Consider the following 230686-nt stretch of genomic DNA (forward strand, 5'->3'; position numbering starts at 1 on the left):
CCACCAGAAAGGACGACCGGCCCGGAACCGGCTGCACTGGTCGGACGTGCTCACGGTCGCACCGGTCGGCTCGAACCGGAAGGAGACCAGAGTGCTCAGGCGCGCACTCCTCGAATACGGTCGCGCACACGAGTGCGAGATGTGCGGCATCGGACCGGAATGGCTCGAATCTCCGCTGGCGCTCCACATCGATCACGTCGACGGCAGTCCGAACGACTCCCGACCACCAAACCTTCGCTTCCTGTGCCCCAACTGCCACAGCCAGACGCCGACCTGGGCGGGCAGGAACGCACGTCGTGTTCTCGGCGAGTCCCCCGAGCGGACTCCCGATCGAATCGGAGCAGAACCCGACGAGGCGGCGTGATGGCGCGGCCGGTCAAGTACAGCGAGGAGATGCTGCAGGAAGCAGTTCGGAACTGCGTCAACTTCGCCGAGGTCATGCGGTACTTCGGCCTCAAACCCAACGGCGGGCACCACACGCATCTGAGCCGCCGGATCCGCGCCCTCGGCATCGACACGTCCCACTTCACCGGACGGCCCAGGACGACCGAGCGCAGACCGTACGTCCGTCACGAGTGGCAGGACCTCCTCATCGAGAAACCACGCGGATCCAGGCGCACGAAACCGAATCAGCTCCGACGGGCGCTCGTCGAGTACGGACGCCCCTACCGGTGCACCCGGTGCGGCACCGACCCCGAGTGGAATGGAAGGCCACTCACCTTGCACGTCGACCACATCGACGGGAACCCGAACGATTCCCGCCCGGAGAACCTCCGCTTCCTGTGCCCCAACTGCCACAGCCAGACGCCCACCTGGGCCGGACGGAACGTACAACTCCGTGTGGCCCCGGAGTGACGGCCATGCCGTATCCTGCTGAGGTCTGGCGCGAGTGGCGGAATTGGCAGACGCCCGGGTTTTAGGTACCCGTGTCTTCGGACGTGGGGGTTCGAGTCCCCCCTCGCGCACCACGTGACCTCACCCACGGTGCACCGACCGTCTTGGCAGGTCGGTGCACCGTTCGGGTACCGTCGAGGGCGTGTCCGAGCATCGCCCTCCCCGCCGGTTGGCCCTGATCATCCTGGTCCTGGTGGCCACGGCCGGATGCCTCGGCCTCGGTTATTGGCAGTGGACCGCCTTCGAAGCAGTGGGCGGCACCTACCAGAATCTCGGGTACGCACTCCAGTGGCCCGCCTTCGCCTTCTTCTGCGTCTACGCCTACCGCCGCTTCGTGCGCCTCGAGGCGGAGGAGCAGGAAGCCGAGAGCACCGGAGGGCGACGCCCGTCCGAACCGGACGAGCCCACCGAGATTCCCGAGGATCTTCTTCCCACCCGTCCGCGCACGCTCGCCGAGGCACGCGAGCAGGAGGCCGCGGATCCCGACGCACGGCAGATCAACGAGTACAACGAGTACCTCGCGCAACTCGCGCGCAGGTCCGATAGGAGCGCTCAGTGAGCACCACCCCCGAGCAGGCGTCCGGCCAGGCCACCACACCGCGCGTCGTCAGCGATGCCGACCGGAAGAAGATCCGTTCCGCCCTGCTGCGTTACCGCGTGCTCGCCTACGCGACCGGCATCTGGCTGTTGATCCTCACCGGTGAGATGGTCGCCAAGTACATCATCGGCGTCGAGAACGTGCCGGCCTGGATCGCGATCGTGCACGGCTGGGTGTACGCGATCTACCTGGTGCTCACCTTCGATCTGTCGATCAAGGTGCGCTGGCCGATCGCCCGCACGGTGTGGACGCTTCTCGCAGGAACGATTCCGTTCCTGTCGTTCTTCGTCGAACACAAGCGCACCCAGCAGGTGAAGGCCGACTTCGGGGTCTGAGCCACCACCCCTCGAACACGAATCGGGCGGATCCTTCTCGAAGGATCCGCCCGATCTCGTCTATGGCCGTGTGCGAGCTCAGCGTCGCGGCAGGCGCACCACCTGGACGAAGAATTCGTCGATCTGACGCACCGCGCGGATGAACTGATCGAGGTCGACCGGTTTCGTCACGTACGCGTTGGCATGAAGTCTGTAGCTGCGCAAAATGTCCTCCTCCGCGGCCGAGGTGGTGAGAACCACCACGGGAATGTCGGTGAGGTCGTTGTCGGACTTGACCTGCTCGAGGACCTGCCGCCCGTCGTACTTGGGCAGGTTCAGGTCGAGGAGGATCAGATCGGGCCGAGGAGCGTTCTCATATTCCCCGCGCCGGTAGAGGAAGTCGAGCGCTTCCTCGCCGTCGCGCACCACATGCAGGGTGTTGCCGATCTTGTTGTCCTCGAACGCTTCTCGCGTCATCAATTCGTCGCCGGGGTCGTCCTCCACGAGGAGGACGTCGATCGGCCGCCCGGAAACGCTCATGCAGATGCCCCTTTCAGAGCGACTTCGGTTGCAGACATGTCGTCGCCTGTCTTGGGAATCGTAAAGCAGAAACGACTGCCCTCCCGGTACTGCGGGTCGAGCCAGATCTCTCCACCGTGGTACTCGACGATTTTGCGGCAGATCGCCAGACCGATGCCGGTTCCGGTGTAGACGTCCCGGCCGTGCAGTCTCTGGAAGATCACGAAGACCTTGTCGGCGAACTCTTCGGCGATACCGATGCCGTTGTCCTGCACGGAGAATCGCCAGAGTTCGTCGTCTCCCTCGACGATCTCCTCGCAGGCGACGCGGATCTCTACGGGCCGGTCCTCGTGGCGGAACTTGATAGCGTTCCCGATCAGGTTCTGCCACAACATGATCATCAATGTGGGATCGCCCACGATCGTCGGCAGGGAGTCGGGTCGGACGATCTTCGCGCCGGATTCCTCGACGGCATGGGAGATGTTCGTCATGGCCGCGTCGAGCGTCACGTCGAGTTCGGTGCGGACGTGCGCGTCGCTGACGCGTCCGACCCGAGAGAAGGTCAGCAGATCGTTGATGAGCACCTGCATGCGTTTGGCGCCGTCCACCGCGAAGGCGATGTACTGGGTGCCGCGTTCGTCCAGCTTGTCGCCGTACCGCTTCTCGAGGAGTTGGCAGAAGGAGGCGACCTTGCGGAGCGGCTCCTGCAGGTCGTGGGAGGCCACGTAGGCGAACTGCTCCAGTTCCGAGTTCGAACGCCGGAGTTCCGTCGTCTGGTTCTCCAACTGTTCCTCGCGATCGTGCGCGACCTGCAGTTCGTGCACGATCCGCTCGCGCATCTCCTCGACGTCCCTGCCGAGGGCGTAGATGTCGGCGGGACCCTGAGGTTCGATCTCACGCTCGAAGTTCTCCCCTGCGATCACGGCGCGCGATGCCTGCCGCAGACGCTGGATCGGCCGCACCACGATCACCTGGAGCAGGACTGCGAGACCCACCCCGGTGAGGAGGAACACCACGACCATGCCGGCAAGGATCCGATCGCGGGTACTCCGAATGTCCTCCAGTGACGCGATACCCTCCGTCTTGGCCTGCAAGAGGTCGGTGTTCTGGACTTCGAACGCCTCTCGGAGCCGATCGAATGCGACACGACCTGCATCGACGGCGGCCGGATCGACGAATCGCGGCTCTCCGGGCGCCACAGCCGCGACAAGAGGCTCGGCATACACCCGCCGCCATTCGGCGGCGTGCGCCTCGATCGACTCGAGGTCGGCGAGCAACTTCTCGTCGTCGCCCACCAGTGCGCGCAGCTCGGCAGCGGCCGAAGCTTCCTCCTGCTTACCCTGCTCGTACGGGGAGAGGAAGTCGGGATCGGCAGCCAGGATGTATCCGCGGGCACCGGTTTCCTGGTTCAGAAGTGCGCCTTGAAGGCGGTAGGCCTCCGCTCGTGCGGGCTGGATGCGATCCCGCACGTAGTTGGAGGCCTCGGTCGTCTCTCGGAGGTAATGGCTGCCCACCACGGTGCCGACGATCACCAACAGCCCCATCACGCTCAGTACGAGCAGGAACCAGCCCTGAACCGTCATTCCCCGGGACGGAGGGCGACGCGTGTCCCCCGCCTCCGCCGTTGCGTCGCTCTCGGTCATGCGGCGGTGATCACTTCCTGTTCCATTGCACGTGGACGACTGCCACGTCGTCGGACAGTCCCCCTCTACTGTCCGCGAGCTTCTCGGCGCCGTCGATGAGGGCGTCGGTGAACTCCGCGGGCGAGAGATGGGCTCGTTCGCGCGCGAGCTCGAGGAGCCCTTCCTCGCCGAGTCGTTCCGGTCCCGGTCCGCGGTGGCCCTCGAACAGTCCGTCGGTGAACAGCACGATCGCGCCGTCCTCGGGCAGATCCATCGTGTGGACAGGCCAGGTCGCCGTTCCCGGCAGCAGGCCCAGGGCCGGGCCGCCGGGGGCTTCCACCCAGTCGACGGTTCCGGCGTGGCGCAGCAGGAGCCCGGGATGCCCGGCTCTCATGACCTCTACGGTGCGTCGATCGGCGCACATGGTGAGGTTGGTCATGGACGCGAAGAATCTGCTCTCGGTGCGTTCGGCGACCAGGAGTTCCTCGAGTTGCTGCAGCCGCCGAGGGCCGTCGACGCCGCTGAGCACGAGCGTGCGCCACGCGATACGGAGCCCGACCCCGAGGGCTGCTTCGTCGGGGCCGTGACCGGAGACGTCGCCGATGAGGACGTGCACGGTGCCGTCGTCGGTCTGCACGACGTCGTAGAAGTCGCCGCCGAGCAACGCGGAGGACCGGCCGGGACGGTAGCGGGTGACGACGTCGAAGTCCTGACCGTCGCGCAGGAGCGGGGACGGGAGCAGTCCGCGTTCGAGTCGGGCGTTCTCCTGCGCGTGCAACTGGCTCGCCTGGAGTTCCGCCGCCGCGATCTCGGTCTGCTTTCGCTGGATGGCGTAGCGGACGGCGCGGCCGAACAAATCGGGTTCGACGCGTCCCTTGACGAGATAATCCTGGGCTCCCACCGAGAGTGCGGCGAGACCGGTCTGCTCTTCGGCGAGGCCGGTGAGGACGACGATGGGTACCGAGTCGGTGATCTCCTGGATGCGCGCGACCGCTTCGAGGCCGCTCGCATCGGGCAGGTGGAGGTCGAGAAGTACGCAATCCGGGTGGGATGTGGTGAGTTCGTCGCGGGCCTGTGCGAGTGTCTGGACCCACACGACCGTCATCTCGGGTGCGCTGTCGACGACGAGCTCCTCGACGATGAGCGCGTCACCGGGATCGTCCTCGATGAGAAGCAACGACGGCGGTTCGGCCGACCCACCCTGCGCTCGGTGCATGTCCACTCGGCCGCCCCTCCCTCCCTGGTCGAAAGGGAACATTACAGACTCCACGACATCATGGTCACAGGGTGGTCACAGAGTGTCGCGGCCACGACGGACGGACCGATGTGTGCATCTGTCGGCACGATCTTGCATGATGACAAGGTGAACGATCCACTGACCGCGCATCCACATATGACTCTTTCGACAGGTCGCAACGGTTCCGTTGCGGTGCTGTCCGTCACCGGCGAAGTCGACATGACGAGCGCTCCGCTGCTCGAGAAGGAAGCCCTCGGGCTCCTCGACACCGACATCACCGGGCTGATCGTCGACCTCAGCGGTGTTGATTTCCTCGCTTCGATGGGTATCGCTCTGTTGGTCGAGTTGTCCAAGCGAGCCGCCGACGCCATCGGTTTCGCCGTTGTCGCACACGGAAGTGCCACGGCACGCCCGCTCGAGCTCCTCGGCCTCGGAGAGGTCCTGGCGATCCACCCGAAGCTCGACGACGCGCTCGTCGGCCTCAATGCCTCGCCGGAAGGCGTCTCCGAGTAGACCGCCGTACCCGACGAACCGAGGAGCCATGTCGTCTGCGCCCGAGGAGTCAGCTTTGCTCTTTCCCGACGAGATCCGTTCGTCGGGTGTGCACGCCGACCCGACCGAGATTGCAGGACTGCGGGTCGTCACGAGGCGGTGGCTGGCAAAGCTCCCCCTCGACGAGGACCAACGCCAGGACATACTGCTCGCGAGCTACGAAGCGCTTGCGAATGCCGTCGAGCACGCCTATGCGCCGGACGATGCGCACGGGACCCTCGATTACGAGGCGACCTTCCTGCCACACGAGGGTGAGGTGGTCGTGCGTGTCAGCGACCACGGCTCGTGGCACGATGCCGTCGACAGCGACGCCCGGCGTTCACGCGGTCACGGGCTGTCGCTGATCCGCAATCTGGCCAGCGACGTCCACGTCTCGGCCGGCCCCGAGGGCACGGTCATCGAGATGCGATGGGCACTCCACGACTCGGAGAAGGCGGAGGGCGGCGAACTCTCATCACACGACGCGGGTTGATCTGCGCGGTAGACGCGCGTCGTGAGTTCCCGTAAGCACACGGCCGTGGGAGGAACCCGAGGTTCCTCCCACGGCCGTTTTCGTCACAGCTGCAGGGTGCCGACCTCGGGTCTCGCGGTGCCGAACTTCAGTGCCAGTTCGCGGCGTGCCGCACGGTCGCCGAGATACTCGAGCAGTCGACATCCGGCAGCCGATCTCTTCAGGACCTGCGACTTGACTATGTTCGTCGCGATCACCGGAACCACCGCCCAGGGTGGGGTGACGGGCAGCCCCAGATCGTGGAGCCCCTGCTCACCGAGGAAGAAGCGCAGCATGCTGAGCAGCCGCCGGCGCTCGTAGGCACCCCGGAACCGTGAGAAACGCCCGTAGTCGAGAGTGCGTTGTCCGTCGACGAGAGCACGGGACAGATCGGCGCCTGCGGGCGTGACGTCGTCCTGTACGAGCACGACGTGATAGTTGAACCGGTGCTGCTCGCGTTCGGAGTCGAACAACCACTCCTCGTCGACGCCCATGAGCCAGCCGACGTACTTCCACAGGTGCATGACGGCGCGAGACTCGTCGCGGCTCACGACGTAGCCGAGTGCGCGGGCACCGAGAAGCAGAGTGCCGTTGAACAGGCCGAGAGTCGCGGCCTGATCGGTCTGGTTGATCGGCAGCCCCCAGCGCGCGATGTCCCACCGGCCGTTGTTCTCGAACCGCTCGTTGACGAGCGCGTGCATGGCGCGCACGTGCACCGTGAGTTTGAATCCGTCGCCGGTCCGGCGCATGCCGCCCGGTTCACCGACGGCGGTGCCCCATTTCTGGGTCTCGCCGAGGCGGCGCATGGCGGTGGAGCCGGTGAGGCCACCGGTTTCGACGAGGAGATCCGGCGGCCCGCCGAAGCGATAGCCACCGATGAGCGACAGTTGGAGCAGCACGTCGTTGCGAGTACGGCCCATGCGACGGAACGCACGCGCACCCTGCTCGAGCAGGTTCCAGTCCACCCAGTCGGGAACGGTGTCGACGACGGAGAAGAACTCGCGCAGCGCGGTGGGCGCGGCGGGCACCGAGTCGATGCCGTGCTCGAGCGCCCGGTGGAACTGCTTCATGGTGACGCGTTCCGGATCGTCACGGTCGCGGCGCATGCCGCGGACGAGCGCGGCCCCAACCTCGTCGCGGGCGAACATCCTGCGTCCGATGCGATCGAGCAGCTGCTGATCCACCCCGTGGACCCGGGCGAACGTCTTCAAGGGTTTCCCGATGCGCTCGTTGCGGGGCCGATTGCCCTCGTACCGCAGGGGGTACGGACGCGTGCTCTCGTCCCGCCGCAACTCGTGTGTCACCATGAGGCGATGTTCACACGAGCTGTTATTCGCGTTCAATTCGTATTTCTGGTGCGACGATGAGCCCGAGCGACCGGCGTCGACGGCGCGCGCCGCAACAGGAACGCTCCCGCGCGATGGTCGAGCGGATCATCGCTGCCGGGCGCACGGTTCTGCTGGAAAACGGGTACGAAGGGGCCTCGACGAACCGGATCGCACGAGTCGCGGGAATCAGCCCGGGCTCGCTGTACCAGTATTTCCCCGACAAGGACGCCATCGTCGCGGAGGTCGTCGATCGCTGGACGGATGCGATGCACACTCGCATTTCGCGCGTATTCGCGGATGCACTGGAAGGCCCACCCACGCCCGTATCGGTGCGCGACACCATGGGTGAGTTGCTCGATGCACTCGGCGAGAATCCGCGCCTGCTACGGGTGCTCATCGAGGAACTACCGCGATCCCCCGACAGCCGGCTCGCCACTTTCGAACGCCGGATCGACGACCTGCTCACCATGTGGCTCCGATTCCACCTCCGCGGACGCGGTACCCGCCCCGTGGAAGCGATCGCATGGATCCTCCGGCGCACGGTCGAGAACGTCGCCGTCTCCTACGTGCTCGACCGGCCCCCGGTGGATCGGGACACGGTGGCCGACGAACTCACCACCATGGTCACGGCGTATCTGCGGGACATGGCACTGCCCTGAAAGGGAGACATGTCACTGCCCTGACGGGGCGAATCAGGTGTTCCTCGCTATCGTGGCGGGAACCCAGTGACTTCGACAGGGGGTCCCGCCGGGTACTTCGGACTCGAAACGGCCGATGCGGGGCGGTGAGTGAGGAGGCGACGATGGCACGGTGGAACCCAGGGGTGGTACTGGACTGGCTGCGGGCGGGATATCCCGAAGGAATCCCGGCCAAGGATCATTTTGCGTTGCTGGCCGTACTCAAACGGCGACTCACCGACGAGGAACTCCTCGAGGCGATCGAGACGGCAGCGGCGACCGCGTCCGAGCACCCGGACCGGCAGGTCGATCACGACACCCTGCGGAAGATCGTGGCAGGAGTGATCCACGAGGGACCGGACCCGCAGGACGTCGAGCGGGTCCGCGAACAGCTGGTCGCTGCGGGCTGGCCCGTCGTGGGTGGTGAGCTCTCCCGCGGAGACGAGTCGGGTGAACCCGCAGAGCCGGACAGGCAGGTCACACCCGACCCGACCGCCCGCGAGGAGCGGGGAACGCAGGCCGGCGCGCGTTAACCCGCCGCGGCGAGCGCAGCGAGGGCGGGCACGAGCTGGGCGAGTGCCCGACCTCGATGCGACTGTGCGTCCTTCTCTTCCGCGGACAGTTCGGCGGCCGTGCGTTCCTCACCTTCCGGACGGAAGACCGGGTCGTATCCGAAACCGTTCTCGCCGCGCGGTTCGCGCACGATGCTGCCGCGCCATTCACCGCGCACGACGGCCGTGACGAATCCGTCGTCCGACGGCACGACGAGCGCGCAGGCCGACACGAAGGCGGCACCGCGCCGCTCGTCGGGCACATCCTGCAGCTGTCCGAGCAGCAGGGCGGTGTTGGCCTCGTCGTCTCCGTGACGTCCGCTCCAACGCGCGGACAGTACTCCGGGCATGCCGCGCAGGGCGTCGACTTCGAGACCGGAGTCGTCGGCCACACAGGCCATGCCCGTGGCCGCGGCGCCGTCGCGCGCCTTGGCCCCGGCGTTCGCCTCGAAGGTCTCCCCCGTCTCGGGGGCCTCCGGGTAGGGCGGGACGGTGTCGAGGCCTACGAGTTCGATGCCCTCGATCCCTGCGCGGTCGAGCACGCGCTGCAGTTCGCGCAGCTTCTTCGCATTGCGACTTGCGACCAGCACCCGCACGTCAGACTCCGAACTTCTTCTTGACGGTCTCGGACTCGAGTGGCTCGGGAAGGGCACCCGGGTACGGTTCGGCGAGCACCTCGCGCTGGATCCGGCACAGTTCCTCGATCCCGGCGAGCGACGAATCGAGCATCGCGTCGAGCGTGGAGCGTGGGAAGGTCGCACCTTCGCCCGTGCCCTGGACCTCGACGAGGGTGCCCGTCTCGGTGGCGACGACGTTCATGTCGACCTCGGCGCGCACGTCCTCCTCGTAGGGCAGATCGAGACGGACACGTCCGTCGACCACGCCGACGCTGACGGCGGCGATCTGGCACGAGATGGGCTGCGGGTCGGCGAGGCGGCCCGCGGCACGCAGGTAGGCGACCGCATCGACCAAGGCGACGTAGGCACCGGTGATTGCCGCGGTGCGAGTGCCTCCGTCGGCCTGCAACACGTCGCAGTCGATCGCGATGGTGTTCTCGCCGAGCGCGGCAAGATCGATGCACGCGCGCAGCGACCGGCCGACCAGGCGACTGATTTCCTGGGTGCGGCCGCCGAGCTTGCCCTTGACCGACTCACGTCCACTGCGGGTGTGGGTGGCGGCGGGGAGCATCGCGTATTCGGCGGTCAACCAACCGAGCCCGGATCCCCTACGCCACCGAGGGACGCCTTCCTCGACGCTGGCGGTGCACATCACGCGGGTCTGTCCGAATTCGACGAGCACCGAGCCCGCCGGATGGTTGGTGAATCCGCGGGTGATGCGAATGGTCCGGAGTTCGTCGTCCGCTCTGCCGTCTTCTCGTGTCGTCACTCGTCCGAGCCTAGGCGATCCCGGACCGGGCCTTTCAGATGCGGTACACGTCTCCGGCGGTGACAGCATGGACCGGCCCGGAGTATTCGGCCTTGGCTTCGGCGATGACATCCTCGCGGGAGGTCCACGGCGGGATGTGGGTGAGAAGGAGTTCGCCGACACCGGCGAGGGCCGCGACGCGACCGGCTTCGGTTCCGGACAGGTGTACGCCTTCGGGGCGCTCCCCCGGCGCGTGGGTCCACGATGCCTCGGCGAGCAGCACGTCGGCTCCGCGGGCGAGTTCGACCACCTCGTCGCACATTCCGGTGTCGCCGGTGTAGACGAGGGTGCGGCCGGAGTCGCTGGTGATGCGGAAACCGTATGCCTCCGGCGGGTGATGGACACGGCCTGGGCAGATGGTCAGGCTCCCGAACCGGATCTTCTCACCGTCGCCGAGCATCCGGACGTCCAGGGTGTCGCTGACGTCGTCGACCGCGCCGGGGATCTCTGCGGACGCCACACCGATGCGGTGGGCGGTGCCGGCGGGACCGTAGGTGAGGACCCGGCCCTGCGGCGGGGACGGCGAGTAGCGGCGCCACACGAGCAGACCGGGTAGGTCGAGGCAGTGGTCGGCGTGCAGATGCGACAGCAGGATCGACACTTCACCGGGGTCGGCGTGGCGTTGGAGCGCTCCGAGGACGCCGGGACCGAAGTCGATGACCAGGGGCGGGGTGTCCGGTGCCGTCAGCAGGTAGCCGGAGGCTGCGGAGTCCGGCCCGGCCACACTGCCCGAGCACCCCAGAACGGTCATGCGCATATACGCCATGCTGCCATGCCGAAGGTCCCTCGATGAAGCCAACGCACGTATTGCGGCGCAGACTCACAGTGGCCGTGAAGGTGTGACGCGCAGATCGTTCGGCCACGTCGCGTGACCGATCGGTGGAGGTCAGTGCGGGAGGGTCGAGGTCGTGGTGCGGCGCGCACGACGTGCGTCGGCGGACAACGCCCATGCCGCGAGGACGCCCCCGACCGCGCCGAAGAAGTGCCCTTCCCAGGAGATCCACGGTTCGCTCGGCAGCACCCCCCACAGCATGCCACCGTAGAGGAACAGCACCACCACACCGAGCAGGATCTGCCCCCCTCTGCGCGTGAACATGCCGCGCACGATCAGGTAGGTGAGCCAGCCGAAGATCAGGCTCGACGCACCGATGTGGGTCTCGCCCGTGCCTGCGATCAGCCACGTCCCCAGCCCGGCGACGACCCAGATGATCGCGGTCGCGGCCAGACCGCGGCCGATACCGGAGAGCAGCACCAGGAACCCGAGGACGAGGGCGGGCACGGTGTTGGCGGTCAGATGTGCCCAGTCGGCGTGCAGGATCGGGGCGAACAACACACCCCACAGCCCGTCGGCGGTGCGGGGCTCGACACCGGCGGCGTCGAGGTCGGCCGGGAGCACCGCGTCGGCGGCTTCGACGCCGTAGAGCATCGCGACGAATCCCCCGATCCACAGGCCGGCACGTTGCCAGATCGGCCGGATGCGGGTGTCGGCGCCGGTACCGCTGGGAATGGTCATGGAACCATTCTGCCGTCACATATCGGTCAGCGGCCCAAGACCGACGGCAGCACGTCGCGATAGGCAGGGATGTCGGCGACGGAGGTCGCGGAGAGGATCGCGTCGACGATCGCGCGTTCGACCACCACGGCCGCGGCCTCGCAGACCGCGGCAAGGATCGGCAGTTCGGCGGCGAAGGCCGGGATCGACGGCGCGTTGCGCAGTGCGCCGGACACGTCGGCGGTGCCGGTCGACAGGGCGAAGATCGTGTCGCCGTCCAGCGGGGAATGGGCGGGACGTATCGCGCGTCCGAGCCCGTCGTGTCCGGTGACCGCGACCCGGCGGCACGCCGCCTTCGACAGCGGCGCGTCGGTGGCGACCACACCGATCGTGGTGTTGAGAACGGTGCCCTTGTCGTCGAGCGCCCGGGCCGCGGCCAGATCCGAGGACGAGGGCGACGACAGTCCCAGCTCCTCGGCCCGGACGGCGTCGACACCCCACGGCAGGCCGGTGACACTGTCGAACACCGAACCGACAGGATTGGCGACCATCAGCGCCGCCACGGTGACACCCGCCGCAGGGCCGTCCGTGATACGCACGCTCGCCGATCCGAGTCCGCCTTTGAGCGCCCCGGCGCGGGCACCGGTTCCGGCGCCGACGCTCCCCCGGGCGAAGTGCGTGGAGCTGGCGGTGGCCGCGGCGATGCAGCCGGAATCGGCGATCGGGCGCACGGACCACTGTCCTACCGGCAGGTCGAAGATCACGGCGCCGGGGACGATGGGGACGACCGCTCCGGGCGCGCCCATCGGGATCCCCTTGCCGTTCTTCTCGAGATAGCGCATCACGCCGTCGGCGGCGGCCAGCCCGTACGCGCTGCCTCCGGTGAGGAGGACCGCGTCGACCCGTTGCACCGAGTGGCTCGGATCGAGCAGGTCGGTCTCCCGCGTGCCCGGTCCCCCGCCGCGCACGTCCACCGACGCGACGGCCGACGGGTCGGCGAGTACGACGGTGCATCCGGTGGCGGCGCCCGTGCCGGGGATCTCTGGTGTGCCGACGGTGACCTCGGCGTCGAGGCGTTGCCAGTGACCGACGCTGAGCCCCGCGACGTCGAGCAGGGAGTCGGTCGGTCCCGGCACGATCACGGCTGCAGTGCCTGGACGAGGGAGTCCTGCATCCACGTGAGCCAGTGGTAGACGTCGAGATGCGGGGCGCGCGGATCGTCGTCGTCGAGGACGTCGGGGGTGTCGGCGTCGATGCCGAGGGTGGTGCCGAGTGCGAGCCGCACGTCGTTGAGTCCGTACAGCCACGCTTCGGCCTGTTCGGGGTTGAGCACCACCTTGCCGCCGCCTTCGGGCACGGTGCGGAGGATGACCGCGCCGGCCGCGAGCTTGGCGTCGATGATGCTCGGCTCGTGCAGGCTCCGCATCGCACCGTTGAGGTCGGCAGCGTCGTCGCCCACGTTGGCGGTGGAGTCGGGATCCGGACGGTGGAAGTCGGGCAGGAGGCGGCGCAGCGCGGGGATCTCGGGTGGGACGGCGTTGCCGGTGCGCAGACCGGTCAGGGCAGCGAGGTCGTCCTGCGGGGCCTGCCCGGCGCGTTCCTCGAGCATGCCCAGCACGGAGGACACGAGCGAGCGCAGCACCGACGCTTCGTGGGCGTCCATCTCCGACCGGAGTTTGGGGCCGCTGAGCGAGTTCTTCCTGGTCCACTGCCGCACGTCGGTCGGGCCCTCCTGTGGGGATCATTCGTCGCGTTGCATCGTCGCCCACAGTCCGGCGGCGTGCAGACGCTGCACGTCGTGTTCCATCTTGTCACGCGAACCACTGGACACGACGGCCTTGCCCTCGTTGTGGACCTTGAGCATGAGCTCGGTGGCCTTGGCCTTGCTGTACCCGAACAGTTTCTGGAATATGAACGTCACGTAGTGCATGAGGTTGACGGGGTCGTCCCAGACCACGGTCACCCATGGTTTGTCGACCGCTTCGACTTCCTCGACGATTTCGGCTTCGGCCGGGACGGCCTGTCCTGCCATCAACTGGACGTGGAGCGGAGTGGTCGTGCTACACGGCGCCATGTTCCCAGGGTACGACTTCGGAGCAGCGCGAAAAACCCGCCTCGGTACCCGTGGCTCTACAGTGATCGAGTGCCCGAAGCCATTCTCCGTGCCGGTCGCTCCGGCACCGCACTGTTCACCGACAAGTACGAGTTGACGATGCTCGAGGCGGCCCTCGCGGACGGTTCGGGCGACCGCCCGTGCGTCTTCGAGGTCTTCGCCCGGCGCCTCCCCGCAGGTCGGCGGTACGGCATCGTGGCAGGTACCGCACGGCTGGTCGAGGCACTCGAATCGTTCCGGTTCGACGAGGCCGAACTCGGACTCGCGGCCGGATTTCTGGCGCCGAGCACCGTCGAGTGGCTGCGCGATTTCCGGTTCTCCGGCGACATCGACGGTTACCGCGAGGGTGATTTCTACTTCCCGGGTTCGCCGATCCTGTCGGTGAGCGGCACCTTCGCGGAGTGCGTGCTGCTCGAGACGCTGACCCTGTCGATCTTCAACCACGACAGTGCGATCGCTTCGGCGGCGGCGCGCATGGTGAGTGTCGCCGACGGCCGCACCCTCATCGAGATGGGTTCGCGACGCACCCACGAGGAAGCGGCGGTCGCCGCGGCGCGCGCGGCCTATCTCGCCGGTTTCGACTCGACGTCCAATCTGCAGGCCGCGCAACGGTACGGCATCCCGGCCGCAGGCACCGCCGCGCACGCATTCACCCTGCTGCACACCACGACGGAGGGCCGCGACGAGGCGTCCGCCTTCCGCAGCCAGGTCGAGAGCCTCGGTGTGGGCACGACCCTGCTGGTGGACACCTACGACATCACGGAGGGCGTGAACACCGCGATCGCGGTGGCCGGCCCCGACCTCGGCGGGGTGCGCATCGATTCGGGCGATCTCGGTGTGCTTGCGCGCCAGGTGCGCGAGCAGCTCGACGGACTCGGCGCGACCGGCACGAAGATCGTGATGTCCGGGGATCTCGACGAGTTCGGCATCGCGGGTCTGCGCGCCGAGCCGGTCGACGCGTACGGGGTGGGCACGTCGGTGGTCACCGGCTCGGGGGCCCCGACCGCCGGGATGGTCTTCAAGCTCGTGGAGGTCGACGGCATCCCGGTCGAGAAGCGCAGTGCGGCGAAGGAATCCCGTGGGGGCGCGAAGAAGGCCGTCCGGTATGCGCGGGGAACGGGCACGCTCGTCGAGGAGGTCGTGTACCCCGCCCGGGCCGAGCAGGTCCCGCCCGGTGGGGGTTCGCAGGTCCACTCGCTGATGATCCCGTTGATTCGCGGCGGCGAGCCGGTCGACGATCTGCCTACGCTGGAGGAGAGCCGGGAGTTCCTCCGCCAGGGCATGGTGAGTCTGCCCTGGGAGGGCCTGACGCTCTCGGCAGGGGATCCCGCGATCCCCACCCGTTTCGTCCGTGAGAGGTGAGTGCCGTGCGCGCACTACTGGTCGTCGACGTCCAGAACGACTTCTGCGAGGGCGGTTCGCTCGCCGTGGTGGGCGGATCGAAAGTGGCGTCCGACATCACTCGTCTGCTGCAGGTGCGCGGTGACGACTACGCGCACGTTGTCGCGACCCGCGACCACCACGTCGATCCGGGAGATCATTTCTCGCCGGAGCCCGATTTCGTGGACTCGTGGCCGCCGCACTGCCGGGCCGGCACGCCGGGCGCGGACTTCCATCCGGAGCTGACCACGGACCGGTTCGAGGCGGTCTTCTCGAAGGGCGCTTCCGACGCGGCCTATTCGGGATTCGAGGGAGTCGACGAGGATGGCACGGCGCTGGTGGCGTGGTTGCGCGACCGTGACGTGACCGATGTCGATATCGTCGGCATCGCCACCGACCACTGCGTGCGGGCCACCGCGCTCGACGCGATCGCGGAGAGTTTCGGGGTCCGGGTACTGCTGCCCTACACGGCGGGGGTGTCGGACACGACGATCCGCGACGCGCTCGAGCGGATGCGGCAGGCCGGTGTCGAGCTGCTCACCGAGGTCCCGGATATCACCGAAGTCACAGGTGGCGGGGTCGCGGCCCGGAGGTGACGGTGGGGACCGATAACCTGTGCCGGTGCCGGATCTCCCCGAAGTCCCAGAACTGCTGCGAACCGCTGTGCACGCGCTGGGTGGTAGGGAGCGGCGCAATCAGCTGACGATGGCCTCGGCCGTCGCGCACAGCATCGACACCGGCGAACACCTCGCCGTACAGGCCGGCACGGGTACCGGCAAGTCGCTGGCCTATCTCGTGCCGAGCATCCGGTACGCGGTGAAGACGGGCCGCACAGTGGTGGTCTCCACCGCGACCATCGCTTTGCAGCGGCAGCTCGTCGAGCGCGACCTGCCACGGCTCGCCGATGCCCTCGCCGGCTCCCTCGGCCGGCGCCCGCGTTTCGCGATTCTCAAAGGTCGCGGAAACTACCTGTGCCTGAACAAGATCCACACCGGGCTCGCCGAGGAGACGCCCGACGCCGAACTGTTCGACGCGTTCGCTCTCTCCCGGATCGGCCGCGAGGTGCGCCGGGTGACCGAGTGGTCGTCCACCACCGAGACCGGGGACCGCGACGATCTCTCCCCCGGCGTCTCCGATCAGGCCTGGCGTCAGCTCAGCGTCACCGCGCGCGAGTGCCTCGGCAAGTCGCGGTGCCCGGTGGGAGAAGACTGCTTCGCCGAGATCGCACGCGCCGAGGCCGCACAGGTCGACGTGGTCGTCACCAACCACGCGCTCCTCGCGATCGACGCGATCACCGGCATCTCGATCCTGCCCGAGCACGATGTCGTGGTCGTCGACGAGGCCCACGAACTCGTCGACCGGGTCACGAACGTCGCCACGGCCGAACTGTCGTCGGGCACGGTGTCGGCGGCCGCTCGGCGCTGCGTCAAGCTCGTCGAGGACGAGGAGATCGACCGGCTCGAGGGCGCCGCCGAGAACTGGGAGTCGTTCCTCGAAGAGCTGCCTGCGGGGCGCTGGGACGAACTACCAGAGGGCGCCGCGGCCGCGCTGGCATCGATCCGCGACGCGGCTTGGGCCGTGCACACGGCGATCGGACCGGCCAAACCCGGCACCGATCCCGAGGTCGCCGCCGCGCGCAGCCAGGCGCTGGCGGACATCGACGAGGTGCACGACTGCGCGGTTCGTGTGCTCACGACCTTCGAGCAGCGCGATCCTTCGCAACGACCCGACGTGGTGTGGCTGGCCGCCGACGAGTTCCGCGGCAACGCCCGCCGGACCGTGCGGGTCGCGCCGTTGTCGGTCGGCGGGCTCCTGCGCAGCCGATTGTTCGGCGAGTCCACCGTCGTCCTCACGTCCGCGACCCTCACGGTCGGCGGATCGTTCGACGGTCTGGCGGTCAACTGGGGTCTACCGTCGCAGTCGTCCGCGCGCAGCGACACCACCTCGGCATCGGGCGCCGAACCACCGTCCGACAAGGGCGATCTCGCGTGGAACGGCATCGACGTCGGCTCGCCCTTCGACCATGCGAAGGCCGGGATCCTCTACATCGCCAAGCATCTGACACCACCCGGCCGCGACGGTCTGCCGCCTTCGCATCTGGACGAGATCGCCGAACTCGTCACCGCAGCCGAGGGCCGGACACTCGGATTGTTCTCCTCGATGCGCGCCGCGAAGGCCGCCACGGAGGCGCTACGCGAGCGCCTCGACACGCCGATCCTGTGCCAGGGCGACGACGCCACCGGCGCGCTGGTCGAGAAGTTCGCGGCCGACGAGGCGACGAGCCTGTTCGGCACCCTGTCGCTGTGGCAGGGCGTCGACGTGCCGGGCCCGTCGCTGTCGCTGGTGATCATCGACCGGATCCCGTTCCCCCGCCCCGACGATCCGCTGCTGGTCGCCCGGCAGCGCGCCGTCGAGGCTCGGGGTGGCAACGGGTTCATGGCGGTCGCCGCAAATCATGCCGCGCTCTTGCTCGCGCAGGGAGTCGGGCGATTGCTGCGCAGCACCGACGACCGGGGTGTGGTGGCGGTACTCGACTCCCGTCTGGCGACCGCGCGGTACGGCGGCTATCTGCGCGCGTCGCTACCGCCGTTCTGGGAGACCGCCGATCCGGCGGTGGTCCGCCGGGCACTCACGCGTCTGCACAGCTGAGCACCCGGCGGGTCCCGACGTCTACGGGAGCGCGACCATGCCGAGTTCGGCGGGTGAGGCGAGCAGATCGTGCCTGGGCAGCACCCGCACCGTGTACCCGACGGCGCCGGCGAGCGGCAGCGGCACCGTCGCGGTGAACTCCTCCCCCAGCGGATCGGTGCCGATGTGCTCCATCGGCACGGTGACAGGGTCGCTGAGCGTGTCGTCGGAGCCCACACGCCCGACCACGGCCTGCACCTCCACGTCCTCCGGGGTCAGGTCACCGAGCTGCACGTGCGCGGTCAGTCCCAGCGGCAGACCGATCTGCGGCACGTCCGGAATCGGGGTCGAATCCACCTGCGCGACACGCACTCCCGGCCAGGCGGCATCGATGCGGTGCCGGTACTCGGCTACCGCCCGCGCGCCCGCGTAGTCGTCGACGGTCACCTCCGCGGCCGCGGCCGCGGCCGGAATGTAGTAGTCGACGGCGTAGTCGCGCACCATCCGCGAGGCGAGCACCTTCGGACCGAGATTCTCGAGTGTGTGGCGCACCATCTCGATCCAGCGGGCCGGCACGCCGTCGGGGTCGCGGTCGTAGAAACGCGGCAGCACGGAGCGTTCGAGCAGTTCGTACAGCGCGGCAGCCTCGAGGTCGTCGCGGCGGGTGTCGTCGACTCCGTCGGCTGTGGGGATGGCCCAGCCGTTCTCGCCGTCGAACATCTCGTCCCACCATCCGTCGCGGATGGACAGGTTGAGGCCGCCGTTGAGGGCCGATTTCATGCCCGACGTGCCACACGCCTCGAGCGGACGCAGCGGGTTGTTCAGCCACACGTCGCAGCCCCAGTACAGGTAGCGGGCCATCGACATGTCGTAGTTGGGGAGGAAGACGATGCGGTGCCGCACGTCGTACTCGTCGGCGAACCGCACGACCTGCTGGATGAGCGCCTTGCCACCGTCGTCGGCGGGGTGGCTCTTGCCGGCGACGACGAGCTGCACGGGACGTTCGTCGTCGAGCAGCAGGGCGCGCAACCGTTCGGGATCGCGCAGCATCAGCGTGAGGCGCTTGTAGGTCGGCACGCGCCGCGCGAACCCGACGGTGAGGACGTTCGGATCGAAGACCGACTCGATCCAGCCCAGTTCGGCCTCGGTGGCGCCGCGTTCGATCCACGACTCGCGCAACCGGCGACGCACCTCGGCGACGAGCTGGGCGCGCAGCGCGTTCCGGGTGGACCACAGTTCCTTGCGGTCGATGGTCTGGAGCAGTTCCCAGCCGCGGGCCTCCTCGACGCGGTCGGGTCCGGCGAGGCGGTTGGCGAGCGCGATCCATTCGCGCGCAGCCCAGGTGGGGGCGTGCACGCCGTTGGTGACCGAGCCGATCGGCACTTCGGCGGCGTCGAATCCGGGCCACAGTCCTTCGAACATGCCGCGACTGACTTCGCCGTGCAGTTTCGACACACCGTTGCAACGTTGACCGAGGCGCAGACCGAGATGGGCCATGTTGAACACGTTCGGGTTGCTCTCGCGCCCGAGGGCGAGGATGCGATCGACGGTGAGGCCGGGCAGCAGCGCCGATTCGTTCTCGCCGTTGGTGCCCGAGAAGTAGTGCCGCACCAGATCGATCGGGAAGCGGTCGATGCCCGCGGGCACGGGGGTGTGCGTCGTGAAGACGGTGCCGGCCCGCACTGCGGCGAGCGCCTCGTCGAAGTCGAGTCCGGAACCGGTGACGAGTTCGCGGATGCGTTCGGCGCCGAGGAAGCCCGCGTGCCCTTCGTTCATGTGGAAGACGTCGGGGTCGGGCAGGCCGTGGATGCGGGTGTAGGCACGCACCGCGCGAACACCGCCGACGCCGGCGAGGATCTCCTGCTTGATCCGGTGGTCCTGGTCGCCGCCGTAGAGACGGTCGGTGACCCCGCACAGCTCCTCGTCGTTGGAAGGGATGTCGGAGTCGAGCAGCAGCAGCGGCACGCGCCCCACCTGGGCGATCCAGATCCGCGCGTCGAGTGTGCGGCCACCGGGTACGGCGACCTGCACGAGCGCGGCGGTGCCGTCGGCTTCGGTGAGCAGGCGCAGCGGCAGGCCCTGCGGGTCGTAGGAGGGATAGTGCTCCATCTGCCAACCGTCGGCGCTGAGCGACTGCCGGAAGTAGCCGGAACGGTAGAGCAGGCCGACGCCGATGAGCGGCAAGCCGAGATCGGAGGCGGCCTTGAGGTGGTCGCCGGCGAGGATGCCCAGGCCGCCGGAGTAGTTCGGCAGCACCTCGGTGACACCGAACTCCATCGAGAAGTAGGCGATGCCGGCGGGCAATGTCGTCCCGCGTTCCTGCTGCTCCTGGAACCAACGAGGGCGCGCGAGGTAGTGCTCGAGGTCGGCCGCGGCGGCGTCGAGACGGGCGAGGAAGTCGCCGTCCTCGGCGAGCGCGTCGAGCCGGGCGGGCGGCACCTCGCCGAGCAACCGGACGGGGTCGTTGCTGCACCGGCGCCACAGATCCGGGTCGACCGATTCGAACAGGTCCTGGGTCTGCGGGTGCCACGACCATCTCAGGTTGGCGGTCAGGGCTCCCAGGGCAGCCAGCCGCTCGGGAAGATGGGCTCGTACGGTGAACCGGCGCAGTGCTTTCACGGGGTGCACACTACCGACCGGGGACGCTTCGCGACGGCCGGGCGGCGGATCTCACGTGCCGGTATCCGCGCCGGTCGCGCACAGGATCCCCCGCACACGGAAAGGCCCCGCGGCGTGCACACCGCGAGGCCTTCACTCCGGTGGCCGACCCCCCGTCGGCCGGTGGACTCAGAGTCCGCCGAGGAGCAGGTGCAGCAAGTCTCCGACGACCCCGATCAGACCGGCAACCAGACCCATGTGTTCTTCCCTTCGTCGTGCCTCGATGAGGCTGTTGTCGTCTTGCAGAACAAACAGTAGGGAGCGGGGTGTTGCCTCCCGGTCAATTGAAGTGAACGCTGAGTTACAGATATTTTCGGTGGTGCACAGGGGATCCTTCGCGGGTCCCGCCGCATGCACAGCCGTGCGACGCGACCTCCATTACGGTGGTGCGAGACATGGTCGTTGCCCCCATCGGCCCTGCTCGTCCACCCGGACCCGCACGGAACGGAGCTAGCGTGACAGGTCGGCTCGCCATCGACGACGTACAACCCTCCATCGACGGAGGGCGCTATCCGACGAAGGCCGTCGTCGGGGAGGTGGTGCCGGTCTCCGCTGTCGTGTGGCGCGAGGGCCACGACGCGATCGCCGCGACACTCGCCGTCCGAGGACCGGCCGACGACCCCGAATCCGCCGGCAAACTGGTGCGGATCCCGATGGTGCCGGGCACCGAACCCGACACCTTCCACGCCACCTTCTCCCCCACGAGCGTCGGCGCGTGGACCTACCGGGTCGAGGCGTGGAGCGACCCGGTGGCGACCTGGCGCCACGCGGTCACCGCGAAGACCGACGCCGGGCAGGATGCCACCGAACTCGCCAACGATCTCGAGGTCGGCGCCCGGATCTTCGAGAAGGCCGCGAAGGGCGCTCCCCGTGGCAGCCGTCCCGCCCTGCTCGCGGTCGCCCTGTCGCTGCGGTCCGACCGTCCGCTGCCCGAGCGCGTGGCCCCCGCCTTCTCCCCCGACGTCACCGAGATCCTCCGAGCTCATCCGCTCCGCGAACTCGTCACGCGCGGAAAGGCGTTCACGGCGTTCGCCGATCGTCGCCGCGCACTGTTCGGTTCGTGGTACGAGTTCTTCCCGCGGTCCACCGGAGGGTGGCACGAGGACGGAACCCCGCGGCACGGCAACTTCTCCACCGCCGCCGCCGATCTGCCGCGCATCGCGGCGATGGGTTTCGACGTCGTCTATCTGCCCCCGATCCATCCGATCGGCAAGGTCAACCGCAAGGGACCGAACAACACGCTCGTCGCCGGCCCGAACGACGTCGGGTCGCCGTGGGCGATCGGCTCCGACGAGGGCGGCCACGACGCGATCCACCCCGAACTCGGCACCGAACAGGACTTCCGCGATTTCGTCACCCGCGCGAAGGAACTCGATCTCGAGGTCGCCCTCGATCTCGCCCTGCAGTGCGCTCCCGACCACCCGTGGGCGCGGGATCATCCGGAGTGGTTCACCGTGCTGCCCGACGGCACGATCGCGTACGCGGAGAACCCACCGAAGAAGTACCAGGACATCTACCCCATCAACTTCGACGACGATCCCGAGGGCATCTACGCCGAGGTCCTGCGCGTGGTCCGGCACTGGATCCGGCTGGGCGTGGACATCTTCCGCGTCGACAACCCGCACACCAAGCCCCCGAGCTTCTGGGAGCAGCTCATCGCCGAGGTCAAGCGCACCGATCCGGACGTGCTGTTCCTGTCGGAGGCGTTCACCCGCCCGGCCCGTATGTACGGGCTCGCGCGGCGCGGATTCACTCAGTCCTACACGTATTTCACGTGGCGGGTCGCGAAGTGGGAGCTGACGGAGTTCGGTGTCGAGATCGCCGCGAAGGCCGACGAGGCGAGGCCCAATCTGTTCGTCAACACCCCCGACATCCTGCACGAGACGCTGCAACACGGCGGGCCGGGCATGTTCGCGTTGCGGGCCGCGCTCGCCGCCACCATGGCGCCGTCCTGGGGCGTCTACTCGGGTTACGAATTGTTCGAGCACCTCGCGGTGCGGCCGGGCAGCGAGGAGTATCTCGACTCGGAGAAGTACCAGTTGCGGCCGCGACGGTTCGACGAGGCGCGCCGGCGCGGCGAGTCGCTCGAACCGTGGCTGACCACCCTCAACCGCATCCGGCGGGCCCATCCGGCCCTGCAGCAACTGCGTAACATCGCCTTCCATCACGTCGACAACGACGCCCTGATCGCCTACTCGAAGTTCGATCCGTCCACCGGCGACTGCGTGCTCACAGTCATCAATCTCAACCCGTACGGAGCCGAGCAGGGCACAGTGTGGCTCGACATGCCGGCGATCGGACACGACTGGCACGACCACTTCCCCGTTTACGACGAGGTGAGTGGGGAACAGTACTCGTGGGGCCAGGCCAACTATGTGCGCCTCGAGCCGTGGCGGGCGGTGGCGCACATCCTGGCACTGCCCCCGATCGGCATCCCCACCCGCACAACGCTCGCCTACAGGAGGCAGTCGTGACCGTGCCGCCCCAGACGCCGGGCGCCGATGTGCCGCGCCGGCGCCACAGCCCGCGACCGGAGGACCTCGCGTTGCTCGCCGCCGGTGAGCACCATGATCCGCACGCGGTGCTCGGGGCCCACCCGCACCCGGAGGGGACGGTCATCCGGACGCTGCGGCCCGGGGCCGAGAAGGTCGCTGCCCGCATCAGCGGCCGCGACCATCCGCTCGAACCCGTGGGCGAGGACGTCTTCAGCGCCCTGATCCCGGTCTTCGATCTCGCCGACTACCGACTGGTGGTGACCTACCCGTTCGATCACGTCGAGGTCGTCGCGGACGGCTACCGCTTCATGCCGACGTTGGGCGAACTCGACCGGCACCTGCTGAGCGAGGGCCGGCACGAACGTCTGTGGGAGGTGCTCGGAGCACATCCGCAGACCTACGAGACCCCGGACGGCCCGGTGACGGGCACGTCGTTCGCGGTCTGGGCTCCGGGGGCACGCGGGGTCACCGTCGTCGGCGACTTCGACGGCTGGGGTGGGCGCACCGCCCCCATGCGGGTGCTCGGCTCGAGCGGTGTCTGGGAGGTCTTCCTGCCCGGCATCGAACCGGGTGCGCTCTACAAGTACCGGGTGCACGGCCGCGACGGGTCGGTCCGCGACAAGGCCGACCCGATGGCGTTCTCCGCGGAGGTACCACCGGCGACCGCGTCGAAGGTCACCGAGAGTCGCTACACCTGGAACGACGACGAGTGGATCGCGACCCGCGAGAAGTCACAGCCCTGGCAGGAACCGATGGCGGTGTACGAGGTGCACCTCGGTTCGTGGCGTCCCGGCCTGAACTACGCCGAACTCGCCGACCAGCTGGCCGAGTACATTCTCGAAACCGGTTTCACGCACGTCGAGTTGCTGCCGGTCGCCGAGCATCCCTTCGGCGGGTCGTGGGGTTACCAGGTCACCTCCTACTACGCCCCCACCTCCCGGTTCGGCAGCCCCGACGAGTTCCGCGCATTCGTCGATCGTCTCCACGCCGCCGGGATCGGCGTGATCATGGACTGGGTGCCCGCCCACTTCCCCAAGGACGAGTGGGCCCTCGCGCGGTTCGACGGCAGCCCCCAATACGAACATCCCGATCCGCGCCGCGGTGAGCAGCTGGACTGGGGTACCTACGTCTTCGACTACGGCCGGCCGGAGGTTCGCAACTTCCTCGTCGCCAACGCCCTGTACTGGATCGAAGAGTTCCACATCGACGGTCTGCGTGTCGATGCCGTCGCTTCGATGTTGTACCTCGACTACTCGCGTCCCGAGGGCGGATGGACACCGAACATCTACGGCGGACGCGAGAACCTCGAGGCCGTGGCCTTCCTGCAGGAACTCAACGCCACCGTCCACAAGCACTACCCGGGGATCGTCACCGTCGCGGAGGAATCGACGTCCTGGCCGGGCGTGACCCGCCCGACGAACGTGGGCGGCCTCGGCTTCAGCATGAAGTGGAACATGGGCTGGATGCACGACACCCTCGGGTATCTCGGCCGCGACCCGGTACACCGTACCTATCACCACCACGAGATCACGTTCTCGCTCGTGTACGCGTGGAGTGAGAACTTCGTGCTGCCCATCAGCCACGACGAGGTCGTCCACGGCAAGGGCACGCTGTGGACGCGCCTGCCGGGCGACGACGCGACGCGCGCCGCCGGCCTGCGGTCGATGCTCGCCTACATGTGGGCACATCCCGGCAAGCAGTTGCTGTTCATGGGCCAGGAGTTCGGACAGGTCGCCGAGTGGTCGGAGGAACGCGGGCTCGACTGGTGGCAGCTCGACGAGCCGCTCCACGCCGGCATCCACCGTCTGGTGTGCGACCTCAACGGTATCTACCGCTCGCATCCGGCGCTCTACACGCTCGACACCACACCCGGCGGGTATTCGTGGATCGACGCGAACGACGCGCACAACAACGTCCTGTCGTTCCTGCGCTACGGCAGCGACGGCTCGGTGATCGCGTGCCTGCACAACTTCTCGGGCACGACCTACGCCGACTATCGTGTCGGATTGCCCGAACCGGGCACGTGGGAGGAAGTCCTCAACACGGACGCCACCGACTATCAGGGCAACGGAGCGGGTAACTTCGGTGCCGTGGAAGCGGGCGAGCACTCGTGGCACGGACGCCCCGCATCGGCTCGGGTGACCTTGCCTGCGCACGGCGCGATCTGGTTGTCGCTGCGGAGGTGACGCTGCCCGACGACAGGAGCACAACGACATGCGACGGACGCACCGGTTCACGCGACTGGTGGTGCCCGCACTGACCGTCGTCCTGCTGGCGGGATGCGCCCAGCAGATCGAAGGAACAGCGGTGTCGATCTACGACAACCCCTTTACCGTGGCGGGTCTGCCCGTCACCTCCGGGGCGTCGGGTCCGCGCAGCGGGGTGCCCGATGCGGACGTGGAGATCGAGAACACCGACGGCGGTCCCGTCGACGTCCTCGCCGGCAACGCGATCGCCGACATCGAGGAGTACTGGCGTCAGGAGTTCGCGTCCGTCGCCCGCGGCACCTTCCGCCCGGTGGAGACGATCGTGTCGTGGGATCCCTCCGAACGGCGGGGTCCGCGGTTCTGCGGCAAACCCACCTACGACTTCGTCAATGCGGCGTACTGCAGCGGCGGCGACGAGATCGGCTGGGACCGCACCTTCCTCATGCCGCAGCTCATCGACAGCTTCGGTCCGATGGCGGCGGTGACGGTCCTCGCCCACGAGTACGGGCATGCCGTTCAGCACACGGCGGGTCTGGTCGCCGAGGACGATCCCGGCATCGTGTTCGAGCAGCAGGCCGATTGTTTCGCCGGTGCGTTCATGCGGCACGTCGCGGAGGGCCGCGCGACGCACTTCCAGCTCGATACCTCGGACGGTCTCAACAACGTGCTCGCGTCGATGGTGCTTTTCCGCGACGTCGACCCGAACGATCCCGACTCGATCCACGGCTCCGCTTTCGAACGCGTGACGGCCGTGCAGATCGGTTTCACCGACGGGGCTGCCTCGTGTGCGCGTATCGACGCCGCCGAGGTCGAGTCGCGGCGGGCCGACCTGCCGCAGTACTACGACAGCGCGGACGACGGCGAGCTGCCGGTCACCGGCGAATCGGTCGAGATGATCTTCGAGTCGTTCCATCAGGTCTTCGACCTCGGTGCGCTGCCGCAACTCGATCTGTCGGGTGCCGACCTCGACTGCGCGGACGCCCAGGCCACCTCACCGGTGTCGTACTGCCCCGCGACGAACACCGTCGGCGTCGACATGGAAGCACTCTCGGAACGCGGGACGGCCGCCCCGTCGGGAAGTGGGTTCGATTCCGGTGTCCGCGGCGACTACAACGCCTACGTGCTCGTCGCGTCGCGCTACGCCCTCGCGGTGCAGAAGGAGGCGGGTCAGTCGCTCACCGAACCACGCACGGCACTGCGGGCCGCCTGCCTGTCCGGGGTGATCAGCGCGGCGCTGAGCCCGGACAGCACCGTCGCGTCGCATGTCGACCCCAGCCAGGTGCTGGTGTGGCTGTCTCCCGGCGACCTCGACGAGGCGGTCTCGGGCCTGCTCACCGATGGTCTCGCGGCGAGCGACGTCAACGGCAACACCGTGCCGAGCGGATTCGCCCGCGTGGACGCCTTCCGGACCGGGGTTCTCGGCGGCGAAGCGGCCTGCAGCGGGCGCTACCGCTGAGACGACACCGGCCGCCCACCCTGGGGGTGAGCGGCCGGTACGACTTGTACGACGGGTCGGTGAGGGATCAGTACAGCGCCATCGCGAGCTTGCGCCGCGACGCCACCACGACCGGGTCGGCGGCGTCGAACAACTCGAACAGTTCGAGGAGCCGGGTGCGTGCCGCGGTGCGTTCGTCCCCGGCGCTGCGACGTACGAACTCGATGAGACGACCGAACGCCGCCTCCGGTTGCTGCGCGAACAGTTCGGCGTCGGCCGCCGCGAACTGGGCTTCCAGATCGGTCGGCGCGGCGTCGGCCCGCTCGACCGCATCCTCCGGCAGCATGCTCGCGCGGGCCAGGAAACGCACCTGGCGCAGAGCGGCCTGAGCCTCGGTGTTGCCCGGCTCGGAATTGAGAACGAGCTGGTAGGCAGCCTCGGCGCCTTCGAAGTCGCCGTTCTCGAGCGCCTGCTCGGCAGCCTCGAAACGCGGATCGACGGGTTGTTCCTCCGGTTCGGCGCCGGGCGGGCCCGACAGCTTGCCGACGACCGCGTTCTGGATGGCATCGAGCCACTGACGCAGCGCGGGTTCGGGCTGGACGCCCTGGAAGTCGGCGAGCGGCTGCCCGGCGGCGATCGCGACGACCGTGGGCACCGACTGGACACCGAACGCCTGGGCGATGCGCGGGCTCGCGTCGACGTCGACCTTCGCGAGGACCCACGCACCGCCGGCCTCGTTCGCGAGCTTCTCGAGGACGGGTGAGAGCTGTTTGCACGGCTCACACCAGGTGGCCCACAGGTCGACGATCACAGGCACCTGCATCGAACGCTGCAGCACCTCGGTCTCGAACGTCGCTTCGGTGACGTCCACGATCGGGGCAAGGGCACCGGGCGCGGCGCCGTCGCCACCGGCCGGAGGCGGAGGCGGCGCGGTGGCCCTCTCCTTGAGCGGTGAGAGATCCACCGCGCCGGACATCGCCGCGGCGACGGCGGTAGAACGTGCTGGACGGGAACCGGGTCGAGTCACGTACACCAGTTTGTCACGAGTGACCGGAATCGTGCTGTGCGGTCCGGGGGTGCGCCCGCGAGGTCAGGCGGTGGCCGTGGCTTCCTCGCGGGTCGCGGGAGCGGACAGCTCTCCGAGACGCCCGGTGCGCACGGCCCAGCGCTCGAAGACGATGGTGCCGAAGGGCGGAACGCTCGAGACGAGCGCGAGGAAGGTGGTCTTCAGGTCCCACTTCAGCTGCAGAGCGGTGATCAGGGCGATGGCGACGAACGGGATGAACCCGGCGACACCGTGCACCATGCCGGGAATGGCGATCGCCTCTTCGTATCCGAGCACCCACTTGAAGAACATCGCGATCAGCAGGGCGAGCCAGGTCACGGCCTCCCAGATCGCGACGAGGCGGAAACGCTTCGCGGGCGTGGACAGGTCGAAGATGTTCGTCATGGGGCCCATTGTGCAGGAGCTTCTACGACGACCCGTAGTGCCGTGAGAGACATCACGGCCCCGACGCGACGCGCCGGGGCCGTGTTCGTGCTCTCGGGATACGTCAGGCCTTGGGCACCCGGACGATGAGGGCGTCGCCCTGGCCACCGCCACCGCACAGGGCGGCAGCACCGATGCCGCCACCGCGGCGCTTCAGCTCGAGCGCGAGGTGCAGCACGATGCGCGCGCCCGACATGCCGAGCGGGTGACCGAGCGCGATCGCACCGCCGTTGACGTTCACCTTCGCCGGATCGATACCGAGCTCGCGGGCCGAGACGATGCCGACGGCGGCGAACGCCTCGTTGATCTCGATCAGGTCGAGATCGGTCGGGTCGACGCCCTCGCGCTCGCAGGCCTTGGCGATCGCGCGCGCCGGCTGTGACTGCAGTGTCGAGTCCGGTCCGGCGACGACGCCGTGGCGGCCGATCTCGGCGATCCAGCTCAGCCCGAGTTCGGTGGCCTTGGCCTTGCTCATCACGACGACCGCGGCGGCACCGTCGGAGATCTGCGAGGCCGAACCGGCGGTGACGGTGCCGTCCTTCGAGAAGGCCGGACGCAGCGAGCCGAGCGATTCGGCGGTGGTCTCGGGGCGGATGCCCTCGTCGGCGGCGAAGACGATCGGGTCGCCCTTGCGCTGCTTGATCGACACCGGCACGACCTCGTCGTCGAACAACCCGTTCTTCCAGGCGCGGGCGGCGTTCTGATGCGAGGCGGCGGCGAAGGCGTCCTGCTCCTCGCGGGAGACGAAGCGGTCGCCGGAATTGGCCGACTCGGTGAGGTTGCCCATCGCCTGGTCGGTGAAGATGTCGTGCAGGCCGTCGTAGGCCATGTGGTCGCGCAGGGTCACGTCGCCGTACTTGAAGCCGGCGCGGGACTTCTCGAGCATGTGCGGAGCCTGGCTCATCGACTCCTGGCCGCCGGCGACGACGACGTCGAACTCGCCCGCGCGGATCAGTTGATCGGCCATCGCGATCGCGTTGATACCGGACAGACACACCTTGTTGATCGTCAGCGCCGGGACGTCCATCGGGATACCGGCGGCGACCGCCGCCTGACGGGCCGGGATCTGACCGGCACCGGCGGTGAGCACCTGACCCATGATCACGTATTCGACCTGTTCAGGAGCCACACCGGCGCGCTCGAGCGCACCGGAGATCGCCACGCCACCGAGATCCGAACCGGAGAAATCCTTGAGCGAACCCTGCAGACGCCCCATGGGCGTACGGGCTCCGGCGACGATGACAGAACTGCTCACGGGACATTCCTCCGGAAGATCGGCATGCGATAGGAAAACACCACCCGGGTATTCACCTGAATCCCGGTAGGAGTGCTCTCAACGGTACCGCTACCGTCTAGAGCATGACCGAGACCTCTCCCACATCCTCTCCGGCGGCGTCCGTTCTCGCTTCCGGGCTCGTCACCGCCATCGACCACGTCGGAATCGCAGTTCCCGATCTCGATGCCGCTCTCACCTGGTACGCCGAGAACCTCGGCCTCGTGTCCACCCACGAGGAAGTCAACGAGGAGCAGGGCGTGCGCGAGGCGATGCTCGCTGTTCCGGGGACCCCCGACGGGGCCACCATGATCCAGCTGCTCGCCCCGCTGAACGAGAACTCCACGATCGCGAAGTTCATCGACCGCAACGGCCCGGGCCTGCAGCAGCTCGCCTACCGCGTCTCCGACATCGAGGCGGTCTCCACGGCGCTGCGCGAGCGCGGCGTCCGGTTGCTGTACGACGCACCCCGTCGCGGCACCGCCGATTCACGCATCAACTTCCTGCACCCGAAGGATGCGGGCGGCGTCCTCGTCGAGCTCGTCGAGCCCGCAGCGCACCCCGCTCACTGACGGTCGTTCCGGTGCGCTCCCGAACACGGATGGGGCGGGAGCGCATCCGGGTCGTACCCGCGTCCAACGGGTAGATTGTCTCCATGGTCTTCGATCGTGATCGCGCACCCAGTCACCTGCCGTTCTCCATCGTGCGGAAGGGCTTCGACCGCGACGAGGTGACCAACTACTTCGCACGGTTCGAAGCCGAGCTGCGCGTGACCGCCACCGACCGCGACGCCGCCGCCGCGCAGGCCCGTGATCTGGCCCGTCAGCTCGAGAACGCCCGCAACGAGATCGACGAACTCCGCAAGGACGTCGACCGACTGTCGGTGCCTCCCACCACCGCCGAGGGTATGAGCGACCGCATTTCGCGGATGCTGCGTCTCGCCTCCGACGAGGCGTCGGAGCTGCGTGCCCGCGCCGAGGCCGACGCCGCCGAGATGATTTCGCTCGCGGAGCAGGAGGGCATCCGCCTGCGGGGCGACTACGAGAAGAAGCTCGCCGAACTCGAGGACACCCGTGTCGCGTTCGCGGCCGAGCACGAGCGGACGATGATCGCGGCGCGCGCGGAGGGCGAACGGATCGTCGCCGCGGCCCGCGCGGAGGCCGAGCGACTCGCGGCCGAAGCCGAGGCGAAGCGCGAGCAGGTGCAGCAGGATTTCGAGATCACGATGGCCGAACGCCGCACCAAGCTGCTCGGCGCCCTCGACGAACTCGAACGGACGAGCAAGGCCGAAGCCGAGCGTCGTCTCGAGGAGGCCACCCAGGAAGCCGAACGGCGACTCACCCAGGCCACCGAACAGTCCGAGCGGAAGGTGTCCAACGCGCGCGACCTCACCGAGGAACTCCGGGTGCTGCGCGGACGCATCCTCGGCCAGCTCGACGCGGTTCGCGAACAGCTCGACGACGTCCCCACCCTGCTCGCAGCGATCACCCGCGAAGGCGAGCTGCTCGACCGGGACATCTCCCTCGACGAACCCCGCACGACCGTGCTCGGCGCCGCGCGCGACACGAAGGTCCCGGACAGCGATGGTTCGACGGAGCCGTCACCCGCCGAGTCCGACACGGGTGACGCGAAGGCGGGCGGGGCGAAGACGGGCGGGGCGAAGACGGGCGGGGCGAAGACCGACAAGACCACGCCGTTGCCGCAGACCGACAGGACCGTGCGTATCCCGAACGCCGACGCCCCGCGGTCCGGCGACGACCGGGCCGAACGACCGGGTTCGAACTCGGCCGGCCAGTCGAGCACCGGCGCCCAAGGCGCCCCGCGTACGCCGAACGCCTCGGCGCCACATCGTTCGCCCACCGTCGGCGCCGGCGTGCAGGGCCGCTCCCCCGCGGTGGCCAGCAAGGTGCGCAACTGACGGTCGTCGATCTCCTTATGGGGGATTGACCTTCGAGTCGGTCGAAGCTCCATGATGGGCTGGTGACCGACCCGGAGATGATGTCGATCGGTGTGTTCGCCGAACTTGTCGGATTGACCGCGAGTGCATTGCGGTTCTACGACGACGCAGGCCTGCTACGCCCCGAGCAGGTCGATCCGTCGACCGGCTACCGGTTCTACAGCCGTTCCCAGGTCGACCGCGCCTGTCGTCTGCGCCAATTGCGCGAGATCGGGATGCCGTTGCCCGTCATCGGCGAGTTCTTCGCCGCCGACGTGAATGAGGCGACGCGACTGGTCGACGAACACATCGCCGGGATGACCACAGAGGCAGACAGGCTCCGACGGGCCGCCGAGACTCTCGGGGCGTCTCTCCATGCCGAATCATGCCTCGTGGTCTGTACAGTGCCGGGGCCGGTCCTCGCGGGCGCGGTCGATCAAGTCTCGAGCTCCACCGGTCACGACCCGGACATCCCCGTGCTGAACGGCGTGCACATGGAAGCCGAATCCGGTTGCGTGCGGTTGACCGCCACCGACCGGTATCGGCTCGCCACGCGGACGCTGGTGCCCACCGACACGACAGCCCGGTCCTGGACCGGCACGCTCGCCGGCGACGACCTGCGTGTCGTAACGTCCCGAATCCGTCGCAGTCCGGCGGTCACCGTCGAAGCGGACGCGCGGTCGGTCACCTTCCGCACGTCCGGCGGCGACGTCCTCCGCTGCCGTCTGCTCACCGAGCCGTTCCCCGACCACCGTCTCCTCATGCAATCGCTCCCGCCGGTGACGCAACGCGTCACTCTCGGCAAACAGCAGGTCGTCAGGGCTCTCGAGCAGCGGGCCCCGGAGACGGTCGGCCTGCGGACCGCCCCCGACCGGCCGGCCCTGGTGTTCCCCGAGGGGTACGAGATGCCGCTCGACGGCACGGCCACCGGACCGGACCTGACGATCTGGTTCGACCTGATCACGCTGTATCCGGCATGGAGTCACGCGCTCGGCGACGACCTGATGCTCGATCTGCGCGGCACCGATCTGCCCGTCACGGTGCGGTCGGCCGACAACGGTGATCTCACCACACTCGTCATGCCCCGCAGCGCCCCCTGAACACGGCACGAACTTGCCGGCCCTGCGAGTGCGAACCGGCTGGGACTAGGACCAGCGCCGGGTAGGACGGCGGGTTCCGCGTCCCGCCCAGCATCCGCTGTGCCAGTGCCGCCGGTCCTCCGCACCGCCGAGCGCATCGGTCGGCCAGGCGACGACGTGGGGCGTTCCCGGCGCGATCTCGTGATCGCATCCCGGGCACCGGTACGGCTTCGTGGCGCGCGAGCCCGGCACGGTGCGCACGGTGAAGCGCTCGCCCTCGGCTCCCGCAGGTCCGTTCTCGGAGCGCACCGTCGCCCCGAGATAGGTCGGGGACTCGCCGGACGCCCCGCCGCTCTTGCGGCCGGTGCGGGATCTGTTGCGGCGCGGCACGATCAGAACAATCTGAACTCGGTGCTCTCGGTGCCCCGCATCGCCTCGTAGTCGAGCACGAGGCAGCGGATGCCACGGTCGGTGGCCAGTGTTCGTGCCTGCGGCTTGATCTGCTGCGCCGCGAACACGCCGCTGACCGGAGCGAGCAGCGGATCCCGGTTGAGCAGTTCGAGATAACGGGTGAGCTGCTCCACACCGTCGATCTCCCCGCGACGCTTCACCTCCACAGCGACGGTCGCGCCGTCGGCGTCGCGGCACAGCAGGTCCACGGGCCCGATCGCCGTGGGGTATTCGCGCCGGATGAGGGTGAAACCCGTCCCGAGGGTCTCGACGTGCTCGGCGAGCAGTTCCTGCAGGTGTGCCTCGACACCGTCCTTGATCAGACCGGGATCGACGCCGAGTTCGTGGCTCGAGTCGTGGTCGATCTCTTCGAGAGTGATCCGGAGCTGCTCGCCTGCCTTGTTCGTGACCACCCACAGGGCCTCGGCGTCCTCGGCCGATTCCTCTTCGAGCCAGCAGGGTGGGCTCATCCAGTTCAGGGGCTTGTAGGCACGGTCGTCGGCGTGGACACTCACCGAACCGTCGGATTTGACGAGGAGGAGACGTCGGGCCGTCGGCAGATGAGCCGTCAGGCGTCCGATGTAGTCCACACGGCAACGGGCAATCACAAGACGCACACAGCCACCCTAGAGGATCGACTCGACTAGTCTCGAACGACCATGCCCGCACGCAGTCACCGTACGGCCCCACTCGGATCGGCGATCCTGGGAGAGCCTGCCGAACCGATCCGACGGCAACGCATCAGGATCCAGAGCCTGTTGACGTTCTCCCTGATCGGCACGCATCTCGTCGGTGCTCTCATCGTGGCCGCACTCATCAACGTCGTGATCCCGGGCCCGTCCGTGCTGACCTCCGACTTCCTCGTGATCACCGCGATCCTCGCCCCGGTCTACGTGGTCTCGGCCGTCGTGGTCGGCTCGGTCCTCGGCACCCGGGCGACGCTTCGCCGGCTGCGCTGGGCGCTGGAGGACCGCCTTCCCACCCCGGAGGAGCAACGGATCGCGCTGCGGATGCCCTGGCGCACCACCCTCCAGCAGGGAGCGCTGTGGTTCATCGGGCTGATCATGTTCACCGTCGGCTTCGGGATCATCGATCCACAGACCATCCCGAAGGTAGCGCTGACCATCACCCTGGCCGGTGTCACGGTGTGCGGATTCGCGTACATGTTCACCGATTTCGCGCTACGCCCTATCGCTGCGCGCGCACTCGAGGCCGGAACGCCGCGTCGTCCGCGCCTGGCCGGCACCACCGGACGGGTGATGCTCGCGTGGACCCTGGGCAGCGCGGTACCCGTCGTGGGCCTGCTGTTCATCGCGGTGTTCAGCTTCATCCGTCCCGTCACGCCCACGCGACTGGCGATCACGATCCTCGCCATCGGCGGGCTCGGCCTGTTCACCGGTTCGCTGCTGATGTTCCTCACCATCCGGTCGACCATCGCGCCGATCGAATCGGTGCGGGCCGGGATGCAACGCATCGCGTCGGGCGACTTCGACACCGCCGTCGTCGTCTACGACGGAACCGAACTCGGGCAACTGCAGACGGGATTCAACCGGATGGCCGAGGGCCTGCGCGAACGCGAGAAACTGCGCGACGTGTTCGGCAGACATGTCGGACGGGAGGTCGCGGCTGCGGCGCTCGCCAATCCGGGTGTGCTCGGCGGTGAGGAACGGGATGTCGCGGTGCTGTTCGTCGACATCGTCGGGTCCACCGCACTGGCCGCCAGCCGCCCACCGACCGAGGTGGTGGCCTTGCTCAACCGGTTCTTCGCGGTCGTCGTCGAAGAGGTGCACGCCGCCGAAGGCTTCGTCAACAAATTCGAGGGCGATGCGGCGCTCGCGATCTTCGGCGCGCCGGTCGCCCTCGACAACGCCGCCGGAGCCGCTCTCCGTGCCGCGAGACGGATGGCGCGACGCCTCGCGGACGAAGTGCCCGAGTGCCGTGCGGGCATCGGGGTCACGGCGGGTCGCGCGGTCGCCGGGAACATCGGCGCGCAGGAACGCTTCGAGTACACGGTGATCGGCGATCCGGTCAACGAAGCCGCACGACTGTCGGATCTCGCGAAGACCGTTCCCGGCTGTGTCGCGGCGTCGGCGCGCACCGTGCAGCTCGCACCCGACGAGGAACGTCCCCGGTGGGAGGAGGGCGAGGAGATCACCCTGCGCGGCCGTTCGGAGCCGACCCGGCTGGCGACTCCACGCGCAGACCGACATCCCTGCGCCTGACTACCCGGACGTCACTCCCCCGCCAGCACCGCGTCGAGGAACTTGCGCGTGCGTTCTTCCCGCGGACTGGTGAAGATGCGATCGGGTGGTCCCTCCTCCACGATGCGACCACGATCGAACATCAGCACGCGATCGGAGACGTCGCGGGCGAAGTGCATCTCGTGCGTCACGATCAGCATCGTGATGTCGGTCGTCTCCGCAATCGTCCGCAGCACGTCCAGCACGTCGGCCACGAGTTCGGGATCGAGAGCCGAGGTGACCTCGTCGAGCAGCAGAATCTCCGGATCCATGGCGAGGGCACGAGCGATGGCGACCCGTTGCTGCTGGCCACCCGACAGTTGCGTCGGATGGGCGCTCTCCTTGTCGGACAGGCCGACCATCGCGAGCAGTTCCCGCGCACGGTCGCGCGCGTCGGCCTTGCTACGGCCGAGCACGTGGACCGGGGCCTCGGTGAGGTTCTCCATGACATTCATGTTGGGGAACAGGTTGAACTGTTGGAACACCATCCCGATACTGCGACGCATCGATCGGAGGTAGCGCTCGGAGGCCGGGACGAGACGTGACCCCTTGCGTTCGTGGCCGAGCGGCTCGCCCTTCACCCACACAACGCCGTCGTCGATCCTCTCGAGGGTCATGAGCAGGCGCAGGATGGTCGTCTTGCCGGACCCGCTCGGACCGATCAACGTCACCCGCTCTCCTGGGGAGACGGTGAAGTCCAGATGGTCGAGGACCACGTGATCGCCGAATCTCTTGACGACCGAATCGAATCGGATCATGGCACCGTCGGACGTGGCGGCCGGCAGCGAGTCGCCGTCCGCGCCGGCTTCCTTATTCGTCTCAATAGGCAAGGCGACGCTCCAATCGGCGGACGAGCAACGATGTCGGGTAACTGGCGATGAGGAAGATCAGACCGGCCAGTGTGAGCGGCTCGAGATACTGGAAGTTGCGCGCACCGAACTGCTGGGCGGCCGTCACCATCTCCACGACGGAGATGGTGAACAGGAACGGGGTGTCCTTGAACAGCGACACCGCGTAGTTGCCCAGTGCGGGCACGACCCGGCGCACGGCCTGCGGGAGAATCACCGCGCGCCAGGTGCGCAGCGGCGACAGCGACAGCGCACGGCAAGCCTCCCACTGCCCCTTCGGCACCGCGTCGATGCCCGCCCGGTACACCTCGGCCATGTAGGTCGCATAGTGGATCCCCAGTACCGCGATGCCGATCTGCAGCGCACTGAACTGAGGAAGCAGGTAGTACACGAACAGCAACTGCACCACGAGCGGTGTCAGCCGGATGAACTGGACGACGGCGGACAACGCAGTCGCGAGAACCTTCGGCAGCGCGCGTCGCGCGACGGCCACGAGCAACCCGAGCACCGCGGCCACCACGAAACCGAGGACCGTGGCGAGCAGGGTGATCCGGAATCCCTCGAGCAGCACCGGTAGCGCGTCGGCCGCCCGTTCCCAACTCCAGTCGACATTCATGATCGCGCTCCCACCGGCTGGTCGAAGACCGGGGCGAGCCCGAAGATCTCACGCAGTGTCGGACCGGTCCCCAGGCGGCTCTTGGCGCGCACCTCGAGCGCGTTCATCAGCAGGGTCAGCACATAGCCGAGCACGAAGTACAACACCAGACCCACACCGAACGCGAAGATGGTGTCGCCGCTTCCCCGACGGAGTTGCTCGATCTGGAATGTGAGGTCCTGCAGCAGGATATAGCTCGCCAACGCCGTTCCCTTGAGCAGCTGGATGAGCAGATTCGTCAGCGGCGGGATCATCTCGGCCCATGCCTGGGGGAAGATCACCCGTCGCATGCGTTGCCAGTAGCCGAAATTCAGTGCGGTCGCTGCCTCGAGTTGTGGTGTGGGCACCGACGCGATCGCACCGCGCACCACCTCCGCACCGTAGGCACCGTAGTTGAGCGACAGCGCGAGGATCCCGCATACGATCGATTCGAGCCGGAACCCGAACAACGGCAGGACGTAGAAAAGCCAGAACAGCTGCACGAGAAGTGAAGTGCCACGGAAGAACTCGATGAACACCCGCGCACTACCACGCAGGGCGATGTTCTTCGCGCCTGCCGCCAGTCCGAGCGCGACGGCCAGCAGGAACGCGAAGACCGCACTCCCGACGGTTAATTCGACGGTGACGAGAAGGCCGTCGAACAGTTGCGGGAGGGAGTTCCACAGCAGTTCGATCTTGGAAGCGAAATCCATGACGACGCAGCCGAGTTCAGGAAATGCCCTCGCAGAGCATCTCGGTCGTCAGTTCCGGATCGGGCATCTCCGCCTCCGTGAAACCGAACTCGCCGACGATCGACAGGTACTTCTGCGGGTCGGACGTGATCTTGGCCAGTTCCTCGTTGTAGGCATCGCGCAGTTCGGTGTCCTCCTTACGGAACACCGTTCCGCCGGCACCCACCTGGGGAACACCGTCGATCTCCGCGACGAACGACTCGGTGACGTCGACGGGCGCGCCCTCGTTGTTCTTCTTCATCCAGTTGAGCGAAATGCCGGTCAGCGCGAAGACGTCCGCACGTCCGTTGACGACAGCATCCATCCCGTCCTGGGGAGACGCCACCTGCATCGCGTCGATTCCGAGCGAGGAGGCATAGTCGGCTTCGATGGCGCCGGTCATGACCGCCATCCGGACCCCGCTCTCGGCGATCGACTGCATATCGTCGAGCTGTTCCGGATTGCCCTGCGGGACCATGAGTGCGGTGGTGTAGTTGAACTCCGGTTCGCTGAACAAAGCCTGTTCGCATCGCTGCGGCAGAATCGACATACCGGCGCTGACGACGTCGAAGCGTCCTGCTTGCAGACCGGGGATGAGCGCACCGAAGTCCGTCGCCACACCCTCGACGTTGTCGATTCCGAGGTTCTTGAAGATCTCGCGGTGGAGTGCGACGGTCGCACCGGTGAGCTCGCCGTCCTGCATGAAGCTGTAGGGTGCCTCGCCGGCGAAACCGACGGTGACGGTGCCTTCCTCCCGGAGCTGGTCGAGGGTCGATCCCTCGCTGTCGGTCTCGACACTCGTACATCCTGTGACGGCCGCGCCGACGAGTCCCAGTCCCGCGATCACCGCCGTGAACCTGCCGGCGGTACCCGTAGTCGATCGATTCGTCATCGCCTCGCCCCTCCTCGTCGTCGACGAGAACGCCCCCGACAGGCGCTCACACGCCGAACCCGCACGAACCGTGCGATCGTGCATGAGCGGACGTTACCGACATAAGTAGGCATAGCCTGGAACAGAGCGTGTTTGTTACGAGGTCGTGATCCCCGGGAAGCAAGCAGCAACGATCGGGCGAACCGTACCCGAAAGTGCTTCGGGACGTGGAATCTTGCTCGAGAAACGCGAAAGGGGACCCACTGCTGTGGGTCCCCTTTCGGAACGGGTGTTCGGCGGTGTCCTACTCTCCCACACCCTGTCGAGTGCAGTACCATCGGCGCAGACAGGCTTAGCTTCCGGGTTCGGAATGGGACCGGGCGTTTCCCTGTCGCTATGGCCGCCGTAACTCTATGAAACAGTAACCACGCACCGAACCGGGTTCACCCCGCGGGGTGTTTCCGGTTCTGATGTGTGTGTTGTTTCAGATACCGCACAGTGGACGCGTAACATCTTCGTGGTAAGTCCTCGGCCTATTAGTACCGGTCACCTCCACCCATTGCTGGGCTTCCAGTTCCGGCCTATCAACCCGGTGGTCTGCCGGGGGCCTTACCCCCTCGAGGGGGTGAGAAACCTCATCTTGGAACAGGCTTCCCGCTTAGATGCTTTCAGCGGTTATCCCTTCCGAACGTAGCCAACCAGCCATGCCCCTGGCGGGACAACTGGCACACCAGAGGTTCGTCCGTCCCGGTCCTCTCGTACTAGGGACAGCCTTCCTCAAGTTTCTAACGCGCGCGGCGGATAGAGACCGAACTGTCTCACGACGTTCTAAACCCAGCTCGCGTGCCGCTTTAATGGGCGAACAGCCCAACCCTTGGGACCTACTCCAGCCCCAGGATGCGACGAGCCGACATCGAGGTGCCAAACCATCCCGTCGATATGGACTCTTGGGGAAGATCAGCCTGTTATCCCCGGGGTACCTTTTATCCGTTGAGCGACACCGCTTCCACATGCCGGTGCCGGATCACTAGTCCCGACTTTCGTCCCTGCTCGACCTGTCAGTCTCACAGTCAAGCTCCCTTGTGCACTTGCACTCGACACCTGATTGCCAACCAGGCTGAGGGAACCTTTGGGCGCCTCCGTTACATTTTGGGAGGCAACCGCCCCAGTTAAACTACCCACCAGGCACTGTCCCTGAACCAGATCATGGTCCGAGGTTAGAGGTCCAATACGATCAGAGTGGTATTTCAACAACGACTCCACCCATACTGGCGTATGAGCTTCACAGTCTCCCACCTATCCTACACAAACCGAACCGAACACCAATACCAAGCTATAGTGAAGGTCCCGGGGTCTTTTCGTCCTGCCGCGCGTAACGAGCATCTTTACTCGTAATGCAATTTCGCCGAGTCTGTGGTCGAGACAGCAGAGAAGTCGTTACGCCATTCGTGCAGGTCGGAACTTACCCGACAAGGAATTTCGCTACCTTAGGATGGTTATAGTTACCACCGCCGTTTACTGGGGCTTAAATTCTCAGCTTCGCCACCGAAATGGCTGACCGGTCCTCTTAACCTTCCAGCACCGGGCAGGCGTCAGTCCGTATACATCGTCTTACGACTTCGCACGGACCTGTGTTTTTAGTAAACAGTCGCTTCTCTCTGGTCTCTGCGACCACCCCCAGCTCACGGAGCAAGTCCGGTCACCGAGCGTGGTCCCCCTTCTCCCGAAGTTACGGGGGCATTTTGCCGAGTTCCTTAACCACAGTTCTCTCGATCGCCTCGGTATTCTCTACCTGACCACCTGTGTCGGTTTGGGGTACGGGCCGTGTACCAACTCACTAGAGGCTTTTCTCGGCAGCATAGGATCACTGAATTCCCCTCAACGGGTACGCATCACCTCTCAGGCTGTGTGAATGGCGGATTTGCCTACCATTCGCCCTACCGGCTTACACCAGGTATTCCATCACCTGGCCCAGCTACCTTCCTGCGTCACCCCATCGCTTGACTACTACAATCGGGGTCCCGTGCAGCCATCCCCCGAGCCCCCGAAGGGACACAGGAGACTTTTGGACGGTTAGCACAACTGATTCGCCATTGGGCGCGGATACACGGGTACGGGAATATCAACCCGTTGTCCATCGACTACGCCTGTCGGCCTCGCCTTAGGTCCCGACTCACCCTGGGCGGATTAACCTGGCCCAGGAACCCTTGGTCATCCGGCGGACGAGTTTCTCACTCGTCTTTCGCTACTCATGCCTGCATTCTCACTCGCATGGCCTCCACACCTGGATCACTCCGGCGCTTCCACGGCCACACGACGCTCCCCTACCCATCCACACCACTGCACAAGTTTCCGCAGAAACAAGTGGGTGTTGTGTGAATGCCGCGGCTTCGGCGGTGTACTTGAGCCCCGCTACATTGTCGGCGCAGAACCACTTGACCAGTGAGCTATTACGCACTCTTTCAAGGGTGGCTGCTTCTAAGCCAACCTCCTGGTTGTCTCAGCGATCCCACATCCTTTTCCACTTAGTACACGCTTAGGGGCCTTAGCCGGCGATCTGGGCTGTTTCCCTCTCGACTACGAAGCTTATCCCCCGCAGTCTCACTGCCGCGCTCTCACTCACCGGCATTCGGAGTTTGGCTGATTTCGGTAAGCTTGTGGGCCCCCTAGACCATCCAGTAGCTCTACCTCCGGTGAGAAACACGCGACGCTGCACCTAAATGCATTTCGGGGAGAACCAGCTATCACGGAGTTTGATTGGCCTTTCACCCCTACCCACAACTCATCCCCTCAGTTTTCAACCTAAGTGGGTTCGGGCCTCCACGACGTCTTACCGTCGCTTCACCCTGGCCATGGGTAGATCACTCCGCTTCGGGTCTAGAACATGCCACTACAGGTCGCCCTATTCGGACTCGCTTTCGCTACGGCTACCCCACACGGGTTAACCTCGCGACATGCCGCTAACTCGCAGGCTCATTCTTCAAAAGGCACGCCATCACCCACCACGAACTGAATCGTGCATCGGCTCTGACGGATTGTAAGCGCACGGTTTCAGGTACTATTTCACTCCCCTCCCGGGGTACTTTTCATCTTTCCCTCACGGTACTTGTCCGCTATCGGTCACCAGGGAGTATTCAGGCTTATCGGGTGGTCCCGACAGATTCACACCGGATTTCACGGGCCCGGTGCTACTCGGGTATTCGTATCGACAGTCGCCGTGTTTTCGTCTACGGGATTCTCACCCTCTACGACGGGCCGTTCCAGACCACTTCGACTAACACGACGATTTCTCACTGTCGGCCGGCATGGCAGCGCCGACACAACGAACCCCACAACCCCGAATACACAACCCCTGCCAGGTATCACATGTACTCGGTTTAGCCTCATCCGCTTTCGCTCGCCACTACTCACGGAATCACATGTTGTTTTCTCTTCCTGTGGGTACTGAGATGTTTCACTTCCCCACGTTCCCTCCACACACCCTATATATTCAGATGCGGGTAACACGACATCACTCGTGCTGGGTTTCCCCATTCGGAAATCCTCGGATCACAGCTCGGTTGACAGCTCCCCGAGGCATATCGCAGCCTCCCACGTCCTTCATCGGCTCCTGGTGCCAAGACATCCACCGTACGCTCATAAACACTTACAACAAAGATGCTCGCGTCCACTGTGCAGTTCTCAAACAACACACAACACCGAATACTCACCCCGCCGTTACAACGGAACTTTCTTCGACATCGTCGCTGAAAAAACACATCGCGTGTTCCCTCAGGACCCAACAGTGCACCGATATAACCACCGCGGAGAAGAACATGGCCTTCCCACATTGCGATGATGCTTGTCAGCGTTCCACCCATGAGCTTCTGCCGTTCCACCTGTGGGAACGAAACAGTCTCTGCCCGTGAGGAATTCACCTGTGTGAACCCTCGCCGGGAGAAGTGCTCCTTAGAAAGGAGGTGATCCAGCCGCACCTTCCGGTACGGCTACCTTGTTACGACTTCGTCCCAATCGCCGATCCCACCTTCGACGGCTCCCTCCCACGAGGGGTTAGGCCACCGGCTTCGGGTGTTACCGACTTTCATGACGTGACGGGCGGTGTGTACAAGGCCCGGGAACGTATTCACCGCAGCGTTGCTGATCTGCGATTACTAGCGACTCCGACTTCACGGGGTCGAGTTGCAGACCCCGATCCGAACTGAGACCGGCTTTAAGGGATTCGCTCCACCTCACGGTATCGCAGCCCTCTGTACCGACCATTGTAGCATGTGTGAAGCCCTGGACATAAGGGGCATGATGACTTGACGTCGTCCCCACCTTCCTCCGAGTTGACCCCGGCAGTCTCCTGCGAGTCCCCACCATCACGTGCTGGCAACACAGGACAAGGGTTGCGCTCGTTGCGGGACTTAACCCAACATCTCACGACACGAGCTGACGACAGCCATGCACCACCTGTCTACCGGCCACAAGGGAAACCACATCTCTGCGGTCGTCCGGTACATGTCAAACCCAGGTAAGGTTCTTCGCGTTGCATCGAATTAATCCACATGCTCCGCCGCTTGTGCGGGCCCCCGTCAATTCCTTTGAGTTTTAGCCTTGCGGCCGTACTCCCCAGGCGGGGCGCTTAATGCGTTGGCTACGGCACGGATCCCGTGGAAGGAAACCCACACCTAGCGCCCACCGTTTACGGCGTGGACTACCAGGGTATCTAATCCTGTTCGCTACCCACGCTTTCGCTCCTCAGCGTCAGTTACTGCCCAGAGACCCGCCTTCGCCACCGGTGTTCCTCCTGATATCTGCGCATTTCACCGCTACACCAGGAATTCCAGTCTCCCCTGCAGTACTCGAGTCTGCCCGTATCGCCTGCAAGCCCGCAGTTGAGCTGCGGGTTTTCACAGACGACGCGACAAACCGCCTACGAGCTCTTTACGCCCAGTAATTCCGGACAACGCTCGCACCCTACGTATTACCGCGGCTGCTGGCACGTAGTTGGCCGGTGCTTCTTCTGCAGGTACCGTCACTTGCGCTTCGTCCCTGCTGAAAGAGGTTTACAACCCGAAGGCCGTCATCCCTCACGCGGCGTCGCTGCATCAGGCTTGCGCCCATTGTGCAATATTCCCCACTGCTGCCTCCCGTAGGAGTCTGGGCCGTGTCTCAGTCCCAGTGTGGCCGGTCGCCCTCTCAGGCCGGCTACCCGTCGTCGCCTTGGTAGGCCATTACCCCACCAACAAGCTGATAGGCCGCGGGCTCATCCTGCACCGAAAAACTTTCCACCCCTCACCATGCAGCAAGAGGTCATATCCGGTATTAGACCCAGTTTCCCAGGCTTATCCCGAAGTGCAGGGCAGATCACCCACGTGTTACTCACCCGTTCGCCACTAATCCACCCAGCAAGCTGGGCTTCATCGTTCGACTTGCATGTGTTAAGCACGCCGCCAGCGTTCGTCCTGAGCCAGGATCAAACTCTCCGTTGAAGACTCACAATCACCCCCGAAAGGGCAATCAGTCAAAGACCAAAGAGTCAAATCACTAGCAAAAAACTCAAACTAGCAAAACACTGAACCACCGCAGACGGAAGAATGCGATGTCCAGCAACAACCACCGAACAAAATTCGATGGCCGCACCAAAAATTATTTGGCACTGACATTCATCGGCACACTGTTGAGTTCTCAAAGAACACGCACACACCATCGATCCCGAACCTTGCGGCCCGTTCACTCCGGGGTGAGAAGTTCCATCCGGAAGTCTTTTCAACTTCCGGGGCGGCCACCGACCTTACCAGAAGAATCGGAGACTCGTAAACAAGTTCAGGCGCCTTCGTCCAACCTCGTTGTCCCGTTCCTTTCGGCCCGGGTCGGTGTCCGTGTCGCTCTGACCTGGATTAAGTTACGCGAGGATCAACTGCTCGCCAAATCGCCTGGTCAGAGTGGGTGAACCTCAAGGAATCCCCAGGTCGGCGGGTCCGCAATCTGCCTGCCGGAACGAAATCCCCTCTCGTGACGCCCGACACAGGCCTCCGACCAGGGATCGTCGCCTAGCGGGACAGGAGCCGGCCTTCCTCGACACCCACCCGCTCGATGGTTCCGCCGAGTTCCTGGAGGATCTCGACGAACCGCGGATAACCACGATCGATGTGGTAGACGTCGTGCACTTCCGTGACCCCGTCGGCGCAGAGGCCGGCAAGTACGAGTCCGGCGCCCGCACGGATGTCCGACGCCCACACCGGAGCACTCGACAATTGCTCCACTCCCCGCACGACAGCGTGGTGTCCGTCGGTGCGGGCATCCGCTCCGAGACGCACCATCTCCTCGACGAACCGGAACCTGGCTTCGAAGACGTTCTCGGTGATCATCGACGTCCCGTCGGCGACTGCCGCCAATCCGATCGCCATGGGCTGCAGGTCGGTGGGGAATCCGGGGTACGGCAACGTCGCGAAGTTGACGGCACGGGGCCGCTCCTTCTGCACGACGTGGAATCCGTCGGCCAGCGGCGTGACCTCGGCACCGGCGCTGCGCAACTTGTCCAGCACCAACCCCAGGTGCTTCGGGTTCACCCCGCGGACGCTGAGGTCGCCTCGCGTCATCACTGACGCGATCCCCCACGTCGCCGCGACGATCCGATCGCCGATGCAGCGGTGCTCGGTGGGCCGGAGCGAGGCGACGCCCGAGACTCGGAGCGTCGTACTGCCCGCACCGGTGATCCGTGCGCCCATCCGGACGAGCATGGTGCACAGGTCGACGATCTCGGGTTCGCGGGCAGCATTGTCGATCGTCGTGTCGCCCTTGGCGAGGACCGCGGCCATCAGGATGTTCTCCGTCGCTCCCACCGAGGGGAACGCCAGGCGGATGGTGGCGCCGTGCAGATCGTCCGCTTCGGCAACGACGCATCCGTGTTCGATCGTCGAATGCGCGCCGAGCAGGCGCAGACCCGCCTGGTGCATGTCGAGGGGCCGAGAGCCGATGGCATCACCGCCGGGCAGAGCCACGATTGCCTTACGGCATCGGGCGACCAGCGGACCGAGCACGCAGACCGATGCCCGGAACTGGCGCACGGCCGCGAAGTCGGCGCGATACTCCGGTTCGGCAGGTGTCGTGATGCGGACCGCGTCGCCTTCGAGTTCGACCTCGCATCCGAGGCCGCGCAGGACGTCTGCCATCAGTGGCACGTCGAGGATGTCGGGGCAGTTGGTGATCGTGGTCGTGCCCTCGGCGAGCAGAGCTGCGGCCATCAACTTGAGGACACTGTTCTTGGCACCCCCGACGACGACGTCGCCGGAAAGGCGGTTCCCACCTGTGACAAGAAAGCGTTCACTCACAACGACACAGCGTAACGGCGTGTCCGCCGGAAGAGCAGAGCCGGTACCGTGACGCCCATGGCAGTCCACCTCACACGGATCTATACGCGCACCGGAGACGACGGAACGACGGGGCTCAGCGACTTCTCCCGCGTCTCGAAGAACGACCCTCGCCTGGTCGCCTACGCCGATTGCGACGAGACCAACGCGGCGATCGGTGTGGTCCTCGCATTGGGCGCGCTTCCGGAACGGCTCGTCGCGGTCCTCCGGCAGATCCAGAACGATCTCTTCGATGCCGGCGCCGATCTGTCGACCCCCGTGGTCGAGAACCCGAAGTACCCGCCGCTGCGCATCACGCAGCAGTACGTCGATCGGCTCGAGAGCTGGTGTGACGAGTTCAACGAAGAGCTGGAACCGCTCGATTCGTTCATTCTTCCGGGTGGCACCCCGGGGGCTGCTCTGCTGCACACCGCCAGGACGGTCGCGCGACGCGCGGAACGGTCGGCGTGGGCAGCGGTGGATGCGGCTCCGGACGACACGAACGTCTTGCCGGCGAAGTACCTGAACAGGCTCTCGGATCTTCTCTTCATCCTGTGCCGGATCGCGAACCCGGACGGGGACGTCCTGTGGAAGCCCGGAGCGGGGGCGTGAGGAAGTCCCTCTAGAGGGGGCGGCGGCGCTGCGACCGGCCGTCAGGCCTGGATTCGAGCCAGGACATGAAGGCCATCAAGGCGCCGCTGTCGAGCGCGATCTCGTACGAGCTGTCGCAGTCGACCACATCGAGGATCACGATGTCCTCGGTCATGATGTCGAATTCGCTGTTCTCCGGCGACCGGCGCGACCGCACGTCGATGCCCTGACGGGTCAGGCGCACGTCGGGTCCGGGCCGAAGGCTCGAGAGCTTGTAGAACGCGAGTGTCTCGTCGCCGTACCGGACGATTCCGTGCCTCCAGCCGGAACCCTCGTTCTGAGGCATCACTCGCAGGATCGCGGCGGTACCCCCGCCGCGCAGGGTGAAGAGGCGGTACAACAAAGCCGCGACGGAGACCGCGAGCAGCACCACAAGGATATTGAGAATCAGAAATCCAGGTGACACTGCTCGTCGGCTCCGTCGCGGCTTCTCGTTGTTCGACGATCAGGCTCGTTCGACAGCCCGCAGGCGGCCTCGGGCCGCTGCGATCTCCGACTCGTCACGATTCTCATCGCTCAGAGCCGACTTGGCTGCCTCGACGTCGATGTCCTCCACGCGATCGGCGGCTTCGGCGAGCACCGTCACCGTCGTCGCGGTCACCGAGAGGAATCCGCCATGGACGGCCATGACGATCCGCTCACCGTCCGCGGTCCTGACGGACACGACGCCACCCTCGACGAGCTGGCCGAGCACGGGCTCGTGACCGGGCATGATGCCGATCTCGCCCTCGGTGGTCTGGGCGGTGACGAGAGTCGCCGATCCGGACCACACACGCTCCTCGACGGCAACGATGTCCACGCTCATCTCAGCCACGGTGGCCTACTTTCCGGCGATCTTCTTGGCTGCAGCCTCGACGTCGTCGAGTCCACCACAGCTGTTGAACGCCTGCTCGGGCAGGTGGTCGAACTCGCCCTTGCACACGCGGTCGAAGGCCTCGATGGTGTCGGCGAGCGGCACGACCGAACCCGGCTGACCCGTGAACTTCTCGGCGACGATGAAGTTCTGGCCGAGGAACTTCTGGAGACGACGGGCACGGGCAACCGTGACCTTGTCCTCTTCGGAGAGCTCGTCCATACCGAGGATGGCGATGATGTCCTGCAGTTCCTTGTACTTCTGCAGGATGCGCTTGACCTCGTTGGCCACCCGGAAGTGGTCGGCACCGACGATGCCCGGCTCGAGGATTCGCGAGGTCGACGTCAGCGGGTCCACAGCGGGGTAGATACCCATCTGCGAGATCGGACGCGAGAGCTCGGTGGTCGCATCGAGGTGAGCGAACGTCGTGGCCGGCGCGGGGTCGGTGTAGTCGTCGGCGGGCACGTAGATCGCCTGCAGCGAGGTGATCGAGCGGCCACGCGTCGAGGTGATGCGCTCCTGGAGCTCACCCATCTCGTCCGCGAGCGTGGGCTGGTAACCCACGGCCGACGGCATACGGCCGAGGAGGGTCGACACCTCCGAGCCTGCCTGCGTGAAGCGGAAGATGTTGTCGATGAACAGGAGCACGTCCTGTCCCTGGACGTCGCGGAAGTACTCCGCCATCGTCAGGGCCGACAGGGCGACGCGCATACGCGTTCCCGGCGGCTCGTCCATCTGACCGAAGACGAGGGCGGTGTCCTGGAGGACGCCCATCTCTTCCATCTCGAGGTGGAGGTCGGTGCCCTCACGGGTGCGCTCACCGACGCCGGCGAACACCGACGTGCCGGAGAACTCACGCGCGATACGGGTGATCATCTCCTGGATCAGAACGGTCTTGCCGACACCGGCGCCACCGAACAGACCGATCTTGCCGCCCTTGACGTACGGGGTCAGCAGGTCGATGACCTTGATGCCGGTCTCGAGGATCTCGGTCTTGCCCTCGAGCTGGTCGAAGGCCGGGGGCTTGCGGTGGATGCCCCACTGCTCGCCGTCGCGGCCGGTGCCCGGCGCGTCGAGGCAGTCGCCCAGCGCGTTGAACACGTGGCCCTTGACGACGTCGCCGACGGGAACCGAGATCGGCTTGCCCGTGTCGGACACCGGGGCACCGCGGACCAGGCCGTCGGTGGGCTGCATGGAGATCGTGCGGACCAGGTTGTCACCCAGGTGCTGCGCGACCTCGAGGGTCAGGGTCTTCGCCACGGACGGCAGAGTGACCTCTGCGTGCAGGGCGTTGAACAGCTCGGGCACGGCGCCACGCGGGAACTCCACGTCGACGACGGCGCCGATGACGCGGACGACGCGCCCGGCAAGGGCCGACGCCGCACCGGCGTTGTTGTCGGTTACTGCTGCGGTCATTGTGGTTCAGTCACTTCCTGCACTCGAGGCGAGCGCACCGGCACCGCCGACGATCTCGCTGATTTCCTGGGTGATCTGGGCCTGGCGGGCCTGGTTCGCCTGACGGCTGAGGGTGTTCACCAGTTCCGTGGCATTATCCGTCGCGGCCTTCATGGCGGTACGACGGGCCGCCGACTCGGAGGCCGCCGCGTCCAGCAGCGACGCGTAGATACGCGTGCTGATGTACTTCGGCAGGAGAGCCTCGAGCAGGACTCCGGCCTCGGGCTCGAAGTTGTACACCGCCTGCGGTCCCCCGGTGTCCGTGCCTCGGTGCCCGTCGGTGAGCATGTCCTCGCCGAGGTCGATCTCGTCCTCGGTGATGCTCACCTCGAGCGGAGCCATCCTGCGGACCTGGGGGGTCTGCGTCAGCATCGATACGAAGCGGGTGTAGACGATGTGCAGTTCGTCGACGCCCTCGACGGTGCCTTCGCCGTTCGGGGCGGGCACCTCGGCGCCCGATCCCGCCATGAACAGCTCGACCAGGTGGCGGCTCGCCTTCGCGGCGTCCGTGTAACGAGGATCCTGCGAGAAGCCCGTCCAGGCAGCGACCACTTCACGCTCACGGAACGTGTAGTAACCGAGACCCTTGCCGCCCATCACGTACAGCACAGGCTCCTTGCCCTCGCTGAGGAGCAGCTGACGCAGCTCCTCGGCTTCCTTGAGGACGTTGGAGTTGTAACCGCCGGCCATACCGCGGTCGCTGGTCACGACCAGCACTGCGGCACGCTTGGGGTTCTCACGCTCGTTGAGCAGGGGGTGATCCAACGAGGCCGACGCACTCGCCAGCTCGGAGAGCACCTTGGTGATCTCCTCGGCGTACGGCTTGGACGCTGCCACTCGGGCCTGGGCCTTCGTGATACGCGACGTCGCGATCAGTTCCTGCGCCTTGGTGATCTTCTTGGTCGAGTTGACCGACTTGATCCGCGAGCGCAGTTCGCGCAAGTTCGCCATTCGTCGATCACACTCCCTTCACTGGACGCTGGGTCATGGACTCCCCGCTCACTTGCGAACGGTGGTGCGCTTGACGGAGACCTGCTCCTGCTCGACCTCATCGGCACCGAGAGCATCGGCCTCGGCCTCGTTCACGACACGGCTGCCGTCGGAGGCGATGAAGCCCTCCTTGAACTTGGCGGTCGCGGCGTGGAGAGCCTCGATGGACTCGTCCGACAGGGCCTTGCCACCGGCGATCTGCTCGTAGACGCCTGCGGCGTTGCGGTGCAGATCCTCGAGGAGCTCGGCTTCGAAGCGACGCACGTCTCCGACCGGAACCGAGTCGAAGACACCTTCGCCGGCGAGGTAGATCGACACGATCTGGTCCTCGACCGCGATGGGTGCGTACTGGTCCTGCTTGAGCAGCTCGACGAGACGCTGACCGCGCTCGAGCTGAGCCTTCGACGCGGCGTCGAGGTCGGAGGCGAAAGCGGCGAAGCCTTCGAGCTCACGGAACTGCGCGAGCTCCAGACGCAGCGAGCCGGAGACCTTCTTCATGCCCTTGGTCTGGGCGGCGCCACCGACTCGGGAAACCGAGATACCCACGTTGATGGCGGGACGGACACCCTTGTTGAACAGGTCGGACTCGAGGAAGACCTGGCCGTCGGTGATGGAGATGACGTTGGTCGGGATGTACGCCGACACGTCGTTCGCCTTGGTCTCGATGATCGGCAGGGCCGTCAGCGAACCGCCACCGAGCTCGTCGGAGAGCTTGGCGGAGCGCTCCAGCAGACGCGAGTGCAGGTAGAAGACGTCGCCGGGGTACGCCTCGCGGCCCGGCGGACGACGCAGCAGCAGCGAGATGGCGCGGTACGCCTCGGCCTGCTTGGTCAGGTCGTCGAACACGATGAGGACGTGCTTGCCCTGGTACATCCAGTGCTGGCCGATGGCCGAACCGGTGTAGGGGGCGAGCCACTTGAAGCCGGCGGAGTCGGAGGCGGGAGCCGCGACGATGGTGGTGTACTCCATCGCGCCGTTCTCCTCGAGTGCCTGCTTGACACCCGCGATGGTCGAACCCTTCTGGCCGATCGCGACGTAGATGCAGCGGACCTGCTGCTTCGGGTCGCCGGTCTCCCAGTTCGCCTTCTGGTTCAGGATCGCGTCGATGCAGACCGCGGTCTTGCCGGTCTTGCGGTCGCCGATCACGAGCTGACGCTGGCCGCGGCCGATCGGGGTCATCGCGTCGATGGCCTTGATGCCGGTCTGCAGCGGCTCCTCGACCGGCTGGCGCTCCAGCACGGTCGCGGCCTGCAGCTCGAGGGCGCGGGTCTCGTCGGCCTGGATGTCGCCGAGGCCGTCGATCGGCTGACCGAGCGGGTTCACGACGCGGCCCAGGAAGTTGTCGCTCACCGGCACCGACAGAACGTCGCCGGTCCGCTTGACTTCCTGGCCTTCCTCGATCGTCTGGAAGTCGCCCAGGATAACGGCACCGATCTCGGTGGCCTCGAGGTTGAGGGCCACGCCGAGGACGCCACCGGGGAACTCCAGCAGCTCGTTGGCCATCGCCGACGGCAGACCGCTGATGTGCGCGATGCCGTCACTGGTGTCGACGACCACGCCGACCTCCTCGCGGGAGGCCTCCGGGGAGTAGCTCGCGGTGTAATTGTCAATCGCGCTACGGATCTCGTCGGAGGAGATCGTCAGCTCCGCCATGTTCTTCCTGCTCTCGGTATCTGGTCTTCGAAAAGATCTATGTGTGTGTTCGGTAGTGGACTACGTGAGGCTCTTGCGCACTGCAGCGAGTCGACCCGCGGCACTACCGTCGATGACCTCGTCGCCCACCCGGACGACCAATCCACTGAGAAGCTCGGGATCGACCTCGACGTGCACCGTCACAGGCTTCCCGTAGATGCGGGTCAGGGTCGCGGAGAGCCGCTCCTCCTGCCGCGCATCGAGCGGTGCCGCGCTGCGGACATGCGCAACGGCACGATCCCGCTGGGCTGCTGCGAGTGCCGACAATTCGTCGAACGTGCCGGCCGGAGACTCGCTCAGCCGACCGACCGCGTGCACCGCCAGCGCCTCGGTGACCGCGGTCACCTTCCCGTAGAGCAGGCGCGTCAGCAGATCGCGCTTGGCCGAAGCCGGCGTTCCGCGATCGGAGAGCGTCTGCTCGAGGTCGGGGTTGCCGGCCACGATGCGACCGAGGCGGAACAGTTCGTCCTCGACGGTGTCGAGCTGGTTCTGGTCCGCCGCAGCCTTCAGCAGCGCCTCCCGACCCAGCTGGACGAGAGAGTTCGTCAGATCGGACTGGGCCGACCAGTCCTGCCCCGCTGCGGCCTTGACGGTCGCGAGGGTCTGAGCCGAAATCTTGCCGCCGAAGACCTGCTCGGCCAGCCGCTCGCGAACGGCAGCCGGGGCCGAGGCGTCGGCCAGCGCGGTCCGAAGAGCCCGCTGGCTGTCGAGCGCCTCGACCACCGAGAACAATTCGGAACCGGCCTGAGCCGCAGCGGCAGTCGCGGCACCCGAGCCCAGGGCGGACTGCAACGCGGAACGCGTATGAGCGAGTGCCTCACGGCTTGCTGCGTACATGGTGCTCACTTTCCGGATGCAGAGTCAGCGCTGAGGGAGTCGAGTTCGTCGAGGAACCGATCGATCGAGCCGGCACGCTTCACGTCGTCCGCGAGCGTCTCACCGAGGATCTTCTCGGCGAGATCCACGGAGCTGCGTCCGAGATCGCTGCGCAGCTCGGCCACGATCTGCTGGCGCTGGGCCTGCAGCTGGTTGTGGCCGGCAGCGACGATGCGGTCGCTCTCCTCCTGGGCCTGCGCCTTCATGTCGGCGATGATCTGCTGACCCTGTGCACGGGCCTCTTCACGGATCTGCGCCGCCTCGGTGCGGGCCTCGGCGAGCTGGCTACGGTACTGCTCGAGCGCGGCCGCAGCCTCCGCCTGAGCTTCCTCTGCCTTCTTGATGCCGCCTTCGATCAGCTCCGAACGCTCGTCGAGCACCTTCTGGAACATCGGAAGCACGAACTTCCAGAAGACGAATCCGACGAGGATCAGGGCGACCAGCGACCAGACGATGTCGTATGTCGCGGGGAGGAGGGGATTGGGAGTCTCCCCTTCCTCTGCCGCGAGAATCAGGATGCTGTCAGCCATGGTGATCGTCGGATCAGAAGATGAAGCCGGCGACGATGCCGATCAGCGCCAGGGCCTCGGTGAATGCAATACCGAGGAACATCGTGGTGCGCAGCTGGCCGGCCATCTCGGGCTGACGAGCCATGCCCTCGATCGCCTTGCCGACGACGATGCCGATGCCGATGCCGGGGCCGATGGCGGCGAGGCCGTAGCCGATGGCGCCGGCACCCGAGATCGAGGTCTCCTGGGCGAGGACGTCTGCTGCCTGAAGCGCAACGCTCATTGGTGTTCCATTCCCTTTCTTGTGGCTCGGCCCCGGGAGTCGGCAACCGAGTCAGTCTTTGTGTAGATGTGGGTCGTGCCGCTCGTCGAGCTAATGCTCTTCGGCGTGCAGCGCCAGATCGATGTACACCGCGGTGAGCAGCGCGAAGATGTAGGCCTGCAGGACGATCACCAGGAGCTCGAAGAAGGTGAACGCGATTCCGCCGATGAGAGAACCGATGCCGAACACCTTCATGAAGCCGTCGGAATCGAAGAAGAAGAACTGCGTGGCACTGAAGAACAGCACGAGCATGATGTGACCGGCCAACATGTTGGCCATGAGACGAATGGTCAGCGTGAACGGCCGCAGAATGAACGTCGAGACGAACTCGATCGGGATCACCAGCACGTGGAGAGCGGGCGGCAGGTTCGGGATGACGATGCTGCTCTTGACGTAGCGGAAGAATCCGTACTTCTTGATGCCCACATAGTTGAAGACGATGTAGGCGAGTGCCGCGAGCACGATCGGCATACCGATCCGTGCGTTGGACGAGATGTTGAGGAACGGGATGACCGATGTGAGGTTCAGACCGACCACCAGGAAGAAGATGGTGACGATCACCGGGAGGAACCGGCGTCCCTGTTCCTTACCGAGGATGTCCTCGGCGATATGGATCCGGACGAAGTCGAGCATGATCTCGGCGACGTTCTGCACGCCCCGCGGCACGATCTTCGGACTCCGCAGCGCGAAGAAGAAGAACAGCGCGACGATCAGGGCGACGGCGACGCGGATGAGCATCAGCCGGTCCATCTCGAAGGGGGTGCCTTCGAACAGGACTGCCGGTGGGAAAAAATCAGCTAGTGACGGCGCGTGGAATTCTCCGGCTGCCAAGGTGGTGACGCTCAGCGCTCTCTCCCGTAGTCGGCCGCAGGCATGCCGTCTGCGGTTCGATCGGACATTGACGATCCAGAAGTCGACCAGGTCGGCTCGCGTATTCGCCAGTGGTCCGAACCGCGTGGGCGGTCCCGCTTCCTGCCGGTGTCGGCGACTCTCGTCGACTCGGCGGCCATTTGAACACGACCGCCTACGAAGTCACAACTGCGCACCTTGTCCAAACCTGATGCGGTCAGTGTCACTCTCGCAGAACTCACCCTACCAACTGCTCTACGACAGCGCGTAGGTGGGTTCCTACGTGGGGGGTTATGGACATCCGGCACTACTACCGATCGTCGTTGTTCGCCTCGGACGACGGCTGGGGATCGACGTACAGGGCGCGCTGCGAGAGCACGCCGTAGGTCTCTGCCCCCAGAACGATGACCAGCGCGAAAACGATCGTGAGCACCAGCGCGTTGCGGTTGTAGAAGTCGAGCGAGTCGAGCGAACCCATCACGACGATGGCGAGGATCAGCTTCAGCAGCCACGTGCCGAGAAGAACGGCACCGGCGGTCATCGCCGGCATCTTCGACGTCAGGAGCACACCGAGCGCGGTGAAGAGGATGAATCCTCCGCCGACGGCCGCGCCGATCAGCGCGCCCCACAGGCCGGGTGTCCCGGCGACGAGCACCGAGATCACCGAGGCCACGACGGCGAGCGCGAGAAGACCGAGGATGCCGTACCGCACCGCCGCGCGCATGGGTGCGATCGGGTCGGGCAGCGAGGGCAGACCGTGGTCGGGTTCGGGATGATCCGGGTTCGTCACGATATCCGAGCCTAACCGACCTCTCGGGAGCGCTCCGGGGGCGTCTCCCCCGACTCGTCGTGCCGCCGCATCGACGGCACAGCGGTCACCACGAGGGCGAACACGAGACCGCCCGCGAGGATCAGCACTACAGCCCTCCGATCGAGCAACGAGGAACCGACGGCCCCGAACGCGAGGATGCCGACCCACAAGTAGAGCAGCAGCACCACGCGACGGTGGGAATGCCCGATCTGCAGGAGGCGGTGATGGAGGTGCATCTTGTCCGGGCTGAACGGGCTGACGCCCGCTCGCGTGCGGCGCACGATCGCAAGGAGCAGGTCGAGGATCGGGATGAACATCACCGCGCCCATCAGGATGAGCGGTGAGAGCAGGCCCAGCAGGTCGCGCGAGCCGTACGCGCTCAGCGGGATGAGGCCCGAGGCGCTCGTGGAGATCGCGGCGAGCATGAGGCCGATGAGCATCGATCCCGAGTCACCCATGAAGATCTTGGCGGGCTGGAAGTTGTGCGGCAGGAAGCCGAGGCACGCGCCCGCGAGGGCCGCGGCCATGAGAGCCGGCGGATAAGCCGAGACGTCGCCACCCTGATCGAGCAGCAGGCCGACGGAGAACGCACAGATCGCCAGCGCGGCGATGAGACCCAGCCCGGCCGCGAGTCCGTCGAGCCCGTCGACGAAGTTCATCGCGTTGATCATCACGGCGGCGACGGCGACGGTGATGAGGCCGCCCTGCAGCTGGTCGAGCACGAGCGTCGACGCACTGAAGGGGTCGTAGATGACGATCCAGCTCACGCCCATGACCACGAGCACGCCCGCGGCGGTGACCTGCCCGACGAATTTGGTGAGCGCGTCGAGACCCCACCGGTCGTCGACGATCCCGACGACGACGATGATCGACGCTGCGACGAGCGCCGCCCCCATATCCGGGGTGTATTCGAAACCCCTTGTCAGAGCAGGCAACTGCTGAGCGAAGATGATCCCTGCGACGAGACCGATGTACATGCCGACCCCACCCATCCGTGGTGTCGGGGTCACGTGCACGTCGCGATCGCGGGGAACGGCGACCGCCCCGAACTTCAATGCGAGGATCCGCACCACACCGGTGGCGAGAAAGGTCACCACCGCGGAGGTGAGCAGAACGAGGAGAAGCTCCCGGATGGGAACGCCGGCGCCTCGCCCGGCCTGAGCGAGCAGTACGGCGGTGGTGTCGGCTGCAGTCACGTGCTCCGTTCCTCCGCCGCTACTCCCCGCCGGAACGAAGGCGCTCGGGATCGTCGCCGAGCACCTTCGCGAGCGCTTCGGCCGTCACAGCGCCTTCGCGCAGGATGCGCGGACGGTCACCCGTGAGATCGACGATCGTAGATGCGACGCCGTGTTCGGCGGGGCCACCGTCGAGATAGACGCTCGCCGACGCTCCGAGTTGCTCGCGCGCCTCGGTGACGTTCGTCGCGGCCGGCCGGCCGGAGACGTTGGCGCTGGACACCGCGAGCGGACCGACCTCGCGCAGCAGTTCCAGGATCACGGGGTGCAGTGGCATGCGGAGCATGACCGTACCGCGAGTGTCCCCGAGATCCCAGGCCAGGGACGGCGCCTGATGCACCACGAGGCTGAGCCCACCCGGCCAGAAGGCGCGGATCAACTCCCGCGCCTCGGGACGCACCGAGGCGACGAGGCCGTCGATGGTCGTCCAGGAGCCGACGAGGACCGGCACCGGCATGTCGCGGCCGCGGCCCTTCGCGCGCAGGAGCGACGTCACGGCGTCGGAGTCGAACGCATCCGCCGCGATGCCGTACACCGTGTCGGTGGGTACGACGACGAGTCGTCCGGCCTTGAGTGCACCGCGCGCCGCGTTGAGTCCGGCGGCGCGCGAAGCTTCGTTGTTGCAGTCGTACACGGTGCTCACGCGCTCATCCTTCCACTCCGGCCGCAATCGGCACCGGACGGGTCCTGCCCGTCAGCCGTCCGCAGCAGACCGTACCGACTTCATGCGGTCGGCCTCCACCGCGGTGGGAACCCGGTGGGCGGTGACGAACCGGGCCTTACCGGCGAGGTCGGGGTGCCGGACGACATCGCCGAACACGCGACGCTGTTCGAACAGTTCGGCGACGAGCAGGCTGTGCGTGTCGTCGTGCTCGACCGCGGCCGCTCCCCCGATCCGCAGCCATCGCGCGATGTTCGACACCATCGGCCGGATGACGGATAGACCGTCTGCCCCTCCGAAGAGCGCCGAATGCGGGTCGTGCTCGATCACCTCGGGTTCCAGTTCGGCGCCTTCGGGGATGTAGGGCGGGTTGGCGACCACCAGATCGACGGTGCCTTCGAGGTTGGTGAGAAGGGTGCGGTCGGTGACGTCGCCCTGGTACAGCCGGATGGGGGTGTCGCCTTCCTGCGCGCGGGTCTCGGCGTTGCGTCGCGCCCACCCGAGCGCCTTCGCTTCGAGTTCGACGGCATGGACCTCGGCGTCGGGACGGGCGTGCGCGATCGCCAGGGCGAGTGCGCCGGATCCGGTGCACAGGTCGAGCACGACCGGATTGCGGCTTCCGTGGCGCTCGAGGAAGGCCAGGGCCCATCCGAGGAGCAGTTCGGTCTCGGGCCGGGGCACGAACACACCCGGCCCCACCGCGAGGTCGATCTCCCCCATCGGCGAAGTGCCGGTGATGTACTGCAGCGGTATCCGCTTCGCCCGCTGTTCGACCATGGATCGGTAGGCGTCGATGGTCGCCGCGTCGACGAGCGGGACCAGTCCGAGTCGCCCACGCTCGATGGCGAGCAGGTGCGCGGCGAGAAGTTCGGCGTCGACCCGCGGACTCGGGACTCCTGCTTCGTCGAGGACCGATGCCGCTTCGATGATGGCCAGGCGCAGAGGTTGACGGCTCACGCCTACAGCGTGCCACGACTTCGACCCTGCACTACGCCGAGGTATCCCTCGCATTGCACGCACACTGCGCAGACCGGACATTCGACGTGTTTCCGGCGAGGTGATTGACGGCGCGAAGAGGCGGGCACCCGAACGGGGACCGATACCTTCCGGTCGGTTTCATCGACAGAAAGGGATTGCCCATGAAGACACGGACTGTGCGTGGAATCACCGTTCTCGCCGCTGCCGGCGCGACCGCCTTCGCTGCCCCCGCTCTCGCGAGCGCGGACCCCATCGACTTCCAGCCGATCCCCGTCGGATGCCCGGCGGGGATCGGCCTGGCCGACACGGAGACCGTCGTCGACGACGAGGATGCGTCGACCGGCCAGATCGAGTACGAAATCGAGCAGGAAGGTAGCGGCGGCGGCCAGATCGGTTGGGTGAATCTGGGCACGCTGCAGCTCGGTACCGACGCCCTCCCGGGACCGGTGAAGGACGACGAACCCGCCAAGGTGGTCGACACCGGCGCAGGCCTCGTGGTGAGCGCAGTCTGGGGGGCCCATCAGAATGCCGGTGGCCAGGGATGCTTCCTGCTTCCCGGTATCGATCTCACAGACGTACCCTCTGCGCCGGCTCCGAACGACGGAAGCGGCGAGGACGACAACGCCGGCCTCGGCGACGCCTGATCCCCTATCGACGAGCCCGGTTCGCGGCTATTCCGCCGCGAGCCGGGCTTCGCGGTCTGCAGCACCCAGGGCGTCGAGCAGCGCGTCGAGTTCGCCGTCGAGCACCGCGTCGAGGTTGTGGGACTTGAAGCCGATGCGGTGATCGGTGATCCGGTTCTCCGGGAAGTTGTAGGTGCGGATGCGCTCGGACCGGTCGACGGTCCGCACCTGGCTGGCGCGACCTGCCGATGCCTCCGCGTCGGCCGCCTCTTCGGCCGCCGCCTGCAGGCGCGCCGCGAGCACCTGCATCGCGCGGGCCTTGTTCTGCAGCTGGGAGCGTTCGTTCTGGCAGGTCACCACGATGCCGGTGGGAAGGTGCGTGATGCGCACGGCCGAGTCGGTGGTGTTGACACCCTGTCCGCCCTTGCCGGAGGACCGGTAGACGTCGATGCGCAGGTCGCTCTCGTCGATCTGCACCTGCTCGACCTCGTCGGGCTCGGGGTAGACGAAGACGCCGGCCGCGGAGGTGTGCACGCGTCCCTGCGACTCGGTGACGGGCACTCGTTGGACGCGGTGCACCCCGCCCTCGAACTTGAGGCGGGACCACACCCCGTCGCGCACGTCGGTCTTCGACTTGACCGACAGCGTGATGTCCTTGTAACCGCCGAGATCGGAGTAGGTGGCGCCGAGAACCTCGACGCGCCAACCGGCGCGTTCGGCATAGCGCGTGTACATGCGGGCGAGGTCGGAGGCGAACAGAGCGGACTCCTCGCCGCCCTCACCGGACTTGACCTCGAGGACGACGTCGTCGCTGTCGTGCGGGTCGCGGGGAGCGAGCAGGTCGGTCAGGGACCGGTCGAGCTCGGCGACCTGCGCTTCGAGGTCGTCGACCTCGGACGCGAACGACGAGTCGTCGGCGGCGAGTTCGCGCGCCGCTTCGAGATCGTCACGGGCCTGCTTCAGGGCGTTGTAGGTCGACATCACGGGGGCGAGTTCGGCGAACCGCTTGCCCACCCGGCGGGCCGCCGCGGGATCGTCGTGCAGCGACGGGTCGGACAGCTGCTGCTCCAGACCTGCGTATTCGGCCAGGATGTCGTCGATGGCCGACGGCTTGGTCTGCCCCGCCATGAGTGTGCTCCGCTCTGATTCGGTCCGTGCAACGAAAATGCCGACGCCCGGCCTGCACGAGGGCAGTACCGGGCGTCGGCGTGACAGCTAGCTGTCGGAGTCGGCCTTCTTCGATGCACGCTTGCCGTAGCGAGCCTCGAAGCGCGCGACACGACCACCGGTGTCGAGGATCTTCTGCTTGCCGGTGTAGAACGGGTGGCAGTTGGAGCAGACTTCGACGGTGATCCGTCCGGACTCCGACGTGCTGCGGGTCTCGAACGTGTTTCCGCAACCGCAGACGACGGTCGTCGTCACGTAGTTGGGGTGGATTCCTGCCTTCATGGTGTCCCTTTCGTGGCCGCCGGGTCGCCTTCGCGGGTCGAAGACGTGAACCGGAGCCGGACTGAGCCTGTCGATTATGCCAAACGTAGGGCCCCGGGAAGAAATTCCCCGGGGCGCCGACGTCAGTCGTCGAGAGCCCCCGGTGCGGTCTTCGCCACATTCATGAGGAACTCGATGTTCGTCTTGGACTTCTTGAGCCGGTCGATGAGCAAGTCGATCGCCTGGTGCGAATCGAGGCCCGAGAGCACACGGCGCAGCTTGTGCACCACGGCGAACTCGTCGGGGCTCATGAGCAGCTCGTCCTTACGCGTACCGGACGGGTTGACGTCGACCGCCGGGAACACGCGCCGCTCGGCGATCTTCCGGTCGAGCTTGAGCTCGGCGTTGCCGGTGCCCTTGAACTCCTCGAAGATCACGGTATCGCCCGTGGAGCCGGTCTCGACCATCGCGGTGGCGATGATCGTGAGCGACCCGCCGTTCTCGATGTTGCGGGCAGCACCGAGGAAACGCTTCGGCGGGTACAGCGCAGTCGAATCGACGCCACCGGAGAGGATGCGTCCGGATGCCGGCGACGAGTTGTTGTACGCGCGGCCGAGACGGGTGATGGAGTCGAGGAGCACCACGACGTCCTGGCCCATCTCCACGAGACGCTTCGCACGCTCGATGGCGAGCTCGGCGACCGAGGTGTGGTCTGACGGCGGCCGGTCGAAGGTCGAGGCGATGACCTCGCCCTTCACCGAACGCTGCATGTCGGTGACCTCTTCGGGACGCTCGTCGACGAGCACGACCATGAGGTAGCACTCGGGGTTGTTGACGGCGATCGCGTTCGCGATGTCCTGGAGGACCGTGGTCTTACCGGCCTTCGGCGGCGACACGATGAGCGCGCGCTGCCCCTTACCGATCGGCATGACCAGGTCGATCACGCGCGTGGTGAGGATGTTCGGCTGGGTCTCGAGCCGCAGTCGCTGGTTCGGGTACAGCGGCGTGAGCTTGTTGAACTCGGGGCGGCGCTTGGCCGAATCGACGTCGCGGCCGTTGACCGTGTCGAGGCGGACCAGCGGGTTGAACTTCTGGCGCTGGTTGCTCTGCTCGCCCTCGCGAGGAACCCGCACGGCGCCGGTGATGGCGTCGCCGCGGCGCAGGCCGTTCTTGCGCACCATGTTCATCGACACGTAGACGTCGTTCGGACCGGCGAGGTAGCCGGACGTGCGCACGAACGCGTAGTTGTCGAGCACGTCGAGAATGCCGGCGACCGGCTGCAGGACGTCGTCCTCGCGGATCTCGGGTTCGCGCGAGTCCGAACCGCCTTCGCTGCGGTCGCGTCCACGGCGACGCTCACGGAAGCGACGGCCCCGGCGGCCGCGGCCGCCTTCCTCGTCGTCTCCCCCGCGGTTGTCCTGGCTCTGACGCGGACCCTGGTTTCCGCCGTCGCGATCGCCACCGTCCTGGCCGCGATCACCCTGGTTACGGTCGCCCTGATTGCGCTCACCCTGGTTGCGGTCGCGCCGCGAGGAGCCGTCGCCGGAGGTGCGGTCCTGGGACTTCTCGCGCTGCGAGTCGCGGTCCTGACGGCCGTCCTCGGACGACTCGGTGCCCTCGGCCTGCTGGTTCTGGTCGGCGTTGTCGCCGCCACGACGTCCACGACGGCCGCGGCCGCGACGGTTTCCGTCGGATTCGTTGTCGCCGCTGGGGGTCTGGCCGCCCTGCTGCTTCTCCTGCGAGCCGTCCTCGGTCGACTTCGCATCGGCCTTCTGCTCGGTCGACTTCGCATCGGCCTTCTGCTCGGTCGACTTCGCATCGGCCTTCTGCTCGGTCGACTTCGCGTCGACCTTCTGCTCGGGCGCAGCGGTCTCGTCGGCGGCGGCACGGCCACGGCGACCGCGGGTGCCACGCGAGGGCGCTCCCTCGGGCTTGTCTGCCACCTCGGTCTTCTCGGCGCCGGTGTTCGACGCGGCTACCGGCCGCTCGGTGGCGGGTGCGGCGTCGCCGCCTCCCTGCCGCTCCTTGATCGCAGCGATGAGATCGCCCTTGCGCATCCCGGAGGTGCCCTTGATTCCGAGCTCGGCGGCAAGAGTCCGCAACTCGGCAAGCACCATGCCCGAAAGGCCTGCTCCGCGGCGACCGCGTGTGGTCGTCCGGCTACCGGCCTCGGGAATGTCGAGAGCAGGTGTAGCGATCAGGTCCGTATCTGTCACGGAGATCCTTCCTTCCCTCGCCCGCTTCATGCGCAGCAGAGGGTTCGTCCCGCAGATCAGTTCGTCCACTGAGCTGGGATTTGCCGTACGAGTTCAGGGAAAACGAACGGTCGGCACGTCCGCCACCACACCGAAATCCGGTGGGTGCGGTCTGTCCCCCTCCCGGATCCGGGAGCAGGTGAGGATCGATCCAGGCTCGACGCCCCGATGGAGCTGGAGTGATTGCCCTGGAGAATCCGGCGACTGATACGCACGACGTGCGGACACCCCACAGAATAGCGACGATCTGTACGTAGGGCAAGAATCGCCATGCCGGATGGGACGTGTGTGTTGCACCACCGTCCACCCCCGCATCCGGCACCGCGCGTCGGTCTCAGTCGACCTGGACTCCCTCGGCGATCTCGAGATCGAGCACCGTCAGATTGTCGGCCTCGGCCGCGGCCCGTAGTTCATCGGGCAGCGCAGAGGTCGTCAGCGCGAGCACCGTCGGCCCTGCACCGGAGACGACGGCGGGGATACCCGCTTCGCGCAGTGCGGCCACCCATTTGGTGGTGAGCGGAAGGGCGGGCGCCCGCTGTGCCTGGTGGAGCAGATCCTGCGTCGCCGGCATCAGCAGTTCGGGTCGCTCGGTGAGCGCGACGACCGCGAGGGCCGCCCGGCTGACGTTGAACGCCGCGTCCCGATGCGGCACGAGCTCGGGCAGCAGGCCCCGGGTGTGGGCCGTGGAGGAACGGACCGACGGGACGAAGGCGTACGCCTTGATGTCGGGGTGCACGCGCAGGTTCACCGCGCGGTAGGTCCGCTGTTCGGAGTCGACCTCCGCCTCGGTCCACGACACCACGGCTCCGCCGAGCACGCTGGCGGAGGCGTTGTCGGGATGTCCCTCGAACTCGGACGCCAGCTGCACGAGCTGCTCGGCGTCGAGCACCCGCTCCGGGGCGATCTTGCGGACGAGTCCGTTGGCCGCTGCCAGCCCTCCCACCGCCGCGGAGGCGGAGGATCCGAGCCCCCGGGAGTGCGGGATGACGTTGTGGCACACGACGTCCAATCCGTCGGCCCACACACCGGCGGCCTCGAGTCCGCGCTCGACGGCCCGGACGACGAGGTGCGAAGGTCCCCACGGAACCTCCTGCGCGCCTTCCCCCTCCACCTGTACATCGAGTCCGGAAGCCGTTGTCGTGACGGTGATCTCGTCGTACAGACCGAGGGCGAGGCCCAGGCAGTCGAAGCCGGGACCGAGATTCGCGCTCGAGGCGGGAACCCGTGCCGTCACCGAAAGCCCCACGGGCAACGTCTGCGTCATGTCCTGATTCCCAACGGAGGAAGGCGTGGCGGTCAACTCAGGCCAACTCGAGCGCGGAGGCGACCGCGACCGGGTCGACCGGGATGGGCTCGACCACAGGCACATCACGCAGAGCCGTGTCGGGGTCCTTGAGACCGTTGCCGGTCACGGTGCACACGACCTTCAGGCCGCGTTCGAGCCAGCCTTCCTTGCTCGCGGCGAGCAGACCGGCGATGGACGCGGCCGAAGCCGGCTCGACGAAGATCGACTCGGACTTCGCGAGCAGTCGGTACGCCTCGAGGATCTCCTCGTCGGTCGCTGCGCGGAACGCGCCGTTCGACTCCTCCTTGGCGGCCACCGCGCCGTTCCACGATGCGGGAGCGCCGATGCGGATGGCGGTCGCGATGGTCTCGGGATCCTTCACCGGATGGCCGAGGACGAGCGGCGCGGCACCAGCGGCCTGGACGCCGAGCATGCGCGGGCGGCGCGTGCTGAGGCCGTCGGCGGCGTACTCGCTGTAGCCCTTCCAGTAGGCGGTGATGTTGCCTGCATTGCCGACGGGCAGCACGTGCACGTCGGGGGCGTCGCCGAGCGCGTCGACGATCTCGAAGGCGGCGGTCTTCTGGCCCTCGATACGCACCGGGTTCACGGAGTTGACCAGACCGATGGTGGAGAACTCCGCGGTGGTCTTGCGTGCCAGCTCCAGACAGTCGTCGAAGTTACCCTCGACCTGCACGATCTTCGCGCCGTGCATGACGGCCTGGGCGAGCTTGCCCATCGCGATCTTGCCCTGCGGCACGAGCACAGCGCAGCCGATGCCGGCGCGCGCGGCGTAGGCGGCGGCCGAGGCCGAGGTGTTGCCGGTGGACGCGCACAGCACCGCCTGCTTGCCGGTCGCGAGGGCCTCGGTGACCGCCATGGTCATACCGCGGTCCTTGAACGAACCGGTGGGGTTGAGACCCTCGACCTTGACGTGGACCTCGCAGCCGGTGATCTCCGACAGGCGCGGAGCCGGGAGCAGCGGCGTGCCGCCCTCACGCAGCGTGACCGTCTTCCAGTCGTCACCGATCGGCAAGCGCGAACGGTACGCCTCGATCAGGCCCGGCCACGGCGTGTGCACGGGGGTGGTGTTCTTCTCGGCCGCGCTCATTCGGCGGATCCCTCCAGTCTCAGGACGCTGGTCACAGCAATCACGGATTCGAGTTTGTCGAGCGCTGCGACGGTATCCGCCAGCGCACGGTCGGTGGCCTGATGGGTGAGTACCACCAGGCGGGCGGCGTCGCCGGCGCCTTCCTGGCGGACCGCTGCGATGCTCACGTCCCGCGTGGCGAACTCGGCGGCGACCGCCGAGAGCACGCCGGCGCGATCGGCGACCTTCAGGTTGACGTAGTAACGCGTGAGGATGTCGCTCATGGGCGCGATCTCCAGTTGCGCATACTTCGACTCGCGCGGACCACGCCCACCCTGAACCCGGTTGCGGGCGGCCATCACGAGGTCGCCCATCACCGCGGAGGCGGTGGGGGCGCCACCTGCGCCCTGGCCGTAGAACATCAGGCGGCCCGAGGACTCCGCTTCGACGACGACGGCGTTGAACGCGCCGTTGACCGCAGCGAGCGGATGCTCGCGGGGCACGAGTGCCGGGTAGACGCGGGCGGACACGCGGTCCTTGCCGTCGGCGGACGGAACGCGTTCGCACAGCGCGAGCAGCTTGATCGTGCAGTTGAGCGCACGCGCCGACGTGAGATCGGCCGCGGTGATCGAGGAGATGCCCTCGCGGTAGACGTCGGCTGCCGTCACACGGGTGTGGAAGGCGATCGACGCGAGGATCGCAGCCTTGGAGGCCGCGTCGAAACCTTCGACGTCGGCAGTGGGGTCGGCCTCGGCGTATCCGAGCCGGCTCGCCTCGGCGAGCGTCTCGCCGTAGTCGGCGCCCGTCTCGTCCATCGCCGAGAGGATGTAGTTGGTGGTGCCGTTGACGATGCCGACGACCCGATTGACCCGGTCGCCTGCGAGCGACTGCGTGAGCGGGCGGATCACCGGGATCGCGCCGGCCACGGACGCCTCGAAGTACAGGTCCACGTTGCGGGCCTCGGCCGCCTCGGCGAGTTCACCGGTATAGGCGGCGAGCAACGCCTTGTTGGCCGTGACGACGGACTTACCGGCGTCGAGCGCCGTGCGCACCAGCTTGCGAGGAAGCTCGATGCCACCGATGAGTTCGACGACGATGTCGACGTCGTCGCGACGGATCAGCGCCTCGGCGTTCGTCGTGATCAGCTCCGCGGGAAGGCCACGGTCACGGGAGGCGTCGCGCACCGCGACACCCCGCAATTCCAGCGGGGCACCGATGCGCGCCTCGAGATCCGCGGCGTCGTCGCGGATGATCCGCGCGACCTCGGCACCGACGGTGCCGTGCCCGAGAACTGCCACACCCACCGGACGCCGGTCCGAAGCATCGGTCGCCGTTGCACTGGTCACTCCGAAACCTCCAAGTTGAGCAGATCTTCGACGGTCTCGCGGCGCAGCAGGACGCGCGAGACACCGTCCTTGACCGCCACGACGGCGGGGCGAGGCAGCAGGTTGTACCTGCTCGACATCGAGTAGCAGTATGCACCCGTCGCCGCGACCGCCAGTAAATCACCGGCTGCGACGTCGGCGGGCATCCAGGCGTCGCGGATGACGATGTCGCCGCTCTCGCAGTGCTTGCCGACGACCCGCGAGACCACCGGTTCGGCCTCGCTCACGCGGGAGACGAGGCGCGATTCGTATTCCGCCTGGTACAGCGACGTGCGGATGTTGTCGCTCATGCCGCCGTCGACGCTGATGTAGCGGCGGACGTGACCGGAACCGACCTCGACGTCCTTGAGCGTTCCCACCTCGTAGAGCGTCACGGTGCCCGGTCCGGCGATGGCCCGCCCGGGTTCGACCGCAAGGGTCGGAGCCGGGAGCCCGGCGAGTGCGGACTCGTTGCGGACGATGTCGCCCAGTTTGGCGGCGAGATCGGCGACCGGCGGCGGGTCGTCGCTCGGCACGTACGAGATGCCCAGGCCACCGCCGAGGTCGACGATGCTCATCTGCGCGGTCTTGTCGACACCGAACTCGGCGACGATGTCGCGCAGCAGGCCGATCACGCGGTGCGCGGCGAGTTCGAAGCCGTCGACGTCGAAGATCTGCGAGCCGATGTGGCTGTGCAGACCGACGAGACGGAGATTGTCGGTCGCGAAGACCCGGCGCACGGCTTGCATCGCGTTGCCACCGGCGAGCGAGAGCCCGAACTTCTGGTCCTCGTGCGCGGTGGAAATGAACTCGTGGGTGTGGGCCTCGACGCCCACGGTCACCCGGATGAGCACGTCCTGGACGACGCCGGCCTCGCCGGCGATCGCGTCGAGTCGGTCGATCTCGGCGAGCGAGTCGAGCACGATGTGCCCGACCCCGGCGGTCACGGCGGCCTGCAGTTCGCGGACGGACTTGTTGTTGCCGTGCATCGCGATCTTCTCGGCGGGGAAACCGGCGTGCAGGGCCACGGCGAGTTCACCGCCGGACGCGACGTCGAGCGAGAGCCCTTCCTGATGAACCCACCGTGCGATCTCGCTGCACAGGAACGCCTTCGACGCGTAGTGCACCTTCGCCGACGGGCCGAAGGCCTCGGCGATCTCCCGGCAGCGGGAGCGGAAGTCGTCCTCGTCGACGACGAACAGCGGGGTGCCGTACTTCTCGGCGAGCTCGGTCACCGGGATACCGGCGATGCGCATGACGCCGTCCTCGCCGCGCGCGGCATTGCGGGGCCACACGTGCGGGGCCAGCGCGTTGAGCGCCGCCGTGTCGGCCGGGCGCTCGGGCAGGTTCGGGGCGTGCGGGATCTGGGCGTGACGCGGTCCCGCGGGGTGCGCGTTCACATCCGCTCCGGAGCGCTGACGCCGAGCAGACCGAGGCCGTTGGCGAGGACCTGGCGCGCGGCCGCGCACAACGCGAGTCGCGCGGTGTGCAGCGGTCCGGCCTCCTCGTCGCCCTGCGGCAGGATCCGGCAGGCGTCGTAGAAGCGGTGGTAGGTGCCCGCGAGTTCCTCGAGATAGCGGGCGACGCGGTGCGGTTCGCGCAGTTCGGCCGCCTTCGCCAGCACCCGGGGGTACTCGCCGAGGGTGCGGATGAGGTCACCCTCGCGCTCGTGGGTGAGCAGCGAGAAGTCGGCGCCCTCGGCGGTCAGGCCGAGATCGGCGGCGTTGCGCGCGATCGACGACAGCCGCGCGTGGGCGTACTGGACGTAGTAGACCGGGTTCTCGTTCGTGGTGCTCGCCCACAGCTCGAGGTCGATGTCGATGCTCTGGTCCACCGAGGAACGCACGAGCGAGTAGCGGGCGGCGTCGACGCCGATCGCCTCGACGAGGTCGTCGAGGGTGATCACGGTGCCGGCCCGCTTGCTCATCCTCACGGCCTCGCCGCCGCGGACGAGGTTGACCATCTGGCCGATCATCACCTCGACGGTGTCGGGGTCGTCGCCGAACGCCGCCGCGGCGGCCTTCAGACGCGCGATGTAGCCGTGGTGGTCGGCACCGAGCATGTAGATGCACAGGTCGAAGCCGCGCGAGCGCTTGTCCTGGAAGTAGGCGATGTCGCCGGCGATGTAGGCGGCGTTGCCGTCGGACTTGATGACGACACGGTCCTTGTCGTCGCCGTAATCGGTGCTCTTGAGCCACCACGCGCCGTCGTCGAAGTACAGATTGCCCGACGCCTTCAGGGTCTCGACGGCCTTCTCGACGGCTCCGCTCTCGAAGAGGGAGTTCTCGTGGAAGTACACGTCGAAGTCGACGCCGAACTCGTGGAGGGTGCGCTTGATGTGCGCGAACATCGACTCCACGCCGATCGATCGGAACGTCTCGTGCCGCTCGTCCTCGGGGAGTTCGAGTGCGTCGGGACGCTGCTCGAGCACGGAGGAGGCGATATCGACGATGTACGCGCCGGCGTAGCCGTCCTCGGGGGCGGGCTGTCCGAGCGCGGAGGCGATGAGCGACCGGGTGAAGCGGTCGATCTGCGCGCCGTGGTCGTTGAAGTAGTACTCCCGGGTGACCTCACCGCCCTGGGCGGTGAGGATGCGTCCGAGGGCGTCGCCGACCGCGGCCCAGCGCGTGCCACCGAGGTGGATCGGACCGGTGGGGTTGGCGGAGACGAATTCGAGGTTGATCTTCGTGTTCGCGAGCTCGCGGCCGTTGCCGTAGGCGTCGCCCTCGGCGAGCACCGTGGCGACGATCGCGCCCTGGGCGTCGGCGGCGAGCCGGATGTTCAGGAAGCCGGGACCTGCGACCTCGGCCGAGTCGATGCCCTCGGCAGCGGTCAGGGCCTCGGCGAGCCAGGTGGCGAGTTCGCGAGGATTGACACCGACCTTCTTCGCGACCTGCATCGCGACGTTGGTCGCGTAGTCGCCGTGCTCCGGATTGCGCGGGCGCTCGACGGTGAGGGTCTCGGGAAGAACGGACGCGTCGAGACCACGGTCGGTGAGGACACCGGCGGCGGTTCCGCGGAGCAGCTGAGCAAGGTCGGAGGGAGTCACAGGTATCCATCCTATTGGCTGGTCGATCGCGGCGCCGACGCTCCCCCTACCGGCAGCTCCGACCGCCGCGCGCGAGCACGCCCGTAGAGTTGTGGGTGTTTGTGCGCCCGATGGGCGCGTGTCCGCCTGTCCACCCGTCGAAAGAGCACACAGCGATGCCCAGCGGTTCGGTTAGTGGCGGCTCCGGTAACAAGAAGACCGGAGCCAAGTCGTCGAAGGCCATCCAGGCCGCCAAGAAGAAGAGCGGCGGCGCTCGCGGGGTCCCCGCCCAGCGCCAGATCCCGTGGTTGACGATCGGCGGCGTGGCCCTGGTCGTCGTCCTGGTCGCCGTGATCGCTGTGAGCCTGATCCCGAAGTACCAGAACCAGCAGGAGATGTCGGCGTGGACGCCGTCGGAGTCCAACCAGGATCCGTCGGACGACATCGAGGGTGTCCTGAAGATCGAGTATCCCGCCGGTGTGCACGTCGCGCCGGGCCAGCGGGTCGCCTACGACCAGTCTCCGCCGTTCGGCGGTCCCCATGACTCCGTCTGGGCGACCTGCACCGGAACGGTCTACGAGCAGCCGGTCCGGACCGAGAACATGGTCCACTCCCTCGAGCACGGCGCCGTGTGGGTCGCGTACAACCCCGACCTGCTCGACGACGCCGCGGTCGATACTCTCCGGCAGAAGGTCGACGGCCGCACGTACACGCTGATGTCGCCCTACCCGGGTCTCGACAGTCCGATCTCTCTGCAGTCGTGGGGTCACCAGCTCAAGGTCGACAGCGTCGACGATCCGCGCGTCGACCAGTTCATCAGCGCGCTGCGGTTGAACCAGTACACCTACCCCGAGGTGGGTGCGAGCTGCTCGACGATCCCCGGTTCGTTCGATCCGGCGAACCCGCCGGCCTTCGACGCCTCCGAGCCCGGTCCCGACGCGGTGCCGATGAACGCGGAGACCGCCGGCGGCATGCAGCAGGCACCGGCCGGGAGCTGATCATGAGCGCGACCTCCTCGGACATCTCCTCCCCCGAGCACGGTGGGCACAACCGGCTGCTGCTGGTGCTGCTCACCGTCGCCGCGGTCGCCGTAGGGTTCCTCGCGGGTTTCCTGGCCCGGATCCCCTTCGAGGATTCCGCCCCGGCCGCGCCGCAGGCCGGCTCGGTGGACGTCGGATTCGCGCAGGACATGATCGTGCACCACGACCAGGGCGTCGAGATGGCCGCCGTGGCGGTCTCCAACTCGGAGGACGATCGGATCCGCAACATCGCGTACGACATCCTCACCACCCAGCAGAACCAGATCGGCCAGATGCAGGGCTGGTTGTCGCTGTGGGGGCAGCCGCTGCTTCCGACCGGCGAGTACATGACGTGGATGACCGAATCCGGTGGCCACGATCACGGCGGTCACGGCACGGCCATGAATGCGGAGGGTGCGAGCGACTCGCATCTGATGCCGGGCATGGCCACTTCCGAGGATCTCGCGAATCTCCGGTCCGCCCGCGGACCCGAACTGGACGTGCTCTTCCTCCAATTGATGCTGCGCCATCACGAGGGCGGCCTGCCGATGATGGAGTACGGCGAGCAGTATGCGAGCACCCCGGCGGTGCGCAATCTGGCGGGCACGATGGTCGCCACACAGCAGGGCGAATCGGATCTGATGAGGACCTTGCTCACGGAGCGCGGCGCCGAACCGCTGTCGCTCAACTGAGCCGCCCGACCGCGCGAAACCGGAATTCCGGTCGAAAACCGGCTCTGACCTGGCGATGTGGAGTTGCGCGTTCGATGCGCTAGGCTAACTCCCGCACCTCCGGTCATCCGGCGGTCCGGATGCCCTCGTAGCTCAGGGGATAGAGCGCTTGCCTCCGGAGCAAGAAGTCGCAGGTTCGAATCCTGCCGAGGGCACCACGAAGGCCCCGCTTCTCACGAAGCGGGGCCTTCGGCGTTTTCGGTCGACTCGGTTTGTCGGTGTCGGTCAGTTGCCGGTGAACGGCGTGGGGTCGAAGTAGTCCCGGCAGGCCGCGATCCTTCCGTCGACGATCTCGAACACGCCCGTGACGGGGAGTTCGATCGTCCGGCCGTTCATGGTGAACACATCGGTGCGTTCGTTGAGCACGACGTTGCCGGAGACCGCCTGGTGGTGGATGCGGTAGTCGATGGCCCCGAACGACGTCACGAAGCCCGCGATGTACTCCTCGATGGCTGCCCTACCGCGGATCGGTTCCATCGGGATGTTGTGGAAGACCGCGTCCTCGGCGAAGAACGCGGCGAGCTCGGCCGGATCGGGATCGGCCCAGCGCCGGCAGAACTCGGTGACGACCTCGTCGGGGCTCATCGGGTCTGCACGCGCGCGAAGCGAGCGGGTTCGGTGCCTGCCACTCGACGGACCCGTCCCCGTTCGATGAGTTGCCGCACGTGCGCCGACCCCTCGGCGAGCGCCATCCTCTTGCCGTGCAAGGGTGTCTCGCCCCACGGCCGGTACCAGCGCATGCGGGCGGTGGCCTCCCACAGCGTGAGTTCCTCGTCGCCGAATGCGTCGTAGAGATCGTCGAGGCGCTGGTCGTGGTGGTCGATCAGTTCACCGACGCGGTGTGGCAGGTCGTCGATCTGCTGCCGGTGTGCGGGAAGTGCGCGCCGCACGGGTAGGTCGGCGACCGCGCGCAGCGAGTCGAGGTACTCCCCCAGCGCGTCGCGTTGCGGCAGCGGGAAGTCGAACTCGCCGACGTGCGGGGTCGTGGTGGCGAGGACGTGGTCGCCGCTGAACAGCACGCCGTGTTCCTCGAGCAGGAAGCACGCGTGGCCTGCGGTGTGGCCGGGGGTCAGCACGGTGCGCAGAGACCGACCCGACAGCGGGATCGTCTCGCCGGCACCGAGTTTGCGGTCGGGCAGCGAGTCGGGACGGCCGACGGCCGGCACGACGGCGGCGAGCGCCTCCTCGATGGCGTCCTCGGGGGCGCCGGCGCGGCGCAGCAGTTCGGCTTCCTGGGGACGGCGATCGACGTCGGAGAGCATGACCTCGAGGTGCGCGAAGTCGGCCTCGTTCATGGCGACCCAGCAGCCGGAGGCCTCCCGGACGCGTCCGGTGAGACCGACGTGGTCGGGGTGGAAGTGGGTGACGACCACGCCCTCGACGTCGGTGACCGACAGGCCGGCCGTCGCCAGGCCGTCCTGCAGCGCCGCCCAGGACCTGTCGTCGTTCCAGCCGACGTCCACGAGGACGACGCCGCGTGGGGATTCCATCACGTAGACCTGGGTGTCGCCGACGGGCAGGTCTGCCACCGGGACGGGAACGACGTGGATGCCGTCCCCGATATCACGCGCTTCGGCCATGGTCATGCCTCTCGATCATGGTGACTTTCGTTCGAAAGCTACAGCAATGAGTTCAAGGGTTACCCGAGACGGGTTCGATGATCGCGACGATGGACCTGATCTCCCCGGCCGGGATGTCGAAGTGCTCCGTCACCGCCACCGAGGTCTCGGCCTTCGGGCCCGCGGCGATGTCCAGGACGAACCGCGCGACGACGCTGTGGTGCCATTCGTGGAACTGCAGGTCGCGGATACGCCGGATAGGCCGGTATTCCGGGCCGTGCTCGAGGCGGTCGCGGATCTCGATGCCACTGTCGCCGGTGCGCTCACCGTTCTCGACCCGCCAGGCGTCCTCGGCGAGCCGCACATGGGACGCGTCGTGGCTGACCAGGGACCGGATGTACGCGCGTGCCATCGCCACCCGGGGGCTGTCGGTCGGCCCGGTGGCGTGCACGGCCAACGCGGACATCACCTCCGGCGCCCAGTCGGCGCGGCAGATCACCAGGTCGGGCAGATACGGATGCGGCCGGTTGTACTCGAGTTCGCTGCCGTCGATCCGGGCGCAGTGCAGACCGGCGGCGTGCGCGACCGCGACGGGTGCCGCCGAATCCCATTCCCACTGGCCGCCGGCGTGGATGTAGGCGTCGGCCTCCCCGCGGACCACCGCCATCGCTTTGGCACCGGCCGAGCCCATCCGGATCAGGTCGGCGCCGAGGTCTCGGGCCAGGTCGAACACGAAGGCCGGCGGGCGGCTTCCGCTGATGACGATGCGGGGTCGACGGCGAGGGGGACGCGGCGCCGGAACCGGATCGGCGGTGCTGTGGACGACCCCGACGGCCGGTTGCGCGACTGCGGCTGCGGTGAGCCCCCGTCCGGCCTCCCACAGCGCGATGTGGACGGCCCAGTCGACGTGCTCGGGCATCCCGTATTCCTTGGACCCGTCGAGCGGGTCGATGATCCAGACGCGGTCGGCGCCGACCCGTGCCGGATCGTCCGCCGACTCCTCGGAGAGCACCGCGTCACCGGGCCGGGCGGCCGCCAGGCGCTCGAGGATGTAGGTGTTGGCGGCATGATCGCCGCGCCGGCCCAACTCGCGCCCGGTGAGCGAATCCGATTCGATGGCGCGGACCGTGAGCAACAGTTCACCTGCGCCGGAGGCCGTCTCGGCAGCGAGTCGGGCATCGTCGAGCGTGTCGTCCGTCATGCCGTCAAGAATTCCACGACGCGACCCGCCTGCACCGCAGGCGTGCCGTCGTGGGGGTGCAGGACCAGTTCGGGATGTCGCGGCGGCTCGTAGGGATCGTCGATTCCGGTGAAGCCGGTGATCTCGCCGGCCCGCGCCCGCGCGTACATGCCCTTGGGGTCGCGGGCTTCACAGTCGGCGAGCGGGGTGTCGACGAAGATCTCGACGAAGCGGATCCCGGCTTCTTCGTGTTGTCTGCGGATACGGTCGCGGTCCGCCCGGTACGGGCTGATGAGCGCGCAGATCGCGACGAGCCCGGCATCCGCCATCAGTTGGGCGACCGCGCCGACACGACGGACGTTCTCCGCGCGGTCCTCGGGACCGAACCCGAGGTCGGCGTTGAGTCCGTGCCGGAGGTTGTCGCCGTCGAGGCGGTAGGCCGGAATACCTTCGGCGACCAGTCGTCGTTCGAGTTCGACGGCGAGGGTGGACTTCCCGGAGGCTGACAGGCCGGTGAGCCACACCGTCGCTCCCGTCCTTCCCCGTTCGTCCCGCGAGACCGCCGCCGAGTGCCAGACCACCCGGGTGTCGGCCAGTGTCGGGCCGGTGATCATCCCGGCCGCGACGGTGTTGCCGGTGCGTTCGTCGACCAGTACGACACTGCCGGTGGTGCGATTGCGCCGGTAGGGATCGAACAGCAGCGGTTGTTGCGTGCGCAGTTGCACGCGGCCGATCTCGTTGAGACCGAGCGTCGTCGCGGTCTCGTCGCGGTGCAGTGTGTCGACGTCGAGCCGGTAGTCCAGGCGCGCGACCCGCGCCGTGGTGGATTGCGTGGTGTGCAGGAGGACGTAGCGGGCGTCCGGGTCGAGCGCGGAGCGTTCGTCGAACCAGCACACCATGGCGTCGATCTCGCGGCCGACGAGGGGACGGTTGTTGGGCCGGCACAGCATGTCGCCGCGTCCGACATCGAGGTCGTCGTCGAGTTCGACGCACACCGCCGCGTCGGCGAAGGCGTGCTCGAGCGCCGTTCCCCCCGGTCCCCACAGGGCGCGCACCCGGGTTCCGAAACCGGAAGGGAGAACGACCACTTCGTCTCCGGGCGCGAACCCACCCGCGGCGATCGTTCCCGCATAGCCACGGAAGTCGCGGTGTTCGCCCTCCCCCGGCCGGATCACATACTGCACGGGCAGTCTCGCGTCGATGAGGTTGACGTCCGAGGCGATGTGGACCTGTTCGAGATGGTGCAGCAGCGAAGTGCCCTCGTACCACGGCATGTTCGCGGTCCGTGAGACGACGTTGTCGCCGTGCAACGCGGAGACGGGAAGGAAAGTGAGGTCGGGGATGTCGAGCTTCGCCGCGAAATTGCGGAATTCGTCGCAGATCTCGTCGAACCGGTTCTGCGACCAGTCCACCAGGTCCATCTTGTTGATGCACAGCACCACGTGCCGCACCCCGAGCAGCGACGCGAGGAAGGCGTGCCGGCGGGTCTGCTCGACGATGCCGTTGCGGGCGTCGACGAGGACGAGCGCCAGATCCGCGGTGGACGCCCCGGTGACCATGTTGCGCGTGTACTGCTCGTGGCCGGGAGTGTCGGCGATGACGAATGTGCGGTGCGCCGTGGCGAAATAGCGGTAGGCGACGTCGATCGTGATGCCCTGTTCCCGCTCGGCACGCAGGCCGTCGGTGAGCAACGCGAGGTCGGCGCGGTCGGACCCGCGGTCGAGGCTCGTGCGGGTCACCGCTTCGAGCTGGTCCTCGAAGACCGCCTTCGAGTCGAACAACAACCGGCCGATGAGCGTGGACTTGCCGTCGTCGACACTGCCCGCAGTGGCGATGCGCAGCAGGTGGGACATCAGAAATATCCTTCCCTCTTGCGGTCTTCCATCCCGGCCTCGGAGATCCGGTCGTCTGCCCGGGTCGCACCGCGCTCGGTGACACGACTGGCTGCGACCTCGGCGACCACCTCGTCCGCGGTGGCGGCCGCGGATTCGACGCAGCCGGTGCACGTCGCGTCACCGACCGTGCGGAACCGCACGAGACTCTCGCGCGGCACCTCTCCGGGTTGCAGGGTGAGAAACGGATTGTGGGCGAGCAGCATCCCGTCACGTTCGACTACGGGTCGCCGGTGGGCGTAGTACAGGGACGGCAGGTCGACGCCCTCGTCGCGGATGTAGCGCCAGATGTCGAGTTCGGTCCAGTTGGACAGCGGGAAGACCCGCATGTGCTCGCCGCGGCGGTGCCGGCCGTTGTACAGCTGCCACAGTTCGGGGCGCTGCGCCTTCGGGTCCCACTGCCCGAACTCGTCGCGCAGGCTGAAGATACGTTCCTTCGCGCGGGCCTTCTCCTCGTCGCGGCGGGCGCCGCCGAACACCGCATCGAATCCGCCTTCTCGCAGGGCCCGGAGGAGAGTTCCGGTCTGCAGCCGGTTGCGGGTCGCGTGCGGTCCGTGGTCCTCCACGGCACGTCCGGCGTCGAGATCGTCCTGCACCGAGGCGACGATCAGGCGCAGTCCGTGCCGCTCGACGGTGCGGTCGCGGAAGTCGACGACCTCGTCGAAGTTGTGTCCGGTGTCGATGTGCAGCACGGGGAACGGCAGCGGCGCGGGCCAGAACGCCTTGGCGGCCACGTGCAACATCACCGCGGAGTCCTTGCCGCCGGAGAACAGCAGGACGGGTCGGGAGAAGGTCGCAGCGACCTCGCGGAAGATGTGCACGGACTGGGCCTCGAGCGCACCGAGCAGCGGCAGTTCGTAGATCGGTGGTCGTTGCGGCGGCACCGTGGTCACTCGTGCCCCTCTCACCCGGCGCGGTACACATGTGTACCGACGCGGTCGAAGATTACCCCGCAACAGTAGAACGAGTTTCAATTCCAGGTCAACGGGTGGCCGCCGCGACCGTCCGTCAGCGTGCCGGTCGGCGTCCACCGAGATCGGCGGTGATCGCATCCGCGACCGCCACGAGCGCCGCGCCGCACCGCTCGATCTCGGTGGCGTCCACTTTCCGTTCGAGGTGGAGTGTGAGCACGAGCGACTGGTGACCGTCGGGATCGTAGGCGGGGGCCGCCACGAGGTTGACCGCTCGCTTCTCCCCCGCCGCGAAGATGCCGGGCAACAACACGCGCTCGCCGGGACTGGCCACGAGTTCCGCCAGCATCTCCCGCATCTCGGGAGCCAGGTCGTGCGAGACCACACCCGCCATGAGCGCGTACAGGCGGCGACCTCCGGGCGTGAGGGATTCGGCGAGATAACCCGTGCGCCGACACGCGTCGACGATCCGCGACAGGTCGTCGCGGTCGACGGTCACCGGCAGGGTCGGTTCGCGCCGTAGCCACTGCTCGATGCGTTCGTCGGTGTCCCACAGCACGTACATCAGTCCCACGGGTGGCGCGAAGGGATACACCTCTCCCACCCGCGCCGCCGCGGCTGCACCGTGGGCGCCGACGACGTCGAGCACCGCGATCCGGTCGCCGACGACGGCCGAGGCGGAGCACATCGCGCCGAACTCCTCGGCAAGGCCGGCGAGGTGACGGTGCGCGACCGGCCCGGACGCGAATCCCCGCTGCGCGGCGCGTCCCGCGACGATGAGCGCCGGTCCGAGCCCGTAGGTCTTGTCTGCAGGGTCACGGATCAGATATCCGGCGTCGGTGAGCACCGTGAGGATGCCCAGACAGGTGGGCTTGCTCAGGTCGAGTTCGCGCGCCAGTTCCGACAATCCGAACCGGGCGCCGGGTCGCGCGACGAGGTGGTCGAGGACCTGCACGACACGCTCCGTCGGCGGCGACCGGCGGGCGGCCCCCGCTCCTGCGTCCGGGCCTCCGGGCGCCCCGACCTCACGACGACCCATTGACCCTCCCTGGAACACGTTCTACTCTCGGCGCAACGGAAGACTACCGCAGCGGTACATATTTGGACCAGAGGAGATCGCAGTGCTCACCGATCCGCTCACCGCGGCGATAGCCGAGGCCGAGAAACTCGTCGCCACCGCCCCGCACATCCGCACCGAACAGGACCTCGTCGAGGGATACGGGTATCTGGCCGGCGGGATCTCCGCGTGCGTCCACGCCACTTTCGCGTACAGCCGTTCCCATCCGGTCTTCGTGACCGGCACCGGTCCCTATACGAAAATGGGGCTCGACAATCCCGACACCCTGTACTGGGGTGCGTCGATCCGCGACGACGCCGAGTACGTCGTCACCGGGCGCCGCGGCACGACCTGCGATCTCAGCTTCCAGGTGCTGGCCGGCAATTACACCGACGCCGACGTGCCCGGCCACGTCACCGCCTTCGACGACCGCGCACTGACCGTCGCCGACGACGGCACCTTCGAGGTGCGCTTCGGTCCCGGGCCGCGCGACCCGGAACGGAACTACTTCCCGCTCGCACCCGGCTCGTCGCAACTGGTGGTCCGCGAGGTCTACAGCGACTGGACGCAGCGCCGCGGCACGCTGAGCATCCACCGCCTCGACACACTGGGCACCCCCGCGCCCGAGCCCACCCACGCGGACGCGGTCACCCGCTACGAGCGCGCCGGTCGTGCTCTGGTCTCGCGGGTGAAGACCTGGCTGCAGTTCCCCGAGTGGTTCTACTTGAAGCTCCCGGTGAACACCGTCACCGAACCGCGTCGCACCCCCGGTGGGCTCGACACCCAGTACTCGTCGGTGGGGCACTTCGAACTCGGCGACGACGATGCGATGGTCCTGACGGTCCCTGCGAGCGACGCTCCCTATCTGGGGTTCCAGATCGGCAGTCTCTGGTACATCTCCCTGGACTACATCCACCATCAGACCTCGCTGAACAACAGCCAGGCGCAGGTCGATCCCGACGGGATGGTCCGGATCGTCGTCGCGGCCCGCAATCCGGGGCTGACCAACTGGGTCGAGACCCTCGGCCGCAGCCGCGGGATCGTGCAGTTCCGCTGGCAGCGCCTCGCTCGGGAACTCACCGCCGCCGACGGTCCGACCGCCGAGGTGGTGCCCTTCGACCGGATCCCCGAGGTCCTGCCCTTCCACGATTCGAACCGCATCACTCCCGAGGCCTGGGCGCAGCGCATCGCGGAACGCCAGCGGGGCGTCGCCGATCGGATGCTCGCATGAGCGCAAGCGCGGAACTGCTCCGCGACCGGGTCGTGGTGATCTCGGGTGTCGGTCCGGGACTGGGGCGCACGCTCGCCCTGCGCTGCGCGGACCACGGCGCCGACGTGGTGCTCGCGGCCCGGACCCGGGAACGGCTCGAGAAGGTCGCGGCGGAGATCGAGGCCGCAGGCCGGCGGGTGCTGGCCGTACCCACCGACATCACCGACGACGAGTCCGCGGCCTCGCTCGTGGAGGCGGCTGTGTCGGAGTTCGGCCGCGTCGACGTGCTGGTCAACAACGCCTTCTCCGTACCGTCGATGAAGTCCTTGGCGCGCACCGACTTCCAGCAGATCCGCGACAGCATCGAGCTCACCGTGCTCGGCGCGCTACGGCTGACACAGCTGTTCACTGCCACCCTCGCCGAATCTGCCGGTGCGGTGGTCAATATCAATTCGATGGTGGTGCGGCACTCCCAGGAGCGTTACGGCAGTTACAAACTCGCGAAGTCGGCACTGCTGGCGATGTCGCAGTCCCTGGCGACCGAACTCGGACCGCAGGGTATACGTGTCAACTCCGTTGCGCCGGGCTACATCTGGGGCCCGATCCTGCAGGGCTATTTCGAACATCAGGCCGGCAAGTACGGCACCACCGTCGAGCAGATCTACGAGCACACCGCCGCGGCCTCCGATCTGAGGCGCCTCCCGACCACCGAGGAGATCGCGGACGCGGTGATCTTCCTGGCCTCGCCGATGGCGTCGGCGATCACCGGCCAGTGCCTCGACGTCAACTGCGGCGAATACCACCACTGAACGGGACAGCACATGAGCGAACGCACCACCGTCGGCACCGTCGAGGATCTGCACGCCTCCGCGACCCGCTTGACGGGCCTGGCCGATTTCGGCGACGACGACTACCGCGACGGGCTCGAAGTGCTGCTCGAGTCGTACGCGCGGGACGAGAAGCTCACGCCGCTGGGCAGCAAGATGTCGCGGGTGTTCCTGCGCGGCGCCCTGGTGGCGCGGTTGCTGTCCGAAGCGGCCTGGACCCGACATCCCGAGCACGCCGACGTCCCGGTCACCCGGCCGATCTTCGTCACCGGCCTGCCCCGCACCGGCACCACCGCGCTCCATCGCCTGCTCGTCGCGGACCCCGCCCACCAGGGGCTCGAGATGTGGCTGACGGAGATGCCTCAACCGCGACCTCCCCGCGAGACGTGGGCGGAGAACCCGGTCTTCGCCGGTATCGAGGCCGGATTCGCGCAACACCACGTCGAGCATCCCGAATTCATGGGCGTGCACTACATGTCGGCCGCCGAGGTGGAGGAATGCTGGCAGTTGCTGCGCCAGTCGTTCCGGTCGATCTCCTACGAGTGCCTCGCCCACCTGCCCACCTATTCGCGGTGGCTCGCCGGACAGGACTGGACCGCCGCGTATGCCCGGCATCGCAGGAACCTCCAGCTCATCGGGCTTCCCGATGCCGGCAAGCGGTGGGTGCTGAAGAATCCCAGTCACCTGTTCGCACTGGACGAACTGCTCGAGGTGTACCCGGACGCGCTCGTCGTCGTCACCCATCGCGATCCGCGTACCGTGATCCCGTCGGTGTGCAGCCTCGCGGCACAGGCCACCGACGGATGGTCCGAGGCGTTCGCCGGACAGACCATCGGCCGCAGTCAACTCGACCTGTGGGCACGCGGCTTCGACCACTTCACCGAGGCGCGTCGCCGGCACGATCCCGCCCGTTTCGCCGATGTGGACTACCGGGATTTCGTCGCCGATCCGCTCGGCACCGTCGGAAGCCTGTACGACCGGTTCGATCTGCCGTTCACCCCCGGGGCGGAACGGGCGATGGCCGACCTGCACGAGGAAAGCCGGAGCGGGGCAAGGAAACCCGAACACCGGTACACACTCGAAGAGTTCGGACTGACCGTCCGCGACGTCGACGAGCGTTTCCCCGACCACGCATACCGCTGAACCTGGCGGGAAACGCGGCCGGCAACCGGTGTGCCCTGCCTACCTGCACGTTCGTCCGTGGGATGATGGAGGCATGGCCGCACCACTCCCCCTCGACCCCATCGCCGAAGCCCACCGCCAGTGGACCGCCCACGGCTGGGGCGAAGTCGCCGACGGCATGGCCGCGGTCACCTCGGTGATGCGGGCACAGCAGATCATGATGGCGCGGGTCGAGGAGGTGCTCAAGCCGTTCGGCCTGACCTTCGCCCGCTACGAACTCCTCACCCTGCTGCATTTCACCAGGTCGGGGGCGTTGCCGATGGCGAAGGCCAGTGCGCGCCTGCAGGTGCACCCCACCAGCGTCACCAACGCCGTCGACCGGCTCGAGAAGGCCGGTCTGGTCCGGCGCACCCCACATCCGAGCGATCGACGTGCCACTCTTGTCGAACTCACCGACGAGGGACGGGCATTGGCGATCCAGGCGACCGAGAAGCTCAACACGGAGGTCTTCGCCCGGCCGGGCATTCCGGAGGAGCACATCGATACGCTGCTGCGCATCATCGCGACGATGCGCCACGATGCCGGCGACTTCGACACCGGCGGTGCACCTTCCAAGTGGTGAGGCACGAAACGGTCGAATCCTGAGAGCCGAAGAGGGCCGCCCCGATTCGGGGCGGCCCTCCGTCGTGTGGTGATGCCTGTCAGGCGTGCTTGAACTCCGGCGCACGCTTCTCCACGAAGGCCGCCATGCCTTCCTTCTGGTCGGCGGTGGCGAACGTCGAATGGAACACGCGGCGCTCGAACTTCACGCCCTCGGCCAGCGTCGTCTCGAAGGACCGGTTGACGGCCTCCTTCGCCATGATCGCGACCGGCAGCGACATCGACGCGATGGTCGTCGCCGTCTCGAGAGCCACGTCGAACAGCTCCGCGGCGGGAACGATGCGCGAGACGAGTCCGGCGCGTTCGGCCTCCTCGGCGTCCATGTTGCGGCCGGTCAGGCACATGTCCATGGCCTTGGCCTTGCCCACGGCGCGGGTGAGGCGCTGCGAGCCGCCGATGCCCGGGATGACGCCGAGCTTGATCTCGGGCTGACCGAACTTGGCGGTGTCGGACGCGATGATGAAGTCGCACAGCATCGCCAGTTCGCAACCGCCGCCGAGCGCGTAGCCCGACACCGCGGCGACGATCGGCTTACGGACGGACGAGAGCCGATCCCACTGCGAGAACAGGTCTTCCGCGTAGACCTCGGCGAAGGTCTTCGGAGCCATCTCCTTGATGTCGGCGCCGGCGGCGAACGCCTTCTCCGAGCCGGTGAGCAGGATCGCACCGATCTCGCTGTCCGCGTCGAGTTCCTCGACGGCGGCGACGACCTCACGCATCAACTGGCTGTTGAGGGCGTTGAGCGCCTTCGGCCGGTTGAGGGTGACGATGCCGACGCGGCCCTTGCGGTCGAGCAGGATGGTCTCGAAATCGGTCACTGGCTGTCCTTCGCGGTCGAGCGGTCTCGGATGTCGGTGATGATGGCGGAGAAGTCGAGTCCTCCACCACCCTCGGTGTTGAAACGATGGTAGAGCTCGGCTGCACGCAGTCCGAGTTCGGCCTCGACTCCGTTGGCCCGCACCGCGTTCGCGGCCAGTCCGAGATCCTTGTCCATGAGCGCGGCCGCGAAGCCCGGCGTGTAGTCGTTGTTCGCGGGGGTGGTCGGGACGGGGCCCGGCACCGGGCAGTTGCTCGTCAGCGCCCAGCACTGGCCGGACGCGTTGGACGCGACGTCGAACAGTGCCTGGTTGTCGAGGCCCAGCTTCTCACCGAGGACGAACGCCTCGCTGATGGCGATCATCGAGATGCCCAGGATCATGTTGTTGCAGATCTTCGCGGCCTGGCCGTTGCCCGACCCGCCGCAGTGGACGATCTTGCGTCCCATGGCCTCGAGCAGCGGCTTCGCGGTGGCGAAGTCGTCCTCGCTGCCGCCGACCATGAATGCGAGGGTGCCTGCGGCGGCACCGGCGACACCTCCGGAGACCGGGGCGTCGACGGCACGGTGACCGGCCTTCTGCGCCTTCTCCGCCGCTGCGCGGGCATCGGCGACGTCGATGGTCGAGCTGTCGACGAACAGTGTGTTCGCCTCGGCCGCGGGCAGGATCTCGTCGTACAGGTCGAGGACGAGCTTGCCGTTGGGCAGCATGGTGATCACGACCTGGGCGCCGCGCACCGCGTCGGTCGCGGCCTCGGCGACGGTGATGCCGTTCTTCGTGGCCTCTTCCTGCGCAGCGGGAACCGGGTCGTAACCGTTGACGGTGTACCCGGCGCGGACGAGGTTCGCGGCCATCGGCCCGCCCATGTGTCCGAGGCCGAGGAAGGCGACGGTGGGAAGTTCACTCATCGGTCGTTCTCCTTGGGAGCGGCGAGCCCGAGTTCGAGATCGCCGAGCGGCTGGAAGTAGGCCTCGACGTCGGCCTCGGTGACATCGGCGAGGGTCGCCGGCGACCACTGCGGGTTGCGGTCCTTGTCGACGACCTGTGCGCGGATGCCCTCGACGAGGTCGTGCGACTTCAGCGAGGCGGTCGAGACCCGGAACTCCTCGTTCAGCACCTCTTCGAGGCTGCCGAGCTGCCGGGCGTGACGCAGCGAGCGGAGGGTCACCTTCAGCGCGACAGGCGATTTCGCGAGCACCTGGTCGGCGGTCTCCCGTGCCTCCGGAACGTCGGAAGCCCGAAGGCGTTCGACGATCTCCTCGACGGTGTCGGCGGAGTACGCCGCGTCGATCCACTCGCGCTGCGCGAGCAGCGCCGATTCCGGTGCGGGCTGCGAGTATTCGGCGAGCGCGTCCTCGACCGAGCCGGATTCGAGTGCGGCGACGAACTTGTCGAGCGACTCGGACGGCAGGTAGTGGTCGGCGAAGCCCAGAGCGACGGCGTCGCCGGCCTTCATCCGTCCGGTGGTCAGCGCGATGTGCGTGCCGACCTCGCCGGGGGTGCGCGAGAGCAGGTAGGTGCCGCCGACGTCGGGAACGAATCCGATTCCGGTCTCGGGCATCGCGATGCTCGAGCGCTCGGTGACGATCCGGACGTTGCCGTGCGCGGAGATCCCGACGCCGCCGCCCATGACGATGCCGTCCATGATCGCGATGTACGGCTTCGAGTAGCGACCGATGGCGGCGTTGAGGATGTACTCGTCGCGCCAGAAGTCCTGCGATCCCGTGCCGCCGTCCTTGGCGTCGTGGTAGATCGAGACGATGTCGCCGCCGGCGCACAGGCCGCGCTCACCGGCACCGCGCACCAGCACGGCACGCACCGAATCGTCGTTCTCCCACGCGCTCAGGGCCTTCGACATCTCGAGGACCATGGCGTGGTTGAGCGCGTTGATGGCCTTGGGCCGGTTGAGCGTGATACGGCCGATGCCGTCCTTCACGTCGATGAGGATCTCGGGTTCCTGCCCGGTCATGCCGCTCCGTTCTGCGCTGCGGCCACCACGCTCCGCGCGACGACCACCCGCATGATCTCGTTGGTTCCTTCCAGGATCTGATGCACGCGCAGGTCGCGCACGATCTTCTCGATCCCGTACTCGGCAAGGTAACCGTATCCGCCGTGCAACTGCAGCGCCTCGTTCGCCACCTCGAAACCGGTGTCGGTCGCGAAGCGCTTGGCCATCGCGCACAGCTCCACGACGTCGTCGGCGCCACGGTCGAGCGCGTCGGCGGCACGCCACAGCATCGTGCGTGCGGCCTCGAGTTCGATCCGCATGTCGGCGAGGCGGAACTGCAGCGCCTGCGAGTCGAGCAGCCGCTCGCCGAAGGCCTTGCGCTCGGCGAGATAGGCGACCGCCCGGTCGAGGGCGGTCTGGCCGCCGCCCACCGAGCACGCGGCGATGTTGATGCGGCCACCGTTGAGGCCGTGCATGGCGATCCGGAAGCCGCCGCCCTCAGTGCCGAGGAGGTTCTCGGCGGGCACGCGGGCACCGTCGAGGATGACCTGGCGGGTGGGCTGCGCGTTCCAGCCCATCTTCTTCTCGTTGGCGCCGAAGGACAGCCCCGGGGTGTCCTTCGGGACGATGAACGCCGAGATGCCGCGCGCGCCGGTGTCGCCGGTGCGGGCCATGACCACGTAGACGTCGGACGTGCCGGCTCCGGAGATGAACTGCTTGACTCCGGTGAGCACGTACTCGTCGCCGTCACGAACGGCCTTGGTGCTCAGGGCCGCTGCGTCGGATCCGGCGCCCGGCTCGGTGAGGCAGTAGCTCGCGAGGTGCTCCATCGTGCAGAGCTTCGGGATCCACTGCTTGCGCTGGTCGTCGTTGCCGAACTTGTCGATCATCCACGTGACCATGTTGTGGATGGAGATGTAGGCGGCGATGGACGGGCAGCCCTTCGCGAGTTCCTCGAAGATGCGGACGGAGTCGAGGCGTCGCAGCCCCGATCCGCCCACGTCCTCGCGGACGTAGATCCCGCCCATGCCCAGTTCGGCGGCCTTGCGCAGCACGTCCACGGGGAAGTGCTTGCTCTGGTCCCATTCGACCGCGTTCGGGGCCAGATATTCGGTGGCGAAGTCCCGGGCAGTGTCGCGGATCGCCCGGTCGTCGTCGGTGAGAACGAACATCGATGGACCGCCTAGTTCATCGTCGGGATGACGAAGTGGTCGGTGTCGGCCACGTGCGCACCCTCGATGTCGCCTTCCTTGACACCGGACGGCCAGCGCTGCGTGACCGTCTTGGTCTTGGTGTAGAAGCGGAAGGCGTCGGGGCCGTGCTGGTTGAGATCGCCGAAGCCCGACGCCTTCCAGCCGCCGAAGGTGTAGTACGCGATCGGGACGGGGATCGGAACGTTGATGCCGACCATGCCGACCTCGACGCGGGCCGCGAAGTCGCGGGCGGTGTCGCCGTCGCGGGTGAAGATCGCGACGCCGTTGCCGTACTCGTGCTCGGTGGGCAAGCGCAGGGCGTCCTCGTAGTCGCGCGCACGCACCACGGTGAGTACGGGGCCGAAGATCTCCTCCTTGTAGATGGACATCTCGGGGGTGACCTTGTCGAACAGGGTCGCGCCGGAGAAGAACCCGTTCTCGTGTCCTTCGAGGACGAAGTCGCGTCCGTCGACGACCAGCTCGGCGCCTTCCTCGACGCCCTGGGCGATGTAGCCGTGCACGCGGTCGCGGGCGGCAGCGGTCACGAGCGGACCGAAGTCGGCCTTCTCGTCGAAGCTGGTGCCGATACGCAGTTCGGCGATGCGCTCGGTGAGCTTGGCGACGAGCCGATCCGCGGTCTCCTCGCCCACGGGGACGGCCACGGACAGCGCCATGCAGCGCTCACCGGCCGAGCCGTAGGCGGCGCCGACGAGGGCGTCCGCGACCTGGTCGAGGTCGGCGTCGGGCATGACGATCGCGTGGTTCTTCGCACCACCGAAGCACTGTGCGCGCTTGCCGTTCTTCGCGGCCGTCTCGTAGATGTACTGCGCGATGGGGGTCGAGCCGACGAAGCCGATCGCCTTGATGCGCGGGTCGTCGAGCAGGTAGTCGACAGCGCTCTTGTCGCCGTTGACGACGTTGAACACACCGGCGGGCAGTCCTGCCTCGAGGAACAGCTCGGCCAGACGCAGCGGCACGGAGGGATCACGCTCGGAAGGCTTGAGCACGAACGCGTTTCCGGCGGCGAGCGCCGGGCCGGCCTTCCACAGCGGGATCATGGCCGGGAAGTTGAACGGGGTGATCCCGGCGACGACGCCGAGGGGCTGACGCATCGAGTACACGTCGATTCCGCCGCCTGCGGACTCGGTGTACTCACCTTTGAGCAGGTGCGGGGCGCCGATGGCGACCTCGATCACCTCGAGGCCGCGCTGGATGTCGCCCTTCGCGTCGGGGACGGTCTTGCCGTGCTCGCTCGACAGCAGACGGGCGAGCTCGTCCATGTTCTCCTGCACGAGGTACACGAACTTCATGAGGACGCGCACGCGCTTCTGAGGATTCCAGGACGCCCACACCTTCTGCGCCTCGGCGGCGTTCGCGATGACGGCGTCGACCTCGGAGTCGGCCGCGAGCGGCACGCGGGCCTGGACCTCACCGGTGTTGGGGGCGAAGACGTCGGCGAAGCGGCCGGAGGTGCCGGCGACGTGCTGCCCGCCGACGAAGTGGGTCAATTCTCGAACGCTCATGTCCGATCCCGTCCTTTACTGGTGTGCGATGACGTGGGATGTGCGATTTTCGGCGCGAACGGGCGAAGGCCCGAAGTCTTCGCTCATCCTATAGTTGGAAGTCCACGTATGTCTACCGTCACACCACACCGGATCGGTCGGCGCCCCTCGCGGGCCTGTATCAGCCTTCGGCGATCTGCTGCGCCTTCGCGTAGGCGAGGTGCAGGAAATCCGCTCCGGTCAGAGCCGCGAACGACCCCGCCACCAGACGCGTGAGGCCCGGCGCGTAGACGAGACCGAACACCAGCGCGGTGACCGTCCACAGGTCGAGGCAGAACGGGCAGGCGAGCAGCTCTCCCACCGCGTGACGGATCCGCGACGACGTGCGTGGTTGTTCCATCACCTCGGCCGGTCCCCCCGGACCGTCGAATCGGGTGAACGGCGCGCGCACCGGGCTCGTCACGGCAGCCTTGCTGAGGATGCGGGAGAACTTGTGGCTCGCGAGGGCGGTGACGACGAGATCACCCGCACCCGGCCGCGGCAACGGTCGGCCACGTTTCGCCGCAACCGCCGACAGTGTTCCGACCAGCGTGAGATAGATCGACATCAGGATCGCGTAGCCGCCGAGCGGACGATCCTCGTCACCCCGATAGGTTTCGACTTCCTCCTTCACGGCGTGAACGGCGCGTTCCGCGTGCTCCTTGGCCGACGGCTTCTCGGATGTCCCCATGAATCCTCCACTCCAGCAGGTCGCGTGCCGGTGGACGAAGGCCACCCGCATCCTCACCCGGGCAGGCATACCCCCGCGTCCGCTGTCGCAACCGGGATCGGAGGGCAGGCGGCTACCGCATCCGCCGGTACAGATCCTCGAGATCGGTGATACCGCGGATGACCACGGCCTCGTCCGTTCCGCCGGCCCGCAGCGCGCGGCGCAGGAGCATCGGATCGAGGTCTTCGAGCGCGGGCCGGAACCGCTCCGCGGGGAGATCGGGCAGCTCGGTGTCGTCGCCGTAGAAGTCCTGCACCGCGGCCGCGTCGTCGCCGGGTTCGGCGTCGTCGACGCCGCCGATCAGCGTCGCGAGGTCGACCCCCCGCAGCGTCAGCACGGCGAGCGGTTGATCGTCGACGTGTTCCGCGAGCAGATAGGCGACGGCCGCGGCGTGCTTGCAGGGCCACCCGTCGTCGGGGCACGTGCACTCGAAGTCGAGCTCACCCGCGCGTCGCGGAAGCAGGGTCGATCCGAGCTCCTCGGGAAGGATGCCCGCGGCGAGCCGGGCGAGCATGCCCGGCGACGAGCGGACCAGCGTCACGAGTTCGCGCACCGCGTCCTCGTCGAGCGTGCGCACACGTACCGCCGAGGTGAACGGAGTGAGCTGACTGCCCTGCACGTCCCCCACGGCTGCACCCGGTTCGAGTCGCATGGAGATCACCTGACCGGCTCGCGCGTACGCGCGCCCCCGCGTCAGACGTCCCTTCTCGGCGAGCTCCTCCATGACGGAGATCAGTTCCTTCGACCACCAGCTCCGGCCGATCGCGCCACGCTTGGTACGTGCCTCGATGCCACCGTCGATCCGACGTGCCGTGCCGTAGCGGCGCACGTTGCCTCGCGCCATCTAGTCCCCCACCGCGTCGTCGCCGAGGGTGAGCAGGGACTGCAGCTGATCGGTGGAGAGCTCGGTGATCCAGTTCTCCCCCGCACCGACCGCGATCTCGGCCAGTTCCTGCTTGCCGGTGAGCATCTCGTCGATACGCTCCTCCACCGTTCCCACACACACGAGCTTGCGGACCTGGACGTCGCGGCGCTGCCCGATCCGGAATGCGCGGTCGGTCGCCTGGTTCTCCACCGCGGGATTCCACCACCGGTCGAGATGGACGACGTGGTTGGCGGCGGTGAGATTCAATCCGGTACCGCCCGCCTTGAGGGAGAGCACCATGATCGGCGGGCCGCCGTCACCCTGGAACGCCGCGACCATCGCGTCGCGCCGGCCCTTGGACACGCCTCCGTGCAGGAAGGGCACCGTCGTCGCGAACCGCTCCTCGAGATACGGGACGACGAGCTCACCGAACTCGCGGAACTGCGTGAACAGCAACACCTTCTCGCCGTCGGCCAGCACGGACTCGACGATGTCCTCGACCAGACCGAGCTTTCCCGAGCGATGCCGGCCGCGGCGCAGGACGGGCGAGCCGTCGCTCAGATAGTGCGCGGGATGGTTGCACACCTGCTTGAGCCTGGTCAGCGCCGCGAGCACCGCTCCCTTGCGGGCCATGCCCTCCTTGTCGCGGATCCGGCGCATCATGTCGTCGACCACCGCCCGGTACAGAGCGGCCTGTTCGGCCGTCAGGTTGGCCCGCACGGTCTGCTCGAACTTCTCGGGCAGATCGGAGATCACGTCGGGATCGGTCTTCACGCGGCGCATCACGAACGGTGCCGACAAGGCTCGCAGCCGCGCCGCGGCGACGGGGTCGTGGTCGCGTTCGATCGGCACCGCGAAGCGGGCCCGGAAGGACGCCGCGCTGCCGAGCAGGGACGGGTTCGCGAAGTCCAGGATCGCCCGCAACTCCTCGAGCCGGTTCTCCACGGGTGTGCCGGTGAGCGCGATCCGGTGCGCCGCGGGCACCGCGCGTGTCGCGCGGGACTGCGCGGTGGCGGTGTTCTTCACGTGCTGGGCTTCGTCGAGGACCACACGTTGCCACGACAACGCCGCGAGTTGCGCGACGTCGCGGGCGGCGATGGCATAGGTCGTCACCACGAGATCGTGGGCGGCGGCAGCTGCGGCGAGGGTGGGTCCGCTCAGTCGCTGCGCGCCGTGGTGGACGTGCACCCTCAGATCGGGAACGAATCGTTCGGCTTCGCGCTGCCAATTGCCCACCACCGACATCGGGCACACGAGCAGGGTCGGTGCGTCCCGCAGACCCGACTCGCGTTCGTGGGCGAGCAACGCGAGCACCTGGATGGTCTTGCCCAGGCCCATGTCGTCGGCGAGCACGGCGCCGAGGCCGAGCCGGCTCATGAACGCGAGCCAGTCGAGGCCGCGCTGCTGGTAGGGACGCAGTTCGGCGTTCAGACCCGCCGGAACGGGGACCGGCTCGGGACGGGCCTGCCCGTCGAGAAGCATTTCGACCCAGCCGGAGGCGGAGACCTCGGTGACCTCTGCGGGCGGCGCATCGTCGCCGGTGAACTGGGCGAACAGCGATCCGAGGGTCGCGTTCTCGGCGGAATGTGCCGTGACGTAGCGAGCCGCACGGGCCAGGGCCTCGGCGTCGGCCCGCACCCACTTGCCCCGCAACTTGACCAGGTCGCTGTTCGCCGCGACGAGCTCTTCCATCTCCGACGGCGTGAGCAGCATGTCCCCGACTGCCAGCTGCCACTCGTACGAGACGATCGCGCTCATCCCCACGACGCTGTCGTCGGCGCTCACGGGTGCGACGGGTGACTCGACCTGCAGGCGCAGGGACGGATCGACCCTCGTCCAGGCGCGCGGCAGCAGCACCGAGATCCCGGCGGCGTCGAGCGCCCGGGCACCGTGCTCGACGAGGTCCACGACGACCGGGGTGGGCAGCAGCAGGTCGAGGCTGTCGGGGTCGCGGGGTACGTCCTGCAGGCGCGGATAGGACTGGAGCGCGATACCGAGCTTGCGCACGCCGATCTGCAGCAGGTGCGGGTCGGTGTCCGCGACGGGCAGCGGCATCGGCGCCTGGCCCTCCGCGCGCAGGCACACCTCGAGACGCCAGATGGAATCGGCGCCGACACCGTCGTCGACGTCGTCCGGCTCGACGAGACGCAGCACCAGATCGGGTTCGTAACCGGCGAGGCTGGCACGCCATTCCTCGAGCGCGTCGGCCATGCGCTGGGTGCCACGGGGATGGGGAGTGCCCTCGGCCAGGGCGGCGACGAGCGGATGCAGTGACGTCGATGAGCCGTGGAGCGTGCGCACGACGGGGTCGGTCAGCTCGCGGCACAGATCGTCGAGCAGGTCGACCGGTCGTCCGAGCTGTCGCTGCGCAGGAGACATCGCGGCCGCCAGTTCGGCGGACCAGGCCCGCGTCTTCTCACCGCCGAGCAGACGCCACCGCGCCCACCACTGCTTCTCGACCCGCACCAGCTCCGGCGCGACGCGACCGGCCTGCACCCACCTCTCGATGCCGCGCGCGACGTGCGCGAGATACCGCAGGTCGCCGCCCACGCCCCCGGGGCGTCGGGGCATGTCCAGCAGGAGTTCGGCCGCATCCGGTGGTGCCACGGCGACGGCGGGCACCGTGGTCGGCTCGGTGTCCGTGGGGAAGATGATCGTGACGCGGTGGCGGAACGGGCGGTCGATCCATCGACGCAGCGCCGACGGCAGCGCGTCGGGATCGGGCTCTGCGGCGGGGTCCCACCACAGCATGAGGCCGGATCCCGGTGACCACAGCCCGTGCAACATGCCCACTATCGTGCCAGCCGTACCCGACCCCGATGGCAGGCTGGGTCCCATGGCACGCGCATACGGCTTCGTGGACTACGGCGGTCCGGAGACACAGCAGCTGCTCGACACGGCTGTGCCCACACCCGGTCCGGGACAGCTTCTCGTGGCGGTCCGGGCCGCCGGCGTGAATCCCGCCGACTGGAAGGTGCGGTCCGGACAGCGCAGGAACAGCGTCACGGTGCACTTCCCGGCTGTGCTCGGCCGAGAAGTCGCGGGTGTGGTGGAGGCCGTGGGTCCGAATACCGACTTCGCGGCAGGAGGCACGGATGCCGACTTCGCGGTAGGCGACGCCGTCTTCGGAGCCACCGCGGAGGGCCACGGCGGCTATGCCGAATACACGCTCGTCGATGCACGCGCTGCCGCGCACAAGCCCGGGTCCGTGTCGTTCGAGGTGGCGGCGACTCTTCCGGTCGCGGCCGGAACGGCCTTCGACATCGTCGAGCACCTCGACATCGTCGACGCGGACACCGTGCTCGTCCTCGGTGCCGGTGGCGGCGTGGGATCGGTGACCACGCAACTTGCGCACGCCGCGGGCGCCGCCGTGCTCGGTGTGGCGAGTGCGGGGAAGCGGGATCTCGTCGAATCGTGCGGCGGTCTGTGGGTCGAGTCCGGTACGGGCTTCGACGAGCGGGTCGCGGCCGTCGCGGAGCGGTGCGGGGCGGTGACCGCGGTCGTCGATCTCGTCGGTGGCGACGTGCTGGAACGGGCGGTCGCGCTGACCCGGACACCCGAACGGGTCGTGAGTGTCGCCGATCCTTCCCGCGCGCAGGCCCTGGGTGGTTCGGGGATCACCCGGCGACGGACCAGGGCGGTGTTCGAGCAGATCGCGAAACTCGTCGAGCGTGGGGTCCTCACGCCCCACATCGAGCGGGCCTTCCCTCTCGCCGAGGCCGGTCGCGCGCTGGAACTCGTCGAATCCGGGCATACGGGCGGGAAGGTCGTCGTCACCGTGCCCTGAATCACCCTGCGGCATCGCCCTGCGGCGAGCGCACTGTCGGCGCGGTATGTCAGGATCGCCGCGTGCGTGGGGGGAACGCGACGTGGTGGGTGGCGGCCGTGATGATCGCGGTGGTGATGTCCTGGCTGTGGGATCGCACCGGACCGGGGTCCGGGACGGTTCCGGGCAGCCCCGTCCGAGCCGAGGTGCACGCGCTGCTGACGCAGGTGACGGTGGTCGAGGAGCGACCGAAGGTGCCCGGTTATCAGCGGGGATGCGGCCCCGGCGAACGATGTGTCTTCGGGTCGGCCTGGTCCGACGACCATCCCGGTGTCGGCGGGCACGACGGGTGCGACACCCGCAACAACGTCCTTGCCCGCGACCTCCTCTCGCCCACCTTCCGTGCCGGCAGCGACGACTGTGTCGTGATGTCCGGGACCCTGAACGATCCGTACACCGGGGCGCGAGTGGAGTTCCGGCGTGCCGAGGCGAACGCCGTGCACATCGACCACATCTATCCCCTCGCCGCAGCGTGGGACCTCGGTGCTGCCCGATGGCCCGCCGACCGCCGACGTCAGTTCGCGAACGACATCACCTACAACCTCGTCGCCGTCGACGGTCAGGCGAACCTCGACAAGCGCGACGGCACTCCGGCGCAGTGGTTACCGCCGGCACCGGGCTACCGATGCTGGTTCGCGGGGCGGTATCTGACCGTGGCGGTGCGCTACGCGTTGCCGATCACGGTCGACGACCACCGCGCCCTGGTGGGCGCGGCGGAGTTGTGCCCGTGAGGTCTCAGGCCGGGAGGTTGCGCGGAATCCAGTCGGGATCGCGCTTCTCCATGAACGCCCGCATCCCCTCGCGAGGCTCGGGTGAGGTCTCGAGCGCACCGAACATCGTCTGGTAGTCGAACTGCCCGTAGCGCTCGTTGAGCATGCGCTTGACCTGGGCACGGGCGATCGGGGCGGTGCGCAGAACCTGCCGTGCGGCTTCGAGGGCCGCCTCGCGCAACTGCTCGTGCGGGACGACGCGGGAGATGACACCGAGACGCTGCGCTTCGTTGGCGTCGAACACCCGCGCCGACAACAGCAGGTCGCGGGCGGCGGCGAGACCGACGTGCGCGGGAAGCGCCGCTGCGAAGGTCGCGTCGGGGATGCCGCGGAGGAGTTCGGGGACACGGAAGGTCGCGCGATCGCTGGCCACCGCGATGTCGGACATCATCGCGACCAGCAGTCCGCCGGCCTGGCAGATGCCGTTGACCGCGGAGATCACCGGGGCACGGCTGTCGCGGATGGTCAGGAACGGGACGACGTCCACCCCCGACAACCCCTCGGGCAGGTCGTCGCCGGGTTCGGCGCGACCACCGAGATCACCTCCGGGCGCAAAGACGTCGTCGACACCGGTGATGACGAGGGCCGCGAGGTCGGGATCGGAATTGACCAGTCGCACTGCCCGTTTGAGGCCGTAGTACATCGCCGGGGTGAACGCGTTGCGCGCCGCGGGCCGGTCGATGATGCACCAGCCGATCGCGCCTTCCCGCTCGAATCTCAGTCCACCTGCACCCAGATCGTCTCCCATACCTCGGACGGTATCGCATTCTCCACCGAGAGAACAGCATGCTCGATTACGGACATCGAGGTTTTCCTCCGGGTCGGGACTACGGTGAGGAAATGCTCGAGCGCATCTCCAAGGACACCCGGCTGTGCATCTCGATGTCCGGCCGCCCCAGCAACATCGGCACCCGGTTCCACAATCGTCTCTACGAGGAACTCGATCTCGACTTCGTCTACAAGGCGTTCGCGCCGGTGAACATCGAGGACGCGGTGGCAGGGATTCGTGGACTGGGCATTCGTGGAGCCGGTGTATCCATGCCGTTCAAGGAGGCAGTGCTGCCCCTCGTCGACGTGCTGCACGATTCCGCGCGGGCCATCGAGTCCGTGAACACGATCGTCAACGACGACGGGGTCCTGCACGCCTACAACACCGACTACCAGGCGGTGAGCGATCTGCTCGTCGAGCACGGTGTCGATTCCACCCTGCCGGTCACGGTCGTGGGTAGTGGCGGAATGGCGAAAGCGGTGACAGCGGCACTGCGCCACAACGGATTCACCGCCGGAACGATCGTCGCCCGCAACGAGGACACCGGACGGCCCCTCGCGCGCAAGTACGGCTACGAGTGGCGCGCCGACACGCGCGACGTCGCGCCCGGTCTGATCGTCAACGCCACTCCGATCGGCATGACCGGCGGGGCCGAATCGGGCGACCTACCCCTTCCCCATGATTTCGTCGCAGCGGCGTCCACGGTCTTCGACGTCGTCGCAGTCCCGCCGGACACCCCACTCGTCCGGTTGGCCCGCGAGCACGGCATCCCGGTGATCACGGGCGACGAGGTCATCGCGTTGCAGGCCGCGCTGCAGTTCGAGCTCTACACGGGTGTGACCCCGACGCGCGAGCAGGTGCGCCGCGCGTCGGAGTACTCCCGCTCCTGATCGGCCGGAGTCTCGAGGACGGCCTTGCCGTCAGACGATTCCACCCTGCTCGAGGCCGTCGAGCACGACCGTGGCCGCGTCGACCGCGACGTTCATCTCGACGCGGGTGATGTCGTGCGTGGCGGGGTTCTGCAGGCCGAAGTTGTTGACCCACGCGGCCGTTCGTGCCGACTGGAACATGAACGTGGTGGTCTCGGTGTCGCCCACGAGATCGCCGACGAACCAGCCGGTGAAGAACGGGCCGAGGTCGACACCGTAGACCGCGTCGAACTCGTCGGCGATCACCGGTGCGGCCTCGACGAGTGCTTCGCCGAAGGTGTAGAAGTCGCGCGTGTGCTCGGGCGTCGATCCGATGGTCACGAGCGCTTCCGGGAAGTCCATCACCAGGTGCGCGACGATTGCTCCGAGCAGCACCCGACCGGGGCTGCGATCGCACTGCTCGGTGAGCGCGAGGGCGTCAGCCCAGTGCGGTTGCGGCGACCCACCGGTCACGTACTCGTGCAGATTCGCCAGGTAGAGGCGCACCACTTCGACGGCGAGTGCCGAGGCCCACTCCGGATCGTCGTAGATGCCGGAGTCGAGCGTGGGGCCGGTGAGTTCGAGGATCTCGTCGAAGGCGAGGACGAAGGTGCCGCGATAGTCGTCGCTGCGCGTGAGGAGGTTGCACAGCTCGGCGATGCGGGTGCGGGCCTCGTCGAAGGTCTCGATTCCCGCCGGATCGGTCAGCGCGGCGATCTCGGCCCGGGGAACGGTGGACACGCAGTGAGACGGTGCCGGATCGGCCGGCACCGGCGCGGCGGCCGATACGGTCGGTGCGGCGAGCAGGGTCGCCAGGACTGCAGCGCCTACCGTGATCGCCGTACGGCCTCGGACGAAATGTTTCATTTGCGTTAATTTACCGGCCGTTTCTCCGGAATACTCCGAATGTCCCATCCACGGCCGGAGGTCCCGGCTCCGGCGTGCAGTTCTCGTCGACGATCTCGCGAATTGTCGACGAGAACTGCGCATCGGTCGGCGGATCGTCGGTCAGCCGCCGGTGGCGACCTCACGGGCCGGATCGGACGACCACTGCGACCACGAGCCCGGATACAGCGCGGCGTCGATACCCGCGATCGCGAGTGCGGCGATCTCGTGAGCGGCGTTGATGCCCGACCCGCAATACACGGCGACGTCGGTGCGTTTCACCCCCAGCTTCGAGAATCGGTGCACGAGTTGATCCGCGGGCAGGAACGAGCCGTCCTGCCGAAGGTTCTCGCCGGTCGGCGCGCTGACCGCACCGGGGATGTGGCCCGCGCGACGGTCCACCGGTTCCTCGTCACCGCTGTAGCGCGCATAGGCCCGCGCATCGAGCAGAACGCCGTGAGTAGAGAAGGTCGCGGCCTCGTCCGGGCCGATCGTCGGCATGTGACCGGGACTCAACGTCACGTTTCCCGGCTTCCGCTCCCCGCCCGGGCCCGCGGCGAGCGGGTGGCCGCCGGCGATCCACGCCTGCAGCCCGCCGTCGAGCAACCGCACCTCGGAATGCCCGGCCCAGCGCAACAACCACCACGCGCGGGCAGCGGCGAGATCACCGGTGTCGTCGTACGCGACGACGGGCGTTCCGTCGTCGATCCCCCACCGGCGCGCGGCCGCCTGGAAGCGATCGATGTCGGGCAGCGGATGGCGGCCGAACTCGGGTGCGGGCGGGCCGGCGAGTTCCTCGTCCAGGTCGACGTAGACCGCGCCGCTGATGTGACCTTCGTGGAATCGGTCCCGTCCGTGTGTGTCGCCGAGCGCCCAGCGGACGTCGAGTATCACCGGGGATCGGCCCTGCTCGATCATCTCGGCGAGCTCGACGGTGGTGATGAGAACGGCGGTATCGGACATGACCCGATCCTGACACGAACCGCACACCGCGTTCCGGCTTTGCGGCGACACGCCGTGCATGCTGCGACGACCCGTCGAGCGAACACGCGCTGTACACGCCCGATTCGGGGGTTTTGCGTCTCGGTTCGGAATTGGCGTGAAGGTTGGTCTGATTTGCCGTGCCGAGAGCACTATCGTCGAGACGTGAGCAACCGCCAACCGACGAGCCCAGCCGCCTTGCCTGAGCCGGAGCAGTTCCCGGTGTTGTGGCCCATGCAGACGCGTTGGGCCGACAACGACCATTACGGCCACGTCAACAACGTCACGTACTACTCGTACTTCGACTCGGCGGTCAACGGGTGGCTCATCTCCACCACCGGTGTCGACATCCGCGAACTCGACGCGATCGGGGTCGTGGCCGAGACCTCCTGCCGATATCTCGCCGAACTGTCCTTCCCCGACCGCCTGCAGGTCGGCTTGGCGGTCGAACGTCTGGGCACACAATCGATCACGTACTCGCTCGCAATCTTCCGGGAGGCCGACGACGCACTGATCCCCGCCGCGACCGGCCGTTTCGTCCACGTCTACGTCGATCCGCAGACGCGCCGCCCCGTCCCCATCCCCGACCAGATCCGCAAGGCCGCCGCTCAACTGGCCACCCCGAACGCCGGCCGGTAGCGGTCTAGTTCGCCTCGTCTTCGTTGCGTCCGGCGGCCCGGGCCAGCAGCGGAGCCGTGCGCTGCGGGACGAGTTCCTGCATGACCAGCGACATGTCCGTGCGCTCGACGCCGCGGATCTTCAGGATCCGGCCGGCCAGCCGATACAGGTCGTCGGCGTCGCGGGCGACCACCTTGACCGACAGGTCGATCTGCCCGGTCAACCCGTAGACCTCGGTGACCTCGGGGATGCGGCCGAGTTCGTCGACGACCTCGTCGAGGCGGTGCTGGTCGACTCGGGTGGCCACGTAGGCGGCGAGCGGATAGCCCAGGCTCACGGGATCGACCCGCCGCTCGAACGATGCGAGCACGCCCTCGGCTTCCCACCGGGCCAGGCGCGCCTGGACGGTGTTGCGCGACAACCCGAGACGCTGCGCCAACTCCACTCCCGTGGCCCGGGGCGTGCGTGCGAGTTCGAGCAGTAGACGCGCATCGGTCGCATCCAGACTGGTCATTCTTCGCAGTCTGCCAGCATTGGGCGTCGTTGAACCGTGCTTTCTGCACGGTTGCGACCAGATCGATTGCGCATACGCGACGCATCCGGATGATGTGAGGTACGGCACACATCATCCGTTCGTGCCTCACGAGGGCACGCCGGATCCGCACCGACGAGGTGATCCGATGGTTGTACCGACCGCCTATCCGGTCCAGTTGATCCAGCCCGACGGGCGACGCGTCCTCGACACCGAGTACGGCCCACTCGTCGCCGACATCGGCCCCGACGAACTGCGCGGGCTCTATCGCGACATGGTCGTCGCACGACGCCTCGACGCGGAGGCGACGGCCCTCCAACGGCAGGGTGAGCTCGGCCTCTGGGCACCGCTCCAGGGCCAGGAAGCCGCCCAGGTCGGTTCCGCCCGGGCACTCGCGCCCGACGACTACGTCTTCACCAGCTACCGCGAGCACGCTGTCGCGTGGTGTCGCGGCGTCGATCCCGCCGACATGACACGCCTGTGGCGCGGGTGCGGGCTGTCGGGGTGGGATCCGCAGTCGGTGGCCACCACCAATCCGGCGATCGTCGTCGGCGCCCAGGGCCTGCACGCCACCGGTTACGCGATGGGCGCGAAACTCGACGGAGCCGAGATCGCCACCGTCGTGTACTTCGGCGACGGTGCCACGAGCCAGGGCGACCTCTCGGAGGCCCTCGTGTTCTCCGTCAGCTGGGGTGTCGGCGTGGTGTTCATCTGCCAGAACAACCATTGGGCGATCAGCGTGCCCACCCACGTACAGAGTCCTGTCCCCCTCGCCCGGCGCGCCGCCGGGTTCGGGATGCCGGCCGTGCAGGTCGACGGCAACGACGTCCTCGCAGTCCTCGCGGTGACCCGCCGCGCCGTCCGCCATGCCCGCGACGGAGCCGGACCGTTCTTCGTCGAAGCTCTCACCTACCGCATGGGCCCGCACACGACCTCCGACGACCCCACCCGTTACCGCACACCCGCCGACCTCGAGGAGTGGAAGGCACGCGACCCCATCGATCGGTTGCGCCGGCTACTCGAACGCGAACGGCACGTCGACGAGAACTTCTTCGACGAGGTCCGGACGGTCGCCGACGAGGCCGCCATGCAGCTGCGGCGCGGCGCGCTCGCAATGCCCGACCCCGAACCCGCTGCACTGTTCGACCACGTCTATACGACGGAGCATCCGCTCATCGAACAGGAACGTGCCGACTACGCCCGGTATCTGGCGAGTTTCGGCCCCGCGGACGAGGAGGCACGACGATGACCACCACGACGATGACACTCGGCGGTGCCCTCAACGCCGGACTCCGCCGCGCGCTCGAGCACGATCCCAAGGTCGTCATCATGGGCGAGGACGTCGGCACCCTCGGCGGCGTCTTCCGCATCACCGACACCCTGCAGAAGGATTTCGGTGAGGGACGCGTGATCGACACGCCCCTCGCCGAATCCGGGATCGTGGGAACGGCATTCGGGATGGCGCTGCGCGGCTACCGGCCGGTGTGCGAGATCCAGTTCGACGGCTTCGTCTACCCCGCCTTCGATCAGATCGTCTCGCAGGTCGCGAAGATCCACTACCGCACGGCCGGGACCGTGGTGGCGCCGCTGACCGTCCGCATCCCCTACGGCGGCGGCATCGGTGCGGTCGAACACCATTCGGAGTCACCGGAGGTGTACTTCACCCACACCGCTGGTCTGCGGGTCGCGAGCCCGAGCACTCCGTCCGATGCGTACTGGATGATCCAGCAGGCCGTCGCCCTCGACGACCCGGTGATCTTCCTCGAGCCCAAGCACCGTTACTGGGAACGCGGGGAGGTCGACACGAGCACCGCACCCGACATCGCCCTCACCTCCGCGCGGGTCGTCCGGTACGGCACCGACGCGACGATCGTGACCTTCGGTGCGTTGGTCGCCACCGCGCTCCGTGCGGCGGAGATCGCGGAGGCGGAAGGACATTCGCTCGAGGTCGTCGATCTGAGGTCGCTGTCCCCCATCGACTTCGACACGATCGAGGCCTCGGTACGACGGACCGGCCGGCTCGTCGTCGTGCAGGAGGCGCCGGTCTTCTGCGGTATCGGCGCGGAGATCGCCGCCCGCACGAGCGAGCGGTGCTTCTATCAACTCGAGGCGCCGGTGCTGCGGGTCGGCGGATTCGATATCCCCTATCCCCCGGCCAAACTCGAATCCCATCACCGTCCCGATCCGGATCGCATCCTCGACGCGGTCGACCGCGCACTCGCGGCGTGAGGTGCACCGATGACGAATCCCACGCGCGTAGTACAGGAATTCCGGCTCCCGGATCTGGGTGAGGGACTCACCGAAGCGGACTGGGTGCGGTGGGCTGTCGAGGTCGGCGACCGGGTCGAGCTCAACCAGACCGTCGGGGAGGTCGAGACCGCCAAGGCCACGGTGGAACTGCCCTCACCGTATGCAGGCATCGTCACCGAATTGCTGGTCGAACCGGGTCGGACGGTTCCGGTCGGGGCACCATTGCTGCGGGTCGCCACGGAGGACGGACCCACCGAGGTGTCCGGCGGCGGCAGCCCGTCCCGTCCGTCGGTGCTGGTGGGTTACGGACCCGGCGATGCCCCGCAGAGCAGGCGCGCGGCCCGCCGGGCATCGGCCGGCACCGCTGGTGCCGACGATGCCGACCCACCACCCGCACGACCCGATGCGAAGCCCGGCGCGCGCAAACTCGCCGCCCTCCTCGAGGTCGACCTCGACACGGTGACAGGCACCGGGCGAGGTGGGGTCATCACACGTGACGACGTACGGCGCACCGCCGGTAAAGGCGAGGAACTTACCGCCGGCAAAGGCGAGCAATCCGCGGAGGCGCCTCCGCACGCACCCGATCCCACCGTCGAGCGGACCACGCGTATACCCATCGGAGGAGTCCGTAAGCGAACCGCGGCGGCCGTCTCACGTAGCGCTTTCACCGCGCCGCACGCCACGGTCTTCCTCACCTGCGACGCGACCGCCACCGTCGATCTCGTATCCGGACTGCGCGCGTCGCCGGCCTTCGAGGGTATCCGCCCGACCGCACTGAGCATCGTCTCGCGCGCACTGCTGAGGGCGATCGCCGACGAACCGTCGCTCAACGCGCGCTGGGACGACGACGCGGGCGAGATCGTCCTCCACCACGACGTGCACCTCGGGATCGCCACTGCGACCTCCGACGGCCTGAAGGTCCCCGTCGTCCGTGAGGCCCAGCGACTGTCGTTACCGCGATTGGCACGCTCGATCGCCGAGGCCGCCGACCGTGCGCGGACGGGTCGGTCCACGCCGGCCGAACTGACCGGTTCGACGGTCTCGGTGACGAACGTGGGGGTGTTCGGGGTGGATGCGGGAACACCGATCCTCAATCCCGGCGAGTCGGCGATTCTCGCCGTGGGGGCGATCTCCGACCGTCCGTGGGTGGTCGACGGCACCCTCGCGATCCGGAAGGTCGTCACGCTGTCGCTGTCGTTCGATCATCGACTCGTCGACGGCGAGCAGGCAGGACGGGCACTCGCGACGATCGGTGCGTTCCTCGCCGACCCGGTGCCGTCCTTGCTCGCCGGCATGTGAGAGCTGTGTGCCCTCGCCGGCGTGCATCCACGTGGTGGGTACGCAGCGGAACAGCGATACCGGCGACCGATCATGTCGGCCTTCACGGGTTGTTCTCCGCGGGCGGGATCGCTCGTCGCTGCGCGCCTCACCCCACTCTGACGCCGACGGCGCCCGCGCGGTGATCCGCGTGGGCGCCGTGACGGGGAACGACAGGTCCCGAAGGGCCTACAGGGCCTTCAGTTCCTCGGTGACCTCCGAGACCATCTTCTTCGCGTCACCGAACAGCATCGACGTGTTGTCGGCGGTGAACAGCGGGTTGTCGATACCGGCGTAACCGGAGCTCATCGAGCGCTTGAGCACGATGACCGACTTCGACTGGTCGACATTGAGGATCGGCATGCCGTAGATCGGGCTCGACGAGTCCTGGCGGGCCGCCGGGTTGGTGACGTCGTTCGCGCCGATCACGATGGTGACATCGGTGCGGCTGAACTCGCCGTTGATGTCGTCCATCTCCTTCATCGCGTCGTACTCGACATCGGCTTCGGCGAGCAGGACGTTCATGTGTCCGGGCATACGACCGGCGACCGGGTGGATCGCGTACTTGACCTCGACGCCGCGGTCCTCGAGCAGCGCCGCCATCTCCTTGACGGCGTGCTGGGCCTGGGCAACAGCCAAACCGTAGCCGGGCACGACGATGACCTGGTTGGCGTACGCCATCTGGATGGCGGCATCCGAAGCCGAGGTGGCCTTGACCGTGCCACCCGAGGCCGAGGCCACGCCGCCGGCTGCTTCGCTGCCACCGAAGGCGCCGAAGACGATCGCGGGGATCGACCGGTTCATGGCCTTGGCCATGAGGTTGGTCAGGATCGTGCCGGAGGCACCGACGATCATGCCCGCGACGATCATGGCCTGGTTGTTCAGCGCCAGGCCCGCAGCCGCAGCGGACAGACCGGTCAGTGCGTTGAGCAGCGAGATGACGACGGGCATGTCGGCGCCGCCGATCGGGAAGACCACGAACAGACCCATCAGACCGGCCACGACGAGCAGCAGCAGGATCCACCACGAGGCGAGCGGCTCACCGTCGGCGCTGATGCCGATGTAGACGGCGATCGCAATCGACGCGAGCACCAGCACGATGTTGGCCAGCTGGAACAGCTTCGCCGCCGCGACCAGCTTCTTCTCGAGATTCTTGTTCAGCAGTTCCTGCAGCTTCGCGAAGGCGACGAGCGAACCCCAGAACGAGATCGAACCGATGATCGCGGCGAACAGCGAACCGACGATCATGACCACGGTGGGTTGGTCGTCGAGCGTGGTGAAGCTGGTGGACTCGAGGTATTCGGCCCACGCGATGAGCGCGACGGTGCCACCACCGACGCCGTTGAACAGCGCGACCAGCTGCGGCATGGCCGTCATCTTGGTCTTCAGTGCCGGCGGGACGCCGAGGATGACGCCGACGGCCAGACCGCCGATGATCAGACCCCAGTTCTCCGTGTCGCGGATGTCGATGAGCACGGCGACGACGGCCAGGGCCATACCGGCCGCGGCGATGTAGTTGCCGCGCACGGCGGTCTTCGGGCCGGTCAGACCCGACAGACCGTAGATGAACATCGCGAAGGCGATGATGTACAGGACCGAGACGAGGTAACTCATCAGGCGTCAGCCCCCTTCTTCTGTGCAGCCGGGGAGTCCTTGCGCTGCTTGAACATCCCGAGCATGCGGTCGGTGACGACGAAGCCACCGACGACGTTCAGGGTGCCGAAGACCAGAGCGACGAACAGGATGATCTTGATGCCCCAGTGGGCATCGCCGGGGAGGTGACCGAGCACGACGAGTGCGCCGAGCACGACGATGCCGTGGATGGCGTTGGTGCCCGACATCAGCGGCGTGTGCAGCGTGTTCGGCACCTTGGAGATGACGGCGAAACCGACGAATCCGGCCAGGACCAGAATCGCGATGTTCGCGAGTAGTTCGTTGTACATCTAGGAGTTCTCCTTCGAACGCGTCACGCAGGCAGCCGCGAGAATCTCGTCCGAGAAGTCCGGGGCCAGGGCACCGGACTCGTCGAGCAGCAGCTCGATCAGCGCGTACACGTTCTTCGAGTAGAGCTCGGAGGCATGCTCCGGCATCGTCGCGGGCAGGTTGAGCGGCGAGCAGATGGTGACGTCGTGCTTGACGACCGTCTGCCCCGGCTCGGTGAGTTCGCAGTTGCCACCGGTCTCGCCGGCGAGGTCGACGATCACCGAACCCGGCTTCATCCCCTCGACCGCGGCGGCGGTCACCAGGCGCGGCGCGGGGCGGCCCGGCACGAGCGCGGTGGTGATGACGACGTCGAAGCCCTTGATGGCGTCTTCGAGCGCTTGCTGCTGCTGGGCCCGCTCGGCTTCGGTGAGCTCGCGTGCATAGCCGCCCTCACCGGCGGCGTCGATGCCGAGGTCGAGCCACTGGGCACCGACCGACCGGACCTGGTCGGCGACCTCGGGACGCACGTCGTAACCGGTGGTGCGGCCTCCGAGACGCTTCGCTGTGGCCAGCGCCTGCAGACCCGCGACACCCACACCGAGCACCAGCACGGTCGCCGGCTTCACGGTGCCGGCGGCGGTGGTGAGCATCGGGAAGAAGCGCGTGGATTCGCTCGCGGCCACCAGCACGGCCTTGTAACCGGCGACGTTCGCCTGCGACGACAGGGCATCCATGACCTGCGCGCGGGAGATACGCGGGATGGCCTCGACGGCGTACGCCTCGACACCGGCGCCGGTCAGGGCGCCGATCTGATTGTGGGCGTTGCGCGGGGCGAGGAAGCCGATCAGCCGCTGACCGGAGGTCAGGCGGGCGATCTCGGCGTCGCTCGGCGGGGCGACCTTGACCACGATGTCGGCGGACCAGGCATCACCGACGCTCGCGCCGGCTTCCTTGTACGCCGCATCCGGAATCAGCGCGCCCTGGCCGGCACCTGATTCGACGATCACGTCGAGACCCTTGCCGATCAGGGTGGGCACGATCTTCGGTACGAGCGCGACCCGCCGTTCCCCGTCGTTCGTCTCACGAACCACGCCGACGGTCGGACGGCGGTGCGCTCCGCTCCCCGTGTTCGATCCTTCGGTACTCAATTCTTGACTCCTGCGTCGATGAAAGTGCGCGTCGTGCCGCGGTCGGCGGCGAAAGATGCGTTATCGAAGGCCATGTGACGGCCTGTCATGCACTGAAAGGCTTAAGCAGACCTACCGTGACCTCCTGTGAGCCCGCAACCTGGTCGGATCATCTGAATCGAGTCCGAACAGCAAGATGATGAAAGTTTGTGAGGCAGCTCACCTCACAAATGCTATTTTCCTCCGGTGAGCAAGACCGGGGAGGACTATCGGACTCGACCCCCGGAACAGCTCCGGGAACGACCTCCGGAGCGAAAGGGCACCGATTGCAAAAAGATTCGTTCGCCGTGTACCGAACGGGGCTGTGTACCGATTCAGAACCCTTCGGAATCGATTCAGACATCCGATGGCCGGACATCGGCCTTGCGCTCGCGCGACAGGCAGTGTAAGGAGCGCGTATGAACCACGGACCCGGGACGAACCCTGCGAACGGGACCACCGACGACCGCACCACCGACGACACGGGCGGCGACCCGGTCTGCTGGCTCCACCTCCTGTGCCCCGACTGTGGAGCGATGCTCACCTCCGACGAGCCGTGCCCGCGGTGCAGCGGAGAGCACCCCGATCCCGGTCCTGCCCCCACCTGAGCCTTAGCCTGAGCCGATGAACGTGCCGGACTCCGTCCTCGACCTCGCCCGTTCGGCCCGCCGCGTCGCCGTCCTGACCGGCGCCGGGATGTCCGCCGAGAGCGGTGTCCCCACCTTCCGCGATGCGCAGACCGGACTGTGGGAGAACTTCGACGCGACCGCCCTCGCCACACCGGAGGCCTGGGCGGACGATCCTGCGACGGTCTGGGCCTGGTACCAGTGGCGGGTCGCGCTCGTCCGGCGCGTGGAACCCAACGCCGGACACCGCGCCCTCGCCGACTGGGCACACTCCGCCCGCGTGCGGATCGTGACGCAGAATGTCGACGACCTCCACGAACGGGCCGGGAGCCGCGACGTCACCCATCTGCACGGGAGCCTGTTCGCCCCACGGTGCAGCCGGTGCGAGCGCGCCGTCGATCTTCCCGATCCCCCGGAGGACCCCGTCGCCCGCCTCGACCCGCCGGCGTGCCCTGTGTGTGGCGGTGACGGGCGGCCCGGCGTGGTGTGGTTCGGCGAGATGCTGCCGCAGGAACCGTGGGAGACCGCGACCGAGTCTCTGCGCGACGCCGATCTGCTCCTGGTCATCGGCACGTCGGGAGTCGTCTATCCCGCTGCCGGCCTGCCGTCGCTCGCGCGCAGCCACGGCGTGCCGGTGGTGGAGATCGATCCGCGCGAGACCGATCTCAGCGATCAGGCCGACCACACGTGGCGGACGACGGCAGCGGTGGGACTCCCGGCCCTCGTCGACGCACTGAAGATCTGAGAACGACCGACCTCGGGTACCGCGTTAAGGTGACCCGGTGAGTTCCTGTGTGTTCTGCGCCATAGCCGACGGCGGCGGTCCGGCAGCACGGGTGTACGAGGACGACGAGGTCGTGGCTTTCCTCGACATCCGGCCGATCGCGCGCGGGCACACTCTCGTGGTCCCGCGCGTGCATGCGGCGCGTCTCGAGGACCTCGATCCGGCGTCGGGTGCGGCCGTCTTCCGCGCCGGACAGCGGATCGCCCGGGCCATGGCCCGTTCCGAACTCGCCACCGACGGAACCAATCTCGTCCTGAACGACGGGCGAGCAGCTTTCCAGACCGTCTCTCACACGCATCTGCACGTGCTGCCCCGCTGGGACGGCGACCGTGTCCGGATGGGTATCGGTCTGGTCCGCCGTCGACCCCACGACCCCGAGGCCACCGCGGCACTCATCCGCGCCGGTCTCGACCGTCTCACAGCCGAGGAGCATCAGTGACATCGCAGCCCGACACCTCCCCCGACGCCTCCGCTGCCGAATTCCCGATCGACACGATCCGCCCCCTCCTGCTCGAGCAGTTCGCCACCATCGACGAACTGCTCTCGGGACTGACCGAGGACGAGTGGAACATCGCCACCTGCCTGCCGGGATGGACGGTCAAGGACATCACCGCACATCTCATCGGCACCGAGTCGATGCTCGCGGGCATCGAGGCTCCGCGGGTCGAACGCGACGTGCGCTCACTCCCCCACGTACGCAACGACATCGCGGCCTTCAACGAACTCTGGGTGGAGTCGCTGCGTCCCGTCCCCGGCGCGGACGTGCTCGGGCGCTATCGGGAGATCGTCGCCCGTCGCACGGACCAGCTCGGCGCGATGACCCAGGAGGACTTCGGAAAGCAGTCGAACACTCCCGTCGGGCCCGCGCCGTACGGTCGCTTCATGCGGATCCGCGTGTTCGACTGTTGGCTCCACGAACTCGACATCTGCGATGCGCTCGGCAAGGCGAGCGGTGAAGGTGGCCCGCGGGCCGAACTCGGGGCGGCAGAGATCTTCGGCGCGGTTCCGTTCATCGTGGGCAAGCGTGGCAAGGCCCCGGAGGGAGCGCGGATCACGATCGAGCTGTCCGGTCCCCTCGCGCGTACCGTCCACATCGAGGTGCACGGCCGGGCAGCCGAGGTTCCGGCCCTGTCGGAGCCGGCCACGACGACGATCGCGATGGACTCGGGACTGTTCGTACGTCTCGCCGGTGGACGCGTGCGGGCGCAGGACCGGATCGACGAGATCTCCCTCGGCGGCGACGTCGAGGTCGGACGCCGAATCGTCGACAACCTCGCGTTCACGATCTGACGTCGTGCGACTGTTCTTGTCCTCCTACCGCTTCGGTAGCGATCCCGCGCCGTTCGTCCGGCTGGTGGGCGAACCCGGGCGCATCGCGGTCATCGCGAACGCCGCCGACGCGTGGCCGTCCACGGCCCGGGCGGCTGCGGTCACGAGCGAGATGGGCCCCTTGCGCTCACTCGGTTTCACGCCGGAGGAAGTGGATCTGCGCGATCACCTCGACGACCCCGACTCGCTGGGGGAACGTCTCGCGGGTTTCCCCGCGGTGTGGGTACGCGGCGGCAACACCTTCGTGTTGCGCGCCCAGCTCGCGCGCAGTCGCGGCGACGACGTGCTCACCGATCTGGTGCGCGACAACCGGCTGGTGTACGGCGGGTACAGCGCCGGGGCCTGTGTCGCGACGCCGTCGCTGCGCGGCATCGAGTTCTCCGACGATCCCGGTGAGGTCGCCTCGGCCTGCGGAATCCCGGTGGTGTGGGACGGGCTCGGCTGGGTCGACCACGCGATCGTGCCGCACGCCGGAGACTCGGCCCTCGCCGACGAGGGAATCCGACAGTGCCTGGGCTACCTGCGCGAGCACGGAATCGAGCATGTGGCACTGACCGACGACGACGCGATCGTCGTCGACACTCCTCCCGGGCAGACCCCGAGTACGGTGACATCATGACGCAGAACATCGACGGCACCGAACTCCGGATCGAGCACGACGCCGAGAAGTCCCGGTTCGCGCTCTATCTCGGCGACGACCTCGCGGCCTACGCCGACTACACGCAGCACGGCGACCTGCGGGACTTCGACCACACCGTCACCGACCCGCAGTTCCGCGGCCGCGGGCTCGCCGGAATCGTGGTGAAGCACGCCCTCGACGAGACCGAGAAGCAGGGACTGAAGATCGGTACGTCCTGCTCGTACGTCGAGAAGTTCGTCTCCGAACATCCCGAATACCGCAACTGAGCTGGGGTCCTCCCGAGCTGGGGTCCTCAGGTGAAGGCCATCACCTCGGTACCCCAGATCCGGCGCATCTCGCCGTCGGGATCCGACTCGACCCCGTCCAGGGAGTCGATGAGCAGTGTCGAGCGTTCCTCCACCTCGTACTGCGGCCAATGCTTCGAGCCGTCCAGCGCCGCAGGCACGCCGTGATGAGCGAACGCCCACCAGCGTCGCTGCACACGTCCGGAGACCTCACCGGCAGCCCTGCGACCGCCGAGCCAGAAAGTCGGATCCCGACCGAGCGTGCCGAAATTTCCGAATACATACGGCAATTCGGTCGCATGACCGGCGCCGATCCGGGCGGCCTTGAGCATCGGAGTGGCGTGGTCGAAGCGGTACACCCAGGTCGGCGAGTGCGCGCTGTGACCTTCGGCAACCCAGAGCACCGGCATGCGGAAACCGGCATCACGCGAGAGCGCCATCGCCCCGGCAGGCTTGGGTAGATCGGGATACGCCGCGACGATCTCGGCGAGACGCTCGGGAGGCAGATCCGTCCGATCGTCGGCCAGGGCCGCGAACATCGCCTGCACGGCCGAATCGTTCACGGGCATCAACGGCGACTTCATGAAGCGGAAGATCGACGGCTCATCCTTGTTCGAGCCGATGATCAGCGGGATCCGGTGCGACAGCCCCTTCTGAAACGCCGCGACCGGATATTTCGGCACCAGATCACGGTCGACGACAGGAGTCATGGCGAGTGTGCCCGGCACCTTCGTCGGAGTCTCGGCGACGAGCATCTCCGAGGCCTCGACCAACCTGTCGGCCGGCATGGTGAGCAGTTCGGCGGCCCGGGACGGCGGTACGTCGAGGATCTCGAGGAAGCGCGCGGCGACCGTCGCGGCACGTTCGCGGCCGTACACCGACGTCGCGGGTGGCGACTGGGCGATCGCGCGGTGGAAGAGACCGTCGGCCCGCGGGACGGTCATGAGCGTGGTGATCGACCCGGCACCCGACGATTCTCCGAAGAGTGTCACGCAGTCCGGGTCGCCACCGAAGTCGGCGATGCAGTCGCGCACCCATTCGAGGGCGGCGATCTGGTCGCGGAGACCGACATTGGATTCGAAGCCGGCCTCAGGGGTGGAGAACGACGACAGATCGAGGAAGCCGAGCGCACCGAGCCGGTAGTTGATGGTCACTACCACCACATCGCCGCTCTCGCACAGCATTCGGCTGTCGTAGATCTTCTGCCCGGAGTATCCGATCACGTAGGCGCCACCGTGTATCCACACCATGACGGGGCGTCGGCGCCCGTCCGGCGGTGGGGCCCAGATGTTGAGCGAGAGACAATCCTCGCTCAACGTCATCTCGGGATCGATTCCGATCGGGCTCTGCCGGCTCTGCGGAGCGATGGGTCCGTACCGCGCGCCGTCGAGGACTCCGTCCCACGGTTCGGGCGGCAGAGGTGACCGGAACCGCCGAGGTCCGGTCGGGGCCGCGTACGGGATGCCCTTCCAGACGTAGACCTCTCCGTCGCGATATCCGCGGACCTCGCCGTACTTACAGGCGACGGTGAGTGTGTCGTCCTCCACGGGACCTCCCACCCGAACCGGCACTGCGGCGCAGCACCGATCTCTTCGTTCGTCGACCTACCAATGATGATGGATGGTGGGGCGGTCCGTCAGCCCGCTGCGGAGAGCGGTTCGGGTGCCACGCAGTCGACGAGATCGATCACGAGAGCGTCGAGCACATCGCGCAGGTCGCCGCGCGCCGTGTCGGCCAGTGCCGGGAAGACGGTCGCGAGCGCGATCGGCACGAGCGACGCCCGCCCCAACAGGATTCCCATGGCCGCATCGAGCTTCACGACCTCGCCGTGCAGTCGGGCGTAGGTGGTGGTGCCCGCGCCGTGTGTCACCGCGATCCGGTCGGGTTGGCATGCCGCGGCGTCCGCCACCAGCCGGGGCAGATCTTCCGCGGTGATCTCCTCGGCACTCATGCCTGCAACGTCGAATTTACGCAACATCTCGCCTTCGCTCGTCCCCCAGAGCGGCGCCGGGCCGCGCGCCGCACGTCGAAACATACAGTCAGTGTGGCCCGAAAAGTACGGAATGTGTAGAAGGTCCGGAAAACTTTTTGCACCGCCGGTACCTGACCGAAGGTACATCGCCGAGAACCCGCCTTCACCCGGAATCATCACCCTGAGATCAGGACCACAACGATTGCTCCAGGGACCCTCGCGACCTGGATGAACGGGCGTATCCTCGTAAATCCGGAGTCCGTGCAGCCACCCCGACCGGGTCCGACCACGACTCCGCACAGACCGAGGAGGTGCCGGTCGTGAGCGTCGCCCGCGCCGAGTTGCTCCCTCTGCCCGCGCATCGCGCGACCACGCGCGAGTTCGCGGGTGTGAGCACACAGTCCCGTGCCCTGTCCTTCTCCGTGCGCCGCACCGTGCGGCCCATCATCGAGGCGTGGTCGTATGCCCCGGTCCTCACCTGGCCGGCGACCATGATCGACCGCCTCGCGTTCCCGCTCGTGCCGGTGCCCGGCACGCAACGCCGGCACGTCGATCTCCCGACGTGTCCCGCGGAACTGGTGTGGGCGCCGGGCACCGCGACCCCGGTCGGTCGCGGCGGCCTGCACGGCACCGCAATCCTGTACCTGCACGGCGGTGCGTTCCTGTGTTGCGGTCTCTCCACGCACCGCCATCTGGTCTCGCGCATCTCCGCCGCCACCGGGGCACCCGCCCTGGCGGTCGGTTACCGCATGCTGCCCCGCCATCCGATCCGCCGTGCAGTCGAGGACGGACTCGACGGGTTGCGCTGGCTGGTGGCGCACGGCTGTCCGGCCGAGCGTGTCGTGATCGCCGGGGACTCCGCGGGGGGTTTCCTCACCTTCGCCGTCGCCCACGAGGCCGTGCGGCTCGGCATCGGCCGTCCGGCCGGCACCGTCGCACTGTCACCCCTCACCGATCTCGATCCGCAGGGCAAGCTGGACCATCCCAACTCCCACCGGTGCGCCGTCTTCCCGCGACGCGCGGTCGGGGTGCTGTCCACCCTTGTCGAACGCGCCGAGCGCCTGGGCGACGAAGGTGCCGAGCCGGTCGCCTCCCCTGTCGACCTCGACCTGTCGGAGATGCCCCCGGCGCTCATCCAGACCGGATCCGAGGAGATGACCTATGTCGACGCCGAGCTGATGGCCCGGCGTCTGCAGCTCGCCGGTGTGGCCGCCGAGCTCCAGGTGTGGGAGAAACAGGTACACGTCTTCCAGGCAGCGGCGGGGGTTGTGCCCGAGAGCGGACGTGCGATCGCCGAGATCGGCCGCTTCGTCCGTGAGCTACGGTGAACCGTTCTCTCGGCCGCCTTTTCCTCAGGCCCGTCCGGTGAACAGGTCGTTGCGGTCCTCCCGTGCCCCCGCGCGTCTCCCTTTGCCCCATCCGACGACGGCCCTATACCGTCCGAGCTCGCCGGAGGACGTGAGCGCATCGACGTCGCGGTGTGGTGAATTCTCCTCCACTGCGGTCGAATACGGAGCCACGTAGAGAGCGTCGACGGGACAGTTGACCTCACACATGAAGCAGGTCTGGCAGTCCTCCTGATGAGCGACGACGGGAAGCCCGCCGGGTCCTCGATCGAAGACGTCGGTCGGGCACACCGTGATGCAGATGTCGCACGAGATGCACCGGTCGGCGACGATCACCTCGATCATCGGTTCGCTCCTCGTCGCGCGGACACGCCGTCGACACGGCCCGCAGGGCCACCATCGGCACGGCCCGCAGGGCCACCTTCGGCACGGACGTCCACCCGGGCCAGACTGCTCGTCACCAGACGGTGCCGGAGGCCGGGGTCGGTATCCGGGTGATCGGTGCGCACGTGCATGCCCCTCGTCTCCGTACGCGCGAGGGCTGCGTGGCTCACCAATCGGGCCACGGCGAGAAGCGCGGCACCGGACCGGGCCCGCACCAGTTCGCGCCCCCGGCCGCCGAGCACCACCGGTGCCACGGTCCACGCGTCGTCGAGTGCGGCGATGCTGTCCTGGAGACTCCGTGCCGTCCGACGGAAACTACGCCCGAGCGGCAGCGTGTGCTCCTGGACCAGACCGATGATCGACCGGGTGGCGGTTCGATCCGGGTCCCCCTCGAGGCCCACCCCACCTATCGGTCGCGCGGCGTCGGGGACACCGCGTTGCCGGGCGAACCGCGCGGCGGCCGCCCCCGACCACGAACCCGACGACATCGCCCAGGCCCCGTTGTGGCTGCCACCGCCGCTGCGTCCACCGGTGATCAGCTCGCGCGTGGCGACGTCGCCGGCGGCGAACAGACCCGGCACCGACGTGCCGCAATCGGTACCGGTGATCCGCAGGCCACCGGTACCGCGCACGGTTCCCTCGAGCACCGCGCGGACCGGGTACATCTCGGTGAACTGGTCGATCCCCGCTTTGTCCAGGGGCAGGAAGTAGTTGGGTTGGGAGCGGCGCATCAGGTCGCGGTGGTCGGGATGCGCCCGGTCGAGCCGGGCGTGGACCGGGACGCCGTCGAGCAGGTACCGCATGGCGGTCGCGCGGTCGTCCCCGAGCCGCGCACCCTGATCGTCGTAGAACGTCGCGAACTGCATGAACAGACCCTTCGTATGCCCACTCCAGGACGGTGCGAGCGCGTAGGCCGACGAGAACTCCATGCCGGAGAACTCGGCACCGGCCTCGGCGGCCATCAGATGGCCGTCTCCCGTATCGACGTCGGTACCGAAGCTGCCGGAGAGGAAGGCGCATCCTCCGGTGGCCAGTACGACGGCGCCGGCACGCACCGTCCACGGCTCGTATCCCTGCCGGCGGTGGACCCCGGTCGCGCCGGCCACCACCCCGTCGGTGTCGATGAGCAACTGCAGGGCCGGCGACTGGTCCAGGATGCACACCCCGGCGCGGTGGACCATGCGGCGCATCCGCCGCATGTACTCGGGCCCTTGCAGGCTGCCGCCCCGGCGCCGTCCGGTCTCCGGATCCACGCCGAAGGGATAGCGCCCGTTCACGGCCAGGTCGTCGACACGCCGATAGGTCTCGTCGAGCACCCGGTGCATCCAGGCGGGTTCGGAGAGCAGTCCCCCTTCGACGTGCCGGCGGTCGACGGCCGCGGCGCGCTCGGGTCCGGGCGGCAGGTACCAGAGGTTGTTGCCGCCGGACGCGGTCGGGCCGCTCGTCCCGCAGTAGCCCTTGTCGGCGAGGACCACGCGACTGCCGGCTCGGGCGGCCGCCAGCGCCGCCCACGTACCGGCCGGTCCCCCACCGAGCACGAGGACGTCGGCGTCGATCTCCGTCCCATCGGTACCACTCATATCGAGACTCGGATCGCGTAGTCCGCCACCGCATCCGAAGTGCATAGGGGCACGCCGATCGGGGCAGCGTCCCGAGCGGACGGATCCGCCGGCCGGACTCCGGAGAGACGGGCCGGCAGTGTCCGCACGAGACGGGTGAGGGCGTCGATCATGCGTCGATGGTCGACCACCATCGGACGGACCGACACGGTTTCGCTCGCCGGGATCGGAACACTCCGGCGGGCCGTAGCCGGCCGAGAACCCTGTGCTCCGGCGAGCCGTCGCCCTGCGACCGAGTGGAGGAAGGGCTGTCGGTGTCGGCGACTAGTCTTTCTCTCGGCTCGACCGCACAGAGAAGGGGGTCCGATCATGGCCGACGCGCAGACCCGGTTCGACCAGGACGTCGATGCGGCCTGGCGCGAGTTCCGCACGCGCCTGGCCGACCATGTCGCGGCCATGAGCGACGGCGACGGCCTCGTTCTCGAACCCTTCACCGACGAGGCCGGCGGTCCGGCCGGTCCGTGCGTGCAGTTCTACGCGTGGGGAGATCGGCTCGTCCGCTGCGAGGTGCCGTCCAACGCTCACCTCGCGCCCGACCGGCATCTCACGCCGGTCGACGAGCAGATGCTCCTCGAACTCGGGCTACAGGCACCCTCCCGCGGACCGGACGATCCGGAGGACGGCGGATCCCCGGCGTTCTGGATCGACCGGCCGGGTGGCTGGGCGGATCAGCTCGCCGTGATCGCCGTGCGTGCCCTGCGCTCGGTGTGGGGGGTTCCCCATCCCCTCTTCCTGCGGGCCGAGACGTTCGGGACGGAACGCTCTGTCGCCGACCTCACGTCGTTCCTCGTGCCCGAGACACCGCCCGCGGGTCGCACACAGGCTGCGCAGGTACCGCTCGCGGTCGTGCCCACCGGAGACGACCACGTGCGCGAACTGATCGAATCCACCCTGCACGAGCGGATCGACGATCTTCCCGCCTGGGACGAGGACGGCGATCTCGTCCTGCAGGTCGGCGGGGTGCTGGTCTTCGTCGGTGTCGGCCCGGGCGGCGGCACCGTCGACCTGTTCGCCCCGATCGTCCATTCCATCACCGGACGCACGCGGGCCGCCGAAATCTGCACCGACCTCAACCGTCGGTGGCCGCACCTGAAGTTCGTACTGGTCGACGATCGTCTCGCGATCGTCGACCACGTTCCCGCCGCGCCGTTCGCACCGGCGCATCTGCTCGGCTCGCTCGAGACGATCACGCAGTTCCTCGACACCGTCGACGGTTCGTTCGCCGCCCATATCGGCGGCGCGTTGCTGCGCGACCAGGGATTCGACGCAGCACAGGCGGGCGCGGACGAGCCGCCCTGGGGCGATGTCTCGCAGTTGCCCGACGCCGAGGACGATCTGCCGGTGGCTCTACTCGCGGTGCGCGACTTCCATCTCGACGGTGCCACCGATGTCGGAGCGAGCACCGTCGCGGCGATCGGCGATCGCGATCCCGAACAGCTGCGGCGGTTCCTCACCATCAGTACCGAACTGCAGGTCTGGTGGGACGGCGAGTCGCACACCCGCGAAGCGGCGCTCAACACCGACGGCGCTCGCGAGGCCCGGGCGCGTGCCCTCGAATGGGAGGCGACGAGCCGTTCGCTCGCCGAGGCCCTGCAGTTCCTCGAGCAGGGCGACGGCCCCGACACGGCCGGCCGGCAAGCGTCGAAGTCGGGTTCCGGCCGCGAGACGGCGCCCGAGCAGCCCGCCCTGTTCGACAATCCCGACGAACCGACCCTCTTCGACGGTTTCGGCGACTACGCCTGAACGGACTACGCCTGGCCCGACTACGACCGGGAGAGGGCGCGACGGAGCGCATCGACGGCGGTCGAGTCGAAACCGACGAACACGACGGTCTCCACGGCGGTCTGCGTCTCCCGGATCGTCGTGACGGCCTGACGGGCGGCGTCGTCGAGCGGCCAGCCGTAGATACCGGCCGAGACGAGCGGGAACGACACCGTACGGGCACCGAGGTCGTGCGCCACGAGCAGGCTGTTGCGGTAGGCCGAGCGCAGTATCCCGGATCGATCCTCGTGCGCCGACCACACGGGGCCGACGGTATGGATCACCCACCGCGCCGGGAGGCGGCCCGCCGGAGTTGCCACCGCGCGGCCCGGTTCGAGCCCGTCGGGTAGCGAGGTCGCGCGAAGTTCGCGGCAGGCCGCGAGGATCTCCGGGCCGCCGGCCCGGTGGATCGCACCGTCCACTCCACCGCCTCCGAGCAGGGCGGAGTTCGCGGCGTTGACGATCGCATCCACCGCGATGGTGGTGATGTCGCCGTGCGCGATATCGAGAACGGTCACCCTGTCGACCCTATGTTCCGCACGCTGCCCCCGAGTCGTTTTGCTGGCATGATTCAGGACCGTGACGTCCTCGGCGAAACTGCGCGAACTGGCCGGAAAGCACGGTATCTCCACCACCTATACCGGATGGGGCGGCCTCGACCACGATGTCTCCGACGCGACATTGCGGCGGATACTCGCCGCGCTCGATGTCCCGGCCGCGACGGACGACGACGTCGTGACGTCGCTCACCGACTTCGACGACCGTCCGTGGCGCAGCATGCTGCCGCCCGCCCTCGTGGTCGTCGAGGGTGACGACCGGACGTTCCCGGTCCACGTGCCGCACGGCGATCCCGTGTCGGTGTGGGTGGTCACCGAGGACGGCACGGAGATCGAGGTCGAACAACGCGACGTGTGGGTGGATCCGAGGACGGTCGACGGCCGGCTCGTGGGCCGCGCGACGTTCGCCGTTCCTCGACTGCCGCTCGGTTGGCACGTCGTACACGCCCGCAGCAACGATGTCGAGGCCACCGCGCAACTCGTGGTGACCCCACGCCGTTTGTCCACCGCCGACCGGTTGCTCGAGAAGAAGCGGTGGGGGCTTGCGGCCCAGGTCTATTCGGTGCGCAGCCGCCGGTCGTGGGGCATCGGAGATTTCGCCGACCTGGCGGATCTGGCGGCGATCACGGCCGGTTACGGCGGCGACTTCGTCCTGATCAATCCCGTGCACGCGGCGGAGCCGGTACCCCCGCACGAGCCCTCGCCCTATCTGCCGTCGTCGCGGCGCTTCGTCGACCCGCTGTATCTGCGGGTCGAGGATGTCCCGGAGACGGCGTATCTTCCCGTAAAACACCGCAAGGAGCTCGACGAGAACGCGCAGCGCGCGGCGAAGGCGAACCGGAAGGCGCGCCGTCTCGATCGCGATGCGACCTTCCGCGCAAAGCTCGACGTCCTCGAGCGCGTGTACCGGGTGCCGCTCGGCCCTGCTCGGCGGGCGCGGTACGAGGCGTTCTGCGCCGAGGGCGGGCAGGCGCTCGACGACTTCGCGTTGTGGTGCGCGCTGTACGAGAAGTTCGGCGACCGCGCCGACCGGTGGGCATCGCGCGCTCCGAGTCCGGACGACCCGAAGGTCGACCGGCTGCGCGAGCGACTCGCGTCTCGGATCGACTTCCACCGGTGGCTGCAGTGGCTGTGCGACGAGCAGCTCGCGGCAGCACAAACCGCCTCGCTCGCCGCGGGTTCCGAGATCGGCATCGTGCACGACCTCGCAGTGGGGGTCGGCCCGCACGGCGCCGACGCGTGGACACTGGGTGATGCGCTGGCCACGGGCGTCACGGTGGGCGCTCCCGCCGACGACTTCAACCGCAACGGCCAGAACTGGAATCAGCCGCCCTGGCGCCCGGATCGGCTCGCGGAGCTGGGATACATTCCCTACCGCGATGTGGTGCGGTCGGCGTTGCGGCACGCGGGTGGGGTCCGGGCCGATCACATCCTGGGTCTGTTCCGCACCTGGTGGGTGCCGAACGGGATGTCGCCGGCGGACGGCGCGTACGTCCGCAGCGACCACGAGGCGCTCGTCGGCATCCTGGCGCTCGAGGCGCATCGCGCCGGTGCCGTGGTGGTGGGTGAGGACCTCGGGGTGTTCGAGGAGTGGGTGCAGGAGTATCTCGCCGAGCGGGGTATCGCCGGTACGTCGATCCTGTGGTTCGAACGCGACGAGGAGTCCCCTCGCGGGCCGGAGACCTACCGTTCCCTGTGCCTGACGTCGGTGACCACGCACGACCTTCCGCCCACCGCGGGTTATCTGGCGGGCGATCACGTCCGGCTGCGTTCGCAGCTCGGTCTGCTCGAAGGCGATCTCGACACCGAGCTCGCCGACGCGGCTGCCGAACGCGACTCGGTTCTCGCACTGGCGGTCGAACGGGGCCTGCTGGACGAGGGCGAGACGGACGTCGAACGGCAGGTCGAGGCGCTGCACCGGCTGATCGCGGCGAGTCCGTCTGCGCTGCTGGGTGTTTCACTGGCCGATGTGACCGGCGAACGTCGCAGTCAGAACCAGCCGGGCACGGTCGACGAGTATCCGAATTGGCGGGTTCCGCTCGCCGACGAGCGCGGCAAGGTCGTCTTCGTCGAGGATCTCGTCGAGCACGACGGATTCGCGAGGCTGGCCCGCGCGGTGTCCGGGGACGCCGCACCGGTGGAGTGACACCGCCTCACGATCGCGGCGGGAGGACACCTCCCTGGCGCGTCACTTCGCGTACAGGGCGTCGATCTCGTGGGCGAAACGTTCGGTGACGACGTTGCGCTTGATCTTCAGCGTCGGGGTGAGCTCACCGGATTCCTCGGTGAGATCGCGGTCGAGGATGACGAACTTCTTGATCGCCTCGGTGTGCGAGACGAGCGTGTTGGCGTCGTCCACGATGGTCTGCATCGCGTCCCGCAGCGCGGGATCGTGGCGCAGGTCCGCGATCGTCGCACCGGCCGGCTTGCCGTTCTCGGTCTTCCAGTTCTCGAAGACGTCCGGGTCGACGGTCACGAGAGCGGTGACGAAGCTGCGACCGTCGCCGATGACGACGGCCTGGGAGACGAGGGTGTGCGACCGCATGCGGTCCTCGATCGGCCCGGGCGAGACGTTCTTGCCGCCGGCGGTGATGATGAGGTCCTTCTTGCGTCCGGTGATGGACAGATACCCGTCCTCGTCCAGAGAGCCGAGGTCGCCGGTGCGGAACCAGCCGTCGTCGAAGGCGCCGGCAGTGGCCTCCTCGTTGCGCCAGTAACCGTCGAAGACGACCATGCCGCGCAGTTCGATCTCACCGTCGGCCGCGATACGCGCCGAGTTCCCGCCCATGGGGCGTCCGACGGTGCCGATCTTCTGCGAGCCGGGCGCGTTCACGCTGTGCGCGGCCGTGGTCTCGGTGAGGCCGTAGCCTTCGTAGATCGGCACGCCGACGCCGCGGAAGAAGTGTCCGAGGCGCGGGCTCAGGGCGCCGCCACCGGAGATCGCGTACCAGCACTCGTTGCCCATGGCCTGGCGCAGCTTGGAGAAGACCAGCCTGTCGGCGACAGTACGCTTGGCCTTCAGCAGCAGCGTCGAGCCGCCCTGGTCGAGCGACTCGCTGTAGGCGATGGCGGTGCGCTCCGCGAAATCGAAGATCGCTGCCTTGACCGGTCCGCCGGCCGCAGCCTTGGCCGCTGCGGCGTCGCGCACCTTCTCGAAGACGCGGGGCACACCGAGGATGATGTTCGGCGAGTACCGCGCGAACTGCGCGGAGACGGTCGAGAAGTCCGACCAGTGCGCCTGCGCGGCTCCGGCTTCGAACAGTGCGAGCGACACGGCGCGGGCGAGAACGTGTGCGAGGGGAAGGAAGGTCAGGCCCCGGTTACCGGGCTTGGCAACCACACCGACATCGGAGGTGAGGATCGACCGGACCTCGGCGAGGAAGTTGCGGTGGGTGAGCATGCATCCCTTGGGGCGTCCGGTGGTCCCCGAGGTGTAGACGAGGGAGGCGAGTCCCTCGGAGCGGATTCCGGACAGGCGCGCGGTGATCTCGGCGTCGTCGACGTCGGCTCCGTCGGCCGCGAGGATGTTCACTGCGCCGTCCTCGATCTGCAGGAGGCGACGCAGCGTGGCGGGCATGTCGACGAAGAGCTTCTCGTGCCGCGCGGTCTCGACGACGGCGAGGACGGCCTCGGAGTCCTGAAGAATCCAGCGGATCTGTTCGGTGGACGACGAGTCGTAGATCGGCACCGATACCGCGCCCGCCGCCCAGATCGCGTAGTCGAACAACGACCACTCGTACCGGGTGGCCGACAGCAGCGCGACGCGATCGCCGGGCTCGACGCCGTTGGCGATCAGGCCCTTGGCGACGGCCCTCACCTGGTCGGCGAACTGCTGCGCGGTGACCGCGACCCAGTCGTCGCCCTGCGGCCGGGAGTACATCACGCGATGCGGAGTCTTCTCCGCATGGGTGAACACCGTGTGGACGACCGATTCGTCGTCACCGATGGTGAACAGGGCCGGGGTCGAGTACTCACGCACTGCAATCTCCATCGTTCTGGTCGGGAGTCCGGTCGTCGGAATCGATTCCTGCGCGGAAGCGGCGCAGAAGGTCCACGAAGCGGTCGAGGTCGTTCTCGTCCCAGCCCTCGAGGCCGGCGCGGACGTCGTCGAGACGACGCACGACTGCACCTTCGAGAACCGCCGCTCCGTGGTCGGTGAGTCGAAGCGGATGACCGGCGCGTGCCGGACCCGTCCCCGCCTCGACCCAGCCCACATCGACGGCGTGACGCAGCTGACGCGACACGGTCGAGCGGTGGACACCGAAGACCTCGGATATGTCGGTGGCACGGCAGCCCGGATTTCGCGAGATGAAGCCGAGAAGCGAATGCTGGACCAGCGAGAGACCACTGTCCTGCATTCGGGCTCCGGACGTCAGGAAGCGCACGAGGTGAGCGAACTCCTCGTATACGCGGGCAACGCCGTCCGCAGACGGCCGCCGGGCCTGCCGATTGTGTTGCACAGGGCAACTATAAACACGAGTGAGGCAGGGCACGAATCCACTCCGTGTCCTGCCGATCCCGGTCTGTCTCTTCACAGCCTGTGCGCGCGCTCGGCGAACTCACACACCGTGTTCCGCAATCACCGGGCTAGCCTGTCTGTCCGTACGGCGTCAGCACTCGGGAAGAAGAGGTCGGATGGGCGAACACACCGGTCGCGACCTGTTCCGCTACCTCGTCGCCGACGAAGCGGACGAGTACCTCGCGGTGATGGACAGCTTCACCGGCCTGCTGCTTGCAGAACTGTCCGCGGACGACATCGCAGCCTCGTGCGCGGCGCGGGGCGCGACGCTCGACGCCGCGGTCGTCGACGCCCGGTGTCGCCGGCTGGTCCGATGGGGAAACCTCGCGCTCGTGAGCCGGGCCGGGGGAAGTGACGACGGGGGCACCGGCGGATCCCACCGGCGGAGCGTCCGGGACGTGGTGTCCATCGACGTCAGGGACGTGGTGTCCACCGACGTCCGCGACCGTGCCCGGTACCGGCCGACACCGGCCGGACTGCGGGTGCACCGTGAGGCCGGCAGGCTGCTCGCCACCTCCGATGGAGTGCACGAGGTCGCACGTGAGTCGCTCGGTTGTGTAGCCGACACACTCGGCCGGATCGACGAACTGCTGATCGGCGACCGGGCCGTGCTCGACCGGGACGAGTTGGCCGCGCACGTCACCGCCCTGTTCTCGCACCACCGGTTGTTCACGGACAGCGTCGCCGATTTCTACTCGCATCTCGCCGAGATCCTCGGCCGTCTCGACGACGCAGGGGGCGTCACCGACTACACGGAGACCAAGCACCTGCTCCTCGACTATGTCGACGTCATCGGATCGGACGTCGAACGTCTCGCCCCTCTCGTCACGACCAGACTGGCTCGACTGGAACCACGTCTGGACTCCCTGCTCACCGCGCTGCCCGAGTTCGGCCTGCGCGGGACCGAGGGGTCGCACACCGTTCCGGGCCTCTCCCCCGGTCGCCGTCGCGCCGATTGGGAGGCATTGGGGCAGTGGTACGCCGAGGACTACGGCCCGCGACGCATGCGCGACGCGGCGGCGTCGGCACTGAGCCGACTGCTCGTGCGCACGCGACGGATCACGGCGAGCACGCAGGGCTTCTCGCACCGCGCGGATCTGTTGCGCCTGGCACGGTGGTTCACCGAATCCTCCGACGAGCAGGCCCACCGCTTGTTCGCCGCGACCTTCGGTACTTTCCCGAGCCGGCACCTGCTGCTCGGCCCCGATGAGACCGATCCTCGCGTCGGTGCGGGCACGTCGTGGTGGCGGGCCGATCCCGTCGTCGTGCCGGTGTCGCTGCGCGAGCGCGGCGACCACTCGTCCCGAGGAGGTGTCGGACGTCTCCCCGATTCGCTGCCCGGCCGGGTCCGAGCGGACGAACTCGCGCGGCACGAGTCACGCCGCCGCGCCGACGCCGTCGCCGAGTTGAGTTCGGCGGGCGACCTCCACGGCGCGCACCTGTCGACGGTGGCACGCGACGTACTCCTCGACATCCTCGCCACGGCACTCGCGGGCTACCGAACCGCCGATGGTCCGGTGCACGTGGACGATCCCGATCTCGGGTTGTCGCTCACGGCCGAGCCCGGTGCCGACACGGTCGTGCACTGCCCCGACGGAGACCTCACCGTGCACGGTCTCTCGCTGCGCGCTGCGGCGACGGAACCGCTCGACCACAGTGCGGTGACCCCGTGAGCACCCCGCATCCGAGTACGGCATCGCCGGACGCCTCCGGCCGGCGCGACGCCGCGCGAGCACTGCTGCAGCAGCCGATCGTCACCGTCGCCGGCGACCGTGAGACGTTCGACCTCGTACGACGCCACGCGGCGCCTCTGAAGGCCATGTTCGCCGACCGGCTCGGATACCGCCTCGTCGTGGAACCGACCTTCGTCCGTCTCCTCAAGGCACCACTCGAACCCACGGCACCGCACCGGGCCCTCCGGCACACCGACGGCACCGAGTTCGGCGCGATCACCTACGCGTGCCTCGCACTCGTGTGCGCGGCACTGATCGAACCCGGGACCGGCGACCGCGTGTCCGCCCGCACTCTGCTCGAGCAGGTGCGCGCCGACGCGAGGGAGAACGGCATCGTGTTCGGCGACTCGGTGTCCGAGGAGCGGAACTTTGCTGCCGCCCTGCGCATCCTCGAGGAATGGGGAGTGATCACCGAGTCCGATCCGATGGACGAGGAGAACGGCGACGCGCCCCACTTCGGGATCCATCGCGACCTGCTCCCCTACCTGCTCGACGCTCGCCTGCACGAGATGTCCCGCCCTGCAGCCGCACTCACACACCTCGAGCACGAGCCCGCGGGCCGGCGCCTGTACCGGCGGCTCGTCGAGGATCCGTTCGTCGCGCGCGACGAACTGGACGACGAGTCGGCGGCGATACTCGCCCGCGACCGGCACGAACTCGCCCGGATGCTGGACGAGGACTTCGGCCTCGTCCTCGAGGTGCGGGCCGAAGGCGCGCTCGCATACGACCCGGCCGGCGTACTCACCGACGACGCCTTCCCTGGACCGGGGACCCTGAGGCATGCCAGTCTGCTGCTCGTCTCCGAACTCGTCGGACGGTTCGGGGATCGGGCGGCGGCCACCCTGCACGTCGACGCGCAGACCCTCGACTCGATCCTCGGCGACCTCGCCACCTCGCATTCCCGCACGTGGAAGAGCACCTACGTCCGCGACCTCGCACTCCTGCGCCGCGACGTCGTCGCCCTGCTCACCCGTCTCGGGTTGGCGCGTCCGCACGAGGACGGACTCGAACTGACCGCACCCGCCGCCCGCTACCGCCCCGCTCCCGCCGAAAGCCACTGTCGATGACCCATGTGCCCGACCCGTCCGCCCTCGACGGGAACCCTCCACCCCGCTTCCCGGATCGCTGGCGTCTCCGCCGCGCCGGGATCGTCAACGTCTGGCACTATCTCGACGTCGAATTCGTCCTGTCCGGTGGACGGATGATCCTGCGCGGCACCAACGGCTCCGGCAAGTCCCGCGCCCTCGAGATGTTGTTGCCGTTCCTTCTCGACGGCGACCGCAGGCGCATGGACGCGACGGGTGCCGCGAAGGTCGATCTGGACGAACTCATGCGCACCGGAGCTTCGGATACGACCGATCGTGTCGGATATCTGTGGCTCGAACTCGCTCGTCCCAGTGGACATCTCACCATCGGAGCGCAGATCCGCCACCGCTCCGACGCACGTCGCAGCGAGGTGTACTTCTTCACGACGCCCCTGTGTGTCGGCACCGACCTGCGTCTCGTCGACGACGCTCGCGTCCCCCTCTCGCGCGAGCGGCTCACCGAACTCGTCGGCGCCGACAATCTCACCCGCGACCCGGAACGGCATCGCGAGTCGGTGCGCAGGCTGGTGTTCGGCCTGCACGGTGAGACCGGACGCGACCGCTACGACGGCCTGCTGCAACTGCTGCACACCCTGCGCTCACCCGACGTCGGCAACCGGATCGACGAGGGTCGCCTTCCGCAGATCCTGTCGGACGCGCTGCCACCACTGACGGAGAACATGCTCGCCGAGGCCGGAGGTCGCCTCGACCTGCTCGGCGAGACTCGTCAGGAACAGATCCGGCTCGAGACGGCGCGCGCACACGTGCTGCGCTTCCACGAAATGTACCGGCGGTATGCGGCCGACCTGCTCCGCGCCGACGCCGACACCGCCGTCGAGGTCGCGCAGCGGGTCGTCGAGACCCGATGCGCACTCGCCGCCGCAGAGGCCGAGGCGGCCGACCTCGACGCCCAGGCCGCCGCCGCCGACACCCGCCTCCGGGAGCGCCGCGATCAGGTGGCCGAACTCGACCGGGCGATCCGCGGACTCGAAACCCACGAGATGTTCCGGTCCGCGGACGATCTCGCGCAGCGTCAGCTCGCCGTCGATGCGCTCCATCGCGCAGCCGAACACGCGGCAGCCGCGGCCGAGCGCAGTCGCCTGCGGGAACGGCGCGACGCGGGCCATGCGGCCGGTGTCCTCGACGAACTGACCTGCGCGGTCACGCGCGCCGCGCGGCGTCTCGCGACGGCGGGCCGCGACCTGCTGTCGGTGGGTCTTTCGCACGACACCGTGCCGACCACGCTGCACTTCTCCGTCGACCCCCCACCGGCTGTGCTCGAACCCGTCCGGACCGGCGTCCACGACACCCCCGAGCAGGTGGTGAGGCCGGTCGTGGCGACGGTGTCTCTCGACCCCGAACAGGTCGGCGATGCCCGGGACGCGGTCCTGCGCTCGGCCGAGGCGACCCGTCGCAGGCGGGACCAGGCCGACCGGCGACTGGTCGAGGCGCGTCGTCTCGACGCCGCCGCGCACGCGGTCCGCGAGGCCGAGGCGGCCGCCGATCGCGCGGCCCGCGACGCCGAACACCGTGCGGTCGAAGCCGCCGAGACCGATGCCGGTGTCGGCGCGGCCGCCGCCGGTCTGCAGCACCGGTGGCGCGAGTGGATCACCGCCGACCGCACGACGGCGCTGCTGCCGGAGCTCGACCGGGATCGGGTCGTTCTGATGCGCCGACTGTCCACGCAGCTCGACGCGCTGATCGACACGGCCCCGGCCGACATCACTCCGCCCGATCTCGGCTCCGACGGCGTCGACCTCGATTCGGCACTCGGGGAGCTGGATTCGCTGCCGGCAGCCGCCGCGCGTTCCGCGCTGAGTGACCTCGACAACGTCCCGGCGGAACGGGAGCGTCGAGAACGCGACGCACGGATCGCGCGCGAGCACCTCGTCCGTGAGCAGGCCGCGCTCGAAGCAGCGGGCGAGGGGCCCGAGCAGGCGCCCTGGCACGTGCGCACCGACGGTGTCCCTCTGTGGCGGGCGGTGGAATTCGTCGGCACCCTCGGGGACGACGACCGCGCCGGAATCGAGGCGGCGCTGCTCGCCGCGGGTTTCCTCACTGCCACGGTCGACGGGGAGGGACGCTTGCGCGCACTCGGCGGCCAGGTCCTCGTCTCGCCGCGCGGTGAACCACCGGCACAGCCCCTGTCAACGGTCCTGCGCCCCGACCCCGACGCCGGCGTACCGCTGCCGGCGATCAACGCCGTCCTGAACACGATCGGTTTCGAGGACGCCACCGCCGTGGCCTCGGTCTCGCGGGACGGTCGCTGGCACAACGGTGTTCTGCGCGGACGGCACACCGCCGAGACCCCACGCTGCGTCGGCAGGGCGGCCCGCGAGGCTGCTACCGCGGCCCGCCGCGTGCGCCTCGACGAGATCCGCGCCGAACTCATCCGGATCGACCTCGCGACGGAACAGCTGCGCGTCGACTTCCCCGACGCGGCGCACCGACGGGCGGAGATCGACGCGCACCTGTCGACCGCACCGACCTCGCACGCCCTGCGAGCCGCCCTCGAACGGCGTCGGCACGCGTACGGGCGCGTGCGTTCCGCGGCGGACACCGCGGTGGAGCTGCGCGAACAGGCAACGGCGCTGCGGGCCCGCTGGAGCGCCGACCTCGACGCCCATCGCACCGCGTGCTCGCACTTCGGGGTGCCCGGTGAGGTTCCGGAACTCGAGGCGCTGGTCGCCGGGTGTGCCTCCACCGAAGCGCTGTGCGCCGACCTGGCCCGCGATCTCGGTGACGTCCTCTCCGCACACACCCGGTTCACGGACGCCGCCGATCGGTGCGCGCAGGCCACAGCCGAGCGGATCGAGGCGGAGGAGATCGCCGAATCGTGCCGCTACGAATGGCACGCGAAGGCCGCGGTGGTCGCGGCCCAGACCGCGGCCGTGGACGTCGACGCCGGCGACCTGGCGAGGGAACTGCGCGACTCGGAGGCCGAACGGGCACGCGCCGACGAGCAGTTCCGACGCACGGTCGCTCACCGCGAGCACCTCGGCCGTGCCGTCGCCGAGGTGCTGCAACGATGCGCGGCTACGCGCGAACGACTCGACCGCGACCGGCGCGAACTCGCCGCGGCCGCGGAACTGCTCGCCGCGCACCTGCAGCTGCCCGAAGTGCACGCCGCACTCGAGAAGGATCCCGATCCGACCGCTGCGTCCTCGTGGACGCTGCTCCCTCCCGTCCACCCCGAGGATCCCGACCACGTGCGCTCGGTGGCTCGGGACCTCCTGGCCGCGCTGCCGCCGCGCACCGGAATCGACGAGAACGCGATGCTGGTCGCGCTGCAGCAGTTCGATCGCGATATCGCCGCCCGCTTCGACGTCGAGCACACGGTGACGCACGGTGTCCACCGGGTACGGATCGCCGGGGTGGGCGACGACAGCACACCCGCGGGCGTCTCGGCCGCACTCACCCGTCGAGTCGAGGAGGGCCGCAGGACCCTGTCGCAACGGGAGCACGACGTGTTCACCGGCTTCGTGCTAGGCGGTGTGGCCGACGAACTGCGCCGCCGGATCGACCGGGCACGGCAGCTGATCACGGCGATGAACGACAGTCTCGCCGAGAGCCGCACGACGCACGGGATCGGCGTGCGGATCGAGTGGCGACCCGGTGGCGAGGACACCGACGCGGCTCGCCTGACGCGACTGCTCACCGACACCGACCGCTCGGCCGACGATGCGGCCGAACTGGTCGAGATGCTGCGCCGCCGGGTCGAGTCCGCGCATGCCGCCGACCCGGCCGCCGGGTTCGCGCTGCACCTGTCGCAGGCACTGGACTACCGACGCTGGCACGAGGTCGAGGTGACGATCGTCGGCCCGGGACCGGACCAGGAGCGACGGATTTCCGCGCGCGCCAAGATATCCCAAGGTGAGACGCGCTTCGTGTCGTACATCGCGCTGTTCGCGGCGGCAGACGGCTGTCTCTCGGGTCTTCCCGACACCGGTACCGCATTGCGGCTGGTGCTGCTCGACGACGCGTTCGCCAAGATCGACGATCCGACGATCGGTGAGCTGATGGGCCTGCTCGTGCGGCAGGACATCGATTTCGTCATGACCGGGCACGCGCTGTGGGGTTGTGTGCCCGAGGTACCCGAACTCGACGTCTACGAGGTCCGCCGGCTCGGCGACGGTGCGGCCGTGACGACCCGCGTCCACTGGGACGGCCGCGTGCGGCGCCTGCGGCCGCTCACCGACCTACCGACATGACGGTGGCGGACGCATATCGGTATCGCGTCCGCCACTGTCGGGATCCTGGGGAGGTGCCGGATCAGGACACGCGGCGCAGCAGCGCGGCGAGTGCCTGTCCGCCACCGATGCACATGGTGACGACGCCGAGTTCGAGGTCGCGGCGGATCAGGTCCTTGGCGACGCGCAGCGTGAGGATCGCGCCGGTCGCGCCGACCGGGTGGCCCAGGGCGATGGCACCGCCGTAGGGGTTGGTCTTCTCCGGGTCGAGCTTGGCATCGCGTGCCACGGCGAGGGCCTGCGAGGCGAAGGCCTCGTTGAGCTCGACGGTGTCGATGTCGGCCGGGGTCAGGCCGTTCTGCTCGAACAGCTTCACCAGGGCGAGCGTGGGTGCGTAGCCCATGAGTTCGGGTTCCATCGCTGCGGTGACGACGGACTCGAGCACGACGGAGCCGGCGAGGCCGCGTTCGCGGGCCACCGACTCGCGGGCCAGGACGAGGGCGGCCGCGCCGTCGTTGATGCCGGAGGCGTTACCGGCGGTGACGGTTCCGTCCTTGATGAACGCCGAGCGCAGCTTGCCGAGCACCTCGAGGGTGGTGTCGGGCTTGGGGTGCTCGTCCTCGGTGACGGTGACGGGCTTGCGGCCACCGATCTCGACCGGGGTGATCTCCTCGGCGAAGACGGCCTTCGCCGCGTCGGTGGCGGCGCGGCGCTGCGATTCGAGGGCGAACTCGTCCTGCTGCTCACGGCTGACGCCGTACTCGCGGGCGACGTTCTCGGCGGTGACGCCCATGTGCAGTCCGCTGAACGGGTCGGTGAGCATGCCGACGGTGCCGTCGACGAGTTCGCGGTTGCCGAGCTTGTAGCCGCTGCGGGCACCGAAGTCGTAGAACGGCATGCGGGACATGCTCTCGTCGCCGCCGGCGACGGTGATCTCGGCAGCACCCCAACGGATCTCCTGGGCCGCGGACCACACGGCCTGCAGTCCGGAACCGCACAGCCGGTTGACGGTCAGGGCCGGGGTGGAGACGGGCAGTCCGGCGGCGAGGGTCACACGACGGGCGTTGTAGGCATCGGCGCCGACCTGGCCGATGCAGCCCATGACCACCTCGTCGATGTCCTCGCCCGCGACACCCGCACGTCGCAGCGCCTCGCGTACCGCGGTGGCGCCGAGTTCGTGCGCGGGTACGTCCTTGAGGGCGCCGCCGAAGCTTCCGACGGGGGTGCGTGCGCCGTCGACGATGACGATGCGTTCCGGAGCGGTCATTTCTCGTCCAATCTGGTCGAACACCTGGGGTCCACGCGCCGGCACCGGCCGAGCCCGCGGCTCTTCGAGGAGGGTGACCCTCCCGAAGTGTCTGGCTCGATGCTACGGCACCGAGTGCCGCATTCACGTAGGCACGAACGCGCGCTGCAGGAACGGGCACGGAAACGTCATTCTACATTACGAACTACGTCATTTTCATTCGTGGTCCGCGGTGAACGGGAAACCTGCCGCGAAACGATCCACAGCCGCCGGTGTGCCCAGTTCGCGGCGGTGCCGGGAGTGCTCCACATAGAACTCGAGGAAGCGGTACAACTGCACCGGGTCGACGGCCAGATACCGTGAGTCCACCTCGATCCGAGGCTCCTGCGGCAGGCGCTCGAACGGGAACATCCGACTCGTGCGGCGGCGCGCCCACGCCGCCGACTCGTGTCCCTCGATCCATATCTCCGGGAACCCCCGGTCGACCGCACGAAGACCCCGCACCGAGACCCACGGCAGATAGGACTCCACGAACCACCCGCGCAGCCTGATGCCGTCCGGCCCGAGAACGAGCGATCCGGCCCGGATGCGCCCGAGTACCACCTCCGCAAGGAAGGTCAGGCACACCCCGGCGACGAGTGCCAGCGCCACCGCCACGACGGGAAGCCCGTCGTTACCCAGCACGATCTCCACGGCCGCGCCGAGAGAGAGGAAGGCCCCGCACACCACCATCGCGAGCAGCAGTCCGAAGACGATGCGGCGTCCCCCGATCTCGGTACCCCCGCGACCTGCTGCATCGACATGTCCCACCCGCGTTCTGCGCCCCGGAGGCCACCAGAAGACAGCGCCGAAGGCTGCCGTCAGCAGCATCAGTACCGCCAGGATCGAATAGAAACGGTCGGCGCCCACCGAGTCGGAGCGCCACACGCCCACTCCGCGGGTCGCGGCGAACACCGCCACGAGCACGGCCGCACCGGTCGCTGCGTACACGCGCAGATTGTGCGCGCCGTGCTGCCATTCGCTCGGCCGTTCGGTGTCGGATGTCCGTTTGTCGGATGTCGCAGCCTCCGTGCCGCGCCCGCCCCACGGGACAACAGGTCGTCGCATCGGTCTCCCCTCCCGGTGTACCGAGAGCCCCGACGCTCTCGGCCGTGCCGGTCGGCCGGAACGCTACCTCGAGCGGCCGATCGGATGCGGACTCTTCGGGCGCGCCGCCACGGCCGGGCACACGAGTTGGCACCGGTCGGTGTGACAATTAACATACCCCTCGGTCATCAATGTGTTATTCCAGGTCACGGCTGTTTCTGGAGGGACGGGACGCGCATGGGAGAAGCTCGCGAGAATATTTCCCTACGTGTCGGTAACACCTGCAGGCGAGATCGCGACACAATCTGTGACGATTCAGACGAGACCGGAGGAGTCTGCATGACTGTCCAGCTTGATTCGCCTGGCATCGCGTCCGTCGGCGAAGCTTCGTCGACCGAGGCAGAGCTCGGCGAGCTGTTCGAGCAGATCAGGGAGCTCGACGCCCAGTTGCTCGCGGTGATCAAGCGGCGTTCGGAGCTCGTTCAGCGCGTCGGAGCATCGGCGAAGGGCACCGACGCGAGCCGCGAGGCACAATCCGAAGAAATGGCCGTCCTCGGCCGGTTCGACGAACTCGGCGCCGACGGAAGCACGATCGCCATGACGCTGCTGCGCCTCGGCCGCACCCGCAAGGCCTGAAGACCTACCCCCGACGGCCCCCGCTCCACACGGAGCGGGGGCCGTCGGCGTACCCGAAGCCGTTCACCGATTCGGGTCATGTCGGTCGCACACGTGGCCGACCTCGACGTCGCAGCGAAGCAGACCGCGAAGAATTCCGTGAACCGCCCGATCGACGCGAGCGAGGTCGCCGACGTCGTCCGTCAGCGCAGGATCGTCTTGATCTCCAGGAACTCCTCGAGCCCGAAAACACCCGCCTCACGTCCGATACCCGACTGCTTGTAGCCACCGAAGGGTGCGTCGGTGTTGAAGGCGCCACCGTTGATGTAGACCTGACCGGTGCGCATGCGGCGGGCCACGGCCTCCGCTCGCGCCGGGTCGGCCGACCACACGCCGCCCGACAGTCCGTACTCACTGGCGTTGGCGATGCGCACGGCGTCGTCCTCGTCCTGGTAACCGATGATCGACAGCACCGGACCGAAGATCTCCTCACGGGCGATCGTCATCTCCGGGGCGACGTCGGTGAAGACGGTCGGCCCGACGAAGTAGCCGGTGGAGAACTCGGTCTCGCGCCCGTCGAGCACCAGTTCGGCCCCCTCCTCGACACCCTTGTCGATGTACGACTTCACCCGTGCCTGCTGCGTGCCGCTGACGAGCGGGCCGAGCTTGGACGACGGATCGTCGGGCAGCCCGACAGTGAAGGCCCGCGCGACCTGCTCGGCGATGGCGGTGGCCTCCTGCAGTCGGTCGGCGGGGACGAGCATGCGGGTCAGCGCGGTGCAGGTCTGGCCGGAGTTGAGGAAGCACTTGCCCACGCCCTCGGTGACGGCGGCGGTGAGGTCGGCGTCGGCGAGGATGATGTTGGCCGACTTGCCGCCGAGTTCGAGCGCGACCTTCTTCACCGTCTCGGCCGCGACGACCGAGACCCGCTTGCCGGCGCGCGTCGACCCCGTGAACGAGACCATGTCGACGTCGGGGTGCGCGGAGATGGCCTCACCGACGACGGGGCCGTAGCCGCTGACGACGTTGAGCACACCCGGCGGCAGACCTACCTCGTCCACGATGTCGACGAGCGCATAGGTCACCAGCGGCGCGACCTCCGTGGGCTTGAGCACCACGGTGCATCCGGCCGCGAGCGCGGCGAACACCTTGAGCACCACCTGGTGCAGCGGGTAGTTCCACGGGGTGATCGCCCCGACGACCCCGATCGGTTCGCGTACGACCAGGGCGTTGCCGATCTCCTGGGCGTCGAAGTCGTAGGTGCCGGCCAGAGCGGCATAGCCGGCGATGTTCTTCAACGGCATCCCGACCTGGATGACGCGCGCGAAGTGGGCGGGCATCCCCATGTCCTGGGAGACGACGCTCGTGAGTTCGTCGGCGCGTTCGTTCGCCAGAGACGAGACCTTCTCGAGGTATGCCGCGCGCGCGGCACCGCTGAGCGCGGACCAGGCGGGGAACGCAGCCTTCGCCGCGGCGACGGCCCGATCGACATCGGAGGCGACCCCCTCGGCGACCACAGCGATGACCTCTTCGGTCGCCGGGTTCACGACCTCGATGCGCCCGGCGCCGTCGGAGTCCACCCACTGTCCGTCGATGTAGATCTTCGTGCGGTCGAGAATGTCGGTCATATCGCTCTCTCCTGCTCGTAGGCCGGCCTGTCGACGCCGTTGGGCGCGAGCGTAGCGAAGACACTTCCCGCAATACAGCGTTTACTCCCGGCGGGTTGTGATGTATGCCGCCGTCACCGGAATTAACACGTGCGCTACACTTGCCCTTGCTGCTCGCGCGCTCCACTGTCGCAACGCACGGCGCATTCGGACAAAGGCGTCTGCATTCACCACCATCGTCTCCGGCACACGTCTATGCGCCCACAGGAGCTGCGCCTTCGCACGCGTTCCCTTTTTCGCATCGTCACTGCCGGTCGACGCCGACTTCGATGCACCGAGGAGGACGTCCGTGACGCACGCCAGTGATACCGGCCTGTACGACATCACGCTGGACAAGAGCAGCTGTGGTGTCGGTTTCATCACCCGCAAGGACGGCGTGCAGACCCACGACGTGCTCACCCGTGGTCACGAGGCCCTGTGCGTCGTGCCGCACCGCGGGGGCATGTCCGCCGAGGGTGTCGGCGACGGAGCCGGTATCAATGTGGACCTGTCGGTCGAGTTCTTCTCCGAGATCGTCGGAAAGCCTTTGCAGGCAGGGAACTTCGGTATCGGTAATTTCTTCCTTCCCACCGAGTCCGCGGCTCGTCCGGATGCCGAGGAGCTCGTCTCGTCGGCACTTGCCCGCATCGGTGTCACCGTGCTCGCCGTGCGCGACGTGCCCGTCGACGACAGCGTGTTGCGTCCTGCCGCAACGAAATACCAGTTGCCGATCCGCCAGTGGATCTTCACCCGCCCGGCCGCGTGCGACTCCGTCGACGAGTTCGACCGGCTGCTGCACGGCGTGCTGCTCGAGGTCGAGGCCCGCGCCTACACCGAGCCGGGTCTCGGTGGGCTCTACCCGCTCTCGCTCAGCGCGCGCACGCAAGTTCTCAAGAATCGCTTGAACTCTCACGAGGTCATCCCGTACTTCCGCGATCTCACCGATCCACGGCACGCCGTGCACACGCTGTTCTTCCACACCCGATTCTCGACGAACACCGATCCGCATCCGACGATGGCGCAGCCGTTCCGCCTCATGGCGCACAACGGTGAGCTCAACACCGATCGCAAGAACCGACTGTTCGAGGGCGCACTCGCCCGCGCGATGGGCCGCGATATCATCCGCCCACCCGGACAGTCCGACAGCTGCCGGTTCGACCAGACCCTGGCGTCGCGGATCGCCCACAACGACCTCGACCTCGTCACCGCCGTCGTGCAGATGATGCCGCCGGCCTGGGAGAACGACACCGAACTGTCGCCGCAGGTCCGCGCGATGCTCGAGTTCTTCTCGTTGTACGAGGAGAAGAACGACGGTCCCGCCGCGCTGATCTTCGGCAACGGCACCGTCGTCGGCGCGCGCCTGGACCGGCTCGGTCTGCGTCCGCTGCGCACCGTGGAGACCGAGGAGTACCTGGCCGTCACGTCCGAAGCCGGCCAGTTCGGTTTCCCGCCCGAGACCGTGCTGCGTCGCGGTCGCATCGAGGCCGGCGGCATGCTGTACTTCGACCACCGCACCCGCCGCTCCTACGAGACCGTCGAGGCGCTGGAACTTCTTGCTGCCCAGCAGGATTACGCGTCGCTCGTCGACGAGGCGCGTCGCGATCTGGACGCCCTGCCCGAGGTTCCCGCAGAGAAGGCCGGATCGCCCCTGCGCTACAACGGCGATCTCGGCCGCTACCAGCGCTACGTGTCCTACAGCATCAACCAGGAGTCCTTCCGGTTCATGCTCGATCCGATGCTCGCCTCGGGTCAGGAACGCATCTCCGCGATGGGTTACGGTAACGCCATCAACGCCCTGTCCGACCAGGAGGGCGGTGTGGCCAAGTACTTCTCGCAGCGATTCGCCCAGGTCACCAACCCCTCGCTGGACTCGATCCGTGAGGCGGACGGCATGACGCTGCGCGTCGCGCTCGGCGCCCGGCCGGGCAGCGGCGCACCGGCATCGTCCGCGACCCAGATCGTGGTGCCCACCCCGATCCTCACGCATCTGGACATGCTGCGTATTCGCGAGCAGACCGACACCCCGGTGCAGCGCTTCGAGATGCTGTACTCCCCCGTCTTCGACGATGCCAAGGCGAACGCAGCGGCGCTCGCCGCCGCGATCGACGGTACGGCCGACGCGATCGCCGACTTCGCCCGCGAGTCCGGTGGCATCGCCGTTCTCACCGACCGGCACGTGTCCACCGATCGCGCCGGGCTGCCGATGGTGCTCACCGTCGCCGCGGTCAATCAGCGGCTCATCGACGAGGGACTGCGCCTGCGCGTGTCCGTCATCGTCGAATCCGGACAACTGGTCTCGTCGCATCACATCGCCGCGACCCTCGGTTTCGGTGCCGCCGCGGTGTACCCGCTCACGGTGCAGATGCGTGCCGAGGAGAAGTACGGCGACGACGCCGACACCGCATTCCTGAAGTTCCGCAAGGCGGCCGAGAAGTCGCTCATGAAGACGATGGGACGCGTCGGCCTGTGCACCGTCGAGTCGTACATCGGAGGTGAGTTCTTCGAGCCGAGCTATCTCGACACGAGCGACGAGGTGCTCGCGCGCTGGTTCCCCAACGTGAAATCCCCGGTCGGTGGTGTCGGTTTCGAGACCGTCGCGCAGGCCGTCGCCGACTGGCACCGTCGCGCCCTGGACGTCGAGACGGAGAAGGACGTCCCATTGCTCGGCCTGTTCAAGGAGCGCGCCGAGGGCGCCGGGCACTCGTTCGGCACGACCGCCGTGCGCGGCTTCGTCGACATGACCGAAGAGCCCGTCACGCTGCCCGTCGAGAAGGAGGCCGAGCCCGACCTGACCGACGCCCTGCGTCTGCTGCCGCTGCACCGGCTGTCCGACGCGCACGGCCTCGACGACGCGGCATACCGCTACGGCGGATTCCGCGCGCTCACCCCCGAGGAGATCGACTCCTTCGAGATCACGCCGGGCTACCGCGCGTTCGCGCGCACCATGGCCGACGAGCGTGCGCAGCGTCCTGCCGCTCTGCGTGACGTGCTGGCACTGCCCGCCGATGTCACCTACGCCGTCACCGCAGAGGACTTCACCAAGGAGATGGGCCGTTTCGCGCGGTTCGGCAACAACTCGATGCTCGTGCGGGGAATCTCCGCCGCGCGGGTCGGTGAGAGCGAGTTCGTCCTGCGGCTGACCGGTCCGCTCGCGGACGATCACCGTCGGCCCGACGCGCTCGCTGCTTCCCTCGTCGCGCGTTTCGGCGACGCGGTGGTCTCCTCCCGGTGCTACGGCGACACTCTGACCGTGCACGCGATCGGCGACGCCGCGCGTTATCTCGAGCAGGTCCGCCAGGCCCCGCTGAGCGTGCGGCTCGACCAGGTGCAGCCGGCCCATGAGATCACCCCGGCGCTCGCGTCGGGCGCGATGAGCCACGGCGCGCTCAACTCCAATGCCCACGAGGCTGTCGCCCACGGCACGAACATGGTGGGCGGCATGTCGAACTGCGGTGAGGGCGGCGAGCACATCTCCCGCTACGGCACGATCCGTGGGTCGCGTATCAAGCAGTTCGCGTCCGGCCGCTTCGGCGTGTGGGCCGGTTACCTCGCCGATCCGATGCTCGAGGAGATCGAGATCAAGATCGCGCAGGGCGCCAAGCCGGGCGAGGGCGGCCAGCTGCCCGCCAAGAAGGTCACGGTGGAGATCGCCGCGGCCCGCGGTGCGACCCCGGGCGTCGAGCTGGTCTCGCCGCCGCCGCACCACGACACCTACTCCATCGAGGATCTCGCCCAGCTCATCCACGACGCCAAGGCGGCTCGGGTGCGGGTGATCGTCAAGCTCGTCTCGTCCGAGGGCATCGGCACGATCGCCGTGGGGGTCGCGAAGGCCGGCGCCGACGTCATCAACGTCGCCGGCAACACCGGCGGCACGGGCGCGGCCTCGGTGACCTCGCTGAAGTACGCGGGTCGCTCCGCCGAGATCGGTGTGGCCGAGGTCCATCAGGCCCTGACGGCGAACGGTCTGCGCGACAAGGTCGTGCTGCGCTGCTCGGGTGCGCACCAGACGGCGTCGGACGTCATCGTCTCCGCTCTGCTCGGCGCCGACAGCTTCGAGTTCGGCACCACCGCGCTGATGATGCTCGGCTGCGTCATGGCGAAGAACTGCAACGTCAAGTGCCCGGCAGGCCTGACCACGAATCCCGAAGTGTTCAACGGTGATCCGCGGGCGATGGCCCAGTACCTGCTCAACATCGCGCACGAGACGCGCGAGGTGCTCGCCCGCCTGGGTCTGCGTTCGCTGCGCGACGCGCGCGGCCGCGCCGACCTGCTGCACCTGCTCGACCACCCGTCGAGCGTCGGACGGCTGGATCTGCGAGCGATGCTCGCGGTGCTGCCCGAGGTCCACATCGACAATCCCGTGTACATGGAGAAGGATTACTCGCTCGACGACGCGTGGGTGGCCCGGATGCGCGAGGCCCTCGTCGACACGCAGGAGCTCACCGTCGCGCTCGGCGACGGCGTGCACCTGACGAACAACAACAAGAGCGTCGGCGCGCAACTCGCGATCGACGTCGAGCGCATGCTCAACCACGAGGATCTCGGTGAGCTGCCGGCCGTGCTCGGCGACGAGCGCGGGCGCCGGTGGCTGCGCGACAGCACCGTCACGATCACCACCTCCGGTTCGGCCGGCCTGTCCTTCGGGGCGTTCTGCAACGACGGCATGCACATCGAGCACACCGGTACCGCCAACGACGGCGTCGGCAAGGGCCAGTGCGGTGGGCAGATCGTGCTGCGTTCGCCCGGCGGCGGAAGCAACCGCAGGGGTGGCAACGTCCTCATCGGCAACTTCGCGCTCTTCGGTGCCACGGGGGGACGCCTGTTCGTCGAGGGCGAGGCCGGCGACCGGTTCGCGGTGCGCAACTCCGGTGCCACGGCGGTCGTCGAGGGTGTCGGCGAGTTCGCCTGCGAGTACATGACCAACGGTGCGGTGCTCAACATCGGCGAGTTCGGCAAGGGCTTCGGCAACGGCATGTCGGGCGGGTTCGTCTACCAGTACGACCCCGAGGGTCTGCTCCCCCGCAAGGCCAGCGCCGACTCGATCGTGCTCGGATCGATCACCGGCGACGATCCGCAGGCCGCGATCCACAATGCCGCCGTGCTGCAGCTGCTGCACCTGCACGTCGAAGCGACCGGCTCGGCGAAGGCCCGTTTCCTGCTGGACAACTGGCAGGTCGAGCAGCACCGGTTCGCGTACGGCATGCCGCGCGCGCTGCTGCAGTACCAGGACTTCGACGAGATCCTCGGCGCAGCGTCGCGCAAGGACCTCGCCGCCGAGGTCGCCACGGCGCTCGTGGCGCACCAGGTGCGCAAGTTCAAGGACAACTACCGCTCGGGCATCCCCGTCGCGGGCGGGGTCACCCCCGACGCGACCGACACCGAGACCATGTACGCGCTGCTCAACAACTACACGGTGCTCGCCGCCGCGCAGGAGATGGCGCTGCAGAAGGTTCCCGGCGCCACCGACGTCGCCGACCCGGCGGTGCAGAAGGCCGCGCGCAATCTGCTGCTCACCGAGGACTTCTTCCTCGTCGCGAAGCTCGAGCGATACGCCCTCGCGGCGATCGCCGACCACACCGACGAGCAGCTCGCGGCGCTGGTCGCCGACAAACGCCTGAACGACTACAAGCAGGCCTTCGCCCTGCGCAACGTCCGCTCGGTCGATGCGCCCGGCACCTACGGCTGGATCCTCGTGCAGAGCCGCAAGAATCTCGACGCCGCGGGTCGCCTGCCCGGTTACGAGGAACTGTTCGCACGCAACGCCGTCCCGAACGTCCTCACCTCCACGATGGGAGTCTCCGCGTGACCACCACCGGCCCGTTCATTCCCCTCGACGCTCCGTTCACCGCCGATCAGCGGTCGTGGCTCTCCGGCTTCGTCGCCGGGATGCAGACCCGGCTGTTCTCCGGTGGTCCTGCCGACGATGCCGGGACCACCGGTTCGGCACCCGCTCTGCACGTGCTGTACGGCTCGCAGACCGGTACTGCCGAATCCGTCGCCGAGGACGCCGCGGCCGCGGCCCGCGCCCAGGGCTTCGCGCCGGTGGTGTGCGCTCTCGACGACATGGACCTCGACCGGTTCGCCGGTCTGGGTCAGGTCCTGATCGTCACGTCCACCTACGGCGAAGGCGAGATGCCCGACAACGCCGAGCTGTTCTGGGAGGCCCTGTCGGCCGAGAGCGCCCCGCGCCTCGAGGGCATGAACTTCGCAGTGCTCGCCCTCGGCGACACCGGCTACGACGGGTTCTGCCAGGCCGGCAAGCTCATCGACATGCGTCTCGAGCAACTCGGTGCGCAGCGCATCGTGCCGCGGGTGGACTGCGACGTCGAGTTCGAGGACCTCGCCGCGACGTGGATCGCCGAGACGCTGCCCCTCGTGGCGGCGGTCGAGGGCATCGTGGGCGACGGTGCCCCCGCTCCGGCCGCGCCGGCAGCACCCGCCCGGGCGAAGTCGCAGTGGACCCGTAAGAACCCCTATCCCGCGGTGCTGACGTCGAACGTGCTGCTGTCCGGACAGGACTCGGCCAAGGAGATCCGGCACTACGAGTTCGCGCTCGCCGATTCCGGACTCGAATACGAGGCCGGCGACGCGCTGAACGTCGTGCCGGTCAACGACTCCGAACTCGTCGCGGCGATCCTCATCCGGTTGGGCCTGGACGGCGCGACGGTCCCCGAGGGCCACGACGACACGCTCGAGCACCTGCTCACCTACAACTACGAGATCACCGCGCCGTCCGTCGACCTGCTCGAGGAGATCGAGAAGCACACGGGCAACGAGGAACTCACCTACGTGCTGCGGCACGGCGACAAGGCCGCGCTCGACGAATGGTTGTGGGGCCGCGACATTCTCGACGTGCTCCTGCTCGATCCCGCACCCGAGCTGTCGGCCGAGCAGTTCCTGGCGCTGCTGCGTCCGCTGCAGCACCGCGCGTACTCGATCTCGTCGAGCCCGAACGCGTGTGACGGTTCGGTGCATCTGACGGTCGCGGCGGTGCGCTACGGCACCGACGACCGTGAGCGGCGCGGGGTGTGCTCGACCTTCCTCGCCGACCGTGTCGGCGAGAGCAAGGTCGGCATCTTCGTGTCGAAGAACAAGGCCTTCCGCGTCCCCGCCGACGACACTGCGCCGATGATCATGGTCGGCCCGGGCACCGGCATCGCACCCTTCCGCGGTTTCCTCCAGGAACGTCGCGCGCGCGGCGCCACGGGCAGGAACTGGTTGTTCTTCGGCGACCAGAAGCGCGGCTGCGACTACATCTACGAGGACGAACTGGCCGAGTTCGTCGACTCGGGTGTACTCACCCGTCTGGACCTGGCGTTCTCCCGCGATCAGGCAGAGAAGATCTACGTCCAGACCCGCATGAAGGAGCACGGCGCGGAGCTGTTCGCGTGGCTCGAGGAGGGCGGTCACTTCTACATCTGCGGCGACGCGTCTCGGATGGCGAAGGACGTCGACCGTGCGCTGCACGAGATCGTCGCCGAGCACGGCGGCATGAGCGAGGAGCAGGCCGCCGAGTACATCACCGCCCTCAAGCGCGAGAAGCGGTACGTGCGCGACGTGTACTGAACCGTCGTGCACCGCTGAGGTGCACCGAACTTCCGCGAAGTCGCTTGCGCACTGCCTAGACTGTGCGCAAGCGACTTCGAGGAGCAGATCGATGGCCGATCGCACCGCAGCACGCAGCCGGCAGGCACCGACCGCCGACAGTCCCGACCGGATCCGCAATGTTGCCCTGGTGGGGTGCAGCGGATCCGGGAAGACCACCCTTGCCGAATCCCTCGCCGTGGCAGCGGGCGCCGTCGGGCGTGCCGGGCGCGTCGCCGAGGGCACGACGGTGTCCGACTACGAGGAGATCGAACAGCGGCACCGCCGGTCGGTGCAGCTGTCCGTGGTGCCCCTCGAATGGAACGGCATCAAGATCAACCTGATCGACACGCCGGGACACCCCGACTTCGACGCGGAGGTCCGTGCAGGCCTGCACGCGGCCGACGCGGCGATCTTCGTCGTCTCCGCCACCGATCCGATCAGCGCCGCGACCCGCGCGCTGTGGCGCGAGTGCGACGACGAGGCGGTTCCCCGCGCGATCGTGGTGAACAAACTCGACGTCGCCCGGCACAGCTACGACGACATGCTCTCGGACTGCCACGACGCCTTCGGGTTGGGGCCCGACACCCTGCGGGCACTGTTCTATCCCGTCTACGACGGCGACCGCCCGATCGGATCGATGGGCCTGCTGACGGGCCGCAACTACGGCGAACCCGGCCCGTGCCCGGTCTCCACCGAGGCACGCGAAAGTCTGGTGGAGGCCATCTCCGGCCAGGACGACACGCTCATGGAGCGGTTCATCGCCGGCGAGCAGCTCGACACCGCCTCCCTGCAGGAAGGACTGACCCGCGAGATCCTGGCGTGCACCCTGCACCCGGCCGTCCCCGCGGACGAGACGGGTATCGGGTCCGTCGAACTGCTCGAATTGATCACCACCGGCTTCCCCGACCCGACGCACCGCGGTCGCGGGGCACCGCAGTGCGACCCGGAAGGTCCGCTCGCAGCGCAGGTCGTGCGCGTGGCCGGCGACTCCTATGTCGGGCGGATCAGCCTCGTGCGCGTGTACTCCGGCACGCTGCGACCCGACACGATCGTGGCGCTGGCCGACGGCGACCACGACAGCCGCGAACGCATCCCCGCCCTGACGAGCCCGTTCGGCAAACAGCAACGCCCCGTCGGCGAGGCCGTCGCCGGAGACATCGTCTCCGTCGGGAAACTCGCGACGGCACAACCCGGAGACGTCCTGCACGACCCGGATCGTCCGGTCTCGCTCGACCGATGGCCGACCCCGACACCGCTGCTGCCCGTCGCGATCGAAGCACATACGCGCACCGACGACGACAAACTGTCCCAGGCCCTCTCGCGCCTGGCCGCCGAGGATCCTGCGCTGCGTGTCGAGCAGAATCCCGAGACCCACCAGCTCGTGTTGTGGTGCACGGGTGAGGCGCACTCGGAGCTGGTCCTCGAACGGCTGCGTACCCGGCACGGTGTGCAGGTCGACACGGTCGAGCATCGGGTGCCGTTGAAGGAGACCTTCGCCGCCTCCGCGAAAGGCCACGGCCGGCTCGTCAAGCAGTCCGGCGGACACGGTCAGTACGCCGTCGTCGACGTCGAGGTCGAGCCGTTGCCGGTGGGCAGCGGTGTCGCCTTTGCCGAGAAGGTGGTGGGGGGCGCGGTTCCGCGCCAGTTCATCCCGTCCGTGGAGAAGGGTGTGTACGCGCAGGCCGAGAAGGGGGTGACGACGGGATATCCGCTCGTCGACGTGCAGGTCACCCTGGTCGACGGTAAAGCCCACTCGGTGGATTCGTCCGACGCGGCCTTCCAAGCGGCAGCGGGGCTCGCCATGCGGGACGCGGCCTCGCACAGCACAGTTCGAGTGCTCGAGCCGGTCGCTGCCGTACGGGTGATCGTGCCCGAGGAGTTCCTCGGAGCCGTCCTGGGCGATCTGTCCGCCCGGCGCGGACGGGTACTCGGCACCGAATCCCCCGAGCCGGGAATCGCGTTGCTGCGCGCGGAGGTTCCCGAGCTCGAACTCGGCCGCTATCCGGTGGAACTGCGGTCCATCACGCAGGGCACCGCCGACTTCGCGCGCCAGTATCTGCGGCACGAACCGATGCCCGAGAACCTCGCCGCCCGTTACGGGGAGTCGGACTAGCCACCACGCCTTCCGGACAGCGTGTCAGCATGAACGCCATGAGTGTTCTGCTGTGCTTCCACGCGCACCCCGACGACGAGGTGTTCCTCACCGGTGGCGTGATGCGCCGGGCCGCCGACGCCGGACACCGGGTCGTGCTCGTCGTCGCCACCGACGGAGCCCGCGGGGAGTATCCCGACGGACTGCTCGCACCCGGCGAATCCCTCGCCGCACGGCGCACGAAGGAACTCGACGAGTCCGCTCGCGCGCTGGGTGCCGCGCGGGTGGTGTCCTTCGGCTACGGCGATTCGGGGATGGCCGGCACGACCGGCAACCACGACCCGGACGCCTTCGCGAACGCCGATCCGAGCGAGGTGGGAGCACGGCTGGCCGCTGTGATCGAGCAGGAACGCGCCGATGTCGTCACCATCTACGACGCGCACGGCGGATACGGCCATCCCGACCACATCCAGGTCCACCGCGCCGGGGTGCACGCCGAACGCGTGATCGGGCACGACGCCGTCTACGAGGCCTCGACGAACCGGGATCACCTGAAGCGGCTGCTCTCGGCGCTGCCGGACGCACCGGACGACGTGCGGCCGCCGGATCTCGAGACCTTCGGTCTGCCGGAGTCGGAACTGACCACCGCGGTGGATGTGTCGACGGCGCTGGGCGCCAAACGCGCGGCGATGGTCGGTTACGAGTCGCAGATCGGCGACTTCGGGCCGATGCTGACCATGCCCGAGGAACATCTGCGGGCCGCGTTCGGTATCGAATGGTTCCGGCGACGCGGTCTTGCGCCCGGTCTCCAGGAGACCGAGCTCCCGCTCTGACCGCGCCGGCATCGCCGCCGCGGCCGTTTGATCGTTCCGGTGCTCGGGTACCGCTCCCCTGCACCTACGAACGAAGGACGGACGTCGATGGACAACGCCCCCAAGCACGGCTCCGGCCGCCCCGAGGACAACGACGACCTCACCGGCCAGAAGATCAAGAACCTCGTCGACAAGCTCGAACAGAAGGTCGAGAACGAACGCGAGGAGGAAGGTGCGGCCGGCAGCATCTCGGATCGGGTGAAGACGGAGAAGGTCGAGCCGGACGATCAGGCCCCCGAGTGAGCCGCGTTCAACCGTAGATCCGCGCGTAGAGATCGCGGATCTCGTCGGCCGTCGGGATCCTCGGGTTGTTGTTCGGGGATCCCGACGCCAGTGCCTGCTCGGCCATGACCGGGACCCGATCGTCCCAGGTCCGCCTGTCGATGCCGTACGACTTCGGCGTCGGCACCTCCACGTCGCGGCACAGTTCCTTCAACGCGACGACCAGGTCGGCAGCGGCCGTCGCATCCGAAGCATCCGCCGACGCCGCGCCGAGAGCGCGAGCACAATCGGCGTAGCGGGATTCGGCCGCATCCACCGAGAATTCGGTGACCGCCGGGAACAGCATCGCGTTCGACAGGCCGTGCGCGACGTGGAGGTGCGCCCCGATCGGGCGGCTCATGCCGTGCACGAGCGCCACGCTGGAGTTGGAGAAGGCGATCCCCGCCTGCGTGGCGGCCAGCATCATCTGCTCGCGCGCTTCGGCGTCCTGCCCATCGGCGTATACCCGGCGCAGCATCCGCCCGATGGTGCCGATCGCCTGCAACGCCAGGCCGTCGGAGAACGGGTTCGCCTTCCTGCTGACGTACGCCTCGATGGCGTGGGTGAGCGCGTCGACCCCGGTGTCGGCGGTCAGCCGCGGCGGCATGGTCAGGGTGAGTCGGTAGTCCACCACGGCAGCGACCGGCAGGAAGGCCAAGCCCGGGCACAACATCTTCTCGTCGGTGTCGCTGTCGCTGATCACCGTGAACTGCGTTGCCTCCGAGCCACTCCCGGCAGTGGTGGGCACCGCGATGACCGGCAGGGCGGGTCCGGAATTGATGCGCGGAGCCTTGTAGTCGCGCATGTGCCCGCCCTGCCGGGCGAGCAGTCCGATCGCCTTGGCCGTGTCCATCGGGCTCCCACCCCCGAATCCGACGACGCAGTCGGCGTCGTGCTCGGTGACGGCCGCAACCCCGGCGTCGAGCGAGGCGGTGGTCGGGTCGGGAACGGTCTCCGCGAACACTGCGGGCTCGAGTCCTGCCGCCTTCAGGGTCGAGACCATGCGGTCCACGGCGCCGGTGCCGACGAGATATCGGTCCGTCACGATCAGCGGCCGGATATGGCCGAGACCGGCGACGACCTCACCGAGTTCGTCGACGGCTCCGCCACCGATCCGCATGATGCGTGGAAGCGCGATGGATGCAGCCACGTGGGTCCCTTCGTCGCATGTGCCGTTCCCTGTTGTCTACCGCATCGCGCTCGCGGGCGGGTCGGTCTCGGCCGACGAAGCGGTCGGCGGTAGCACCCGGCCGACGAAGCGGTCGGCGGTAGCGGTCAGCCGACGAGCCGGTCGGCCCCGGCGGTGGCAGCGGACCACAGCGCCGGTTGCGGCGCGGCCCACGGCATCGTGTGCAGCACATCGAGGGGGTTGTGTCCGAGCAGCACCGAGTACCGCGCGGCCACCGCGGGGGTGCGGCTCTCCCCTTCGACACAGTGCACCGCCACGGTCTTCCCCTCCGACCGCAGCGTCCGGACGGTACGCGCCGCGTCGTCCACCGTGAAGGCGAGGTTCTGATTGCGACGATGATCGGCGTCGGCCACCCAGAACTCGATGTGTTCGGAGGCGTGCGGCGCCGGTCCCACCCGGCACAGGCTCACCACGGCGTCGACCTCGCGCGAGCGCAGCAGGTCCGCACCGCCGAGCAGCACTCCGGCGTCGTGTGGGTGGGTGGACCGGCGATCGGTGCGGTAGCGCGCGTAGTCCACGACCGCGGCGGTGGGCCAGCCGCGGTCGTCGTCCCCGCCTCCCCATGCGGTGTGCAGTCCGAGGCGCACGAGATCGCGGGAGCGGTAGCCGGGCCAACCGTGCAGCATGCGCCGCCAGCGGGCCGGGACCGCGGACGCTCCCCACCGGGCGCCGAGCAGTCCACCGGCGATAGCGGCGACGGTGTCGGTGTCGTTGCCGGCGCGCACCGCGAGTTCGAGTGCCTCCTGCAGCTGTTCCGGCCCGTCGGCGCGTGCGTGGGTGATGGCCCACCAGGCCGCCTGCAGGGCGTGGACCACCCAGCCGTTGTTGTCGAACACCCGAGCGGTCGTGGCGGTTTCCGCCTCGGTGAGCAGTGCCGCCCAACGGCCGGCCACCGCGCGCGGCAGGTGGTCGAGGGCCAGACGAACGCCGTCGAAGGTGCCGTGGAGGACGGCGTGGCGGATGGCGAACGACCAGATGCGGCACGCTTCGGACGCCTGCTCGTCGTCGTGGGTGAGGCTGCTGATCTCATGGGCTGCGGCCAGGCACTTGCCCGCGTCGTCGAGATGGGCCAGGCCCACGGGCGCGGTGCGCATGAGCGAACCGTTGCCTCCCTTGCGGCCGGACAGGCTTCGGGCGCGGGCCTGCATGGTCGTGGCGGAGGATCCGGCAGCCGCGAGCACGGCCCGGGTCTGGTTGCCGATGTCCTTGGGCCGGGTGGCGTACCAGTGCCGGAACTGGGCCGCCACGGCGTCGAGACCCGCACCCCGGCCGATGTCGGCTCCGGTGGCAGAGATCTCCGCGACGGCCAGTGCCATGGAGGTGTCGTCCGTCCACTCGCCGGGCTCGAACGGCCCGAGGCCGCCTCCGATCATGTCGATTCGCGTCTCGGAAGTCGGGTACGTGAATTCGTATCCGGCCCCGAGCGCGTCGCCCGCGGCGGTGGCGAGCAGGACACCGGCGGCCCGGTCGTTCTGCATTGCGGTGAGCCTCATGAGAACCCCTATTCGATCAATGTTGCGCTAACATTAGCGCATCAATGCTTGAATGTCCACCATGGGCATATCGACCGACCCGACCGGCAGGTCGCTCACCGACTATCCACGACCCTCGGTCGCCGTGGACGTCGCGGTCCTCACCGTCGACGAAGTACTGAAGGTGTTGGTCGTCGAACGTCCCGACGGCAGCTACGCACTGCCGGGCACCTTCCTGCACCCCGGCGAGCGACTCGCCGAGGCCGCCGAACGCGCCCTTCGCGACAAGGCCGGCCTCACCGGCGTCGACTTCCACCAGCTGGCCATGCTCGACGATCCCGAACGCGACGACCGCGGATGGGTGTTGTCGATGGCCCACGGCGCTGCCGTGCCGGTCGCCGAGATCCCCGCCGAGGCGCACCTCGTGCCGACGACCGAGACCACCGACCTCGCCTTCGACCATTCCGAGATCGTCGAACTGGCCGTCGCCGACCTACGGCGCCGGTACTCCGCCGAGGTCGACCCCGGCAACTTCCTCGGCGAGCAGTTCACCGTGCTCGACCTGCGCCTGCTGTACGAAATCGTCTATGCACGCAGCTATCCCAAGGACACCTTCCGCAGGCATCTGCTGCACGGACTCGAACCCACCGGCGAACTGCGCAGGGAGGGCACCGGCCGGCCCGCGGAGATCTACCGCCGGCGCGACACTCCCCTGCCGTCGTCCACCGCCGCCTTCCTGATGCAGTGACGCCTCAGGCCACCAGCGCGTGCGCGATCTCGGCGGCCACAGCGACGTTCCCGCGATAGACCGCGATATTCGTCTCGAGCGAGCGCCCCTCGGTGGCCCGGTGCATGTGGTCGAGCACGAACGGGGTGAGCGCCTTACCGCGCGTCCCGGCCTCCGCGGCTGCGCGTTCGGCCTCCGCGAGCACCCGGTCGTGCAGTTCCGGATCGATCTGAGCCTCGGCCGCTACCGGATTCGCGACGAGCACCGCCGACCGCAGACCCAATCCGTCCCGGGCCCGCGCCACCGCCGCGGCCTGTTGCGCCGACTCGACGTCGTCGACGACGCAGCCGCTGTCGCGCACGTAGAAGCCGGGAAAGCGCGTGGTCCGGTAACCGACCACGATCACCCCGAGGGTCTCGAGTCGTTCGAGTGTCGCGGGGATGTCGAGGACGGACTTCACCCCTCCGCTCACGACGAGTATCGGAAGTGTCGCCAGCGCAACGAGATCCGCACTCTCGTCGAAGGTCGTCGCCGCTCCCCGATGCACTCCGCCGAGCCCTCCGGTGGCGAAGACATCGATCCCGGCGCGATGCGCGAGCAGCGCCGTCGCCGACACCGTCGTCCCGCCGTGCACTCCCTTGGCCGCTGCGACCGGCAGGTCGCGAAGGCCGAGCTTGACGGCCGGGGAATCCTGCGCGCCGAGCATGCGGATCTGCTGTTCCGACAGACCGACGGTCGGGGTTCCGTCGACGACCCCGATGGTCGCGGGCACCACCCCGGAGTCGCGCAGACGCTGTTCGGCGTCGAGCGCGACCTCGACGTTGCGTGGACGGGTGAGGCCGTGTGTGAAGATCGTCGATTCGAGCGCCACGACGGGCCGGCGGGCCGCGATCGCCTCGCGCACGAAGTCCGCGACGCGGATCGGTTCACTCATACGACCGACGATAACGCGGCCTATCCGAGCGCCGCGGCCGTGCGGCGACCCATCTTCGCGAGAATGCGGGTCGTGCGGTCGGCGTCGTCGGGAGCGTCCACCGCCGGTGCGCAGACACCGTCCATGTAGAGGGCGTCGCCGAAGCTGTCGGCGCCCGCCTCGATCCGATCGAGTTCGGCGTCGGAGAAGGTCGCGTCGGCTCCCGCACTGCGCGCGATGTCCCAGCGGTGCACGAGCATGTCCCAGATGTAGAACTGTTCGAAGGTCGCGCCCACCGTCGTCGGCCCGAAGTACCCGTCGTAGGTCGTCGAGACGAGTGCATCGTCGGCGAGGATCTCGGCGATACGCGCCGTGTGTGCCTTCCAGGCCTCGGCGGGACGGTCGGTATCGGGCCGCTCGCCCGTCTCGACACCGCGACCGGCGAAGAAGTCCCGCTGCGTGTCGATGATGTGGGCCAGGACGTCGCGCGCCGTCCACCCCTCACACGGTGACGGTGCGTCCCACTCGGTGTCGCGCAGGGACGCGATCACGTCGGTGAGCGGCTTGTCGGCCTCTGCGTGTCGCAGTGCTGTTGTATTCATGACTCGATACTGACGACCACCGAGGGCGAGGTATTGATGAAACCCGACGGCGACGACCCGGCGGCCCGACACCCCGACGGTCGCGACGACATCGAACGTGCCCACCTGAAGGATCCGCACGACGCCTCGCACACCATCCACCGTTATCCGGCCGCGCCCGACCTCACGGATCTGATGCAGCGGTACTGGATTCCGGTCTGGTCGGTACCGCCCGGCCGGGAGGCACCCCAGCGGGTGCTGCGGTATCCGGTCTGTCAGGTGGTGGTCGCGCACGACTACGCGCGCTTCTACGGCGTCGAGCACGGACTGTCCACGGTCACACTCACCGGCGAGGGCTGGGCGGTCGGGTCCATGCTCAGCCCTGCGGCCGGCGCCCTGCTCACCGGCACCTCGCTCGCGGCGTTCACCGACCGGGCGGTCGACCTCACCGACGTCCTCGGCGCGCCCGGCGCACGTCTGATCACGCGGATACGCGAAGCGATGGAGCACTGTCCGGACTCACCGGAATCGCACGCCTCGGCGATGGAAGCGTTCGACGATGCACTCCGCGCCTATCTGCCGATCGACGAGGAAGGGCGACTCGTCAACCGGGTGGTGGCGTTCGTCGAGGAGAACTCCGACGTCCTGCGGGTGGAGCAGGTCCGAGCAGAATTCGATCTCGGCGAGCGGGCCTTGCAACGCCTCGTCCATCGGCGGATCGGACTGACCCCGAAGTGGCTCATCCAGCGGCGGCGACTGCAGGAGGCCGCCGGGCGCCTACGCGACCGGTCCGGCTCGTTGTCGGAGGTCGCGGCCGTCCTCGGCTACGCCGACCAGCCCCACTTCGTGCGAGATTTCGCGAAGGTCGTGGGAATGACCCCCGGAACGTTCGCTGCTCGCTACGGCAGTGGCGACCGCCCTCCTCGGAGGGGTCCCGCGATTCCGGCGCATGTACCACATAGTGGAATGTCCTAAACCCACGACGCCTCGCGATCAGGTAAATGTAACGAAGCACACAGGCAAGACGACCTACCTGTCGAAGCACGACGAAGAACGAAGGGGTTCATCGTGGGACACGACCGCCTACTTTTCATCGGACGTCCGGACGCGGACGAGGTCGCGCACTGGAGCACTCTGCGCGAACTCGCACCTCAGCGAGGATGGAAGCCCACCCGGACATTCGAGCCCGGCGAAGTCGCCTGGGCCGTCGCCGCCGGCAGCGCCTTCGAGCAGTCCGGACCGACCGCCGAGGTGATCCACTCGCTGCAGGAAGCCGACATTCCCTGCACCAGCGCACTCGACGCCATCCGCCACGCGTACTCGGCCTCACGCCTCTCGCTCTGACTCGCATGCGGGTGGCCGTGCCTCAACGTCGCGGTGCGGCCACCCGCTGTGCGTTCTGTCGGACGGCTAGCCGAAGGGGCTGACGTCGAGCCAGGACGCCAGGAACGCGCTGTCGCCGAAGACCTCCACGTCGGCCGCGTCCACCGGGCGCCGACGGTAGAGCACCAGCAGTAGTTCCGTCAGCGGTCCGCGTACCGCGACGGCACTCTTCTCGTGGGCGTGCCGCCACACGAACTCTTCCCCCGTCAGGTCCACGACCCACTCCGCCGGCGTGTCCGTCGCATGAAAGTGCAGTGTCCGGTCCGGACCGTGCAGCGCGCGGTGCCGTTCCGCATCGCGTCGCGGCCAGGTGACCACGGCCAGGTCGAGCCACTCGTCCACACTGTCGACCGCGAGGTCGTGTGCCACCACGAACTTCGCGCCCAGCGCAAGCGCAGCATCGGCGCGGTGCACGACCGTCTCGTGGGTGAACCGCCTGGCGAAGAACTCCGGGGTCTTCTTGCCGCCCGGGATCGGTGTCCACACCCGCATGTTCGGGCCGATCTCCCGCAGCGCGGTCCCGAGCTCGTGCGCTCCTGTCCGCAACCACGGGAGCAGCTCCTCCGGATCCTCGTCGACGTAGTCCGACAACTCCCGCATCGCGCGGTCGGTGCGCGGCATCGCCCCGTTCCCGCGGACCGCCTCGGCCGCCCATCGGTGCCCGTAGCCGATGTGCCTGGCGAGCTGACCGACGTTCCATCCCGGACACGACGGCACGGATGCGGTCATGTCCTGCCCGGCCAGCGAGGTCGCCAGCAGTTCCGTTTGTTCGACGATCTCTCCGCAGTAACGCGCGTAGTCCAGCATGCCTACCCTTCGCACTCGGCCCGATACCCGCCCCGATTCTGCACGGTCGACCGTAGTCTGGGCGCCATACCCCTCTTGCTGTCCTCAAACAATTTTGGTGTTTTCGACGTCGCTGAGCGCGGTCGGAAACACCGAAGTTCGGGATCAGGAGTGCTTGCGGAACAGAATCTCGGAAGTCGGACGGCGCGGCGTCGCCGCATCCGGAACCGGTCCCGTGCGTACACCGACCCGGATCATCACTTGCGGCACGCCCTCGATGCGGGCCGTTTCCCGCAGGAACGCACGTGAGGATTCGGATTCCGTCAGATGCGTGACGGAGCAGGTGGCCAGTCCACCGGCGGTGCACGCCAGGAGGACTGCCGACAGGGCTTCACCGCTCCGCAGCCAGTCGAGCCGCGCATCCGTCGTGGTCGACAGGAGAAGTATCGCGGCTCGGTCCTCCGTCTCCGCCGACTCGCCGGTCGCGTTGCCGGGAGGGAACTCCCGCTCGGTCGCCACCGTGCGCCGTCCCGGTGGGAGTGCGTCCGGAGGTATTCCGTCCGGGTACATCGCATGTCCGGCCCACCAGGTCAGTTCCGTCTGATAGGCAGGGTCGGAGCGACGCTCGCCGCCGATGCGACGGGACAACTCCTCGAGTGCAGGTCGCTCGTGCTCGGCGATGGTACTCAGGCGAACACCGGTGGGCTCGACGAGCGTCTGCAGAGCGCTCTCGGTCCGATCCCACTCCTGCGGAGCCCCCATCGGTAACCGCTCGGTACGCCGGCGGCCGATCGCCTCTGCCATCCGGAGGTCGGTGTCGGTCACCGCGTCCACTCGGCGGAAGCGCAGAGTCGCGAGACAACGACGATTCGTCGCGTCCGGCATCCGTTCGACCACCGTGGCCCAGTGCCGGGCGGTGAGCGCAACCCGCAGATGGTGCAGCACCGCTCCACAGGACAACAGCATCTGACGACCGGACGGATCGGTGGCCGGCAGGATGCGGTCACTGTCGCTGAACAGCGCAAGCTCGTCCGCGTCCAGAATCCACCGCCACGGCTGACTGTTGTGCAGCGACGGCGCGCGACCCGCGAGCGCAACTGCCGACTCGAGAGTCCGACGGTCCGGCATCGTCTCCACTGCTGCCTCCGGGTTTCGACAGCGTCAGCTTCCAGTGTCACGTACAGCCGTCGGATTTCGACGAGATTCTCGCGGGGCGACCGTAAGCTGAACGGATGTACTCGTACAAGGTGATCGAGATCCGCGAGGGCATGCTCGGCGGGAAGATGTCCGGCGGCAAGCTCGAGAAGATCCTCAATGATCATGCCCGAGAGGGGTGGCGCCTGAAGGCGATCACCTCCGCCGACATCAAGGGACGGATCGGTCCCGGTGGCGTCGAGGGAATGCTCGTGACGTTCGAACGCGAAGAATAGCAGTCATGTCGCGGCGAATGCCGGTACCCATCGATGACGGCAGTGGCTCCCGTCGGCCGTTTCCGGCGACCTGACGACGAAGGACGGACAGGTGTCGTCGCAGCCGGAGGTCCGCTCGGGTTCGACACTGGTACTCGCAGTGCTGGCGTCGGGCCAGTTCCTGATGACGCTCGACAGCTCGGTGATGAACGTGTCGATGGCGACCGTCGCGCAGGACGTCGGCACCACGATCACCGGCATCCAAACCGCGATCACCCTCTACACCCTGGTGATGGCATCCCTGATGATCACCGGGGGGAAAGTCGGCACGATCCTCGGTCGACGTCGCGCGTTCGGTATCGGACTGGTGATCTACGGTATCGGCTCGTTCACCACCGGACTCGCCCCGAACCTCGCGGTCCTGCTGGTGGGCTGGTCGTTGCTCGAAGGCATCGGTGCGGCCCTGATCATGCCCGCGATCGTCTCGCTCGTCGCGGCCAACTTCGCTCCCGAGCGACGTTCCGCAGCGTACGGTCTGGTGGCGGCGGCCGGTGCGTCGGCCGTGGCTGTGGGGCCGTTGCTGGGCGGGGCCGTCACGACGTTCGCGTCGTGGCGCTACGTCTTCTTCGGTGAGGTCGTCCTGGTAGTGCTGATCCTGCTGGTGCTGCGCCGCATCGAGGACGTTCCCCCTCACCGCGTCCACCTCGACCTCGTGGGATCCGCACTGTCCGTGCTCGGTCTGGGATCCGTCGTCTACGGCGTCCTGCGTTCGAGCGAGTGGGGCTGGGTACGGGCCGAGCCGGGCGCACCCGCCGTACTGGGCCTGTCCCCGGTCATCTGGCTTCTCGTTGCGGGCTCGCTGGTGCTCTACGCGTTCATGCGGTGGCAGAGCGCTCTCATGAGCAAGGGCCGCGACCCGCTGGTCGATCCGGGGCTGTTCGCCAACCGACAGCTCGTCGGTGGTCTGACGATGTTCTTCGCGCAGTTCGCGGTGCAGGCCGGAGTCTTCTTCTCCGTCCCGCTCTTCCTGTCGGTCGTACTCGAACTCAGCGCAGTCGAGACAGGTGTCCGAATCCTGCCGTTGTCGATCGCGCTGGTGCTGGCCGCAACGGTGATCCCGAAGGTGCGACCCCACGCCGATCCCCGACGTGTGGTGCGCCTGGGCCTGGGTTCGATGATCCTGGGGATCCTGATCCTCGTTGCCGGTATGGACCCGGGTGCCGATGCGTCCGTCGTGTCGATACCCATGTTGCTGATGGGTCTCGGTCTGGGGGCGCTGGCTTCCCAGCTCGGCGCGGTCACGGTCTCGTCGGTACCGGATTCCCAGAGCGCCGAGGTCGGCGGTTTGCAGAACACCGCAACGAATCTCGGGGCGTCGCTGGGCACCGCGCTGATCGGATCGATTCTGATCGCGACCCTCACCACGTCGGTCGTCGCCGGAATCGAGAACAACCCCGGCGTCCCGCCGTCGGTACAGCAGCAGGCGACCACCGAGTTGGCCACCGGTGTGCCGTTCCTGTCCACGACCCAGTTGCGGACCGGCCTCGACGAGGCGGGTGTCGACCCGTCCACAACGGAAGCACTCGTCGCGGTCAACGCCGATGCGCGACTCGACGCGCTGCGCACCGCGTTCGCTGTGACAGCGCTCCTCGCGATCGCGGCGCTGTTCGGAACCGGACGGCTGCCGCGACGATCGGTCGGAACACCACCGCCCTAGAGAACTTCGGTGGTTCCACCCGCGCTGAGCGGGGGTGGAACCACCGGGATCGATCGTATGCAGGTCAGGACGCGAGCAGTCGACGGAACGAACTGCGGTGGAACACGATGGGTTCGACATCGGCGTCGGTGAGCAGTTCGTTGATGCGCAGTACGACGATCGCGTGGTCGCCCGCCGGAACCTCCTGCTGCACGGTCACGTCCATGCGCACGCTCGTGCCCGAGACGAACAGCGCGCCGCCTTCGCGGCTCTCGATGTCGATCCCGGCGAAGCGATCGCCGTTCTTCGCGGCGAGCACCCGCGCGGCACCGTCGTGCTCCTCGCTCAGCACGCTGATGCCGAGATGCGGGAGCGACGCCAGACGCGGCCACGTGGTCGAGGTGTTCTGCACGCAGAACGAGACGAGCGGCGGATCGAGCGACACCGGCACGAAAGTGCTCGCCGCCATCCCGATCCGCTCTCCGTCCATCTCCGCGCAGATCGCGACGACACCCGAAGGGACGTGCGCGAAGGCCTGACGCAGAGACGGTCCGTCGAGAGTGGTCATGAGGCGGCCTCGTTTCGAAGTGCGGCGGACAGCACCGACGACCAGCGTTCGGCGTAGTCCGCGATACGGATCTCGGTTGTGTAGGTCGAATCGTGAAGATACAGGCCGGGGGCCGGGCATAGCGCCCCAGTTCTACCACCGAGTGTGATCACATCCACAACGTGATCGGGCTCTCGTCCGGTGAGGACCGTGGCGAGGCGGGCTCCGGCGTCGAGGGTGCGGGACGCGGGCTTCGGGTTGCCCGCGATCACAACGATCGTCACTGGAGATCACCTTCCGGATCGGCCCTCCGGGTGGAGAGCGACATTCGCCGCCATCCTTCTCGCCGGCCGAGCAGACCGGAACCGTTTCGATCCGTACGAGCGGAAACCTCGACGACCCCTCGGTAGGGTCGGGTGGATGAGTGTCGCGGATTCACAGTCAGCCCCCACGGACGGTCTCGCAGGATGGGCGCTCGAGTTGATGGATCGCCTCGGCGGTGTCGGCGCCGGCATCGCGATCGCTCTCGAGAACTTCTTTCCGCCGCTTCCCAGCGAGGTCATCCTGCCGCTCGCCGGGTTCGCGGCGAGCCTGGGAAGTTTCACCCTCTTCGGTGCGCTGTTCTGGACGACCCTCGGTTCCGTGGTCGGCGCTCTCGGTCTGTATTCGCTCGGCCGTTGGGTGGGTGAGGACCGGATCCGCGCGGTCGTGCGAAAGCTGCCGCTCGTCGACGTCGAGGACCTCGACCGTTCGACGGCCTGGTTCGAGCGGCACGGACGCAAAGCCGTCTTCTTCGGCCGGATGGTGCCCGTCTTCCGGAGTCTCATCTCCATACCCGCCGGTGTCACGCGGATGCCGATCTGGCAGTTCCTCGCCTTCACCACCGCGGGCAGCCTCATCTGGAACTCGATCTTCGTGCTGGCCGGTTATCAGCTCGGCGAGAACTGGAGCGCCGTCGAACCGTATGCCTCGGTGCTGCAGTACGTGGTGATCACCGTCGTCGTTGCGGTGATCGGCTACGGGCTCGTCCGGCGCATCCGCTCGCGGTCGAAGGACACCGCTTCGGACAACCGAAACTGATGGTCAGCCCCACACGGTGATCGCCGTGCACGCACCCGCCACGACCAGCACGGTGACAACGTCCCCGAGCCGCAGTCGCAGCGGCCGGCGGGTCGCCGATCGAGGACCCCGCACCGACAGCGCATCGCCGAGATCGCGGACCTGCCGCATCGACACCGACACCACCGCGCCGACGGAGTCGGCCACCTCCTGCCACCATCCCGCCGGATCGCGGATGCCGGGCCGGCCGCGGACCTTGCGCGCAGCGAACAGCACCCGCATCTCGGCGCGGACGGTCGGCAGCATCCGCAGTGCCAGCGCGCACACCGTCACCCATTCGTCGACGGGTAGCCGTAACAGTCGCAGCGGGGCGAACAACACGGGTAGGGCGTCGACAAGGTCGGACAGTCGCGTCGTCCACCCCACCAGCGACGCGAGGACCAGCAGACCCACGCCGAGCAGGATCGTCCGGACGTAGGCGGTGAGCCCGCCGCCCGCGGCGTTGAGGACCAGACCGATGGCGAGGACCGCGAACACCCACCACGGAATCGTCGGAACCACCCCGCGGGGGATCCGCGCGACGAGCACGCCGACCACCAGCACGCTGAGCAGGATGCCGAGTCCGGTCCAACTCGGAGCGAAGCTCACCGCCACCGACAGCGCCGCTGCCGACAGGACCTTCGTGCCGGCCCACACCCGGTGCAGGGGTGTCTCCCGCGGCACCGGCCGCAGGAGGATGATCGGGCGCCGCTGCCGCGTACGTGTGCGACTCATGCGATCACCGCTCCCGTCTGCTCCACGATGCGTCCGTCCTCGAGTACCACGGTGCGTGAACACACCTCTTCCATTCCGTGCAGGTCGTGGGAGATGACGACGACGGTGACGTGCTCGACCGCGCGTAGATGAGCGAGGATCGACACGACCTCGCGGCGGCCCCGCAGGTCCAGGCCGGCCAGCGGTTCGTCGAGCACGAGCACCCGCGGTGTGCGGGCGAGTTGGGCCGCGATCGCGACCCGCCGCATCTCCCCTCCGCTGAGGCGGTCGATCGGCCGGTCGATCAGTTCGGGACGCAGACCCACCCGGTGCAGGACGGCGGTGACGTAGCCGCGGTCGGTGTGCGGAAGCCCGGCCACCTCGGATATCTCCTGGGCGACGGTCGGTCGTTGCAATTGCAGCCGTGCCTGCTGGAAGACCATGCCCACTTCTCCGTGCAGATCTGCCGTCGGGGTGTCGTGCAGTACGGCCGTTCCGCGCGTGGGACGGGTCAGGCCGGCGACGATCCACGCGAGCGTGGACTTTCCCGAACCGTTCTCCCCGACCACCAGCACCCCTTCGCCGCGGCAGATCGTCAGCGAGACGTCGCGCAACGCGGTGTGCGCCCACGGTGTGCCGGCCGCGTAGGTGTGCGTGACGTCGCGCAGTTCGAGGATCGGCTGCGGGAAGGACGGGACGGTAGCAGGCACCGGCGCCGGGGGTGGCGGCGCCGCGACCCGCGGGACGATCCGGCCGTCGGCGATGTGCACGATCCGGTCGGCGGCGCGGGCCTCGTCGTCGAGGTGGGTGACGAGCACGACCGCGGTGCCGTCCCGAGCGACGTCGGCGAGCAGGCGGATCAGCTCCGCGCGGCTGTCGGCGTCGACCATCGCGGTGATCTCGTCGGCGATGAGCAGTGCGGGTCGGCGGGCGAGTGCGCCCGCGAGCGCCAGTCGCTGCAGTTGCCCACCCGACAGATCCTCCGTGGCACGGTCCGCCATCCCGGCCAGGCCGACCCGCGCGAGCAGATCGTCGACGTCGACGTCCGCTATTCCCCACTGCAGGTCCTCGACGACGGTGCGGCCGAGCACCTGGCTCTCGGGATGCTGCAGGATCATGGCCGTGCCACCGGGGCGTCCCGGACCGACGGATCCGGGACGGTCGATCAGCCCGACGGTCGGCTCGAGTCCCGCGAGCAACCGCACGAGCGTCGACTTGCCCGAGCCGTTGGCGCCGACGATCGCGACGAACTCCCCCGGTCCGATCGTGAGGTCGATGTCCGACAGGGCGTCGCGGTCGGTGCCCGGATACCGGTAACCGACCAGGCGTAGCGCGACGGGCAGCGGAGCCGGGTCGGCGGTCGGATCCTGCTCGGGCCAGTCGACCGACCGGGTCGCCCACGTGCTGCGCAGCGCCACCACACGGAAGATCCCGAAGCACAGCAGTGCGGTTCCCACGGTTCCGACGAGCACTGCACCGCCGATCCACACCCACCACAGCCGCACCATGATCTCGAGTGTTCGTTCCCAGGTGTCGACGAACTGCTCACCCGCACCTGCGGCTTCGAACGCACGGAGCGTGCCGCGCATCGAGGCTTCCAGTGCCTCGAGCAGCAGGATCCGGGTCCGGTCGAACAACAACAGCAGACCGCAGGCGACCGCCGCGAGCAGCAGGCCGGCCGGGACGGATCCGGCCAGCACCGCGAGGACGGCGGCGTTGCCCCACCGCCGGTGGGCAAAGCCGACAAGAGTCCCGATCCCGGAGAGGACGACGACCGAGGCGACGGCGAAAGGACCTCCGGCCACGAGCGCCACGACACCCGCGGCGACCGTCGCGGCGACAATCGCTCGGAATCGGCCGGTGGCGGCAAGGAACGCGACGGGGAGCGCCACGAGCACCTGGGCGACACCGACGGGTATCAGCCCGGTGACGACCGACAGCACAGCCGTCAACGTCCCGAAGACCGCCGCTGCGGCGGCCTCCGGTGGTCGAAGAGGTCCCCGAGTCCTGGTCACCGATCGCACCGGCCCCAGTGTGCCAGCCGCTAGCGCGACTGCCGGTTCTCCGGTGGCGTCATCTCCACCCGGACTCCGACGAGGCGGACCGCGCGGTCGTGATCGAAGCGGTCGAGCAGTCCGACGGCCGCATCGGTGACGGCTGTGAGATCCGTGGTGGGCGAAGGTAGGGCGACGCTCGCGGTGTGGGTGACGAACGGCGCGTAGCGGATCTTCAGCGCGACCCGCACGCCCGCTCGTCCCTCACCGCGGACGTCGTCGACCGCCCGCGCCGCGAGATCGCGCACGCACTCGGCGACTGCACTCCAGTCGCCGACGTTGTGCTGGAAGGTCGTCTCCCTGCTGCGCGACCGAGCAACCCACGGCTCCGCCGACACCTCCGTCGAGCCGGCACCGGCGCCGAGTCCGACGAGCCACGGACCGGTCTTGGGTCCGAACCGCGCCGCCATTGCGTCGACGGGAGCCCGGGCGAGTTCGCGGACCGTGCGGATGCCCATGTCGTCGAGTTTCTTCACCGTGCGCGAACCGATGCCCCACAACGAATCGGGCGAGCGTTCGCCCATCACCGCGAACCAGTTGTCGCGCGTCAGCCGGAAGACACCGCGAGGCTTCCCGAAGCTCGTCGCGATCTTCGCGCGCAGCACGTTGTCGCCGACCCCGACGGAGCAGTGCAGACCGGTCGCATCGAGCACGGCGGACTGCACCCGGCGTGCGAATGCCTCCGGATCGTCGGTCTTCACTCCGAGGAATGCTTCGTCCCAGCCGAGCACGTCGACGACCACGCCGAACCCACGGAGTGTGTCCATCACGACCTGCGACACCTCGTTGTAGGTGTCGGCATCGACGGGCAGGAAGACTGCGTCGGGGATCTTGCGTGCCGCGACCCGCAGCGGCATCCCCGACCCCACCCCGTGTGCCCTCGCTTCGTACGACGCGGTGGAGACGACTCCGCGCTCGGTGGGGTCACCCCGACCGCCGACCACCACCGGTCGGCCCGCCAACTCCGGGTTGCGCAACACCTCGACCGCTGCGATGAACTGGTCGAGGTCGACGTGGAGGACCCACTGGTCGATGCCGGGCGTGCCCATGCCGACAACCGTAGGACGCGTGGCGACCGCATGTTCGAGAATTCCGGTGGCTCTCGGGTTCGCGCGCCGAACCGGGGTTCACCCCTGCTGCAGCGGGGGCGAACCCCGTTCCGTGTAGCGAGGATCCGATTCAGTTCTGCGCCGCAGGCAGCATGTGCCCCATCCGCCGCCGCTTCGTCTCGAGATACCGCACGTTCGCCGGTGCGACGCCGACGTGCAGCGGCTCCCGCCCTGCGACGACGATGCCGTTGTCCTCGAGTCCCGCGATCTTGGCGGGGTTGTTGGTGAGCAGCCGCACCGAGCCGATGCCGAGATCGTGGAGTATCGCCGCGGCACCGCCGTATTCGCGTCCGTCGGCCGGTTCGTCGAGTTCGAGGTTGGCCGCGACCGTGTCGAAGCCGCCGTCCTGCAGGCGGTATGCCGCGAGCTTCTTGAGCAGGCCGATCCCCCGGCCCTCGTGTCCGCGCAGGTAGACGAGCACCCCGCCTTCCTGGGCGATCCGTTCCAGCGCGGTGTCGAGCTGGGGACCGCACTCGCAGCGTTGCGACGCGAACGACTCGCCCGTCAGGCACTCCGAATGCACCCGCACCAACGGCGCGTCGCCCACGGGGCCTGCGATCAGTGCCATGTGATCGGCGCCGGTGTGGCGGTCGAGATAGCCCACAGCCCGGAAAGTTCCGAAGCGGGTCGGCATCGATGCCTCGTCGGCCCTCACGACCCGTCCGGCCGGCACCACCGGTGCCGGAAACGGATGCGCCGCGCGGTAGCGGATCAACTCCTCGATCGTGAGCACGGGCAGGTCGTAGCGGGCACCGAGCTCCTCGATCTCCGGCATGCGCATCATCGATCCGTCGTCGGAGACAAGTTCGGCGATCACACCCACCTGGGGCAGACCCGCGAGTGCACACAGGTCGACGGCGGCTTCGGTGTGGCCGGGACGTTCGAGGACTCCGCCCGGGCGCGCCCGTAACGGCAGGATGTGGCCGGGGCGGATCAGATCGCGCGAGGTGGCTGTCGGATCGGCGAGCACCCGCAGGGTCGTCGCACGATCGGCGGCGCTGATCCCGGTGGTCACGCCCCGCGCGGCGTCGACCGTCACGGTGTAGGCCGTCTGCTTCGGATCCTGGTTGTCGGCGACCATCGCCGGCAGATCCAGGGCGTCGGCGCGGGCACCGGTCATCGGCGCGCACAACAGACCCGAGGTGTGCCGGACGGTCCACGCGATCCACTCGGGTGTGGCCTGATGAGCGGCAAGGATGACGTCGCCCTCGTTCTCACGGTCGGCGGCGTCCGAGACGAGGACAGGCTTGCCGGCCCGCAACGCGTCGAGTGCCGCCTCGATGCGGCTCACGACGCCACCAGTCGCCGGAACGAACTGCGGTGGAAGACGATCGGCTCCGTCGCATGATCCGCTTCGTCGCAGAACAGTTCGTGCACGCGCAGTACGACGATCGCGTGGTCACCGGCCGGCACCTGCTGCTCGATGGACACATCCATCCGCACACCGCACCCGTTGACGAACAGCGCTCCGCCGTCGCGTGTCTCGGTCTCGATGCCCGCGAAACGGTCGCCGTTCTTCGCCGCCAGCACGCGGGCCGCGATGTCGTGCCCGGACGACAGGACGCTGATGCCCAGGCGTGGTTGCGCTTCGAGCTTCGGCCATGTGGTCGAGCTGTTCTGCACGCAGAAGGCGACGAGCGGCGGGTCGAGCGAGACGGGAACGAAAGTGCTTGCAGCCATACCGATCCGTTCACTGCCGGTGTCGGCGCAGATCGCGACGACACCCGAGGGGACGTGGGCGAACGCGCGCCGCAGGGCGGCGCCGTCGAGGGCGAGGGTAGTCATCGTGCCTCCGTCCGGATGGTGGATCGCAGTACCGGCGCCCAGCGCTCGGCGTACTCGGCGATCCGCGTGTCGGTGGTGTAGGTGGAATCGATCAGATACAGCCCCGGAGCGGGGCAGGTGGCGCCGAGTTCGACGAGCACGGGCTTGAGCAGCAGGTCGGGCGCCATCGCGTGGGCCGGTCCGGCGCCGAGCATGAGCGGCACCGCCGTGACGTCACGCAGACCGTCACCGGTGGCGAACTGGTCGAGGAACAACTTCAGGACGCCGGTGTAGGTGGCCTTGAAGGTCGGGCTGGCGAAAACCACGAGGTCGGAGGAGACGACGGTCTCGACCGCCCCCTTCACCGCGTCGTCGCCCCAGCCGAGCAGGCCCGGTCCGAGGGTGACAACGTCGACCACGTGGTCGGGGGCCTCTCCGGTGAGCGCGGTGGCCAGCACGGTGGCGGCGTCGAGCGTACGGGAGCCGGGCTTCGGGTTACCGGCAACGACAGTGACCTTCATATGGATCTCCTTTCGGGCGAGGCTTTCCGCCCGTCACCGGATATTCGACCCGACGTCTGTGTCGGGAGTGCGACCGAAATGTGGCGTACATATTGCGCCGTTGCACATCACACCCTCAGCCCGCCAACCTGCGGAGAATGTGCACCTCCGTGGTGATACCGCGGAAAATTCCGTCTATCCGCCGGCCGGCACCGACCGGGCCAGCCGCTGTCGGAACGTGCCTTCCGCGTATTCGCTCCGGGCGAGCCCGCGGCGCTGCAGTTCGGGGACCAGACCGTCGAGCACCTCGTCGAGGTAACGCCGGGTGATGAGCCCTCCCCCACCGTGGAAGAGCAGGAAACCGTCGCCGCCGACGAGCTCCATCGCTTCCTCCATACGGTCCGCGACCGTCACCGGCGTCCCTACCAGATCGAGTGAGGTCGATTCGCCGGTACTTCCGAGAACCTGCCGGAGCGAGGACCCCTCGGTCAGACGCTTCATCGTGTCGAGGATGCTCTGCGCCCCGTTGGTGGTGGCGTCCGCGGGAATCGGAGCATCGAGATCGTAGGTCGAGAAGTCGATCTCGGAGATATTCGACAGCTGGACGACCCGCCGCAGGAAGTTGTCCGACTCCGGTGAGTACATGCGGTCGCGTTTCGCAGCCGCTTCGGCATCGGTCTCCCCCAGGATCGGTGTGACCATGTAGAGCACCCGGCATCGGTCCGGATCGCCGCCGCTGCGTTCGATCCGTTCCCGGATGCCGTCCCGATACTTCTTCATGGCCTCGATGCCCACCGGGACGGAGACGATCAGGTCGGCCCATTCGGCTGCGAAATCCATGCCCGCGGGTGATCCGCCGGCCTGGCACAGGACCGGCCGTTCCTGCCGACTCATGGGAGCAGACGGACCGCTCACCCGGTAGTAGAGGCCGTCGAAGTCGACTCCGTCTGTATCCGACCACATCTCGGATGTCACGCGTAGGTATTCGTCGGCACGGAGGTAGCGCTCGTCGTGTTCCCAGAGCTTCTCCAGTCCGACGTTCCGGGCCGCGAGATCCTCGAACGAGGTGACGATGTTCCACCCGCTCCGCCCGTCGGACAGTTCGTCGAGCGTCGCCTGTATCCGCGCCAGCCGATCGGGCGGGTACAGACTCGTGCTCATCGTGGTCACCACGCCGAGCCGGCTGGTCTCCTGAGAGATGGCCGCCGCCAAGGGAAGCGGATCGTGTTTGGGGGCCTTTACGGTGGCCTTGAACTCGGCGACCATGTCACCGCCGAAGTTCTCGGGAACCACGCTCGAATCCTCGAGCATGACGAAGTCGATGCAACTGCGTTCGAGGGCCTTGGCCATGTCCACGTAGAAGCTGCCGTCGGTCCATGCCCGAGGATCCGGTCCCGCCCAATGTCGGTTCCATCCGGTCGGCATGTAGTTGACGAACCATCCGAGCGTCATCGGCTCGTTCATACCGATACCTCCTGTTCGGCGTGATACGGGACGAACTCGAAATCGGATGCACTCAGACCGAATCGGTCGCGGAGGAGACCACCCCTCGGAGCGGGCACAAGCTCAGGGAGCGTCTCGTGCAGCACCTGCCCGAGCAGAGGGCCATCGGTCACGCCACAGAAGGCGTAACCGTCGGCCGAGGTGACCGGGGGTGCGGCCGCGGCCTCCCCCGCGACTTTCAACAGCACGCAATCCGCGCTCGCCCGCGCGGCGGGAATGTCCTCCTCGCATCCGACGACGAGAACGTCCGCGACGTCCGATTCTGCTGCGTTCGGCCGGTATTCGGCGAAGCGCACCGCGCGTCCCTGGGGCGGGCGGGGCGCGTTCAGTGGACCGCGGGTGGAGAAGTACGGACCGTGATAGTTCGTGACATGGACGCAGTCGGCGTCCACATACCGTCCGGAGGGCACGTCCGCGATGAGGGCGTCGGGCTCCCAGGAGTTGCCGAGCGCGGCGGTTGCGGCGAGATAATCGGCGAGAGCGTCCTGCCGTTCCGCTGCGGTCGCGGTGCCGGCCGACCATCGTCCGCTGTCGTCGGAACAGGTGGTGCCGGGGGCGCGACCGGAGACGAACCATCCCGCGCGGCCGCGCGTCAGGGCGTCGAGCGTGCCCAGCGCCCGGGCGGTGAGGAACGGCGGCTGGCTCCACGGCGAGATCTCCGCGACAAGACCGATCCGCGGCGCACGCCGTGAAGCAGCTGCGGCGAGCAACAACGCCTCCGGGCAATCCGCCCCGCCCGGAAGGACCACCGCATCGACACCGGCGAGATCGAGGTGGAGAACGGTGCGGAGCATCGTCGCAGCGTTGCCGGGTTCGAGGAACCACACGGTTATCGGGCTGGTGGGCATTCGACCTCCTCGGAGACGTCGGTGAGGAATTCGATGTAATGCTCGAGGACCGCGGCGGGATCCTGGTCGAGGATGTATCCGCCGCCCTCGAGGGGGACGTACCGTGCGTGTGGGATTGTTCGTCTCGTCTCCGGGACGTAGGGATGGAGCACGTCGGAGGTCCCGCACAGCAGGAGCGCCGGGGCCGCGACCACCTCCAACAGAGCACCGACATCGGTGGAGAAGACCGCGAGATACGCCTCGTGCCAACGCGCTCCGGCCCGCAACTTGTCCACCACCTCGCGATGCCGGAGGGCGACGTCCGGCGCGAACGCGAGGTCCGCATCGATCGTTCCGACCTGTTCCCAGGCCGTCAGTAGATGTGCACCGCCGGCGGCCGGCGTCATCGCGGTGACTCCGGAGTGCCACCGGGCACGGTCCTCCGGCGACATGGCCACCGCCCCGACCATCGCCAGACTCGCGGTACGGCCGGGGTGACGCGCTGCGATTGCCGCTGCGATCGCAGCGCCGGTGTGATGCCCCAGCAGGTGCGCGTGCTTGACGCTGAGGGCGTCGAGCAGCGCGATCATGTCGTCGGCCCACCACTGCAGGGCGTATTGCTCACGCGGGACGAAAGACATCCCGAAGCCCGGAGTGTCCGGAGCGATCAACGTGTAGCGCTCGCCATGGCCGGCCTCGAGGAACTTCGCGGCGAACGCCTCGTACATCTCCGACGACGAGGCCGTCTGGTGCAGCAGAAGCACGACCTCGGGGCCCGACCCCGCCGTGCGGGCGTGAACCTGCCCGCACGGCGTGTCGACATAGATGCGATACATCATCAGCCGAACGAGCGGAGGTTCTCGCGCAGCGTGGAGTGGGCGTAGTCGGTGCGCAGCAGACCGCGGCGCTGCAGCGCGGGAGCGACACCGTCGGTCATCTCGGCGATCGACTGGCGGGTGATCGGCTGTCCGTAGATGAGGAAGCCGTCGCCGCCGACCTCCTGCATGAACTCGTCCATCTGCGCGGCGATCGAGTCCGGGGTACCGACCATTTCGGTGGTCTGGACGCGCATTCCGCTGAAGCCCTCGCGGATGGTGCGGCCGCCGAGCTGCTTGCGCCAGACCTCGAGCTGGCTCTGGTGTCCGTTGGTCGAGACGTCGTCCGGGATCGGCTGATCCGGGTCGAACTGGGAGAAGTCGATCTCCATGGTCGCCGCGAAGTGCGCCATCTGAACCTCGAAGTTGTGTTCCTTGCGGGCGTACCAGGCGGCGTTCTTCTCCTTGGCTTCCTGTTCCGTCTCACCGACGATCGGATACACAACCGAGAACACCTTGATGTCGTCGGGATTGCGGCCGAACTTGGCCGCTCGGGCGCGGATGTCGGCGCGGTATTCCTTCGCTCCCTCGACGCCGTGCGGGATGGTGAGGATGATGTCGGCGTGCTTGGCGGCGAAGTCGCGGCCACGCGGCGATCCGCCGGCCTGGCAGAAGACCGGACGCCCGCCCGGCCCCGGAGGAACGTTCAGCGGTCCACGGGACTTGTAGAAGCGACCTTCGTGGTGAATCGGATGGACCTTCTTGTAGTCGGCGTAGTAGCCGCTCTCCGGGTCGGCGAGGATGGCACCGTCCTCCCACGATCCCCACAGCTTCATCGCGACGTCGACGAACTCCTCGGCCATCTCGTACCGGAGATCGTGTTCCGGCAGTTTGTCGAGACCGTAGTTCTGGGCGGCGAGGTCCTCGCTGGAGGTCACGATGTTCCAGCCCACTCGGCCACCGGTGAGGTTGTTGAGCGTCGCGAACTGCCGTGCCAGCTGGTAGGGGTGGTAGAAGGTCGTCGAGGCGGTGGCGATGATGCCGATGTGTTCGGTGGCGGCGGCGAGCATCGAGGCTGCCACGACCGGGTCCATCTTCGGTGCGTAGCGGGCGTGCTTGAGTTCGATCCCGGCGGTACCGCGATAGATGTCGCTCACCATGAGCGAGTCCTCGATCATGAGGAAGTCGAAGCCGGCCCGCTCGAGGTTCCGGACCATGTCGACGTAGAAGCGACCGTTGAAGTAGTTGGTGGTGGCGTCGATGCCGCTGTACGGCGACTTCCATTCGGGGGCAGCGAGGTTGCCGAACCAGCCGAGACGGAACGGATCTGCAGTCATGTTGGTGGTCCTTCTTTTCGTCGAACGCGGTCCCGTTGTCGCGGGACCGGGAGTCTGTGCCGTCGGGATCCGACGGCGGGGTCAGTGGGTTGCCAGGAGTGCGTCGTCCGCCGGGGACTCGCACGCTTCGAGCAGTTGCTGCTCGGTCAATCGTGGACCGGACAGTTCGTCGATCAGGCGGCCGTGGTGGAGCACCAGCACTCGATGGCACACGGCCGCGAGGAGTTCATGTTCACCGGAGAACACCACCACCGCAGCGCCCTTCGTCGCTGCTGCCATCGCGTCGGCGAGCAGGTCCTTGGCCGAGCCGGGATCCACACCTTGGGTCGGTTCGTCCAGGAGCAGGATCTTGGGGTCCAGTTGCAGCCATTTCGCGAACACGACCTTCTGCTGGTTGCCGCCGCTGAAAGCGGACATGGGCAGTTCGGGCCGGTTCGGGTGGACGTTCACCTCGGTCATCAGCCGGGCAGCACGCTCACGCATCGCGTTGATGTCCAGCCCTTTCCAGCGCCGGTGCCGGTGCACCACGGGGAGGATCACGTTCTCCTCGGCGGTGCCTTCCACCCAGCAGCCGTCACGCAGCCGGTTCCCCGGGACGAGGGTCATCCCGTGGTCGATCGCCTGCCGCGGATCACTCGCGCGCAGTTCGGTTCCGTCCACCACGACGGTTCCGGCGGCGGGCTTCTCGTCCCCGGCCAGGAGCATCGGCAGTTCTTCCTGGCCCATGCCCGCGAGCCCGGTGACGCCGACGACCTCGCCGGCGCGGACCGTGAGATCGACGTCCGCGACACGTCGCCCGGTGAGTCCCCGCACCGTCAGACGCGGGGCACCGAACTCGACGCCGGGCGGGGCCGGATAGAAGTCGTCCATGCGCCGCCCGAGCATGTGGGCGACGAGTTCGGAGCGGCTCGTGTCCTCGATCGGAACCTCGACGACGTCGCGGCCGGCGCGCATCACCGTCGCGCGGTCGCACACCTCCATGACCTCGGCGAGCCGATGGCTGATGAAGATCACGCCGGCACCGGTGTCCGCGACGCGGCGCATGAGCGCGAGCAGCCGGGACGCTTCGGGGCGGGGCAGTGCAGCGGTCGGCTCGTCGAGGATGAACAGCTGCTGGTCGGTGTTGCCGTCCATCAGGCGCATGGCCCGCACCACCGCGAGCAGGGCGCGCTCGGCGGGGCTGAGGGTCGACACCTGGGCATCGAGCGGGAAGTCGAATCCGAGCCGGTTCATCAGTTCCCGGTAGACGGCCTTCTCCCGTCCGACCCGCACCGGTGCCAGCAGGCGGGCACCGTACCTGGCGTTCGCTCCCAGGTTCTCGAGCACGGTCATGTCGTCGACCAGCCCGATGTCCTGGTGGATGACGGCGATGCCGTGTTCGTGCGGAGCGTCCACCGGCAGGGTCAGGGTGCGGCCGAACACCTCGACCGAACCCTCGTCCGGCGTCACCACCCCGGTCAGCGACTTCACCAGTGTGCTCTTGCCGCAACCGTTCTGGCCGAGCAGAGCGTGGACCTCGCCGGGGCGGACGTGCAGGTTCAGGCCGTCGAGCGCGACCGCGCCGCCGTAGGACTTGCTCAGGCCGACCACGTTGAGTGCCGTCATGTCCGGGCTCCTGCCCGGCGCTTGCCGACCAGCTTGGCGGCGGTGACGGACACGATGAGCGCGAGTCCGTAGAAGACGTTGGTCACCCAGGTCTGCGCGCCGAGCAACTGGAGTGCGGTGATGCCGACGGTCAGCAGGTAGAGGGCTGCGACGGTGCCCCACGCGTTGAACCGGCCCACGGTGATCGCGGTCGCGCCGAGGAAGGCTGCCGCGAAGGGCTGCAGCATGTACTGGGCGCCGACGCTCGGGTCGACCGCTCCGAAGTATCCGGCGAAGCAGATACCGATGAAGGCCGCGATCAGACCCGACACGATGTACGCCGAGGTCCGGATGCGGTCGACGGAGATGCCGGCCAACCGTGCCGCGGCGCGGTTGCCCCCGATGAAGACCGTGTACCGGCCGAGCGGGGTGCGCTGGTAGACGTACCAGAGGACCACCACGAGCACCCAGGCGTACCAGGTGATCATCGGCAGGCCGAGCAACTGCGAGCGGGAGAAGTTCACGAAACCGTCGGGGACGCCGGCCACGATCCGGCTGTCGGTGATCAGGTACGCGAAACCTGCCAGCGCCGTGTACGAGCCGAGTGTGGCGACGAACGAGTCGACACCCACCCGCACCACGATGAGTGCATTGATGGCTCCGACCAGCGCGCCGAGGGCGAGGGCGGTGAGGATCGCGACGTAGGCCGGATAGCCGTTCTTCGTCATCACGGCCACGATCGCCGCTGTCGCCACCATCGTCTGCGAAATGGACAGGTCGAAGTCTCCGAGCCGGAGCACGATCGTCGCGGTCAGGGCGAGCAGGAGCACCAGCGACTGGGCGTTGAGCATCGTGGTGAACAACGATGCCGTGCGGAACTGAGGGAGGGTGGCGACACACAGCAGGACGAGCAGTCCGAGTGCGCCGACGAGGGCCCAGCGTTCGAACGCCCCGTCGAAGCGGGAGGAACTCTTCGTCACGGGGGATACCGTCTCCGTGAGCGTCGTGTCGGGGGTCGTGGCGGAAGTCGTCATGGGATCTCCTGTTCGGCCGGTTACTGAGCCGAAGACCACGCGGACACGAATGCCGCCTGGTAGTCCGAGTATTCGGGCGCGATCGACTCGACGCTCGCATCACCCACGTTGTCGGCGTCGACGACGCGGGTCGGGATCACGTAGCCCGGGGCGCTCTCACCGAGGATCGCGCGGGCGAGGTCGTCGACGGCCAGCCAGCCGATCCAGCCGGCGGGCGGGGTCGCGATGTCCATGTCCTGGCCGGAGCCGCCCGCGATCGCGTCGAGGTTCGGTTGCAGACCGTCGCGGCTGAGAACCTTGGCCTTGGAGTTGGCTGCGGCCAGCACGGGGTCGACGTAGGTCACGGCGCTGTCCCACACGGGGAAGATGTAGTCGATGTCGGGTTGGCGCTGCAGCGTGGTCTGCAGCTGGCTGCCGACGTCGGTCGCCACGTTGGCGACGTCGACGTCGATGATCGTCACGGTGCAGTCGGGGCATTCCGACTCGATCTGCGACTTCGCGCCCTGGGCGAGGTAGTCCCACACGGTGACCGAGGTGGACGAGATGATCGCCAGGTTCCCGGCGCAGCCGCTGTCGGCCATGACCCAGTCGGCGGCCATCGCCCCGTCGGCGCTGAAGTCCGCGGTGAGGTTGCCGTACATGCCCGACGGGACCGCGTCGTCCGGATCGGAGTTGAGGGTGTTCTGCACCGGGATGCCGGCGGCTTCGGCGGAGGCCAATGCCGACGACACCACGCTCGGATCGATACCGACCAGGATGATGCCGGCCGCCTTCTGGGCCACCGCCTGTTCGATGCCCTCGTTGAAGCGGTTGGTCATGCCCTGACCGTCGAAGCGGACCACCTTCATCCCGGCGGCCTCGGCGGCTTCCTCGACGCCTTCGACCATGTCCACCGAGAACTGGTTCATCGTCACGGTGATGAACCAGATGGTGTCGCCCTGGAGCGCGGCGAGATCCAGGGGTGCGGTGGGGGCGATCAGCTCGGACGGAGCGGTCGCGGCGGCGAGACGCGCCTGCACGCCGTCGACGCATTCCTGCGCCGAGGCGGAAAGGGTCCTGTCCGAAGTGTCGTCCGATCCGACGTCGGTGGCCGCCGTGCAGGCGGACAGCGCGAGCGACGCACCGAGGAAGAGAGCCCCGACGGCCGTATGCTTGAGCGATTTCATGCGTTCTCCGGTTCCAGCTACACGCCCGTGATGCGTTGCATCGGCCGGGCACGGGATCGAGTTCACGGCGACACCACAACTCGTTCGCCTCAGTGACGACGATCAGTCAACGCGGAGTCGATTTCGCCGCCTGGTCGACGCATTTGCGCGTCGATTTCGCCGTGTAACCCTTCGGGGCGCGGACTGCCGTGAGCGATTCGTGCAGGTCGGCGAGGCCTGCCGGTCCGGGCTCGATCCGGCATCCGGTCAATACGCCGCGAGCGCTCCCCTATTCGCCGAGGCCGCACTTCTCTCGAAAGGAAAATGCCCGCATTCCTTCCGGAATGCGGGCACGTCCTCCCGAGCCGATCGTCAGGCGCGCGTCACTGCCCCACCCGTTCGGGTGCCGTGCCGAGCGGGAAGGACACCCGATCGGCCCGGTAGTACGAGAAGGTGTACTCCTGCACGGTCCCCTCCACATCGCGCAGGAGCTGTTCACGCATGAGTACGGGGGAACCCTCCCGCAGGCCGAGCACGCGGGCGGTGTCGGTGTCGCAGGCGACGGCGTCGATCACGGTGTCCACCTTGCCCAACGGGACGCCGTAGACCAGCGCGAAGGCGTCGGCGAGACTCGGACAGCGCTGCCACACCTTGGGTTGCTCGTACTGCTCCCGGTAGTAGGCCATCCGCACTCCCAACGGTTCCACGCCGGTGCTCGTCACGTGTTCGAAGACGTGCTCGACGAGTCCCACACGGGTGTCGTGGGTTCCGAGCCGCGTCCTGATGGACGGCCCCGACGGCACCACACGATTGTCGGTCTGCCGCACCGCGAAACCGGGCGGCGTGTGCCACGGCAGGATGTCGTCGACGGGGACCTGGAAGTACTCCTGCCGCACGCGGGTTCCCGTACGCCGGCGCCGCTCCACCAGTCCATCGGCTGCGAGTTGCTGAAGCGCCTCCCGGACCCGGGCCCGCGGAATACCCATGGTCTTGACCAGACGGTCCTCGACGAGTTGTTCGTCGTCGACGAGAAAACCCGACCTGATCAACGATCGGATCAGGCCGTATGCGCGGCGTGTCTGATTCGTCGAACCTCGTACTGATGAATCGTCGCGACGCATGTCCTGCTGCACTGTGCCTCCTGGAACACTGACCGGACTCGACGCCGGTCATGGGTCGGTTCTATCCCATCGGCGTTTCGAAATCGTTACGAGGACAATCCCACTCGACTTCGACGTCTCTCAGCGCAGTGGGTGGTCGCGGTCCGGGTCCTGTCCGTCGGTCGCGTGCAGGTGCGGAGAGGCGACCGCCGCGGTCGACGGGCGCCCGTGGACGAAGGTGACACGATCGGCGCGGTAATGGTCGAACGCGATCTGGATCGGGCGCTCATGGGAGTCGTAGAAGGTCTGATTGCGTACGACGACCGCGGACCCCTCGGCGATCCCGAGTATCCGGGCGGTGCGGGCATCGGCGGTCGTCGCACCGATCGAGGTATCGATCCGGGACACGGTCCGTCCGAAGAACCGGGCGGCGACCTCGCTCATCGCGGCGCGCCCGTCGTAGCTCACCGCTTCGAAGGACGACCGGAAGTACGCCGTGCGGATGCCGATCACCGTGCCGTGCAGAACGAACGTGTTCTCCACCATCCGCAGCCGACGATCCGAAGTCGACAGTCGGGTCCTGAGCAGGGAGGTACTGGGAACCGTGCGCTGTTCGGTGATGACGATGTCCATCTCGTCCGGTGGGCCGTCGGCGAGACGGATGTCCTCCAAGGCGATCCGCACTCCCGTGTTCACCACGATCGTGCCGCTGCGCGGATGCCGCTCGACCACGCCCTCGTCCGCGAGTTTCCGGAGCGCCTCACGGACGGCGGTGCGGCTCGCATCGAGGTGGGCGATCAACTGATCCTCGACCAGCACCTGATCCTCGGCGTAGATACCGTGGTGCACCGAGGCCAGCAACATGTCGTGTACCCGCCGCGAGAGCGTATTGCGGTTGCCTGCCGAGCCGCCCACCGCGCGAGGATGAGTGGCTCGTTGTCTCACGATGACGTTCTCTCTCATGCTTCTCGGTCTCCGGTAACTACGGGCCGGTGGACGGCGGAGGTGCCGAACCGGCCGAGGACCGCATCGGGTGGGTGCGGCCCTCGACCGGTTCCACCGGATCAGAACTCGTGGATGTTCTCGTTCAGGGTCGTGTACGTGTATCCGTCGCGGATTGCTCCGCGACGCTTCAATGCGGGGGCGAGTCCGTCGGCGATCTCCGCGATGCTGTGGCGGGTCATCGGCGAGTACAGCAGGAAGCCGTCGCCACCGACCTCGTCCATGATCTCCTCCATCTTCGCGGCCACGGTGTCGGGGCTACCGACGAGGCCGAGATCGGTGATCTGGAAGGATTCCGCCGCGACCTGCCGCAGGGTCTTGCCCTCCGTGTCCTGGAAGAGGTTGGCAATCGAGGAGCGCTCACCGTTGCCCTTGGACAGGTCGATCTCGTCGACCGGGGTGTCGAGGTCGATCGCTCCGAAGTCGATGCGCCCGCCGCTCGTGTAGCTCATGTTCCAGAGGTTGTACTCCACCGCAGCGTCCGTGTACCGGTACCGGCGCAGCGCCTCGGCCTTCTCCTGCGCTTCGGCGTCCGTGGGCGCCACGATCGGGGTCGCGAGGAACAGCAGTTTGATGTCGCTCGGCTTCCGGCCGTGGGTGAGCATCCTGCGGTGGATGTCCTCCCGATAGGCCTTCATGTCCTCGACGGTCTTGCACATCGCCATCTGCGTGTCACCGTGGCGCGCAGCGAGTTCGCGGCCCGGCACCGAGCCGCCGGCCGAGACGACCGGGATGTCGCGCTGCGGACCGGGGATCGTGTTCAGCGGGCCACGGGAGCGGAAGTACTTGCCCTCGAAGTTGATCGGGTGCACCTTGGTGTGGTCGGCGTAGATGCCGTTCACATCGTCGGCGACCACGGCGTCGACGTCCCACGAGTGCTGCAGCTGCTTGACGACCTCGACCCATTCCTCGGCCATCCGATACCGCTCGTCGTGGTCGAAATGCTGCTCGAAGCCGAAGTTCTGGGCCACGCGGTCGGTGACCGACGTGACGACGTTCATGCCCACACGACCCTCGGTGAGATGGTCGAGCGTGGTGTAGAGGCGAGCAGCGAGGTAGGGGTGGTACTGGATCGTCGAGACGGTGGGAACGATTCCGATGTGCTTGGTGCGCTGGGTCATCAGAGGCACGAGGGGCATCGGATCGTTCTTCGGTGCCATGAAGCCTCGCCGGAGCGAGACCTCGGCGGAACCGTTGTAACTGTCCTCGACCATCGCGGTGTCCTCGATGAGGATGTAGTCGAAGCAGGCACGTTCGAGCGAGGCTGCGAGATCGACGTACAGGTCCGGCTTCATCCAGTCCCGCATATTCGCACCGGTGTACACACCGTCGCCTCCGGCCGGGTTCCAGGGCTGGATGCCGAAACCGCTTCCGAGAAACCATCCGAGGTGAAACATGTTTTCCGCCTTTTCCTTCCGAAACCGGGTGACCGCACATCCGCGGTGGTGTGTGCAGTGTCGTCGGCGAACGGCGGCGATTCGGTTCCGTCGCGGTAACGCGCGAGTTGCGCGAGTCCTCGGGGCGGGGTTCCGGCCATTCGGCCTGATGTGAGACGAGTGCCCCGTCGTGTTGCGCAACCGTGACGGCCGCGCAACACGCCGGCGCACTCGCATCGGACGAACTCCCGACGTGACTCAGCGTGTGGAGTGTGACGTCGTTCGGCGCCGCACCGCGCCGGACAGCGCGACCGCGACCACCAGTGCGCCACCGTAGAACAACTGCTGGACGAAGCTGGCGACACCGAGCATCTGCAGGCCGACGACCCCGGCGACGAGGAAGTACACCGCGACCAGCGTGCCGAAGGCGTTGAAGCGGCCGGGGACGATCGCGGTGGCACCGAGGAAGGCCGCCGCGAAGGCGGGCAGCATGAACGACTGACCCGAGGACGGATCGGCACCGCCCAGCATGCCGGCGTAGATGATGCCGGCGAGCGCGGCCACCAGCGCGGACGTGACGAGTGCGCCGCCGCGGATGCGGTCGACGTGCAGGCCGCTGAGCCGTGCCACCTGGGCACCGCGTCCGACGAAGAGCAGTCGGCGTCCGATCGGCGTGTACTGGAAGATCACCGCCATGATCAACACGAGGGCGAGGGCGTAGTAGAACTGCAGCGACACACCGAAGATGCGGGTGCCGATGGTGGCATCGACGAGTGCGGAGTCGACGCCGGTGACCGAGGTCGAGTCGGAGATCCACTGCACCACACCGAGCACCACGGTGCCGCTGCCGAGGGTCGCGATGAACGAGTCGATCTGCAGTCGCACGACCAGCAGTGCGTTGATCAGGCCGACGACGAGGCACACGAGCACGGCGACTGCGATGGCCGGCAGCAGCGACCAGCCCTGTTGCACGTTGAGCACCGCGATCGTCATGGCGGCCAGCGACATCGTCGATACGGCCGACAGGTCGAACTCGCCGGCGGTGAGCGGGACGATCAGACCCAGCGCCAGGACGAGCAGGACGGCCTGGGAGCCGAGGACGTTCTGCAGGTTGTTGGTGGTCGGATAGGTCTCGGGACGCAGGGCGCTGAACACGACGACCACGGCGACGAGCGCCAGGACGAGCGCGTACTTCTCGAACAGCGGCCCGAACGAACGACGGGAACGCGCGGAATCCGATTCGGTGGTGGGAGTTTTCGTGGTGGCGTTCTTGTCGATGGTGACGGACATCAGGCGCTCACTTCCTGTCGGGTCGAGCCGAGAACACTGTCCGAGATGTGATGCTTGGACAGGTTGTCGCCGGTGAGTTCGGCGACGACATGTCCGTGGGCGAAGACGAGGACGCGGTCGCACAGGACCGACAGTTGCTCGTAGTCGGAGCTGGCGACGACGATGCCCGCTCCCCCACGCACGGTCTCCCGCAGCATCTCGAAGATGCGGGCGCGGGCACCGATGTCCACACCCTGGGTGGGTTCGGCAAGGAGCACCAGCACCGGGTCGGTCTGGAGCCACTTGCCGAGCAGAGCCTTCTGCTGGTTGCCGCCGGACAGCGACCCGTAGACGGCCTGCGGGTCTCGTGGCCGGACGTCGCAGTGCTCGGCAAGCGCGGTCGCGATGTCCTTCAGCGCTCGCGGTTTGACGAATCCTGTACCGAGCACGGGCAGGGTGACGTTCTCGGCGACGGTCAGTTCGGGAGCGCTGCCCTCGACCTTGCGGTCCGGCGGCACGTAGACGACCTTCCGGGCGAGCGCGTCGATCGGTGTCATCGCGGACAGGTCCACGCTGTCGTCGCCCACTGTCAGCCGCCCGCCACGGGCCTGCCGCGCCCCGTACAGGGCGGGCAGGACGTCGTCGTAGCCCGAACCGGCGATGCCGGTGAGTCCGACGACCTCCCCGGGCCGCACGTCGAACCCGATGCCGTCCACGGAGGTCGTCTCGAGGTCCTCGACCCGGGCGAGAGCCGGTACGTCCTCGAAGTCGCGGACCGGCCCGGCGACGCGCGGGTCGGCGGAGTCGAGACTGCGTCCGACGATGAGGTCGATGAGCGAGGTCGCCGTGAGGTCGCAGGTGCGATGCGTGCCCTGCGACACCCCGTCGCGCAGCACGGTGACGCGGTCGGTGTGGTCGAGCACCTCGTCGAGGTCGTGGGAGACGAACAGGACGGCGGCCTTCTTGTCGGCGACGATCTCGCGGACGACGGCGAACAGCAGGTCGGTGCCCTCGCGGGGCAGGAAGACCGTGGGTTCGTCGAGCACGAGCAGAGTGCGGCGCTCCCCCAGTTCCTCGGTCGCCCGCAGGATCGCGAGGAGGGCGCGTTCGGTCTCGTTCAGGCTCGACACCGGCGCCTGGGGATCGATGTGGAGTCCGAAGCGCTCGAACAGTACTCGGGCGGTGCGCTTCTCGCGCCGCCACGAGATCCACGGACTCGATCCGGCCACGACCGGTCCGACGCGGAGGTTCTCGACCACCGACAGATCGGGCACGAGGGCGAGGTCCTGATGGACGAAGCTGATGCCGAGGTCGCGGAATCCGCCGGCCGGAACCGGCAGTGTCACGTCCCTGCCGCGCACCTGCAGCGCGGCGCCGGGGTCGGGGGCGTGGAAGCCTGCCAGGACCTTGATGAGCGTGGACTTGCCGGAACCGTTCTCCCCCAGCAGACCGTGCACCTCACCGGCGTGGATCGTCAGGCCGACCTTCTTCAGCACCGTGTGCTCGCCGAAGGTCTTGGACAGACCGACGATGTTGACGATGGGATCAGGACTGCTCACTGGGCCCCCACAGTGCTTCGTAACCGGTGACGTAGGCCGTGCCGTAGCCCTTGTCGGGCTGCGGCGGGGTGCCGGTCTCGTCGATGTTCTCCGCAGTGATGAGCTTGAGCGGGGTTTCCTGTGCGCCGTTCGGGACGGGGTCGTAGCCGAGGAGGAGGCGACCGGCCTGGTCCATCGTCGCCCATGCGAGCCACGGGATGGATTCACCGACGTTCATCGTGACGATGCCGTCGTCCTGCTGGATCTTGAGGACGGCGGGGGTGCCGTTGACCGAGGAGATCTCGACCTGGCCGGCCTTGCCCGCGGCCTTGATGCCCGACTGGGCGTAGAGCGACATCGAGTCGTAGATGGGCAGGACGAAGTTGATGTTCGGGTCGGCGGAGAGTGCGGACTGCACCTCGGACTGGATCTTGGTGGCCCACTCCGTGACCGGGACGTTGACGATCTTGTAGGTGCACTTCGGGCAGTACTGCGCGATCTCGTCCTCCATCGCGGCGACCTCGGCCTTGGCCGGGGGAACCTCGTTGGAGGTGATGATGAGCGCGTTGCCCTCGCCTTCGGTGCGGTCGATCATCCAGTCGACGGTGAGTCGGTTGGCCTCGGAGAGTGGGGCGTCGGTGGTGGCGTCGATCAGTCCTTCGAGGTCGGCCGGCACCGGTTCGCCGCGCAGGATGGTGTGGGTGAGCAGAACGGGAATCCCGGCAGCATCGGCTTTCTCGAGCGCCGGCTTGATGAGGGAGGCGTCGACACCCTGCGAAAGAATGATGAGGTCGACCTTCTGGTTCACGGCCTGTTCGACACCGGTCGCCCACTGGGCGGGCTGGCCCTGGTTCGTATACTCGATCCAGGTGGCGCCGTAGCGTTCGGCGACCTTCTTCGATTCCTCGTCGACGGCGACGTTGTACGGGTTCTCGCTGTTGGTGGGGATCGCGAAGATCGTCTTGCCGGCGATGTCCTTCATCGGGAACGGCTCGGCCTCGAGCGTGAACTCCGGGTCCGCCTCGTACAGGGCGAGCTGGGCGCGGGCGTACTCGATTCCGGCGGTGACGTCGGCGGCGGACACGTCGCCGCCACCCGAGCCGTCACTGCTGCACGCGGCGAGACCGAAGACGGCCGAGAAGGCGAGCGCGGCGATCGCAGCGCGGCCGGGAAGGGAATGACGCATGGATTCTCCTGGGGGGATGAGGAGTGTGCCGAAGAAGCGGCCGCGTCGTTGCGGGACCGGCTGGGGAAGGAGATGACTTCGAATGTATCCGCAGCGTGTTGCGTACGGCGACATCCTTGGTTCATTCGTGTTAATTGCGTGCGGAGATCGTCTCCAGGTACTCCTGCGCCCGGCCGAGCGACCACACCTCCGCCATCTTCTGCTGCATGTCGAACAGATTCGACGAATGAATCGCCGGATCACGATCTCCCACAGCCTCTTCCACGACGATCGGAACAAAGCCGTGCTGCATCGCATCCAGTGTCGTCGCGCGTACGCAACCGCTGGTGGACAACCCGGCGATGAGCACGGTGTCCACTTCGAGCGACGTGAGGTGCGAATTGAGAGTGGTACCGAAGAACGCGCTCGGATACTTCTTCGTCACCAGCATTTCCGCGCACGTCGGTTCGAGACCCTCGATCAACTCCCCATACGGACTGCCTTCGCAGAACGCGACGAGGGTGCCCGACTTCTTGAAGAACACCCCGGCATCGGCACCGTCTGCACGCAGGCGAACCTCGGTGATCACCACCGGGATTCGGGCTTCGCGCGCGGAGGTGAGCAGGGTGCGCATCGCCTCGACGTTCTCTTCCACCCCCGCGTACAGCGGGCAGTCGGGATCGATGTAGGCGCGGGCGGGGTCGACGACGATCAACGCGGGACGGGTTCCGGGCTGCAGTTCCTGCCCGAAACCGGCGCGGGCGTAGTCGGCGGCCTGTTCTGCACGATCGGCGATGGTCATGCGGACTCCTTCAGTGGGATGACGGATTCGAGGGTGTGGACGGTCGCTGCCGGATTGCGGCGCGGAAAGGCGAGACACACGCCGACACCGAGCAGGGCGACGACGGCGAGCGCGATGCCGACCGCTCGCACGTTGTCGACGAACTGCGCCACCTCCGCGCTGCCCAGCGTGCCGAGGGTCCCGCCGTAGGCGGCCTGGCGGGCAGCGGCACTGAGGCCGGCAGTGGCGAAGACGAGCGCCAGCGCCGTGCTGAGCAGGTAGCCGACGTTCTGCAGGGTCGAGCGTAGCCCGTTGGCGATGCCGCGACGGTCCGCGGGAGCCGTGAGCATCAACGCGCTCGTGCTCGGTGTCATGAACAGTCCGGTGCCGCAACCGAGTACGAACAGGAAGGGTGCGGTCGCCCCGAGCGAACCGCCGTCCGGCGACAACAGCAGTGCCACTCCGAGCAGACCGACGGCGTTGAGTCCCATGCCGGTCGCAGTGAGCGTACGGGGGCTGAAACGCAACATCAGGGAACCTGCCGCTGCCGCCGCGACCACGGTGCCGATCGCGACCGGCATCACCAGCGCACCCGCGGCGACCGCGGAGATTCCGCTCACCGCCTGCCCGTACAGCGACACCAGCAGAGTCACCGCGTAGGTGGCGATCGCGTTGACGAGCACCGCGGCGAGGACGAGCGCGATACCCCGGTTGCGGAACAACGACAGGTCGACGAGCGGATGGGTCCGCCGGATCTGCACCGCGACGAACGCCACGGCAAGCACGAAACTCGCTGCGCCGCAGGCCCAAGGCAACCAGGGCGTCGCACCGAACCCCGGAGTGAGGGCCAGAACGACGGCGGCGAGCAGTGCGGTGGACAGCACCGCACCGGATACATCGAAGGGTTCCCGGGTCACCGCCCTGGAGGGACTACGCGGAATCACCGCAATCGATACGGCGATCGCGAGCAGCCCCACCGGCAGCACCACGACGAACAATCCACGCCAGCCGAAGACTGCGGTGGCGGCACCGCCGATCACCGGTCCGACCACCTGCGCGACGGCCGCGACCGTCGCGTTCCAGCCCAGTGCCCGACCGAGGGTGTGCGGCGGGAAGGTGTCGGTGAGCAGCGCCGTGTTGTTCGTGACGATGGCGGCGGCCCCGGCGCCCTGGAGCACTCGGGCCGCCACGAGCCATCCGGCCGACGGCGCCAGCATGCACAGGCCGGTCGCGGCGGTGAAGGTGATCAGTCCCGCGAGGTAGAGCGGTCGTCGCCCGATGATGTCGGCGAGCCGGCCGAACACCAGGATCAGGGCGGTCGTGACGAGCATGTAGCCGAGCAGGATCCACGTCGACTGGGCGCCGGAGGCATCGAGTTCGCGTGCGACCGTGGGCAGTGCGACGGTCAGCCCGCTCAGGCTCAGGAACACCGCGACGACCCCGATGCTCGTTGCCGAGAACACTCGCCACGGGTGCGGATGACGCTGCGGGGCCGGGCTATCCATCGGCACGGCTATCCGTCGGTACGGCGGTCGTGGACGTCGGTGACGGATTGGAGCACCTGCGCCAGGCGCAGGCACGTGTCGTCCGCCCACGGCCGTCCCACCAACTGGACGCCGACCGGCATCCCGTCGGAGAAGCCCGCGGGTGCCATGACAGCGGGCAGGCCGAGATAGTCGAACAGGCCGGTGTTGCGGCCGACGATCGATTGCATCGGGTACCGCACCCCGTCGATCTCCATCGTCACGTCCGACAACCGCGCCGCTGTGGCGCCGATACCCGGCGTGACGAACACATCGATACCCGCGGTGTCGAAGGCGTGGATCGTCTCCTGCTGGGTGAGCGTGCGCCGGCGCACCGATCTCAGGTAGTCCACGGCCGACGGTACGAGTCCGCGCGCGATCCGTACCTGGGTGCCGATGTCGTACAGCGCGAACTTCTCGAGGGCGCCCTCCTGGTTGGAGGCGAGCTCGCAGGTCATGACGATCGTGACGTCGTCGTGGAGGCGGTGGGCGTCCGAGATGTCGACGGGCACGACCTCGGCGCCGAGGTCGCGGAAGATGCCCACGACGGCCTCCCAGGCGGCGAGCACGCCGGCGTCGCACAGTTCGGTGAACCAGGTGGTGGGGACGCCGAGGCGCACACCACCCAGGGACGGTGCCGCAGCGGTGCCCGTGACGGCGAGCGCGCCCCGCACCTGCCGCGCTGTCTCGTCCGGGACAGCGGCAGGGTCGTAGCCGTCGGGTCCGGCGAGCACCTCCAGTACGAGCCGTAGATCTGGCGCGGACCGCGCCATGGGACCGATGTGGTCGAGGGTCCACGACAGCGACGCGACGCCGGTGCGCGGCACGAGACCGTAGGTCGGTTTGATGCCGGTGAGATTGCACAGGGCGCTGGGCACCCGGATGGATCCACCGGTGTCGGTGCCGAGAGCGAGCGGGACGAGTCGCGCGGCGAGGGCGCCGGCCGAACCGGTCGACGATCCACCGGTCCACCGGTTCCGGTCCCACGGGTTGGTCACGGCACCGTAGCGTGCGTTGTGCGGTGCACCGCAGGCGAACTCGGTGGTGGCGGTAATGAGAACGGGGATCGCTCCGGCCGCGCGGAGGCGCGCAACGACGGTCGCGTCGGTCGCCGCGATGCGGTCGCCGGTGGTGCGCGAGCCGGCGGTGACCGGTGCCCCGGCCACGTCGATGATGTCCTTGACGGCGAAGAAGATGCCCTCGAGCGGGCGCGCGGTGCCGTCGCTCCATCGTCGGTCCGAGTCCGCGGCCGCGTCGTCGGCGCCGTCGATCACGGCGAGGACAGCTCCTCCGGACAGCACCGGGTCGCTCCATCGGGCCCGCAGCGCGGCGAGGACGTCGGTGGGGGTGGTCGCGCCGGACCGGTAGGCGGTGAGCAGATCGAGGACGCCGAGTTCGTGCACGGGCGCGTCGGTGCGGACGGCGTGGGCGGGTACTTCGATCGGCGAGGCAGGGACGGGGCTCGCTGCCAGCAACGCGACGGAATGGGCGGGCTCGCAGACCGGGTAGTCCGGCACCGAGGCCAGGGGTGTGCGTCGCCCCGCCTCGAGCAGCGGCTCCATGTCGGCGCGGGCCTGTGGGAGCAGGTCGTCGACGGTCGTGACGGACGCGGCAGTGAGGTCGGGATAGTCGGTGGTGGTCATCGGAGCACCTCCGTCGTCGCGGAGGCCGGCCGAGGCAGCGGAGCCGGTCGCACCGTGCCTGCCGTGAGATCGGCCAGCAGGCGCAGTACGTCCGGGCGCCGGTCCCGGGCCAGCGGGAAGGCGGCCCGTTGCGTGGGGACGGCGTCGAGGTCGAGGATGACGCGCAGCGTTTCCCCCGCACGATGGGCCGGAGCCTGGGCGACGATCACACCGTTGGGGGCGATCACGCACGACAGACCGAAGTAGTCGACCGTCACGCTGTTGAGGGTCTCCGGGCCGGCGCGGTTGGCCGCGACGATCCACATCTGCGATTCGAGTGCGCGGGTCTGCAGTTCGGCGAGGAAGAGGTCCTCGCGGGTGCCGAGCGACGAGACGATCGCGAGCATCACCTCGGCGCCGAGCGCGCGGGCGACCGCCCAGTTCTCGGGGAACGTGCGGTCGTAACAGATGACGCAGCCGAAGCGAGTGCCGAAGGCGTCGACGGTGGCGGGCGCCTGCCCGGGCGCGAAGTGATACTTCTCGTCGATATCGACGTTGCCGACCTTGCTCGCCGGCAGCGACAGCTTCCTGTAGGCGGGCAGTGTTCCACCGTCGGGGGTGCGCCAGCTCAGGATCTCGCCGGTGGCATCGATCATCACGACGGAGTTGTGGGTGACGTCGTGGGCGGTACGTTCGAAGACTCCGAAGGCGATGGCGCATCCGAGTTCTCGCGCGAGTGCGCCGAACAGGTCGGTGGCGTCGCCGGGGATCGTCTCGGCCCAGGACGTGCGGTCGACCTCGTGGCTGGTGCAGAAGTAGGGGGTGGTGATCAGTTCGGGCAGGACCACCAGGTCGGGTGTGGTGCCGTCGCCGTCGGGTGCGGCTGCCGCGCGCACGAGGGCGGCGAGCCCGGCAAGGTTACCGAGGAGGTCCTCGGTCAGTTCGCCGGCCTGAACGATGGCGATGTCGAGGGTGCGCGAAGTCAAGAGGAACCTCCTGAAAATGGGATGACGGGTGGGAGCGCGGCTCGACGCTCGCGCTCCCACCCGTCGTTCGTGTCAGGCTGCGGCGGCCTGGATGGTGTTGCGGCTCTTCATCAGAGGCTGGATGCGGGTGCCGAAGTTCTCGATGCCCTCGACGAAATCATCGAAGGTGAGCATGATGCCCTTGATCCCCTCGAGTTCGGCGACCTCGTCGAGCATCCTCGCCACGGTCTCGTAGGAGCCGACGAGGGTGCCCATGTTGAAGTTCACGGCGCCCTCGGGCAGCGAGATGGTCTTCGCCGTGGAGGCATCGTCGGCGGTGGCGTCGGCGGCGGACTGGTCGGCCATGTATCCGAGAGCAGCGAGGTCGGCGTTGTCGTGGTAGTCCTGCCATTTCGCCTGTGCTGCTTCGTCCGTCTCGTCGGCGATGATCATGAACAGGGTCAGCGCACCGACGTCCCGGCCGGTCTCACCGGCCGCGTCGACGAGTGTCGCCACGGATTCCGAGATGGCGGTCGGGGTGTTGATCCCGGTGCCCATGATGAAGTTGAAGTCGGCCATCTCGGATGCGAACTTCATGCCGCTCTTGGACTGTCCGGCCGCGACGATAGGTACTCCGCCGCCGGTGGGGCTCGGTGAGAGCACGCACTCGTCCATCGTGTAGTGCTCGCCCTTGAAGTTGCTGACGCCGTCGGCCCACAGTTGCTTCATCACCGTCACGTACTCGGTGGCCTGCGCGTAGCGGTAACCGAAGTACTCGTCGCCGGGCCACAGACCCATCTGCGTGTATTCGTTCGGCGCCCAACCGGTCACGATGTTGACGCCGAACCGGCCGGGAGCGATCGAGTCGATCGTCGACGCCATCCGGGCGACCATCGCCGGCGGCAGAGTGAGGATCGGAGTGGAGGCGAACAGCTTGATCTTCTCGGTGACGGCCGCGAGGCCGGCCATGAGCGTGAAGGATTCGAGGTTGTGGTCCCAGAACTCGGTCTCGCCCCCGAAGCCCTTGAGCTTGATCATCGAGAGTGCGAAGTCGAGGCCGTGCTTCTCCGCCTTCTGCACGACCGTCTTGTTGAGTTCGAACGACGGCATGTACTGCGGGGCGCTCTTGGAGATGAGCCAGCCGTTGTTGCCGATGGGGATGAAGACGCCGATTTCCATGTCACTCACTCCTGAGAGGCGGGGAGATTCGAGGAAGCGATCCGGCCGCACTGCCTGGCTCGCTGTGACTTCGAATGTATTCAGGAGTTGTTGCCGGATGCGTGTCGACGAGTAACGGGATTGTTACCCGCGTTAAGGATCGGCGACGGACTACGCAAAGGGCACCGCACAGGGTGCCGCACTCCCCCGCGGCACCCATTCGACGTCGAAGTTCCGGTGCACCGGCCGTCCCTCGTCCCCGTCGATACGCGCCAGCAGCAACTCCGCGGCGGCCACCGCCATATCCTCGAGCGGCTGGCGCACGGTCGTCAGATCGAAGATCGACCAGCTCGACTGCTGCAGGTCGTTGTATCCCACCACCGAGACCTCGCCGGGCACATCGAGATCGAGCCGCTTGGCGGCGTCGAGTGTGCCGTAGGCGATGTAGTCGGTCGCGCAGAACACCGCCGTGGGACGATCCGGTCCGGTCAGCAGCGTCAGCCCGCCGGCGAGACCCGTGGCCGCATCGACCGCACCGCGGTGGACACACGTCTCGTCGAGCGGCACACCGCACTCCTCGAGCCGGTCGCGGAAGCCCTTCTCACGCAATCGGATGCTGGGGTTGTCCAACGGACCGGAGATCAGAGCGATGCGGGTGTGCCCCATATCGACCAGATGGTCGGCAACGAGCCTGCCACCACCGATGTTGTCGGAGGTCACCCGATCCACCCGGTGCGCGTACCAGCCGTCGACGTCGCGGTTGAGGATGACGAGGGGAATCTTCCAGTCGATGATCTCCGACACCATCGGTGAATCCAGTCGCGAAGAGATGAACACGACGCCGTCGACCAGTCCCCCGCGCAACGCGAGGATGTCCTTCTCCAAGGATCCCTCGGTGCGGTCGCTCATGAGCAGGACCCGGTAGTCGTTGCGGGCGAAGCAGTCCTGCAGGGTGTTCACCAGCGTCGGATACGACGGGTTGTGCAGGTCGCCGCTGACGATCCCGATGGTCGACGACTTCCGCGTGATGAGGCTGCGAGCGGTGACGTGCGGGACGTACCCCATCTCCTTCGCGAGAGCCCGGATGCGCAGGCGGGTCTTCTCCACGACGCGCGGGTCGTCGCGAAGGGCGCGCGAGACCGTCGATTGCGACACTCCTGCGCGGCGAGCGACGTCGTAACTGGTGACCGACCTGTTCCCCATTCCCGGATTGTAGGGACACGACGGCGCGGCGAGCAGAGTTCACCTGGAGAACACAGGATCGAACCCTCCGGCCTCTCCCGCGCATTCGCTACCGATTTTGCTATCCGCTACAGCAATTTCCGTAGCGGATGACCATTCTTGTAGCGGATGGACAGTCACATGACGTGGTGCCGGCCCACGGGCAGCACGAGCGGTTTGCCGGAGACCGGGTCGGAGATCACGCGACTGTCCAGACCGAAGACCGCCCTCACCGTCTCACCGGTGAGCACCTCCGAGGGATCCCCCGACGCGTAGATGCTGCCGCCGGCCATCGCGACGAGATGGTCGGCGTACCGCGCGGCGAGGTTGAGGTCGTGCAGGACCATCACGATCGTCGTGCCGCGATCGCGGTTGAGATCGGTGAGCAGATCGAGGACCTCCACCTGGTGGCTGACGTCGAGGAAGGTGGTGGGTTCGTCGAGCAGCAGCAGGTCGGTCTGCTGCGCGAGCACCATCGCGATCCACACGCGTTGTCGCTGCCCGCCCGACAACTCGTCCACGGAACGCTCGGCGAGTTCGGTGGTGTGGGTGGCGGCGAGCGCGTCGGCGACCGCCGCGTCGTCCTCCCGACTCCAGCGCGAAAGCACCCGCTGGTGCGGATGCCGGCCGCGGCCCACGAGGTCGGCGACGACGATGCCCTCCGGCGCGATCGGAGACTGCGGCAGCAAACCCAGGGTGCGGGCGAGTTTCTTGGCGGGCAACCGGTGGACGTCCTTGCCGTCGAGCAACACGTGTCCGCCCCGCGGCGACAGCAAACGCGACATCGACCGCAGCAGCGTCGATTTCCCGCACGCGTTGGCGCCCACGATGCACGTGATCCGGCCCGGCGGCACCGTCAGGTCGAGATTCTCGACGACGGTGCGGTTGCCGTAACCGAGTTCGAGGTTCTCGGCGATCAGGGTGTGCGTTGCGGTCACAGCGAGCCTCCCGCGCGGTTGGAACGAATGATGAGGTAGACGAGATAGGGCGCGCCGAGCGCACCCGTCACCACGCCCACCGGATAGCGCGTGCCGAAGGCGTACTGGCCGACGAAATCCGCGACCAGCACGAGCAGTGCGCCGACGAGCGCCGCCGGGACGAACAGCGAGGTCCCCCGCCCCACGATGCGGGCGGCGATCGGCCCGGACAGGAAAGCGACGAACGCGATGGGTCCGGCCGCGGCGGTCGCGAACGCGATGAGTCCGACCGCGGAGACGATCGCGAACAGACGGGTGCGTTCGACCCGCACACCCAGTGCCTGGGCGGCGTCGTCACCGAGCTGGACCATCGACAGATTGCGTGTCTGCACGAGCAGAACCGGTCCGAGCACCACCAGCGCGACGACGACGGGCACCGTCGCACCCCACGTTGCACCGTTGAGACTGCCGGTGAGCCAGCGCATCGTCTCCTGCAGGTCCCACGTCGCCGCGGTGCTCAGCAGATAGGAGGTGACGCTGTCGAGCATCGCGGCGATGCCGATTCCGATGAGGATCAGGCGCGTGCCCGCCACCCCACCGCGATAGGACAGCCCGTAGATCAGGAGGGCGACGGCCAGACCGGCGACGATCGCGAAGACCGACACTCCGGTACCACCGAGGCCGAGCACGATGATCGCGAAGGCCGCCGCGGCGCTCGCCCCGGAGCTGATGCCGATGATGTCGGGGCTCGCGAGGGGGTTGCGGAGCATCGTCTGGAAGGTGATGCCGCCGAGGCCGAAGCAGATGCCGGCGACCACCGCGAGGACCGCGCGGGGAAGTCTCAGGCGGCCGACGGTGAAGGTCGCCCCGACCACGTCCTGTCCGAGGACGACGCGCAGCACATCCGCGGGCGGATAGAAGGTCCGGCCGAACATCAGGCTCGCCACGAAGGCTGCGGCCACGAGGGTCGCGAGCGCGGCGATGACGAGACGACGACGTCGCCCGCGTCGTACCCGGTTCGCGGCGAGTTCGTCGATGCCGGTGTCGGTGGTCTCGAGTGTGGCGGTCACAGTTCGCGCAGTTTCTGCCGTCGGACGATGTACACGAAGAAGGGCGCCCCGATGAGCGCGGTGATGATGCCGACGTCGATTTCGGCGGGTCGCGCCACGATGCGGCCCACGACGTCGGCGGCGGTCAGCAGTCCCGCCCCGACGAGTGCGGAGAAGGGCAGCAGCCACCGGTTGTCGATACCGATGAGCAACCGGCACAGGTGCGGCACGACGAGGCCGACGAACGCGATGGGACCGGCGATGGCGGTCGCCGCCCCGCACAGGAGCACAGCGCCGAGCGCGGCAATGCCGCGGGCGAGAGCGACGCGTTCCCCGAGTCCGGCGGCCATGTCGTCGCCGAGCGCGAGGGAGTTGAGGCTGCGCGCCGACAGCAGGCAGATGACGAAGCCGACGACGAAGAACGGCAAGGCCTGCGAGATGGCATCGAAGTTCGCTCCACCCACACCACCGATCTGCCACGACCGCACGCTGCCGGCGATGTCACCGCGCGGCAGGATGACGGCAGTGACGAACGACGCGAGCGCTGCTGACGTGGCGGCACCGGCGAGGGCGAGTTTGAGGGGTGTCGCTCCCCCGCGCCCGAGCGATCCGATCACGTAGACGAACACCGCGGCCGCCGCGGCACCGACGATCGCGACCCAGATCATCGAGGTCTGCGTCCATAATCCGAACCAGGCCATGCCGATCACCACGGCGAGCGAGGCACCCATGTTTACGCCGAGAATGCCCGGGTCCGCCAAGGGATTACGCGTCACCCCCTGCATCACGGCACCCGCGAGACCGAGCGCGGCTCCGACCAGCAGCGCGAGCACCGTGCGCGGGATGCGTTTGGCGATCGCGCCCTGACCGATGTTGTCGGTCGCTCCCCCGAGGGCCGCGACGATGTCGGCCCAGTCGACGTTGCGCGAACCGATCGTCACGGATGCGATCACGAGCAGAACGAGAACACCGAGCAGAACCAGAAGCCAGACGGAATTGCCGATCGCCGAGCGTCCCTGTTCGGGGACACTCGGCGTCGACTGCGGGTGTAGTGCGGTCACTCCGCGCCGGTCTTGCCGGCTGCGTCGGCGAGCAGCTCGACGTAGTCGGAGAGGACCCAGGAGATGGCCAGCGGCGTCGGATTCGCTGCGGTGCCGAGCGGGCCGGAGCCGTCGAGGAAGACGATGGAGCCGTTGCGGACTGCGGGCATCTGCGACAGCAACGGGTCGGCCTCGAGCGCGTCGACGAGTTCCTGGTCACCGTAGGTGACGATGATCTGCACGTCGTCGAAGACGTCCACCTGCTCGGCGCTGACCTTCTTCGAGAACGCGTCGTCGGTGGAGGCGTCCGCAACGCTCTTCGGGGTGGACAGTCCGAGATCCTCGAAGAATGCAGCGCGGGTGTCGTTGGCGGTGTAGAAGCTGACCTGGCTCAGGTCGGCGGTGTCGACGTGAGTGAGGAACATCGTCGCCTTGCCCTCGAGTTCGGGATGGGCGGCGGCCGCGTCGGCGATCTCCTGCTCGAGGCTCGCGACGAGTTCCGTGCCCTCCTCGGCCATGCCCAGGCCGGCGCTGTTGAGCTCGATCATGTCGCGCCACGAGGTGGCCCAGGGCGCTTCGGGGTAGGCGACGACCGGAGCGATCTCGCTGAGGGTGTCGTAGTCCTCCTGCGTCAGACCGGAGTAGGCGGCGAGGATGACGTCGGGGTTCGTGTCGGACACGGCCTCGAAGTCGATGCCGTCGGTCTCGTCGAACAGCACGGGGGTCTCGGCGCCGAGTTCCTCGAGACGCTCCTCGACCCACGGCAGCATGCCGTTGCCGTCGTCGTCGCCGAAGTTGGCGGCTGCCATACCTACCGGCACCACCCCGAGGGCCAGCGGCACCTCGTGGTTGGCCCAGTTGACCGTGGCGACGCGCTCGGGCTTCGCGTCGAGGGTGACGGTGCCGAGCGCGTGCTCGATGGTGATGGGGTACTCACCCGAACCGGCGGTGCCGGAGTCGGTGGTCTCCGAGGAGTCGGATCCACAGGCGGTGAGACCGAGGGCGACCGCGACGGATGCGGCGGCGATCGTCAGAAAGCGCTTCGAACGCATGGAGGCAGAACTCACTCTCGTACGGGGTAGGGCCCTCGGCCTTACCACCGGCGGCAGTTAGGCGAGGTTTGCCTAAACCGTAATGTTCGTCCGAATCCGGCGCAATCGCTCGATCGGGACACCCCCTGTAGCGATCGGGACATCAGCCCACGCGGAACATTCCCGGTGTCGTGCCGGTGACCCTGCGGAAGGCCGCTCCGAACGCGCTGGCCGACCTGTAGCCCACCTGTTCGGCGACCTCGTCGACATCCGTGCCGTGACCGAGCAGCATCACCGCTCGCTGAGCGCGCACCGCCGCGACCCACCGCCCGAGACTCAGGCCGGTCTCCGACCGGAACGTGCGGGTGATGGTGCGGGTACTCACCCCCAACTCGGCCGCCCAGTCCGAGAGCGTCCGCGGATCGCTGGGATCCTCGGCGATCGCCTCGACGATGGCCCGCACGACCGGCGAAGACGGCACCTGCACCATCAGTTCGTTCTCGGCGGGTGCGAGCACGTCGATCACCATGCGCTCGGTCAACGACCGCGACTCGTCGCCGAGATGTTCGTCCGCCAGCCGGTCGAGCAGCAGTCGCAGCAGGGGCGTCATCTCCACCGCGACCGGGCCGTCGGACAACGACGGAGCCGAGTCGATCTCGAAGTGCGCTGTGCGGTACCAAGTTCCGGCGGGCATGACACCCCAGTGCAGCAGGCCCGCCGGAATCCACAGTCCCATGGTCGGGGTGATGGTCCATGTGCGCGAGCCGATGGTCGCGCTGGACGCGCCCCGGTCGTTCCACAGCAACTCGTGCGTCGGATGCGAATGCGCCTCGAAGCGGGTCTCGCGGGAAACGAGTTCGTCCATGCCCGCGATGACGAAGGGCACGTCGATCTCACCGGCCTCGTAGACCGGCAACGTCCTGCTCTCCGCCGCCTCGACGCTCTTCACGTACGTCCTCCTCCGCTGTGCGACGACGCCAATCCTCACACGTCGCGCTGCCGAGGCACCGGTCAGGACAGGATCTCGACGTACCCTTCGGTGCCGTGCACGCGGATGCGTTGCCCGTCGCGGATGATGCGGGTGGCGTCCTCGACGCCCACTACGGCCGGCAGCCCGTACTCGCGCGCGATCACCGCGCCATGGGTCATCACGCCGCCGACTTCGGTCACCAGTGCGCTGACGGTGACGAACGCCGGGGTCCAACTCGGGTCGGTGAACGCGGTGACCAGGATGTCACCCGGTTCGAAGTCCGCTCGGTCCATGTCGGCGACCACGCGGGCGCGTCCTTCCACGACACCGGTGGACACCGCGATGCCGGGCAGCGCCCCGTCGGGGAGACCCTCGCGGCTGTACGCGCCGGTGATCGTCTCCCCTGTCGACAGCAGCACCCGCGGCGGAGTGAGACTGCCGAACGATGCGAACTCCCCCTTCCGCTCGGTGACGAGGTCGCCGACCGGTCGTGGCTCGCGGACCACGTCCTCGAGTTCCTCGAACCGCAGGAAGAAAATGTCCTCCTTCTCGTCGATCACTCCCGCGTGCACGAGATGTTCGGCCACCCGCAGGAGGGCCTGCTTGTAGAGGAGGTAACGGCCGACCATGCCGTATTTCGGGTACTCCCGATAGCCCGCGAAGGCCCGGATGCGGTGGACGAGTCTCTCGATCTCGCGGGCCTTCCGCTTCCCGTCGGGCAAAGCCCGCACGCGTTCGAGGAGTTCGCGCTTCTTCTCCTCGGCCTGCCGCCGACCGTCGTCGAACCGCTGTTTCGCCGCGCCGGGCCCGAAGTTGTCCAGATTGCTCACGATCGTCGGCACCAGCACGGTGGGGCGTTCGGCCCACCGCGGCCGGGTGATGTCGATTTCGGCGACGCATCGCCTGCCGTACTTGCCGAGGAAGTCCTCGAGCGCTGCTCGCACCTCCGACCCGCCCTCATGTGCGCCGAGTTCGTCGAGGAAACGTGCGTCGTCGAAGCCCTCCTCGTCGACCTGCCGCAGGAACGTCACGACATCGGGATGACGACGAACCGCATCGGCGACGTCCAGCAGCGCCAGCCCCATCTCCGAGGTCACATTGTAGGGAACGGATCGGGAGACGACGTCCGCAAGGTTCTTCTCCCCCAGCCATTCCTGCCCCAGCTCGTTGAGCCGTTCGGCGGCCTGCATACCGGTGGCGAGCACCTCTCCGACCTCCTTACCGAACAACGAATGCTGCAGGTTGCGGATGTCGGCGCGGATGAAATCCAGCAGTGCCGAACCGGTTTCGTTCTCGATGAGACGCGCGGACTCGGCGATTGCGGCCTCGCTCTGCGCCACGAGTTCGGGGACGACGGCCGGGTCGATCTCGTCCGGGGCAGGCGGCAGACCGACCCGCGCAGCGGCAGGGTCATCCGGTCTTGTCGGAACGAATCCCCGATCGAGCACCGTCTGCAGCGCGTCACCGAAGAGTGGGTCGGACCTACCGATCATCCCGACGATGCCCGGCCCTTGGGTGGGTGAGGCCAACATGGCCGTGATGTCGACGAACAACCGTCCGCCCGCGTGGCGCATGGGCGCGCGGCTGGTCAACTGCCACATCGAGATTCCCAGCGGTTTCATCGGATCGGTCATCATCTGCTGGTGACCGACGGAGACGTACACGCGGTTCTCGTCGTCGCCGGACTCCGGGACGGGGAACAGTGTGGTGATCGGTCGGCTCTGCACGATGTGGAAAACCCTGTCGGCGAGGCACCATTCGATGTCCTGGGGACGCCCGAAGTGCGCTTCGATACGTCTGCCCAGCTGTACGAGTTCGGCGAGTTGCGCGTCGGTCAGCACCGGTGTCTTCTGCCGTTGCGTCCGGTCCACGACCTCGCCGGCACGCACCGCATACGCGTCGGCGTTCACCCGGCCCGACACCAGGTCGTCACCGAGCCCGGCGACCGCATCCACCCGGGACACCGTGCGGTCCGAAGTGACGGGATCGGCGGTGAACAGCACACCCGAGGCCTGCGCGGACACCATCCGCTGCACGACCACCGCCATGTGCACCTTCCGGTGGTCGAAGCCGTTGCTGATCCGGTAGGCGACGGCGCGCTCGGTGAACAGCGAGGCCCAGCACGTGCGGATGTGCCGGAGCACCTCTGCGGTACCGACGACGTTCAAGTAGCTGTCCTGTTGCCCTGCAAAGGAAGCCGCCGGTAGATCCTCGGCGGTCGCGCTCGAGCGCACCGCGACGGGCACGTCCTCCCCGAGTTCGCGGACCCGCACGGCGACCTCCTCCGCGATGTCGCCGGAGATCGTGCACTCCTCGATCTCCGTACGGATCTGCGCGCTCAGCGCTGCGATGTCGTCGGGTTCGGCCTTCGAGAGTCGCTCGAGCAGGTCCTCGACGCGCGGTAACTCGGAGAGCACCGTTCGGTAGGCGTCCGTCGTCACGCAGAACCCGTCCGGCACGTCGACGTCGTCGATGCGCCACAACTCCCCCAGACTCGCTCCCTTGCCACCCACGACCGGCACCGCCGTGCGGTCGATCTCCCGAAAATTCTGTACGTAGCCCATTCCGGCTCCCCACCTGCTGGTTCGATGCTGTGTGGGCGAGTATGGACCCAATTTCCGATCCTCATGAGGGCCGAGGATCCGGTATAACGTGAGAGGGGGAAAGACGAATCCGATCTCTACAGCGGCGCGCCGAACTGCGAGCCCAGTCGCAATGCCTGGTCCGCCACCCGTTCCGCCAGGTTCACCCGCTGGTCGAGACTGCCGGTGAGCAGAACCCAGGAGCGTCCCGTGGCGGTGAGAGCGTCGACGAACCACTCCGTCATCTGCGCTCGAATGTGCTCGCCGTCCCGGATGCCGTCCTGCACGAACGGAACACCGTTGTGGTCGGTGAGCAGGTACAGCGCTCGCCGGTCGCGGACGCCGCGCCACGCCCGTTCGCTGCTGCCGAGGTAGCGGCGCTCCCAGACGGTGGTTGCGAACGCGTCGGTGTCGCAGACGAGCAGAGGTGCCCCCTCCCGTGCTGCACGTTCCTCGCGTCGTGTCTGTTCGACGGCGATATTCTCGAAATCGTCTCCGGTCCAGACGATGTCGTCCATCGATCCCGCGCCGAGCTTGTCGTAGGTGACCTGTCGTCCGTATTCCGGCACCCAGCGGGTTCGTTCCCAGACTCCTCCCCGCTTCCGGTACCGGCGTACCAGTTCACGGCTGACGGTGGTGGTACCCGTGGATTCGGAACCGAGGACGACGATGCGGGTCGCGAGGCCGGCCCGGGCGGGTGCGTCGAGATCATCCCAGCGTCCCGCGAGATCATTGCGGCAGGCCGTGCCGGAGGCGGGATACGCGACACGCAGCGGGTCGACGCACACGTGCGTGGCCGAGAAGCGTCGAGCGAGTTCGTCGCCGTACTTCTCGCTCGAGACCACCGCGTCGACCGGAATTTCGGTGACGGTACGCGCGGCCGCTTTCATGCAGGCGACCTGCGCGGTCCATACGGTGTCCGATTCGAGGTCCATCGGCGCGTCGCACGGTATTCCCGTCACGGTGACCGCCGCGTCGGCGGCGTGCGATTCTCGCATCCACGACACGCGGTCACCCAGCGGAATCGTCTCCGCCGCCGATGCCATGACGACGACCGTCACGCGTTCGGCGATCGTCGCGGCCTGTCGGACGAGGTGATGATGACCGACATGGGGTGGGTAGAACTTTCCGATGACGAGTGCGTGCCGGTACATCAGCGCACCTCCAGCAGTTCCCGCTCCGCCGCCATCGAACGTCGCCATGCGAGCAGACCCCGGATGCACAGGAGCAGGAAACCTGCGTACAGCAGCGCGGTCAGCGTCAGACCCTTGTGCAGGTAGAGCGGGATGTAGATCAGGTCGGCCGCGATCCACAGAAGCCACGACTCCCACCGCTTCTTCGCCTGCCCCCAGGTCGCAAGCAACGAAAGCACGGTGGTGGTCGCGTCCCAGAACGCGACGGTCGAGTTCGTCGCCACCTCGAGCAGCGCCGTCAACCCGATCACCGCAGCGACACCGACGACCGCAAGCACACTCCATTCGGTCGCGCTCGTGCCCGTCACCGGCAGGACGCCTCCTCCCCTGCCCCGCACCCAGTTGCTCCACCCCCACACGGCGAGGGCGATGTACACGACCTGCAGTCCGGAGTCGGCGTAGAGTCCGGCGGTCGCGAAGAGCAGGATCCACACGAGGTTGTTGACGATCCCGATCGGCCAGTTGAGGATCGACTGCCGCCCCACCAAATACACGCACCATGCACCGCTGACGAAGCCGAACACCTCGGCCCAGGTGGTGGGCGTACCGAGGGCGGTGAACGCCGTCGAGTTCAGAAATGCGATCATCGTCGCCGCCTTTCGCTTGTGGCAGCAATTAGATCATGTTTGCGCTAACTGGTGCAACGGTGAAGCTGACTTTGGTGTTCTCGACAGCACTATGCGACGTCGAGAACACCAAAGATTCAAACGTCAGCGGGGGTCGGGGCCCTCCACGAGCGGCAGCGACTCGTCGGCGGTCCACGCATTGAGCGAACCGTCGTACACCGCAACGTCCGACCTGCCTGCCGCTGCAAGCGCGTGCGCGAGGCCGGAGGCAGCGATACCGCCGCCGCAGTAGGTCACGGGCGTGACGTCCGGGTTCAGGGCACCCGCTTGGTCGAAGATCTCCCGCAGTTCCGTCGCCGGCTTCAAGCGCCCGGTCGACGGGTCGACGAGGTCGTCGAAGGGAATATTGATGCTGCCCGGGATGTGCCCGCGACGGGGATAGGACGGGCTCTCACCGCGGTAGGTCGCGGGATCCAGGGCGTTGATGATCAGCGTGGTCGGGTCGTCGAGCGACGCCGCGATCTCCTCCGTCGACCGCACCAACTCCGGGCGATGCCGCGAGGTGAAGGTCGCGCCGTGCGGCACCACCTGCTCGTCCGAGACCGGATAGCCGGCGGCCTTCCAGGCAGGCAGCCCGCCGTCGAGCACGGCGGCGTCGTCGAAACCTTCGAGCCGCAGCTGCCACCACAGTCGCGCGGCCCAGATGCCGTTCTTCTGGTCGTACAGCACGACCCGGCGACCTTCGCCGATACCGACCGCGCCCGCGGCTGTCGCGAAGCGCTCCGACGTCGCCGCGGTGAACGGTTGCGGCGCTTGATGATCGGAGAAGTCCGTGAACAGGTCGGCGTAGACCGCACCGGGGATGTGTTCCTCCAGATAGGTCGCCAACCCGGGTTCGACGTGCACGGACCCGTCCGGCGGCATGCTCAGGTGCACGGTGGCGTCGACGATGACGAGGTCTTCGTCGCCCAACTGCTCGTACAACCACTCCGGGGAGACGGTGCTCGGCTTCGTGTCGCTCATCGGGTCCTCCTCTGCTCTCGGTAGTTCCCTCCAGTAGAGCAGCCATACGATTTGTGTGGGATGAGCCCCGCTGAGCGGGGCTCATCCCACACAAATCGATGTCCGTCGAAGTTCAGGACCGAACGTAGTCCGACGGCAGCAATGCGCTGCCCGGTAGCAGATACTCGTCGGCTTCCAGCAGGGCCGACCACCGATCGAGGAAGCCGGGGAAGGCATCGAGCGGAGTCGTATCCACGACCTGCACCCCCGGCTGCAGCAGCGCGACCAGCAGTGCCGTCAGCGCGACCCGCACGTCCCCGTCGTGGTCGACCACCCCGGCCGGCTCCCCCAGACCCGGCGACACCACGATCGACTCACCTTCGACGCACACGCCCAGACCGAGCTGCACCAGCAGCGGAGTCCACTCCGCGGCCGAGCCGTCGGATGCCGCCAGCACACACTCGTCGGCCGCGCGGGTCGCCGCGACGGCATAGAGGGGCAGCACGTCCATCGGCACGGTCGCGTCGAACTGCGGGAGCTCGCCCGCGGTGGAGCGGGTCGTCGCGGTCAGTCCGTCTGCGGAGGCGACGACGTAGGCACCCGTGCGCGCGACGTCCGCTCGCAGCCCGGGCACGACGCTTGCATCCAGCCCCAGCGGGTCGCGCACCATCACCGTGCCGCCGGTCACGACGCCGGCGAGCAGCAGGGCCGTGACCGCGACCTCCGATGCCTCGGAGTCCACACGACCGCGCACGGGTATTGCGGCATAAGGAAGTTCGACGGTCACGGGGTTTCCTCCTGGATGGTCGAGAGCACCGGGACGTTGTTGTACCGCTCCTTGACGGTGCGGAAGTGGACCCAGCTCTCGAGTTCGAGAACGGAGCGCAGGGCGCGGATGGTGTCGAGCGACGACACGACGTCCTCCAGTCGCGTGGCATGAACGGTACCCAACAGATCGAACCGACCGATGGTGCTCGCGAGGAAGTTCACACCCGGGAAGCCCTTGATCACCGTCGCCAGATCCGAGATGCGGCCGCTCGCACGGACACCGAAACCCACCGCGACCTCCGTCTCGTGCTGCCCTCCGGTCAGAGCGCCGATGCGGAGCACACCGTCGTCGATCAGGCGTTTCACGCGGATACGCGCGGTGCCCGGCGACGTTCCGGCCGCCTCGGCCAGTTCGGTGTACGACGCGCGCCCGTCGTCCTGCAGCACACCGAGCAGGCGGACGTCGAGGGGGTCGAGACGCGTGACGGGCACCTTGTCGGGACGGCCGATGTCGACGATCAGATCCGTATAGACGAGCGTGTTCGTCTCCTGCACACCGTCGATGCTGCGGATGCGTTCGAGGGACGACGCGAGTCGCGCTGCGCCCGACGTGCGGATCTCGACGATGAGCGGATACCGGCCGCTGGTGAGCGAGACGTAGGGAACGTCGTGCAGTTCGGCGATCCGCGCCGCGACCTGCCGCACCGGTTTGTCGACCGCGACGGCGACGTGCCCGAGGGCGTCGAGTCCGATGGTCGAGGGGTGGACGATGCCCACGACGTTGACGCGGCCGCTCTCGAGCAGGGCGTTGAGCCTCTTGGAGACGGTGGGCCGGGACACCCCGAGTTTCTCTGCGAGTTCGTTCCGGCCGATGCGTCCGTCGAGGCGGAGTTCCTCGACGATTCGGGCATCCAGGTCGGAAACGGCAAATGTTACGGGCGTGGTCATGTGATGTTTACAAACGAAATCCGGACCAACATCACTTTACTTATCATGAATTACCTCCGCATCTGCGAGCTTTCTGGCGACCACTCGGACACCAAATGTTTCCCGAAAATCAACGAGTGACGTTGATTGCTTCGTTTTCGGTTTGGTCAGAACATATCCCACCGCATATGTTCCGAACCAACCGAACGAGCACAGACCAGCGCCGATCTCGTTGCTCTACATCCCTCGCACCCTCAGGAGATCGAACGATGAGAAAAGTAGGACTTCTCGCAGCCGGCACCGGCCTCGCCCTGCTCGTCAGCGCATGCGGAGGCGGATCCGCCGGCACCGAGGCGGACGGCGCCACCCCTGCCGGTCTGGCCCGTGCCGGTGAGGTCACCTTCTGCACCGACCCCGAGTACCCCCCGATGGAGTACTACGCCGAAGGCGACACCAGCACCCCGATCGGATTCACGTCCGACGGCGCCCGCGCTCTCGCCGACCTGTGGGAGGTCGAGGCGAAGTGGCAGATCACGTCGTTCGACGGCCTCATGCCCGGCCTGCAGGCCGGTCGCTGCGACGTCCTGTGGACCGCGCTGTACATGAGCCCCGAGCGCCTCGAGGTCGCCGACGCCGCCGCATTCCTCGAGACGGGCCCGGGCCTGCTCGTCCGGAGTGGCGATACCTCGATCACCAGCTCCGAAGACCTGTCGGGCAAGACGGTCGCAGTGCAGGGTGGTGGTAGCAACGAATTGACCATCCGCGCCCTGTCTGAGGAACTCGAGGCCGCCGGCCTGCCCGGTATCACCGTCCAGGCCTACCCCAAGACCGCCGAGACGGTCGCAGCCGTGACCAACGGCAAGGCCGACGCCCTCATCGAGACCGACGTCGCCGTCGTCGAGATGGTCTCCAAGTCCGGCGGTGCCCTCGTCGCGGTGCCGGACGTCTTCCCCGTCGACACGAAGTTCGGTGTGTTCACCAAGAAGGATTCGCCGCTGAGTCCGGCTGTCGCCGAAGGGATCGAGACACTCGTCGAGAACGGGACCCTGCAGGAGATCGCCGTCGAGTACGGTCTCGATCCCGCCCGCGTCGTGACGGGTTGATGCCATGACCTTCGACTTCGAGATCTTCCTCTCCGCGCTGACGTCCTCGGCGTTCTTCAAGGGGGCCTGGCTGTCGATCGCGCTCGCGGCTGCATCGATGCTCTTCGCCACCCTGATCGGCTTCGGTGTCGCCCTGCTGCGCATCAGCGACAATCGCCTCGCCCGCACCGTCGGTGGCGCCTACGTGTGGTTCTTCCGCGCCATCCCGACGCTGCTGGTGCTCCTGATCATCTGGAACGCCGGTCCGCAGTTGTTCCCCGCGCTGCGGGAGAACTGGTTCAGCCCCTTCCTCGCGGCCTTCATCGGATTCGCGGTGGTCGAGGCCGCGTACATGGCGGAGATCCTGCGCTCGGCGCTGCTGAGTGTGGACGACGGTCAACGCCTCGCGGCCCGCGCCATCGGCCTGCCTCCGCACAAGGTGATGCTGAAGGTCGTTCTGCCGCAGGCGATCAAGGTCGCGCTGCCGCCGATGGGCAACGAGTTCATCGCGTTGCTCAAGTACACCTCCCTCGCCTCGGTCATCTCCCTGCGTGAGCTGCTCACCACGGCGCAGGTCGGGGTGTCGAACACCTTCCGCTACGCCGAGTACTACAGCGCCGCACTCGTCTACTACCTCGTCATCGTCACCGCGCTGATGGGTGTGCAGACGCTGATCGAACGCCGCTACCGATGGGTCTCGTCCGGGATCACCACAGCCCCGACGGCCGGCACGAAGAAGGAGACGGTGACAACATGACCGGCACCGCACTGCTCGAGACGATCGGTCTCCGGAAGACCTACGGCAGCAACGAGATCCTCAAGGGCGTCGATTTCGCGATCGAATCCGGACAGGTCAAGGCCGTGCTGGGTCCATCCGGTTCCGGCAAGTCCACGATCCTGCGCCTGATGTCGCTGCTCGAGCCCGTCGACGGCGGTTCGATCCTGCTGAACGGCAAGGAAATCGGGGTCGAGACGGGCCGGGACGGACGAACGGTCCCACTCCCCGAGCGCAAGCTCGCCCGCGAACGTACCAACATCGGCATGGTCTTCCAGAAGTTCAACCTCTTCGCGCATCTCGATGTGCTCCGCAACGTCACGCTCGGTCTCACCGAGGTGCACGGGGTTCCGAAGGACGAGGCCCTGCACCGGGCCGAGCGGATGCTCGACCGGGTGGGCATGTCCCAGCGCATGCGCCACTATCCGTCGGAGCTGTCGGGTGGCCAGCAGCAGCGCGTCGCGATCGCCCGGGCCCTGGTCCTCGACCCGGCAGTGATGCTGTTCGACGAACCCACCTCGGCTCTCGACCCCGAACTCGTCAACGAGGTCTTATCCGTGATGGAAGACCTTGCCCAGCAGGGCATGACGATGATCGTGGTCACCCACGAGACCCGGTTCGCCCGTCGCGTCGCCGACGAGGTCGCCCTGTTCGACAGCGGTGTCATCGTCGAGCAGGCTCCACCCGAGCAGTTCTTCACCGCCCCGGAGCACGAACGCACCCGCGAGTTCTTGTCCCACATTCACTGATCGACCCGAACGGAGCATCCTCATGGCATCCCCGATCGCGGTCTACACCGATCTCGACGACCTCGACCCCAGCGAGGGCATCGCCCTGCTGGAGGCCGAAGGCTTCGAGGTCCGTGTGCTCGAGACCCGCGACCCCGACACGATCGCCGCCGCCGCGGCGGACGCGTCCGCGCTGCTCGTCGGCTACGCCCCCGTCGACGCCGAGCTCCTCGACCGCCTCCCCCGGCTGGGCATCGTCTCGATGCTCTCGCGTGGCTACGACTCCGTCGACATCGACGCAGCCAACGCCCGCGACGTCTGGGTGGCCACGGTCGGGGATGTCGCCTCCACGGAGGTCGCCACCCATACCTGGGCCCTGGCCCTCGCAGCCGTGCGACGGCTCGACTTCTTCGCCTTGTCGGGACCTCGCGGCTGGCTCGACCGCCCCACCTACGCGCCCCGTCGCCTCGCCGACGTCACGTTCGGGCTCGTCGGGGTCGGCCGCATCGGCAGCGAGGTCGCGGCGCTCGCAGCCGGCTCCGTCGGCGCGATCCTCGGTTACGACCGGGCCGGCCGCGACCTGCCGGCGGGCGTCACCTCCGCCTCCCTCGCCGACGTCGTCGCCCAGTCCGACGTCGTCTCCATCCACCTACCCCTCGACGACTCCACCGAGAAGCTGTTCGATGCCGACCTGCTCGCGACGATGCGACCCGGATCATGGCTGATCAACGTCTCGCGCGGCGGCATCGTCGACTCCGACGCCCTCGCCGACGCGCTCGACTCCGGCCACCTGGCCGGCGCCGCCCTCGACGTGCTCGACGTCGAACCACCGCTGCCCGGCGACCGGCTCGCCGAGCACCCGAACGTCCTGCTGACCCCGCACGTGGCGTACCTGTCCGACCGCACGGCCCGCGAGTACATCCGCATGCAGGCCACCAACGTCGTCGAGTGGTACCGCACCGGAGCTCCGTCGCATTCCGTCACGAACCCGCACGAGGTGATCGCATGAGCATCCGACTCGAGATGTTCCAGTCCCTGTGGGCCATGGAGGATCTGCCGTGGCGCGGCACCCCGTGGACCTTGTCCGAGCAGCTCGACCGCCTCGCCGACGAGCACTTCGACGGTGTCGCAGTCGATCTCGGCGCCCGCGGCAAGCCCGAGGCCGGCGTCCTGGCCCCGCTGCTCCGCGAGCGCGACCTGCGGTCGGCGGTCTTCGCCTTCCTCCGCGACGACACCGACCTCGACGCGGCCCTGCGCTACGCCGACACGATCGGCGCCGACCGGATGGTCGTGTGCGGCTGCGTCTTCGACCCGGACGACACCGTCGTGGTCGACACCGTGCACCGTTGGTTCACCACCGCAGCGGCGGCGGGTGTCGCGATGCAGCTCGAGACACACCGCAACACCCTCACCGACGACATGCGCCGCACCACACGGCTGCTCCAGGACATCGACCCCGCCGTGAACCTGGCCATCGATCTGTCGCACTACGTGGCCGGCAGCGAGATCCCGACGACGCCCACCCCCGAGATCGACGCGCACATCGAGGCCTTGTTCGCCCGTGCCGAATCCGTCCAGGGCCGGGTCGCGACCCGCTGCCAGGTCCAGATCCCGCTCGGCTTCCCACAGCACCGCGAGTGGGAGGAGCTGTTCACCGGCTGGTGGACCCGCGCGTTCACCGCGATCCTCGACCGCCGCGCCCGCGACGGCAGCGACGAGCCCGTCATGTTCTGCACCGAACTCGGTACCACTCCCTACGCCATCACCGACCGCGACGGCGTCGAGTTGTCCGACCGGTGGGGCGACGCCCTCACGCTGCGCGACCGGGCCGTCGCCTGCTTCGCCGAGGCCACCACTCGTACTTCCACCCTCACGACCCCAGGAGCGTCACGATGAGCACCCTGCAGTTCCCCCTGCCGGAGCGGACCACCACCTCGACCGGCAACGTCGTGATCGACGGCCCGCTGTCCGACCTCCCTTCCGGTCGCGCCCTCGTCCCCGCCCGCGCCTACACCGGTATCGAGGAGTTCGACCACGAACAGAAGAGCATCTTCTCGTCGGGCTGGGTGTGGGCCGGCTACGCCCACTGGGTCGCCGAGCCGGGCGCGGTGCATCCCGTCACCATCGGCGGCAAGCCGCTGCTGCTCGTGCACGGTGAAGACGGGCAGATCCGCGTCTTCCACAACTCGTGCCGGCACCGCGGCATGGCGCTGACCGAGGAACCGCTGGTCGTGCAGGGGCGCATCCAGTGTGCCTACCACTGCTGGTCGTTCAAGCTCGACGGAACACTGGCGGCCGCACCCTATTACACCCGCGAGCGCCGTTCGAAGATCGATCCCGAGGTCGCCGAGCGTCTGAGCCTGCTGCTGGTCGCGAGCCACACGTGGGCCGGCATGATCTTCGTCGACCTGTCGGCGACCGACACCGATCCGCAGGCCTGCGCCGACAGCTTCGCCATACACCTCTCCCCGCTGCTCGAGCGTTGGTCGCACATCGACTTCACCCGCCTGCACCTGGCCGGGGAGAAGAAGTTCGAGGTCGACGCGAATTGGAAGCTGGTCGTGGAGAACTTCCTCGACTTCTACCACCTTCCATTCGTGCACCCGCAGGTCGGCCCGGTCACCGCCTCCCTCGACGTCGACGACGTCGCGCTGCACCCCGATGTCATCGGCGGCAGCTATCCGCGCGGCGCGGCGGGCAAGGCCGAGAAGACGGCCAAGACGCTGCCGTGGCTCGGCGACGTCCCCGAGGACCGTCTCGAACGCCAGGACATCTTCTGCCTCTTCCCCAACGCACTGGTGTTCCTCGAGGCCGACTGGTTCCAGGTCATCGGCTACCACCCCGAGGCTCCCGACCGCACGGTCGAGCACATGGCGATCTTCGTCGACTCCTCCGCTGCCGGTGACGATTTCGCCGAGACCCGCTCGCAGCTGTGCGAGGTGCTGTGGCACGTCAACGAGCAGGACATGCCGATGCTGCACCGCCTGCAGATCGGCCGCAACTCCCCCGGCTCCGACTCGACGAACCTCGTCTCGCACTGGGATCAGATCACCGCGTTGTTCCAGGACCGCGTTGCACGAAAGGCAGGCTACCGATGACCGCGCTGCTCGAGAGCTCGATCGACCGCACACCCCGCACCCGCTCGGCGCGCGTCACCGGGATCACCTGGGAGGCCGAGGGAATCCTGTCGGTGACCCTCGCCGACCCGTCCGGTGAGCCGATGCCGGCCTGGGAGCCGGGCGCTCATGTCGACATGGAACTGTCGCAGGGCCTCACCCGCCAGTACTCGCTGTGCGGGGATCCGGCCGACCTGCGCAGCTGGACCGTCGCGGTGCGACTCGCCGCCGACTCCCGCGGTGGTTCCGCCTACGTGCACTCGACACTTCGGCCCGGCGACATCCTGCGTGTGCAGGGTCCGCGTCAGCATTTCCCGCTCGAGGACGCACCGGCCTACGTCTTCGTCGCCGGCGGAATCGGGATCACCCCGCTGCTGCCGATGATCGAGGCCACCGCCGCGCGCAGTGCGAATGTGGCGGTGCACTACGCGTATTCGGGTCACGTTCCTGCGCGGTTCGTCGAACGTCTCGCCGCGACCGGTGTGCCCGTGCACCTCCACCCCTCCGCCGAGGGTGAACGTCTCGACCTGAAGGTGTTGTGCGCAGATCTCGACTCGGGGACGCTCGTGTACTCGTGCGGCCCGGAACGCATGCTCACCGAACTGACGGCACTTCTTCCGGCCGAGGCGTTGCGCATCGAGTCGTTCTCGCCCGCACCCGCGGAGCCCCCGGTGGCATCCGCATCGGAGTCGTCCGCATGTTCGGTGCAGCTCGGCGCCGACGGTCCGGTCGTGGAGGTCGCGGAGGACGAATCCGTCCTCGACGCTCTGGAACGCTCCGGCGCGGATGTCATGTGGTCGTGCCGCGAGGGCACCTGCGGCAGCTGCGAGGTCGTGGTGCTGTCCGGCGAGATCGACCACCGCGACAACATCCTCGACGACACCGAACGCGCCGAAGGAAAGTGTTTCTTCCCGTGCGTGTCCCGGCCGATCACGAAGGCGGTGCTCGACCTGTGACCGACACCGTCGTCGCCACCGAGGAACTGAGGCTGCGCCGCGAGCTGGCCGCCGTGTACCGGCTCGTCGCGCACTTCGGGATGACCGACCTGATCTTCACGCACATCTCATTGCGGCTACCGGGACCGGAACCGCGGTTCCTCATCAACCCCTACGGCCTGCTGTTCGAGGAGATCACCGCCTCGAATCTCGTCGTGGTCGACCCGCACGGCATGCCCGTCGGCGACACCGGCGCCCTGGTCAATCCGGCCGGTTTCGTCATCCACGGCGCGATCCATGCGGCCCGCCCCGACGCGCACTGCGTCCTGCACACCCACACCCGGGCGGGCTGCGCGGTCGCGGCGACCACCGACGGTCTGCTGCCCGTGAACCAGATGTCGATGGAGTTCTACGACCGCGTCGCCTACCACGACTACGAGGGTGTCGCGCTGAGCCTCGACGAACAGACCCGGCTCGTCACCGACCTCGGCGACAAGCCGGTCATGATCCTCCGCAACCACGGGCTCCTGACCGTGGGAAGCACTCCCGCCCAGGCGTTCCTGCGCATGTTCTATCTGAACCGGGCATGCGAGATCCAGGTGACGGCTGCCGCGACCGGCCCACTCGTTCTGCCCCCGCCTGAGGTGTGCGAACGCAGCGCACGCCAGCTCACCGGCACCGACACCGGCGACGACTTCGTCGATCCGGGCGCCGACCTCGCGTGGGCCGCGATGCTGCGCCTGCTCGACCGCATCGCGCCCGGCTATGCCGACTGACACTGCCGACTGACCTTTCCCAGACAAGGACCCTCCATCATGAGCCCCATCGGACCCGTCGACGCCTCGCAGATCCCCCGCTACAACGGGCCCGGCACCTTCGCGCGACTGCCTCGCCTCGACGAGGTCACCAGCACCGACGTCGCCATCGTCGGCGTCCCCTTCGACACCGGCGTGAGCTACCGGCCCGGGGCCCGCCTCGGCCCGGCCCACGTGCGCGCCTCCTCCAAGCTGCTGCGCCCCTACAACCCGACGCTCGACGTCTCGCCATTCGCCGCGATGCAGGTCTCCGACGCCGGCGACATCGCGTGTAATCCGTTCAACATCGACGAGGCGGTCAGCGACATCGAGCGCGGCGCCGACGCCCTCACCGGTGACGGCACGCGCCTGCTCACCATCGGCGGCGATCACACCATCGCACTGCCGCTGCTGCGCTCGGTCGCGCGTCGCCACGGACCGGTCGCCGTCGTCCACTTCGACGCGCACCTCGACACCTGGGACACCTACTTCGGCGCGTCGATCACGCACGGCACCCCGTTCCGTCGCGCGTCGGAAGAGGGCCTGATCGACAAGGAGGCCAGCATGCACGTCGGCACCCGCGGCCCCCTCTACAGCGACAAGGATCTCTCGGACGACAAGATGCTCGGCTTCTCCGCCGTCACCTCCCCGGAGATCGAGATCGACGGTGTCGCGGCGGCCATCGAACGGATGCTCGCCCGCATCGGCGACCGCCCCGTCTACGTCTCCGTCGACATCGATGTCCTCGACCCCGCCCACGCCCCGGGCACCGGCACCCCCGAGGCCGGTGGCCTGACGAGCCGCGAACTGCTGCGCATGCTGCGCGCGTTCGCCGGTACCAACCTCGTCGGCGCCGACATCGTCGAGGTCTCCCCGTCCTACGACCACGCCGAGATCACCGGCATCGCGGCCGCGCACGTCGGCTACGAACTGCTCTCCGCCATGGCCCTGCCGAAGGCCTGACGGCGCTGCCGAAGGTCCGACCCACTCCCTTCCTGTTTCACCGAAAGGCCCGTCGATGCCCGAGATCGAATACCGCATCCCTCAGCAACGCCGGCTCGTCACCGAGCTGCCCGGCCCGCGCTCGGCCGCGCTCACCGAGCGGCGCCGCAATGCCGTCGGCGCGGGTGTCGCGTCGTCCGTACCCGTCTACGCGGCCGACGTCGACGGCGGCATCGTCCTCGACGTCGACGGCAACGCCCTCATCGACCTCGGCTCCGGCATCGCCGTCACATCCGTCGGCGCGTCGGATCCGGTGGTGGTGAAGGCGATCCAGGATCAGGCCGCGCACTTCACGCACACCTGCTTCATGGTCACCCCCTATGAGGGCTACATCGCCGTGGCGGAGCGGCTCGCCGAGCTCACCCCGGGCGACCACGCCAAGCGCACGGTGCTGTTCAACAGCGGCGCGGAGGCCGTGGAGAACGCCGTGAAGATCGCGCGGGTCGCGACGGGCCGCCGCACCGTGGTCGTGTTCGACCACGCCTACCACGGCCGCACCAACCTGACGATGGCGATGACGGCGAAGAACAAGCCGTACAAGGAGGGTTTCGGTCCGTTCGCCGCGGACGTCCACCGCGTCCCGGCGTCCTATCCCTTCCGCGAAGGCCTTGCCCACGACGGCACCCCGATCAGCGGTGCGCAGGCCGCGCAGCGCGCCATCGAGCAGATCGACAAGCAGGTCGGCGCGCACAACGTCGCGGCGATCGTCATCGAACCGATCCAGGGTGAGGGTGGCTTCATCGTGCCCGCCGAGGGGTTCCTGCCCGCGCTGGTCGACTGGGCGAAGGCCAACGACATCGTCTTCGTCGCCGACGAGGTGCAGACCGGCCTGGCCCGCACCGGCGCGTGGTTCGCGAGCGACGCCGAGGGCATCGTCCCCGACCTGGTGACCATCGCCAAGGGTGTCGCCGGCGGTATGCCGCTGGCGGCGGTGACCGGTCGCGCCGACCTCATCGACGCCGTCCACGGCGGTGGTCTCGGCGGCACCTACGGCGGCAACCCTGTCGCGTGTGCCGCGGCGCTGGCGACCCTGGACCGCATGGCCGAGCTGGACCTGTGCGGGCGGGCCCGGCAGATCGAGCAGATCGCGGTACCGCGACTGCAGGCCCTGGCCGACGAGGTGGAGGTGATCGGGGAGGTCCGTGGGCGCGGGGCGATGCTCGCCGTCGAACTCGTGCACCCCGGTACCCGCGATCCGAACCCCGAGGCCGCCGCGGCGATCGCGGCCCGGGCGCTCGCCGAGGGCGTCATCCTGCTCACCTGCGGCACCTACGGCAACGTCATCCGTCTGCTGCCGCCGCTGGTGATCTCCGACGACCTGCTCGTCGACGGTCTCGACGTGCTCGCCGATGCCGTGCGCGCGACTGCCGGCGTCCTTGTCGGAGCAACGCAGTGATCACGCAGTTGTGGGTCGGTGGTGTCCTGACCGATTCGTCCACCGGCACGACCTTCCCCGTCGAGGATCCGGCGACCGGCGAACTTCTCGCCGAGGTCGCCGACGCCTCCCCGGCCGACGGTGCGCGCGCCCTCGACCTGGCCGTCGCCGCCCAGGAGTCGTGGGCGACGACCCCGCCGCGGCAACGCGGCGAGATCCTCCGCCGGGCGTTCGACCTCGTGACGGCACGTGCCGACGAGTTCGCCCGCACGATCACCTCGGAGATGGGCAAGCCCCTTGCCGAGGCGCACGGTGAGGTGAACTACGGGGCGGAGTTCCTCCGCTGGAACGCCGAGGAAGCGGTGCGGATCGGTGGGCGTACGACGACGTCGCCCACCGGCACGGGCCGCATCCTCGTCACCAAGGAGCCGGTGGGTCCGGTGCTCGCGGTGACCCCGTGGAATTTCCCCCTGGCCATGGCGACCCGCAAGATCGGCCCGGCCCTGGCTGCGGGTTGCACGATCATCGTCAAGCCGGCCGCCGAGACCCCGTTGACGATGCTGCTGCTCGGACAGGTCTTCGCCGAAGCAGGGCTGCCCGAAGGTGTGCTGTCGATCCTGCCGACCTCCGACGCCGCGGCCCTGACCGAGCCGCTCCTGGCCGATCCGCGCCTGCGGAAGATCACCTTCACCGGTTCCACCGGCGTCGGCAAGCTGCTGGTCCGCCAGTCTGCCGACCGACTGCTGCGCACCTCCATGGAACTCGGCGGCAACGCGCCGTTCGTGGTGTTCGACGACGCCGATCTCGACGCCGCGGTCGACGGCGCGATGGCCGCGAAGATGCGCAACGGCGGTGAGGCCTGTACTGCCGCCAACCGCTTCTACGTCGCCGAATCGGTGGCGGAAGAGTTCACCGCGAAGCTGGTCGCGCGGATGGAATCGGTGAAGGTCGGGCACGGCCTCGACGAGGGCACCGATCTCGGCCCGCTCATCACCTCGAAGCAGCGCGCCCGGGTGCACGAGTTGGTCGTCGACGCGGTCGAGCGCGGCGCACGCCTGCTCACCGGTGGACTCATCCCCGACGGTCCGGGCACCTTCTACCCGCCCACCGTCCTCGATCGGGTGCCTGCCGACGCGCGGGTGCTGCGGGAGGAGATCTTCGGTCCCGTCGTCGCCCTCACCACCTTCACGTCGGAGGACGAGGCCGTCGCCGCGGCGAACGACACCGAGTACGGGCTGGCCGCCTACTTCTACACCCGCGACCTCGACCGGACGATGCGCGTTGCGTCGGCGTTGAAGGCCGGGATGGTGGGCGTCAACCGTGGCGTCATCTCCGACGTCGCCGCGCCCTTCGGCGGCATCAAAGAGTCGGGCTTCGGACGCGAGGGCGGCACAGAAGGGATCGAGGAGTACCTCGAGACCAAGTACATCGCTCTCTGATCGATTTCGGTGGGCTCAGCCCCGCTGAGCGGGGTCTAACCCACCGAAATCGGGCGGGCATCCCAGCTGTCCTCGACCACCCGCGGCTTGCACGCCTGGTAGGCGCCGGTCACCAGCACGGCGACGGCGACCGTCATGAAGGCGAACGAAGCGGCCCAGCCGGAGGTGAGGTCGTGGAAGACGCCGAACAACAGCGGGCCCAGGCACGCCACGGTGTACCCCACGCCCTGGGTGAAGCCCGAGAGAGCAGCGGATCCGGCGTGGGTGCGGGAGCGCAGGTTGATCAGGGTCAGCGCCATCGGGAACGTGCTGGGTCCGAGCCCGAGCAGCACGACCCACAGAATCGGGGCACTCATCGGTGCGATCAACAGACCGGCGAACGCGATGAGGAAGCACGCGGCGCATGCCACGACCACCGGGAACGGGTTCGTCATCCGCGCGCACAGCGACGGCGCACCGAAGGCCGAGACCAGTCCGAGCAGGGCGAACAAACCCACCATCGCGCCACCGAAGGCCGGGCTGGCTCCGGCGTCGGCGAGGATGTCGGGGATCCACGTGAACATCGAGTAGGTGACGAGCGACGTCATGCCGAACATGCCGGCCATCCCCCAGCCCACCGGCGAACGCCACACCCTGCCGGACGTGTTCCGATCGACCGGCGGCACTTCCCCGGCATCGGCGTTCCGATGACGCAGCAGGACCCAGATCCACGGGAGCGCTGCCGCGAATCCCACCAGTGCCCACACTCCGAGCGAGATGCGCCAGCCGAAGGCGTCGGCGAGGGGCACCGCGACGAAAGCGGGCACGATGGTGCTCAGCTGCACGCCGACGATGTATACCGAGCTGACGAGTGCCAGCGTGTCGGAGAAGTAGCGTTTGACCAGAGGAGGGATGACGACGTTGCCGATGCCCATCCCGCCCAGCGCGAGACCCGACAGGAGCAGCAACGACCAGGTATCGGTCATCAAGGCGCGGGTCGCCATGCCCACGCCCGCCATGAGCATCCCGATCAGTGCGGTGCGTTCGAGTCCCCATCGCCGGCCGAGCGCCGGAGTGGCCAGACCGAAGGCCGCGAACATGGCGGTCGGAATCATGCCGAACACGCCGACGACCGTGGACGAGAAGCCGATCTCCTCGCTGATCTGCCCGGCCAGCGGGCTGAACGAGGTGACGGCGAGTCTCAACACGAGGGCCGACATCGCGATCGCACAGAACACCAGCAGACGACCACGAAGAAGACTCACGCCGGAAATCATAGGATGATGGGATGACTTTGGGAAAACCTGTTCAGCGGACGAACCTGATCGAGCAGGTCACCGAGCAACTGCGCAGTGAGATCTGCAGCGGACGCTGGAAGGTCGGCGAGAAGATCCCCACCGAACCGCAGCTGTGCGAGTTCACCGGCACCGGACGCAACACCGTCCGCGAGGCCGTGCAGGCCCTCGTCCACACCGGCATGCTCGAACGCCGACAGGGCTCGGGCACCTACGTCATTGCGTCCTCCGACGTCACCGGCACCCTCGGCAAGTACTTCGCCACGGCTCACGAACGCGACGTCCTCGAACTGAGGCAGGCCCTCGACGTCACCGCCGCCGTCCTCGCCGCGCGCCGACGCACGCCCGACGACGTGGCCCGGCTCGAGCAGCTGCTCGCCGAGCGCAATCGCCTGTTCGCCGGTTCCGATACCGACGCCGCGGTGGCCGCCGACGTCGCGCTGCACCGCGGCATCGTCGAGGCCAGTCACAACGCGGTGTACCTCGAGTTCTACGACTCGCTGCTCCCGTCGATCCGACGCACCATCGACCGGCACGTCCGCGTCACGGGCCTGGGCTTCGAACCCGAACACACCGCGCTGGTGACGGCCGTGATCGAGGGCGACGAGGACGCCACCGTGGAGGCGGCGCGGGGGCTGTTCGCGGAACTCGTCGATTGAAGCCCGGTCAGCGGAACAGGTCGACATTCGCATCGGCCCACTGCGCGAAGGTCGTCGCGGGCCGGCCGAGCACAACCCCGACCGCCGTCGTCGGTACCTGCGGATGGTCGACGAGCGCGGCGCGACCGTCGAGGTACCACCCGCCGTACTCCCCCATCGCGTCGGCGAGCACCGTTTCGGCTTCCCCCCGCGGTACCTCGACGAACGGCACGTCGCGGCCGAGCGCACGACCGATCTCGTGGACGATCCGAGGATGGGTCAGCGATTCCGGTCCGGTCAACTCGTACGTCCGGCCCGTATGCGAGTCGTCGAGCAGCGTCCGGGCCGCGACCGCGGCGATGTCCTCGAGCGCGACCGGAGCGTTCGCGGCCGTGGGATAGGCGCCGAGCACCCGGCCGGTCGTCCGGATCTGCTCCGCAAAGATGGTCGCGTTCGCCATGAACTCCCCCGGCTCGAGATGCGTGCAGTCCAGACCTGATGCTTCGACGTCGGCTTCGATGCCGTGCCACTCCGTCCCGGGCCCGCCGGTGAGGGTGACGAAGCGACTCACGCCCGCGTCCCGAGCGAGTACCGCAACTTCCCGCGCAACAGCGGGAACGGGAGCAAGATAGACGGTGTCGATGCCGTCGAACACGCCGTCGAGGGATTCCGGCCTGCCCACATAGCCTTTCGCGACGTCCACTCCTTGGGGCAGCGCCGCACGGGTGGGATTCACCGTCAGAGCGCGTACATACGGGGCGGCTGCACGCAGTAGTTCGTCCACGACGAGTCTGCCGACATTTCCGGTCGCCCCGGTTACAAGAATCGCCACCCTTCCACGCTAGGGCGGCGGCCCACCCGCCAGCACCGAATTGATCATTTCCGTTGCAGGACCGACCAACTGACCGATATGTGACGAATGAACAGCCATTCGAGGGCGAATCGAGGTCACGGCAGGTCGCCTACCGGTCGCTCGGAGAGCAGCGTAAATATCATTCCGGCAAACACCGCTCGGAAGGGAACAGGGCGGCGGTAACTTTGGTACACCCCATCTCCCCCAATGCCTCTGTCACACATCATCGGAAACAATCCTGCAATCTCCCCGGAGGCCGACGTGCGTGGATTCGGTATCGATCTCGGAACAGCCAACACCGTCGTCGGAACCCCCGACGAGGGCATAGTCCTCAACGAGCCGTCACTGATGATGGTTCGTACCAAAGAGCCACGCCGAGCGCTCGCGATCGGCCAGGACGCGAGCAACCTCGTCGACCGCACCCCCACCGGGATCGTCCCGATCCGCCCGATACGCGACGGGGTGATCGTGGATCTCGAAACGGCACGGACATTCGTCACGGCCGTGCTCGCCCAGGTCGCGCCGCGCCGGCATTACGGCATACGGCCGATGGGCGTCATCGCGGCTCCCGCGGGCGCCACGCCGCTCGAACGTCGCGCACTGCTCGAAGTCGGACACGAGGCCGGGCTCCGCAAGGTCGGCCTGATACCCGAGCCGGTCGCGGGTGCCCTCGGTTGCGGACTCGACCCGCTCGAACCTCGCACCCATCTGGTCGTCGACATCGGCGGTGGCACTTCGGAAGTCACCGCCCTCTGCTACGGCGGAATCCTTTCCCACCGCAGTTGTCGCATCGCCGGGGACCACTTGACCAGCGCGATCCTCCGGTACCTGCGTGCAGAACACCAGATCCTCGTCGGCGAACTCACTGCCGAGCGCGCGAAGGTGGGGTCGCCCGACACCTCCGACGAGCGGTCGCTCGTGGTGGAGGGTCGCGACGCCGCGACCGGCCGGGCGCGCTTGGTCACGCTCGAGACCGAGGAAGTCATGGACGCGGTGCGGCCCACCACGACCAGCATCGTGCAGACGTTGTCCACCTGCCTGGACGACCTGCCTCCGCGCGCGATCAGCGACGTGATGGCCGAAGGAATCCTGGCGGTCGGCGGAGGATCGATGCTGCGCGGTGTGCCGCAACTGCTCGAGGAAGCCTTCGGTCTCCCGGTGAAGACCGCGGAGCGTCCGCTCACCTGCGTCGCCGAAGGCGCGACGGCCTGCATGGACCGGCCCGAGGTGATCGCCGCCTACGCCGCGTCGTCGACTGCCGCCTGATCATCAGGGATTCGGTGTCCGGGTCTGCGCGAGGTAACGCTCGAGCAGACCCTTCACCACCGGCCCGGAGGTGGCCGAACCGAACCCGCCACCGCGCACCAGTGCCGTCACCACGACCTCCGGTGCCTCGGCGGGTACCACCGCGGAGAACCAGGCGTTGAGGCCCTTTCCGGGAGCCGACGGATCCTCCGCGGTACCGGTCTTGGCCGCGGCCGAGACCGGCAGGCTCGCGAGCTGACCGGCGGTGCCGGCCGAGGCGGACGCCCGCATGCCCGCGCGCACCGGCTCGAGCTTGTCCGCGAACGACAGCCGGTGCGGCACCCCGGTGGGAATCGGAACCGCATCACCGGGACCGTAGGCGGCGGCGAGCTGCGGGGTCACCACCTGACCCGACGCGATACCCGCCGTCCACCGTGCGACCTGGATGGGGGTCGCCGTGACGGTGCCTTGACCGATACCCATCAGCAGGGTCGAGCCCGGATACCAGGCACCTCCGATGCTCTCGACATTGTCGGGGGTGCCGAGGAAGCCCGCGGATTCGGCGGGCAGGTCGATACCCGAGGGGGCACCCACCCCGAGTTCGGCGCCGGTCTCCGCGATGCGGTAGGGACCGAGGAGGTCGGCCAGTTGGTAGAAGTACACGTTGTCGGACCACTGGATCGCCCCGAGCAGGTTGTTCGGGCCCATCGGCTGCCAGTTGGCGAAGGTGTGACCGCCGTAGGTGTAGGCCGCGCCGCCCGCCAAGAGCGCGTCCGGTGACAGCACGTCGAAGGCTGCGTTCGTCGACGCCGTCACGATCTTGAACGTCGATCCCGGTGGCACCGCCGTCTGCACGGCGTGGTTCAGCATGCGGCCCGGCCCCGATCCCGTGGTCTGCGCTTCGATCGCGGCCAGATCCGCCGGGGGCCCGTAGACGTTGTTGTCGTAGCCCGGCACGCTCGCCAGCGCCAGCACCGCACCGGTGCGGGCGTCCATCACGACCGCCGCCCCGAGATCGCCTCCGCTGGTGCGCACCGCCTGGGTGAGCGCATCGGTCGCGGCCTGCTGCATGCCGAGGTCGAGGTGCAGCCGCAGGTCGTGGCCGTGTATCGGATCGACTCGCTCCCCCGTGCCGACCGGACGTCCGGACGGATCGACGTACACGCACTGACGGCCGTCGACGCCGCGCAGTAGTGCGTCGTACTGCCTTTCCAGTCCCGCCTTGCCGACCCGTGATCCGAGCGCGAGGGTCGGCCAGACCTCCATGTCCTGCCGGTCCGCGATCCCGACGTACCCGAGGAGCGACGCGAGCACTTCCCCGTGCGGGTACTGCCTGCGTCCGGTCGGGTAGACGAGCACCCACGGCAGCCGGGCGTCGACGATCGCCCGGGCCTGGTCGGGCCCGACGCGTCCGAGCACGACCTGCAGTTCCCCGTCTCTCCGGAGTTCCTCCTCGAGCTGTTCCGCGGTGATGCCGAGCAACGCGGCGAGTTCGCGGTGCGCCGACGGGTTGCTCTCGGCGAACATCCGGGCGACGACCGCGACGGTGTACTCGGCGACATTGGTCGCGACCGGAACGCCGGCCCGGTCGAGGATCTGGCCGCGTTCGGCGGGCAGACGAATGCACCGCAACATCTGCGTGTCGCTGGTCGCGCGCAGCTCGGTGCCGTGATCGGTCTGGAGTTGGTAGGCGAACACCGACATCGCGACGAGCGATGCCGTCGTCAACACCGCCCCTGCCGTCACGCCCCGCGGCAGGCGCCGCTTCTTGGACTCGGTGGCCCACAGCGGCCGGGTCACGCCGTCGCGGCGCACCGCGAGCACGAGGCCGATGGACACGAATCCGACGATCGAAGCGGTGCCCCCGTAACTGAAGATGGGAATCGGCATGCCGGTGTGCGGCAACAGCGACAGGCTCTGGGCCACCGACACCGCGGTGTGCAGCCCGAACACCCCGCCGACGCCCGCGGCGACGAGTGCTGCCTCCCGTGTCCGTGCCGTTCGGGCGGCGACCACCGAACGCCACACGATGATCACGACCGCCACCACGACCGCGATGCCGGCGACCAGTCCCCAGCCGTAGACCAGGCTGGCAAAGGCCAGGTCGTGCTCCGATTCGGGCAGGTACTGAGCTCGCAGGTCGTAGTCCGGTTCGCGTCCGAGACCCCACCACCCCGCACTGCCGATCGCGATGTCCGCCTGCCATGCCGCCCAACCCGACCCCTGTGGGTCGGCACCGCCGCCCGACAGAAAGACGTGGATCCGCTCGAGCTGGTACGGACGCAGGAACAGCACGGCCAGGGGCAGCGAGGCGAGTCCGAGTGCGAACAACGGGAACAGCGAGCGCAGCGGCACCCTCGCCAGGATCAGCATGAGCAGCACGGTGGCCACGAGCACCACGGCGGTCGACAGGTCGGGCTGCAGCGCCACCAGCGCGATCGGCAACGCCGACACGACCAGGACCCCGACGAACCTGCCGAGCGTGTATCCGCCGGCCAGTATCGCGGCGGGCACCAGAACCAGGGCGAGCTTGGCGATCTCGGAGGGCTGCAGAGTGAATACACCCAGGTCCAGCCAGCGTTGGGCGCCCTTGGTCGCGATGCCGATCAACGGCACCGCCGCGAGCAGCACCACCGAGGCGGTGAACAACGCCCAGCCGAAACGGCTCAGGGCGGCGATCCGCATGCGGGAGGTCGCCCACATCGCGCCGAGTCCCACTGCCGCGATCACGGCGTGACGCACGGCGAGCGACGACATGCCCGTCGAGATCATGTTGAGCATGCCGAGTGCGACCAGTGCGATGGCCGCCGTGACGAGCCAGGGATCGGATGGGTGCCTATCCGCCGTCACGAGTGCCCCCGGGCGCGCAGGTCGCGTTCTCGGCGGGAACGTACATCGGCTCGGACGCCGCCGCTGCGGGGACGGTGGTGACCGCGGCGACCGCCAGTGCCGATCCGGGCGGCAGGTCGACGCTCCCGATGCCGTATGCCTCCCGCGCGCCCGGCGGCACCGGAACCGTGATCTCCCCGCCCGGCAGTGTCACACCCGTACATCGGTCGTAGACGGTCAGATTCCAGGCGACCGCACCGACATTCGCCGCAGGGTCGAGTCCGACATCGACCCGCACGGTGCACGAACGTCCCGTCTCGCACGGGCCGTTCGCGAAGCTCGCGGCGACCTGCGTGACCGGTCCGGCGGCACCCGGAAGCGCGGTGGTGACAGGCCCTGCCTCGACGGCTCCCGGTGCGGCTTCGGGCACCGGCGGCGGAGGCGAGACCGGGTCGATCCGGTCATCCATCGACGAATCCACCGGGTCGAGGAGGGTGTGCCAACCGCGGCTCAATTCCGACCACGCTGTAGGAGCCACCCACGCCACCACGACGAGCGCGAGGATCGCGATCAGCGCGATGATCCACCGGCGCGGCGACAGGCGCCTCTTCTTGCGATGCCACACCTTCCCGGCGGGTGGGCGCGGGCGGTTCGGGGTACGAGTCTGTTCCGTCGTCAGGAGCGGCACGTTCGTCCGTTCCACCGTACCGATCGCCGGGCGAGCATGACCCTTGACGGCGGAGACGAGCGCGGCGATCTGGGACCGTTTCCTTTCCATCTCGGTCTCGTCGAATTCCGTTGCGGCAGCATAACGGACTCGTCTCGCCAGACCGACGAGATCCGACGATTCCGTGATCGCCGCGTCCACACGGTCGGCAAGTGTCTCGCTGCGGCAGTTCGTCACGATCCGCCGGAGCAGACCTGTCGTCGCATCACACACCTCGTCCCAGGCTCCCGTACTTCCGGTGCTGTCGATGGTGAGCTCTCCGCTCTCGGACACCATCACGGCATCGCCTCGGAGGCGGATCGGATGATGGCCCCGGCCGTGCGCGAGTTCGAGCTGATCGACCACGTCGGTGACGAGCAGCGCTGCCTGCGCAGGCGTCAAAGTCACGACGGCAAGCAGTCTTCCGAGTTCTACGCCGCCGCCCCCTGCGTCGTCGTCCGTTCGTGTGGCCGGTCCGGATCGGACCTCGACGGGCTCGTAGTCTCTCGCGTGGATTCCCAAGACTGCTTCGATCATCGCGCATCCCGAAAACGCCAGGCCTCCCGCAAGTGTCAGCCAGACCGGAGCGGGCGGGTGAATTGACCTTGGAGTACCTTTCCCCCTCGACGAGGTGTTGCCGAAATTCATTGTGTGTCATTTGCGCAAGAGTTGCCTCGACTTTCGAACGAAACCTTGCGGCACATCCGTCCCAAAGCTGTTACCGCCGGGAACATCCACCGATCACGCGCCGTCCGCATGCACCGTGTGGGGACGTGCCGGGAAGTGACGCCGGGCGTCGAACGGTTCGAGCCAGACCTGTACCGTCGCGAACAGTCCGCGCTGAGGGAGCCGGAAATCGCCGAGGCGGTCCTGCCGGGCCAGAGGACCTTCCGGCCCGAGATCGACCCCACGGACCATGGCACGCTCGGTGTGCGCGGCCCACAGTTGCCGTGGATTGGCCCGGAACCACTGTCCGTTCGGCAGGTGCCCACCGAGCCGCATCCGGCCGGCGCCGAGCACCGGTCCCGCGACGCGCCCCATCGCGGCCAGCACCGCCGGGCTGTGCCACAGAGCCTCGGGCATCAGACTGCCCGCCGCGGTCATGACGGTGGTCGCCGGCGAGGCGGTCATCCGGAGATCCCACTCCAATTCGGCACCGGCCGTCACATGCAGGTCGGCCGGGCCGGTCCACTCGGCACGCACATCGGTCTGCTCGGTTCGGCTCAGCGCGCGACCGAGATATCGAGGGCAGCTCAGCTCGGCCGGGACGTCGCTGTATACCGTCCACGTGCCGTCCGGGTCGCGGTGCCATACGGACGTGAAGCCGTCGCCGATGCTGTTGGTCGGGAATCTGCGCAGCGCCAGGTAGTGGCCGCTCGCGAACGGCGCGCCGATCACGGCGTAGCCGGCGAAACGCTCTCCGGAAACTCGGGGCAGTTCGCAGGACCTCTGAGCGGCTGCGTGCGGGGTGATGGTCATGTCGTCCTCCTCGATTGCGGGGTACTTCGATCCTGTGCCCGCCGCTTCCGCACGTCATGAGGCCGCTGCCTCATCTTTCGGACCGGGCATCGTGCGAGGACACTGATTCCATGACGTCCCCAGGTGACGGCCCGCGACGGGCGGAACTGGTCGCCGCGCTGTCCCTCGCCATCGATCTGGGTCTCGGGCAGCCGATGGAGCACATGCTGCGCTCGGCCGTGATCGCCACGCGTATCGCCGACCGGATGGGGCTGAGTGCAGACCAGCGGGATGTCGTCTTCTACGCCAATCTGGTCGCGTGGATCGGATGCCACGCCGATTCGCACGAACTGGCACGGATGTTCGGCGACGACATCGTCTTCCGCGCCGACACCTACGCGGTGGACATGACGGGGTTGCCGTTCCTACGGCTACTGATGAGTCACGCCGGGCGGGGACTTCCTCACGCAGAGCGATTCCTCCATGCCACCGCCTTCCTGTTCACGGCGCGGCGGCAGATGTCCGAACTCATCCGGTCTCACTGCGGGTCCGCGAGTGTCCTCTCCGATCGGGTCGGGCTGGATCCCGAGGTGGGATCGATGCTCGCTTTCACCTTCGAGCGCTGGGACGGCGCGGGGCTACCTTCGGGTGCGCGCGGTGACGAGATTCCCGTCGAGATGCAGATCGTGCACCTGGCCGACGTGGCCGAAGTGCATTTACGTCTCGGTGGGCCTACGCAGGCGGTGGCTGTTGCTCGTGCGCGAAGCGGAACCCAGTTCGGCCCACGCGTCGTGCAGGTGTTCGTCGATGCCGTCGACGCGATCACGACGGGTGTGGTCGAACAGGATGCGTGGTCGGCGGCGCTGGCCCAGGCATCCGATCGAGATTACACATTGAGCAAGCCCGAACTGGACGAGATGCTGCGCGCGATGGCAGATTTCGTCGACCTCAAATGCCCTTATCTGCTGGGACATTCGCGACGCGTTGCGGATCTGGCGGCGGCAGCGGGCCGGCATCGTGGGCTTCCGGTCGCCGAGGTCGAACTCCTCTACCGTGCGGGTCTCGTACACGGACTGGGACGGATGAGTGTGCCCAACCAGATCTGGGAGAAGATCGATCCGCTCACCACCGCGGAATGGGAACGGGTCCGCCTGTATCCGTATCTGACCGGACGGATCCTCAGCCGCGTCGGAGGGTTGGAGTCCGTCGTCACCCTTGCTGTGACGCACCGCGAGCGACTCGACGGTTCCGGCTATCCCGGGGGGCTCCGGGCTGCCGACCTCGGCGTGACTGCGCGAATCCTCGCCGCCGCGGAAACCTACCAGCGTCTACGAGAACCTCGACCGCACCGCAGAGCGTTGACGGCCGAGGCCGCCGCGGCCCGGATGTGCAGTGACGCGGAAGCCGGTCGATTCGACACGGAAGCCGTCGAGGCCGTGCTGCTGGCGGCCGGACATCCGACGAAGCGACGCGCACCCTGGCCTGCGGGATTGACGGGTCGTGAGGTGGAAGTCCTCAGACTCGTCGCTCTGGGATACTCGAACCGGCAGATCGCCGACGAGCTGGGCATCGCGCACAAGACGACCCGCAATCACGTCGAGCACCTGTACACCAAGCTCGACGTCCACAACCGCACCCAAGCGGGGCTCGCGGCCATCGACCTCGGGCTCAGCTGATTCGTGTGGATCCAGCCCCCGCTATCCGGGGTCGAACCCACACAATCAGTGTCCGCATCAGGCGATGCGCCAGATGTATGCCGACGTACTACAGGACTGGGTACTTCCTCGCCTCCGCACGCGACGGCGCGACGAGCCGGAAGATTTGGTGTTCTCGACCGATATATACGCCGTCGAGAACACCGGATCGGAACGGCGTCCTCGTCCCCTTACCGCGGGTTGTCGGAGTGGCTGACGACGTTGACGACCGTGCCGTCCGGTGCGCGCACGAAGAACCGGCGCACTCCCCACGGCTCCGTCGTCAGCGGATACACGATCTCGAAGCCCCGACGCTGCGCCTCCTCGTAGTACTGCAACGACAGTTTGTGATGTCGTCGTTTGTAATGGCTGGCGCGGGCTCTGGCTTGGCTGATGCGACGCCAGTTCGACCAGTGCCATAGGTGAGCGAAGGCGTGGCGAACGGGACAGGCGATACGATTGAACAGTCGCCGAATCTCGTTGACCGTCAGGGAAATCAGCCTATCGGAACCAGGTGAAGATCCCCCTTTTTGGTGTCTCGGCGCAGGATCGTCAAGAACGCGGCCGCGGCCATGGACAGGGTGATGTGCCGGTACCAGGCGGTGTAGCCCCGGACCTGGTAGTGGTCGAGTCCGGTCTCGTTCTTCGCGGTCTGGAAGCACTCCTCGATCGCCCACCGGCTGCCGGCGACCCGCACCAGCTCGGCAAGCGGGGTGTCGGCGGGGCCGTAGCAGAGGTAGTAGGCGATCTGCTCCGGGTCGGCAATCGAGCGGCGGGCCAACAGCCAGTGACCCCGGCCGGGCTCGCGCAGCGGCCGGATCGGGACCGCAGCCCAGTCGTAGACCCGCGGTCCGTGCGCGCCATCCCCGCACGACAACCGTTGCCACACCGACGCGTCCACTTCACTGATCACGGTGTGGGCGCGGCGTTGCCGCAACTGCATCGACACCACCATCTGCGTTTTCGGCACCGCCAGCACGTGCGCCACCCCGCGCGATTCGAGCCACATCCGCAGCCGGCCGACCTGCCCGTAGGCCTCGTCGGCGGTGACCCACCCGAACGGGATACCGGCATCCAGGGCTCGTTCGATCATCGACTGTGCCAGTCCGGGTTTCGTTGCGAATCCGATGTCGTCGTCGATGCCGGCGTCCCGGCACCGATCCCGGTCCTCGGTCCAGGCCTTGGGTAGATACAGCTCCCGGTCGATCAATGCCCGACCACGACCGGAGGCGTAGGCCACAAACACTCCGACCTGACTGTTCTCGATCCGCCCGGCGGTGCCGGAATACTGCCGGGCCACGCCTGCGGATCTGTTGCCTTTCTTCAGAAAACCGGTCTCGTCGACAATCAACACCCCGGTCTTTTCGTCGCCGATCGCCTCGACCACCACATCTCGCACGTCATCGCGCAACCCGTCACAGTCCCACGCGTAGAAGTTCAGCAGCCGCTGCATGCCTTCCGGGCCAGCGTCCCCGGCCGCCTCGGCCAACGTCCAGCCGTTCTTACGTTCGACCTCCGCGAGCAATCCCCGGACATACGCCACCATGCGCCGCCGTGACTCCACCCGCGAGAACCGGTGCGCGAACCGACTGCAGAACGCCGTGAACCCCGCCGACCATTCCAACACCTCCGACTGCACCAAGATCAATTACCATAGACACAACCTCGGTCACAAACTGTCGTTGCAGTAGTAGGCGGCTTCCACCTCGTCGCCGACGTGGACGGAGATCGCCGAGTCCACGGGAGCCGATTCGTCGCCACTGACCAACTGGACGACGGCACGACCGTCGGGAGTGGTGAACCGCGCGACCCACCCGAGGTTCATCTCTTCGACGCTCAGCCCCAGATAGTCCGCGTAGAAGCTGCGCGCCTCCCCGATGTCCGGGACGTTGATGTTGGTGGTGATGCCGGTCGGACGCATGCGGGTCACTCCTTCGACGATCTTGGGTGGATTCGACCCCGCTCAGCGGGGTTCATTCCACACAAATCGGGACGATGGGTCATCTCGAATTCGAGTACACCACTACTCACGCCCCGGGACGTCGGCCACGTCAGACTCGTATTCACGGAACGACAGGTCCCGACCATCGGAGAACTCATGTCTCTCACCAATTCCACGGCCCACCCGAAACTCGCACCCACCTTCGTCCGTTACAGCGACGACCTGGAACGACGCGACCCCGACGAGGATGCCCTGATCGAGCGGATCGTCGAGTCGCTGCACCGTAACAACGAGTGGGCCGCCGAGAAGTACAAGCATGCGATCCGCGACGCCCACGCCAAAGGGCTCGGTGTCATGCGCGGGGAACTGACCGTGTATCCGAATCTGCCCCGGCCCTATCGGCAGGGACTGTTCGCGAAAGCCCGGACATATCCGGTACTCGTTCGCTTGTCCAGCACGGCAGGCGCGCTTCGCAGCGATCAGGTGGGCGGAGTCCGCGGAATGGCGATCAAGGTTCTGGGTGTGAGCGGTGACCGGATCATCCCGGACGGACACACGAATCAGGATTTCATTCTGGTGAACAGCGATACGTTTCCGTTCGCCGATGTGCGTTCGTACGCCGGCAAGGGAATGCGGTTCGCAAAGATCCTTGCACGCACTCCCGACCCCCTGCTTCGGACAGCCTGCTTTCTCGCCCGAGGCGCTTCGCGGATCTTCACGCCACTGCACCTCACCCTCCCGAACGATGTGCAATTGTTTGCGCGACCGAACGACCACGTCCTCGGTGAGACCTATCATTCGGCGGCGGCGCTTCGTTACGGCGACCATGTCGCCAAAATCTGCATCACTCCCCTCTCGGATTCGGTCAAGAGCCTCACCGGACAACGCATTCCTCGCAGCGCCGGCGACGACGCGCATCGCCTGTCCGTCGAGCAGTTCTTCGCGCACACCAGTGCCGACTACGAGGTCCGCGTCCAGCTCTGCACCGACACCGAGAAGATGCCGATCGAGGATGCCACCGTGCAGTGGGCCACGGGCGAGTCACGGCATGTTCCGGTGGCCCGAATTCGGATTCCCCGACAGGACACCAGCAGCACGGCGCTGCGCACCTACGCCGAAGACGTCGTGTCGTTCAATTCGTGGACCGGTCTCGCAGATCATCGTCCGCTGGGCTCGATCAATCGGCTGAAACTTCGCGTCTACAACGCGTCGAGCGAATTCAGGCACCGCAAGAACGGAATCGACCGCGTGGAACCGACCACAATTTCCGATATTCCCGAATAGTGAGCTGTATTCGCACTGCTCGAACCATATTTTTACGCTCCCGGCCTCCTTATACTGAGTTACCGTGGCCATCAATTGGCAGTTGGTCGATCGTCCCGACGAATTCGATACGATCCGATCCGAGCTGACCGGAGACGGTCAGGGTGCCATCCTGATCGGCGCCGCCGGGGTCGGCAAGACCACGCTCGCGCACCTCGTCGCCGATTCCCTCGGTTCGCCCGTGCAGTGGGTGGCGGGCACCGAGTCGGCACGCGGCATTCCACTCGGTGCGTTCGCCCCGCTCGTCGATCCGTCCACGACCCGCGACGCCGTCGCATTGGTCGGATCCGCTCGACGGTCTCTCCTGCGGCAGGGAGACATCGTGCTCGGTGTCGACGACGCGCATCTGCTCGACCAGCTGTCGGCGACCCTGCTCCAGCAGCTCGCGATCGAACACACGGTGCGGATCATCGCCACGATCCGCTCCGGCGAACCCGTCCCCGACGCCGTCACCTCGCTGTGGAAGGACGACTACCTGCGGCGCATCGAACTACGTCCGTTCACCAAAGAGGAGAGCATCCGTCTCGTCCGGTCCGTCCTCGACGGGCAACTCGAGGAACTGAGCGCCGACGTCATGTGGGAGATGTCCGGCGGCAATGCGCTGTTCCTCCGGCATCTCGTCGAAGGTGCCCTCGATGCGGGACATCTGGTGCAGGTATCCGGGGTGTGGCAGCTCCGCGGGCAGACCGCCGCAACACCCGGGCTCACCGAACTGCTGGAATCGCGCCTCGATCGCGCCGGCCGGGAGGTCCGTACCGCTCTCGGACCGCTCGCCTTGTGCGAGCCGCTCGACCTCGACATTCTGCTCCGCATCGCCGGCGAGGACGCCGTGGACGCGGCCGAGATGCGCGACCTGATCCGCATCGAACCCGACGGCTCCCGGCTCGACGTGCGATTCAGTCATCCCCTGCTCGGCGAGGTCGTGCGGGGACGCATGGGCACCGCATCGGCCCGCAGGCTCCGCGGGCGGCTCGTCGACGAGCTACAGCAACGCGGGACGAGTACCGCTGCGGAACGCATCCGCCTCGCCGAGCTCTACATGGGCAGCGATCGTACTCCCGACACCGAACTCCTCGTCACCGCGGCGCGCGACGCGGTCTCGTTGTCGAATCATCCGCTCGGTGAACGCATCGCCCGCCGGGCCTGCGAACGTGGGGGCGGTATCGCCGCCGCCGAACTGCTGGCCCGCGCGCTCCTGTGGCAGGGCCACCCCGGACGCGCCGAGAAGACACTGTCCCGATTCGACCCGGAGGGCATGAACGAACTCGAGCTCATCCAGTGGGGCATGCCGCAGGTATCCATCCTCTTCTGGTCGCTCGGTGAGGTCGAGCGCGCCCACGAGATCCTCGACCTGCTGCGCGAGCGGACCCACCACCCCACGCTGCGCACGCTCGTCGACGCGGTGACGGCCTCGGTCGCCGTCCACGAGAACAAGCTCGACGAGGGACTCGCGCTTTCCGCCGAAGTCCTGTCCGATCCGGACGCACTGGCCCAGGCGGTCGAATGGGCTGCCTTCAGCGCGGGACTCGCCATGACGGTCGCCGGTCGCGGCAGCGAATTCGAACCCATCGCCCGCCGCTGCTTCGACATGCGCAAATCGACCGACGGCATGATCCGCACGATGATCCGGTACGGCGACGTCGTCGCCCTCGCCCAGATCGGCGACCTCGCGCTGGCGGAAGAGCGGGTCGCCGAGATCTCGCACTTCTCCTCGTCCGGTCAGTACCTCGCATGGGCGATCTCCAAGATCATGGCCGCCGTGATCCACACGAACCGCGGTTGCTTTCCCGAGGTCGTCTCGGAGATCGAACAGGCGCTGGCTGCGCTCACAGCCGAAGTTCCCCTGCCGTGGCGAGTGCCCGCAACCATTCTTCTGGCCAAGGCGTACGCCGTACTCGGGCAACCCCAGCAAGCACAGCGTGTCCTCGACGACGCCGACGAACACACCGGACTCCACACGGCGATCCATCGTCCCGCCCGGTTGATCGCACAGTCCTGGCTGGCTGCCGCCGAGAACTCCGAGCAGCGCAGCGTCGCCTTCGCCCGCGAAGCCGCCGAGGCTGCCCGCACGTCCGGGCAGTACGCCGTCGAGTCCGACGCCCTTCACGACGCCGCGCGCTTCGGAGACCGCAGTGTCGCGGGCCGCCTGGCCGAACTCGTCGACCACGTCGACGGTCCGGTGGCGTCGCTCCAAGCCCGCCACGCGGCCGCAGTGGCCAAGGCGGATGCGGCCGAACTGGACGCGGTCAGCGACGACTTCGAGCACCATGGGCTGTTCCTTCACGCTGCGGATGCCGCAGCGCTCGCGGCGTCCGCCCACACGCACGACGGCGACAGGCGACAGAGCACCGAATCCGCCGCCCGGGCATTCAAATTCGCCGCCCGCTGCGGTGGGATCACGACACCTGCGATCCAGTCGGCCGCCCACCCTTTGCCGTTGACCGCCCGCGAGCGGGAAATCGCCGCGCTCGTCGCCACGGGTCTGACGAACCGGCAGATCTCCGAGCGACTGTTCGTGTCGGTCCGCACCGTCGAAGGCCATCTCTATCGGGCATGTATCAAGCTCGGTGTTTGCGATCGTGAGCAGCTCGGACGCTTGATGCGCAACGAGGACGAGTGACGCTCGACGAGTAGTGCGCTACTCGCGACATGCCGACGGCAGCCCTCCATGCTGGGGAGAAGAACGCAGCGCCGTCCGGATCCGCATCGTGACGACGCGGAGATCCCGGGAGGAGCGTATGGTCACCGTTGCGACGTGGAACCTGGAGAACCTGTACCGTCCGGGGCACGAATCCGGACCTCCGAACGACGAGGTCTACCAGCGCAAGCTCGACACTCTCGCCGACATCGTGACCGAAGTCGACGCCGACATCCTTGCGGTCCAGGAGGTCGGCGACCCTGCCGCCCTCGACGACCTCGTCGCCCTGCTACCCGACCACTGGCACCGATGCCTGTCCGCCCATCCGGATCCGCGCGGGATCCGGGTGGGTTTCGTGTCCCGACCGGCGTTTCTCGACTCGTCCGAGATCACCGTCTTTCCGGAGCCACTGGGATCCGTGCGGGTGGCCGACGGATCTGCGTCCGGCAGCTTCGCCACGCGAATGGGACGGGGCGCGTTGAGGGTTCGGGTCGCGACGGAGATCGGTGTGCTCGATCTGATCACCGCGCATCTGAAGTCCAAGCTGCTCACCTATCCCGGTAACCGATTCGCTCCGCGCGACGAGGACGAACGTGCCCGCTTCGGTGCCTACGCGCTCTACCGGCGGGCAGCCGAAGCCGCCACCGTGCGAGCAGCGGCGACCGCTCTGCTCGACGGTGCGATCGAGGACCGGCCGCCGCGCGACGATCCCGCCGTCATCGTGCTCGGCGACCTCAACGACACCGCCGACGCCGCCACCACCCGGGTGCTCCACGGGCCGCCCGGCTCCCAGATCGGCACCGCCGGGTTCCCTCGTCCCGACCACGGCGACCGGACCCGCCTGTGGAACGTCGCCTCATTGATTCCCGAGGAGCACCGCTTCTCGCGGATCTTCGAGGGACAACCCGAGCTGATCGACCACATCCTCGTCAGCCATCGGCTGCTCGACCACCTCGAATCCGCCACAGCGGTCACCGATGCGCTGACCGGAATCACCGCAGACCCCCGCTTGCGGCGGGCCACAGTGAACTCCGATCACGCGCCGGTCGTCGTGCGTCTCCTCTGACAGGCCCGCTCACTCGATGCGGAAGCTCGCGTACGCCTTGTCGCAGGTGCTCGAGTTTCGTTCGACGATCTGCTGCAGGCAGTGCGTCTGCTCGATGATCCCCATACCGACCTCGGAGAAGGTGTCCTCGTGGTAGACGTGGCGCGCCAGCAGCGGGTTCGTGAACGCCTGCGTGAACGCGTCGTGGGCGACCATCGTGGTCAGCAGCTCCCCCATCATGCGGTGCCGGGGATAGTCCTCGGCGAAGATCCCCACGTACCACTCGACCGCGTCGACATCGCCGTGGAGCCGCGCGAGCTTCTGCTGCACCTCGACGTCCCCGGTGAGTTCGGCGAAGCTCGTCAGTCGTCCGAGTCCGAACGCCTCCCGGTAGTCGTTGAACGAACGCAGCCGCGCCTGACGCATCAGCCCGATGGTCCTCTCCTCCACCGACTCAAGGTCGGGGCACATCGGATGACGGTCGACCAGGAAGGCCGGGGTGTTCCCGAGGCCGATCCTCGACGCCTTCTGCCGCGAGCACTGGTCGATGATCGACTCGATGCCCCTGTCGATCACCAAGGAATTGTTGTCGACGAATATCCGCGTACTCACCCGCTGCGAATCGAACACCACCGAATCCGGAATCAGCGAATGCCACCGGTACAGGAGGTTGAATTCGATTGCACACCAGTTCGTTCTGTTCCACGGCGCTTTGTCCGCCATGAACGGGACGAACTCGATCGGGAAGTCGAACGGTCCGATGTGTTTGATGTACTCCTCGATGACGATCTTCAACAGGATGACGATCATGATGTTGCGGGTGGTCTCGAACAACCGGTCGTCGTCCCACTCCGGGTACGCGCCTTCGAGAATGCCGGCGATCCGGTTGTGTTCACGGAGGAACAGCACGTTCAGCACGGTGTTGCCGATCGTGCTGTTGCCGTGCTCGAGTCCGACCGCGAACACCGACCCCTTCCGCTCGTCCGGGCACAGTCGGAGAACCGTCTCCAGCAGGTACTTCCGGTTGTGCAGCTTCGCGAACTTCGGAATGAACTGCAGCTCCTCCCCCGGCTTGCGCTCGGCGAACAGGAAGGGCGGATATTCCTCCTCGTCGATGACCTGACTGTCGAGGCGACCCCCGTAGCCTGCCCGCAGCATCGCAGTCTTGTCCTGATTCACCCCGTAGATCTGACACAGGTCGATCTCGTGGTTCGAGTCGTTCTTCCGCGGGTCCTTCCTGTTCGTGCGCAGGAAGCTGTCGGTGAACCACTGCGCGAAGAACGCGAACCACACGCTCGTGTCGGTCGAGGGAATCTCACGGGTGCGCCGGAACAGCGCTACCACGTCCCCGACCGCCGGCAATTCCTCCGGCGGTGTGGTGGACGGAGGGAGGTGACGACCGCTGTAGGTGCGGTCGGTCAGACTCGTCCACGTCGTGTAGTCGGCAGCCAGCGTCAGCGGGCGCGGACGCGGCGGCACAGCGTTGGCATACTTCTCGATCGCCAGTCTGCTGGCCTGCCGTCGAGCGACCGGGATCCGCCCGACCACCTCGGCCCCGATCCACGGGAGGCGACCGGAGAGCAGGGGCGACAACTTCATCGTGGAGTGGTGCCGACGTGGACGGCGAGTCGGTAACAGCAAAGGTGTGAACATCGAGGTTCCCGTCGTCGATATCGATGCCGGTGGAGACCGGCTAGATGCGAACCACCGAGGCGAGCCGGTACGACGCCGACAGCCGCCGGGGGTTGTTGTCCATGGTCAGCGGAGGTGAGTACCGGGAGTTCATGGTCACCCGGAAGACCACCGAGTCGGCCACGCGCGCATCGTCCCCCACCGTCCGGCGATGCGGGAAGCCCCACAGGGGGTTCCACGACTCGTGGACCGGTCCGAGCGCCGCGGTGCAATCCAGTAGGAGTGCGGGATAGGTCGCCGCGACGGCCGGGTCGATCTCGACGCCGTGCCTTTCGGCGTTCGACAACATCCAGGCGAGGCTGATGTCGGCGAGCGAGGTCGTCGGGAAGCCACCGCCGACGTCGCAATGCACTCCCGCGAACCACACCTGTTCGATGGTCTGCCCGTCCGCCGCTGGGCCTTCCCAGAGGGTCGGTGGGAACTGGCGGCGCCGCTCGTCGAGCGACAGCGCGTGGTAGCCGGCCTTGACGTCCCGATGGAGCCGGGTATCCAGGAAGCCGTAGTCCTTCTGGTCGAGCCGACCGAAGAGCGCACCCGGGATTCCGAGTGTTCCGACCGTGTCCCACACGCCGATCATCTCGATGTGCCCGTCGACCATACGGATTCCGTCACGAGGACCGGCCCACTTCGAGTCGTCGCCTGTCCGGTTGCGGTAGGCGTGGAAGGCCTGATCGACGAGGCGACCGGTGGGACGACGGGACGGCAGCCCGCAGTAGGCAATCATGCCGCCGAGGCTCCGCGCGGTGTACGCGCCGCGGCTGAAGCCGACGAGGAAGAGACGGTCACCTTCCTCGAAGGCGTCGGCGATACGTCCGTAGCCTTCCCGTACGTTCTCGATCAGACCGTGCCCGAAGGCGCCACCGCGCAAGCGGGACAGCAGGTTCCCTTCCGTACCCACTCCGGGGTCGTAGATCTTGTCCTGAGTGGTGGTCGTCGCCAGCGCTTCGTGGAAGCGGTACACATTCGTGCGCGTACGCTCTCCCGAGTTCCAGGTTCCGTCAGCGCAATAGATGATGTTCTTCGGCATGTCGATTCGTCCTTGCCGCATCGGTTCGAAGCTGGTGCAACGATCGTCACGCGGCGGGGTGCGGCAGGCACGAGTAGTGCGCTACGCGAATGTCGTCACGTGGCGTCTCAGAACGGGGCGACCTCCGGGCACGTCCATTCCCCATCCCAGTTCGCCGCGTCGGTCTCGTCGATCCCTTCCAGCCGCGTCATGCTGATGCGCGAGTACTCGTCGGCGGGGAGAACCAGGACGTATCCGTACTGGGTCGTCCACCGCGCAGGCAGCAGCACCCAGTAGTTCTGTCCGACCAACAGCGTTCTCAGGCATTGGTACCGATAACCGAATCGTTCCTCCGAACTCGGCTCGAGAACCGTCTCGTGGACGAGGTTCGCAGGCGCGTACAGGCGATCGGCGGTGTCCAGGACGACGACGGTCTCCTTGTCCCACAGGTCGGCCGCGACGTTCTGAGCCTGCCCGCGGCCGTACTCGGTTGCGAAGATGTTGGTGCACCAGAACAGCGCCAATACGAGCGCGACACCCGCGAACAGCCAGGTCGAGCGCTCCGCTGCCGACACCGTCGCGACGCCGCCCGTCCCCAGCGCCGACCGGATGCCGACTCCGACGATGATCAGCACCGCTCCCGCCGCCAGCAGGATCGGAACGAGCGTCGCGCTGCGCACCGGGGAGAACCGCGGCACCATCACGGCCGACACCGACAGGGCTACGAGCAGGACTCCTACGCCGATCGCGCTCCATCCGGCGTGCCGGACGACTCGACGTTGCCGGCCTCGCCGAACCAACCGCAGACCGTAGGTGCGGATCCAGAACGCCACACACGCCACCGCGAGGAACGAGACGAGCGCGGGATACAGGACGCTGACGCTGCGCAACACGTAGTCGGCCGTCGTGAAACCGAAAGCGCCGGTGTCGACACCGAAGTACGCGAAATACGCTCGGGCGGAGACGAAACCGAAGTAGTAGCACAGACCCGTCAGCAAGGTCGTCGGCGCGACGATGCCGGCGAGCAGGCCGACCCACATGTGCGTCGGATATCCCGTTGTCCGGGTTATTTCGTCACTCATGAGGGGTCGGCGCATGCCCGGGAGATGGTTCTTCGACACCCCGCACACCCGGCTGGGGACTCGACGTCATTTCTACCTCTGTCGGCGCTATCGAGGGCGACTCGAATGTTGGGCCGAGAAAAGGGTCTGCCGACGCAGGCTCGGAGCCAACCGAGCGTTCCGGAACTACGTATGGTGTAGCCCCAATTGGCGACGTCGCCTCAAACCAACCGGTGGCCTCGACCGTCGTGGATATGGACTCCGATAAGGTCGGGACCGGACCCCGGGTTACCGACGATGCGGGTATACGAGATTCCTCCGTGGTGCGATCGCACCCGGCAGTACCCGCGGCACACAACACCAACGCCGCGGAAGCAAGCGTCGTGCGGAACCGTGACGTTGTTCTGAAGCCTTCGAGCGTGCGCATCTCGCAACCTCTGTTGGGAGCTCCTGCAATTCTTCGATCCGCGTTGACCGTAGAACCGACGGATACGTCCCGACACGAGTACTCCACTACTCGTTCGCCACACGAGGCACGACCCCGTGCACGGTTCGCAGTGACGGAGGCAATGACCCCATCCCGCAGTGCCGAATGCACTGTCCCACCACGAATCGAGTAGCCGCCTACTCTCCCCGGAGTGCTTGCGCGCTCGTAGCTTTCTTCTCACAGACCGCGGACGGATCCGCGTTCCTCCAGATCGGAGTCCCGAGAATGAGTACGCAACCCGGACAGTGGCGGCTGTTGGACGAAGCCGAGGCTGCCGCACTCTCCCTGGCCGACGAATCGATGCCGGTGACACCGACCGTCGACAAACCCGATACCGACTCGCAGGCCTCCACGGCAACCGCCTCGGAGCACTTCCCCGGCTCGAACGAGTCCACCGACGACAACGGGGACGCCGATCTGCCGGCCGACCCACCGCTCACGACACAGGAATAGATCATGGGACTCTTCTTCCGCAATCGGACGGGCGAATCCGTCTGGGTTGCATATGCATACAGTTCACCGGGATGCCCGGACGGCGGCGACTGGGCGAAGAAGGGCTGGTGGCGGCTCACACCGGGTGCCACGGCCAAGGTCCGGTCGGGATTCGTCGGTGGTAGCAAGTTTTTCTTCTACGCGCACGGCGAAGGTGGCAGCCCCGAATGGAACGGGCCGTTCGTCACCAACCTGCCGCAGCAGGCATTCGACTGGTGCTGGAACACCGCCGGCTCATCGGGAACGAACCGCGGTCTCCAGAAGCTGATCGTTCCCACCACGAGCCTGGACCACACGGTCGTACTCAGCTGATCGGCTTCCGGCTCATCCACCCGACGGCGCCGCGTCATCGCCGCGCCGCATCCACAAGGATCGAACATGGTTACAAAGAATCGCGGAAACGGTCGCACACCCCGCCCCGAGAAGGACGAGCTCGCCGTCGCTCTGCGGAAGTTCATCCGCACCAAGGGCGCCGACTACCTCGACGATCCGAACGTCTCGTCCGTCGGCGTCGGATACAAACACGTGGACGGCAAACCGACCGACGAGCTCGCCGTGCAGTTCACGGTGAACGAGAAGGTATCGGAGCCCGAAGCTCTCGAAGCACTGGGCACCTCCCCGCTTCCCGAGAGCATCACCGTGAACGGTGTGGAGGTTCCGACCGATGTGATCGAACGATCGTACGAACCCGCATTCCGCCGCGTCCCGGAGGCCGCGACGCCGCCCCGGAAGACGCGGCTGGATCCGATCGTCCCGGGTGTGAGCGTCGGGCACACGAGTGTCAGTGCCGGGACGATCGGATGCATCGTCTACGACGTCGACAACCACACCCCGTACATGCTCAGCAACTGGCACGTGCTGCACAACGCGACGGGTCGGGTGGGTGACACGATCGTCCAGCCCGGTCCGCACGATGACAACCGGATCGGCGACAACCGAGTGGGACAGCTCGTACGGTCGCACCTGGGACCGGCCGGGGACTGCGCAGTATCGACCATCGAGGATCGCCAGTTCGATCCTGAGATCTGTGGGCTCGGCGTCGTTCCGGACGCGATCGGCGAACCCGAACTCGGCGACAAGGTGATCAAGAGTGGTCGTACCACCGGCATCACCCACGGTCTGGTGCGTCGTGTCGATGTGATCGCCAAGATCACGTATCGAGGGGTCGGCACGAAGTCCATCGGTGGGTTCGAAATCGGGCCCGACCCGAAGCAGCCGGCGGCCGACGGCGAGATCAGCGGCGGCGGCGACTCCGGAGCGGCGTGGATGTTCCGGTCCGGAACCGGCGCGGCGACCACCGTCCTGGCCGGACTGCATTTCGCCGGCGAAGCGAACGGCAGCTCCGACGAGCACGCGCTGGCGTGCCTGCCGCAGTCCGTCTTCGAGAAGCTGGGCATAACCCTCACCCCGCCGGCGTCGGAAGAGGCGGTCGCGGCCCTCGGCTACGACCCGAACTTCCTGTCGACACCCGTCCCGCTTCCCGAAGTGACGGCCGAGGTGAAGCCCGACATCGCGAAGGCCGACGACGGCTCCGAAGTGCTGCACTACACGCACTTCTCGCTGGCGATGCGGAAGTCGCGCCGGTTCGCGGCCTGGGTGGCGTGGAACATCGACGGCGGTTCGATGAAGAAGCTCAGCCGCAAGAACATCGACTTCGTCAAGGATCCACGGCTGGCAGCGGACGCCCAGGTCGGCAACGAGCTGTATCGAGCGAACCGACTCGATCGCGGGCACCTCGCACGACGTGCCGACCTGCTGTGGGGCAGCACGAGCGAAGCAACGAAGGCGAACACCGATTCGTTCTTCTACACCAACATCACCCCGCAGATAGACGACTTCAACCAGAGCGCCCGCGACGGCGTCTGGGGCAAGCTCGAGGACGCGGTCTTCGCAGACGTGGACGTCGATGATCTGAAGGTATCGGCGTTCGGCGGTCCGGTGTTCGCGGACGACGACCGCGAGTTCAGGAGGGTGAAGATCCCCCGCGAGTTCTGGAAGGTGCTCGTGTTCGTGGAAAACGGCGAGCTCGAGGCCCGAGGCTTCCTGCTGAGCCAGAACCTCGACCAGCTCGAGGTGCTCGACCTCGACGAGTTCCGGGTCTTCCAGGTTCCGCTGGCCGAGATCGAACAGCGCGCATTGCTGCGGTTCCCGCAGGCGTTGCGTGATGCGGATCTGCAGGTCGCGGCGGAGACGATCGCCGAGCCACTGGATTCC

General features: G+C 67.8%; 203 protein-coding genes, 2 tRNA genes, 3 rRNA genes and 3 pseudogenes (2 of these 211 cut by a window edge). 79 read left to right on the forward strand and 132 right to left on the reverse strand.

Annotation, left to right across the window (positions count from 1 at the left end):
* From GON09_RS09335 to GON09_RS09355, 5 genes are all read left to right on the forward strand, one after another.
* Positions 1-364, forward strand: partial view of an HNH endonuclease signature motif containing protein gene (locus tag GON09_RS09335; RefSeq protein ID WP_213931552.1) — the 3' portion only. 176 nt of this gene lie to the left of the window's left edge; the window shows 364 of its 540 coding nt (coding positions 177-540); its start codon lies off the left edge, out of view; its stop codon occupies positions 362-364.
* Positions 364-855 carry an HNH endonuclease signature motif containing protein gene (locus tag GON09_RS09340; protein WP_213931553.1) on the forward strand — a complete coding sequence of 164 codons (492 nt, stop codon included), beginning with the start codon at positions 364-366 and terminating at the stop codon, positions 853-855. The genes GON09_RS09335 and GON09_RS09340 overlap by 1 nt, the downstream gene beginning before the upstream one ends.
* Positions 856-883: 28 nt before the next feature.
* Positions 884-968: transfer RNA gene (locus GON09_RS09345), tRNA-Leu, on the forward strand.
* 68 nt (positions 969-1036) lie between these two features.
* Entirely contained in the window at positions 1037-1453 is a 417-nt protein-coding gene (locus GON09_RS09350; protein ID WP_213931554.1) for a transcriptional regulator, read from the forward strand.
* Positions 1450-1827 carry a DUF3817 domain-containing protein gene (locus GON09_RS09355; RefSeq protein ID WP_213931555.1) on the forward strand — a complete coding sequence of 126 codons (378 nt, stop codon included), beginning with the start codon at positions 1450-1452 and terminating at the stop codon, positions 1825-1827. The genes GON09_RS09350 and GON09_RS09355 overlap by 4 nt, the downstream gene beginning before the upstream one ends.
* Positions 1828-1905: 78 nt before the next feature.
* Here GON09_RS09355 and GON09_RS09360 read toward each other — a convergent pair whose 3' ends face one another.
* The 3 genes from GON09_RS09360 to GON09_RS09370 form a co-directional block, all read right to left on the reverse strand.
* Positions 1906-2346: a response regulator gene (locus GON09_RS09360; RefSeq protein WP_213931556.1), complete on the reverse strand. Its 441-nt coding sequence runs from the start codon at positions 2344-2346 to the stop codon at positions 1906-1908.
* Complete coding sequence (locus GON09_RS09365) at positions 2343-3908, reverse strand: sensor histidine kinase (protein ID WP_213934374.1); 1566 nt, start codon at positions 3906-3908, stop codon at positions 2343-2345. Before GON09_RS09365 ends, GON09_RS09360 begins: the two co-directional genes overlap by 4 nt.
* A 70-nt stretch (positions 3909-3978) precedes the next feature.
* Entirely contained in the window at positions 3979-5163 is a 1185-nt protein-coding gene (locus tag GON09_RS09370; protein ID WP_244866066.1) for a fused response regulator/phosphatase, read from the reverse strand.
* Between the two features lie 177 nt (positions 5164-5340).
* Between GON09_RS09370 and GON09_RS09375 the strand changes: the two genes are divergently transcribed.
* Positions 5341-5697: an STAS domain-containing protein gene (locus GON09_RS09375; RefSeq protein WP_213931558.1), complete on the forward strand. Its 357-nt coding sequence runs from the start codon at positions 5341-5343 to the stop codon at positions 5695-5697.
* Positions 5698-5752: 55 nt separating this feature from the next.
* A complete protein-coding gene (locus tag GON09_RS09380; RefSeq protein ID WP_213931559.1) occupies positions 5753-6208 on the forward strand; it encodes an ATP-binding protein in 456 nt (151 codons plus the stop codon).
* Between the two features lie 83 nt (positions 6209-6291).
* Here the strand turns inward: GON09_RS09380 and GON09_RS09385 are convergent, their stop codons facing one another.
* A complete protein-coding gene (locus tag GON09_RS09385) occupies positions 6292-7533 on the reverse strand; it encodes an oxygenase MpaB family protein (RefSeq protein ID WP_213931560.1) in 1242 nt (413 codons plus the stop codon).
* Positions 7534-7589: 56 nt separating this feature from the next.
* Here GON09_RS09385 and GON09_RS09390 point away from each other — a divergent pair, with 56 nt between their 5' ends.
* Together GON09_RS09390 and GON09_RS09395 are read left to right on the forward strand one after the other, a co-directional pair.
* Positions 7590-8213, forward strand: coding sequence for a TetR/AcrR family transcriptional regulator (locus GON09_RS09390; protein WP_244865460.1), 624 nt, complete (start codon positions 7590-7592; stop codon positions 8211-8213).
* A 143-nt stretch (positions 8214-8356) separates the two neighbouring features.
* Positions 8357-8764 (forward strand): DUF3349 domain-containing protein, encoded by a 408-nt coding sequence (locus tag GON09_RS09395; protein WP_213931561.1) that lies wholly within the window; start codon positions 8357-8359, stop codon positions 8762-8764.
* Here GON09_RS09395 and rdgB read toward each other — a convergent pair.
* The 7 genes from rdgB to clpS all read right to left on the reverse strand — a co-directional run bounded on the left by rdgB (position 8761) and on the right by clpS (position 13773).
* Entirely contained in the window at positions 8761-9372 is a 612-nt protein-coding gene (gene rdgB, locus GON09_RS09400) for an RdgB/HAM1 family non-canonical purine NTP pyrophosphatase (protein ID WP_213934376.1), read from the reverse strand. The genes GON09_RS09395 and rdgB overlap by 4 nt on opposite strands.
* A gap of 7 nt (positions 9373-9379) precedes the next feature.
* Positions 9380-10168, reverse strand: a complete 789-nt coding sequence (rph, locus tag GON09_RS09405; protein WP_213931562.1) for a ribonuclease PH — start codon at positions 10166-10168, stop codon at positions 9380-9382.
* A 34-nt stretch (positions 10169-10202) separates the two neighbouring features.
* Positions 10203-10964: a cyclic nucleotide-degrading phosphodiesterase gene (locus tag GON09_RS09410; RefSeq protein ID WP_213931563.1), complete on the reverse strand. Its 762-nt coding sequence runs from the start codon at positions 10962-10964 to the stop codon at positions 10203-10205.
* A gap of 129 nt (positions 10965-11093) precedes the next feature.
* Positions 11094-11720: a rhomboid family intramembrane serine protease gene (locus GON09_RS09415; protein WP_213931564.1), complete on the reverse strand. Its 627-nt coding sequence runs from the start codon at positions 11718-11720 to the stop codon at positions 11094-11096.
* Positions 11721-11746: 26 nt separating this feature from the next.
* On the reverse strand, positions 11747-12841 hold the full coding sequence (locus GON09_RS09420) for a P1 family peptidase (protein ID WP_213931565.1): 1095 nt from the start codon (positions 12839-12841) through the stop codon (positions 11747-11749).
* A complete protein-coding gene (aosR, locus tag GON09_RS09425) occupies positions 12838-13416 on the reverse strand; it encodes an oxidative stress transcriptional regulator AosR (protein WP_213931566.1) in 579 nt (192 codons plus the stop codon). Before aosR ends, GON09_RS09420 begins: the two co-directional genes overlap by 4 nt.
* 24 nt (positions 13417-13440) lie before the next feature.
* On the reverse strand, positions 13441-13773 hold the full coding sequence (gene clpS, locus GON09_RS09430) for an ATP-dependent Clp protease adapter ClpS (RefSeq protein WP_213931567.1): 333 nt from the start codon (positions 13771-13773) through the stop codon (positions 13441-13443).
* 69 nt (positions 13774-13842) lie between these two features.
* On the opposite strand from clpS, the gene GON09_RS09435 reads away from it, so the two are divergent.
* From GON09_RS09435 to GON09_RS09445, 3 genes are read left to right on the forward strand one after another with little or no spacing between them, the layout of a single operon-like run.
* A complete protein-coding gene (locus tag GON09_RS09435) occupies positions 13843-15174 on the forward strand; it encodes a nicotinate phosphoribosyltransferase (protein WP_213931568.1) in 1332 nt (443 codons plus the stop codon).
* Positions 15175-15179: 5 nt separating this feature from the next.
* Positions 15180-15788 carry an isochorismatase family protein gene (locus GON09_RS09440; protein WP_213931569.1) on the forward strand — a complete coding sequence of 203 codons (609 nt, stop codon included), beginning with the start codon at positions 15180-15182 and terminating at the stop codon, positions 15786-15788.
* A gap of 25 nt (positions 15789-15813) precedes the next feature.
* The gene (locus tag GON09_RS09445; RefSeq protein ID WP_213931570.1) at positions 15814-17841 is read left to right on the forward strand and encodes an ATP-dependent DNA helicase; all 2028 of its coding nucleotides are present in this window, start codon (positions 15814-15816) and stop codon (positions 17839-17841) included.
* Positions 17842-17862: 21 nt separating this feature from the next.
* Here the strand turns inward: GON09_RS09445 and glgP are convergent, their stop codons facing one another.
* Positions 17863-20439 (reverse strand): alpha-glucan family phosphorylase, encoded by a 2577-nt coding sequence (gene glgP / locus GON09_RS09450; RefSeq protein WP_213931571.1) that lies wholly within the window; start codon positions 20437-20439, stop codon positions 17863-17865.
* A gap of 494 nt (positions 20440-20933) precedes the next feature.
* Here glgP and GON09_RS09455 point away from each other — a divergent pair, with 494 nt between their 5' ends.
* From GON09_RS09455 to GON09_RS09465, 3 genes are read left to right on the forward strand one after another with little or no spacing between them, the layout of a single operon-like run.
* The gene (locus GON09_RS09455) at positions 20934-22952 is read left to right on the forward strand and encodes an alpha-1,4-glucan--maltose-1-phosphate maltosyltransferase (RefSeq protein WP_213931572.1); all 2019 of its coding nucleotides are present in this window, start codon (positions 20934-20936) and stop codon (positions 22950-22952) included.
* Positions 22949-25159: a 1,4-alpha-glucan branching protein GlgB gene (gene glgB / locus GON09_RS09460; protein WP_374195299.1), complete on the forward strand. Its 2211-nt coding sequence runs from the start codon at positions 22949-22951 to the stop codon at positions 25157-25159. The genes GON09_RS09455 and glgB overlap by 4 nt, the downstream gene beginning before the upstream one ends.
* Before the next feature lie 28 nt (positions 25160-25187).
* Positions 25188-26636 (forward strand): neutral zinc metallopeptidase, encoded by a 1449-nt coding sequence (locus tag GON09_RS09465; protein WP_213931573.1) that lies wholly within the window; start codon positions 25188-25190, stop codon positions 26634-26636.
* Positions 26637-26703: 67 nt separating this feature from the next.
* Here the strand turns inward: GON09_RS09465 and GON09_RS09470 are convergent, their stop codons facing one another.
* The 3 genes from GON09_RS09470 to GON09_RS09480 all read right to left on the reverse strand — a co-directional run bounded on the left by GON09_RS09470 (position 26704) and on the right by GON09_RS09480 (position 29359).
* Positions 26704-27591, reverse strand: a complete 888-nt coding sequence (locus tag GON09_RS09470) for a tetratricopeptide repeat protein (protein WP_213934378.1) — start codon at positions 27589-27591, stop codon at positions 26704-26706.
* Between the two features lie 114 nt (positions 27592-27705).
* Positions 27706-28065 carry a DUF3817 domain-containing protein gene (locus tag GON09_RS09475; RefSeq protein WP_213931574.1) on the reverse strand — a complete coding sequence of 120 codons (360 nt, stop codon included), beginning with the start codon at positions 28063-28065 and terminating at the stop codon, positions 27706-27708.
* A gap of 103 nt (positions 28066-28168) precedes the next feature.
* Positions 28169-29359, reverse strand: coding sequence for an acetyl-CoA C-acetyltransferase (locus tag GON09_RS09480; protein WP_213931575.1), 1191 nt, complete (start codon positions 29357-29359; stop codon positions 28169-28171).
* A gap of 104 nt (positions 29360-29463) precedes the next feature.
* Here GON09_RS09480 and mce point away from each other — a divergent pair, with 104 nt between their 5' ends.
* The 3 genes from mce to GON09_RS09495 all read left to right on the forward strand — a co-directional run bounded on the left by mce (position 29464) and on the right by GON09_RS09495 (position 32413).
* A complete protein-coding gene (gene mce / locus GON09_RS09485; protein ID WP_213931576.1) occupies positions 29464-29949 on the forward strand; it encodes a methylmalonyl-CoA epimerase in 486 nt (161 codons plus the stop codon).
* Between the two features lie 83 nt (positions 29950-30032).
* Positions 30033-31295 (forward strand): hypothetical protein, encoded by a 1263-nt coding sequence (locus tag GON09_RS09490; protein WP_213931577.1) that lies wholly within the window; start codon positions 30033-30035, stop codon positions 31293-31295.
* Positions 31296-31357: 62 nt separating this feature from the next.
* A complete protein-coding gene (locus tag GON09_RS09495) occupies positions 31358-32413 on the forward strand; it encodes a MerR family transcriptional regulator (RefSeq protein ID WP_213931578.1) in 1056 nt (351 codons plus the stop codon).
* Positions 32414-32458: 45 nt separating this feature from the next.
* Here the strand turns inward: GON09_RS09495 and GON09_RS09500 are convergent, their stop codons facing one another.
* A complete protein-coding gene (locus GON09_RS09500; RefSeq protein WP_213931579.1) occupies positions 32459-32782 on the reverse strand; it encodes an ATP/GTP-binding protein in 324 nt (107 codons plus the stop codon).
* A gap of 2 nt (positions 32783-32784) precedes the next feature.
* Positions 32785-33459 (reverse strand): endonuclease NucS, encoded by a 675-nt coding sequence (gene nucS, locus GON09_RS09505; RefSeq protein ID WP_064063275.1) that lies wholly within the window; start codon positions 33457-33459, stop codon positions 32785-32787.
* 42 nt (positions 33460-33501) lie between these two features.
* Here nucS and GON09_RS09510 point away from each other — a divergent pair, with 42 nt between their 5' ends.
* Positions 33502-35064 (forward strand): adenylate/guanylate cyclase domain-containing protein, encoded by a 1563-nt coding sequence (locus GON09_RS09510; RefSeq protein ID WP_213931580.1) that lies wholly within the window; start codon positions 33502-33504, stop codon positions 35062-35064.
* An 11-nt stretch (positions 35065-35075) separates the two neighbouring features.
* On the opposite strand, the gene ehuA is transcribed toward GON09_RS09510, so the two are convergent.
* The 8 genes from ehuA to murA form a co-directional block, all read right to left on the reverse strand.
* The gene (gene ehuA / locus GON09_RS09515) at positions 35076-35840 is read right to left on the reverse strand and encodes an ectoine/hydroxyectoine ABC transporter ATP-binding protein EhuA (RefSeq protein ID WP_213934379.1); all 765 of its coding nucleotides are present in this window, start codon (positions 35838-35840) and stop codon (positions 35076-35078) included.
* 61 nt (positions 35841-35901) lie between these two features.
* Complete coding sequence (gene ehuD / locus GON09_RS09520) at positions 35902-36546, reverse strand: ectoine/hydroxyectoine ABC transporter permease subunit EhuD (RefSeq protein WP_213931581.1); 645 nt, start codon at positions 36544-36546, stop codon at positions 35902-35904.
* The gene (gene ehuC, locus GON09_RS09525; protein WP_213931582.1) at positions 36543-37277 is read right to left on the reverse strand and encodes an ectoine/hydroxyectoine ABC transporter permease subunit EhuC; all 735 of its coding nucleotides are present in this window, start codon (positions 37275-37277) and stop codon (positions 36543-36545) included. The genes ehuD and ehuC overlap by 4 nt, the downstream gene beginning before the upstream one ends.
* A 16-nt stretch (positions 37278-37293) precedes the next feature.
* On the reverse strand, positions 37294-38187 hold the full coding sequence (gene ehuB, locus GON09_RS09530; protein ID WP_213931583.1) for an ectoine/hydroxyectoine ABC transporter substrate-binding protein EhuB: 894 nt from the start codon (positions 38185-38187) through the stop codon (positions 37294-37296).
* Between the two features lie 270 nt (positions 38188-38457).
* Positions 38458-38574, reverse strand: a 5S ribosomal RNA gene (gene rrf, locus GON09_RS09535).
* A gap of 108 nt (positions 38575-38682) precedes the next feature.
* Positions 38683-41818, reverse strand: a 23S ribosomal RNA gene (locus GON09_RS09540).
* Positions 41819-42118: 300 nt separating this feature from the next.
* Positions 42119-43640: ribosomal RNA gene (locus GON09_RS09545) — 16S ribosomal RNA — on the reverse strand.
* Together the 16S, 23S and 5S rRNA genes form the textbook arrangement of a ribosomal RNA operon.
* Positions 43641-44201: 561 nt before the next feature.
* Entirely contained in the window at positions 44202-45482 is a 1281-nt protein-coding gene (gene murA / locus GON09_RS09550; protein ID WP_213931584.1) for a UDP-N-acetylglucosamine 1-carboxyvinyltransferase, read from the reverse strand.
* Positions 45483-45539: 57 nt separating this feature from the next.
* Between murA and GON09_RS09555 the strand changes: the two genes are divergently transcribed.
* Positions 45540-46112: a cob(I)yrinic acid a,c-diamide adenosyltransferase gene (locus tag GON09_RS09555; RefSeq protein WP_213931585.1), complete on the forward strand. Its 573-nt coding sequence runs from the start codon at positions 45540-45542 to the stop codon at positions 46110-46112.
* A 10-nt stretch (positions 46113-46122) separates the two neighbouring features.
* Here the strand turns inward: GON09_RS09555 and GON09_RS09560 are convergent, their stop codons facing one another.
* The 13 genes from GON09_RS09560 to prmC all read right to left on the reverse strand — a co-directional run bounded on the left by GON09_RS09560 (position 46123) and on the right by prmC (position 57361).
* Positions 46123-46521 (reverse strand): DUF2550 domain-containing protein, encoded by a 399-nt coding sequence (locus GON09_RS09560; RefSeq protein WP_374195300.1) that lies wholly within the window; start codon positions 46519-46521, stop codon positions 46123-46125.
* Between the two features lie 75 nt (positions 46522-46596).
* Positions 46597-46965: a F0F1 ATP synthase subunit epsilon gene (locus GON09_RS09565; protein ID WP_213931587.1), complete on the reverse strand. Its 369-nt coding sequence runs from the start codon at positions 46963-46965 to the stop codon at positions 46597-46599.
* Between the two features lie 6 nt (positions 46966-46971).
* Positions 46972-48420 (reverse strand): F0F1 ATP synthase subunit beta, encoded by a 1449-nt coding sequence (gene atpD / locus GON09_RS09570; RefSeq protein WP_016692470.1) that lies wholly within the window; start codon positions 48418-48420, stop codon positions 46972-46974.
* Between the two features lie 6 nt (positions 48421-48426).
* Complete coding sequence (locus tag GON09_RS09575) at positions 48427-49410, reverse strand: F0F1 ATP synthase subunit gamma (RefSeq protein WP_213931588.1); 984 nt, start codon at positions 49408-49410, stop codon at positions 48427-48429.
* A 48-nt stretch (positions 49411-49458) separates the two neighbouring features.
* Complete coding sequence (gene atpA, locus GON09_RS09580; RefSeq protein WP_213931589.1) at positions 49459-51102, reverse strand: F0F1 ATP synthase subunit alpha; 1644 nt, start codon at positions 51100-51102, stop codon at positions 49459-49461.
* A 60-nt stretch (positions 51103-51162) separates the two neighbouring features.
* The gene (locus GON09_RS09585) at positions 51163-51978 is read right to left on the reverse strand and encodes a F0F1 ATP synthase subunit delta (RefSeq protein ID WP_213931590.1); all 816 of its coding nucleotides are present in this window, start codon (positions 51976-51978) and stop codon (positions 51163-51165) included.
* A gap of 5 nt (positions 51979-51983) precedes the next feature.
* Positions 51984-52547: a F0F1 ATP synthase subunit B gene (locus GON09_RS09590; protein WP_213931591.1), complete on the reverse strand. Its 564-nt coding sequence runs from the start codon at positions 52545-52547 to the stop codon at positions 51984-51986.
* A 13-nt stretch (positions 52548-52560) separates the two neighbouring features.
* Positions 52561-52809, reverse strand: coding sequence for an ATP synthase F0 subunit C (locus GON09_RS09595; protein ID WP_213931592.1), 249 nt, complete (start codon positions 52807-52809; stop codon positions 52561-52563).
* A 90-nt stretch (positions 52810-52899) separates the two neighbouring features.
* Complete coding sequence (atpB, locus tag GON09_RS09600) at positions 52900-53598, reverse strand: F0F1 ATP synthase subunit A (protein ID WP_006552590.1); 699 nt, start codon at positions 53596-53598, stop codon at positions 52900-52902.
* A 409-nt stretch (positions 53599-54007) separates the two neighbouring features.
* Complete coding sequence (locus tag GON09_RS09605; protein ID WP_213931593.1) at positions 54008-54487, reverse strand: hypothetical protein; 480 nt, start codon at positions 54485-54487, stop codon at positions 54008-54010.
* An 11-nt stretch (positions 54488-54498) separates the two neighbouring features.
* Positions 54499-55704 (reverse strand): glycosyltransferase family 4 protein, encoded by a 1206-nt coding sequence (locus GON09_RS09610; protein ID WP_213931594.1) that lies wholly within the window; start codon positions 55702-55704, stop codon positions 54499-54501.
* 19 nt (positions 55705-55723) lie between these two features.
* Entirely contained in the window at positions 55724-56386 is a 663-nt protein-coding gene (locus GON09_RS09615; protein WP_213931595.1) for an L-threonylcarbamoyladenylate synthase, read from the reverse strand.
* A gap of 51 nt (positions 56387-56437) precedes the next feature.
* Complete coding sequence (gene prmC, locus GON09_RS09620) at positions 56438-57361, reverse strand: peptide chain release factor N(5)-glutamine methyltransferase (RefSeq protein ID WP_213931596.1); 924 nt, start codon at positions 57359-57361, stop codon at positions 56438-56440.
* A 182-nt stretch (positions 57362-57543) separates the two neighbouring features.
* Between prmC and GON09_RS09625 the strand changes: the two genes are divergently transcribed.
* Positions 57544-58026, forward strand: a complete 483-nt coding sequence (locus GON09_RS09625; protein ID WP_213931597.1) for a hypothetical protein — start codon at positions 57544-57546, stop codon at positions 58024-58026.
* A 27-nt stretch (positions 58027-58053) separates the two neighbouring features.
* Here GON09_RS09625 and prfA read toward each other — a convergent pair whose 3' ends face one another.
* The 8 genes from prfA to argS form a co-directional block, all read right to left on the reverse strand.
* Positions 58054-59133 (reverse strand): peptide chain release factor 1, encoded by a 1080-nt coding sequence (gene prfA / locus GON09_RS09630; RefSeq protein ID WP_213931598.1) that lies wholly within the window; start codon positions 59131-59133, stop codon positions 58054-58056.
* A gap of 87 nt (positions 59134-59220) precedes the next feature.
* The gene (gene rpmE, locus GON09_RS09635; RefSeq protein ID WP_213931599.1) at positions 59221-59454 is read right to left on the reverse strand and encodes a 50S ribosomal protein L31; all 234 of its coding nucleotides are present in this window, start codon (positions 59452-59454) and stop codon (positions 59221-59223) included.
* Positions 59455-59576: 122 nt separating this feature from the next.
* Positions 59577-61550 (reverse strand): transcription termination factor Rho, encoded by a 1974-nt coding sequence (gene rho / locus GON09_RS09640; protein ID WP_213934380.1) that lies wholly within the window; start codon positions 61548-61550, stop codon positions 59577-59579.
* Positions 61551-62022: 472 nt separating this feature from the next.
* Positions 62023-62952 carry a homoserine kinase gene (gene thrB / locus GON09_RS09645; RefSeq protein ID WP_213931600.1) on the reverse strand — a complete coding sequence of 310 codons (930 nt, stop codon included), beginning with the start codon at positions 62950-62952 and terminating at the stop codon, positions 62023-62025.
* A gap of 37 nt (positions 62953-62989) precedes the next feature.
* Positions 62990-64081 carry a threonine synthase gene (thrC, locus tag GON09_RS09650; RefSeq protein ID WP_006552580.1) on the reverse strand — a complete coding sequence of 364 codons (1092 nt, stop codon included), beginning with the start codon at positions 64079-64081 and terminating at the stop codon, positions 62990-62992.
* Positions 64078-65364 (reverse strand): homoserine dehydrogenase, encoded by a 1287-nt coding sequence (locus tag GON09_RS09655; protein WP_213934381.1) that lies wholly within the window; start codon positions 65362-65364, stop codon positions 64078-64080. The genes thrC and GON09_RS09655 overlap by 4 nt, the downstream gene beginning before the upstream one ends.
* Positions 65365-65402: 38 nt before the next feature.
* Entirely contained in the window at positions 65403-66824 is a 1422-nt protein-coding gene (gene lysA, locus GON09_RS09660) for a diaminopimelate decarboxylase (RefSeq protein ID WP_213931601.1), read from the reverse strand.
* Positions 66821-68473 carry an arginine--tRNA ligase gene (argS, locus tag GON09_RS09665; RefSeq protein WP_213931602.1) on the reverse strand — a complete coding sequence of 551 codons (1653 nt, stop codon included), beginning with the start codon at positions 68471-68473 and terminating at the stop codon, positions 66821-66823. Before argS ends, lysA begins: the two co-directional genes overlap by 4 nt.
* A gap of 155 nt (positions 68474-68628) precedes the next feature.
* On the opposite strand from argS, the gene GON09_RS09670 reads away from it, so the two are divergent.
* The 3 genes from GON09_RS09670 to GON09_RS09680 all read left to right on the forward strand — a co-directional run bounded on the left by GON09_RS09670 (position 68629) and on the right by GON09_RS09680 (position 70360).
* Positions 68629-69450 carry a DUF3105 domain-containing protein gene (locus tag GON09_RS09670; protein ID WP_213931603.1) on the forward strand — a complete coding sequence of 274 codons (822 nt, stop codon included), beginning with the start codon at positions 68629-68631 and terminating at the stop codon, positions 69448-69450.
* A 2-nt stretch (positions 69451-69452) separates the two neighbouring features.
* Positions 69453-70163, forward strand: coding sequence for a DUF305 domain-containing protein (locus GON09_RS09675; RefSeq protein WP_213931604.1), 711 nt, complete (start codon positions 69453-69455; stop codon positions 70161-70163).
* A 121-nt stretch (positions 70164-70284) separates the two neighbouring features.
* Positions 70285-70360: transfer RNA gene (locus GON09_RS09680), tRNA-Arg, on the forward strand.
* A gap of 67 nt (positions 70361-70427) precedes the next feature.
* Here GON09_RS09680 and GON09_RS09685 read toward each other — a convergent pair.
* The 6 genes from GON09_RS09685 to GON09_RS09710 all read right to left on the reverse strand — a co-directional run bounded on the left by GON09_RS09685 (position 70428) and on the right by GON09_RS09710 (position 76783).
* A complete protein-coding gene (locus GON09_RS09685) occupies positions 70428-70787 on the reverse strand; it encodes a nuclear transport factor 2 family protein (protein ID WP_213931605.1) in 360 nt (119 codons plus the stop codon).
* Positions 70784-71782, reverse strand: a complete 999-nt coding sequence (locus GON09_RS09690; protein ID WP_213934382.1) for an MBL fold metallo-hydrolase — start codon at positions 71780-71782, stop codon at positions 70784-70786. Before GON09_RS09690 ends, GON09_RS09685 begins: the two co-directional genes overlap by 4 nt.
* 52 nt (positions 71783-71834) lie before the next feature.
* Positions 71835-72962 (reverse strand): 3'(2'),5'-bisphosphate nucleotidase CysQ, encoded by a 1128-nt coding sequence (locus GON09_RS09695; protein WP_213931606.1) that lies wholly within the window; start codon positions 72960-72962, stop codon positions 71835-71837.
* A complete protein-coding gene (cysC, locus tag GON09_RS09700) occupies positions 72959-74794 on the reverse strand; it encodes an adenylyl-sulfate kinase (protein WP_213931607.1) in 1836 nt (611 codons plus the stop codon). Before cysC ends, GON09_RS09695 begins: the two co-directional genes overlap by 4 nt.
* On the reverse strand, positions 74794-75726 hold the full coding sequence (cysD, locus tag GON09_RS09705; protein ID WP_213931608.1) for a sulfate adenylyltransferase subunit CysD: 933 nt from the start codon (positions 75724-75726) through the stop codon (positions 74794-74796). The genes cysC and cysD overlap by 1 nt, the downstream gene beginning before the upstream one ends.
* Before the next feature lie 115 nt (positions 75727-75841).
* Positions 75842-76783, reverse strand: a complete 942-nt coding sequence (locus GON09_RS09710; protein ID WP_213931609.1) for a helix-turn-helix domain-containing protein — start codon at positions 76781-76783, stop codon at positions 75842-75844.
* 82 nt (positions 76784-76865) lie between these two features.
* Between GON09_RS09710 and GON09_RS09715 the strand changes: the two genes are divergently transcribed.
* The 4 genes from GON09_RS09715 (at position 76866) to GON09_RS09730 (ending at position 80582) form a co-directional block, all read left to right on the forward strand.
* Positions 76866-78032, forward strand: a complete 1167-nt coding sequence (locus GON09_RS09715) for a hypothetical protein (protein WP_213931610.1) — start codon at positions 76866-76868, stop codon at positions 78030-78032.
* Positions 78029-78820: an SDR family oxidoreductase gene (locus GON09_RS09720; protein ID WP_213931611.1), complete on the forward strand. Its 792-nt coding sequence runs from the start codon at positions 78029-78031 to the stop codon at positions 78818-78820. The genes GON09_RS09715 and GON09_RS09720 overlap by 4 nt, the downstream gene beginning before the upstream one ends.
* Positions 78821-78832: 12 nt before the next feature.
* Positions 78833-79981, forward strand: coding sequence for a sulfotransferase family protein (locus GON09_RS09725; protein WP_213931612.1), 1149 nt, complete (start codon positions 78833-78835; stop codon positions 79979-79981).
* Positions 79982-80054: 73 nt separating this feature from the next.
* Positions 80055-80582, forward strand: a complete 528-nt coding sequence (locus tag GON09_RS09730) for a MarR family winged helix-turn-helix transcriptional regulator (RefSeq protein ID WP_213931613.1) — start codon at positions 80055-80057, stop codon at positions 80580-80582.
* A 79-nt stretch (positions 80583-80661) separates the two neighbouring features.
* On the opposite strand, the gene GON09_RS09735 is transcribed toward GON09_RS09730, so the two are convergent.
* The 8 genes from GON09_RS09735 to GON09_RS09770 form a co-directional block, all read right to left on the reverse strand.
* Positions 80662-81438 carry an enoyl-CoA hydratase gene (locus GON09_RS09735; RefSeq protein ID WP_213931614.1) on the reverse strand — a complete coding sequence of 259 codons (777 nt, stop codon included), beginning with the start codon at positions 81436-81438 and terminating at the stop codon, positions 80662-80664.
* On the reverse strand, positions 81435-82343 hold the full coding sequence (mmsB, locus tag GON09_RS09740; RefSeq protein WP_213931615.1) for a 3-hydroxyisobutyrate dehydrogenase: 909 nt from the start codon (positions 82341-82343) through the stop codon (positions 81435-81437). The genes GON09_RS09735 and mmsB overlap by 4 nt, the downstream gene beginning before the upstream one ends.
* Entirely contained in the window at positions 82340-83404 is a 1065-nt protein-coding gene (locus GON09_RS09745) for an enoyl-CoA hydratase/isomerase family protein (protein WP_213931616.1), read from the reverse strand. The genes mmsB and GON09_RS09745 overlap by 4 nt, the downstream gene beginning before the upstream one ends.
* Positions 83401-84555: an isobutyryl-CoA dehydrogenase gene (locus GON09_RS09750; protein ID WP_088899327.1), complete on the reverse strand. Its 1155-nt coding sequence runs from the start codon at positions 84553-84555 to the stop codon at positions 83401-83403. The genes GON09_RS09745 and GON09_RS09750 overlap by 4 nt, the downstream gene beginning before the upstream one ends.
* Before the next feature lie 11 nt (positions 84556-84566).
* Positions 84567-86099 (reverse strand): CoA-acylating methylmalonate-semialdehyde dehydrogenase, encoded by a 1533-nt coding sequence (locus GON09_RS09755; protein ID WP_213931617.1) that lies wholly within the window; start codon positions 86097-86099, stop codon positions 84567-84569.
* A gap of 160 nt (positions 86100-86259) precedes the next feature.
* On the reverse strand, positions 86260-86808 hold the full coding sequence (locus GON09_RS09760; RefSeq protein WP_213931618.1) for a DUF1360 domain-containing protein: 549 nt from the start codon (positions 86806-86808) through the stop codon (positions 86260-86262).
* Between the two features lie 112 nt (positions 86809-86920).
* On the reverse strand, positions 86921-87691 hold the full coding sequence (locus tag GON09_RS09765) for an SWIM zinc finger family protein (RefSeq protein ID WP_213931619.1): 771 nt from the start codon (positions 87689-87691) through the stop codon (positions 86921-86923).
* Positions 87692-90499, reverse strand: a complete 2808-nt coding sequence (locus GON09_RS09770; protein WP_213931620.1) for a DEAD/DEAH box helicase — start codon at positions 90497-90499, stop codon at positions 87692-87694.
* Positions 90500-90548: 49 nt separating this feature from the next.
* Between GON09_RS09770 and GON09_RS09775 the strand changes: the two genes are divergently transcribed.
* Both GON09_RS09775 and GON09_RS09780 read left to right on the forward strand, forming a co-directional pair.
* Positions 90549-91499 (forward strand): NADP-dependent oxidoreductase, encoded by a 951-nt coding sequence (locus GON09_RS09775; protein ID WP_213931621.1) that lies wholly within the window; start codon positions 90549-90551, stop codon positions 91497-91499.
* 101 nt (positions 91500-91600) lie between these two features.
* Positions 91601-92269: an HNH endonuclease family protein gene (locus GON09_RS09780; RefSeq protein WP_244866102.1), complete on the forward strand. Its 669-nt coding sequence runs from the start codon at positions 91601-91603 to the stop codon at positions 92267-92269.
* A gap of 4 nt (positions 92270-92273) precedes the next feature.
* Here the strand turns inward: GON09_RS09780 and GON09_RS09785 are convergent, their stop codons facing one another.
* Complete coding sequence (locus GON09_RS09785) at positions 92274-93056, reverse strand: enoyl-CoA hydratase/isomerase family protein (protein ID WP_213931622.1); 783 nt, start codon at positions 93054-93056, stop codon at positions 92274-92276.
* Positions 93057-93148: 92 nt separating this feature from the next.
* Between GON09_RS09785 and GON09_RS09790 the strand changes: the two genes are divergently transcribed.
* Positions 93149-93967: a shikimate 5-dehydrogenase gene (locus GON09_RS09790; RefSeq protein WP_213931623.1), complete on the forward strand. Its 819-nt coding sequence runs from the start codon at positions 93149-93151 to the stop codon at positions 93965-93967.
* Positions 93968-93997: 30 nt separating this feature from the next.
* On the opposite strand, the gene GON09_RS09795 is transcribed toward GON09_RS09790, so the two are convergent.
* Together GON09_RS09795 and GON09_RS09800 are read right to left on the reverse strand one after the other, a co-directional pair.
* Positions 93998-94852: a DUF5995 family protein gene (locus GON09_RS09795; RefSeq protein WP_213931624.1), complete on the reverse strand. Its 855-nt coding sequence runs from the start codon at positions 94850-94852 to the stop codon at positions 93998-94000.
* Between the two features lie 141 nt (positions 94853-94993).
* On the reverse strand, positions 94994-95833 hold the full coding sequence (locus GON09_RS09800) for a sulfurtransferase (RefSeq protein ID WP_213931625.1): 840 nt from the start codon (positions 95831-95833) through the stop codon (positions 94994-94996).
* A gap of 183 nt (positions 95834-96016) precedes the next feature.
* On the opposite strand from GON09_RS09800, the gene GON09_RS09805 reads away from it, so the two are divergent.
* On the forward strand, positions 96017-96490 hold the full coding sequence (locus GON09_RS09805; RefSeq protein WP_213931626.1) for an acyl-CoA thioesterase: 474 nt from the start codon (positions 96017-96019) through the stop codon (positions 96488-96490).
* A gap of 4 nt (positions 96491-96494) precedes the next feature.
* Here the strand turns inward: GON09_RS09805 and GON09_RS09810 are convergent, their stop codons facing one another.
* On the reverse strand, positions 96495-96983 hold the full coding sequence (locus tag GON09_RS09810) for an Lrp/AsnC family transcriptional regulator (RefSeq protein ID WP_213931627.1): 489 nt from the start codon (positions 96981-96983) through the stop codon (positions 96495-96497).
* A 166-nt stretch (positions 96984-97149) separates the two neighbouring features.
* On the opposite strand from GON09_RS09810, the gene pdhA reads away from it, so the two are divergent.
* Genes pdhA through GON09_RS09825 form a run of 3 tightly spaced genes read left to right on the forward strand, consistent with a single transcriptional unit; the run spans position 97150 to position 100550 of the window.
* Complete coding sequence (pdhA, locus tag GON09_RS09815) at positions 97150-98250, forward strand: pyruvate dehydrogenase (acetyl-transferring) E1 component subunit alpha (RefSeq protein ID WP_213931628.1); 1101 nt, start codon at positions 97150-97152, stop codon at positions 98248-98250.
* Entirely contained in the window at positions 98247-99230 is a 984-nt protein-coding gene (locus tag GON09_RS09820) for an alpha-ketoacid dehydrogenase subunit beta (protein WP_213931629.1), read from the forward strand. Before pdhA ends, GON09_RS09820 begins: the two co-directional genes overlap by 4 nt.
* A gap of 9 nt (positions 99231-99239) precedes the next feature.
* On the forward strand, positions 99240-100550 hold the full coding sequence (locus GON09_RS09825; protein ID WP_213931630.1) for a dihydrolipoamide acetyltransferase family protein: 1311 nt from the start codon (positions 99240-99242) through the stop codon (positions 100548-100550).
* Positions 100551-100757: 207 nt separating this feature from the next.
* Here GON09_RS09825 and GON09_RS09830 read toward each other — a convergent pair whose 3' ends face one another.
* From GON09_RS09830 to GON09_RS09840, 3 genes are read right to left on the reverse strand one after another with little or no spacing between them, the layout of a single operon-like run.
* A complete protein-coding gene (locus GON09_RS09830; RefSeq protein WP_213931631.1) occupies positions 100758-102182 on the reverse strand; it encodes an NAD(P)(+) transhydrogenase (Re/Si-specific) subunit beta in 1425 nt (474 codons plus the stop codon).
* Positions 102182-102511: an NAD(P) transhydrogenase subunit alpha gene (locus GON09_RS09835; RefSeq protein ID WP_006552916.1), complete on the reverse strand. Its 330-nt coding sequence runs from the start codon at positions 102509-102511 to the stop codon at positions 102182-102184. The genes GON09_RS09830 and GON09_RS09835 overlap by 1 nt, the downstream gene beginning before the upstream one ends.
* Positions 102512-103639, reverse strand: coding sequence for a Re/Si-specific NAD(P)(+) transhydrogenase subunit alpha (locus GON09_RS09840; protein ID WP_213931632.1), 1128 nt, complete (start codon positions 103637-103639; stop codon positions 102512-102514).
* Positions 103640-104076: 437 nt separating this feature from the next.
* Between GON09_RS09840 and GON09_RS09845 the strand changes: the two genes are divergently transcribed.
* The 6 genes from GON09_RS09845 to GON09_RS09870 are packed head-to-tail and all read left to right on the forward strand — an operon-like array spanning position 104077 to position 107302.
* Complete coding sequence (locus tag GON09_RS09845) at positions 104077-104265, forward strand: hypothetical protein (protein WP_213931633.1); 189 nt, start codon at positions 104077-104079, stop codon at positions 104263-104265.
* A 16-nt stretch (positions 104266-104281) separates the two neighbouring features.
* On the forward strand, positions 104282-105028 hold the full coding sequence (locus tag GON09_RS09850) for an SIR2 family NAD-dependent protein deacylase (protein WP_213931634.1): 747 nt from the start codon (positions 104282-104284) through the stop codon (positions 105026-105028).
* Positions 105029-105065: 37 nt separating this feature from the next.
* On the forward strand, positions 105066-105506 hold the full coding sequence (locus tag GON09_RS09855; RefSeq protein WP_213931635.1) for an HIT family protein: 441 nt from the start codon (positions 105066-105068) through the stop codon (positions 105504-105506).
* Entirely contained in the window at positions 105503-106357 is an 855-nt protein-coding gene (locus tag GON09_RS09860) for a maleylpyruvate isomerase family mycothiol-dependent enzyme (protein WP_213931636.1), read from the forward strand. Before GON09_RS09855 ends, GON09_RS09860 begins: the two co-directional genes overlap by 4 nt.
* 4 nt (positions 106358-106361) lie before the next feature.
* A complete protein-coding gene (locus tag GON09_RS09865) occupies positions 106362-107015 on the forward strand; it encodes a Type 1 glutamine amidotransferase-like domain-containing protein (RefSeq protein ID WP_213931637.1) in 654 nt (217 codons plus the stop codon).
* On the forward strand, positions 107012-107302 hold the full coding sequence (locus GON09_RS09870) for a GNAT family N-acetyltransferase (protein WP_213931638.1): 291 nt from the start codon (positions 107012-107014) through the stop codon (positions 107300-107302). The genes GON09_RS09865 and GON09_RS09870 overlap by 4 nt, the downstream gene beginning before the upstream one ends.
* Positions 107303-107328: 26 nt before the next feature.
* Here GON09_RS09870 and GON09_RS09875 read toward each other — a convergent pair whose 3' ends face one another.
* Both GON09_RS09875 and GON09_RS09880 read right to left on the reverse strand, forming a co-directional pair.
* A complete protein-coding gene (locus GON09_RS09875) occupies positions 107329-108867 on the reverse strand; it encodes a carboxylesterase/lipase family protein (protein WP_213931639.1) in 1539 nt (512 codons plus the stop codon).
* Between the two features lie 89 nt (positions 108868-108956).
* Positions 108957-109355 carry a non-ribosomal peptide synthetase gene (locus GON09_RS09880; RefSeq protein ID WP_244865464.1) on the reverse strand — a complete coding sequence of 133 codons (399 nt, stop codon included), beginning with the start codon at positions 109353-109355 and terminating at the stop codon, positions 108957-108959.
* A gap of 257 nt (positions 109356-109612) precedes the next feature.
* Between GON09_RS09880 and GON09_RS09885 the strand changes: the two genes are divergently transcribed.
* The gene (locus tag GON09_RS09885) at positions 109613-110620 is read left to right on the forward strand and encodes an alpha/beta hydrolase (RefSeq protein WP_307854345.1); all 1008 of its coding nucleotides are present in this window, start codon (positions 109613-109615) and stop codon (positions 110618-110620) included.
* A 24-nt stretch (positions 110621-110644) separates the two neighbouring features.
* On the opposite strand, the gene GON09_RS09890 is transcribed toward GON09_RS09885, so the two are convergent.
* Positions 110645-110983, reverse strand: a complete 339-nt coding sequence (locus GON09_RS09890; RefSeq protein ID WP_213931641.1) for a 4Fe-4S dicluster domain-containing protein — start codon at positions 110981-110983, stop codon at positions 110645-110647.
* Positions 110980-112602 (reverse strand): FAD-binding protein, encoded by a 1623-nt coding sequence (locus tag GON09_RS09895; protein WP_213931642.1) that lies wholly within the window; start codon positions 112600-112602, stop codon positions 110980-110982. Before GON09_RS09895 ends, GON09_RS09890 begins: the two co-directional genes overlap by 4 nt.
* Before the next feature lie 348 nt (positions 112603-112950).
* On the opposite strand from GON09_RS09895, the gene GON09_RS09900 reads away from it, so the two are divergent.
* Complete coding sequence (locus GON09_RS09900; RefSeq protein WP_213931643.1) at positions 112951-114384, forward strand: T3SS (YopN, CesT) and YbjN peptide-binding chaperone 1; 1434 nt, start codon at positions 112951-112953, stop codon at positions 114382-114384.
* A gap of 20 nt (positions 114385-114404) precedes the next feature.
* Here GON09_RS09900 and GON09_RS09905 read toward each other — a convergent pair whose 3' ends face one another.
* Positions 114405-114920 (reverse strand): O-acetyl-ADP-ribose deacetylase, encoded by a 516-nt coding sequence (locus GON09_RS09905; RefSeq protein WP_213931644.1) that lies wholly within the window; start codon positions 114918-114920, stop codon positions 114405-114407.
* A 61-nt stretch (positions 114921-114981) separates the two neighbouring features.
* Here GON09_RS09905 and malQ point away from each other — a divergent pair, with 61 nt between their 5' ends.
* Positions 114982-117105, forward strand: coding sequence for a 4-alpha-glucanotransferase (gene malQ, locus GON09_RS09910; protein ID WP_213931645.1), 2124 nt, complete (start codon positions 114982-114984; stop codon positions 117103-117105).
* Positions 117106-117147: 42 nt separating this feature from the next.
* Here the strand turns inward: malQ and GON09_RS09915 are convergent, their stop codons facing one another.
* Positions 117148-118938 carry an AMP-dependent synthetase/ligase gene (locus tag GON09_RS09915; protein ID WP_213931646.1) on the reverse strand — a complete coding sequence of 597 codons (1791 nt, stop codon included), beginning with the start codon at positions 118936-118938 and terminating at the stop codon, positions 117148-117150.
* Positions 118931-119419 (reverse strand): MarR family winged helix-turn-helix transcriptional regulator, encoded by a 489-nt coding sequence (locus GON09_RS09920; RefSeq protein WP_213931647.1) that lies wholly within the window; start codon positions 119417-119419, stop codon positions 118931-118933. Before GON09_RS09920 ends, GON09_RS09915 begins: the two co-directional genes overlap by 8 nt.
* A 175-nt stretch (positions 119420-119594) precedes the next feature.
* Here GON09_RS09920 and GON09_RS09925 point away from each other — a divergent pair, with 175 nt between their 5' ends.
* The 3 genes from GON09_RS09925 to GON09_RS09935 are packed head-to-tail and all read left to right on the forward strand — an operon-like array spanning position 119595 to position 126507.
* Positions 119595-121151, forward strand: a complete 1557-nt coding sequence (locus tag GON09_RS09925) for a DUF2397 domain-containing protein (RefSeq protein ID WP_213931648.1) — start codon at positions 119595-119597, stop codon at positions 121149-121151.
* Positions 121148-122278, forward strand: coding sequence for a TIGR02678 family protein (locus GON09_RS09930; protein ID WP_213931649.1), 1131 nt, complete (start codon positions 121148-121150; stop codon positions 122276-122278). Before GON09_RS09925 ends, GON09_RS09930 begins: the two co-directional genes overlap by 4 nt.
* Complete coding sequence (locus GON09_RS09935; RefSeq protein WP_213931650.1) at positions 122275-126507, forward strand: TIGR02680 family protein; 4233 nt, start codon at positions 122275-122277, stop codon at positions 126505-126507. The genes GON09_RS09930 and GON09_RS09935 overlap by 4 nt, the downstream gene beginning before the upstream one ends.
* Before the next feature lie 61 nt (positions 126508-126568).
* Here the strand turns inward: GON09_RS09935 and GON09_RS09940 are convergent, their stop codons facing one another.
* Together GON09_RS09940 and GON09_RS09945 are read right to left on the reverse strand one after the other, a co-directional pair.
* Positions 126569-127753 carry a thiolase family protein gene (locus GON09_RS09940; RefSeq protein ID WP_213931651.1) on the reverse strand — a complete coding sequence of 395 codons (1185 nt, stop codon included), beginning with the start codon at positions 127751-127753 and terminating at the stop codon, positions 126569-126571.
* Between the two features lie 195 nt (positions 127754-127948).
* Complete coding sequence (locus GON09_RS09945) at positions 127949-128839, reverse strand: hypothetical protein (protein WP_213931652.1); 891 nt, start codon at positions 128837-128839, stop codon at positions 127949-127951.
* Between the two features lie 318 nt (positions 128840-129157).
* On the opposite strand from GON09_RS09945, the gene GON09_RS09950 reads away from it, so the two are divergent.
* On the forward strand, positions 129158-129454 hold the full coding sequence (locus tag GON09_RS09950) for a chorismate mutase (protein ID WP_213931653.1): 297 nt from the start codon (positions 129158-129160) through the stop codon (positions 129452-129454).
* A 182-nt stretch (positions 129455-129636) separates the two neighbouring features.
* Here GON09_RS09950 and GON09_RS09955 read toward each other — a convergent pair whose 3' ends face one another.
* A complete protein-coding gene (locus GON09_RS09955) occupies positions 129637-131061 on the reverse strand; it encodes an aldehyde dehydrogenase family protein (RefSeq protein WP_213931654.1) in 1425 nt (474 codons plus the stop codon).
* Between the two features lie 328 nt (positions 131062-131389).
* Between GON09_RS09955 and GON09_RS09960 the strand changes: the two genes are divergently transcribed.
* From GON09_RS09960 to GON09_RS09980, 5 genes are all read left to right on the forward strand, one after another.
* The gene (locus GON09_RS09960) at positions 131390-136885 is read left to right on the forward strand and encodes a glutamate synthase-related protein (RefSeq protein WP_213931655.1); all 5496 of its coding nucleotides are present in this window, start codon (positions 131390-131392) and stop codon (positions 136883-136885) included.
* Positions 136882-138645 carry a sulfite reductase subunit alpha gene (locus GON09_RS09965; protein WP_213931656.1) on the forward strand — a complete coding sequence of 588 codons (1764 nt, stop codon included), beginning with the start codon at positions 136882-136884 and terminating at the stop codon, positions 138643-138645. Before GON09_RS09960 ends, GON09_RS09965 begins: the two co-directional genes overlap by 4 nt.
* Before the next feature lie 91 nt (positions 138646-138736).
* The gene (locus tag GON09_RS09970) at positions 138737-140779 is read left to right on the forward strand and encodes an elongation factor G-like protein EF-G2 (protein ID WP_213931657.1); all 2043 of its coding nucleotides are present in this window, start codon (positions 138737-138739) and stop codon (positions 140777-140779) included.
* A gap of 38 nt (positions 140780-140817) precedes the next feature.
* On the forward strand, positions 140818-141591 hold the full coding sequence (locus GON09_RS09975; protein WP_213931658.1) for a PIG-L deacetylase family protein: 774 nt from the start codon (positions 140818-140820) through the stop codon (positions 141589-141591).
* A gap of 87 nt (positions 141592-141678) precedes the next feature.
* Positions 141679-141873, forward strand: a complete 195-nt coding sequence (locus tag GON09_RS09980) for a hypothetical protein (RefSeq protein ID WP_213931659.1) — start codon at positions 141679-141681, stop codon at positions 141871-141873.
* A gap of 7 nt (positions 141874-141880) precedes the next feature.
* On the opposite strand, the gene GON09_RS09985 is transcribed toward GON09_RS09980, so the two are convergent.
* Together GON09_RS09985 and GON09_RS09990 are read right to left on the reverse strand one after the other, a co-directional pair.
* Positions 141881-143041: an iron-containing alcohol dehydrogenase gene (locus GON09_RS09985; RefSeq protein ID WP_213931660.1), complete on the reverse strand. Its 1161-nt coding sequence runs from the start codon at positions 143039-143041 to the stop codon at positions 141881-141883.
* A 125-nt stretch (positions 143042-143166) separates the two neighbouring features.
* Complete coding sequence (locus GON09_RS09990; RefSeq protein WP_213931661.1) at positions 143167-144573, reverse strand: ADP-ribosylglycohydrolase family protein; 1407 nt, start codon at positions 144571-144573, stop codon at positions 143167-143169.
* Positions 144574-144634: 61 nt separating this feature from the next.
* On the opposite strand from GON09_RS09990, the gene GON09_RS09995 reads away from it, so the two are divergent.
* Complete coding sequence (locus tag GON09_RS09995) at positions 144635-145300, forward strand: NUDIX hydrolase (RefSeq protein ID WP_213931662.1); 666 nt, start codon at positions 144635-144637, stop codon at positions 145298-145300.
* Between the two features lie 4 nt (positions 145301-145304).
* Here the strand turns inward: GON09_RS09995 and GON09_RS10000 are convergent, their stop codons facing one another.
* Both GON09_RS10000 and GON09_RS10005 read right to left on the reverse strand, forming a co-directional pair.
* Entirely contained in the window at positions 145305-146213 is a 909-nt protein-coding gene (locus tag GON09_RS10000) for a pseudouridine-5'-phosphate glycosidase (protein WP_213931663.1), read from the reverse strand.
* Between the two features lie 20 nt (positions 146214-146233).
* The gene (locus GON09_RS10005) at positions 146234-146794 is read right to left on the reverse strand and encodes a TIGR03086 family metal-binding protein (RefSeq protein WP_213931664.1); all 561 of its coding nucleotides are present in this window, start codon (positions 146792-146794) and stop codon (positions 146234-146236) included.
* 36 nt (positions 146795-146830) lie between these two features.
* On the opposite strand from GON09_RS10005, the gene GON09_RS10010 reads away from it, so the two are divergent.
* Together GON09_RS10010 and GON09_RS10015 are read left to right on the forward strand one after the other, a co-directional pair.
* Positions 146831-147748, forward strand: a complete 918-nt coding sequence (locus tag GON09_RS10010) for a helix-turn-helix domain-containing protein (protein WP_213931665.1) — start codon at positions 146831-146833, stop codon at positions 147746-147748.
* 93 nt (positions 147749-147841) lie between these two features.
* The gene (locus tag GON09_RS10015) at positions 147842-148117 is read left to right on the forward strand and encodes a hypothetical protein (protein WP_213931666.1); all 276 of its coding nucleotides are present in this window, start codon (positions 147842-147844) and stop codon (positions 148115-148117) included.
* Between the two features lie 66 nt (positions 148118-148183).
* On the opposite strand, the gene GON09_RS10020 is transcribed toward GON09_RS10015, so the two are convergent.
* On the reverse strand, positions 148184-148963 hold the full coding sequence (locus GON09_RS10020) for a maleylpyruvate isomerase family mycothiol-dependent enzyme (RefSeq protein WP_213931667.1): 780 nt from the start codon (positions 148961-148963) through the stop codon (positions 148184-148186).
* A 144-nt stretch (positions 148964-149107) separates the two neighbouring features.
* On the reverse strand, positions 149108-150070 hold the full coding sequence (locus tag GON09_RS10025; protein WP_213931668.1) for an Acg family FMN-binding oxidoreductase: 963 nt from the start codon (positions 150068-150070) through the stop codon (positions 149108-149110).
* 104 nt (positions 150071-150174) lie between these two features.
* Here GON09_RS10025 and GON09_RS10030 point away from each other — a divergent pair, with 104 nt between their 5' ends.
* Positions 150175-150372: a DUF4177 domain-containing protein gene (locus GON09_RS10030; RefSeq protein WP_213931669.1), complete on the forward strand. Its 198-nt coding sequence runs from the start codon at positions 150175-150177 to the stop codon at positions 150370-150372.
* Between the two features lie 91 nt (positions 150373-150463).
* Positions 150464-152068: an MFS transporter gene (locus GON09_RS10035; protein WP_041803636.1), complete on the forward strand. Its 1605-nt coding sequence runs from the start codon at positions 150464-150466 to the stop codon at positions 152066-152068.
* Positions 152069-152132: 64 nt separating this feature from the next.
* Here GON09_RS10035 and GON09_RS10040 read toward each other — a convergent pair whose 3' ends face one another.
* Positions 152133-152615: a flavin reductase family protein gene (locus tag GON09_RS10040; protein ID WP_006552866.1), complete on the reverse strand. Its 483-nt coding sequence runs from the start codon at positions 152613-152615 to the stop codon at positions 152133-152135.
* Positions 152612-152878, reverse strand: a complete 267-nt coding sequence (locus tag GON09_RS10045) for a hypothetical protein (RefSeq protein ID WP_213931670.1) — start codon at positions 152876-152878, stop codon at positions 152612-152614. The genes GON09_RS10040 and GON09_RS10045 overlap by 4 nt, the downstream gene beginning before the upstream one ends.
* 136 nt (positions 152879-153014) lie before the next feature.
* Between GON09_RS10045 and GON09_RS10050 the strand changes: the two genes are divergently transcribed.
* Positions 153015-153674 (forward strand): DedA family protein, encoded by a 660-nt coding sequence (locus tag GON09_RS10050; RefSeq protein ID WP_213931671.1) that lies wholly within the window; start codon positions 153015-153017, stop codon positions 153672-153674.
* Positions 153675-153677: 3 nt separating this feature from the next.
* Here the strand turns inward: GON09_RS10050 and GON09_RS10055 are convergent, their stop codons facing one another.
* From GON09_RS10055 to GON09_RS10230, 36 genes are all read right to left on the reverse strand, one after another.
* A complete protein-coding gene (locus tag GON09_RS10055; RefSeq protein ID WP_213931672.1) occupies positions 153678-154427 on the reverse strand; it encodes an energy-coupling factor transporter transmembrane component T family protein in 750 nt (249 codons plus the stop codon).
* A complete protein-coding gene (locus tag GON09_RS10060) occupies positions 154424-156421 on the reverse strand; it encodes an ABC transporter ATP-binding protein (RefSeq protein WP_213931673.1) in 1998 nt (665 codons plus the stop codon). The genes GON09_RS10055 and GON09_RS10060 overlap by 4 nt, the downstream gene beginning before the upstream one ends.
* A 29-nt stretch (positions 156422-156450) precedes the next feature.
* Positions 156451-157509 carry a DNA polymerase IV gene (locus GON09_RS10065; protein ID WP_213931674.1) on the reverse strand — a complete coding sequence of 353 codons (1059 nt, stop codon included), beginning with the start codon at positions 157507-157509 and terminating at the stop codon, positions 156451-156453.
* A 130-nt stretch (positions 157510-157639) separates the two neighbouring features.
* Entirely contained in the window at positions 157640-158860 is a 1221-nt protein-coding gene (ribB, locus tag GON09_RS10070; protein WP_213931675.1) for a 3,4-dihydroxy-2-butanone-4-phosphate synthase, read from the reverse strand.
* Positions 158857-159354, reverse strand: a complete 498-nt coding sequence (locus GON09_RS10075) for a flavin reductase family protein (protein ID WP_213931676.1) — start codon at positions 159352-159354, stop codon at positions 158857-158859. The genes ribB and GON09_RS10075 overlap by 4 nt, the downstream gene beginning before the upstream one ends.
* Positions 159351-159854: an NADPH-dependent FMN reductase gene (locus GON09_RS10080; protein ID WP_213931677.1), complete on the reverse strand. Its 504-nt coding sequence runs from the start codon at positions 159852-159854 to the stop codon at positions 159351-159353. The genes GON09_RS10075 and GON09_RS10080 overlap by 4 nt, the downstream gene beginning before the upstream one ends.
* Before the next feature lie 174 nt (positions 159855-160028).
* Positions 160029-161297, reverse strand: coding sequence for an LLM class flavin-dependent oxidoreductase (locus GON09_RS10085; protein ID WP_213931678.1), 1269 nt, complete (start codon positions 161295-161297; stop codon positions 160029-160031).
* Positions 161294-162184 (reverse strand): LLM class flavin-dependent oxidoreductase, encoded by an 891-nt coding sequence (locus GON09_RS10090; protein WP_213931679.1) that lies wholly within the window; start codon positions 162182-162184, stop codon positions 161294-161296. The genes GON09_RS10085 and GON09_RS10090 overlap by 4 nt, the downstream gene beginning before the upstream one ends.
* Entirely contained in the window at positions 162166-163002 is an 837-nt protein-coding gene (locus GON09_RS10095; RefSeq protein WP_213931680.1) for an alpha/beta fold hydrolase, read from the reverse strand. The genes GON09_RS10090 and GON09_RS10095 overlap by 19 nt, the downstream gene beginning before the upstream one ends.
* Entirely contained in the window at positions 163002-164315 is a 1314-nt protein-coding gene (locus tag GON09_RS10100) for an NtaA/DmoA family FMN-dependent monooxygenase (protein WP_213931681.1), read from the reverse strand. Before GON09_RS10100 ends, GON09_RS10095 begins: the two co-directional genes overlap by 1 nt.
* A gap of 81 nt (positions 164316-164396) precedes the next feature.
* Positions 164397-165920 (reverse strand): sugar ABC transporter ATP-binding protein, encoded by a 1524-nt coding sequence (locus tag GON09_RS10105; protein ID WP_213931682.1) that lies wholly within the window; start codon positions 165918-165920, stop codon positions 164397-164399.
* On the reverse strand, positions 165917-166933 hold the full coding sequence (locus GON09_RS10110) for an ABC transporter permease (RefSeq protein ID WP_016692089.1): 1017 nt from the start codon (positions 166931-166933) through the stop codon (positions 165917-165919). The genes GON09_RS10105 and GON09_RS10110 overlap by 4 nt, the downstream gene beginning before the upstream one ends.
* A gap of 20 nt (positions 166934-166953) precedes the next feature.
* Positions 166954-168099, reverse strand: coding sequence for a sugar ABC transporter substrate-binding protein (locus tag GON09_RS10115; protein ID WP_213931683.1), 1146 nt, complete (start codon positions 168097-168099; stop codon positions 166954-166956).
* A 362-nt stretch (positions 168100-168461) separates the two neighbouring features.
* Positions 168462-169211, reverse strand: coding sequence for a GntR family transcriptional regulator (locus GON09_RS10120; protein WP_307854346.1), 750 nt, complete (start codon positions 169209-169211; stop codon positions 168462-168464).
* A 108-nt stretch (positions 169212-169319) separates the two neighbouring features.
* Positions 169320-170093: a GntR family transcriptional regulator gene (locus GON09_RS10125; protein ID WP_213931684.1), complete on the reverse strand. Its 774-nt coding sequence runs from the start codon at positions 170091-170093 to the stop codon at positions 169320-169322.
* A 149-nt stretch (positions 170094-170242) separates the two neighbouring features.
* Positions 170243-171577: an NtaA/DmoA family FMN-dependent monooxygenase gene (locus GON09_RS10130; protein ID WP_213931685.1), complete on the reverse strand. Its 1335-nt coding sequence runs from the start codon at positions 171575-171577 to the stop codon at positions 170243-170245.
* A 237-nt stretch (positions 171578-171814) separates the two neighbouring features.
* Positions 171815-172846, reverse strand: a complete 1032-nt coding sequence (locus GON09_RS10135; RefSeq protein WP_213931686.1) for an ABC transporter permease — start codon at positions 172844-172846, stop codon at positions 171815-171817.
* On the reverse strand, positions 172846-174384 hold the full coding sequence (locus GON09_RS10140; protein ID WP_213931687.1) for a sugar ABC transporter ATP-binding protein: 1539 nt from the start codon (positions 174382-174384) through the stop codon (positions 172846-172848). The genes GON09_RS10135 and GON09_RS10140 overlap by 1 nt, the downstream gene beginning before the upstream one ends.
* Positions 174371-175549 (reverse strand): sugar ABC transporter substrate-binding protein, encoded by a 1179-nt coding sequence (locus GON09_RS10145; protein ID WP_213931688.1) that lies wholly within the window; start codon positions 175547-175549, stop codon positions 174371-174373. Before GON09_RS10145 ends, GON09_RS10140 begins: the two co-directional genes overlap by 14 nt.
* A 130-nt stretch (positions 175550-175679) precedes the next feature.
* A complete protein-coding gene (locus GON09_RS10150; protein ID WP_213931689.1) occupies positions 175680-176330 on the reverse strand; it encodes an isochorismatase family protein in 651 nt (216 codons plus the stop codon).
* Positions 176327-177814 carry an MFS transporter gene (locus GON09_RS10155; RefSeq protein ID WP_213931690.1) on the reverse strand — a complete coding sequence of 496 codons (1488 nt, stop codon included), beginning with the start codon at positions 177812-177814 and terminating at the stop codon, positions 176327-176329. Before GON09_RS10155 ends, GON09_RS10150 begins: the two co-directional genes overlap by 4 nt.
* Positions 177815-177822: 8 nt before the next feature.
* The gene (locus GON09_RS10160) at positions 177823-179475 is read right to left on the reverse strand and encodes an amidase (protein WP_213931691.1); all 1653 of its coding nucleotides are present in this window, start codon (positions 179473-179475) and stop codon (positions 177823-177825) included.
* Positions 179472-180440 carry a carbon-nitrogen hydrolase family protein gene (locus tag GON09_RS10165; protein ID WP_213931692.1) on the reverse strand — a complete coding sequence of 323 codons (969 nt, stop codon included), beginning with the start codon at positions 180438-180440 and terminating at the stop codon, positions 179472-179474. The genes GON09_RS10160 and GON09_RS10165 overlap by 4 nt, the downstream gene beginning before the upstream one ends.
* Positions 180441-180512: 72 nt before the next feature.
* On the reverse strand, positions 180513-181598 hold the full coding sequence (gene rutA / locus GON09_RS10170; protein WP_213931693.1) for a pyrimidine utilization protein A: 1086 nt from the start codon (positions 181596-181598) through the stop codon (positions 180513-180515).
* A gap of 150 nt (positions 181599-181748) precedes the next feature.
* A complete protein-coding gene (locus GON09_RS10175) occupies positions 181749-182780 on the reverse strand; it encodes a LacI family DNA-binding transcriptional regulator (protein ID WP_213931694.1) in 1032 nt (343 codons plus the stop codon).
* A 155-nt stretch (positions 182781-182935) separates the two neighbouring features.
* Complete coding sequence (locus GON09_RS10180) at positions 182936-183736, reverse strand: ABC transporter ATP-binding protein (protein WP_213931695.1); 801 nt, start codon at positions 183734-183736, stop codon at positions 182936-182938.
* A complete protein-coding gene (locus tag GON09_RS10185; protein ID WP_374195304.1) occupies positions 183733-184785 on the reverse strand; it encodes a FecCD family ABC transporter permease in 1053 nt (350 codons plus the stop codon). Before GON09_RS10185 ends, GON09_RS10180 begins: the two co-directional genes overlap by 4 nt.
* Positions 184782-185825 (reverse strand): FecCD family ABC transporter permease, encoded by a 1044-nt coding sequence (locus GON09_RS10190; RefSeq protein WP_213931696.1) that lies wholly within the window; start codon positions 185823-185825, stop codon positions 184782-184784. Before GON09_RS10190 ends, GON09_RS10185 begins: the two co-directional genes overlap by 4 nt.
* Complete coding sequence (locus tag GON09_RS10195; protein ID WP_213934387.1) at positions 185822-186856, reverse strand: iron-siderophore ABC transporter substrate-binding protein; 1035 nt, start codon at positions 186854-186856, stop codon at positions 185822-185824. The genes GON09_RS10190 and GON09_RS10195 overlap by 4 nt, the downstream gene beginning before the upstream one ends.
* Before the next feature lie 142 nt (positions 186857-186998).
* On the reverse strand, positions 186999-187784 hold the full coding sequence (locus tag GON09_RS10200; RefSeq protein ID WP_213931697.1) for an AraC family transcriptional regulator: 786 nt from the start codon (positions 187782-187784) through the stop codon (positions 186999-187001).
* A gap of 62 nt (positions 187785-187846) precedes the next feature.
* Entirely contained in the window at positions 187847-190369 is a 2523-nt protein-coding gene (locus GON09_RS10205) for a phosphoenolpyruvate synthase (protein ID WP_213931698.1), read from the reverse strand.
* A 116-nt stretch (positions 190370-190485) separates the two neighbouring features.
* The gene (locus GON09_RS10210; RefSeq protein WP_213931699.1) at positions 190486-191541 is read right to left on the reverse strand and encodes an AAA family ATPase; all 1056 of its coding nucleotides are present in this window, start codon (positions 191539-191541) and stop codon (positions 190486-190488) included.
* Entirely contained in the window at positions 191541-192167 is a 627-nt protein-coding gene (pnuC, locus tag GON09_RS10215; RefSeq protein WP_213931700.1) for a nicotinamide riboside transporter PnuC, read from the reverse strand. Before pnuC ends, GON09_RS10210 begins: the two co-directional genes overlap by 1 nt.
* Before the next feature lie 123 nt (positions 192168-192290).
* Positions 192291-193169, reverse strand: a complete 879-nt coding sequence (locus GON09_RS10220) for a sulfurtransferase (protein ID WP_213931701.1) — start codon at positions 193167-193169, stop codon at positions 192291-192293.
* 112 nt (positions 193170-193281) lie between these two features.
* Positions 193282-193935, reverse strand: a complete 654-nt coding sequence (locus tag GON09_RS10225; RefSeq protein WP_213931702.1) for a hypothetical protein — start codon at positions 193933-193935, stop codon at positions 193282-193284.
* Positions 193932-194864 (reverse strand): Lrp/AsnC family transcriptional regulator, encoded by a 933-nt coding sequence (locus GON09_RS10230; RefSeq protein ID WP_213931703.1) that lies wholly within the window; start codon positions 194862-194864, stop codon positions 193932-193934. Before GON09_RS10230 ends, GON09_RS10225 begins: the two co-directional genes overlap by 4 nt.
* A 248-nt stretch (positions 194865-195112) precedes the next feature.
* Here GON09_RS10230 and GON09_RS10235 point away from each other — a divergent pair, with 248 nt between their 5' ends.
* From GON09_RS10235 to GON09_RS10285, 11 genes are read left to right on the forward strand one after another with little or no spacing between them, the layout of a single operon-like run.
* Positions 195113-195946: an ABC transporter substrate-binding protein gene (locus GON09_RS10235; protein WP_213931704.1), complete on the forward strand. Its 834-nt coding sequence runs from the start codon at positions 195113-195115 to the stop codon at positions 195944-195946.
* A gap of 4 nt (positions 195947-195950) precedes the next feature.
* Positions 195951-196682: an amino acid ABC transporter permease gene (locus GON09_RS10240; protein ID WP_213931705.1), complete on the forward strand. Its 732-nt coding sequence runs from the start codon at positions 195951-195953 to the stop codon at positions 196680-196682.
* The gene (locus tag GON09_RS10245) at positions 196679-197449 is read left to right on the forward strand and encodes an amino acid ABC transporter ATP-binding protein (RefSeq protein ID WP_280521628.1); all 771 of its coding nucleotides are present in this window, start codon (positions 196679-196681) and stop codon (positions 197447-197449) included. Before GON09_RS10240 ends, GON09_RS10245 begins: the two co-directional genes overlap by 4 nt.
* 22 nt (positions 197450-197471) lie before the next feature.
* Complete coding sequence (locus GON09_RS10250) at positions 197472-198437, forward strand: C-terminal binding protein (RefSeq protein WP_213931706.1); 966 nt, start codon at positions 197472-197474, stop codon at positions 198435-198437.
* On the forward strand, positions 198434-199324 hold the full coding sequence (locus GON09_RS10255; protein ID WP_213931707.1) for a sugar phosphate isomerase/epimerase family protein: 891 nt from the start codon (positions 198434-198436) through the stop codon (positions 199322-199324). The genes GON09_RS10250 and GON09_RS10255 overlap by 4 nt, the downstream gene beginning before the upstream one ends.
* Positions 199321-200526: an aromatic ring-hydroxylating oxygenase subunit alpha gene (locus GON09_RS10260; protein ID WP_213931708.1), complete on the forward strand. Its 1206-nt coding sequence runs from the start codon at positions 199321-199323 to the stop codon at positions 200524-200526. Before GON09_RS10255 ends, GON09_RS10260 begins: the two co-directional genes overlap by 4 nt.
* Positions 200523-201500 carry a PDR/VanB family oxidoreductase gene (locus tag GON09_RS10265; RefSeq protein WP_213931709.1) on the forward strand — a complete coding sequence of 326 codons (978 nt, stop codon included), beginning with the start codon at positions 200523-200525 and terminating at the stop codon, positions 201498-201500. The genes GON09_RS10260 and GON09_RS10265 overlap by 4 nt, the downstream gene beginning before the upstream one ends.
* Positions 201497-202255, forward strand: coding sequence for a class II aldolase/adducin family protein (locus tag GON09_RS10270; RefSeq protein ID WP_213931710.1), 759 nt, complete (start codon positions 201497-201499; stop codon positions 202253-202255). The genes GON09_RS10265 and GON09_RS10270 overlap by 4 nt, the downstream gene beginning before the upstream one ends.
* A 39-nt stretch (positions 202256-202294) precedes the next feature.
* Positions 202295-203236 (forward strand): agmatinase, encoded by a 942-nt coding sequence (speB, locus tag GON09_RS10275; RefSeq protein WP_213931711.1) that lies wholly within the window; start codon positions 202295-202297, stop codon positions 203234-203236.
* A 55-nt stretch (positions 203237-203291) separates the two neighbouring features.
* Positions 203292-204671 (forward strand): 4-aminobutyrate--2-oxoglutarate transaminase, encoded by a 1380-nt coding sequence (gene gabT, locus GON09_RS10280; protein ID WP_213931712.1) that lies wholly within the window; start codon positions 203292-203294, stop codon positions 204669-204671.
* Positions 204668-206089 carry an NAD-dependent succinate-semialdehyde dehydrogenase gene (locus GON09_RS10285; protein ID WP_213931713.1) on the forward strand — a complete coding sequence of 474 codons (1422 nt, stop codon included), beginning with the start codon at positions 204668-204670 and terminating at the stop codon, positions 206087-206089. Before gabT ends, GON09_RS10285 begins: the two co-directional genes overlap by 4 nt.
* A gap of 35 nt (positions 206090-206124) precedes the next feature.
* On the opposite strand, the gene GON09_RS10290 is transcribed toward GON09_RS10285, so the two are convergent.
* On the reverse strand, positions 206125-207345 hold the full coding sequence (locus GON09_RS10290; RefSeq protein ID WP_213931714.1) for an MFS transporter: 1221 nt from the start codon (positions 207343-207345) through the stop codon (positions 206125-206127).
* 11 nt (positions 207346-207356) lie between these two features.
* On the opposite strand from GON09_RS10290, the gene GON09_RS10295 reads away from it, so the two are divergent.
* A complete protein-coding gene (locus tag GON09_RS10295) occupies positions 207357-208022 on the forward strand; it encodes a FadR/GntR family transcriptional regulator (protein WP_213931715.1) in 666 nt (221 codons plus the stop codon).
* A gap of 7 nt (positions 208023-208029) precedes the next feature.
* On the opposite strand, the gene GON09_RS10300 is transcribed toward GON09_RS10295, so the two are convergent.
* Positions 208030-208833 (reverse strand): NAD(P)H-binding protein, encoded by an 804-nt coding sequence (locus GON09_RS10300; protein WP_213931716.1) that lies wholly within the window; start codon positions 208831-208833, stop codon positions 208030-208032.
* A 282-nt stretch (positions 208834-209115) separates the two neighbouring features.
* Between GON09_RS10300 and GON09_RS10305 the strand changes: the two genes are divergently transcribed.
* Complete coding sequence (locus GON09_RS10305) at positions 209116-210120, forward strand: rod shape-determining protein (RefSeq protein ID WP_213934389.1); 1005 nt, start codon at positions 209116-209118, stop codon at positions 210118-210120.
* Between the two features lie 3 nt (positions 210121-210123).
* Here the strand turns inward: GON09_RS10305 and GON09_RS10310 are convergent, their stop codons facing one another.
* The 3 genes from GON09_RS10310 to GON09_RS10320 form a co-directional block, all read right to left on the reverse strand.
* Positions 210124-212949, reverse strand: coding sequence for an FtsW/RodA/SpoVE family cell cycle protein (locus GON09_RS10310; RefSeq protein WP_213931717.1), 2826 nt, complete (start codon positions 212947-212949; stop codon positions 210124-210126).
* Positions 212936-214042 carry a hypothetical protein gene (locus GON09_RS10315; protein WP_307854347.1) on the reverse strand — a complete coding sequence of 369 codons (1107 nt, stop codon included), beginning with the start codon at positions 214040-214042 and terminating at the stop codon, positions 212936-212938. Before GON09_RS10315 ends, GON09_RS10310 begins: the two co-directional genes overlap by 14 nt.
* 333 nt (positions 214043-214375) lie before the next feature.
* On the reverse strand, positions 214376-215113 hold the full coding sequence (locus tag GON09_RS10320; protein WP_213931718.1) for a hypothetical protein: 738 nt from the start codon (positions 215111-215113) through the stop codon (positions 214376-214378).
* Positions 215114-215223: 110 nt separating this feature from the next.
* On the opposite strand from GON09_RS10320, the gene GON09_RS10325 reads away from it, so the two are divergent.
* On the forward strand, positions 215224-216768 hold the full coding sequence (locus GON09_RS10325) for an HD domain-containing phosphohydrolase (protein ID WP_213931719.1): 1545 nt from the start codon (positions 215224-215226) through the stop codon (positions 216766-216768).
* A gap of 209 nt (positions 216769-216977) precedes the next feature.
* Here the strand turns inward: GON09_RS10325 and GON09_RS10330 are convergent.
* From GON09_RS10330 to GON09_RS10340, 3 pseudogenes are all read right to left on the reverse strand, one after another.
* Positions 216978-217115: pseudogene (locus tag GON09_RS10330) on the reverse strand (VOC family protein); the annotation flags it as partial.
* A 176-nt stretch (positions 217116-217291) separates the two neighbouring features.
* Positions 217292-218425, reverse strand: a pseudogene (locus tag GON09_RS10335) (IS701 family transposase); the annotation flags it as partial.
* Positions 218426-218476: 51 nt separating this feature from the next.
* A pseudogene (locus tag GON09_RS10340) lies at positions 218477-218707 on the reverse strand (VOC family protein); the annotation flags it as partial.
* 177 nt (positions 218708-218884) lie between these two features.
* On the opposite strand from GON09_RS10340, the gene GON09_RS10345 reads away from it, so the two are divergent.
* The 3 genes from GON09_RS10345 to GON09_RS10355 all read left to right on the forward strand — a co-directional run bounded on the left by GON09_RS10345 (position 218885) and on the right by GON09_RS10355 (position 223755).
* Complete coding sequence (locus tag GON09_RS10345; RefSeq protein WP_213931720.1) at positions 218885-220012, forward strand: catalase family protein; 1128 nt, start codon at positions 218885-218887, stop codon at positions 220010-220012.
* A gap of 64 nt (positions 220013-220076) precedes the next feature.
* Positions 220077-222671 (forward strand): LuxR C-terminal-related transcriptional regulator, encoded by a 2595-nt coding sequence (locus GON09_RS10350; RefSeq protein ID WP_213931721.1) that lies wholly within the window; start codon positions 220077-220079, stop codon positions 222669-222671.
* Between the two features lie 118 nt (positions 222672-222789).
* Positions 222790-223755 carry an endonuclease/exonuclease/phosphatase family protein gene (locus tag GON09_RS10355; protein ID WP_213931722.1) on the forward strand — a complete coding sequence of 322 codons (966 nt, stop codon included), beginning with the start codon at positions 222790-222792 and terminating at the stop codon, positions 223753-223755.
* Between the two features lie 9 nt (positions 223756-223764).
* On the opposite strand, the gene GON09_RS10360 is transcribed toward GON09_RS10355, so the two are convergent.
* From GON09_RS10360 to GON09_RS10370, 3 genes are all read right to left on the reverse strand, one after another.
* Positions 223765-225333 carry a peroxidase family protein gene (locus GON09_RS10360; protein WP_213931723.1) on the reverse strand — a complete coding sequence of 523 codons (1569 nt, stop codon included), beginning with the start codon at positions 225331-225333 and terminating at the stop codon, positions 223765-223767.
* 94 nt (positions 225334-225427) lie between these two features.
* Complete coding sequence (locus GON09_RS10365) at positions 225428-226453, reverse strand: DUF2235 domain-containing protein (RefSeq protein ID WP_244865470.1); 1026 nt, start codon at positions 226451-226453, stop codon at positions 225428-225430.
* Positions 226454-226560: 107 nt separating this feature from the next.
* The gene (locus tag GON09_RS10370; RefSeq protein WP_213931725.1) at positions 226561-227514 is read right to left on the reverse strand and encodes a hypothetical protein; all 954 of its coding nucleotides are present in this window, start codon (positions 227512-227514) and stop codon (positions 226561-226563) included.
* Positions 227515-228205: 691 nt separating this feature from the next.
* On the opposite strand from GON09_RS10370, the gene GON09_RS10375 reads away from it, so the two are divergent.
* The 3 genes from GON09_RS10375 to GON09_RS10385 form a co-directional block, all read left to right on the forward strand.
* On the forward strand, positions 228206-228433 hold the full coding sequence (locus GON09_RS10375) for a hypothetical protein (RefSeq protein ID WP_016934414.1): 228 nt from the start codon (positions 228206-228208) through the stop codon (positions 228431-228433).
* A 3-nt stretch (positions 228434-228436) separates the two neighbouring features.
* The gene (locus GON09_RS10380; RefSeq protein ID WP_213931726.1) at positions 228437-228784 is read left to right on the forward strand and encodes a DUF1036 domain-containing protein; all 348 of its coding nucleotides are present in this window, start codon (positions 228437-228439) and stop codon (positions 228782-228784) included.
* Positions 228785-228850: 66 nt separating this feature from the next.
* A protein-coding gene (locus GON09_RS10385; RefSeq protein WP_213931727.1) for a DNA/RNA non-specific endonuclease crosses the window boundary here: on the forward strand, positions 228851-230686 show its 5' portion. It continues 21 nt past the right edge of the window; only the first 1836 of its 1857 coding nucleotides appear in the window; its start codon is at positions 228851-228853; its stop codon lies beyond the right edge, outside the window.

Origin of the sequence: Rhodococcus sp. B50 (assembly GCF_013602415.1) — a bacterium.
Classification (GTDB): Bacteria; Actinomycetota; Actinomycetes; order Mycobacteriales; family Mycobacteriaceae; genus Rhodococcus.

Coding starts and splice junctions, on each gene's coding strand:
- GON09_RS09340 (WP_213931553.1), top strand. CDS start 364: ATGGCGCGGCCGGTCAAGTACAGCGAGGAGATGCTGCAGGAAGCAGTT.
- GON09_RS09360 (WP_213931556.1), bottom strand. CDS start 2,346: ATGAGCGTTTCCGGGCGGCCGATCGACGTCCTCCTCGTGGAGGACGAC.
- GON09_RS09365 (WP_213934374.1), bottom strand. CDS start 3,908: ATGACGGTTCAGGGCTGGTTCCTGCTCGTACTGAGCGTGATGGGGCTG.
- GON09_RS09370 (WP_244866066.1), bottom strand. CDS start 5,163: ATGCACCGAGCGCAGGGTGGGTCGGCCGAACCGCCGTCGTTGCTTCTC.
- GON09_RS09375 (WP_213931558.1), top strand. CDS start 5,341: ATGACTCTTTCGACAGGTCGCAACGGTTCCGTTGCGGTGCTGTCCGTC.
- GON09_RS09385 (WP_213931560.1), bottom strand. CDS start 7,533: ATGGTGACACACGAGTTGCGGCGGGACGAGAGCACGCGTCCGTACCCC.
- GON09_RS09390 (WP_244865460.1), top strand. CDS start 7,590: ATGAGCCCGAGCGACCGGCGTCGACGGCGCGCGCCGCAACAGGAACGC.
- GON09_RS09395 (WP_213931561.1), top strand. CDS start 8,357: ATGGCACGGTGGAACCCAGGGGTGGTACTGGACTGGCTGCGGGCGGGA.
- GON09_RS09410 (WP_213931563.1), bottom strand. CDS start 10,964: ATGCGCATGACCGTTCTGGGGTGCTCGGGCAGTGTGGCCGGGCCGGAC.
- GON09_RS09415 (WP_213931564.1), bottom strand. CDS start 11,720: ATGACCATTCCCAGCGGTACCGGCGCCGACACCCGCATCCGGCCGATC.
- clpS (WP_213931567.1), bottom strand. CDS start 13,773: ATGGCGCCGTGTAGCACGACCACTCCGCTCCACGTCCAGTTGATGGCA.
- GON09_RS09465 (WP_213931573.1), top strand. CDS start 25,188: ATGCGACGGACGCACCGGTTCACGCGACTGGTGGTGCCCGCACTGACC.
- GON09_RS09470 (WP_213934378.1), bottom strand. CDS start 27,591: ATGTCCGGCGCGGTGGATCTCTCACCGCTCAAGGAGAGGGCCACCGCG.
- GON09_RS09475 (WP_213931574.1), bottom strand. CDS start 28,065: ATGACGAACATCTTCGACCTGTCCACGCCCGCGAAGCGTTTCCGCCTC.
- mce (WP_213931576.1), top strand. CDS start 29,464: ATGACCGAGACCTCTCCCACATCCTCTCCGGCGGCGTCCGTTCTCGCT.
- GON09_RS09490 (WP_213931577.1), top strand. CDS start 30,033: ATGGTCTTCGATCGTGATCGCGCACCCAGTCACCTGCCGTTCTCCATC.
- GON09_RS09510 (WP_213931580.1), top strand. CDS start 33,502: ATGCCCGCACGCAGTCACCGTACGGCCCCACTCGGATCGGCGATCCTG.
- ehuA (WP_213934379.1), bottom strand. CDS start 35,840: ATGATCCGATTCGATTCGGTCGTCAAGAGATTCGGCGATCACGTGGTC.
- ehuD (WP_213931581.1), bottom strand. CDS start 36,546: ATGAATGTCGACTGGAGTTGGGAACGGGCGGCCGACGCGCTACCGGTG.
- ehuC (WP_213931582.1), bottom strand. CDS start 37,277: ATGGATTTCGCTTCCAAGATCGAACTGCTGTGGAACTCCCTCCCGCAA.
- ehuB (WP_213931583.1), bottom strand. CDS start 38,187: ATGACGAATCGATCGACTACGGGTACCGCCGGCAGGTTCACGGCGGTG.
- GON09_RS09555 (WP_213931585.1), top strand. CDS start 45,540: ATGGCAGTCCACCTCACACGGATCTATACGCGCACCGGAGACGACGGA.
- atpD (WP_016692470.1), bottom strand. CDS start 48,420: ATGACCGCAGCAGTAACCGACAACAACGCCGGTGCGGCGTCGGCCCTT.
- GON09_RS09575 (WP_213931588.1), bottom strand. CDS start 49,410: ATGGCGAACTTGCGCGAACTGCGCTCGCGGATCAAGTCGGTCAACTCG.
- atpA (WP_213931589.1), bottom strand. CDS start 51,102: ATGGCGGAGCTGACGATCTCCTCCGACGAGATCCGTAGCGCGATTGAC.
- GON09_RS09585 (WP_213931590.1), bottom strand. CDS start 51,978: ATGTACGCAGCAAGCCGTGAGGCACTCGCTCATACGCGTTCCGCGTTG.
- GON09_RS09590 (WP_213931591.1), bottom strand. CDS start 52,547: ATGGCTGACAGCATCCTGATTCTCGCGGCAGAGGAAGGGGAGACTCCC.
- GON09_RS09595 (WP_213931592.1), bottom strand. CDS start 52,809: ATGAGCGTTGCGCTTCAGGCAGCAGACGTCCTCGCCCAGGAGACCTCG.
- atpB (WP_006552590.1), bottom strand. CDS start 53,598: ATGGACCGGCTGATGCTCATCCGCGTCGCCGTCGCCCTGATCGTCGCG.
- GON09_RS09625 (WP_213931597.1), top strand. CDS start 57,544: ATGAAGACACGGACTGTGCGTGGAATCACCGTTCTCGCCGCTGCCGGC.
- prfA (WP_213931598.1), bottom strand. CDS start 59,133: ATGGCGGGGCAGACCAAGCCGTCGGCCATCGACGACATCCTGGCCGAA.
- rpmE (WP_213931599.1), bottom strand. CDS start 59,454: ATGAAGGCAGGAATCCACCCCAACTACGTGACGACGACCGTCGTCTGC.
- rho (WP_213934380.1), bottom strand. CDS start 61,550: ATGGTGCTTGCCGAGTTGCGGACTCTTGCCGCCGAGCTCGGAATCAAG.
- thrB (WP_213931600.1), bottom strand. CDS start 62,952: ATGACGCAGACGTTGCCCGTGGGGCTTTCGGTGACGGCACGGGTTCCC.
- thrC (WP_006552580.1), bottom strand. CDS start 64,081: ATGAGCGCGGCCGAGAAGAACACCACCCCCGTGCACACGCCGTGGCCG.
- GON09_RS09670 (WP_213931603.1), top strand. CDS start 68,629: ATGCCCAGCGGTTCGGTTAGTGGCGGCTCCGGTAACAAGAAGACCGGA.
- GON09_RS09675 (WP_213931604.1), top strand. CDS start 69,453: ATGAGCGCGACCTCCTCGGACATCTCCTCCCCCGAGCACGGTGGGCAC.
- GON09_RS09685 (WP_213931605.1), bottom strand. CDS start 70,787: ATGAGCCCCGACGAGGTCGTCACCGAGTTCTGCCGGCGCTGGGCCGAT.
- GON09_RS09690 (WP_213934382.1), bottom strand. CDS start 71,782: ATGGCCGAAGCGCGTGATATCGGGGACGGCATCCACGTCGTTCCCGTC.
- GON09_RS09695 (WP_213931606.1), bottom strand. CDS start 72,962: ATGACGGACGACACGCTCGACGATGCCCGACTCGCTGCCGAGACGGCC.
- cysC (WP_213931607.1), bottom strand. CDS start 74,794: ATGTCCCACCTGCTGCGCATCGCCACTGCGGGCAGTGTCGACGACGGC.
- GON09_RS09710 (WP_213931609.1), bottom strand. CDS start 76,783: ATGGGTCGTCGTGAGGTCGGGGCGCCCGGAGGCCCGGACGCAGGAGCG.
- GON09_RS09720 (WP_213931611.1), top strand. CDS start 78,029: ATGAGCGCAAGCGCGGAACTGCTCCGCGACCGGGTCGTGGTGATCTCG.
- GON09_RS09725 (WP_213931612.1), top strand. CDS start 78,833: ATGAGCGAACGCACCACCGTCGGCACCGTCGAGGATCTGCACGCCTCC.
- GON09_RS09730 (WP_213931613.1), top strand. CDS start 80,055: ATGGCCGCACCACTCCCCCTCGACCCCATCGCCGAAGCCCACCGCCAG.
- mmsB (WP_213931615.1), bottom strand. CDS start 82,343: ATGAGTGAACTTCCCACCGTCGCCTTCCTCGGCCTCGGACACATGGGC.
- GON09_RS09745 (WP_213931616.1), bottom strand. CDS start 83,404: ATGACCGGGCAGGAACCCGAGATCCTCATCGACGTGAAGGACGGCATC.
- GON09_RS09750 (WP_088899327.1), bottom strand. CDS start 84,555: ATGTTCGTTCTCACCGACGACGACCGGGCGATCCGCGACACTGCCCGG.
- GON09_RS09755 (WP_213931617.1), bottom strand. CDS start 86,099: ATGAGCGTTCGAGAATTGACCCACTTCGTCGGCGGGCAGCACGTCGCC.
- GON09_RS09760 (WP_213931618.1), bottom strand. CDS start 86,808: ATGGGGACATCCGAGAAGCCGTCGGCCAAGGAGCACGCGGAACGCGCC.
- GON09_RS09765 (WP_213931619.1), bottom strand. CDS start 87,691: ATGGCGCGAGGCAACGTGCGCCGCTACGGCACGGCACGTCGGATCGAC.
- GON09_RS09770 (WP_213931620.1), bottom strand. CDS start 90,499: ATGTTGCACGGGCTGTGGTCACCGGGATCCGGCCTCATGCTGTGGTGG.
- GON09_RS09775 (WP_213931621.1), top strand. CDS start 90,549: ATGGCACGCGCATACGGCTTCGTGGACTACGGCGGTCCGGAGACACAG.
- GON09_RS09780 (WP_244866102.1), top strand. CDS start 91,601: ATGATCGCGGTGGTGATGTCCTGGCTGTGGGATCGCACCGGACCGGGG.
- GON09_RS09785 (WP_213931622.1), bottom strand. CDS start 93,056: ATGGGAGACGATCTGGGTGCAGGTGGACTGAGATTCGAGCGGGAAGGC.
- GON09_RS09790 (WP_213931623.1), top strand. CDS start 93,149: ATGCTCGAGCGCATCTCCAAGGACACCCGGCTGTGCATCTCGATGTCC.
- GON09_RS09795 (WP_213931624.1), bottom strand. CDS start 94,852: ATGAAACATTTCGTCCGAGGCCGTACGGCGATCACGGTAGGCGCTGCA.
- GON09_RS09800 (WP_213931625.1), bottom strand. CDS start 95,833: ATGTCCGATACCGCCGTTCTCATCACCACCGTCGAGCTCGCCGAGATG.
- GON09_RS09810 (WP_213931627.1), bottom strand. CDS start 96,983: ATGACCAGTCTGGATGCGACCGATGCGCGTCTACTGCTCGAACTCGCA.
- pdhA (WP_213931628.1), top strand. CDS start 97,150: ATGGTTGTACCGACCGCCTATCCGGTCCAGTTGATCCAGCCCGACGGG.
- GON09_RS09820 (WP_213931629.1), top strand. CDS start 98,247: ATGACCACCACGACGATGACACTCGGCGGTGCCCTCAACGCCGGACTC.
- GON09_RS09825 (WP_213931630.1), top strand. CDS start 99,240: ATGACGAATCCCACGCGCGTAGTACAGGAATTCCGGCTCCCGGATCTG.
- GON09_RS09830 (WP_213931631.1), bottom strand. CDS start 102,182: ATGAGTTACCTCGTCTCGGTCCTGTACATCATCGCCTTCGCGATGTTC.
- GON09_RS09835 (WP_006552916.1), bottom strand. CDS start 102,511: ATGTACAACGAACTACTCGCGAACATCGCGATTCTGGTCCTGGCCGGA.
- GON09_RS09845 (WP_213931633.1), top strand. CDS start 104,077: ATGAACCACGGACCCGGGACGAACCCTGCGAACGGGACCACCGACGAC.
- GON09_RS09850 (WP_213931634.1), top strand. CDS start 104,282: ATGAACGTGCCGGACTCCGTCCTCGACCTCGCCCGTTCGGCCCGCCGC.
- GON09_RS09870 (WP_213931638.1), top strand. CDS start 107,012: ATGACGCAGAACATCGACGGCACCGAACTCCGGATCGAGCACGACGCC.
- GON09_RS09880 (WP_244865464.1), bottom strand. CDS start 109,355: ATGTTTCGACGTGCGGCGCGCGGCCCGGCGCCGCTCTGGGGGACGAGC.
- GON09_RS09890 (WP_213931641.1), bottom strand. CDS start 110,983: ATGATCGAGGTGATCGTCGCCGACCGGTGCATCTCGTGCGACATCTGC.
- GON09_RS09895 (WP_213931642.1), bottom strand. CDS start 112,602: ATGAGTGGTACCGATGGGACGGAGATCGACGCCGACGTCCTCGTGCTC.
- GON09_RS09900 (WP_213931643.1), top strand. CDS start 112,951: ATGGCCGACGCGCAGACCCGGTTCGACCAGGACGTCGATGCGGCCTGG.
- GON09_RS09925 (WP_213931648.1), top strand. CDS start 119,595: ATGGGCGAACACACCGGTCGCGACCTGTTCCGCTACCTCGTCGCCGAC.
- GON09_RS09935 (WP_213931650.1), top strand. CDS start 122,275: ATGACCCATGTGCCCGACCCGTCCGCCCTCGACGGGAACCCTCCACCC.
- GON09_RS09940 (WP_213931651.1), bottom strand. CDS start 127,753: ATGACCGCTCCGGAACGCATCGTCATCGTCGACGGCGCACGCACCCCC.
- GON09_RS09945 (WP_213931652.1), bottom strand. CDS start 128,839: ATGCGACGACCTGTTGTCCCGTGGGGCGGGCGCGGCACGGAGGCTGCG.
- GON09_RS09950 (WP_213931653.1), top strand. CDS start 129,158: ATGACTGTCCAGCTTGATTCGCCTGGCATCGCGTCCGTCGGCGAAGCT.
- GON09_RS09955 (WP_213931654.1), bottom strand. CDS start 131,061: ATGACCGACATTCTCGACCGCACGAAGATCTACATCGACGGACAGTGG.
- GON09_RS09970 (WP_213931657.1), top strand. CDS start 138,737: ATGGCCGATCGCACCGCAGCACGCAGCCGGCAGGCACCGACCGCCGAC.
- GON09_RS09975 (WP_213931658.1), top strand. CDS start 140,818: ATGAGTGTTCTGCTGTGCTTCCACGCGCACCCCGACGACGAGGTGTTC.
- GON09_RS09980 (WP_213931659.1), top strand. CDS start 141,679: ATGGACAACGCCCCCAAGCACGGCTCCGGCCGCCCCGAGGACAACGAC.
- GON09_RS09990 (WP_213931661.1), bottom strand. CDS start 144,573: ATGAGGCTCACCGCAATGCAGAACGACCGGGCCGCCGGTGTCCTGCTC.
- GON09_RS09995 (WP_213931662.1), top strand. CDS start 144,635: ATGGGCATATCGACCGACCCGACCGGCAGGTCGCTCACCGACTATCCA.
- GON09_RS10000 (WP_213931663.1), bottom strand. CDS start 146,213: ATGAGTGAACCGATCCGCGTCGCGGACTTCGTGCGCGAGGCGATCGCG.
- GON09_RS10005 (WP_213931664.1), bottom strand. CDS start 146,794: ATGAATACAACAGCACTGCGACACGCAGAGGCCGACAAGCCGCTCACC.
- GON09_RS10010 (WP_213931665.1), top strand. CDS start 146,831: ATGAAACCCGACGGCGACGACCCGGCGGCCCGACACCCCGACGGTCGC.
- GON09_RS10020 (WP_213931667.1), bottom strand. CDS start 148,963: ATGCTGGACTACGCGCGTTACTGCGGAGAGATCGTCGAACAAACGGAA.
- GON09_RS10025 (WP_213931668.1), bottom strand. CDS start 150,070: ATGCCGGACCGTCGGACTCTCGAGTCGGCAGTTGCGCTCGCGGGTCGC.
- GON09_RS10030 (WP_213931669.1), top strand. CDS start 150,175: ATGTACTCGTACAAGGTGATCGAGATCCGCGAGGGCATGCTCGGCGGG.
- GON09_RS10040 (WP_006552866.1), bottom strand. CDS start 152,615: ATGACCACTCTCGACGGACCGTCTCTGCGTCAGGCCTTCGCGCACGTC.
- GON09_RS10050 (WP_213931671.1), top strand. CDS start 153,015: ATGAGTGTCGCGGATTCACAGTCAGCCCCCACGGACGGTCTCGCAGGA.
- GON09_RS10055 (WP_213931672.1), bottom strand. CDS start 154,427: ATGAGTCGCACACGTACGCGGCAGCGGCGCCCGATCATCCTCCTGCGG.
- GON09_RS10065 (WP_213931674.1), bottom strand. CDS start 157,509: ATGGGCACGCCCGGCATCGACCAGTGGGTCCTCCACGTCGACCTCGAC.
- GON09_RS10075 (WP_213931676.1), bottom strand. CDS start 159,354: ATGACTACCCTCGCCCTCGACGGCGCCGCCCTGCGGCGCGCGTTCGCC.
- GON09_RS10080 (WP_213931677.1), bottom strand. CDS start 159,854: ATGAAGGTCACTGTCGTTGCCGGTAACCCGAAGCCCGGCTCCCGTACG.
- GON09_RS10085 (WP_213931678.1), bottom strand. CDS start 161,297: ATGAACGAGCCGATGACGCTCGGATGGTTCGTCAACTACATGCCGACC.
- GON09_RS10090 (WP_213931679.1), bottom strand. CDS start 162,184: ATGCCCACCAGCCCGATAACCGTGTGGTTCCTCGAACCCGGCAACGCT.
- GON09_RS10095 (WP_213931680.1), bottom strand. CDS start 163,002: ATGATGTATCGCATCTATGTCGACACGCCGTGCGGGCAGGTTCACGCC.
- GON09_RS10100 (WP_213931681.1), bottom strand. CDS start 164,315: ATGACTGCAGATCCGTTCCGTCTCGGCTGGTTCGGCAACCTCGCTGCC.
- GON09_RS10105 (WP_213931682.1), bottom strand. CDS start 165,920: ATGACGGCACTCAACGTGGTCGGCCTGAGCAAGTCCTACGGCGGCGCG.
- GON09_RS10110 (WP_016692089.1), bottom strand. CDS start 166,933: ATGACGACTTCCGCCACGACCCCCGACACGACGCTCACGGAGACGGTA.
- GON09_RS10115 (WP_213931683.1), bottom strand. CDS start 168,099: ATGAAATCGCTCAAGCATACGGCCGTCGGGGCTCTCTTCCTCGGTGCG.
- GON09_RS10130 (WP_213931685.1), bottom strand. CDS start 171,577: ATGTTTCACCTCGGATGGTTTCTCGGAAGCGGTTTCGGCATCCAGCCC.
- GON09_RS10135 (WP_213931686.1), bottom strand. CDS start 172,846: ATGTCCGTCACCATCGACAAGAACGCCACCACGAAAACTCCCACCACC.
- GON09_RS10145 (WP_213931688.1), bottom strand. CDS start 175,549: ATGCGTCATTCCCTTCCCGGCCGCGCTGCGATCGCCGCGCTCGCCTTC.
- GON09_RS10150 (WP_213931689.1), bottom strand. CDS start 176,330: ATGACCATCGCCGATCGTGCAGAACAGGCCGCCGACTACGCCCGCGCC.
- GON09_RS10155 (WP_213931690.1), bottom strand. CDS start 177,814: ATGGATAGCCCGGCCCCGCAGCGTCATCCGCACCCGTGGCGAGTGTTC.
- GON09_RS10160 (WP_213931691.1), bottom strand. CDS start 179,475: ATGACCACCACCGACTATCCCGACCTCACTGCCGCGTCCGTCACGACC.
- rutA (WP_213931693.1), bottom strand. CDS start 181,598: ATGGAAATCGGCGTCTTCATCCCCATCGGCAACAACGGCTGGCTCATC.
- GON09_RS10175 (WP_213931694.1), bottom strand. CDS start 182,780: ATGGGGAACAGGTCGGTCACCAGTTACGACGTCGCTCGCCGCGCAGGA.
- GON09_RS10195 (WP_213934387.1), bottom strand. CDS start 186,856: ATGCGTTCGAAGCGCTTTCTGACGATCGCCGCCGCATCCGTCGCGGTC.
- GON09_RS10205 (WP_213931698.1), bottom strand. CDS start 190,369: ATGGGCTACGTACAGAATTTTCGGGAGATCGACCGCACGGCGGTGCCG.
- GON09_RS10210 (WP_213931699.1), bottom strand. CDS start 191,541: ATGTACCGGCACGCACTCGTCATCGGAAAGTTCTACCCACCCCATGTC.
- pnuC (WP_213931700.1), bottom strand. CDS start 192,167: ATGATCGCATTTCTGAACTCGACGGCGTTCACCGCCCTCGGTACGCCC.
- GON09_RS10220 (WP_213931701.1), bottom strand. CDS start 193,169: ATGAGCGACACGAAGCCGAGCACCGTCTCCCCGGAGTGGTTGTACGAG.
- GON09_RS10230 (WP_213931703.1), bottom strand. CDS start 194,864: ATGACCACGCCCGTAACATTTGCCGTTTCCGACCTGGATGCCCGAATC.
- GON09_RS10235 (WP_213931704.1), top strand. CDS start 195,113: ATGAGAAAAGTAGGACTTCTCGCAGCCGGCACCGGCCTCGCCCTGCTC.
- GON09_RS10240 (WP_213931705.1), top strand. CDS start 195,951: ATGACCTTCGACTTCGAGATCTTCCTCTCCGCGCTGACGTCCTCGGCG.
- GON09_RS10245 (WP_280521628.1), top strand. CDS start 196,679: ATGACCGGCACCGCACTGCTCGAGACGATCGGTCTCCGGAAGACCTAC.
- GON09_RS10250 (WP_213931706.1), top strand. CDS start 197,472: ATGGCATCCCCGATCGCGGTCTACACCGATCTCGACGACCTCGACCCC.
- GON09_RS10255 (WP_213931707.1), top strand. CDS start 198,434: ATGAGCATCCGACTCGAGATGTTCCAGTCCCTGTGGGCCATGGAGGAT.
- GON09_RS10260 (WP_213931708.1), top strand. CDS start 199,321: ATGAGCACCCTGCAGTTCCCCCTGCCGGAGCGGACCACCACCTCGACC.
- GON09_RS10265 (WP_213931709.1), top strand. CDS start 200,523: ATGACCGCGCTGCTCGAGAGCTCGATCGACCGCACACCCCGCACCCGC.
- speB (WP_213931711.1), top strand. CDS start 202,295: ATGAGCCCCATCGGACCCGTCGACGCCTCGCAGATCCCCCGCTACAAC.
- gabT (WP_213931712.1), top strand. CDS start 203,292: ATGCCCGAGATCGAATACCGCATCCCTCAGCAACGCCGGCTCGTCACC.
- GON09_RS10290 (WP_213931714.1), bottom strand. CDS start 207,345: ATGATTTCCGGCGTGAGTCTTCTTCGTGGTCGTCTGCTGGTGTTCTGT.
- GON09_RS10295 (WP_213931715.1), top strand. CDS start 207,357: ATGACTTTGGGAAAACCTGTTCAGCGGACGAACCTGATCGAGCAGGTC.
- GON09_RS10320 (WP_213931718.1), bottom strand. CDS start 215,113: ATGACCATCACCCCGCACGCAGCCGCTCAGAGGTCCTGCGAACTGCCC.
- GON09_RS10325 (WP_213931719.1), top strand. CDS start 215,224: ATGACGTCCCCAGGTGACGGCCCGCGACGGGCGGAACTGGTCGCCGCG.
- GON09_RS10345 (WP_213931720.1), top strand. CDS start 218,885: ATGTCTCTCACCAATTCCACGGCCCACCCGAAACTCGCACCCACCTTC.
- GON09_RS10355 (WP_213931722.1), top strand. CDS start 222,790: ATGGTCACCGTTGCGACGTGGAACCTGGAGAACCTGTACCGTCCGGGG.
- GON09_RS10360 (WP_213931723.1), bottom strand. CDS start 225,333: ATGAAGTTGTCGCCCCTGCTCTCCGGTCGCCTCCCGTGGATCGGGGCC.
- GON09_RS10365 (WP_244865470.1), bottom strand. CDS start 226,453: ATGCCGAAGAACATCATCTATTGCGCTGACGGAACCTGGAACTCGGGA.
- GON09_RS10370 (WP_213931725.1), bottom strand. CDS start 227,514: ATGAGTGACGAAATAACCCGGACAACGGGATATCCGACGCACATGTGG.
- GON09_RS10375 (WP_016934414.1), top strand. CDS start 228,206: ATGAGTACGCAACCCGGACAGTGGCGGCTGTTGGACGAAGCCGAGGCT.
- GON09_RS10380 (WP_213931726.1), top strand. CDS start 228,437: ATGGGACTCTTCTTCCGCAATCGGACGGGCGAATCCGTCTGGGTTGCA.